214 protein-coding genes, 1 tRNA gene, 1 pseudogene and 2 riboswitches (2 of these 218 cut by a window edge) are annotated in these 221,484 nt (G+C 65.8%); of the genes and pseudogenes, 113 read left to right on the top strand and 103 right to left on the bottom strand.

The window, feature by feature from the left end; all coding sequences use genetic code 11:
- The 5 genes from BIWAKO_RS04635 to BIWAKO_RS04615 form a co-directional block, all read left to right on the top strand.
- Nucleotides 1-378, top strand: partial view of a 3-hydroxyacyl-CoA dehydrogenase NAD-binding domain-containing protein gene (locus tag BIWAKO_RS04635; RefSeq protein ID WP_069877541.1) — the 3' end only. 1,827 nt of this gene lie to the left of the window's left edge; only the last 378 of its 2,205 coding nucleotides appear in the window; the start codon falls outside the window, past its left edge; the stop codon is at nucleotides 376-378.
- A gap of 17 nt (nucleotides 379-395) precedes the next feature.
- Entirely contained in the window at nucleotides 396-890 is a 495-nt protein-coding gene (locus BIWAKO_RS04630) for a peptide deformylase (RefSeq protein WP_069877540.1), read from the top strand.
- Between the two features lie 936 nt (nucleotides 891-1,826).
- Nucleotides 1,827-3,617, top strand: a complete 1,791-nt coding sequence (locus BIWAKO_RS04625) for a hypothetical protein (RefSeq protein WP_069877539.1) — start codon at nucleotides 1,827-1,829, stop codon at nucleotides 3,615-3,617.
- 128 nt (nucleotides 3,618-3,745) lie between these two features.
- A complete protein-coding gene (locus BIWAKO_RS04620; RefSeq protein ID WP_141739984.1) occupies nucleotides 3,746-5,239 on the top strand; it encodes an EAL domain-containing protein in 1,494 nt (497 codons plus the stop codon).
- A gap of 100 nt (nucleotides 5,240-5,339) precedes the next feature.
- Nucleotides 5,340-6,209, top strand: a complete 870-nt coding sequence (locus BIWAKO_RS04615; RefSeq protein WP_069877537.1) for a TIGR01459 family HAD-type hydrolase — start codon at nucleotides 5,340-5,342, stop codon at nucleotides 6,207-6,209.
- Nucleotides 6,210-6,222: 13 nt separating this feature from the next.
- Here BIWAKO_RS04615 and BIWAKO_RS04610 read toward each other — a convergent pair whose 3' ends face one another.
- The gene (locus BIWAKO_RS04610; RefSeq protein ID WP_043231142.1) at nucleotides 6,223-6,606 is read right to left on the bottom strand and encodes a response regulator; all 384 of its coding nucleotides are present in this window, start codon (nucleotides 6,604-6,606) and stop codon (nucleotides 6,223-6,225) included.
- A 254-nt stretch (nucleotides 6,607-6,860) separates the two neighbouring features.
- Between BIWAKO_RS04610 and BIWAKO_RS04605 the strand changes: the two genes are divergently transcribed.
- The 9 genes from BIWAKO_RS04605 to mutL all read left to right on the top strand — a co-directional run bounded on the left by BIWAKO_RS04605 (nucleotide 6,861) and on the right by mutL (nucleotide 18,798).
- A complete protein-coding gene (locus BIWAKO_RS04605) occupies nucleotides 6,861-7,304 on the top strand; it encodes a MaoC family dehydratase (protein ID WP_069877536.1) in 444 nt (147 codons plus the stop codon).
- A 100-nt stretch (nucleotides 7,305-7,404) separates the two neighbouring features.
- Nucleotides 7,405-8,388 (top strand): bifunctional riboflavin kinase/FAD synthetase, encoded by a 984-nt coding sequence (locus tag BIWAKO_RS04600; RefSeq protein ID WP_069877535.1) that lies wholly within the window; start codon nucleotides 7,405-7,407, stop codon nucleotides 8,386-8,388.
- Nucleotides 8,389-8,594: 206 nt separating this feature from the next.
- The gene (gene ileS / locus BIWAKO_RS04595) at nucleotides 8,595-11,594 is read left to right on the top strand and encodes an isoleucine--tRNA ligase (RefSeq protein WP_069877534.1); all 3,000 of its coding nucleotides are present in this window, start codon (nucleotides 8,595-8,597) and stop codon (nucleotides 11,592-11,594) included.
- Nucleotides 11,591-12,079, top strand: a complete 489-nt coding sequence (gene lspA / locus BIWAKO_RS04590; RefSeq protein WP_069877533.1) for a signal peptidase II — start codon at nucleotides 11,591-11,593, stop codon at nucleotides 12,077-12,079. Before ileS ends, lspA begins: the two co-directional genes overlap by 4 nt.
- Before the next feature lie 86 nt (nucleotides 12,080-12,165).
- Nucleotides 12,166-12,828 carry a hypothetical protein gene (locus tag BIWAKO_RS04585; RefSeq protein ID WP_069877532.1) on the top strand — a complete coding sequence of 221 codons (663 nt, stop codon included), beginning with the start codon at nucleotides 12,166-12,168 and terminating at the stop codon, nucleotides 12,826-12,828.
- A gap of 101 nt (nucleotides 12,829-12,929) precedes the next feature.
- Complete coding sequence (locus BIWAKO_RS04580; RefSeq protein WP_069877531.1) at nucleotides 12,930-14,222, top strand: M16 family metallopeptidase; 1,293 nt, start codon at nucleotides 12,930-12,932, stop codon at nucleotides 14,220-14,222.
- Between the two features lie 58 nt (nucleotides 14,223-14,280).
- Nucleotides 14,281-15,576 carry a M16 family metallopeptidase gene (locus BIWAKO_RS04575; RefSeq protein WP_069877530.1) on the top strand — a complete coding sequence of 432 codons (1,296 nt, stop codon included), beginning with the start codon at nucleotides 14,281-14,283 and terminating at the stop codon, nucleotides 15,574-15,576.
- 50 nt (nucleotides 15,577-15,626) lie between these two features.
- Entirely contained in the window at nucleotides 15,627-16,949 is a 1,323-nt protein-coding gene (locus tag BIWAKO_RS04570) for a glucose-6-phosphate isomerase (RefSeq protein ID WP_069877529.1), read from the top strand.
- A 43-nt stretch (nucleotides 16,950-16,992) separates the two neighbouring features.
- The gene (mutL, locus tag BIWAKO_RS04565; RefSeq protein ID WP_069882167.1) at nucleotides 16,993-18,798 is read left to right on the top strand and encodes a DNA mismatch repair endonuclease MutL; all 1,806 of its coding nucleotides are present in this window, start codon (nucleotides 16,993-16,995) and stop codon (nucleotides 18,796-18,798) included.
- A 5-nt stretch (nucleotides 18,799-18,803) separates the two neighbouring features.
- On the opposite strand, the gene BIWAKO_RS04560 is transcribed toward mutL, so the two are convergent.
- Together BIWAKO_RS04560 and BIWAKO_RS04555 are read right to left on the bottom strand one after the other, a co-directional pair.
- Nucleotides 18,804-19,364 carry an RsmD family RNA methyltransferase gene (locus BIWAKO_RS04560; RefSeq protein ID WP_069877528.1) on the bottom strand — a complete coding sequence of 187 codons (561 nt, stop codon included), beginning with the start codon at nucleotides 19,362-19,364 and terminating at the stop codon, nucleotides 18,804-18,806.
- A 12-nt stretch (nucleotides 19,365-19,376) separates the two neighbouring features.
- A complete protein-coding gene (locus BIWAKO_RS04555) occupies nucleotides 19,377-21,737 on the bottom strand; it encodes a pseudouridine synthase (protein WP_141739982.1) in 2,361 nt (786 codons plus the stop codon).
- 103 nt (nucleotides 21,738-21,840) lie between these two features.
- On the opposite strand from BIWAKO_RS04555, the gene BIWAKO_RS04550 reads away from it, so the two are divergent.
- Nucleotides 21,841-22,269, top strand: a complete 429-nt coding sequence (locus BIWAKO_RS04550; protein WP_141740329.1) for a nucleoside deaminase — start codon at nucleotides 21,841-21,843, stop codon at nucleotides 22,267-22,269.
- A 160-nt stretch (nucleotides 22,270-22,429) separates the two neighbouring features.
- The gene (locus BIWAKO_RS04545) at nucleotides 22,430-22,657 is read left to right on the top strand and encodes a DUF4287 domain-containing protein (protein ID WP_069877525.1); all 228 of its coding nucleotides are present in this window, start codon (nucleotides 22,430-22,432) and stop codon (nucleotides 22,655-22,657) included.
- A 1-nt stretch (nucleotide 22,658) separates the two neighbouring features.
- Here BIWAKO_RS04545 and gcvA read toward each other — a convergent pair whose 3' ends face one another.
- A complete protein-coding gene (gene gcvA / locus BIWAKO_RS04540; protein ID WP_069877524.1) occupies nucleotides 22,659-23,537 on the bottom strand; it encodes a transcriptional regulator GcvA in 879 nt (292 codons plus the stop codon).
- Between the two features lie 191 nt (nucleotides 23,538-23,728).
- Between gcvA and BIWAKO_RS04535 the strand changes: the two genes are divergently transcribed.
- Both BIWAKO_RS04535 and BIWAKO_RS04530 read left to right on the top strand, forming a co-directional pair.
- On the top strand, nucleotides 23,729-24,127 hold the full coding sequence (locus BIWAKO_RS04535) for a RidA family protein (protein WP_201788605.1): 399 nt from the start codon (nucleotides 23,729-23,731) through the stop codon (nucleotides 24,125-24,127).
- A 1-nt stretch (nucleotide 24,128) separates the two neighbouring features.
- On the top strand, nucleotides 24,129-25,283 hold the full coding sequence (locus BIWAKO_RS04530) for an oxidoreductase (protein WP_069877523.1): 1,155 nt from the start codon (nucleotides 24,129-24,131) through the stop codon (nucleotides 25,281-25,283).
- A 58-nt stretch (nucleotides 25,284-25,341) separates the two neighbouring features.
- Here BIWAKO_RS04530 and BIWAKO_RS04525 read toward each other — a convergent pair whose 3' ends face one another.
- Nucleotides 25,342-26,085: a sulfite exporter TauE/SafE family protein gene (locus BIWAKO_RS04525; protein ID WP_069877522.1), complete on the bottom strand. Its 744-nt coding sequence runs from the start codon at nucleotides 26,083-26,085 to the stop codon at nucleotides 25,342-25,344.
- A 106-nt stretch (nucleotides 26,086-26,191) separates the two neighbouring features.
- Between BIWAKO_RS04525 and BIWAKO_RS04520 the strand changes: the two genes are divergently transcribed.
- Nucleotides 26,192-26,935, top strand: a complete 744-nt coding sequence (locus BIWAKO_RS04520; protein WP_069877521.1) for an ArsR/SmtB family transcription factor — start codon at nucleotides 26,192-26,194, stop codon at nucleotides 26,933-26,935.
- Here the strand turns inward: BIWAKO_RS04520 and BIWAKO_RS04515 are convergent.
- The 3 genes from BIWAKO_RS04515 to purD all read right to left on the bottom strand — a co-directional run bounded on the left by BIWAKO_RS04515 (nucleotide 26,898) and on the right by purD (nucleotide 30,054).
- Nucleotides 26,898-27,767 (bottom strand): patatin-like phospholipase family protein, encoded by an 870-nt coding sequence (locus BIWAKO_RS04515; RefSeq protein ID WP_244523357.1) that lies wholly within the window; start codon nucleotides 27,765-27,767, stop codon nucleotides 26,898-26,900. The genes BIWAKO_RS04520 and BIWAKO_RS04515 overlap by 38 nt on opposite strands.
- A 27-nt stretch (nucleotides 27,768-27,794) precedes the next feature.
- A complete protein-coding gene (locus BIWAKO_RS04510; protein WP_069877519.1) occupies nucleotides 27,795-28,697 on the bottom strand; it encodes an alpha/beta fold hydrolase in 903 nt (300 codons plus the stop codon).
- A gap of 76 nt (nucleotides 28,698-28,773) precedes the next feature.
- A complete protein-coding gene (purD, locus tag BIWAKO_RS04505; RefSeq protein WP_069877518.1) occupies nucleotides 28,774-30,054 on the bottom strand; it encodes a phosphoribosylamine--glycine ligase in 1,281 nt (426 codons plus the stop codon).
- 92 nt (nucleotides 30,055-30,146) lie between these two features.
- On the opposite strand from purD, the gene xseA reads away from it, so the two are divergent.
- Entirely contained in the window at nucleotides 30,147-31,676 is a 1,530-nt protein-coding gene (xseA, locus tag BIWAKO_RS04500) for an exodeoxyribonuclease VII large subunit (protein ID WP_069877517.1), read from the top strand.
- Nucleotides 31,677-31,689: 13 nt separating this feature from the next.
- Here the strand turns inward: xseA and BIWAKO_RS04495 are convergent, their stop codons facing one another.
- A complete protein-coding gene (locus tag BIWAKO_RS04495) occupies nucleotides 31,690-32,511 on the bottom strand; it encodes a dienelactone hydrolase family protein (protein ID WP_244523356.1) in 822 nt (273 codons plus the stop codon).
- Between the two features lie 99 nt (nucleotides 32,512-32,610).
- On the opposite strand from BIWAKO_RS04495, the gene BIWAKO_RS04490 reads away from it, so the two are divergent.
- Complete coding sequence (locus tag BIWAKO_RS04490; protein WP_069877516.1) at nucleotides 32,611-32,832, top strand: DUF2093 domain-containing protein; 222 nt, start codon at nucleotides 32,611-32,613, stop codon at nucleotides 32,830-32,832.
- Here BIWAKO_RS04490 and lpxK read toward each other — a convergent pair.
- The 5 genes from lpxK to BIWAKO_RS04465 form a co-directional block, all read right to left on the bottom strand.
- On the bottom strand, nucleotides 32,778-33,830 hold the full coding sequence (gene lpxK, locus BIWAKO_RS04485) for a tetraacyldisaccharide 4'-kinase (RefSeq protein WP_069877515.1): 1,053 nt from the start codon (nucleotides 33,828-33,830) through the stop codon (nucleotides 32,778-32,780). The genes BIWAKO_RS04490 and lpxK overlap by 55 nt on opposite strands.
- Complete coding sequence (locus BIWAKO_RS04480; protein WP_069877514.1) at nucleotides 33,830-35,134, bottom strand: 3-deoxy-D-manno-octulosonic acid transferase; 1,305 nt, start codon at nucleotides 35,132-35,134, stop codon at nucleotides 33,830-33,832. Before BIWAKO_RS04480 ends, lpxK begins: the two co-directional genes overlap by 1 nt.
- Nucleotides 35,131-35,862: a lysophospholipid acyltransferase family protein gene (locus BIWAKO_RS04475; RefSeq protein WP_069877513.1), complete on the bottom strand. Its 732-nt coding sequence runs from the start codon at nucleotides 35,860-35,862 to the stop codon at nucleotides 35,131-35,133. The genes BIWAKO_RS04480 and BIWAKO_RS04475 overlap by 4 nt, the downstream gene beginning before the upstream one ends.
- Nucleotides 35,863-35,901: 39 nt before the next feature.
- Entirely contained in the window at nucleotides 35,902-36,144 is a 243-nt protein-coding gene (locus BIWAKO_RS04470) for a DUF4170 domain-containing protein (RefSeq protein WP_069877512.1), read from the bottom strand.
- 110 nt (nucleotides 36,145-36,254) lie between these two features.
- Nucleotides 36,255-37,082, bottom strand: a complete 828-nt coding sequence (locus BIWAKO_RS04465; protein ID WP_069877511.1) for a 3'(2'),5'-bisphosphate nucleotidase CysQ — start codon at nucleotides 37,080-37,082, stop codon at nucleotides 36,255-36,257.
- 246 nt (nucleotides 37,083-37,328) lie between these two features.
- Between BIWAKO_RS04465 and BIWAKO_RS04460 the strand changes: the two genes are divergently transcribed.
- Entirely contained in the window at nucleotides 37,329-37,850 is a 522-nt protein-coding gene (locus tag BIWAKO_RS04460) for a DUF6101 family protein (RefSeq protein ID WP_069877510.1), read from the top strand.
- 121 nt (nucleotides 37,851-37,971) lie between these two features.
- Here the strand turns inward: BIWAKO_RS04460 and ubiA are convergent, their stop codons facing one another.
- Together ubiA and BIWAKO_RS04450 are read right to left on the bottom strand one after the other, a co-directional pair.
- Nucleotides 37,972-38,937 carry a 4-hydroxybenzoate octaprenyltransferase gene (gene ubiA, locus BIWAKO_RS04455; RefSeq protein ID WP_069877509.1) on the bottom strand — a complete coding sequence of 322 codons (966 nt, stop codon included), beginning with the start codon at nucleotides 38,935-38,937 and terminating at the stop codon, nucleotides 37,972-37,974.
- A gap of 7 nt (nucleotides 38,938-38,944) precedes the next feature.
- Nucleotides 38,945-39,421: a hypothetical protein gene (locus tag BIWAKO_RS04450; protein WP_084651157.1), complete on the bottom strand. Its 477-nt coding sequence runs from the start codon at nucleotides 39,419-39,421 to the stop codon at nucleotides 38,945-38,947.
- A gap of 202 nt (nucleotides 39,422-39,623) precedes the next feature.
- On the opposite strand from BIWAKO_RS04450, the gene BIWAKO_RS04445 reads away from it, so the two are divergent.
- From BIWAKO_RS04445 to BIWAKO_RS34135, 4 genes are all read left to right on the top strand, one after another.
- Complete coding sequence (locus BIWAKO_RS04445) at nucleotides 39,624-40,376, top strand: 16S rRNA (uracil(1498)-N(3))-methyltransferase (protein ID WP_069877508.1); 753 nt, start codon at nucleotides 39,624-39,626, stop codon at nucleotides 40,374-40,376.
- A 148-nt stretch (nucleotides 40,377-40,524) separates the two neighbouring features.
- Nucleotides 40,525-41,697, top strand: coding sequence for a carboxylate-amine ligase (locus BIWAKO_RS04440; RefSeq protein ID WP_069877507.1), 1,173 nt, complete (start codon nucleotides 40,525-40,527; stop codon nucleotides 41,695-41,697).
- Between the two features lie 192 nt (nucleotides 41,698-41,889).
- Nucleotides 41,890-43,269, top strand: a complete 1,380-nt coding sequence (locus BIWAKO_RS04435; protein WP_069877506.1) for a glutamate--cysteine ligase — start codon at nucleotides 41,890-41,892, stop codon at nucleotides 43,267-43,269.
- 102 nt (nucleotides 43,270-43,371) lie between these two features.
- Nucleotides 43,372-43,548 (top strand): Flp family type IVb pilin, encoded by a 177-nt coding sequence (locus tag BIWAKO_RS34135; RefSeq protein WP_074471507.1) that lies wholly within the window; start codon nucleotides 43,372-43,374, stop codon nucleotides 43,546-43,548.
- Between the two features lie 47 nt (nucleotides 43,549-43,595).
- Here BIWAKO_RS34135 and BIWAKO_RS04430 read toward each other — a convergent pair whose 3' ends face one another.
- Nucleotides 43,596-44,477, bottom strand: a complete 882-nt coding sequence (locus BIWAKO_RS04430) for a LysR substrate-binding domain-containing protein (protein ID WP_069877505.1) — start codon at nucleotides 44,475-44,477, stop codon at nucleotides 43,596-43,598.
- Nucleotides 44,478-44,652: 175 nt separating this feature from the next.
- On the opposite strand from BIWAKO_RS04430, the gene BIWAKO_RS04425 reads away from it, so the two are divergent.
- Both BIWAKO_RS04425 and BIWAKO_RS04420 read left to right on the top strand, forming a co-directional pair.
- Entirely contained in the window at nucleotides 44,653-45,039 is a 387-nt protein-coding gene (locus tag BIWAKO_RS04425) for a DUF1127 domain-containing protein (protein WP_069877504.1), read from the top strand.
- A gap of 231 nt (nucleotides 45,040-45,270) precedes the next feature.
- Complete coding sequence (locus tag BIWAKO_RS04420; protein WP_069877503.1) at nucleotides 45,271-47,169, top strand: methyl-accepting chemotaxis protein; 1,899 nt, start codon at nucleotides 45,271-45,273, stop codon at nucleotides 47,167-47,169.
- Nucleotides 47,170-47,293: 124 nt separating this feature from the next.
- Here BIWAKO_RS04420 and BIWAKO_RS04415 read toward each other — a convergent pair whose 3' ends face one another.
- The 3 genes from BIWAKO_RS04415 to BIWAKO_RS04405 all read right to left on the bottom strand — a co-directional run bounded on the left by BIWAKO_RS04415 (nucleotide 47,294) and on the right by BIWAKO_RS04405 (nucleotide 51,559).
- A complete protein-coding gene (locus BIWAKO_RS04415; protein WP_069877502.1) occupies nucleotides 47,294-48,232 on the bottom strand; it encodes a DUF937 domain-containing protein in 939 nt (312 codons plus the stop codon).
- Nucleotides 48,233-48,347: 115 nt separating this feature from the next.
- Nucleotides 48,348-49,703 carry an MATE family efflux transporter gene (locus BIWAKO_RS04410; RefSeq protein WP_069877501.1) on the bottom strand — a complete coding sequence of 452 codons (1,356 nt, stop codon included), beginning with the start codon at nucleotides 49,701-49,703 and terminating at the stop codon, nucleotides 48,348-48,350.
- Nucleotides 49,700-51,559, bottom strand: coding sequence for a monovalent cation:proton antiporter-2 (CPA2) family protein (locus BIWAKO_RS04405; RefSeq protein WP_069877500.1), 1,860 nt, complete (start codon nucleotides 51,557-51,559; stop codon nucleotides 49,700-49,702). Before BIWAKO_RS04405 ends, BIWAKO_RS04410 begins: the two co-directional genes overlap by 4 nt.
- A gap of 196 nt (nucleotides 51,560-51,755) precedes the next feature.
- Between BIWAKO_RS04405 and ispH the strand changes: the two genes are divergently transcribed.
- The 3 genes from ispH to rnhA are packed head-to-tail and all read left to right on the top strand — an operon-like array spanning nucleotide 51,756 to nucleotide 54,142.
- Nucleotides 51,756-52,727 (top strand): 4-hydroxy-3-methylbut-2-enyl diphosphate reductase, encoded by a 972-nt coding sequence (gene ispH, locus BIWAKO_RS04400; protein ID WP_069877499.1) that lies wholly within the window; start codon nucleotides 51,756-51,758, stop codon nucleotides 52,725-52,727.
- 6 nt (nucleotides 52,728-52,733) lie between these two features.
- On the top strand, nucleotides 52,734-53,699 hold the full coding sequence (locus tag BIWAKO_RS04395; protein WP_069877498.1) for a homoserine kinase: 966 nt from the start codon (nucleotides 52,734-52,736) through the stop codon (nucleotides 53,697-53,699).
- Nucleotides 53,696-54,142, top strand: a complete 447-nt coding sequence (gene rnhA / locus BIWAKO_RS04390) for a ribonuclease HI (protein ID WP_069877497.1) — start codon at nucleotides 53,696-53,698, stop codon at nucleotides 54,140-54,142. The genes BIWAKO_RS04395 and rnhA overlap by 4 nt, the downstream gene beginning before the upstream one ends.
- A gap of 16 nt (nucleotides 54,143-54,158) precedes the next feature.
- Here the strand turns inward: rnhA and BIWAKO_RS04385 are convergent, their stop codons facing one another.
- From BIWAKO_RS04385 to BIWAKO_RS04375, 3 genes are all read right to left on the bottom strand, one after another.
- Complete coding sequence (locus tag BIWAKO_RS04385) at nucleotides 54,159-54,608, bottom strand: GNAT family N-acetyltransferase (protein ID WP_069877496.1); 450 nt, start codon at nucleotides 54,606-54,608, stop codon at nucleotides 54,159-54,161.
- A 150-nt stretch (nucleotides 54,609-54,758) separates the two neighbouring features.
- Nucleotides 54,759-55,244 (bottom strand): peroxiredoxin, encoded by a 486-nt coding sequence (locus tag BIWAKO_RS04380; protein ID WP_069882163.1) that lies wholly within the window; start codon nucleotides 55,242-55,244, stop codon nucleotides 54,759-54,761.
- Nucleotides 55,245-55,290: 46 nt separating this feature from the next.
- Nucleotides 55,291-56,142, bottom strand: a complete 852-nt coding sequence (locus tag BIWAKO_RS04375) for a protein-disulfide reductase DsbD domain-containing protein (protein ID WP_141739981.1) — start codon at nucleotides 56,140-56,142, stop codon at nucleotides 55,291-55,293.
- Between the two features lie 176 nt (nucleotides 56,143-56,318).
- On the opposite strand from BIWAKO_RS04375, the gene BIWAKO_RS04370 reads away from it, so the two are divergent.
- Nucleotides 56,319-56,930: a YqgE/AlgH family protein gene (locus BIWAKO_RS04370; RefSeq protein ID WP_069877494.1), complete on the top strand. Its 612-nt coding sequence runs from the start codon at nucleotides 56,319-56,321 to the stop codon at nucleotides 56,928-56,930.
- Nucleotides 56,931-56,965: 35 nt separating this feature from the next.
- On the opposite strand, the gene BIWAKO_RS04365 is transcribed toward BIWAKO_RS04370, so the two are convergent.
- From BIWAKO_RS04365 to coxB, 12 genes are all read right to left on the bottom strand, one after another.
- Nucleotides 56,966-59,875, bottom strand: coding sequence for an EAL domain-containing protein (locus BIWAKO_RS04365; RefSeq protein ID WP_069877493.1), 2,910 nt, complete (start codon nucleotides 59,873-59,875; stop codon nucleotides 56,966-56,968).
- A 101-nt stretch (nucleotides 59,876-59,976) separates the two neighbouring features.
- Nucleotides 59,977-60,591: a GNAT family N-acetyltransferase gene (locus BIWAKO_RS04360; protein ID WP_069877492.1), complete on the bottom strand. Its 615-nt coding sequence runs from the start codon at nucleotides 60,589-60,591 to the stop codon at nucleotides 59,977-59,979.
- Between the two features lie 6 nt (nucleotides 60,592-60,597).
- Nucleotides 60,598-61,941: a M16 family metallopeptidase gene (locus tag BIWAKO_RS04355; RefSeq protein ID WP_084651154.1), complete on the bottom strand. Its 1,344-nt coding sequence runs from the start codon at nucleotides 61,939-61,941 to the stop codon at nucleotides 60,598-60,600.
- Nucleotides 61,938-63,353, bottom strand: a complete 1,416-nt coding sequence (thrC, locus tag BIWAKO_RS04350; protein ID WP_069877491.1) for a threonine synthase — start codon at nucleotides 63,351-63,353, stop codon at nucleotides 61,938-61,940. The genes BIWAKO_RS04355 and thrC overlap by 4 nt, the downstream gene beginning before the upstream one ends.
- Nucleotides 63,354-63,445: 92 nt before the next feature.
- Nucleotides 63,446-64,213: an SURF1 family protein gene (locus tag BIWAKO_RS04345; RefSeq protein WP_084651153.1), complete on the bottom strand. Its 768-nt coding sequence runs from the start codon at nucleotides 64,211-64,213 to the stop codon at nucleotides 63,446-63,448.
- Complete coding sequence (locus BIWAKO_RS04340) at nucleotides 64,210-64,584, bottom strand: DUF983 domain-containing protein (protein ID WP_069882160.1); 375 nt, start codon at nucleotides 64,582-64,584, stop codon at nucleotides 64,210-64,212. The genes BIWAKO_RS04345 and BIWAKO_RS04340 overlap by 4 nt, the downstream gene beginning before the upstream one ends.
- A gap of 65 nt (nucleotides 64,585-64,649) precedes the next feature.
- On the bottom strand, nucleotides 64,650-65,513 hold the full coding sequence (locus tag BIWAKO_RS04335) for a cytochrome c oxidase subunit 3 (RefSeq protein WP_069877490.1): 864 nt from the start codon (nucleotides 65,511-65,513) through the stop codon (nucleotides 64,650-64,652).
- A 56-nt stretch (nucleotides 65,514-65,569) separates the two neighbouring features.
- The gene (locus BIWAKO_RS04330; RefSeq protein ID WP_069877489.1) at nucleotides 65,570-66,166 is read right to left on the bottom strand and encodes a cytochrome c oxidase assembly protein; all 597 of its coding nucleotides are present in this window, start codon (nucleotides 66,164-66,166) and stop codon (nucleotides 65,570-65,572) included.
- Entirely contained in the window at nucleotides 66,166-66,336 is a 171-nt protein-coding gene (locus BIWAKO_RS35240; RefSeq protein WP_141739979.1) for a DUF485 domain-containing protein, read from the bottom strand. Before BIWAKO_RS35240 ends, BIWAKO_RS04330 begins: the two co-directional genes overlap by 1 nt.
- Nucleotides 66,333-67,286, bottom strand: a complete 954-nt coding sequence (locus BIWAKO_RS04325) for a heme o synthase (protein WP_069877488.1) — start codon at nucleotides 67,284-67,286, stop codon at nucleotides 66,333-66,335. Before BIWAKO_RS04325 ends, BIWAKO_RS35240 begins: the two co-directional genes overlap by 4 nt.
- Nucleotides 67,287-67,430: 144 nt before the next feature.
- Nucleotides 67,431-69,065, bottom strand: a complete 1,635-nt coding sequence (gene ctaD, locus BIWAKO_RS04320; RefSeq protein ID WP_069877487.1) for a cytochrome c oxidase subunit I — start codon at nucleotides 69,063-69,065, stop codon at nucleotides 67,431-67,433.
- 56 nt (nucleotides 69,066-69,121) lie between these two features.
- The gene (gene coxB / locus BIWAKO_RS04315; RefSeq protein ID WP_069877486.1) at nucleotides 69,122-70,006 is read right to left on the bottom strand and encodes a cytochrome c oxidase subunit II; all 885 of its coding nucleotides are present in this window, start codon (nucleotides 70,004-70,006) and stop codon (nucleotides 69,122-69,124) included.
- 437 nt (nucleotides 70,007-70,443) lie between these two features.
- Here coxB and BIWAKO_RS04310 point away from each other — a divergent pair, with 437 nt between their 5' ends.
- The 7 genes from BIWAKO_RS04310 (at nucleotide 70,444) to BIWAKO_RS04280 (ending at nucleotide 77,893) form a co-directional block, all read left to right on the top strand.
- On the top strand, nucleotides 70,444-70,965 hold the full coding sequence (locus tag BIWAKO_RS04310) for an invasion associated locus B family protein (protein ID WP_141739978.1): 522 nt from the start codon (nucleotides 70,444-70,446) through the stop codon (nucleotides 70,963-70,965).
- Between the two features lie 98 nt (nucleotides 70,966-71,063).
- The gene (locus BIWAKO_RS04305) at nucleotides 71,064-71,570 is read left to right on the top strand and encodes a hypothetical protein (RefSeq protein WP_141739977.1); all 507 of its coding nucleotides are present in this window, start codon (nucleotides 71,064-71,066) and stop codon (nucleotides 71,568-71,570) included.
- Between the two features lie 94 nt (nucleotides 71,571-71,664).
- A riboswitch (glycine riboswitch) is annotated at nucleotides 71,665-71,764 on the top strand.
- Between the two features lie 4 nt (nucleotides 71,765-71,768).
- Nucleotides 71,769-71,866, top strand: a riboswitch (glycine riboswitch).
- A 57-nt stretch (nucleotides 71,867-71,923) separates the two neighbouring features.
- Nucleotides 71,924-73,081 (top strand): glycine cleavage system aminomethyltransferase GcvT, encoded by a 1,158-nt coding sequence (gene gcvT, locus BIWAKO_RS04300; protein ID WP_069877484.1) that lies wholly within the window; start codon nucleotides 71,924-71,926, stop codon nucleotides 73,079-73,081.
- A 32-nt stretch (nucleotides 73,082-73,113) separates the two neighbouring features.
- Nucleotides 73,114-73,488: a glycine cleavage system protein GcvH gene (gene gcvH / locus BIWAKO_RS04295; protein WP_069877483.1), complete on the top strand. Its 375-nt coding sequence runs from the start codon at nucleotides 73,114-73,116 to the stop codon at nucleotides 73,486-73,488.
- 82 nt (nucleotides 73,489-73,570) lie between these two features.
- Nucleotides 73,571-74,911 (top strand): aminomethyl-transferring glycine dehydrogenase subunit GcvPA, encoded by a 1,341-nt coding sequence (gcvPA, locus tag BIWAKO_RS04290; protein ID WP_069882157.1) that lies wholly within the window; start codon nucleotides 73,571-73,573, stop codon nucleotides 74,909-74,911.
- Nucleotides 74,911-76,485 (top strand): aminomethyl-transferring glycine dehydrogenase subunit GcvPB, encoded by a 1,575-nt coding sequence (gene gcvPB, locus BIWAKO_RS04285; protein WP_069882158.1) that lies wholly within the window; start codon nucleotides 74,911-74,913, stop codon nucleotides 76,483-76,485. The genes gcvPA and gcvPB overlap by 1 nt, the downstream gene beginning before the upstream one ends.
- A 130-nt stretch (nucleotides 76,486-76,615) precedes the next feature.
- Nucleotides 76,616-77,893, top strand: coding sequence for a L,D-transpeptidase family protein (locus tag BIWAKO_RS04280; RefSeq protein ID WP_069877482.1), 1,278 nt, complete (start codon nucleotides 76,616-76,618; stop codon nucleotides 77,891-77,893).
- Between the two features lie 4 nt (nucleotides 77,894-77,897).
- Here the strand turns inward: BIWAKO_RS04280 and BIWAKO_RS04275 are convergent, their stop codons facing one another.
- The 10 genes from BIWAKO_RS04275 to BIWAKO_RS04230 form a co-directional block, all read right to left on the bottom strand.
- The gene (locus BIWAKO_RS04275; RefSeq protein ID WP_141739976.1) at nucleotides 77,898-78,806 is read right to left on the bottom strand and encodes a dienelactone hydrolase family protein; all 909 of its coding nucleotides are present in this window, start codon (nucleotides 78,804-78,806) and stop codon (nucleotides 77,898-77,900) included.
- Between the two features lie 20 nt (nucleotides 78,807-78,826).
- A complete protein-coding gene (locus BIWAKO_RS04270) occupies nucleotides 78,827-79,303 on the bottom strand; it encodes a F0F1 ATP synthase subunit B family protein (protein WP_069877481.1) in 477 nt (158 codons plus the stop codon).
- Nucleotides 79,304-79,315: 12 nt separating this feature from the next.
- A complete protein-coding gene (locus tag BIWAKO_RS04265; protein ID WP_084651150.1) occupies nucleotides 79,316-79,900 on the bottom strand; it encodes a F0F1 ATP synthase subunit B family protein in 585 nt (194 codons plus the stop codon).
- An 80-nt stretch (nucleotides 79,901-79,980) separates the two neighbouring features.
- Nucleotides 79,981-80,208 carry a F0F1 ATP synthase subunit C gene (locus tag BIWAKO_RS04260; RefSeq protein WP_043231023.1) on the bottom strand — a complete coding sequence of 76 codons (228 nt, stop codon included), beginning with the start codon at nucleotides 80,206-80,208 and terminating at the stop codon, nucleotides 79,981-79,983.
- A gap of 64 nt (nucleotides 80,209-80,272) precedes the next feature.
- Complete coding sequence (locus BIWAKO_RS04255; RefSeq protein ID WP_069877479.1) at nucleotides 80,273-81,031, bottom strand: F0F1 ATP synthase subunit A; 759 nt, start codon at nucleotides 81,029-81,031, stop codon at nucleotides 80,273-80,275.
- A 44-nt stretch (nucleotides 81,032-81,075) separates the two neighbouring features.
- Nucleotides 81,076-81,423 (bottom strand): AtpZ/AtpI family protein, encoded by a 348-nt coding sequence (locus BIWAKO_RS36320; protein WP_084651149.1) that lies wholly within the window; start codon nucleotides 81,421-81,423, stop codon nucleotides 81,076-81,078.
- A gap of 219 nt (nucleotides 81,424-81,642) precedes the next feature.
- Nucleotides 81,643-85,098 carry a chromosome segregation SMC family protein gene (locus BIWAKO_RS04245; protein ID WP_069877477.1) on the bottom strand — a complete coding sequence of 1,152 codons (3,456 nt, stop codon included), beginning with the start codon at nucleotides 85,096-85,098 and terminating at the stop codon, nucleotides 81,643-81,645.
- Nucleotides 85,099-85,140: 42 nt separating this feature from the next.
- Nucleotides 85,141-85,770: a DsbA family protein gene (locus tag BIWAKO_RS04240; RefSeq protein ID WP_069877476.1), complete on the bottom strand. Its 630-nt coding sequence runs from the start codon at nucleotides 85,768-85,770 to the stop codon at nucleotides 85,141-85,143.
- Nucleotides 85,771-85,874: 104 nt separating this feature from the next.
- A complete protein-coding gene (locus BIWAKO_RS04235) occupies nucleotides 85,875-86,357 on the bottom strand; it encodes a DUF721 domain-containing protein (protein WP_069877475.1) in 483 nt (160 codons plus the stop codon).
- A 48-nt stretch (nucleotides 86,358-86,405) separates the two neighbouring features.
- Complete coding sequence (locus BIWAKO_RS04230; protein WP_069882155.1) at nucleotides 86,406-86,966, bottom strand: GNAT family N-acetyltransferase; 561 nt, start codon at nucleotides 86,964-86,966, stop codon at nucleotides 86,406-86,408.
- Between the two features lie 62 nt (nucleotides 86,967-87,028).
- On the opposite strand from BIWAKO_RS04230, the gene mutY reads away from it, so the two are divergent.
- Nucleotides 87,029-88,117 (top strand): A/G-specific adenine glycosylase, encoded by a 1,089-nt coding sequence (gene mutY / locus BIWAKO_RS04225; RefSeq protein WP_074471506.1) that lies wholly within the window; start codon nucleotides 87,029-87,031, stop codon nucleotides 88,115-88,117.
- On the opposite strand, the gene BIWAKO_RS04220 is transcribed toward mutY, so the two are convergent.
- The 3 genes from BIWAKO_RS04220 to BIWAKO_RS04210 all read right to left on the bottom strand — a co-directional run bounded on the left by BIWAKO_RS04220 (nucleotide 88,092) and on the right by BIWAKO_RS04210 (nucleotide 91,320).
- The gene (locus tag BIWAKO_RS04220; RefSeq protein WP_084651148.1) at nucleotides 88,092-89,276 is read right to left on the bottom strand and encodes a site-specific DNA-methyltransferase; all 1,185 of its coding nucleotides are present in this window, start codon (nucleotides 89,274-89,276) and stop codon (nucleotides 88,092-88,094) included. The genes mutY and BIWAKO_RS04220 overlap by 26 nt on opposite strands.
- A gap of 190 nt (nucleotides 89,277-89,466) precedes the next feature.
- A complete protein-coding gene (locus BIWAKO_RS04215; RefSeq protein WP_069877473.1) occupies nucleotides 89,467-90,078 on the bottom strand; it encodes a ribonuclease HII in 612 nt (203 codons plus the stop codon).
- Nucleotides 90,079-90,129: 51 nt separating this feature from the next.
- Entirely contained in the window at nucleotides 90,130-91,320 is a 1,191-nt protein-coding gene (locus tag BIWAKO_RS04210) for a PA0069 family radical SAM protein (protein WP_084651147.1), read from the bottom strand.
- 127 nt (nucleotides 91,321-91,447) lie between these two features.
- Between BIWAKO_RS04210 and BIWAKO_RS04205 the strand changes: the two genes are divergently transcribed.
- Entirely contained in the window at nucleotides 91,448-91,936 is a 489-nt protein-coding gene (locus tag BIWAKO_RS04205; RefSeq protein WP_069877472.1) for a glycosyltransferase family 2 protein, read from the top strand.
- Nucleotides 91,937-92,038: 102 nt separating this feature from the next.
- On the opposite strand, the gene ypfJ is transcribed toward BIWAKO_RS04205, so the two are convergent.
- Nucleotides 92,039-92,920 (bottom strand): KPN_02809 family neutral zinc metallopeptidase, encoded by an 882-nt coding sequence (gene ypfJ / locus BIWAKO_RS04200; protein ID WP_069877471.1) that lies wholly within the window; start codon nucleotides 92,918-92,920, stop codon nucleotides 92,039-92,041.
- A gap of 188 nt (nucleotides 92,921-93,108) precedes the next feature.
- Complete coding sequence (locus BIWAKO_RS04195; protein WP_069877470.1) at nucleotides 93,109-93,921, bottom strand: uracil-DNA glycosylase; 813 nt, start codon at nucleotides 93,919-93,921, stop codon at nucleotides 93,109-93,111.
- Between the two features lie 219 nt (nucleotides 93,922-94,140).
- On the opposite strand from BIWAKO_RS04195, the gene BIWAKO_RS04190 reads away from it, so the two are divergent.
- The 3 genes from BIWAKO_RS04190 (at nucleotide 94,141) to BIWAKO_RS04180 (ending at nucleotide 98,932) form a co-directional block, all read left to right on the top strand.
- Nucleotides 94,141-95,820 carry an electron transfer flavoprotein-ubiquinone oxidoreductase gene (locus tag BIWAKO_RS04190; RefSeq protein ID WP_069882153.1) on the top strand — a complete coding sequence of 560 codons (1,680 nt, stop codon included), beginning with the start codon at nucleotides 94,141-94,143 and terminating at the stop codon, nucleotides 95,818-95,820.
- 416 nt (nucleotides 95,821-96,236) lie between these two features.
- Nucleotides 96,237-98,015, top strand: coding sequence for a tetratricopeptide repeat protein (locus BIWAKO_RS04185; RefSeq protein WP_244523354.1), 1,779 nt, complete (start codon nucleotides 96,237-96,239; stop codon nucleotides 98,013-98,015).
- 32 nt (nucleotides 98,016-98,047) lie between these two features.
- A complete protein-coding gene (locus BIWAKO_RS04180; RefSeq protein ID WP_069877468.1) occupies nucleotides 98,048-98,932 on the top strand; it encodes a 4-(cytidine 5'-diphospho)-2-C-methyl-D-erythritol kinase in 885 nt (294 codons plus the stop codon).
- A gap of 14 nt (nucleotides 98,933-98,946) precedes the next feature.
- Here BIWAKO_RS04180 and BIWAKO_RS04175 read toward each other — a convergent pair whose 3' ends face one another.
- Entirely contained in the window at nucleotides 98,947-99,963 is a 1,017-nt protein-coding gene (locus tag BIWAKO_RS04175) for a polyprenyl synthetase family protein (protein WP_069877467.1), read from the bottom strand.
- A 150-nt stretch (nucleotides 99,964-100,113) separates the two neighbouring features.
- Here BIWAKO_RS04175 and BIWAKO_RS04170 point away from each other — a divergent pair, with 150 nt between their 5' ends.
- Together BIWAKO_RS04170 and BIWAKO_RS04165 are read left to right on the top strand one after the other, a co-directional pair.
- Complete coding sequence (locus BIWAKO_RS04170) at nucleotides 100,114-100,338, top strand: putative signal transducing protein (RefSeq protein WP_069877466.1); 225 nt, start codon at nucleotides 100,114-100,116, stop codon at nucleotides 100,336-100,338.
- Nucleotides 100,331-101,086, top strand: a complete 756-nt coding sequence (locus tag BIWAKO_RS04165; RefSeq protein WP_069877465.1) for a tRNA1(Val) (adenine(37)-N6)-methyltransferase — start codon at nucleotides 100,331-100,333, stop codon at nucleotides 101,084-101,086. The genes BIWAKO_RS04170 and BIWAKO_RS04165 overlap by 8 nt, the downstream gene beginning before the upstream one ends.
- A 63-nt stretch (nucleotides 101,087-101,149) precedes the next feature.
- On the opposite strand, the gene BIWAKO_RS04160 is transcribed toward BIWAKO_RS04165, so the two are convergent.
- Together BIWAKO_RS04160 and BIWAKO_RS04155 are read right to left on the bottom strand one after the other, a co-directional pair.
- Nucleotides 101,150-101,470 (bottom strand): hypothetical protein, encoded by a 321-nt coding sequence (locus tag BIWAKO_RS04160; protein WP_069877464.1) that lies wholly within the window; start codon nucleotides 101,468-101,470, stop codon nucleotides 101,150-101,152.
- Nucleotides 101,471-101,630: 160 nt separating this feature from the next.
- Entirely contained in the window at nucleotides 101,631-101,921 is a 291-nt protein-coding gene (locus BIWAKO_RS04155; RefSeq protein WP_141739975.1) for a hypothetical protein, read from the bottom strand.
- Between the two features lie 238 nt (nucleotides 101,922-102,159).
- Between BIWAKO_RS04155 and BIWAKO_RS04150 the strand changes: the two genes are divergently transcribed.
- From BIWAKO_RS04150 to upp, 6 genes are all read left to right on the top strand, one after another.
- A complete protein-coding gene (locus tag BIWAKO_RS04150; RefSeq protein WP_069882152.1) occupies nucleotides 102,160-103,077 on the top strand; it encodes a glycine--tRNA ligase subunit alpha in 918 nt (305 codons plus the stop codon).
- A complete protein-coding gene (glyS, locus tag BIWAKO_RS04145; protein WP_069877462.1) occupies nucleotides 103,077-105,215 on the top strand; it encodes a glycine--tRNA ligase subunit beta in 2,139 nt (712 codons plus the stop codon). Before BIWAKO_RS04150 ends, glyS begins: the two co-directional genes overlap by 1 nt.
- Before the next feature lie 234 nt (nucleotides 105,216-105,449).
- Entirely contained in the window at nucleotides 105,450-105,611 is a 162-nt protein-coding gene (locus BIWAKO_RS35865) for a Thivi_2564 family membrane protein (protein WP_176733260.1), read from the top strand.
- A gap of 111 nt (nucleotides 105,612-105,722) precedes the next feature.
- Complete coding sequence (locus tag BIWAKO_RS04140; RefSeq protein WP_069877461.1) at nucleotides 105,723-106,985, top strand: GTP cyclohydrolase II; 1,263 nt, start codon at nucleotides 105,723-105,725, stop codon at nucleotides 106,983-106,985.
- A 15-nt stretch (nucleotides 106,986-107,000) separates the two neighbouring features.
- Complete coding sequence (locus tag BIWAKO_RS04135) at nucleotides 107,001-108,218, top strand: URC4/urg3 family protein (RefSeq protein WP_069877460.1); 1,218 nt, start codon at nucleotides 107,001-107,003, stop codon at nucleotides 108,216-108,218.
- 76 nt (nucleotides 108,219-108,294) lie between these two features.
- Nucleotides 108,295-108,930 carry a uracil phosphoribosyltransferase gene (gene upp, locus BIWAKO_RS04130; protein WP_069882151.1) on the top strand — a complete coding sequence of 212 codons (636 nt, stop codon included), beginning with the start codon at nucleotides 108,295-108,297 and terminating at the stop codon, nucleotides 108,928-108,930.
- Nucleotides 108,931-109,055: 125 nt separating this feature from the next.
- Here the strand turns inward: upp and BIWAKO_RS04125 are convergent, their stop codons facing one another.
- From BIWAKO_RS04125 to BIWAKO_RS04085, 9 genes are all read right to left on the bottom strand, one after another.
- The gene (locus BIWAKO_RS04125) at nucleotides 109,056-109,487 is read right to left on the bottom strand and encodes a DUF1236 domain-containing protein (protein WP_069882150.1); all 432 of its coding nucleotides are present in this window, start codon (nucleotides 109,485-109,487) and stop codon (nucleotides 109,056-109,058) included.
- Nucleotides 109,488-109,608: 121 nt separating this feature from the next.
- Nucleotides 109,609-110,136 carry an ureidoglycolate lyase gene (locus BIWAKO_RS04120; protein WP_069877459.1) on the bottom strand — a complete coding sequence of 176 codons (528 nt, stop codon included), beginning with the start codon at nucleotides 110,134-110,136 and terminating at the stop codon, nucleotides 109,609-109,611.
- A gap of 81 nt (nucleotides 110,137-110,217) precedes the next feature.
- A complete protein-coding gene (locus tag BIWAKO_RS04115; protein ID WP_069877458.1) occupies nucleotides 110,218-111,192 on the bottom strand; it encodes a tripartite tricarboxylate transporter substrate-binding protein in 975 nt (324 codons plus the stop codon).
- Between the two features lie 62 nt (nucleotides 111,193-111,254).
- A complete protein-coding gene (locus BIWAKO_RS04110) occupies nucleotides 111,255-112,757 on the bottom strand; it encodes a tripartite tricarboxylate transporter permease (protein ID WP_069877457.1) in 1,503 nt (500 codons plus the stop codon).
- 4 nt (nucleotides 112,758-112,761) lie between these two features.
- Nucleotides 112,762-113,280, bottom strand: coding sequence for a tripartite tricarboxylate transporter TctB family protein (locus BIWAKO_RS04105; RefSeq protein ID WP_069877456.1), 519 nt, complete (start codon nucleotides 113,278-113,280; stop codon nucleotides 112,762-112,764).
- Entirely contained in the window at nucleotides 113,280-114,269 is a 990-nt protein-coding gene (locus BIWAKO_RS04100) for a LysR family transcriptional regulator (protein ID WP_069877455.1), read from the bottom strand. The genes BIWAKO_RS04105 and BIWAKO_RS04100 overlap by 1 nt, the downstream gene beginning before the upstream one ends.
- Nucleotides 114,270-114,404: 135 nt before the next feature.
- Nucleotides 114,405-115,349 (bottom strand): DMT family transporter, encoded by a 945-nt coding sequence (locus BIWAKO_RS04095; protein WP_074471505.1) that lies wholly within the window; start codon nucleotides 115,347-115,349, stop codon nucleotides 114,405-114,407.
- Between the two features lie 82 nt (nucleotides 115,350-115,431).
- A complete protein-coding gene (locus BIWAKO_RS04090) occupies nucleotides 115,432-116,094 on the bottom strand; it encodes a glutathione S-transferase family protein (protein ID WP_069877453.1) in 663 nt (220 codons plus the stop codon).
- 26 nt (nucleotides 116,095-116,120) lie between these two features.
- On the bottom strand, nucleotides 116,121-117,278 hold the full coding sequence (locus BIWAKO_RS04085; RefSeq protein ID WP_069877452.1) for an acyl-CoA dehydrogenase family protein: 1,158 nt from the start codon (nucleotides 117,276-117,278) through the stop codon (nucleotides 116,121-116,123).
- A 323-nt stretch (nucleotides 117,279-117,601) separates the two neighbouring features.
- On the opposite strand from BIWAKO_RS04085, the gene mgtE reads away from it, so the two are divergent.
- Entirely contained in the window at nucleotides 117,602-118,975 is a 1,374-nt protein-coding gene (mgtE, locus tag BIWAKO_RS04080) for a magnesium transporter (protein ID WP_069877451.1), read from the top strand.
- 126 nt (nucleotides 118,976-119,101) lie between these two features.
- On the opposite strand, the gene BIWAKO_RS04075 is transcribed toward mgtE, so the two are convergent.
- The 3 genes from BIWAKO_RS04075 to BIWAKO_RS04065 form a co-directional block, all read right to left on the bottom strand.
- The gene (locus BIWAKO_RS04075) at nucleotides 119,102-121,045 is read right to left on the bottom strand and encodes a M23 family metallopeptidase (RefSeq protein WP_141739974.1); all 1,944 of its coding nucleotides are present in this window, start codon (nucleotides 121,043-121,045) and stop codon (nucleotides 119,102-119,104) included.
- Nucleotides 121,046-121,254: 209 nt separating this feature from the next.
- The gene (locus tag BIWAKO_RS04070; protein ID WP_069877450.1) at nucleotides 121,255-123,006 is read right to left on the bottom strand and encodes a GGDEF domain-containing protein; all 1,752 of its coding nucleotides are present in this window, start codon (nucleotides 123,004-123,006) and stop codon (nucleotides 121,255-121,257) included.
- A 244-nt stretch (nucleotides 123,007-123,250) separates the two neighbouring features.
- Nucleotides 123,251-126,166, bottom strand: coding sequence for a PAS domain S-box protein (locus tag BIWAKO_RS04065; protein ID WP_069877449.1), 2,916 nt, complete (start codon nucleotides 126,164-126,166; stop codon nucleotides 123,251-123,253).
- 216 nt (nucleotides 126,167-126,382) lie between these two features.
- On the opposite strand from BIWAKO_RS04065, the gene BIWAKO_RS04060 reads away from it, so the two are divergent.
- From BIWAKO_RS04060 to BIWAKO_RS04035, 6 genes are all read left to right on the top strand, one after another.
- The gene (locus BIWAKO_RS04060; RefSeq protein ID WP_069877448.1) at nucleotides 126,383-126,778 is read left to right on the top strand and encodes a phasin; all 396 of its coding nucleotides are present in this window, start codon (nucleotides 126,383-126,385) and stop codon (nucleotides 126,776-126,778) included.
- 99 nt (nucleotides 126,779-126,877) lie between these two features.
- Entirely contained in the window at nucleotides 126,878-128,110 is a 1,233-nt protein-coding gene (locus BIWAKO_RS04055) for a hypothetical protein (protein ID WP_176733259.1), read from the top strand.
- A 150-nt stretch (nucleotides 128,111-128,260) separates the two neighbouring features.
- Nucleotides 128,261-128,337, top strand: a tRNA-His gene (locus tag BIWAKO_RS04050).
- Nucleotides 128,338-129,716: 1,379 nt separating this feature from the next.
- On the top strand, nucleotides 129,717-130,073 hold the full coding sequence (locus BIWAKO_RS04045; RefSeq protein WP_069882148.1) for an HdeA/HdeB family chaperone: 357 nt from the start codon (nucleotides 129,717-129,719) through the stop codon (nucleotides 130,071-130,073).
- A 227-nt stretch (nucleotides 130,074-130,300) separates the two neighbouring features.
- Nucleotides 130,301-130,729 (top strand): Hsp20 family protein, encoded by a 429-nt coding sequence (locus tag BIWAKO_RS04040; RefSeq protein WP_043233104.1) that lies wholly within the window; start codon nucleotides 130,301-130,303, stop codon nucleotides 130,727-130,729.
- Between the two features lie 97 nt (nucleotides 130,730-130,826).
- Nucleotides 130,827-131,093, top strand: a complete 267-nt coding sequence (locus BIWAKO_RS04035; RefSeq protein WP_069877446.1) for a BQ00720 family protein — start codon at nucleotides 130,827-130,829, stop codon at nucleotides 131,091-131,093.
- A 10-nt stretch (nucleotides 131,094-131,103) separates the two neighbouring features.
- On the opposite strand, the gene BIWAKO_RS04030 is transcribed toward BIWAKO_RS04035, so the two are convergent.
- Nucleotides 131,104-131,877 (bottom strand): alpha/beta hydrolase, encoded by a 774-nt coding sequence (locus BIWAKO_RS04030; RefSeq protein ID WP_069877445.1) that lies wholly within the window; start codon nucleotides 131,875-131,877, stop codon nucleotides 131,104-131,106.
- 112 nt (nucleotides 131,878-131,989) lie between these two features.
- On the opposite strand from BIWAKO_RS04030, the gene BIWAKO_RS04025 reads away from it, so the two are divergent.
- A complete protein-coding gene (locus BIWAKO_RS04025) occupies nucleotides 131,990-133,207 on the top strand; it encodes a glycosyltransferase family 4 protein (protein ID WP_069877444.1) in 1,218 nt (405 codons plus the stop codon).
- 107 nt (nucleotides 133,208-133,314) lie between these two features.
- Nucleotides 133,315-133,857, top strand: a complete 543-nt coding sequence (gene infC / locus BIWAKO_RS04020; protein ID WP_069877443.1) for a translation initiation factor IF-3 — start codon at nucleotides 133,315-133,317, stop codon at nucleotides 133,855-133,857.
- Nucleotides 133,858-134,007: 150 nt separating this feature from the next.
- Here the strand turns inward: infC and BIWAKO_RS04015 are convergent, their stop codons facing one another.
- Both BIWAKO_RS04015 and BIWAKO_RS04010 read right to left on the bottom strand, forming a co-directional pair.
- On the bottom strand, nucleotides 134,008-134,301 hold the full coding sequence (locus BIWAKO_RS04015; protein ID WP_069877442.1) for a GYD domain-containing protein: 294 nt from the start codon (nucleotides 134,299-134,301) through the stop codon (nucleotides 134,008-134,010).
- 307 nt (nucleotides 134,302-134,608) lie between these two features.
- Nucleotides 134,609-135,214, bottom strand: coding sequence for a TetR/AcrR family transcriptional regulator (locus BIWAKO_RS04010; RefSeq protein WP_069877441.1), 606 nt, complete (start codon nucleotides 135,212-135,214; stop codon nucleotides 134,609-134,611).
- A gap of 117 nt (nucleotides 135,215-135,331) precedes the next feature.
- On the opposite strand from BIWAKO_RS04010, the gene BIWAKO_RS04005 reads away from it, so the two are divergent.
- The gene (locus tag BIWAKO_RS04005) at nucleotides 135,332-136,555 is read left to right on the top strand and encodes an MFS transporter (protein WP_069877440.1); all 1,224 of its coding nucleotides are present in this window, start codon (nucleotides 135,332-135,334) and stop codon (nucleotides 136,553-136,555) included.
- 147 nt (nucleotides 136,556-136,702) lie between these two features.
- On the opposite strand, the gene BIWAKO_RS04000 is transcribed toward BIWAKO_RS04005, so the two are convergent.
- Nucleotides 136,703-137,698: an aldo/keto reductase gene (locus BIWAKO_RS04000; RefSeq protein WP_069877439.1), complete on the bottom strand. Its 996-nt coding sequence runs from the start codon at nucleotides 137,696-137,698 to the stop codon at nucleotides 136,703-136,705.
- 96 nt (nucleotides 137,699-137,794) lie between these two features.
- Between BIWAKO_RS04000 and BIWAKO_RS03995 the strand changes: the two genes are divergently transcribed.
- The 4 genes from BIWAKO_RS03995 (at nucleotide 137,795) to rplT (ending at nucleotide 139,937) form a co-directional block, all read left to right on the top strand.
- Complete coding sequence (locus BIWAKO_RS03995) at nucleotides 137,795-138,688, top strand: LysR family transcriptional regulator (protein ID WP_069877438.1); 894 nt, start codon at nucleotides 137,795-137,797, stop codon at nucleotides 138,686-138,688.
- A 60-nt stretch (nucleotides 138,689-138,748) separates the two neighbouring features.
- Complete coding sequence (locus BIWAKO_RS03990) at nucleotides 138,749-139,120, top strand: VOC family protein (RefSeq protein WP_141739972.1); 372 nt, start codon at nucleotides 138,749-138,751, stop codon at nucleotides 139,118-139,120.
- Nucleotides 139,121-139,333: 213 nt separating this feature from the next.
- A complete protein-coding gene (gene rpmI, locus BIWAKO_RS03985) occupies nucleotides 139,334-139,534 on the top strand; it encodes a 50S ribosomal protein L35 (protein ID WP_043233081.1) in 201 nt (66 codons plus the stop codon).
- A 28-nt stretch (nucleotides 139,535-139,562) separates the two neighbouring features.
- Entirely contained in the window at nucleotides 139,563-139,937 is a 375-nt protein-coding gene (rplT, locus tag BIWAKO_RS03980; protein WP_069877436.1) for a 50S ribosomal protein L20, read from the top strand.
- A gap of 59 nt (nucleotides 139,938-139,996) precedes the next feature.
- On the opposite strand, the gene BIWAKO_RS03975 is transcribed toward rplT, so the two are convergent.
- From BIWAKO_RS03975 to BIWAKO_RS03960, 4 genes and pseudogenes are all read right to left on the bottom strand, one after another.
- Entirely contained in the window at nucleotides 139,997-140,758 is a 762-nt protein-coding gene (locus BIWAKO_RS03975) for an LOG family protein (protein WP_244523353.1), read from the bottom strand.
- 241 nt (nucleotides 140,759-140,999) lie between these two features.
- Nucleotides 141,000-141,467 (bottom strand): annotated as a pseudogene (locus BIWAKO_RS37285) (SCO family protein); the annotation flags it as partial.
- Nucleotides 141,464-141,979, bottom strand: a complete 516-nt coding sequence (locus BIWAKO_RS03965) for a hypothetical protein (protein WP_069877434.1) — start codon at nucleotides 141,977-141,979, stop codon at nucleotides 141,464-141,466. The pseudogene BIWAKO_RS37285 and the gene BIWAKO_RS03965, both read right to left, overlap by 4 nt.
- A gap of 3 nt (nucleotides 141,980-141,982) precedes the next feature.
- Nucleotides 141,983-142,417 carry a hypothetical protein gene (locus BIWAKO_RS03960; RefSeq protein WP_069877433.1) on the bottom strand — a complete coding sequence of 145 codons (435 nt, stop codon included), beginning with the start codon at nucleotides 142,415-142,417 and terminating at the stop codon, nucleotides 141,983-141,985.
- Between the two features lie 129 nt (nucleotides 142,418-142,546).
- On the opposite strand from BIWAKO_RS03960, the gene pheS reads away from it, so the two are divergent.
- The 8 genes from pheS (at nucleotide 142,547) to BIWAKO_RS03920 (ending at nucleotide 151,454) form a co-directional block, all read left to right on the top strand.
- Nucleotides 142,547-143,629 carry a phenylalanine--tRNA ligase subunit alpha gene (gene pheS, locus BIWAKO_RS03955; RefSeq protein ID WP_069877432.1) on the top strand — a complete coding sequence of 361 codons (1,083 nt, stop codon included), beginning with the start codon at nucleotides 142,547-142,549 and terminating at the stop codon, nucleotides 143,627-143,629.
- 28 nt (nucleotides 143,630-143,657) lie between these two features.
- Nucleotides 143,658-144,845 (top strand): ceramide glucosyltransferase, encoded by a 1,188-nt coding sequence (locus tag BIWAKO_RS03950; RefSeq protein ID WP_084651142.1) that lies wholly within the window; start codon nucleotides 143,658-143,660, stop codon nucleotides 144,843-144,845.
- 2 nt (nucleotides 144,846-144,847) lie between these two features.
- Nucleotides 144,848-145,264 (top strand): ASCH domain-containing protein, encoded by a 417-nt coding sequence (locus tag BIWAKO_RS03945; protein WP_069877430.1) that lies wholly within the window; start codon nucleotides 144,848-144,850, stop codon nucleotides 145,262-145,264.
- Nucleotides 145,261-147,684, top strand: coding sequence for a phenylalanine--tRNA ligase subunit beta (pheT, locus tag BIWAKO_RS03940; protein ID WP_069877429.1), 2,424 nt, complete (start codon nucleotides 145,261-145,263; stop codon nucleotides 147,682-147,684). Before BIWAKO_RS03945 ends, pheT begins: the two co-directional genes overlap by 4 nt.
- Before the next feature lie 360 nt (nucleotides 147,685-148,044).
- Complete coding sequence (locus BIWAKO_RS03935) at nucleotides 148,045-148,842, top strand: alpha/beta fold hydrolase (RefSeq protein ID WP_244523352.1); 798 nt, start codon at nucleotides 148,045-148,047, stop codon at nucleotides 148,840-148,842.
- Nucleotides 148,839-149,918: a tartrate dehydrogenase gene (locus tag BIWAKO_RS03930; RefSeq protein WP_069877427.1), complete on the top strand. Its 1,080-nt coding sequence runs from the start codon at nucleotides 148,839-148,841 to the stop codon at nucleotides 149,916-149,918. Before BIWAKO_RS03935 ends, BIWAKO_RS03930 begins: the two co-directional genes overlap by 4 nt.
- Nucleotides 149,919-149,990: 72 nt before the next feature.
- On the top strand, nucleotides 149,991-150,695 hold the full coding sequence (locus tag BIWAKO_RS03925) for a TerC family protein (RefSeq protein WP_069877426.1): 705 nt from the start codon (nucleotides 149,991-149,993) through the stop codon (nucleotides 150,693-150,695).
- An 18-nt stretch (nucleotides 150,696-150,713) separates the two neighbouring features.
- Nucleotides 150,714-151,454, top strand: coding sequence for a TerC family protein (locus BIWAKO_RS03920; RefSeq protein WP_069877425.1), 741 nt, complete (start codon nucleotides 150,714-150,716; stop codon nucleotides 151,452-151,454).
- Nucleotides 151,455-151,462: 8 nt separating this feature from the next.
- Here BIWAKO_RS03920 and BIWAKO_RS03915 read toward each other — a convergent pair whose 3' ends face one another.
- Complete coding sequence (locus tag BIWAKO_RS03915; RefSeq protein ID WP_069877424.1) at nucleotides 151,463-152,071, bottom strand: 4'-phosphopantetheinyl transferase family protein; 609 nt, start codon at nucleotides 152,069-152,071, stop codon at nucleotides 151,463-151,465.
- A gap of 131 nt (nucleotides 152,072-152,202) precedes the next feature.
- On the opposite strand from BIWAKO_RS03915, the gene BIWAKO_RS03910 reads away from it, so the two are divergent.
- From BIWAKO_RS03910 to BIWAKO_RS03895, 4 genes are all read left to right on the top strand, one after another.
- A complete protein-coding gene (locus BIWAKO_RS03910; RefSeq protein WP_069877423.1) occupies nucleotides 152,203-152,934 on the top strand; it encodes an AzlC family ABC transporter permease in 732 nt (243 codons plus the stop codon).
- A complete protein-coding gene (locus BIWAKO_RS03905; RefSeq protein ID WP_069877422.1) occupies nucleotides 152,921-153,238 on the top strand; it encodes an AzlD family protein in 318 nt (105 codons plus the stop codon). Before BIWAKO_RS03910 ends, BIWAKO_RS03905 begins: the two co-directional genes overlap by 14 nt.
- Before the next feature lie 125 nt (nucleotides 153,239-153,363).
- Nucleotides 153,364-154,230: a branched-chain amino acid aminotransferase gene (locus BIWAKO_RS03900; protein ID WP_069877421.1), complete on the top strand. Its 867-nt coding sequence runs from the start codon at nucleotides 153,364-153,366 to the stop codon at nucleotides 154,228-154,230.
- A 5-nt stretch (nucleotides 154,231-154,235) separates the two neighbouring features.
- Entirely contained in the window at nucleotides 154,236-155,216 is a 981-nt protein-coding gene (locus tag BIWAKO_RS03895) for an NAD(P)H-dependent flavin oxidoreductase (RefSeq protein ID WP_244523351.1), read from the top strand.
- Between the two features lie 12 nt (nucleotides 155,217-155,228).
- Here the strand turns inward: BIWAKO_RS03895 and murJ are convergent, their stop codons facing one another.
- The gene (gene murJ, locus BIWAKO_RS03890) at nucleotides 155,229-156,755 is read right to left on the bottom strand and encodes a murein biosynthesis integral membrane protein MurJ (protein WP_069877420.1); all 1,527 of its coding nucleotides are present in this window, start codon (nucleotides 156,753-156,755) and stop codon (nucleotides 155,229-155,231) included.
- Between the two features lie 156 nt (nucleotides 156,756-156,911).
- Nucleotides 156,912-157,946, bottom strand: coding sequence for a glycosyltransferase family 2 protein (locus BIWAKO_RS03885; protein WP_244523350.1), 1,035 nt, complete (start codon nucleotides 157,944-157,946; stop codon nucleotides 156,912-156,914).
- A 163-nt stretch (nucleotides 157,947-158,109) separates the two neighbouring features.
- Between BIWAKO_RS03885 and BIWAKO_RS03880 the strand changes: the two genes are divergently transcribed.
- The gene (locus BIWAKO_RS03880; RefSeq protein WP_069877418.1) at nucleotides 158,110-158,940 is read left to right on the top strand and encodes a ChbG/HpnK family deacetylase; all 831 of its coding nucleotides are present in this window, start codon (nucleotides 158,110-158,112) and stop codon (nucleotides 158,938-158,940) included.
- Nucleotides 158,941-159,109: 169 nt separating this feature from the next.
- On the top strand, nucleotides 159,110-160,771 hold the full coding sequence (locus BIWAKO_RS03875) for a methyl-accepting chemotaxis protein (protein WP_069877417.1): 1,662 nt from the start codon (nucleotides 159,110-159,112) through the stop codon (nucleotides 160,769-160,771).
- Nucleotides 160,772-160,843: 72 nt separating this feature from the next.
- Here the strand turns inward: BIWAKO_RS03875 and BIWAKO_RS03870 are convergent, their stop codons facing one another.
- Nucleotides 160,844-161,443, bottom strand: a complete 600-nt coding sequence (locus BIWAKO_RS03870) for a superoxide dismutase (protein ID WP_069877416.1) — start codon at nucleotides 161,441-161,443, stop codon at nucleotides 160,844-160,846.
- Between the two features lie 326 nt (nucleotides 161,444-161,769).
- On the opposite strand from BIWAKO_RS03870, the gene BIWAKO_RS03865 reads away from it, so the two are divergent.
- Nucleotides 161,770-163,170, top strand: a complete 1,401-nt coding sequence (locus BIWAKO_RS03865; protein WP_141739971.1) for a hypothetical protein — start codon at nucleotides 161,770-161,772, stop codon at nucleotides 163,168-163,170.
- On the opposite strand, the gene BIWAKO_RS03860 is transcribed toward BIWAKO_RS03865, so the two are convergent.
- The gene (locus BIWAKO_RS03860; RefSeq protein ID WP_069877414.1) at nucleotides 163,171-165,297 is read right to left on the bottom strand and encodes a S9 family peptidase; all 2,127 of its coding nucleotides are present in this window, start codon (nucleotides 165,295-165,297) and stop codon (nucleotides 163,171-163,173) included.
- Nucleotides 165,298-165,768: 471 nt separating this feature from the next.
- Here BIWAKO_RS03860 and BIWAKO_RS03855 point away from each other — a divergent pair, with 471 nt between their 5' ends.
- A complete protein-coding gene (locus BIWAKO_RS03855) occupies nucleotides 165,769-166,185 on the top strand; it encodes a Ros/MucR family transcriptional regulator (RefSeq protein WP_043233741.1) in 417 nt (138 codons plus the stop codon).
- A 274-nt stretch (nucleotides 166,186-166,459) separates the two neighbouring features.
- Here the strand turns inward: BIWAKO_RS03855 and BIWAKO_RS03850 are convergent, their stop codons facing one another.
- Complete coding sequence (locus BIWAKO_RS03850) at nucleotides 166,460-166,885, bottom strand: SufE family protein (RefSeq protein WP_069877413.1); 426 nt, start codon at nucleotides 166,883-166,885, stop codon at nucleotides 166,460-166,462.
- Between the two features lie 110 nt (nucleotides 166,886-166,995).
- The gene (locus BIWAKO_RS03845) at nucleotides 166,996-167,271 is read right to left on the bottom strand and encodes a hypothetical protein (RefSeq protein ID WP_069877412.1); all 276 of its coding nucleotides are present in this window, start codon (nucleotides 167,269-167,271) and stop codon (nucleotides 166,996-166,998) included.
- Nucleotides 167,272-167,598: 327 nt separating this feature from the next.
- On the opposite strand from BIWAKO_RS03845, the gene BIWAKO_RS03840 reads away from it, so the two are divergent.
- From BIWAKO_RS03840 to BIWAKO_RS03830, 3 genes are read left to right on the top strand one after another with little or no spacing between them, the layout of a single operon-like run.
- Nucleotides 167,599-169,422, top strand: coding sequence for a sensor histidine kinase (locus tag BIWAKO_RS03840; protein WP_141739970.1), 1,824 nt, complete (start codon nucleotides 167,599-167,601; stop codon nucleotides 169,420-169,422).
- 13 nt (nucleotides 169,423-169,435) lie between these two features.
- Nucleotides 169,436-170,041 carry a hypothetical protein gene (locus BIWAKO_RS03835; protein WP_069877410.1) on the top strand — a complete coding sequence of 202 codons (606 nt, stop codon included), beginning with the start codon at nucleotides 169,436-169,438 and terminating at the stop codon, nucleotides 170,039-170,041.
- Nucleotides 170,042-170,065: 24 nt separating this feature from the next.
- Nucleotides 170,066-170,401 carry a DUF1491 family protein gene (locus tag BIWAKO_RS03830; protein WP_069877409.1) on the top strand — a complete coding sequence of 112 codons (336 nt, stop codon included), beginning with the start codon at nucleotides 170,066-170,068 and terminating at the stop codon, nucleotides 170,399-170,401.
- 23 nt (nucleotides 170,402-170,424) lie between these two features.
- Here the strand turns inward: BIWAKO_RS03830 and BIWAKO_RS03825 are convergent, their stop codons facing one another.
- Nucleotides 170,425-171,558 (bottom strand): DUF2336 domain-containing protein, encoded by a 1,134-nt coding sequence (locus BIWAKO_RS03825; protein ID WP_069877408.1) that lies wholly within the window; start codon nucleotides 171,556-171,558, stop codon nucleotides 170,425-170,427.
- A 180-nt stretch (nucleotides 171,559-171,738) separates the two neighbouring features.
- On the opposite strand from BIWAKO_RS03825, the gene BIWAKO_RS35225 reads away from it, so the two are divergent.
- A complete protein-coding gene (locus BIWAKO_RS35225; RefSeq protein WP_141739969.1) occupies nucleotides 171,739-171,948 on the top strand; it encodes a hypothetical protein in 210 nt (69 codons plus the stop codon).
- A gap of 62 nt (nucleotides 171,949-172,010) precedes the next feature.
- Complete coding sequence (locus BIWAKO_RS03820; protein ID WP_141739968.1) at nucleotides 172,011-172,736, top strand: hypothetical protein; 726 nt, start codon at nucleotides 172,011-172,013, stop codon at nucleotides 172,734-172,736.
- On the opposite strand, the gene BIWAKO_RS03815 is transcribed toward BIWAKO_RS03820, so the two are convergent.
- From BIWAKO_RS03815 to BIWAKO_RS03805, 3 genes are read right to left on the bottom strand one after another with little or no spacing between them, the layout of a single operon-like run.
- Nucleotides 172,737-173,378: a DUF1254 domain-containing protein gene (locus tag BIWAKO_RS03815; RefSeq protein WP_244523349.1), complete on the bottom strand. Its 642-nt coding sequence runs from the start codon at nucleotides 173,376-173,378 to the stop codon at nucleotides 172,737-172,739.
- On the bottom strand, nucleotides 173,375-173,950 hold the full coding sequence (locus BIWAKO_RS03810; RefSeq protein WP_069877406.1) for a DUF1214 domain-containing protein: 576 nt from the start codon (nucleotides 173,948-173,950) through the stop codon (nucleotides 173,375-173,377). Before BIWAKO_RS03810 ends, BIWAKO_RS03815 begins: the two co-directional genes overlap by 4 nt.
- Nucleotides 173,951-173,962: 12 nt before the next feature.
- Entirely contained in the window at nucleotides 173,963-176,188 is a 2,226-nt protein-coding gene (locus BIWAKO_RS03805; protein WP_069877405.1) for a transglycosylase domain-containing protein, read from the bottom strand.
- Nucleotides 176,189-176,455: 267 nt separating this feature from the next.
- On the opposite strand from BIWAKO_RS03805, the gene BIWAKO_RS03800 reads away from it, so the two are divergent.
- From BIWAKO_RS03800 to nadC, 11 genes are all read left to right on the top strand, one after another.
- A complete protein-coding gene (locus BIWAKO_RS03800; protein ID WP_069877404.1) occupies nucleotides 176,456-176,953 on the top strand; it encodes a YcgN family cysteine cluster protein in 498 nt (165 codons plus the stop codon).
- Nucleotides 176,954-177,130: 177 nt separating this feature from the next.
- On the top strand, nucleotides 177,131-179,815 hold the full coding sequence (gene ppdK / locus BIWAKO_RS03795) for a pyruvate, phosphate dikinase (RefSeq protein ID WP_069877403.1): 2,685 nt from the start codon (nucleotides 177,131-177,133) through the stop codon (nucleotides 179,813-179,815).
- A 131-nt stretch (nucleotides 179,816-179,946) separates the two neighbouring features.
- Entirely contained in the window at nucleotides 179,947-180,768 is an 822-nt protein-coding gene (locus BIWAKO_RS03790; protein WP_069877402.1) for an alpha/beta fold hydrolase, read from the top strand.
- A 3-nt stretch (nucleotides 180,769-180,771) separates the two neighbouring features.
- Nucleotides 180,772-181,476: an HAD-IA family hydrolase gene (locus BIWAKO_RS03785; RefSeq protein WP_069877401.1), complete on the top strand. Its 705-nt coding sequence runs from the start codon at nucleotides 180,772-180,774 to the stop codon at nucleotides 181,474-181,476.
- A gap of 510 nt (nucleotides 181,477-181,986) precedes the next feature.
- Nucleotides 181,987-182,196, top strand: a complete 210-nt coding sequence (locus BIWAKO_RS03780; protein ID WP_043233725.1) for a cold-shock protein — start codon at nucleotides 181,987-181,989, stop codon at nucleotides 182,194-182,196.
- A 191-nt stretch (nucleotides 182,197-182,387) separates the two neighbouring features.
- Nucleotides 182,388-183,833, top strand: coding sequence for a DEAD/DEAH box helicase (locus BIWAKO_RS03775; protein ID WP_069877400.1), 1,446 nt, complete (start codon nucleotides 182,388-182,390; stop codon nucleotides 183,831-183,833).
- Nucleotides 183,834-183,916: 83 nt separating this feature from the next.
- Nucleotides 183,917-184,189 (top strand): translation initiation factor IF-1, encoded by a 273-nt coding sequence (infA, locus tag BIWAKO_RS03770; protein WP_054207590.1) that lies wholly within the window; start codon nucleotides 183,917-183,919, stop codon nucleotides 184,187-184,189.
- Nucleotides 184,190-184,197: 8 nt separating this feature from the next.
- Nucleotides 184,198-184,467, top strand: coding sequence for a hypothetical protein (locus tag BIWAKO_RS03765; RefSeq protein ID WP_069877399.1), 270 nt, complete (start codon nucleotides 184,198-184,200; stop codon nucleotides 184,465-184,467).
- A 179-nt stretch (nucleotides 184,468-184,646) separates the two neighbouring features.
- Entirely contained in the window at nucleotides 184,647-185,750 is a 1,104-nt protein-coding gene (nadA, locus tag BIWAKO_RS03760; protein WP_069877398.1) for a quinolinate synthase NadA, read from the top strand.
- A 53-nt stretch (nucleotides 185,751-185,803) separates the two neighbouring features.
- Nucleotides 185,804-187,363, top strand: coding sequence for an L-aspartate oxidase (locus tag BIWAKO_RS03755; RefSeq protein WP_069877397.1), 1,560 nt, complete (start codon nucleotides 185,804-185,806; stop codon nucleotides 187,361-187,363).
- A gap of 13 nt (nucleotides 187,364-187,376) precedes the next feature.
- Entirely contained in the window at nucleotides 187,377-188,231 is an 855-nt protein-coding gene (gene nadC, locus BIWAKO_RS03750; protein WP_069877396.1) for a carboxylating nicotinate-nucleotide diphosphorylase, read from the top strand.
- An 82-nt stretch (nucleotides 188,232-188,313) separates the two neighbouring features.
- Here nadC and BIWAKO_RS03745 read toward each other — a convergent pair whose 3' ends face one another.
- The 3 genes from BIWAKO_RS03745 to BIWAKO_RS03740 form a co-directional block, all read right to left on the bottom strand.
- A complete protein-coding gene (locus BIWAKO_RS03745; RefSeq protein WP_141739967.1) occupies nucleotides 188,314-188,910 on the bottom strand; it encodes a hypothetical protein in 597 nt (198 codons plus the stop codon).
- 309 nt (nucleotides 188,911-189,219) lie between these two features.
- The gene (locus tag BIWAKO_RS36565) at nucleotides 189,220-189,465 is read right to left on the bottom strand and encodes a GDCCVxC domain-containing (seleno)protein (protein WP_074471501.1); all 246 of its coding nucleotides are present in this window, start codon (nucleotides 189,463-189,465) and stop codon (nucleotides 189,220-189,222) included.
- 370 nt (nucleotides 189,466-189,835) lie between these two features.
- Nucleotides 189,836-191,122, bottom strand: coding sequence for a cell wall hydrolase (locus tag BIWAKO_RS03740; RefSeq protein WP_244523348.1), 1,287 nt, complete (start codon nucleotides 191,120-191,122; stop codon nucleotides 189,836-189,838).
- 272 nt (nucleotides 191,123-191,394) lie between these two features.
- Here BIWAKO_RS03740 and BIWAKO_RS03735 point away from each other — a divergent pair, with 272 nt between their 5' ends.
- Both BIWAKO_RS03735 and acuI read left to right on the top strand, forming a co-directional pair.
- Nucleotides 191,395-192,630 (top strand): MFS transporter, encoded by a 1,236-nt coding sequence (locus BIWAKO_RS03735; protein WP_069877394.1) that lies wholly within the window; start codon nucleotides 191,395-191,397, stop codon nucleotides 192,628-192,630.
- Between the two features lie 95 nt (nucleotides 192,631-192,725).
- The gene (gene acuI, locus BIWAKO_RS03730) at nucleotides 192,726-193,712 is read left to right on the top strand and encodes an acrylyl-CoA reductase (NADPH) (RefSeq protein ID WP_069877393.1); all 987 of its coding nucleotides are present in this window, start codon (nucleotides 192,726-192,728) and stop codon (nucleotides 193,710-193,712) included.
- A 104-nt stretch (nucleotides 193,713-193,816) separates the two neighbouring features.
- On the opposite strand, the gene BIWAKO_RS03725 is transcribed toward acuI, so the two are convergent.
- Together BIWAKO_RS03725 and BIWAKO_RS03720 are read right to left on the bottom strand one after the other, a co-directional pair.
- Nucleotides 193,817-194,722, bottom strand: a complete 906-nt coding sequence (locus BIWAKO_RS03725; protein WP_069877392.1) for a LysR family transcriptional regulator — start codon at nucleotides 194,720-194,722, stop codon at nucleotides 193,817-193,819.
- A 71-nt stretch (nucleotides 194,723-194,793) separates the two neighbouring features.
- Nucleotides 194,794-195,792: an L-threonylcarbamoyladenylate synthase gene (locus BIWAKO_RS03720; protein WP_069877391.1), complete on the bottom strand. Its 999-nt coding sequence runs from the start codon at nucleotides 195,790-195,792 to the stop codon at nucleotides 194,794-194,796.
- Between the two features lie 162 nt (nucleotides 195,793-195,954).
- Between BIWAKO_RS03720 and BIWAKO_RS03715 the strand changes: the two genes are divergently transcribed.
- Complete coding sequence (locus BIWAKO_RS03715; protein WP_069877390.1) at nucleotides 195,955-197,730, top strand: acyl-CoA dehydrogenase; 1,776 nt, start codon at nucleotides 195,955-195,957, stop codon at nucleotides 197,728-197,730.
- A gap of 17 nt (nucleotides 197,731-197,747) precedes the next feature.
- Here the strand turns inward: BIWAKO_RS03715 and BIWAKO_RS03710 are convergent, their stop codons facing one another.
- Nucleotides 197,748-198,536 (bottom strand): class I SAM-dependent methyltransferase, encoded by a 789-nt coding sequence (locus tag BIWAKO_RS03710; RefSeq protein WP_069877389.1) that lies wholly within the window; start codon nucleotides 198,534-198,536, stop codon nucleotides 197,748-197,750.
- 77 nt (nucleotides 198,537-198,613) lie between these two features.
- On the opposite strand from BIWAKO_RS03710, the gene BIWAKO_RS03705 reads away from it, so the two are divergent.
- The 4 genes from BIWAKO_RS03705 (at nucleotide 198,614) to BIWAKO_RS03690 (ending at nucleotide 202,579) form a co-directional block, all read left to right on the top strand.
- The gene (locus tag BIWAKO_RS03705; protein ID WP_176733257.1) at nucleotides 198,614-199,474 is read left to right on the top strand and encodes an SDR family NAD(P)-dependent oxidoreductase; all 861 of its coding nucleotides are present in this window, start codon (nucleotides 198,614-198,616) and stop codon (nucleotides 199,472-199,474) included.
- A 14-nt stretch (nucleotides 199,475-199,488) separates the two neighbouring features.
- Nucleotides 199,489-200,349, top strand: coding sequence for an SDR family oxidoreductase (locus tag BIWAKO_RS03700; RefSeq protein WP_069877388.1), 861 nt, complete (start codon nucleotides 199,489-199,491; stop codon nucleotides 200,347-200,349).
- Between the two features lie 99 nt (nucleotides 200,350-200,448).
- Complete coding sequence (locus BIWAKO_RS03695; protein WP_069877387.1) at nucleotides 200,449-201,438, top strand: magnesium transporter CorA family protein; 990 nt, start codon at nucleotides 200,449-200,451, stop codon at nucleotides 201,436-201,438.
- Nucleotides 201,439-201,508: 70 nt separating this feature from the next.
- The gene (locus BIWAKO_RS03690) at nucleotides 201,509-202,579 is read left to right on the top strand and encodes an OmpA family protein (protein WP_069877386.1); all 1,071 of its coding nucleotides are present in this window, start codon (nucleotides 201,509-201,511) and stop codon (nucleotides 202,577-202,579) included.
- Between the two features lie 42 nt (nucleotides 202,580-202,621).
- Here the strand turns inward: BIWAKO_RS03690 and BIWAKO_RS03685 are convergent, their stop codons facing one another.
- Nucleotides 202,622-203,188, bottom strand: coding sequence for a hypothetical protein (locus BIWAKO_RS03685; RefSeq protein WP_069877385.1), 567 nt, complete (start codon nucleotides 203,186-203,188; stop codon nucleotides 202,622-202,624).
- 4 nt (nucleotides 203,189-203,192) lie between these two features.
- Entirely contained in the window at nucleotides 203,193-204,239 is a 1,047-nt protein-coding gene (locus BIWAKO_RS03680) for a cysteine synthase A (RefSeq protein ID WP_069877384.1), read from the bottom strand.
- A gap of 192 nt (nucleotides 204,240-204,431) precedes the next feature.
- On the opposite strand from BIWAKO_RS03680, the gene BIWAKO_RS03675 reads away from it, so the two are divergent.
- Both BIWAKO_RS03675 and BIWAKO_RS03670 read left to right on the top strand, forming a co-directional pair.
- Complete coding sequence (locus BIWAKO_RS03675) at nucleotides 204,432-205,685, top strand: class I SAM-dependent RNA methyltransferase (protein WP_074471500.1); 1,254 nt, start codon at nucleotides 204,432-204,434, stop codon at nucleotides 205,683-205,685.
- Between the two features lie 13 nt (nucleotides 205,686-205,698).
- Entirely contained in the window at nucleotides 205,699-207,105 is a 1,407-nt protein-coding gene (locus tag BIWAKO_RS03670; RefSeq protein WP_069877382.1) for an FAD-binding oxidoreductase, read from the top strand.
- A gap of 39 nt (nucleotides 207,106-207,144) precedes the next feature.
- On the opposite strand, the gene BIWAKO_RS03665 is transcribed toward BIWAKO_RS03670, so the two are convergent.
- Nucleotides 207,145-207,882 (bottom strand): SOS response-associated peptidase, encoded by a 738-nt coding sequence (locus BIWAKO_RS03665; protein WP_069877381.1) that lies wholly within the window; start codon nucleotides 207,880-207,882, stop codon nucleotides 207,145-207,147.
- Nucleotides 207,883-207,972: 90 nt separating this feature from the next.
- Here BIWAKO_RS03665 and BIWAKO_RS03660 point away from each other — a divergent pair, with 90 nt between their 5' ends.
- Nucleotides 207,973-208,473, top strand: coding sequence for a hypothetical protein (locus BIWAKO_RS03660; protein ID WP_069877380.1), 501 nt, complete (start codon nucleotides 207,973-207,975; stop codon nucleotides 208,471-208,473).
- Nucleotides 208,474-208,588: 115 nt separating this feature from the next.
- Here BIWAKO_RS03660 and BIWAKO_RS03655 read toward each other — a convergent pair whose 3' ends face one another.
- Nucleotides 208,589-209,317: a TlyA family RNA methyltransferase gene (locus tag BIWAKO_RS03655; protein WP_069877379.1), complete on the bottom strand. Its 729-nt coding sequence runs from the start codon at nucleotides 209,315-209,317 to the stop codon at nucleotides 208,589-208,591.
- Nucleotides 209,318-209,335: 18 nt separating this feature from the next.
- Nucleotides 209,336-211,246, bottom strand: coding sequence for a 1-deoxy-D-xylulose-5-phosphate synthase (gene dxs / locus BIWAKO_RS03650; RefSeq protein ID WP_069877378.1), 1,911 nt, complete (start codon nucleotides 211,244-211,246; stop codon nucleotides 209,336-209,338).
- Between the two features lie 163 nt (nucleotides 211,247-211,409).
- Here dxs and BIWAKO_RS03645 point away from each other — a divergent pair, with 163 nt between their 5' ends.
- Nucleotides 211,410-212,651 carry an MFS transporter gene (locus BIWAKO_RS03645; RefSeq protein ID WP_069877377.1) on the top strand — a complete coding sequence of 414 codons (1,242 nt, stop codon included), beginning with the start codon at nucleotides 211,410-211,412 and terminating at the stop codon, nucleotides 212,649-212,651.
- A gap of 127 nt (nucleotides 212,652-212,778) precedes the next feature.
- Here BIWAKO_RS03645 and BIWAKO_RS03640 read toward each other — a convergent pair whose 3' ends face one another.
- Nucleotides 212,779-213,699, bottom strand: coding sequence for a pirin family protein (locus tag BIWAKO_RS03640; protein WP_069877376.1), 921 nt, complete (start codon nucleotides 213,697-213,699; stop codon nucleotides 212,779-212,781).
- A gap of 122 nt (nucleotides 213,700-213,821) precedes the next feature.
- Between BIWAKO_RS03640 and BIWAKO_RS03635 the strand changes: the two genes are divergently transcribed.
- Nucleotides 213,822-214,490: a GntR family transcriptional regulator gene (locus BIWAKO_RS03635; RefSeq protein WP_069877375.1), complete on the top strand. Its 669-nt coding sequence runs from the start codon at nucleotides 213,822-213,824 to the stop codon at nucleotides 214,488-214,490.
- Nucleotides 214,491-214,608: 118 nt separating this feature from the next.
- Nucleotides 214,609-215,184 (top strand): biotin transporter BioY, encoded by a 576-nt coding sequence (locus BIWAKO_RS03630; protein WP_371332158.1) that lies wholly within the window; start codon nucleotides 214,609-214,611, stop codon nucleotides 215,182-215,184.
- Nucleotides 215,185-215,260: 76 nt separating this feature from the next.
- Here the strand turns inward: BIWAKO_RS03630 and BIWAKO_RS03625 are convergent, their stop codons facing one another.
- The gene (locus BIWAKO_RS03625) at nucleotides 215,261-215,638 is read right to left on the bottom strand and encodes a DUF6220 domain-containing protein (protein WP_069877374.1); all 378 of its coding nucleotides are present in this window, start codon (nucleotides 215,636-215,638) and stop codon (nucleotides 215,261-215,263) included.
- A 20-nt stretch (nucleotides 215,639-215,658) separates the two neighbouring features.
- Nucleotides 215,659-216,192, bottom strand: a complete 534-nt coding sequence (locus BIWAKO_RS03620; RefSeq protein WP_069882141.1) for an NAD(P)H-dependent oxidoreductase — start codon at nucleotides 216,190-216,192, stop codon at nucleotides 215,659-215,661.
- Nucleotides 216,193-216,277: 85 nt separating this feature from the next.
- Here BIWAKO_RS03620 and BIWAKO_RS03615 point away from each other — a divergent pair, with 85 nt between their 5' ends.
- A complete protein-coding gene (locus BIWAKO_RS03615; RefSeq protein WP_069877373.1) occupies nucleotides 216,278-217,174 on the top strand; it encodes a LysR family transcriptional regulator in 897 nt (298 codons plus the stop codon).
- 20 nt (nucleotides 217,175-217,194) lie between these two features.
- Here BIWAKO_RS03615 and BIWAKO_RS03610 read toward each other — a convergent pair whose 3' ends face one another.
- From BIWAKO_RS03610 to BIWAKO_RS03595, 4 genes are all read right to left on the bottom strand, one after another.
- Nucleotides 217,195-217,452 (bottom strand): exodeoxyribonuclease VII small subunit, encoded by a 258-nt coding sequence (locus tag BIWAKO_RS03610; protein WP_069882140.1) that lies wholly within the window; start codon nucleotides 217,450-217,452, stop codon nucleotides 217,195-217,197.
- Between the two features lie 61 nt (nucleotides 217,453-217,513).
- Nucleotides 217,514-217,978 (bottom strand): Lrp/AsnC family transcriptional regulator, encoded by a 465-nt coding sequence (locus BIWAKO_RS03605; protein WP_176733256.1) that lies wholly within the window; start codon nucleotides 217,976-217,978, stop codon nucleotides 217,514-217,516.
- Nucleotides 217,979-218,101: 123 nt separating this feature from the next.
- Entirely contained in the window at nucleotides 218,102-219,091 is a 990-nt protein-coding gene (locus tag BIWAKO_RS03600) for an NUDIX hydrolase (RefSeq protein ID WP_069882139.1), read from the bottom strand.
- A 34-nt stretch (nucleotides 219,092-219,125) separates the two neighbouring features.
- The gene (locus BIWAKO_RS03595; RefSeq protein ID WP_069882138.1) at nucleotides 219,126-219,638 is read right to left on the bottom strand and encodes a tyrosine phosphatase family protein; all 513 of its coding nucleotides are present in this window, start codon (nucleotides 219,636-219,638) and stop codon (nucleotides 219,126-219,128) included.
- 121 nt (nucleotides 219,639-219,759) lie between these two features.
- Here BIWAKO_RS03595 and BIWAKO_RS03590 point away from each other — a divergent pair, with 121 nt between their 5' ends.
- Nucleotides 219,760-220,320 (top strand): thioesterase family protein, encoded by a 561-nt coding sequence (locus BIWAKO_RS03590; RefSeq protein ID WP_069877372.1) that lies wholly within the window; start codon nucleotides 219,760-219,762, stop codon nucleotides 220,318-220,320.
- 18 nt (nucleotides 220,321-220,338) lie between these two features.
- On the opposite strand, the gene BIWAKO_RS03585 is transcribed toward BIWAKO_RS03590, so the two are convergent.
- Nucleotides 220,339-221,484 carry the end of a hybrid sensor histidine kinase/response regulator gene (locus BIWAKO_RS03585; RefSeq protein ID WP_069877371.1) on the bottom strand. The gene runs 2,418 nt beyond the window's last position, so the window shows 1,146 of its 3,564 coding nt (coding positions 2,419-3,564); its start codon lies beyond the right edge, outside the window; it ends in the stop codon at nucleotides 220,339-220,341.

Below are 221,484 nucleotides of genomic sequence, written 5' to 3'. Positions count from 1 at the left end.
GCCGGCCCGAAGCGGCTCTGGCCCGGGCTTGCCGAGCTGACGAAGAACCGGCTCGACCCGGAGCTCATCGACATGCAGGAACTCAAGGAGCGCCTGCTCGTGACCCAGGCGCTGGAAGCTGCCCGCACCTATGAGGAAGGTGTCGTGACCGATCCTCGCGAGGCGGATGTCGGCTCGATCATCGGTTTCGGTTTTGCGCCCTATTCGGGCGGCACGCTCTCCTACATCGACAACATGGGCGCGGCCGTTTTCGTGAAGCTCTGCGAGAAGCTCGCCAGGACACATGGCGAGCGGTTCAAGCCGAACCGGCAGCTCAAGCGCATGGCGAAGACGGGAGAGAGCTACTATGGCAATGCGGAGAAGAAGGCTGCCGCATAATCTCCTGAGGCCAACGCGTGACGATCCGGCCGATCATTGGCTTTCCCGATTCTCGGCTGCGCATGGCAGCCGAGCCGGTGACGCATTTCGATGCGGTGCTTCGCTCGCTCGCGGCTGACTTGCTGGAAACGATGCGGGCGGCTCCCGGAATCGGCATAACGGCGCCGCATGTCGGCCTTCTCCAGCGGCTGGTCGTGCTGGAGCTGTCGCCGGGTGAGGTTCGCACCTATGTGAACCCTGCGATCGCGTGGGCTTCACCTGACATGATCCGCCACCACGAGGGCAGCGTCTCGATGGCGGGGGTTGCAGACGAGATCGAGCGTCATGCCCGCGTCCATGTCACCTATCGGGACCTGGACGGTGCGGAGCAGTTCGAAGAGGCCGATGGCCTGCTCGCCGTTTGCCATCAGCACGAGATCGATCAGCTCGACGGCATTTTCTGGGTCGATCGCCTGTCACGCCTGAAGCGCGACAGGCTGATCGCCCGCTACAACAAGCTGCGGCGTGCGTGACCTTGCCGCTCGTCGGCCCATGGCTGGATCCAAGTCTGGCGCAGCCTCTCGAAGGCGCTTGCCGCAACCTTCGGGCCGAGATGTGTCGGCTGAACCCCTGACCGGCTCGGAAACGGACACGGCCACCGAAGCGTGACGTTTCGCTCAAGCGCGCGATACGCGTGCGACATTCCGATTCGCCCTTCGCGAATGCCTGCTTTTCGCGATCGTGGCTGCGACGGCGCTGGCCGGAAACTGAGAGCAATCCACCGAAAAATGGGTGCTTGCGGATGATGCCGCAGACGGAAATCCTGCCAGATCCGACGCCGCGATGGCCGAGCCTGCAGCCGCTCGGATGCGTCCTAGCTCCCTCCCGGAAGACGCGTCGGCAGGTCCGCGCGCCCTTCGTCAGGATGTCTACCCCTTCGGTAGCCTGGTCTGCGAAGAAGACGTGGCCGAGATTTCCCAGGGCCAGAAAGGCGAGCCGGGCTCCGCGGCAAAGACCTTGAGGCGAGCGAACGGAACGGAAGGGGGTAGTCCGCCTGGTCGCCAGGGGGCTTGAACGCCGGGGTGATCGGCGTGCCTGCAGGCTTCCCATTGAGCGCTGCCATCTGGCAGCGCCACCCATCACCGGCTTACCTACGCCGCCGTAGTAAAACATGCTTCGGCAAGCGACCATGCCCGGGGTCTGCCTGAAAGGCCGACACACGCCGAATGGCATGCAGAATGCTTCGAAACCGCGGGAGTTTTCGCTCGGCTGCGAGACGGAGGCTGTCGGCCGCATCCTGTACAATTAAGCTTCTCTCAACCTAACAGCAGAAAGCGGGCTGTAAATTGCGGGCGAGGCGGGGCACCACTGCGCGCCGCGGTCGCCCGGTCGCTTCGATGTCGCGAATGACGTAACGTCGGTTTTGGCGTAGTTTGGATGAAGGGGGGAACAAACTGGACCAAACCCCAATGGTCGAGAGCAGTCAGGATACCGACCGGCTCGCAGACCCGGAGGCTGTCGCTGTCCGTGAGGCCCTTGAACGCATCCTGACATCGGATGCGTTTCGCAGTGCGCCGCAGCTCTCTGCATTTCTGAACTTCATTGTGGAGCGCCGCATCGAAGGGCGCAGCTCGGAACTCAAGGGTTACACCATTGCGGTTGAGGCCTTCGGCCGGCCGGCAGATTTCGACCCGCAGTCCGACCCCATCGTCAGGGTCGAGGCCGGTCGTCTGCGCAGAGCGCTAGGCCAGTATTATCAGGGGGATGGCGCTGACGACACGATCCGCATTTCCATGCCGGTCGGCGCTTACGTCCCTGTCTTTGAACATCTTGGGGCTGCCGGGATGCTTGCCGAGCCGGCGCAGGAGCGCATGGCGCCCGGCGACGCCAGGGCAGTCCAGCTGCCGCTCCCGGAACGGCCGGGCAGGCACGGTTTCAGGCTCGGACACTGGCTTGCCGTGCTAGGGCTGGCCCTCGTGATCGTGCCTCTCGCCACCTGGCACTACCTTCCTCCGCGGGAGACGACACCGCAGCCCGACCCGCTGGTGCGCCAGGCTCAGCTGATCGAGGAGGCAGCGCGTCGCGCGGGATCGAGCGCGTCGGCTCATTTGCCGATGGTCGTCGTATCGCTGAGCGCCGCGGCCGACGATCCGGAGCTGGCCGGGCTGGTGCAGGCCTTCACCCGGCTTCTGGTCGATGCCCTGGCTCGGTTCGACGATCTCGTTACCGTTCGTACGCCGGCCGCCGGCGCGGACCTCTATAGCGGCGCCGACTATGTCTTCGAGATGAATGCGACGCGGCAAGGCGGGGCGACGGAAGGCTTCGGCCGGTTGCGCTCCGTCAAGGACGGCCGTGTGGTCTGGACAACGTCCGCCATCCGGACACTGCCGAAGGGCGAGGATGCTCCGGAGTTGCGCGAGATCGCCCGGCGGCTTGCGGTCAGGCTTGCCGAGCCCTTCGGCATCATTCACGCCGACTATCGCCAGACGATGACGGCGTCGCCGATGCGCTGCGTCTTCCAGGCGCTGAATATCCGCCGCACCATGCGAGCCGAAGATCACCTGGCCGCCCGCACCTGCCTGGAGGCGGTTCTGGAGCGCGACCCTGCCTTCCATCCCGCCTGGTCGCAGCTCGCCCTGCTGACGGTCGACGAATACACCGCCGGGCTCAATCCGCTGCCTGGCTCGCCGCTCGATCGCGCCTTGAGCGCTGCATTGACGGCGGTCAGGCTGGCGCCGTCCAGCGCACGCGCGCAGCAGGCCATGATGGACGTGTACTTCGCACGCGGCGCCTATGAAGATGCCTTCAGGGCGGGCCGGGCCGCGCTCGTCCGCAATCCCTACGATCCCGACATCATGGCCGATCTAGGCGCGCGCTATGTTCAGATCGGTCAGCCTGCGGAAGGCCTGCCGCTGCTGCAGCGGGCTGTGGCATCCAGCAGTGGCCGTCCTGCCTGGTACGATTTCTACGCCTTCTTGGCCGAGCATCTGATGGGCAATGATAAGCTCGCGGATGCGCATGCTGCCATTTTTGTCGCCGATGACAGTCCGCTCAGCTTGCTTGGTCGAGCTCTCCACCTGGCGGGAAAGCATGATGAGCCGGGCGTTTCAGCGGCCCTGCGACGGCTGGCGCAGGCGGCTCCGCTCTTCTCGATCGACGCCAGGCTTTACCTGTCGCGGATGGGGTTCAGCGAAGCCGTCATCGACCGGATCATGTCGGATCTCGGGCCGCGTCGGCTCGAAGCCAGCGGCGCTCACTGAGCGAATTCCCGACCGTCGCCGCTTTTCGTCCATGGCCCTCGCATGCGCGTGAACAGACGGTTAATGTCGGGTAGCAGAGTGATTCGTCGCTTTCATTCCCCAGCAACCTCTTTCGCGCGGTCGTCGCCTTGGCCCCTGTCCGCCTTACCGCCTTGCATCCTCTCGCCAGTGCCGTGACCGGCGTGGCGGCTGGCGCAATCGCGGTTCTCGCTTTGCCGGGAGCGCTGGCCAACGCCACGGGCCTCCTGCTGGCGGGGGCAGGGTTGGCGGCGTCCGCGATTTTCTACGAGCGACGTGTCCTTGCGCAGCGCGAGCAGATCTTCGCGGCTATCGGCGAGGTCAAGGTTCGCCTGGCAACCAACGCCATCAGGCTTGACAGTTTGGCGCAGCGTGTCGAGCAGCTGCCGATGAGCGAGGCCGATGCCGCGCCCGCACGCGCCGCGATCAATGAACTGACGGCCGAGGTCGGATTGCTCGGCGACCTGCTGCAGCAAGTCGCAATGACGCTGGCAGATCACGACACGCAGCTCTCGGCGGCGCAGGCCCGGCGCAATGCCGAAACCGCTCCCCCGCCGCCGCCGGTGCCTGCTCCCGAGCTTGCCCGCATTGCGCATCGCGAGGCGCTTGCTGCAGCACGCGCGGAGGCCATTCAGGCCGAGCAGCTGCGCGCTGCCGATGAACGGGCCTCGATCATCAGCACGGCGCTGGCCGAGGGCAAGGTCGAAGTCCATCTCCAGCCGATTGTGCAGTTGCCGCAGCGCCGGACACGTGGCTACGAGGCGCTGGTCCGTCTGCGTCTCGACGAGAGCACCTTGCTGCTCCCCGCCGAATTCCTGGCGATCGTCGAGGAGCGGGGGTTCGGTCCGACGCTCGATGCACTGGTGCTGACACGTACGCTGGCGATCGCGCGTCATCTCGGATCAAAGGACGGTGGCCTCTTCGTGGCCTGTAATTTCAGCGCCGCAACCTGGGCCTCGTCGCAGGCTCTGGTGACCCTCTCCCGTATCCTCGAGAAATACCGTGAGCATGCCGGTCATCTGGTGATCGAGATGCCGCAGCGCGTCTTCCGCTCCCTGGAACCGACCAGCCTTGGCCTGCTCGGGGCGATGTCCGCCAATGGCGTGCGCTTCGCGCTCGACCATGTCGGCGATCTTCGGTTCGACCCGGCATCGCTGCATGATCGTGGCATTCGCTTCGTGAAAGTGCCGGCCGCCCTGCTGCAGGCTGAAGCCGAGCGTTCCTCGATCGATATCGCCGCCGCCGATCTCGGGGCTCAGCTCGCGCGGGCCTCGATCATCCTCGTCGCCGAGAAGATCGAGGATGATCCGACTGTCGCGGACATGATCGAGCTTGGCGTGTCCTATGCCCAGGGGTTGGTGATCTCACCGCCGCGACCGGTCAAGCCGGAGGTCTTTGCCGATCCCGAGCCGGCGAAACCCGTCGTTCAGGCGCCCGAGCCGGAGCGGCCCGCCGCACGGATCTCGGCCGAGATTCTGGGCTATCCCACCGCCGGCACATCGCCCGCGGCAGCGCTGCCAGCACCGCCGAGCGGGCCTGCGCAGAAGAGCCCGACACCGGAGCGCCTGCCGTTCCGCGCCGTGCTGCGCCGCGCCAGCGCCTGACAAAGACCCTATCGCTGCCCGTTGCGACGGCCTAAATCGTCACCGTGCTGCGCTGCCGTCGCGCCGCACAGCACATTTGGTTTCAGTGGAGTTGACCGCTTTGCAGCCTGCCAAGACCGCGCCCACCGTCGCATTGACCGGATTCTCCGAAATCACCGACCGGTTCGATCTCTGCCTGTGCGATATCTGGGGAGTCGTTCACAACGGGGTGGCAGCTCATCAGGACGCCTGCGATGCGCTGGTTGCGATGCGGGACCGCGGTGTTTCCGTCGTGCTGGTGACCAACGCTCCCCGTCCGCGCCGTGAAATCGAGGTCCAGCTCGCACGCTTTGCCGTGCCGGAGGCTGCCTATGATGCGATCGTGACCTCCGGCGATGTCTGCCGGGCGCTGATCGAGGAACGGTCCGGCGAGCCGGTCTTCATGCTCGGCCCTGACCGCGACCTGCCTCTGATCGCCGGCCTGGATGCGCCGCGCGTCTCACCCGCGGAGGCGCGCTACGTGCTCTGCACGGGATTGTTCGACGACGAGACCGAGACGGCCGAGACCTATGCCGGCCTCTTCGCCGATCTCGTCGTACGGGATCTCGTGATGATCTGCGCCAATCCTGATCTGGTGGTCGATCGCGGTGGCAAGATCGTGCCCTGCGCCGGCTCGCTCGCGCTGGCTTACGAGCAGATCGGCGGCACGGTGATCTATGCCGGCAAGCCGCATCGCCCGATCTATGAAATGGCGCTGCATATCGCCGAAGCGCGGCGTGGCAAGCCCGTTCCGCCAGACCGGATTTGCGCAATTGGTGATGCCATTCGAACCGACATCGCCGGGGCGAACGCCTTCGGCGCGGCGAGCGTCATGGTGCTGGCGGGCATTCACGCCCAGGATCTTGTCGAGAAATCCTGGGAAGAGCGTCACGGCTGGTTCGCAGGGCAGCATGCCCGCCCGGATTACGCGATTCCGCAACTCGTCTGGTGACGTTCGGCCACGCTCAGGCGTGGCAGACCGCTTCCATTTTGACCTTCAGGGTCTGGGCGTTGAACGGCTTGACGATATAGTTGTTCACGCCGGCCTTCTTGGCGGCGATGACGTTCTCGGTCTTGGATTCGGCCGTAACCATGATGAACGGCGTCGTCGCGAGGGCATCTTCCTCGCGCACGCGCTGGAGCAGCTCGAAGCCTGTCATCGGCTCCATGTTCCAGTCGGAGATGACGAGGCCGTACTTCTTGTCGCGCATCTTGGCGATGGCGGTCGAGCCGTCCGACGCGTCGTCGACATTTTCGAATCCGAGCTGCTTGAGCAGGTTCCGAATGATCCGGACCATCGTCTGGTAGTCGTCGACCACGAGGATGGGCATGGACGGATCGAGAGCCATTCTGGTGCTCCAAGCGTAACGACTGCAGCGCGGGGCAATACCCGCGCGCGGACCGCCCTCAGTAAGTGGCGACCATGCCGGGAGTGATAGGGCACCGGCGTTTCGAAGCGGTTAATTTAAACGAAAACTGACGTAGGGGAAGCATCTCTCCGGCCGCGGCACCAAAGTCGCATGGCCGAGGCGCCGGGGCTGTGGCATTCTATGTTGCGCCGCAACAAGGGCGGGACATCGAAATTGCATCGGCAGCCGGACCCATGAACGCAGTCTCCTATCAGGTTCATGCTTTCGAAGACCTCGCGATTGGTCAAAGCGAAAGCCTGATGCGCACGGTGATGGAGCGGGATGTCTCGCTCTTTGCCGATCTCTCGGGGGACGCCAATCCGATCCATCTTTGCGATCGCTACGCGGCGGGCACGAAGTTCGGCCAGCGCATCGCGCACGGGATGCTGACCGCGAGCCTCGTGTCCGCGCTGCTCGGCACGAAGTTGCCAGGGCCGGGCGCCGTCTACCTGTCGCAGACGCTCACCTTCCTCGCTCCGGTCAAGATCGGCGATGTCGTCACGGCGCGGGTCGAGGTGGTCGAACTCGTTGCCGAGCGCAGGCGCGCGCGCCTGTTCTGCGACTGTGTCGTCGATGGCAAGGCCGTGCTCGAGGGAGAGGCCTGGGTCGCCTTGCCGCCGGCAAAGCCAAAGGCCTGAAGCAGGGGGGCTTGCGTCCGGTGTCCTTGACGCTGCTGGCCTGAACCGCCATTGACTGCCGCGCGCGGGCGTGCCCCGCCGAGGCGGAACCCTTCGTGCCATGACCCGTCCTGCCGCCGCGCCGTCTTCAGGCCGGCCTCATGTTTTCGTCCTCGATGGCGACAGCCCGGTTCCGGACAGCTTGCGCGGAGCGGTGCTGGCGCTGGGCAATTTCGACGGTGTCCATCGCGGCCATGCCGAACTTGCTCATGTCGCGGTCGCGATGGCGGCCAAACAGGGCTGCGAGGCTGCCGCTTTCACCTTCGAGCCGCATCCCCGATCGGTCTTCAGCCCCGAGCACCCGGTCTTTCGGTTGACGCCGCCTGACGTCAAGGGGGAGCTGCTCGCCCAGGTGGGGCTGCAGCGAAGCTTCGTGCTGCCCTTCGATCGCGCCATTGCGGCCGTGAGCGCCGAGCGTTTCGTCGATGACCTGCTGCTCGAACGGCTTGGTGTCGGCGGGCTCGTCTGCGGCTATGACTTCCACTTCGGCAAGGGCCGCGCCGGCTCGCCCGAGATGCTGCAGGCGAGGGCGTGCGCGCGCGGTGTCCCGGTCGCGGTGGTCCCGCCCTATTCCTGGGCGGGGGAGCCGGTCTCCTCGACCTTGATCCGTACCGCGCTGGAAGCCGGAGATGTCGGCCGCGCAGCGGCGTTCCTTGGGCGGCCCTGGTTCGTGCGCGGCGAGATCGCCCATGGCGACAAGCGTGGGCGCGACCTCGGTTACCCCACCGCCAACATGCATCTCGCGCGTGATTGCCGCCTGAAATTCGGCATCTATGCCGTCAGAATGAAGGTCGACGGCATCTGGCGCGACGGCGTGGCGAGCTTCGGCAGTCGCCCGACCTTTGATGACGGTGCGCCGCGGCTGGAGACCTTCCTCTTCGATTTCGCAGGCGATCTCTATGGCAAGATCGTCGATGTCGCACTGATCGCCTGGCTGCGGGGCGAGGAAAAATTCGAATCGCTCGAAGCCCTCATCGTGCAGATGGACAAGGACAGCGCCCGGGCCCGCGCCATTCTGGCGCAAACACCGCCCTTCCTTCCTTAACCTGCCCCTGTTAGAAGCCGTTCATGCTCGCTCATTGCGCCCAGATCATAGAGTTGCTCCGGCGAATTACGGGCCCGGCTGACGCTGCCCTGCGCTGATCGCAGGCGTCCGCGCAAGCCGGGATGACCGCCGCTTTCCCTTGTCCTTAAGGACCGGTGACGCGCCAGCCATGCATGGCCCGCCAGTCCAGCTGCCCGAGCCGGATCATGAACGACCAATCCAATTCCGCCCCGCCGAAAAGCGTCGATTACTCGCAGACGCTGTTCCTGCCCCAGACCGAATTCCCGATGCGCGCCGGCTTGCCGCAACGCGAGCCGGAACTGCTTGCCCGCTGGCAGACGATCGAGCTCTATCGCAAGCTGCGCGAGAGCGCGAAGGGCCGCGACCGTTTCATCCTGCATGATGGCCCGCCCTATGCGAACGGCCATCTCCATATCGGCCATGCGCTCAACAAGGTGCTGAAGGACCTCGTCGTCCGCTCGCAGCAGATGCTTGGCCATGACGCCAACTACGTGCCGGGCTGGGATTGTCACGGCCTGCCGATCGAGTGGAAGATCGAGGAGCAGTACCGGGCCAAGGGCCTGAACAAGGACGATGTGCCGGTCGTTGAATTCCGCAAGGAATGCCGTGCCTTTGCCGAGCACTGGGTCAATGTTCAGCGCGAGGAGTTCAAACGCCTCGGTGTCGAGGGCGACTGGGCCCATCCCTACCTGACCATGGCGTTCCCGGCCGAGGCGCAGATCGCCCGCGAGATCATGAAGTTCGCCGAGACGGGCCAGCTCTATCGCGGGTCCAAGCCCGTGATGTGGTCGGTGGTCGAGAAGACCGCGCTGGCTGAGGCGGAGGTCGAGTACGAGGAGCACACGAGCGATACGGTGTTCGTGGCCTTTCCCGTTGCGTCGGGGGCGGATGCTCTGGCCGGCGCCTCGGTCGTGATCTGGACGACGACCCCCTGGACGATCCCCGGCAACAGGGCGATCTCCTTCCACCACAAGATCGCCTATGGGCTCTACCGGGTGACCGCGGCGGCCGAGGGCAACTGGGCGAAGGTCGGCGCGACCTATGTGCTGGCGAAGGCTCTGGCCGAGAGCGTGTTCAAGGCGGCCAAGGTCGACGCCTTCGAACTGGTGCGCGATGTCGATGCCTCCGAGCTGAATGGCCTGACCGCAGCCCATCCGCTGCGCGGCCACGGCTACGACTTCGATGTGCCGTTGCTCGACGGTGACCATGTCACCGACGATGCCGGTACGGGCTTCGTCCACACCGCTCCCGGCCATGGTCGCGAGGATTTCGATATCTGGATGGCGAGTGGCCGCAAGCTCGCCGAACGCGGAATCGATACGCATATCCCCTACACCGTGGATGCCGACGGTCGCTTCACCAAGGACGCGCCGGGCTTCGAGGGCCGGCAGGTCATCACCGACAAGGGCGAGAAGGGCGACGCCAACGACGCGGTGATCAAGGCGCTGGCGGCGAGCGGCACCATCATCGCGCGCGGCCGGCTGAAGCATCAGTACCCGCATAGCTGGCGCTCGAAGAAGCCGGTGATCTTCCGCAACACGCCGCAATGGTTCATCGCCATGGACAAGCCGCTCGGCGAAGCGCTGGGTGGCCCCGATGTTCCGTCCACGCCGGGTGGCAATGTCGATACGCTGCGTAACCGCGCGCTCAGGGCGATCAAGGAAACCGAATGGGTTCCCGCGGCCGGCGAGAACCGCATCACCGGCATGATCGCCAACCGCCCTGACTGGGTTGTCTCGCGCCAGCGCGCCTGGGGCGTGCCGATCACCGTCTTCGTCGAGAAGGATAGCGGCACGATCCTCGTCGATCCGAGGGTCAACGCTGCCATCGCCGATGCCTTCGAGAGCGAGGGGGCCGATGCCTGGTTCAGCGATGTCGACGGAGCGCGCTTCCTGAAGCCCTTCGGCTACGATCCGCAGATGTACGAGCGCGTCACCGACGTGCTCGATGTCTGGTTTGATTCAGGCTCGACCCACGCCTTCACGCTGGAGAAGCGGCCGGACCTGCGGGCCCGCCGGCGCGGCGAGGGCGGCAATGACCGGGTGATGTATCTGGAAGGGTCTGACCAGCATCGCGGCTGGTTCCATTCGAGCCTGCTCGAAAGCTGCGGCACGCGCGGCCGGGCGCCCTATGACATCGTGCTGACGCACGGCTTCTGTCTCGACGAGAAGGGCGAGAAGATGTCGAAGTCGAAGGGCAATGTCACGGCGCCGCAGGACGTCATCAAGGAATCCGGCGCCGACATCCTGCGCCTCTGGGTCGCCGCGGCGGACTATTCCGACGATCTGCGCATCGGCAAGGAAATCCTCAAGACCTTCGTCGAGACCTACCGCAAGCTGCGCAACACCATGCGCTGGATGCTCGGCACGCTCGCGCATTTCAGCGAGGACGTCCGCGTCGCCTCGTCGGCGTCGATGCCCGAGCTCGAGCGGTTGATGCTGCACCGCCTTGCGGAACTCGGGCCGCAGGTCGAGGAGGCCTATCGGACCTATGATTACAAGCGGGTCGTGACGCTGCTCTCGCAGTTCATGAACACGGAGCTGTCCGCCTTCTATTTCGACGTCCGCAAGGACGCGCTCTATTGCGACCCGCTCTCGAGCCATGTCCGTAAGAGTGCGCTGACAGTGGTCGACCATCTCCTGCGCTGTCTCGCAACCTGGCTGGCGCCGATCCTGGTCTTCACCACCGAGGAAGCCTGGCTCGAGCGCTATCCGGAGCAGAAGACGCTGGGTGGCTCCGTGCATCTCGAAGCCTTTGCCGAGGCTCCGCAGAGCTGGCTCGATCCGGAGCTGGCCGAGCGCTGGAGCAAGATCCGCCGCGTCCGGCGTGTTGTCACCGGGGCACTCGAACTGGAACGTGCGGCCAAGCGCATCGGCTCGTCGCTCGAAGCCGCGCCGGAGGTTCACATCGCCGATCCTGACCTGCTGGTGGCGCTGTCGGGGATCGATCTCGCCGAGATCTGCATCACGTCGGGTGTCAAGGTCGTTCCGGGCGAAGGACCCGAGGATGGCTTCCGGCTTCCGGAGGTGCCTGGCGTCGCTGTTGTCCCGGTCCGGGCCAGCGGCGTAAAATGCGCCCGTTCCTGGAAGTATTTCGATCCGGCGACCGCCGAGCGCGACCATCCCGATGTCACTCCGCGTGACGCCAGGGCCTTGCGGGAGCTCGGCAAGGCGGCTGGGCAATGACGTCGCTGCGCCGCTTCGGGGTCTGGATCGTTGCGCTGGTCTTCGTGCTGGACCAGGCGTTGAAGCTCTGGCTGGTCTTCGGCTTGCACCTCGGTGAAACCGGTCCCTATGAGCTGACGCCCTTCATGACCATCGTGCTGGCCTGGAACCGCGGCATTTCCTATGGGCTGTTCCAGCAGGAGGGGAATCTCGGGCCCTGGCTGCTGGTGCTGCTTTCCGTCGTCGCGGCGATCTGGCTTAGCCGCTGGATGTGGCGGGCAACGGACCGGCTGACGGTCGCAAGTCTCGCACTCATTGTCGGCGGCGCGCTTGGTAACGGCGTCGACCGGGCTGTGTACGGTGCCGTCGTCGACTTCGTTCACCTGCATTATGGCAGCTTCAGTTGGTACATCTTCAACATTGCCGATGCGGCTATCGTTGTCGGTGTGCTCGGTCTCCTGTATGAGTCCTTCCGCCCTGACGCCTCAAAGTCTGCACAGGCTTGAGGCGCGTCGCCATGCTTTTGCCCTTCCCTTGGTGCAATACGGCGAAATACGGACAGGAACGCAGGTTCCTTCACGGAGGTTTTGAGATGGCCCATCGCGCTCGCGCAATCCGCATCCTGCTCGCTGGGAGCATGATCGCGGTCGCGCTTCCCGCCTCGGCTCAGGAAGGCATGTTTTTCCAGAACGCCATGCGGACCTTTGGACTGATGCCGGGCGAGGGGCCGGATATCGAGTATCGCCAGCGTCCGCCGCTGGTCGTGCCGCCGTCTTCCGCCTTGCCGCGCCCACAGGACCCGGCCTCGCAGCGTACGGCCGCATGGCCGAATGATCCCGATGTCGCGGCCCGCCGTGCAGAGGCCAAGGACGCGCTGATTCCGGCGACCGAGCGCGAGAAATACAAGCTGAACCAGACCCCGCTGCTCAGCCAGCAGGAACTGCGTCGCGGCCGCGTGACCGGTGGCGGGCAGTCTCAGACACCGCCGGACACCCAGAGCAAGACCTTCGAGGAGAATATCGGTCCGATCCGCGCCGGCCGTGAATTGGCGGCGCGCCAGGCAGCCACCGACACCTCGAACCTGGTTCACGGCCAGGAGCCGCAGCGCCGCTTGCTGACCGATCCGCCGACCGGATACCGCAAGCCGGCAGGTACGGCGCCGCTTGGACCCGGCCGAGGGGGGCCGCGTGAAGACACCAACAGCACGGGCCAGAAGGAATTCGTGCAGGGTCTGCCGTCGCCGAGCACGCCCTGACCCTTCGCTACGAAACCGTGATGGCGAGCGCCGCGCGCTGGCGCGGCGCGTAATTGCGCCTATATCGAAGGTCACTCCTGCCGCGAAGGTGCCACCCTGAAATGACGGTTCATACTCCGACTGCACGCCTGTCGGTTCCAGTCGAAGCCTTCAGGCTCGCGAATGGGCTTGACGTCGTGGTCGTGCCGGACAGGCGCGCGCCGGTCGTCACCCATATGGTCTGGTATCGCAACGGCTCGGCCGATGATCCGGCCGGCAAGTCCGGCATCGCGCATTTCCTCGAGCACCTGATGTTCAAGGGCACGGCGCGCTGGCCGGCCGGCGAGTTCTCCAAGATCGTCGCGGGCTATGGCGGCCAGGAGAACGCCTTCACCTCCTTCGATTACACCGCCTATTTCCAGCGCGTGCCGAAGGAACATCTGCGCGCCATGATGGACTACGAGGCGGACCGGATGACCGGGCTCGCCTTCGATGAGAGCGTGGTCGCGCCCGAGCGCGATGTCGTGCTCGAAGAGCGACGCATGCGCGTCGACGCCGACCCGGCTGCACAACTGGGGGAGGAGTTCTCTTCCGCGCTCTTCGTGCATCATCCCTATGGCACGCCGATCATCGGCTGGGAGCACGAGATCGAGGGCCTGACGCGCGACGACGCCTTCACCTACTATCAGCGCTTCTACACGCCGGAGAACGCGATCCTGGTCGTCGCCGGCGACACCGATCTCGACGAGGTGCGCACGCTCGCCGAGGCGACCTATGGCCAGATCGCGGCACGTGGACAGGCTCCGGTGCGCAAGCGCCCGGCCGAGCCCGCTCCGCGCGCGGCGCGCCGGGTTTCGCTCAGCGATCCGCGTGTGCGCCAGCCGTCCCTGCGGCGGGGCTGGCTGACGCCGACCTATCTCAGCGGCGATCGCAGCGAGGCATTCGCGCTCGAACTGGTGGCAGACATCCTCGGTGGCGGCACCACGTCGCGGCTCTATCGCCAGCTTTGCGTCGAGCAGGAGCTCGCGGCCGGCGCCAGCGCCTATTTCATGGGCTCGATGGTCGACCGCGCTGCCTTTCAGATGTCGACCAGCCCACGCCCGGGGATTGACATGGCTGCGCTGGAAGCTGGCCTGGATAAGGCGCTCGCGACCTTCCTTGCCGATGGGCCGAGCGAGATCGAGCTGAGCCGCGCTCGCACGCGGCTGGTGGCAGAGACCATCTTCGCCCGGGACAGCCAATCTTCGCTCGCTCGTATCTTCGGCGCCTCGCTGGCCGTCGGCGAAACCGTCGAGGACGTCCTGGCCTGGCCGGAACGAATCGAAGCCGTGACACGCGAGGCCGTCATCGAGGCCGCGCGCCGCTATCTGCGGCCCGACCGTTCGGTCACCGGGCTGCTCTTGCCGGCAGCTTGAGCCCGCGCCCCCTTTCTCATGCGGGTGGGATGACACCGTCCCACCGTCAGGAAGCGACATGAACGCGCCCATCCCCACCCCGGGTTCCACGCTTGCCGGCCCCTCGGTGGCGGTTCAGCAGGTCCGCTCGACCTCCGGTATCGAAGCCTGGCTGGTCGAGGAGCACAGCCTGCCTCTGATCGCGATCGATTTCGCCTTCGACGGTGGAGCGACACGCGACCCCGGCAATGCTGCCGGCAGCGCCTATCTCGTCTCGGGTCTGCTCGATGAGGGGGCTGGCGATCTCGACGCGGAAGCGTTCCACGGCCGGCTTGCCGACCACGCCATCAGCCTCGGCTTCGATGCCCGTCGCGACGATTTCCACGGCCATTTGCAGACCCTGTCGCGCCATCGCGACGAGGCGTTCTCGCTGCTGGCCCTGGCCCTGAACGCGCCGCGCTTCGATGCTGATGCCGTGGAGCGCGTGAAGTCGCAGGTCGTCGCTGGCCTGCAGCGTCAGGCGCAGAATCCGGAGACGCTCTGCCGCAATGCGCTCTATGCGGCGGCCTATCCCGGTCACGCCTATGGCCGTCCGGAGAAGGGCGACATCGACAGCGTCTCGCGCACGGAGCCCGCCGGATTGAAGGCGCTCTCGCGCGAGTTGCTGACCCGGGCCGGCCTCAAGATCGTCGTAGTCGGTGACATCACGGCGGAAGAACTGGCGCAGCGGCTCGATCAGCTTTTTGCCGCGCTCCCGATCGGTACCGCTCGACCGGTCCCGACCGAACCCGTTCCCGTGCAGGGGCTTGGCGAGACGCATGTCATCGATCTCGATGTGCCGCAGACCGTGTTGCGCTTCGTCGGTCCGGGCCTGATGCGCCGCGATCCGGATTTCATCACCGCCAGTGTGTTGAACCATATCCTGGGTGGCTCCGCTTTCACCTCGCGCCTGTTCCTTGAAGTGCGCGAGAAACGCGGCCTTGCCTATGGCGTGTCGTCGAGCCTGCTGCCGCTGCGCGAGAGCGCCATGCTGGTCGGCGGTACTGCGACGCGAAACGACCGGGCGGCCGAGTCGCTTGCCGTCATTCGCGAGGAGATGATGAAGCTTGCCTCCGAGGGGCCGACCGAGCACGAGGTCGAAGAGGCCAAGCGCTACATCATCGGCTCATACCCCCTGCGCTTCGATACCTCGCCGAAGATCGCTGCCGAGCTGCTGGGCCTGGCGGTGAACGGCTTCGGCCCGGAATTCCTCGCCGAGCGCAACCAGCTCTTCGCCGCCGTGACGCTCGCCGACATCAAGCGTGTTGCGCAACGGCTCTTCGGCGACCCGCGCCTGCTTGTGCAGGCGGTCGGTCGGCCGGTCGGCCTCGTTTGACGACGCGCCGCCCACCCGATTTTTCCACCGACACATACGGATACCAGGCCATGCTGCAGCAAAGCTTCGACCTCGCGCTCGAATCCGGTGTCGGCGCCGGTGGCATCCCCGATGCTGCCTTCGAGAAGGCACTGGCCGCTCTCGCGCCCGCGCTGGCGCGACTGAAGGACGAGGCGGACGCGAAGTCGCTGCCCCTGCTGGGATTGCCGGCCGATACGGCTGATCTGGCACCGGTCCATGCGGCCGCGAAGCGCCTGCGCGAAGGCGCGACCGATATCCTGATCCTCGGCACGGGCGGCTCCAGCCTCGGTGGCCAGACGCTGGCCCAGCTCGCCGGCTACGGCATTGCCGGCCTGTCGAGCTTCGCGCCCACGCCGCGCGTGCATTTCATCGATAATCTCGATCCTGAGACATTTGCCTCTCTGCTCACGAAACTGCCGCTCAAGTCGACCAGGTTCGTGGCCATCTCCAAATCGGGCGGCACCGGAGAAACCCTGCTGCAGAGCATCGCAGCGATCACCGCGCTGCGCGCCGCCGGTATCCCCGATGGCGAGATCGGCGGGCATTTCCAGGGACTCTCCGAGCCGGCCAAGCCCGGCAAGCTGCACCCGCTGCGTGCCCTGCTGGAGCCGTTCGGTACGCCCTTCCTCGGCCATCATACTGGCGTGGGTGGGCGCTACTCGGCCCTGACCAATTGCGGTCTTCTGCCGGCCGCGATCCTCGGCCTCGACATCGAAGCCCTGCGCAACGGTGCGGCCAAGGCACTTGCTCCCTTGCTGGCGGGTAAGGGCGTCCGCGAGGTCCCGGCCGCGCTGGGTGCTGCCTTGCACCTCGCCGCCATGCGCTCTGGCAAGGGCATCGCAGTGCTCATGCCCTACGCCGACAAGCTCGCCCTGCTGACGCGCTGGTGGGTCCAGCTCTGGGCCGAGAGCCTCGGCAAGGACGGCCAGGGCACCCAGCCGGTCGCGGCGCTCGGGCCCGTCGACCAGCATTCGCAGCAGCAACTCTATCTCGCCGGGCCGAAGGACAAGTTCTTCACCGTTCTGACCGTCAGCACCAAGGGCAAGGGCCCGGGGATCGATGCCGCTCTGGCGAAGAAGATCGGCGAGGACGGTTTCGCCGGCAAGACGATCGGCGATCTCGTCGCGGCGCAGGGCGTCGCCATGGTCGACACCTTCGCCAAGAACGGCCGCGCGGTGCGCCGCCTCCATGTCGATCATGTCGACGAGACGGTGCACGGCGAGATCCTGATGCACTTCATGCTGGAAACGATCCTGACGGGCTACGCCATGGGTGTCGATCCGTTCGATCAGCCGGCAGTCGAAGAGGCGAAGCTCCTCGCCAAGCGCTATCTTGCCGAAGGGCGCGGCTGACGATTCGGGTTTCCGCGCTCGCTCCCTTTTTGTCGGGCCCAGCATGACCGTTCGCCGTCTCGATCCCATCCTGGTCGATCGCATCGCCGCCGGCGAGGTGATCGAACGGCCGGCTGCTGCCGTAAAGGAGTTGGTCGAGAACGCCATCGATGCCGGTGCGCGTGCAATCGCCGTGACCATTGCGGCCGGCGGCCGCGAGCTGATCCGCGTCGTCGATGACGGCTCCGGCATGTCGCCCGAGGATCTGGCGCTGTCGGTCGAGCGCCACGCCACCTCGAAGCTGCCGGATGGCGATCTCTTCGCGATCCAGTCGCTCGGTTTCCGCGGCGAGGCGCTGCCGTCGATCGGCTCGGTGGCGCGGCTTGCGATCACTACGCGCCAACGCGAGGCTTCGCAGGGCCACGGCCTCGTCGTCGAGGCTGGTGAGAAGGGCGTGGTTCGTCCGGCTGCTGCTGGGCCTGGCACGCGCATCGAGGTCAGCGATCTCTTCATCTTCACCCCGGCCCGCCTCAAGTTCTTGAAGAGCGATCGGGCGGAGGCGCAGGCCGTCTCCGAGATGTTGCGGCGACATGCCATCGCCCATCCGACCATCCGCTTCTCCCTCGAAGGTGACCATGTCACCGGCTTCGACTGGCCGGCCGAGGCGATCGGCGAGGAAGGGCTGCTGCGCCGGCTGTCGCGGGCGCTCGGCCGTGATTTTCCTGAGAATGCGCTGCGGCTCGACGTGGCGCGCGAGGGCATTCGGGTGACCGGTTTCGCCGGGCTGCCCACCTTCCATCGCGGAACCTCGGCCGGCGTGCATCTGGCGGTCAATGGCCGGCCGGTGCGGGACAAGCTGCTGCTCTCGGCGGTGCGCGGCGCCTATGCCGATGTGGTGCCCTCCGATCGGCACCCGATGCTGTTTCTCGATGTGATCTGCGATCCGCGCTTCGTCGACGTCAACGTCCATCCGGCCAAGAGCGAAGTCCGCTTCCGCGATCCGGCCCTGGTTCGCGGTCTCGTGGTTTCCGGCCTGAAGGCCGCCTTGGCCGAGGCCGGGCACCGCGCCACGACGACAGGTGGCGCCCGGACGCTGGAAGCCTTCCGCGCGGTCTTCTCTGGGGCCGGGCAGCAGCCGTCTGTTCAGCGTCCGATGCTGCCGTCCGCACCTGCCTGGGCGCCGCCATCGGCCGGGTTCGGCGAGGCGCGGCAGCCCGATTTCACGGGCTTCGTGACGCCATCGGCCGATGCGCGAGCCCATGTCGCCGAGCCGGCGCAGGATGCCCTCGACCGCCCGCTTGGCGCCGCGCGGGCGCAGGTCCATGAAACCTATATCCTCGCCCAGACACGTGACGGCATGGTCATCGTCGACCAGCACGCGGCGCATGAGCGGTTGGTCTATGAGCGGCTGAAGGCCGAGAGGGCCAGGACGGGTATTGCCCGCCAGGCTCTGCTGCTGCCGGAAGTGGTCGAGCTCGATCCGGTCGACGCCGATCGTCTGATCGCTGTCGCCGGTGACCTGGCTTCGCTCGGCCTGACCATCGAATCCTTTGGATCCGGCGCCGTGCTGGTGCGCGAGGCGCCGAGCGCGTTGGCTGGCGGCAATCTGCAGAAGCTGGTTCGCGACGTCGCCGATACGCTCGCCGAGCATGGCGATTCAGGCTCGCTCGAACGGCGCCTCGACCATGTGCTGGCGACAATGGCCTGCCACAACTCGGTGCGGGCCGGCCGGCGCCTGCGGCCCGAGGAGATGGACGCGCTCCTGCGCGAAATGGAAGTCACGCCCAATTCCGGCCAGTGCAATCATGGCCGCCCGACCTATGTCGAGCTCAAGCTGAACGATATCGAGAAGCTGTTCGGGCGGCGGTGAGGCGCTCAGGGCGCCCGCAGGATCCAGACCTGGGTTTCACCATAGTCGCGTCGCTCCAGCTCCTCGAAGTCGCCGGTCAGGGCGATCTCGACCCCTGCGGCTTCCTCAAGCACGATCAGCGCGCCAGCGGCCAGCCAGCCGCCATCGCGTGCCGAGATGAGCGCCTTCTCGCCAAGATTCTTGCGATAAGGTGGATCGCAAAAGACGAGCTGGAAAGGCGCCATCGGTCCGATCGGGCCGAGTTTGGTCGCGTCGCGGCGGAAGATGCGGCTCAGGCCGGCGAGCCCGAGTGCCATCTGGTTCTCGCGGATCAGGCCGCGTGCCTCGGTGCCGTCATCGACCAGCAACGCAAAGCCGGCACCGCGCGAGAGCGCTTCGAACGCCATCGCGCCGGTTCCGGCGAAGAGATCGAGCACGCGCGCGCCCTCGACCACGTCATCATAGGCATGGGCGAGCACGTTGAAGAGCGATTCGCGCAACCGATCGGAGGTCGGGCGGATCGTGCCGATACCCGGCTTGGGGCCGGCCAGGGGCCGGCCGCCGAAGCGGCCGCCGACGATTCTCATCAGGCGCTACTCTCAGTCACGCTTGCCGCGGCCGCCGCCACCGGGACGCGGTCCCTTGCCGCCGGGCTTACCGCCAAAGGGACGTCCGCCGCCGGGCTTGCCGCCGGCGCCGCGCCCGTGCGGGCGGTCGCCGGACGGTCTGCCGCCGCCTGGCCTGTCGCCGAAGCTGCGGCCGCGGGGACGGTCATCGCCCTGACGCTCGGCAAAGGGCCGGGCGGGCCGCTCGCGTCCCTCACGAGGGGCGCGCTCGGGGCGTTCGCCGCGTGGCGCGCGCTCCTGCCATGGACGCTCGTCGCTGCGATCGTGTCCGCCGGCCCCCTCTTCGCGTGGACGGCGTTGAGGCCGGTCGCCAAGGCTGCGGGGTGACGCGCCGCGCTCCTGCGGGCGCGCTCCACGGGCTCCCGGCCCGGAACGCTCGGCACGAGCCGGGCGGGCCGGCGCTTCGTCTCGTGCCGGCGCGCTGACACGCTCGACCAGCACGCGCCGTCCCTTCGGGTCGGCGATCGGCTTGTCGCGCTTGCGTTCGATCTGGCCGGTCGCCTCGCGGGCCTGCCGCGCCTCCTTCGGATCGGCGCCACGCCTTGGGGCCGAGCGGCGCTCACGTTGCGGCTCGGCCTCCTCATCGCGCCAGACGGTGCGCTTCCACGGCTTCTCGCTGCGGGTGTCCTGCGAAACCGGACGTCCGCCGCTGCGCCCGCCGCGTTCCTCGCCACCCTCGCGGCGGCGCGGGCGATCCTCGCCCGCAGGCGCGCGCCGGGGCGCCGCCGGCAGCTCATCGCGGCGCGGTGCCTCGAAATCGACGCCGGCCTTGGCCATCAGCTCTTCGCCGAGCTGGTCCTTGATCACGCGGGAGCGGATCTCGTCGATCTCACCCTCCGGCAGATCGCCGAGCTGGAACGGCCCGAAGGAGACCCGGATCAGCCGGTTCACGGCAAGGCCGAGATGCTCGAGGACGGTTTTGACCTCGCGGTTCTTGCCCTCGCGCAGGTCGACCACGAGCCAGGTGTTCGAGCCCTGCTCGCGTTCGAAACGTGCCAGGACGGGCCCGTAGCTGATGCCGTCGATGGTGACGCCGTCGCGCAGCGTGTCGAGCTTGTCCTGCGTGATGCTGCCGAAGGCGCGCACACGATAGCGCCGGAGCCAGCCGGTTTCCGGCAGCTCGAGCACGCGTGCCAGTCCGCCGTCATTGGTCAGCAGCAGCAACCCCTCGGTGTTGATGTCGAGGCGGCCGATCGAGAGAACGCGCGGCAGGTCCTCGGGCAGGGCCTCGAATACGGTCGGGCGGCCTTCGGGATCATGGTTCGTCGTCACCAGCCCGCGCGGCTTGTGATAGAGCCAGAGCCGCGTGCGCTCGCGCGCCGGCAATGCCTCGCCATCGACGAGGATCACGTCGCTCGGCCCGACATCGAGTGCCGGGCTTTCGATCACCTTGCCGTTCACGCTGACGCGGCCTTCGGCGATCATCGCCTCGCAATCGCGGCGCGAGGCGACGCCGGCGCGCGCCATCACCTTGGCGATGCGCTCCGGCTCGATCGAGGGCAGCAGGACTGCGCCCGGTGCCTGGGGCTCGGCATCCTCGCGACGCGGGCGATGGGCCCGGTCTTCGCCGCGGGGACGGTCGTGCCGCTCGGCGCGCGGCCTGTCGAAGCGCGGTGCGCCACCATCCCGGTCGCCGAAGCTCCTGCGCGGGGCTGCCCCTTCGCGGGGCGGGCGGCTCGTGCTGCGCTCGCCCTCGGAGCGGGCTCGGAACGGCCTTTCGCCACCTTCGCGCGGTGGGCGCGGAGCGTCATCGCGACGGCCAGCTGGCTTGTCGAAGCGCCGGGCGGGGCGTTCGCCGCCTTCGGATGTCCTGTGTGAGGGGCGATCATCTCCCGAGCGCGCACGGAACGGAGCGCGTTCGCCCTCGGTCCTGGAACGGAACGGCCTTTCGCCGCCCTCGCGCGGCGGGCGCGGGGCGTCGTCGCGTCGACCGGCTGGCTTGTCGAAGCGCCGAGCGGGGCGTTCGCCGCCTTCTGATGTCCTGTGCGAAGGGCGATCATCTCCCGAGCGCGCACGGAACGGAGCGCGTTCGCCCTCGGTCCTGCTGCGGAACGGCCTTTCGCCGCCCTCGCGCGGCGGGCGCGGTGCGCCGTCACGCTGGCCTGCGGGCCTGTCGAAGCGACGGGCGGGGCGTTCGCCCTCGTTCCCGGCATCGCGGCGCGGCTTGTCATCGCCTGAACGGCCACGGAATGGTGGGCGATCTCCGCCCGAAGGTGGGCGACCGCGTGACGGACCACGGCCCTTGCCGTCGCCACCGCCAAACCCACCGCCTTTGCCGCCAGCTCCACCGCCCTTGCGTGGACCACGGCTTTTCTGGTTGTTGTCGTCGCTCATCATCGCTCCTGCACAGCCGGCGCTTGTAGCAGAGCGTATCATCCCTCGCGAGCGCCAAAGCAGAGGTTTCATGCTGCAATCGAAGCGTGCCGAGCCGGAGGGGATGGATCTCGCCCTCGCCGAGGCGCGGGCGGCAGGTGCGCGGGGCGAGGTGCCGGTCGGCGCAGTGGTCGTCAGGGACGGAACAATCCTCGCCAGTGCCGGTAACCGCACGCTCGAGCTGAAGGATCCAACCGCGCATGCCGAGATGCTGGCCTTGCGGCGCGCCTGCGAAGAAATCGGCAGCGAACGGCTGATCGGCTGCGATCTCTACGTCACGCTCGAGCCCTGCCCGATGTGCGCTGCCGCGATCTCGTTCGCCCGGATCAGGCGGCTTTATTTCGGCGCCTCCGATCCCAAGGGAGGCGCGGTCGAGAACGGTGTCAGGCTCTATGCCAGCCCGACATGCCACCACGCGCCGGATGTCTATGGCGGAATCGGCGAAAGCGAGGCGGCAGATCTGTTGCGCGGGTTCTTCAAGGCGCGACGTTAGGGGGCCGGATCATGCGCCCGCCCCGCCCCGGGGAGGGCGATGGTGCCAGGTGTCCGCTAGCGCCGTGATGCCTCAGGGCGCGCCGTTCCTTCGCGGGGATTGCGGATTCATCCCGCGCCGCTACGGTTCTGGTCCGGACAAACGAATATCGCGAGGCGCAATGTCTTTTCAGGCCTATCTCGACACGATCAAGCACAAGACCGGCAAGGGGCCTGAAGACCTGCAGGCGCTTGCCGACGCGAAGGGCTTCTCGGAGGCGGGCAGGCTCAAGCCAGGCGTCAAGGCAGGGCAGATCGTGGACTGGCTGAAATCGGATTTCGATCTCGGCCACGGCCACTCCATGGCGATCTATGCCCTGCTCACGGGCAAGAAGAAGCCGGGCGATTGATCTAACGCGCTGCTTCCTCAATCAGCCAGTCGCGAACCGCGTGCACGAGCGCCTCCTTGGAGCGGCTCGGCAGGGTCACCACGGAATAGACAAGTCCCTGTAGCGTCGGGCCGAATGGCTGGATGAGCCGGCCTGCATCGAGTTCCTCCCTCACCAGCGCCAGGCTGAGCAGCGCCGCTCCCTGGCCGGCGACTGCGGCCTGGATCGCCTGGCTTTCATCGGTGAAGCGCAAGGCCGACCTCGCATCGGGCCGCATACCTGCCCGCTCGAACCAGATCGGCCAGGTCGGATGATCGGGATCTGCGCTGCGCCACTCGAAATGGATGAGCGGCACCTTCGCGAGATCGGCGGGCTGGTGGATGTCGAGGGCCGGATTGACCACCGGGGCGAAGCGATCCGCGATGAGCTGGTGCGCGTCGATATCGGGGTAGCTGCCATGGCCATAGCGGATCGCCAGGTCGACCTGGCCCGAATGCAGATCGACAACATCGTCGGATGCGTGCAGCCGCAGATCGATGCCGGGGTGAGCTTTCTGGAAGTGGGCGACACGCGGCACCAGCCATTTCGCAGAGAAGGCTACGGTTGCCGAGATCGTGACGACGGGCCGTTTCCGCTCTGACCGAATGCGCTCGATCGCTGCGGCGAAGGCGTCGAAGCCATCGCGCAGCACGAGATAGAGCGCGCGGCCCTGCTCGGTCAGAAGGACACGCCGCGTCTGGCGGTCGAACAGGCGTGTATCGAGGTGCTCCTCGAGCGTCCGGATCTGGTGGCTGACCGCGGTGGCCGTGACCAGCAGCTCGGAGGCGGCTCGTTTGAAGCTGCCATGACGCGCCGCAGCTTCGAATGCCCGCAGCGAGGACAAGGGCGGCAGGCGTCGCATTACTGAGGTCCAATGACTGAGCTGACAACTTGCCTGATTATGGATGAGTTTAACTCAGTTATCGAGTGACGATTTCGCGTTTGTCGTCCTTAGGGTGAGCGCGCACATTCATCTCATCACTGGACGGTCAGGCCGAATGGATGAAGGAAATTCATCTCGCGACGCGGCCCGTCCATTCACAGATGAGGTGAATGATGTTCGAGCAAGTTGTCACGCGGCCCGATCCCTACGAGCCGTATCTGTTGTCGCAGGCCATCAAGGTCGGCAACCTTCTCTTCGTATCGGGCCAGGCCGGCTATGATGACGAGGGCAAGGTCGTGGAGGGCGGCTTCCTTGCCCAGGGCGAGCAGGCCTTCTCCAATTTGCGGCGTGCCCTCGAAGCGGGCGGTGCCAGCCTGAAGGATGTCGTCAAGGTGACGATTTTCGTCACCGACATGCAGGCTCAGTACAAGGACGTGGTCGAGCTTCGCCGCAGGTTCTGGAGCGCGCCTTATCCCGCCGACACGATCGCCGAGGTCAAGGGCCTCTATGACCCCAAGGTGATGATCGAGATCGAGGCGATTGCGGCAGTGCCAGGGGAGGGCCGGTAAGATGACTGGCCACCCCGCTTCCGGCGTGCCGCGCCAGAGGGCGGAGGAGAGCCTCTTCTCCTCCGTCCGGATCAGCAAGCTCGCTCTATCCAACCGCCTAGTCGTTGCTCCCATGACCCGCGTGAGTGCGACCGTCGATGGCCGCGCCACCGAAGGCATGGCCGCCTATTACCGTTCATTCGCGGAAGGCGGCTTTGGCCTGATCGTGACGGAAGGCATCTACACCGACAAGGCATTCTCACAGGGCTACCAATACCAGCCCGGCCTCGCTGATGCCGAACAGGTCGAGGCGTGGCGACAGGTCGTCAGCACTGTTCATGACGCAGGCGGGCGGATTGTTGCGCAGCAGATGCACGCGGGTGCCCTGGCGCAAGGCAATATCCATCGAGACCATACCATCGGCCCTTCCGCCCTGCGTCCCAAGGGCGAGCAAATGGCGTTCTATCGCGGCAATGGCCCCTACCGCATTCCTCGTGCGATGTCGGAGGCGGATCTCGGCGATGCGGTGGCAGGCTTTGCCAGCGCGGCCGCGCTCGCAAGGGAGGCCGGCTTCGACGGCGTAGAGATTCACGGAGCCAACGGCTACCTGCTCGACCAGTTCCTGACCGAGGGCATCAATCGGCGCGAGGATCGCTATGGAGGAAGCATTGCGGGCCGCCTTCAGCTCTTCGTCGACGTTGCCGAAGCCGTTCGCTCTGCCGTGGGAGCGGATTACGTCGTCGGCATGCGAATCTCGCAGGCCAAGGTGAACGACTTCCTCCACAAATGGGTCGGAGCTACCCGCGAAGCCGAGGCTGTGTTCAGCGCATTGGGCAAGCTTCCCCCCGACTACGTCCACACGACCGAATTCGAGGCCTGGCGCCCCGCCTTCGGCGATGACGGGCCAAGTCTGGCGGCCTTGGCGCGAAGGCATGCCCGGCTTCCGGTTCTGGCGAATGGGTCGCTGCACAATCCGCAACGCGCTGCGGCCATGATCGAAGGCGACGAGGCAGACTTCGTGTCGCTCGGGCGTGGCGCGCTGACCCATGCCGACTGGCCGGCGCGTCTCCGTGAGGGTCGGCCGCTGGAGCCGTTCGACAAATGCCTCCTGTCGCCGATCGCGGATCTGGCGAACGCCGAACGGCGCCGTTCAGCGCTGCTCGACATCGCAAGCTGAGAAGCAAGCTCAGGGCGCGGCCAAACGTGCCATGCCCGCAAAGGTGCTGGCAGGACGCTCAGGCGAGCGTCCTGATCACCAGATAGCATCCCAGCAGCAGCAGTCCCGCGAAGAAGCAGAGCTTGAAGGTGGCAGCGGAGATGCGTGTGCGGATCGCCTGGCCGACCGACATGCCGGCAAGCGCGGGCAGCAGCGCCAGCAGCGAGGATTGCGCCACGCCGACATCCAGGGCGCCCGCTCCGATCAGGCCAACCGACAAGGCCAGCGTCGAAATGATGAAGGAGACGCCCAGCGCCTGCACCAGCTCGTCCTTGTCCAGGCCGAGCGCCTGCAGATAGGGCACGGCCGGCAGCACGAAGACACCGGTCGCAGCGGTGGCGATGCCCGTCGTGATGCCGATGACGGGGCCGAGCCAACCTTCAGCGCTGGAGGGGACACGCAGCTTCGCCGCCTTCAACCCGACCAGTGCATAGAGGACCAGCGCACAGCCGAGCCAGAAGGTGGCCGAGCCGCCCTTGCTTTGTTGCAGCAACCCGGCGCCCGCCCATGTCCCCGCGCAGATGCCGGCAAGCATCGGCCAGAGCCTGATCATGATCGCCTTAAGCCCCGGGCCCGTTGCGACCTGCCAGCTGTTGGTGACGATATTGGGTACGACGAGCAACGCCGCGGCCTGCGCCGGTGCCATCACCACGCCGAGGATGCCGACTGCGATGGTCGGGAGGCCAAGCCCGATGACGCCCTTGACGAAGCCGGCCAGAAGAAAGGTGGCGGCGATGAAGAGGATGAGCTCTGCGTTTTCCATGAGGCTGTTTGTGGCAGTGCGGATGCGGACTGTCGCGTCCGAATGCTACGGTGGGGACCGTACTGTTCCAGGTTGTCTCGGCTGAGCAAGGGAGCATGATGGCTGCATGAGCACGCATGGCCCTTATCTCGCCGAGATCGCCCATCTGATGGGGGATCCAGCCCGCGCCAACATGCTGCACGCCCTGATGGACGGGCGCGCGCTGACCGCCAAGGAGCTCGCCTATATTGCCGGCGTCGCGCCGCAGACGGCGAGCGGCCATCTCGCCCGGCTGATGGCGGGCGGCCTGCTTACGGTCGCCGTCCAGGGGCGTCATCGCTATTACAGGCTCGCCGGGCCTGAGGTCGCAACGGCGCTCGAAGGGCTGATGGTCCTGGCCGGAAGCCAGCCCTCCAGTCGCCGCTTGCCGTCCCGGGTCGGCGCCGACCTTAGCCGGGCACGCACCTGCTACGATCATTTCGCCGGGCGCCTCGGCATCGGCCTGCATGATGCGCTGGTCGCGGGCGGGCACCTGGCGGTTGCCGATGGCGGCTACGGCCTGACGGCGTCGGGGGAGGGCGTTTTCGCGGCGCTCGGCATCGATATCGCTCAGGCGGCCAGGAGCCGGCGCGCGTCCTTGCGCCCATGCCTCGACTGGAGCGAGCGCCGCCCGCATCTGGCGGGAAGCCTGGCCTCAGCCCTCGCATGCCGCTGCTTCGAGACGGGCTGGGTCCTGCGCAAGAAGGACAGTCGTGCCGTGATCCTGACCGATAAGGGGCGTGACGCGCTGATCTCGGCATTGCCGGGTTTTCGCTGCGACGAGCCGGAGGCGCTCAGCCCTGCCGGAGTGCCTGAGACAGCCTTCGCTTGACCTCGTCCTTGAGCGGCTCGGAGGCGTCGAGGATGGCTTGCGCCCGGAAGAAGTCGAGCCCGCCATACCCGTCGATGCCGGCCCGGATCAGGATATCTGGCGGGTGGCGCTCGATCATGCGCTGCACGATGGTGCGCGTCAGGATCTGCGAGACGCCGACCATCGCTTCGAGCGGCTCGGGCACGCGCGTGTCGCTGATCGTTGCCGGTGCGCTGGTGTCCACCGCCATGACGATGCGCCCCGGCGCCAGCAACCTGTCATAGGGCAGGGGGTTGATCGCTCCGCCATCGATCAGCACGCGGCCGCCGAGCACCACGGGGCGCACGAGACCCGGAATGGCCAGCGAGGCGGCCACGGCCGGCGTCAGCGGCCCGCTCGTCAGCGAGACCTCGGCATGGAGATGGTAGTCGGTCGCAATCGCGGCGAAGGGCGTCTTGAGCTCCTCGAACCGGTCGGGCACGGCTTGCGGCCAGAACAGGTCGAGCAGCCGCTCGCCGTCGATCAGCACGGGATTGCCGAGCCCGCGCATGAGATCGGTGAATTTGCCGACGCGGGCGTCGAGCAGCCGCGCGATCACCTTGGCCCGGTCGCGGAATGTCAGTGACACATGCTCCCGCAACTCGCTGCCTGAGAGGCCAGCCGCATAGGCAGCGCCGATGATCGCCCCGATCGAGCAACCGACGATGAGGCCGGGCTTCACGCCGAGTTCATCCAGCGCCTCCAGCACCGCAATATGGCTCAGGCCCCGTGCCCCTCCGGCTCCCAGCACGAGCGCGAGCCGGGGCTCGGCGCTGTCGGATCGGTGCTCGGCAGGCATCGTGGAGCTTGGCATGGTGCGGTGCTGCGGCCTGAGCTCTGCTCAGGCAAGGAACGGCTTCAGGGCTTCCAGCGTTGCAGCGGGGTTTTCCTCCGGGAGGAAATGGCCGCTGACGATCGCCTTCCCCTCAGCCTTGGGCGCGAAGGTCGAGCGCCAGATCGCGAGCGGGCTTTCGCCCTTGGCCGGTATGCCGGCTTCGCCCCAGAGTGCCAGCACCGGGCAGAGGATGGTCTTTCCCGCCGCGAGATCGGCCCTGTCCTGGGCGAGATCCGTGGTGGCGCCGGCGCGATAGTCCTCGCAGGCCGCATGGATGCGATGCGGGTCGTCGAATGATTCCCCATAGGATCGGAGCGCGAGCGGGTTGAATACGTCGAGCGCCTTGGCCCGTGTCCAGCTCGCGATCGTATGATCGAGCCAGGCCTGGGGATTGGTCTTGATCAGGTTTTCCGGCACGGGTTCGGGCTGGGCCAGGAAGGTCCAGTGATAGACCTGCATGGCACGCGCCGCGTCCATGCCGTCCCACATCGAGAGCGTCGGCAGGATGTCGAGCACGGCAAGCCGCTCGACCCTGCCGGGATGGTCGAGAGCGAGGCGATAGGCGACACGCGCGCCGCGGTCATGGCCGACCACGGCAAAGCGGATATGGCCGAGCGCTTCCATGACGGCGACGACGTCCTCGCCCATGGCGCGCTTGGTGTAGGTTTCCTTGCCGCCATCGCCATGGGGAGCCGCCGACCAGCCGTAGCCGCGCAAGTCCAGGCAGACGACGCGATGGGTCTTCGCCAGTTCGGGTGCGATCTTGTGCCATTCGGCGTGGGTCTGCGGGAAACCGTGAATGAGCACGAGCGGCGGCCCTTCACCGCCGGAACGCGCAAAGATCTTGCCGACGGGCCCGTCGACCCAATGGGCCGTGAAGCCGGGAAAGAGTGAATCGAGATTGCTCATGGAGGAGTGCTCCTGGCGTAGCCGCTGGCCTGATATCAGTCTGGCTGAAATCCTAACCCTCGACGAGCGCGGATGTTCAGCCTTCCTGCTCCCGCTTGACTGCCTGCCATCCGATGTCGCGACGGCAGAACCCCTCCGGCCAGTCGATCGCGTCGACGGCGGCATAGGCGCGTTGCTGGGCCTCGCTGACAGTCTTCCCGAGGCCAACGACATTGAGCACGCGCCCACCATCGGCAACGATGTCGGTCCCGGACTGCTTCGTCCCGGCATGGAAGACGAGGACATCGTCCATGGCCTCGGCCTTCTCGATGCCGTGAATGATGCTGCCCTTCTCGGGCGCCTCGGGATAGCCCCGGGCTGCTAGCACAACGGTCAGCGCGGCTTCGTCCAGCCAGCGCAGATCGAAGGAGCCGAGTACGCCGTCGCAAGCCGCGAGGAAGGCGGGCACGATATCGCTCTTCAGACGCGGCATCAGCACCTCGCATTCCGGGTCGCCGAAGCGGACATTGTACTCGATCAGCTTCGGCCCCTGCGCCGTGATCATCAGTCCGGCGTAAAGCACACCCTTGAACGGCGCGCCGCGCTTCTGCATTCCCGCGAGCGTTGGTGCGATGATCTCCGCCATGACCCGGTCTTCCAGGGCCCTGGTCATCACCGGGGCGGGCGAATAGGCGCCCATGCCGCCGGTATTCGGGCCGGTGTCGCCGTCGCCGACGCGCTTATGGTCCTGAGCCGAGGCAAGCGGAAGGGCATGGCTACCGTCGCAGAGTGCGAAGAAACTCGCTTCCTCGCCGATCATCCATTCCTCGATCACCACCTCGGCGCCTGCTGCGCCGAAGCCGCCCGAGAACATCATCTCGATGGCGGCATCGGCCTCGTCGAGGGCCTGTGCCATCACCACGCCCTTGCCAGCGGCGAGCCCGTCGGCCTTGATCACGATCGGCGCGCCTTGAGCCCTGACATAGGCCTTGGCCGATGCTGCATCCCCGAAGCGTCCGAAGGCGGCCGTCGGGATGTTGAACTCGGCACAGAGTTCCTTGGTGAAGCCTTTCGAGCCTTCGAGCTGCGCTGCCGCTTTCGAGGGGCCGAAGGTCTTGATCCCGGCCGCAACGAGATCATCGGCGATGCCGGCGACGAGCGGCCCTTCGGGCCCGACCACGACGAGGTCGACCTTCTCCTGCTTGCAGAAGGCGACGACTGCGGCGTGATCGGCGATATCGAGCGCGACGTTCTCGCCGCATTCGGCGGTGCCGGGGTTGCCCGGTGCGACAAGGAGCCGGTCGCAGAGCGGAGAGCCGGATATCGCCCAGGCGAGCGCATGTTCGCGTCCGCCGGAACCGATCAGAAGGATGTTCATCGCGCCGTCTCCGCTTGCTCCGCGCGCAATAGCCTTCGCAGCGGCGCGGGGCAACGCTTCTGCTCGGTCGTTGCGACAGTTATGGTCGCGCAATGGATATCGAATCGCCCGACACCAAGCCCTCCAATGCGCCGGAATGGTCGGTCTCCGACCTGTCTGGCGCGCTCAAACGCACGCTGGAGGACGCCTTCGGCTTTGTCAGGGTGCGTGGCGAGATTTCGGGCTATCGCGGCCCGGTCGCGTCGGGCCATGTCTATTTCTCGCTGAAGGACCAGAGCTCCAAGATCGACGCGGTGATCTGGAAGGGCGTCTTCGGACGGCTGAAGACACGGCCTCAGGAAGGGCTGGAGGTCATCGCCACCGGCAAGATCACGACCTTCGCCGGCAAGTCGAGCTACCAGATCGTCATCGATTCGCTGGAGCCGGCCGGGGTCGGCGCGTTGATGGCGCTGCTGGAGGAACGTCGCAAGAAACTTGCTGCCGAAGGCCTGTTCGACGAGGGGCGCAAGCAGCTTATCCCCTATCTGCCGCGCGTCGTCGGCGTGGTGACCTCGCCGACAGGTGCTGTCATCCGCGACATCCTGCACCGTCTCGAGGACCGCTTTCCCCGCCATGTCCTGGTCTGGCCGGTGCGCGTCCAGGGCGAGACCAGTGCGGCCGAGGTGGCTGCCGCCATTGCCGGTTTCAACGCATTGCCGGAAGGCGGGCGAATCCCGCGTCCCGACGTGATCATCGTCGCGCGCGGTGGCGGTTCGCTCGAGGATCTGATGGGCTTCAACGAGGAGGTCGTGGTGCGCGCCGCTGCTGCCTCGCTGATCCCACTCGTCTCGGCAGTCGGCCACGAAACCGATTGGACCCTGATCGACCACGCCGCCGACCTGCGTGCGCCGACTCCGACCGGCGCCGCCGAGAAGGTCGTGCCGGTCCGCGCCGATCTGATGGCGCTGATCGCCGATCTCTCCCGTCGGCAGGCGGGGGCGATGCGCCGTCTCTCTGATCGCCGTCGCAGCGATCTGCGTGCGCTTGCGCGGGCCTTGCCGGGGCCGGAGGCTGTCCTCTCCAGCCCGCGGCAGCGGCTCGACCTGGCGGCGGCACGCCTTGCTCCGGCATTGGCGCGCAACGCTCGGGCGTACGAGCAACGGCTTGCGGCGTTGTCGCAGCGGCTCGTGCGGCAATCTCCGTCGGTCCGGCTCGCGACCTATGTGGCAAGGCTCGATGGGCTCTCGAGCCGCTTGCGGGCCGGGCGTGACGCCTTGCTGAGGGCGGAACGGCTGCGCCTCCAACGGGCGCATGAGCGCAGCGACGAGCTGTCGCTGAGGGCGAGCCGCGCCTTTGTCCAGGGTCTGGGGCGCCGTCGCGACAGGCTTGAATCGGCCTGGAGCCTGGTCCGCTCGCTCGGCCCCCAGGCCGTCCTGGCGCGTGGCTATGCGCTGGTGCGCGATGGATCGGGAGCGCTCATTCGCGGCGTGGAGCAGGCAAAGCCCGGCCTGGCGCTCAGCGTTCAGGTCAGCGACGGCAGCTTCGATGTCGCCGTCACCGCCGGCGGGGAGGGGCCGTCGCCGCGGCCCACTCGTGCTCCGCGCCGGGAGACACCGCGCAGCGGGCAGGGCGACCTCTTCTAGCTGACCGGGGCGCTCAACGCCCCATCAGAAAGCTCTTGACGCGCTTGATCGCGTCATCGCGCGCTTCAGGATGTGTCCCCACCGTGACCTTGCCGCTTCCGGTCGCGGAATACGCCACGTCGCTGCGCTCCTTCACCTCGAGGCGAGGGTGATCGAAATCATGCAGCGCACCGGGATAGAGGACAAGTTCGATCGCTTCGCCACGCGCCCGTGCCGCCTTGGCGAGATGGTCGCACGGCGCGGGCGGCGTCCAGTCATCCGCATCGCCCATCAGGATCAGGGTCGGCAGCCTGGCCGAGAAGCTGGCGGATTCCGATTGGAAGCGGCAGCCCGGATAAAAGGCGATGGCCCGTGCGAAATCGGGTTGGCCGTCAGCCGGGCGCCGGTCCTTGCGGATCGCCGTCAGCACGGTCGAGCCGCCTCCGGACCAGCCGAGCAGGGCGATTTCCTTGTTGCGGACATCGCCGCGGGCCTGCAGCCATTGCCGTGACGCTGCCGCATCCGCCACGCGCTCACGGCTTGCCCGAACCGTCAGTTCCTTGACACCGCATTGCGAGCCGAGCTTGCGCGAGCCGTAGCTGTCCGGCATCAGCACGACGTAGCCAGCGGCGGCCAGCCGCTCGCCCCAGTCCGAATGCCGGGCCGACAATTTGCCATTGTCGCGCCACAGGCCGCCGCAACCATGCAACGCGACTACGGCCGGGAATGGCCCTGGACCGTTCGGGCGATACAGCACACCGTCCAGCTGTCCTTCCTCGACCGGGATGCGAACGCGCTCATAGCCGCCCGCAGAAGCGGGCGCGCACCAAAGCAGCGCGAGGCCTGTAAGGGCCATGACGTGTCGGACGAGACTGGACATCATCGGCAGGAACGCTATCACAGCTCCGAGTTATCGGATAATTCATTCACTGAGCAACGGTTTTCGATCTTACAGATGAACATCAGCGAGCGTCCGCCCGTGCCGGGACCCGAAGCTGCCGTCGACTATGGTCACGGCGAATTCCGTGTCGTGCGCCCGGGCACCTTCGTGCGTTGCGCCGTGACCGGCGCCCCGATCAAGCTCGACGACCTGCGCTACTGGTCGGTCGAGTGGCAGGAAGCCTATGTTTCTCCGGAGGCGGTGCTGTTGCGGCTGCGCCGCGCCGGGCGTGCCTGAGAGCCCATCTTCACGCCATCGAGCAGGTGCGTGATCTCGCTCGGTTCGTCGAAGACGAGCGAGACCGGGACCGCCAGCAGGCGGTGCTGCTCCGCAAACGGCCAGAGTGCGGTGAGCTTTGTCATGTCTTTTTCGGTGGTCGCCACCAGGCAATCCTGCGCCGCAGCCTCGCGGATGATCTTGGCCACGTCCTCGGCCGTGTAGGCGTGGTGATCGCCGAAGGCATGTTCGGCCCGAATCTCGGCGCCGGCCTCGCGCAGGGTCGCGCTGAATTTCTCCGGCCGCCCGATCCCGGAGACGGCCAGAACCGCCTGACCACGAAGTCTGTCGGCAATCCCGGCCGACAGCGCAAGCCGCCCGCGCAGAACCGGCTTGCCGGCCTCTTGGGCTGCGGCGGCGACCCTGTTCCCCGCCTCGCCCGGGCCAATCACCAGGATAGCATCGGTCATCGCCAACTGCTCAGCCAGCGGTGCCCGCAACGGGCCGGCTGGCAGACATAGACCGTTGCCGATCCCGCTCGCGCCATCGACGACGGCCAACCGCAGCTGTTTGGTGAGCGAGGGGTTCTGCAGCCCGTCATCCATGATGATCAGGCTTGCACCGAACGCTTTCGCGAAGGCGGCTCCGGCCGGTCGGTCGCGGGCTACCACGGTGCGGGCGGCAGAGGCCATCAGCACGGCCTCGTCCCCGACGCCGTTGGCATCATGGTGACGCCTGTCCACTTCGACAGGTCCGGCGAGCCGTCCGCCATAGCCCCGCATCAGGACGAAGGGCGTTTCTCCGCGGGCGGTCGCAAGCGCAGCGAGGGCGATCGCCGTTGGCGTCTTGCCGGCACCGCCGGCGATGAAATTCCCGACGCAGATCACCGGGATGCCTGCATCGGTACCGGTCTGGCGCATGCGGCGCGCGGTAAGTGCTCCGTAGAGAGAGCCGATCGGTTGCAGCAGCCGGGCAAGAAGGCTCGGCCGATGCTGCCACCAGAACGTTGGTGCGCGCATCAGCTGTCGATCTCGCGCTGGCCCAGGGCGACGCGCATCAGGAGCGGTTCGATAGCCTGTTCCGTGCGGCTCAATGCGCCGCCGAGCTGCTTGCTGGTTTGCCCCGCCGCGCGCGCTGCCTGCCGTGCGGCTGCCGGGTCGCTGAGCCAGCGATGCACTGCGCCTGCGAGCGCCTGCACGTCGGGAACTTCGCGTGCGCCGCCGCCCTGATCGAAGGCGGCAAAGATCTCGGCGTTGTTATGGACATACGGCCCGTGCAGCAGGGCGCAGCCGAGCTTGGCGGGCTCGATCGGATTATGTCCGCCGATCATCGGCACGAGCGAACCGCCAAGGAAGGCCACTTGCGAGAGGCGATAGAAGAGGCCGAGCTCGTTGACCGTGTCGGCGATATAGAGCTCGATATCGGGGTCCGGCATCTCTCCAGCCGCGCGCCGCGCGACGGCGACACCGTTGGCCCGGGCGAGATCCTCGATTTCCTGGCCACGCTGAGGGTGCCGCGGAGCGATGATCGTGAGCAGTTTCGGCACATGCGGCTTGATGCCGAGATGGGCCGACAGGATCTGCTCCTCCTCGCCCGGATGCGTGCTGGCGGCGATCCAGATCGGCCGGCCGGCGGTCAGCCCATCGAGGATCGCGAGCGTGTTCGGGTCGGCCGGGGGCGCCGCGACATCGAATTTCAGATTGCCGGCGATGCTGACACGCGGTGCGCCGAGCTGGGCAAGACGCTCGCCGTCGCCCTGCGACTGGGCAAGGCAGGAATCGAAGCTGGAGAGCAGGTAGCGTGAGGTCCTGGGCGCCCTGTACCAGCGCTTGAAGGAGCGCTCCGACATCCGGGCATTGACCAGCACGAGCGGAATATCCCGCTTGCGCGCCTCGATCACCATATTGGGCCAGATTTCGGATTCGCAGATCAGCCCCATGGCCGGCTGCCAATAGTCCAGGAAGCGGCGCATGTAGCGCGGTACGTCGAGCGGCAGGTACTGGTGGATGGCGCCGGCTGGCAAACGCGCTGCAAGCAGGCGCGCCGAGGTCACGGTGCCGGAGGTCACGAGAACGGCCAGCCCGCGCCGCTGCAGGCGCTCGATCAGAGGGAGCAGCGTCACCGTCTCGCCGACGCTGGCGCCATGCAGCCAGATCAGCGTCTGGTCGGGCCGCTGGACGCCGGGATAGCCGCGGCGCTCGGCGAAACGTGTCGGATCTTCCTTGCCGCGACGGCGGCGCCAGACCAGCAGGCCCGCAGCGGCCGGCTCGAACAGCGCAGTCGCCATGCGGTAGGCTCTGAGGAAGGGGCCCTTGCCGCTCATGCCGCTTTGGCTCCTGTTGCAGCGCGGAGCCCCGCACCGGGGTCGCGGGAACCGACCAGCTCATAGGCGCGGGCATGGACCGCGTCGAGCCCGGCCTGGAGCGCGAGACGGGCGGCTTCGCTCGTGGCCTCGTCGGCATCGCGCGCGATCCGGATCGGATCGCCGACCACGATCGCGCAGCGGCCGAAGGGCAGCCCGATCGAGGCGCGGTCCCAGCTGTTGAAATCGATGCGCCGGCTCGTCACCACGGCAACCGGATGGACCGGGCGACCCGATGCCTTGGCCAGCGCGATGATGCCAGGCCCCGCGACGCGGGCGCGCTTGGGAATGTCGGCGGTGAGCACCATGGTGTCGCCGGCGGCCAGGCGTCGAACCATGGCGAGGAACGCGCTCGCGCCACCCTTCTCGCGGACCTTGCGGCCGAGCGCCCCTGAGCCGCGGATGGCGCCGATGCCGAGTTCGCGCAGCGCCACGGCGTTGAAACCGCCATCGCCGTGGCGGGAAACCAGCGAGCAGGCGGGCATCCAATCCGGCCGTGCGAAGGGGATCATGATGTGCTGGCCATGCCACATCGCAATGATCAGCGGCAGCTCCGGCCGGATATGATCATAGATGTCGGCCGGTTCGACGACGGTTCGGCTGGTGCGGCGGACGAGTTTGAGATAGCCGGCCAGCAGCCGGCCGAGCGTCTCTTGCGCCACGCGCGTCTTGAGGATGGAAAAGCCCATGAACTCCGCTTCCGAACCGCTGAATGCCTGTCTCGCGGCTCAGGACTTCGCAGTTTCGGGATCGAGCAGACGATGCAGGTGCACAACGAAGTAGCGCATCTGAGCCTGGTCGACGGTCGCCTGCGCCTTGGCCTTCCAGGCCGCATGGGCGCTCGCATAGTTCGGGTAGATGCCGACGATGTCGAGCTTCGCCAGGTCCTTGAAGGTGATGCCGTCAAGGGAGCTCAGCTCGCCGCCGAAGACGAGATGAAGAAGCTGCTTCTGGTCGGTGTCTGCGTTCATTTGTCTCTCCAGCGGGAATGAGGCTCTGCCGCGGCACCAGATAAGCTATCCGCGCGAGCGGTGCGAGTGCCGATTGAGCGAGGTTGCATTTGTCGGAAAGCGGCTGGCCTTCAGGCGCTCTGCGGCGGGATCTCGCGCAGGCGCTGCATTGCAGCAAGCAACGGCTCCGCGAGGCTTGCGCCACTGGCAACGAGCATGCCGTGGACCGGCACCTCGCGGTTGTAGACGACGGGGTTGCCGCTCCCGCCGCTGAGCCGGCCGCCGGCTTCGTCCAGCACGAGATGGGCGGCGGCAAGGTCCCAGTCCCGCGCATCAGGGGAGACGAGCCCGGCATCGATCGTGCCGTCCGCAATCCGTGCCAGCCTGAGTGCGAGCGAAGGGATCTTCTCGGCAGCGTCGAACGTCTCGATCCGCGCCAGGGCGTCGAGCATCGGCTTTGGCCCCGCAATGCGAGCGCCGCCGAGCGTGGTCAGGCGGGTCGTCGCGATCGGCCGGTCGTTGCAGTAGGCTCCCCCGTGCCGTCGAGCCGTATAGGTTGCGCCGCAGGCGGGCGCATGCACGACGCCGGTCACCGGTGCGCCATCAGCGAGGAGGGCGACGCAAACCGCCCAGTCCGGCGAACCCGACATGAACGCGCGCGTTCCATCGATGGGGTCGACGACCCAGACGAGACGGCGCGACAGCCGCTGCGCGTCGTCGGCGGTCTCTTCCGATAGCCATGCGGCCTCCGGCAGCAATTCCGAGAGTCTGATCCGCAGGAAAGTATCGACGGCGATGTCGGCTTCGGTGACAGGCGAGCCGCCGCTCTTCGACCATGTCCGGGCCGCGGTCCTGGCTCCGGGGCGGAACAGTTCGAGTGCCAGCGCACCCGCCTCGATGCAGCTTTCCCGAACTTGAGGCAGAAGATCCGGGGCGACAGACAGCGTTTGCGAAGTCATGCGCTCCCTATCGAGCCTCCCTGCTGCGGTTTCAAGGTGAAAAAGCAGCGCAGTTGCGAAAGATTCCGTCAAGCATCACGCCCGATAGCGGCCGATTTAGACGCCGAAATGGCCGCAACACATTCCTTTAACCGAAGCTCTTAAGTGCTCGGATAGGGCTGCGGTCCACTCTCCACCCTGCAAGCACGAGAGCCCCGGACTTCACAGAGGGCTCCGCGCAGCAGGGACATGAGAGGCGTAAAACCGATGGCCAGCGTCACGCCGGCTGCCGGGGAGGTCGGCTTTGCGCCGAACCTTCTCGGCTGCCCGAACCATAGCAGCATAGTCGCCCGCAATCCGATGCCGGTGCAGGTCGAGGCGCCTCGCATCGAGCGCATCGCCTCGGTGAGGATCTTGCGCGGAAACCCCGGCTGGCGCGGCATTGCCCTGCGGCTAGCCAATCCGTCCGGCGAAGATGAACGACTGGAACTCGCGCTGACGGCCGGCGATGGCCGTGCGATCAGCGTCGCGGTCTTCGATGCCGAAGACGCTGTGGCACATTGGCGCGACTGCGGTCGCAGCAGCGGTTTGCCGCTGTTGCTCGAATCCGTCGATGGCGTGATCACCGAGCCCTTTCCTCAGCTCGGCCGGCTGGCACTGGGGCCGATCCGCATCCGCCGTCGGCACGCCTTTCTCAATGGCCGCCGCCCACGCTTTCTGACACGGCGCAAGACCGCGCAGCTGCCAGTGCGGCCGGTCATCGTCTCCGGCGAGCGGCTGACGGATTGAGCTGCGCTTTGATCATGGGACCGGATTTCGTATCCCGTCCCATGATCTAATCTCCTGTGGCGGCATCGGCTTTCCCGAAGACCGCAAACCGCTCTTCGGGCCGCTGCCTTGGGCCTTCATTTCACAGGAAAGCGCGGCTCAACGCATCGAGCGCATAGCCGCCGGCCAGCAGCAGGCCGGCATTGCGGTTGGAGCGGAACAATCCCAGGGCGACCGGGGAGGTGGCGCCCTGGATACGGGAAACCTGCCGGGCGAGATGCGCTGCAAAGGCCGCAAGCCCAATCCAGGCGATTGCACCGCTGCCCGCGCTCCAGGTTGCCAGGCCGGCGAGTGCGACGGAGAGCGCGAAGCAGAGGCCTACCGCCTCGCGCGTCCAGGACCCGAAATAGCGGGCACTCGACTTGATGCCGGCGATCACATCGTCCTCGATGTCCTGCATGGCGTAGATGGTGTCGTAGCCGATGGTCCAGACGATCGCAGCCGCGTAGATCAGGTAGGCCGGTGGATCGAGCCGCCCGAACACCGCGCTCCAGCCCAGGAGCCCACCCCATGAGAAGGCGAGGCCCAGCACGAATTGCGGCATGTTGGTGACGCGCTTCATGAAGGGATAGATCGCGACGATCGCCAGCGAGCCGATGCCGAGCAGGATCGTGAAGCGATTGAACTGGACGAGGATCAGCAGCCCGACCAATGACAGCGCAACCATGAAGAGTGCGGCCGCCTTGGTTGTGATCTGCCCGGAGGGCAATGGGCGGCCGCGCGTTCGTGCCACCTGCGCATCGAGCTTGCGGTCGACGATATCGTTGAAGGTCGAGCCCGCGGCCCGCATCACGACGGCACCAACCAAGAAGAGCAGGCCGTGCCAGAGATTGGGAAATGCGCTGCCGCTCGCGATGGCCGCGAGCCCCGCGGCCCACCAGCATGGCAGCAGCAGCAACCACCAGCCAATCGGCCGGTCGATGCGGGCAAGTTTGAGATAAGGGCGCAGCCATTGCGGCGCCCGGGTATCGACCCAATGGCCCTTCAGTGCGTCGGGGAGGGGGGCATCAGCCAGGGATGCACCGGCTGGCTTCGAGGCCAGGGCCATGACGAGATCAGAGCGCGCCCTGCGGCACCCGCATCGGGCCGCCGGTCAACGCATCGCCGCCGCCGAACGGATTATTGCCCTGCTGCTGCGCTTGCTGCTGCGCCTTGCGCTGCATGGCCGCCTGCTGCTTGACCGCATTGCAGGCCTGATTGCGGAAGCCTGCCGCCTTCTCATTGTCAGCCTTCATGCCGTCCACGAAGGTCGGCGGAATCTGGCACCAGTCCTGATTGGCGGTCGCGAATTTGAGGGTGGCGTTGCCGTTGTTGACGAGGCTGCCGAGCGTGCCGCAGGCCTCAGTCGGCGTCAGCTTGCGCTTCGCCTTGGAAGCGCTGTTCAACCGCGCGACGATCGACTGCCGCTCCTGCAGGAGCTTTTGAAGCTGTTCGCAGCCCGAGGCCTGAGCGCTCGCGGGGCTGACGTGGAGGAATGTCGCCGCTGCCAAGCCGAGCGTCGCAATCAACCCCGAGGCCACGTATCGCCGCATAATAGTCCTGCTCCCAATCGGTGAGGGTTCCTCGAACCGCGCACTCCATATCAGCAGAGGGGCGGTCTCGCCAAGCGTCAGGCAACATCGAACCGAATTCTGTTACCGACTCTTGCGAATAAACGAAGAATGTGGCGACTTTCCCGCCGCAATGGCATCGCAAAATCAGTTGCTGTCGCAAGAGTGGAGACTGTTTGCGCCTATGCCGATGCCAGATCTGCCGAAACATCGGCTCTATCTCGATTCCGCGTTGGTACGGGAAGTGCCCGTTCCTCTCGATCGGGAGCAGGCCAATTACCTTCTCAACGTCCTGCGCCTGCGGGAGGGCGACGGCGTCCTCGTTTTCAACGGGCGGGATGGCGAATGGCTTGCCGCGATCGTCCCGGAAGGGCGAAAGCAGGCGAGCCTGCGCCCATTGCGGCAGGTGCAGCACCAGACTCCCGTTCCAGACCTGCATTACCTCTTCGCACCGCTGAAACATGCCCGGCTCGATTACATGGCACAGAAGGCGGTGGAGATGGGTGCCGGTGTGCTGCAGCCAGTGCTCACCCGACGCACGCAGGTCTCGCGGTTGAACCTCGAGCGCCTCAAGGCCAATGCCATCGAGGCCGCCGAACAATGCGGCATCCTGGCCTTGCCGGACATCCGTTCCGAGCAGTCGCTCGACGTGGTGCTGGCCGCTCTCGAGCCCGAGCGCCTGCTGATCTTCTGCGACGAGGGCATGGCGGCGGCGAGCCCTGTGAGCGCGCTGGCGGAAACCCCACCAGCACCGCTCGCCCTGCTGATTGGTCCCGAAGGCGGCTTTGACGACGAAGAGCGCCGGCGAGTGCTGTCTCGCCCCAAGACAATCCGTATCTCGCTCGGCCCGCGCATCCTGCGCGCCGATACGGCGGCGGTCGCGGCGCTTGCCCTGGTCCAGGCGACATTGGGCGATTGGGTCTCGAGATCGGGCTGAGCGCGCAGGAACGGCGCGCCGAATTCCGCGTTGGTCGTTGGGGAGGAAAATCCACATTCGTCGCGGTGCCATCGAACCGGCTCATTCAGGGCCGGTTTTGCGCGCGAGGGTCTGCCCCCGTGATTCGACGACCCGCGAGGACCATGAGATGAGCCAAGCCTGCCGCTTCGGTATCGAAGAAGAGTATTTCCTGTCCGACTTCACGACACGTGGCATCGTCCGGAAAATCTCGCCGGCATTCCTCGATGCCGTGCATGCGGCGTTTCCGAGCGAAGTCCAACGGGAGATGCTGCAGTCCCAGATCGAGGTGGCGACCCCGATCTGCGAGACGATGGGAGAAGCGCGTAAATCGCTGGCGACGCTGCGGACCGGCCTTGCGAGCATCGGGCTGGCCCATGACATGCTCCTGCTTGCCTGCGGCACCCATCCGAGCGCGTCCTGGTCGCGGCAACGGGCCACCGAGGCCGCTCGCTATGACAGGCTGATGCGCGAGCTCCAGATGCTCGGCAGCCGCAACCAGCTCTGTGGGCTCCATATTCATGTCGAGGTGCCGGACGAAGATCAGCGCATCCGGCTGATGGGGCGGATCATGCCGTTCCTCCCGGTGTTTCTCGCACTGTCGACATCTTCGCCCTTCTGGCAGGGGCGGCGTACCGGCCTGATGGGCTACAGATTATCCGCCTACGCGGAACTACCGCGCACCGGCCTGCCGGAGCTCTTCCTCGACCCCGCCGACTACCGCGCCTATGTCGATACCCTGGTAGCGGCCGGGGCCATCAAGGATGCCAGCTCTATCTGGTGGGCGATTCGCCCTTCTGAGAAGCACCCGACGCTGGAATTGCGCATCGCCGACAGCTGCACGCGCCTGGACGATACGCTGGCCATCGCCGCGCTCTATCGGTGCCTAATTCGCCACCTCTGCAGGAATCCCGGGCTCAACGCCGATCTGACTGCCGCCGCGCGCGCCATCGCAGCGGAGAATGTCTGGCGGGCCCAGCGCTATGGGATCCATGGCGGATTGGTCTGCCCGGAAACCAAGGGGATGCGCTCGGTTCCGGGCCTGGTCGACGAACTGATCGATCAGCTTTCGGACGATGCCGCGGCGCTCGGCTGTGCCGCCGAACTTGGCGAGTGCCGGACGATTGCGGCTCAGGGCACCAGTGCGGATCGACAGCTTGCCATTTTCGAGGAGGCCCGCGCGCGCACTGGGGGCGACGCGGGCGGCTTGGCCTCAGTCATCGACTGGCTGGCGTCAGAGACACGAAACGACGGTGCAAGCCGGCTGCAGGACATAAGCCAGCCGCTGCGCGGTGTGGCCTGAACGCAAGCGGTTTCGGGATGCCGGCATGTGCGTTGTGCATTTGCGCAAGCAATCTCCTTCCACGAACGCGGGACGGAGGTCGTTGTCCTCCGTTCGGCGGTCGCATATGTCTGACGCTTCCTGGGCCTGCCTCGCCCGTGCCGTCCGGTGCGTGCGAGATGTCGGCCATCCCTTCGTCCTGCCGGAGCGCCCATGGCTCGCGATGTGTCCGATTCCACCCCGATCGCGTCGAAGTCCGAGCTGATCGGCTGGATTGCGGCAGGCGAGAAGCCTCGCTCCGCCTTCCGGATCGGCACCGAGCACGAGAAGTTCCCGTTCTACCGCGCGGATATCGGCGCGGTGCCGTACGAGGGGCGCGGGGCCGCGGGCGGTATCCGGCACCTGCTTGAAGGCATGCAGCAGCGGCTCGGCTGGGAGCCGATCATTGATGACGGCCATATCATCGGCTTGGCCGGTCCCGAAGGTGGCGGCGCAATCTCGCTTGAACCCGGTGGCCAGTTCGAACTCTCCGGCGCGCCGGTCGAAACGCTGCACGAAACGGCGGCGGAGCTCGCCGCGCATCTCGCCGATGTGAAGGCGGTCGCCGAGCCTCACGATATCGGCTTCCTGGCGCTGGGCCATTCGCCGCTCTGGACGCGGGAGCAGACCCCGGTCATGCCGAAGGGCCGCTACCGGATCATGGCCAACTACATGCCGAAGGTCGGCACGCGCGGCCTCGACATGATGTTCCGGACCTGCACCGTGCAGGTGAACCTCGATTTCGCCGACGAGGCGGACATGGTGAAGAAGCTCAGGGTCTCGATTGCCCTGCAGCCGATTGCAACTGCGCTCTTCGCTTCTTCGCCCTTCACCGAGGGCAAGCTCAACGGCTTCCAGTCGGTGCGTTCCGAAATCTGGCTCGATACAGACAATGCCCGTTCGGGCATGCTGCCCTTCGTGTTCGATGAGGGCATGTCCTACGAGGGTTATGTCGACTGGGCGCTCGATGTGCCGATGTATTTCGTCAAGCGCGGGCCGGTCTATCACGACGTGACCGGCGCCTCCTTCCGCGATCTGCTCGCCGGCCGCTTGCCGCAGCTTCCGGGCGAGCAGGCGACCATGTCCGATTGGGCCAACCACCTGTCGACCTTGTTCCCCGAGGTTCGGCTGAAGCGCTTTCTGGAAATGCGGGGCGCCGATGCCGGGCCGCCCGCCTTGCTGAACGCGTTGCCCGCCTTCTGGGTCGGATTGCTCTATGATCAGGTCGCGCTCGACGCCGCCTGGGACCTGGTCAAGAGCTGGAGCACCGAGGAGCGTCAGGGCCTGCGCGACGCAGTGCCTGCGGCGGGGCTCTCTGCCACAGTCGCCGGCCGCAGCGCGCGTGAGATTGCGCAACAGGTTCTGGAATTGTCGCGCGCTGGTCTCGCGCGCCGCGCCCGCCTGAACGGCAAGGGCGAGGACGAGACGCGCTTCCTCGATCCTGTTCTCGCGATTGCCGAGGGCGGCCGCAGCCTGGCTCAGGACCTTGCAGACCGGTATCGCGGGGAATGGAACGCGCGTGTCGAGCCGGTGTTTAAGGATTTGCTCATCTAAACGGTCGATCAGCCACGGAATTTCTAGGCAGGGCTGGCGTTTCGCGGCATTTGCCATCGGGCGTTAACGCTTTCTCCGAAGCTTCGGAGTGAGCATCCGGCCATGGAACGATTGCTCACCCTTCTTCTCGGCTTTGCCCGCGACAACCGCGGCGCAACTGCCATCGAATATGGGCTGATCGCCGCCGGGATATCGATGTCCGTGATCATCGGCGGGCAGGAGATCGGCCGGTTTATACGCGGCGTATTCGAAGCGGCACAGGCCGGGCTCAATCCCTGAACATTGCGGCTGCGGGGACCCGGGGCAGGAGCGGGCACCCGACGAACCTACTCCGCCGCGGTCTTGAAGCTCGCGAGGTTGTCGAGGCTCTGGATGATGTGCTCCGCAAGGGCATTCGAGAGCACCGAGGGGTCGAAGCGCGTGCGCAACAGCCCGATCTTGCAAGACGGCAGGGTTGCATAGCCCTCGCTAGGGCCGAGAATGCGCATGCCGGGCCTGATCGCGCTCTCCGGCAGCACCGAGACGGCGAGGCCGGCGACTACGGCTGCACCGACCGCAGTCGAGTTCCAGCTCGCATAGAGCACGCGGAAGCGCCGCCCCTTCTTCTCCAGCGCTTCGACAGCAGCCTGGCGCCAATTGCAGGTTGGGCGGCCGAGTGCGAGCGGGAGCGGGTCCTCCTCATGGACGGTATGGCGCGCAGAAGTGACCCAGAGCAGGGGCTCGATCCGGATGATCTCGCCCTGACCGCGGCCTTCGACATGGGTGATGATGGCAAGGTCGATATCACCGGTGCCGATGCGTTCGGCCAGCATCGGTGTCGGCTCGCAAACGACCGTCACCTCAGCGCGCGGGTTGGAATGTGCAAAGCGAGCCAGGATCTCGGGTAGATAGCGGTCGGCATAGTCGTCGGGGACGCCGAGGCGGATGCGCCCCTTGAGGTCTGCATCGGCGAAGCTCGCCACGCATTCGAGATTGAGGCGCACGATGCGGCGCGCGTAATCCAGCAGGCGCTCACCATCTTCCGTCAGCTTGGCGTGGCGTCCGTCGCGGCCGAAGAGCGGGCGCCCGACCCGTTCCTCAAGGCGCTTCATCTGCATCGAGACGGCGGATTGCGTCTTGTAGACGATCTCCGCCGCGCGGGTGAACGAGCCCGTATCGGCAATGGCGACAAAGGTCTTGAGCTGGTCGGCGTCGAGAACATGCGCCATGGAGCACCCCCACGATGGATCATCAATATCCGTGCTGTGAAGTATCATAACCATTCGTTTGGCTGATGGCCAGCGCAAAGCTATCCTTCAGGCATTCTCCAGTCCGTGTCGTCGGTGCGCTCCAGCCGGGCCGGGAAATGCTCGTTTTGCCGCCAGACCCCTGAAGGAGGTCGCCATGCTGATCCTGACATTCGTTCCGAAGTCGCTCTCGTTCGTCGCCACCGGCGTCACGCGTGTTGTCGCCGGTGGTTATGTTGGCGTGAAAGCCCTGACGCGCGCTTTGATTCACCGCCGCGAGGTGTTGAGGCTCTCCGAGCTCGACGAGCGCGGGCTCAAGGATATCGGTCTCGTCCGCTCCGATATCGACGGCGCACTGACCGTATCCTGGCTCAAGGACCCTTCGGCGGCACTCGCGGCCCGCTCCAGCGCGCGGGCCGGCGTCGCCTCTCTCCGGCGCGAAGAGGGTGTTCGACAGGCTCAGGTGAAGATTGCTGTCGCCAAGCCTCTCACGCCGCGCCCGGTCACGGCCGGTTCGCATTCGACGGTTGCGTGCAGCGCCTGACCCCTTGGCACTGCGCGTTTCTTGCGGGCGGGAGCTTCGTGCTTCCGTCCGTTTTTCTTGTTCAGGCTCTCCCGGGGCATGGTGGATGCGGGAATTGAGCCATTTCGCCTGAAATTGAGCCCTAAACCGGCATTCGTAACCTATTTTTCAGCATTCCCGCCGAACGTTCCCGACATGCCGCGGCGATGCCCGGTTCGATGCTTCTCGGGGGGGGTGGGTGTCGGTATGCGAATGTCTCTGCGCTTTCAGGATCTGCGTCTCAGGACCAAGATCGCGATCCCGCTCATCGTTCTCGGATTGATCAGCGTTGCAACGGCCGTCTATGCCGGCCGCGAATATGCGCGGATCCAGAAGGCATATTCCGACCTGATCTCGCACAGCGCGACGGCGATCCTCGATTCGGGCCGGACCACCCGTGCCATGACCGACATCGTGCGCGATCTCTACAAGGCGATCGCCTATCCCGAATTCATGAAGCAGAACGCGACCAGCATCGAGGATGTGCGCAAGGCCTATGACCGTGCGCAGTTCCAGCTGATCGAGGCCAAGATCAGCTTCCCGCAGAAGGCTGCCGAGTTCGACGCCATGGGCCGGGCACTTTCCGCGCTCAAACCGCAGATCGACGATATCGTCGCCCAGGCCGCCAAAGACGAGGATCTGGCGGCCTTGTCGGTCATGTCCCAGCTCGATCGCACCATTGGCGAAATCGTCACCGCCGCGGGCAAGCTCAACGAAGCCATCAAGACGGAAACCCAGGCGACCTCGGAAACGCTCGATGCCGAGGCCAGCGAACTGAGCATCGTCATCCTGGGCCTCTCAGCCTTGGGCATCCTGCTTGGCCTGGGCGGTGCTGCCTTGTTGACCCGGATTTCGATCACCAGGCCGCTGGAAGCCCTGAAGTCGCGCATGGATGATCTCGCCAGGGGCGACTACGCGGTCGAGGTCCAGGGTCAGGCGCGCAAGGACGAGATCGGCGCGATGGCGCGTGCGGTCCAGGTCTTCAAGGAAAACGGCCTCGCGGTGCAGCGTCTCGAGGCGGAGAGCGCCGAGGGACGAGACCTTTCCGAGCAGCAGCGCCTGCTGATCGAGAACGAGCGGGCTGAGCAGGCAAAGCAGCAGGAGCAACTCGCGCGCGAGCAGGAGCTGGTCATGGGGCTGCTGGCAGAGGGCCTCGACCTGCTCTCGAAGAGCGATCTCAGCCACCGCATCGATGCGGAGGTTGCCGCCGCCTATGAGAAGCTGCGCGACGATTTCAATACGGCGGTGGAGCATCTCTCGATGACGATCACCACCATCCAGGCGACTGCGGCCGATGTCGGCAACGCGGCGCGCGAGATCAATATGGGCGCAGACGACCTCTCCAAGCGCACCGAGGAACAGGCGTCATCGCTGGAGGAGACTGCAGCCACCACGGAAGAGCTTGCCGCCTCGGTCAAGGCCTCTGCGCACGCATCGAAGCAGGCCGTCTCGCTGGCCGATGAGGCAATGAGCGTGGCGCAACGGGGCGGTGCAATTGTCCATGATGCGGTCGCTGCGATGGCACGCATCGAGACGGCCTCACGAAAGATCTCCGACATCACCTCGGTCATCGACGAGATCGCCTTTCAGACCAATCTGCTCGCGTTGAATGCTGCGGTCGAAGCGGCGCGGGCGGGCGATGCTGGCAGGGGCTTTGCCGTGGTCGCCTCGGAGGTCCGTACGCTGGCGCAGCGCTCGGGCGAGGCCGCCAAGGGTATCAGCGCGCTGATCTCGGAATCGGGAGCGGAGGTGGCGCAGGGCGTCGGGCTCGTCCGCTCTGCGGGTGAAGCGCTCGTTCAGATCGTGGCCGCATCGCGAAAAGTCTCCGCGACCGTATCCGAAATCTCCGCGGCCTCGGCCGAGCAGGCCAACGGAATCGACGAGATGAGCCAGTCGGTCGCGCATATGGACGAGATGACCCAGCAGAACGCCGCACTGGCCGAACAGAGCGCAGCCTCCGCCAGCGCACTCGGCGATCAGATCCGGCGCCTCAACGATCTCGTCTCGAGCTTCCGCACGCGCGACACCGTCGCCGATCTCCGGGCGATCGCTGCCGCCATGTCCGAAGGCCGTGGCGCCGAGGTCAATTGGTCGCAGCGGCGCAGCGCCTGATCGGTCCAGGGCGATGAGTGCCTAAAGCATCGCCCCGAAAACTGGATTGCGGTTTTCGGGGCAAAGCCGATGCAAAGACAAAAGGTTAGATTATCGGGCCGGATACGATACCCGGTCCGATGATCTAGCGACGCTGCCCGCCGCCGAGCATCGCGTCCAGAATGGACTTCAGCGCGTTCTGATGGTCGTCCTGCACCTGGCGACCATGCTCGAACATCTGGTTCAGCGCATCGAGGCCGATCGAACCCGGCCCGGCTTCGCCCGAGGGCGCAGGCTGATCTGGTTCCGGCTCCGGCTCTGCCGTGGGCCTGGAGGCCTGGCCACGCGGTTGTGACGGGGACGGCGCCGCCTGGGGCTGAGCCGCTGCACCGCCAAGCATCCCGGTCAGGATCTGGCCGAGAAGCCCGCCCATCGGGTCGGCTCCGGCGGGTCCGCCGGGATTAGATCCGCCGAAGGGACCGCCGCCAAAGGGACCGCCGCCTTGAGTCGGAGGCGCGCCGGCCGCCTGCCCGAACAGACTCCCGAGAATCGCGTCGAGTGAGCTCCCTGGAGTCTGTTGCTGCGTCTGCGGCGCAGGCTGCTGGCCCGGCATCCTGCCCTGCATCATCTCGGCGAATTGCCCGAAGATGCCGCCGAGCCCCTGATTGTTGGTCGACTTGAACAACCCGCCCATGATCATGGAGGCGATGACCGGTAGCATCTGCTTCAGAACCGCCTGGCCGACACCGCTGGTCGCCGCGGCCTGGGCTGCCAGCGCATTGCTGACCTCCTTCGAGCCGAAGAGCTGGTTGAGGACGTTGTTGCCCATCATCGCGGCGTTGTCGGGAATGCCGTCGCCATCGGCGTCATAGAGCGAGCCGAAGGGCGAGGCCGTCATCATCTGGGCGAGATTGCCGAAGGCACGGGGGTCCTGCGTCTGGCGCTGAAGCCCCATCGTGAAGGCCGGCAGCAAGGCGTCGAGCGCGCTTTGCGTCTGCTGTTGGCTGAGCCCGTATTGCCGAGCCAGATTCTGCATGGCCTGCCCGTTCTGGGCCGATTGCATCATCTCGAACAGGTTCATCATGGCGCCTCTCCGTCTTCGTCGCGGTCTGCCGCCGCCTGCATTCGCGACGATAGCAGGGCGGGGCCGGCAGGCAAGCGAGGCTCAAGGGCCCTTGGACGCTCGCGCCCTGGGATGCTCAAGCGCCCCTGGGCTGGCGCTCCAGGCGCGTGATCCCGCGATAGGCGAAGACCAGTGCGACGACGCCGAATACGACTGCGCCCAGCGCGGTGCCGACCATCGCACCCTTCGGCCCGGCATAGTATGCGCCGACCCAGGCCATCGGCATCGTCCCGAGCGTTGCGCGCCCCCAGCTGAAGAGGGTCGACAGGATCGGCATGCCGAGATTGTTGAACGCGGCATTGGCGACGAAGAGTATCGCGACGAAGATCCACATCGGCCCGGAGATCAGGCAGAAGAACATCACCAGCTCCGCCGTCAGCCCGCTGGCATGGAAGACGGCGACGATCGGGCCGCGCAGCAGCAGGAGCGCGAGCCAGGCAATGCAGACGCAGGCCACGGCGAAGATCACGGAGTCGCTGAGCGCGCGGCGCATCCGGTCGAAACGGCCGGCGCCCCAGTTCTGGCCGAGGATCGGCCCGACTGCGCCCGACAGCGCGAAGATCACGCCAAAGGCCACCGGCACCAGCCGATCCATGATCGCCATTGCCGCGATCGCGCCATCGCCAAAGCGCGCGAAGATGCTGGCGAAGACCGCGTTAGCGATCGGTGTCGAGAGATTGGTCAGGATCGCCGGGCCGGCGATCGCAAGCGTGCGCGGCATGTCGGCCAGCAGCGCCTGCCGGCTGGGCATGCCGACCATGTCGTGGATCTTCACCGCGCCACGGAAGCCGACAAAGGCAAAGATGACGCGAGACAGCACGGTAGCCCAGGCGGCGCCGTCTGTGCCGAGCGCAAAGCCAAAGATGAAGAGCGGATCGAGCACCGCAGTTGCGAGCCCGCCCCCGAGCGTTACGAACATCGCGCGTCGGGCATCGCCGATGGCGCGCAGGACGCCCGAAAATCCGATGCCGAGCGCCATCAGGAGATTGGAGGGCAGGGCGATCCAAAGGAATGAGAGGGCGACGTCATAGGCCTCGCCATGCGCACCAAGATGCCTCAGGAGCCAGGGCAGGCAAGGCAATGCCAGCAGCGTGAGCGCGATCGCGGCAAGCGCCATCAAGGTCATGGCGGAGCCCGCGATCCGGCGCGCGCCCTTGCGGTCTCCTGATCCAAGCGTGCGGGAGGTCAGCGCCGAGACCGCGATCATGAAGCCGATATTGATCGACACCGTCAGGAACAGAACGATCGTCGCGAAGCCGACGCCAGCAGTCGCCGCCGGCCGGCCGAGCCAGGAGACGTAGAGCAGCGAGAGCAGGTCGACGACGAAGATCGCCATCAGCCCGACCGCTCCGGTCGCGGTCATCACCGCGACATGGCGAAAGGTCGAGCCGCTGACGAAGACGGCCTGGTTGGGGTTGACGGGTGCGTTCACCGTTCCGGTTCCCCGACGCCACCGACCGCAACTTCAGCTCCGCCATCCTCGATGACCTCGCGCGTCTCCTCGGTAAGTGCCTTGGACTTGGCCTTCGGCTGAACCAGAGGTTCCGGCGAGACGCGGGGCACCTTCTGGATGCCGGCGGCGATGCCCTCGTGATACTGGATCTCCATGCGCTGGGCGTCGCGGTCGCGGACGCTGTCGATGACCAGGCTGGCTTCGTCATAGCTGAGGCCAAGGCTTTCCAGCGTCACCCGCCCGAAGCCAAGCGCAGACTCGAAGGTTTCGCGCATCTGGAAGTCGACATCGGCCTTCATCAACTCGATCGCATGGACACGGTCATAGGCCCGCACATGCAGCCGTGCGGAGGGGAATTCGGCCCTCGCCATTTCGACGATCCGCAAGGCCGCTTCGCGATTGTCGATGCAGATGCAGATGATCTTGGCCTTCCCGGCGCCGGCAGCACGCAGCACGTCGAGCCTCGTGCCGTCGCCGTAATAGATACGAAAACCGAATTTGGACGCCGACCGGATGCGCTCGACATTGGAGTCGATGATCGTCACCGGGATATGCTGCAGCAGCAGCGCCTGGGTCACCACTTGTCCGAACCGGCCAAACCCGATGACCATGACGGAGCCGCCGGCACCCTCGAAATCCTCTTCCATGGTTTCCGCAGGGCCGGCGCGCCTGCTCAGCCAGAGATCGATCAGCTTGGCGGCAACCGGCCCGATCAGCATCGAGAGTGCGGCGAGCGATGTCGCCAGGGCCGCCTGCTGGGTGTTGAGCAGCCCGAGCGCAGCACCAAGCGGCAGGAGAACGAAGGCGAACTCGCCCGCTGGCGAGAGCAGGGCGCCGGCCCGTATGGCCTCGGTGCTCGACGAGCAGGAGACGCGCAGGATCGTTGCCGCGACCACGATCTTGAAGGCGACCAGCAATGGCGCTGCGAGCGCCAGAAGCAGTGCGTTGTCGAAAACCAGCTGGAGGTCGAGCGACATGCCGACCGCCATGAAGAACAGGCCGAGCAGCACGCCGCGGAACGGCTCGATATCGGCTTCGAGCTCGTGCCGGAAATGCGAGTCCGCCAGCAGCACTCCGGCGAGGAAGGCGCCCATGGCCATGGAGAGGCCGACCCGCTCCATCAGCATCGCGGCACCGAGCACGATCAGCAGCGCGGCCGCGGTCATCACGTCCTTCGCGCCGGTGCTGGCGAGGATCCGAAAGAACGGATTGAGCAGGTAGCGTCCCACCAGCACGAGCAGCGCGACGGCGAGCAGGGCGAGGCCCAATCCCGCGAGTGCTGGAGCGCCGCTATGGTTCTGCGCGCCCGTGGTCGCCAGCAAGGGGAGCAGCGCCAGCGCCGGAGCGATCGAGATATCCTGGAACAGCAGGATCGAGAAGGTGCGCCGGCCATAGGTTTCGCTGCCGTCGCCGCGCTCCTCCAGGACCTGCAGAGCTATCGATGTCGCAGACAGGGCGAGCGCGAGCCCCACCGCGATGGCGCCGCCGACGGAGAGACCGAATTTCCAGCCAACGAGCCCGATCGCCGTCGCGCTGAGCGCCATTTGCGCGAGGCCGGCGCCGAGGATGTCCTTGCGCATCGAGTAGAGGCGCGACGGCTGAAGCTCCAGCCCAACCAGGAATAGCAGCAGCACGACACCGATCTCGGCGGTGCCCCGGATCGCGTCCGGGTCATTGACCAGGGCGAGCACCGAAGGGCCGATCGCGATGCCAGCCGCAAGGTAGCCGAGCACGGCAGACTGGCCGAGACGACGAAACAGCGGCACGGCAATGACTGCGCCTGCACAGAAAATCAGGATCGGCGGCAGGTAACTCGTGTGACTGGCGTCGGCCATGGGAACTCTTCGTTGTGGAAATCAGGCTCGCGCAAGCGCCACAGCCGACCGTGCTGCCTATCTAGGCTCTTCCTTGCTGCGCTGCGAGGGGCGAGTTGCGCAACGGCCCGTCACGTCCTGCGGCGCTGCTCTTCCTTGACATCGCAGAGCACACGCCGAAAGAAGGCGCTGACCATTTCCGAGGCCTCGAAACTGCGTGACCAAGCCGCCGCTCGACATCCTGCTTTGTGCCCCGCGCGGTTTTTGCGCCGGGGTCGTGCGCGCCATCGACGCGGTCGAGAAGGTGCTCGCGCTGCACGGTGCGCCGGTCTATGTGCGCCACGAGATCGTGCACAACAAATACGTCGTCGAATCGCTGAAGCGCAAAGGCGCGGTCTTCGTCGCGGAATTGTCGGAGGTACCCGACACCACCCGCCCGGTGATCTTTTCGGCCCATGGCGTGCCGAAATCGGTTCCTGCCGAAGCAGCGTCGCGGACGCTCTTCGCCATCGACGCGACCTGCCCGCTGGTCACCAAGGTGCATCGCGAGGCCGAGGTTCATCACAAGCGCGGCCGCCATATCCTGCTCGTCGGCCATGCCGGCCATCCCGAGGTCATCGGCACGATGGGCCAGTTGGCTGCGGGAGCGATCACGCTGATCGAGACGCTGGACGACGTGGCGCAGCTTGCTCCTCCCGCCGGGCAGCCGCTCGCCTATGTCACCCAGACCACGCTTTCGGTGGATGACACACGCGGCATCGTCCAGGCGCTGCAGGCGCGGTTCCCGGAGCTGATCGCGCCGCACAAGGAAGATATCTGCTACGCCACCACGAACCGCCAGGAGGCGGTGAAGCGGGTTGCCCCGCTGGTTGACGGACTTCTGGTCGTCGGCTCGCCCAACTCCTCCAATTCGCAGCGCCTGCGCGAAGTCGCCGAGCGCGCCGGTTGCCCCTCCGCACGGCTGGTGCTGCGGGCCGACGAGATCGACTGGTCGATCTTCGGTGCGATCAAGCGGCTGGGCATCACGGCGGGCGCCAGCGCCCCCGAGGTGCTGGTCGAAGAGATCATCGATGCCTTTGCGGAGCGCTATGAAGTCCGCGTCGAGACTGTCTCGACAGCGGATGAAAGCGTCTTCTTCCCCCTGCCGCGCGAACTGCGCGGCGAGCCTGCGCCGAATGCGGCCGAGTGAGCGAATTTGGCCGTCTATACTGAAGTGCCCGACGATGAGATGGCTGCCTTCGTGGCGCGCTACGGCATTGGCGATCTGCTGGCGGTCAAGGGCATTGCCGAGGGGGTCTCGAACTCCAATTTCCTGCTCCATACCACGCAGGGCTTCTTCATCCTGACGCTCTACGAAGAGCGGGTGAGTGCGGCTGATCTGCCGTTCTTCCTCGGACTGATGGAGCATCTGGCCGAGCGCGGGCTGATCTGCCCGCTGCCGGTCAAGGCGCAGGACGGTCTGGCGGTGAGCCGGCTCGCGGGGCGGCCAGCGGCGATCGTGACCTTCCTTGATGGTCTCTCCGTGCGTCGCCCGACGGCTGCTCATTGCGCTGAGGTCGGGCGTGGACTGGCACTCCTGCACAAGGCTGGCGAGGGCTTCGGCATGACCCGGTCCAATGATCTGTCCGTCGCCGGCTGGCGACCGCTGGCGGAACAGGCCGGTGCCGGGGCCGAGGCAGTCTCGCCTGGACTGGCCAAGCGCGTGATGGCGGAAATCGCGTTCCACGAGGCCAACTGGCCGCAGAGCCTGCCGCGCGGCGTCATCCATGCCGATCTCTTTCCCAATAATGTCTTCTTCATCAAGGACCGGCTGTCGGGGCTGATCGACTTCTATTTCGCCTGCACCGACGCCTTCGCCTATGATCTCGCGATCTGCCTGAATGCCTGGTGCTTCGAGGCCGATGCTTCGTTCAATCTCACCAAGGGGCAGGCGATCCTCGCGGGCTATGAAAGCGTGCGCCCCCTGACCTCCGCAGAGGTCGAGGCGCTTCCGGCGCTGTGTCGCGGTTCAGCCTTGCGCTTCCTGCTGACCCGGCTGGTGGACTGGCTGAATGTTCCGCCGGGCGCACTGGTCAAGCCGCTCGATCCGCTCGAATACGACCGCAAACTTGCCTTCCACCAGCGCGTCGGTGACGCCCGCGAATACGGCCTGAAACGATGAGCGATACAGTAGAGATCTGGACCGACGGGGCCTGCTCGGGCAATCCCGGCCCAGGGGGCTGGGGCGCGATCCTCAGCTACAATGGCAAGGCGCGCGAGCTCTCGGGTGGCGAGCAAATGACCACGAACAATCGCATGGAGCTGATGGCCGCGATCTCCGCGCTCGAGACGCTGACGCGGCCCTGCACGGTGGCGCTGCATACCGACAGCCAGTACCTGCGCCAGGGCATCACTGGCTGGATCCATGGCTGGAAGAAGAATGGCTGGAAGACCGCTGACCGGAAGCCGGTGAAGAACGAGGAGCTCTGGAAGCGCCTCGACGCCGCACTCGGCCGCCACAAGATCGAGTGGAAATGGGTCAAGGGCCACGCCGGCGACGAAATGAACGAGCGCGCCGACGCGCTCGCCCGCGCCGGCATGGCGCCGTTCAAGTCTGGGCGATAGAGCCCGGCCGGGCCCGTCAGCCGAGCGGCTGACGGTAGACCAGGAAGCCCGAGAGGTCGGCGACCTTGTCGTAGAGCTCACGGGCCTGGAGATTGGTCTCATGCGTCTGCCAGTAGACGCGGAAACAGCCCTTGGCCTCGGCCATCTGCCGCACGGCCTCGATCAGCTTGCGGCCGCCGCCGCCGCCACGAATATCCGGGCTGACGAACAGATCCTGCAGATAGCAGATATCCTTGGCGCTCCAGGTGGTGCGGTGCGTGACCCAGTGCACGATGCCGACTGCCTTGCCGTCACGTTCGGCGATGAACCCACCCATCGGCTCCTTGCCGCCTGTGAGACGGGCGAAGGTCAGGTCATGGATCTCTTCCGGCAGGCTCGACTTGTAGAAGGTCAGGTAGCCCTGCCAGAGCGGTCCCCAGGCGGTACGGTCGCTCGCGACGAGCGGGCGGATGGTGATCTCGGACATGCAGCCTCTCCCAATAGCGCTGTCACGCTAGCCCGGGGGCTCGGCATCTGTCACATGACAAAGCGCCATGCTTTCGATCAGCATCGTTGCAGAAGGCATGAAAAAGCCCGCGCGGCGCGTGCCGGGCGGGCTTCATCATGCGCGAAGCGCTCAGAGTTGCTTCAGCATTTCCTCGGCGCCGGAGACGTCGGCCTTGCCCGGTGCGTCTTCGACATTGAGAGCCTCGACCACGCCGTTCTCGACGATCATCGAATAGCGCTGCGAGCGGGTTCCGAGACCGAAGCCCGAACCGTCGAGCGAAAGCCCGATCTCCTTGGCGAAATCGGCATTGCCGTCCGAGAGGAACTCGATGACGCCGACTGCGCCCGTTGCCTTCGACCATGCATCCATGACGAAGACGTCGTTGACGCCGGTCACCATGATGGCGTCGACGCCCTTGCCCTTGATCTCTGCAGCCTTGGCGAGATAGCCGGGCAGGTGATTCTTGTGGCAGGTCGGCGTGAAGGCGCCCGGCACTGCGAACAGCACCACTTTCTTGCCCTTGAACAGGTCTTCGGTCGTCTTCGCTGCCGGGCCGTCCGCCGTCATCACGCGGAACGTCGCCTGCGGAAGCTTGTCACCCACCTTGATCGTCATCGCCTGTTCTCCGTGAGCCATGCGGCCTTCGCCGCTCGGTCAGGGATTAGGGCTTGGCGACCGGGATGTCGAGTTCAAGCCGCGTCTCGACCGCCGCCGGTTTGCCGCGCACCGTCACGATGAAGGGCACCGGCCCCGCGGCGCCCTTGGGACGGTCGGTAATTCGGACATGGGCGAGCACCGTGCCATCGGCCTGCGGCTTCAGGACTGGCTTGCTGAAGGACCAGGCGCCCGGCCCCTCGACGAAGACATCCTCGATCGCGCCGTCCGGCGGAGCCTGCAGCACGAGCTTGACCTTGGGCTCAGGCCCGGCCTCGCCCGGCAGCACCTCGATCACCGAGATCTTCTCCTTGTGCGGCCCAAGCTTGACGGGAATCGGCACCCGCGCCTCGAAGCTCTCGAGCCGCGGCGAGGTTACCGAGGTCACGCCGGGCTCGAGCCACAGCTGGGCCTCGCCCTTGGCGGGAATGCACATCTTCTCGCAGACGGCATAGTCGAGCTTGAGCACGACCAAGACCGGCTTGCTGGGGTCGACCGGCTGCACCGACACCGGCACCACGACCTCGCCGACATAGCCGATCGAAAAGCCGGTGCCGTCCTCGAAGCGTTCCGGCGCGGGCCAGCGCACGTCGAGGCCACCGACATTGGTGGAGCCGCTCCAGTCGAAGGAGGGAGGAACGCCGGAATCGCCGGGATTGCGCCAATAGGTCTTGTAGCCTGGCGCCATGGTGATCTCGACGCCGATGCGTTGCTTGCCCGAGGGGGCCGTCGCTCCGGCGATCAGGCGGATCGAGGAATGCGTGCTGCGGGACCATGACGAAACCGCCGCCTCCTGCGCCTGAGCAGGAGCGCTGAACGCCAGCGCGGCGAGCGCGAGTGAGAGCAATGCCGACTTCACGATGACCGTCTTAGGGAATGCGTCTGCAAAAAGCGAAACAATCTCTCTCACATCTGCTGGCAATCATGTGACATGCAGCCATTCATCTTATGCCGCATGATTGGGGCGCAATCGCGGTGTCGGCATTTTCAAGGACACCGGTTTCCAGCCGGGCCGATTGGATTTAGCATGGCGGTATGAAGATCGGATCCAGCCAACGCGTCAGCGGCCGCAGCTATCTCGACGGGCAGTGCCTGATCGCCATGCCCGGCATGACTGACACGCGTTTTAGCCGCAGCGTGGTCTATATCTGTGCGCATTCCGAGGATGGCGCCATGGGCATCATCCTCAACAAGCCGGCGCCGGACACGCGGTTCCCTGATCTGCTGGTCCAGCTCGACGTGATTCCCTCGGAAGAGCTGATTCGCCTGCCGAGCCAGGCCGAGCGGATGCGGGTGCTGCGCGGCGGACCGGTGGAAACGAAGCGAGGCTTCGTGCTGCATTCCTCGGACTTCTTCCTGGAATCGGCGACCTTGCCGATCGACAACGGCATCTGCCTGACGGCGACATTGGATATCCTGCGGGCCATTGCCATCGGCAGCGGTCCGGAGAACGCGGTGCTTGCTCTTGGCTATGCGGGCTGGGGAGCGGGTCAGCTGGAATCCGAGATCCAGTCGAATGGCTGGCTGCACTGCGCCGCAGACCCCGCGCTGCTCTTCGACGACAGCATCGAAACCAAATACAATCGCGCGCTGCACAAGATCGGCATCGATCCCGCGTTCCTGTCCAGCACGGCCGGACACGCCTGAGCGGCACCGGCCTCCCTCCCGGAAGAGGGGAGGGGTTACGCTGCTTCCGAAGAGGACGCGGCGCTCGCGCCCACCAGCCTGCGGGCTTCGGCTGCGCTCATCGGCTGTCCGAAGATATAGCCCTGCGCATATTGGCAGCCGAGCTGGTAGAGCTCGATTGCATCCGACTCCGTCTCCGCGCCCTCGGCAACGACGTCCATGCGCAGATCGGCGGCAAGCTGGACGATCGAGCGCAGGATCACCGGCGGTTTCCCGTTGCCCATCTGGCGCACGAAGCTCTGATCGACCTTGATCGTGTCGAACGGAAAGCGCTGCAGATAGGACAGCGAGGAATAGCCGGTGCCGAAATCATCGAGCGAGAGCCCGGCGCCGAGTTCGCGGATGCGTGAGAGCATCTGCGCGGCATATTCCGGATTCTCCATGACCAGGCTTTCGGTGATCTCGAGCTTGAGCGTGCCCGGCAAGACGCGCCGGCGCGCAAGCACCGTCTTGACGTCATGCAGCAGGTCGTGGCGCAGCAACTGGCGGCTGGAGACGTTGACGCTGGCGAAGATCGGCGGGTCGACCTCGAGCGCGGCCTGCCAGGCGGCGAGCTCGCGTGCGGTACGGTCCATCACATAGACGCCGAGATCGACGATCAGCCCGGTCTCCTCCGCGATCGCCAGGAAATCCTGTGGCAGCAGCCGGCCCTCGCGCGGATGGTCCCAGCGCACCAGGGCCTCGAAGCCCGCGATGGTCCGGTCCTCCAGCCTGACGATGGGCTGGTACATCACCTGAATCTCGCCGCGCTCGATGGCGCGACGCAGGTCGCTCTCCAGGGCAAGACGATCGTTGCGATCGGTCCGCATCGCGGGGACGAAGACCTCGATCTTGTTGCCGCCCTGGCGTTTGGCATGCGCCATCGCCAGCTCGGCGTTCTTCAGAGCATCATCCTTGCGGGCCGCAGGCGAGGCGTCGAACAGCGCAAGCCCGATCGAGGGGGTGAGGAAGATTTCGCGTTCCGCGAAGGTCACCGGCGTCGAGACGGCGCGGCGAACGAGTTCCGCCAAGGCCAGGATACGCTCGGGGTCCCGCTCGGAGACAAGGATCATGGCGAAGGTGTCGCCGCCGATGCGGGCAAGCGTGTCCTGCGCCCGCAGCAGACGGCCGAGCCTGCGGGCGAGCGTCAGCAGGATCGAATCGCCCGCGGAGAAGCCGACCGATTCGTTGACCTGCTTGAAGCGGTCGATGTCGATGACGAGCACCGTCGGGCGGATATTGTCGTCGGCGCGGCAGAAGCCGAAGACGGCGCCGAGGCGATCCTGGAACAGCTTGCGGTTGGGCAGGCCGGTCAGGTTGTCGTGCACCGCGTCATGCAGCAGCCGCTCCTGCGCCGTCCTCTGCTCGGTGACATCGGCGAGCGTGCCGATCACGCGGATGACCTCGCCGTTGGAGCCGATGACGGGCCGGGCCTTGAGGTTGAACCAGTGATAGCTGCCATTGGCGGCCCGCAGACGGAAATCGAGTTGCAGCTTGCCGCGCCGCTGTTCCAGCACGGCATCGAGCGTGACGCGATAGCGGTCGCGATCGGAGACATGCATGTATTCAAGCCAGCGAGCCGCCGAACCTTCGAGCGCGCCGCGCGGAAGGCCGAGCAGGGTCTCTGTCTGCGGCGAGACGAAGATCTTGTCGGCGCTGACATCCCAGTCGAAGACGAGATCGCCGGAACCCGACAGCGCCAGCGCCCGCCGCTCGGTGTCGGAGACAAGGCCCTGCGCCAACGCACCGCCGGCGAAGGCATGCTGGATGACGGTGAAGCCGATCAGCAGCACGATCAGCACCAGCCCACCGATCAGGGCGGGCGCGACGAGGTCGCGCTGGAACTGGCCGGTGACCGTGAACCCGGCCGCCGTCACCCAGACCGCGAGCAGGAACCAGGTCGGGATCAGCATGACGGCGCGTTCATAGCCATGCGTCGCCAGGTGCAGGATCAGCACGAAGCCGACGGCTGCGACCGCGGCGATCGAGATGCGCGCGATGCCCGACGCCATCGGGGCATCGAAGACGGCCAGACCGACGAGGCCGAACAGGCCGAGGATCCAGATGATCGTCACATGGCTGTAGCGGACATGCCAGCGCGACAGATTGAGATAGGCGAAGAGGAAGACGAGCAGCGTCGCCGCCAGCACCACCTCGGCTCCGGCGCGGTAGATGCGCTCGATTGCCGGCGTCAGCGGGAAGATGCGTTGGAAGAAGCCGAAATCGAGCCCCGCATAGGCGAGAACGGCCCAGGCCAGGGCGGCGGCGGCCGGGAAGATCACCGCTCCCTTGACCACGAAGATGATGGTCAGGAAGAGCGCGAGCAGGCCGGCGATGCCGATGATGATGCCCTTGTAGAGCGTCAGCCCGTTGGTCTTCTGGCGATAGGCCTCCTGCTCGAACAGATAGAGCTGCGGCAGGTTCGGAGATTTCAGCTCGGCGACGAAGGTCACCGTCGTGCCCGGATCGAGCGTGATCATGAAGACGTCAGCGTCCGGGCTATCCTCGCGCTCGGGGCGAAGCCCCTGGCTCGCCGTCACGGCCTCGATCCGCGTGTCGCCGAGATCAGGCCAGATCACGCCGGAGCCGATCAGGCGATGGAACGGCGCGACCAGCAGCCGGTCGATCTGCTCGTCGGAATCATTTGTGAGCGCGAAGACGATCCAGTCCGGCCGTGCGCCCGACTCGCGTGCCCTGACCGCGATCCGGCGCACGATGCCGTCGGGGCCCGGCGCGGTCGATATCTGGATGACGTCGCCATCGGATTTGTTGCGCTCGACCACATGGGTCAGGTCGATCACCGGGGCGTCGACAGGGACGCGGACGGCCTCGACGGCCTGGGCCGGCGCGGCCAGGGACAGCAGGAACAGGAGTGCGAGGCCGACAAAGGCGAGGCCAAACCGGAGAAGTCGGTCAGGAGGGGACAAGCGCGACTCGGTAACAGTGTGGGCCGCGCTCAAGCGGGGCGGGAGACCAAGTCGTACCGACCGGTCGTGGCGAGGGCAAGGCAGAGGCACGGCCCTGTGGATCATCGCGCCCCGCCCGTCTCCGCGGGGCCGAGCAGCCGGTCCGTCGAAATCATCGCATAGAGCAAGTGGTCCGCCCAGTTTCCGTTGATGCGCAGATAGGCCCGAGCCTCGCCTTCGCAGCGGAATCCGACGCGCTCCAGCAACCGGCGGGACGGCTCATTGCCCGGCAGGCAGGCGGCCTCGACCCTATGCAGGCCGAGGTCGGAGAATGCGAAGCGCACGGCGCCGCGCACCGCCTCGGTCATATGTCCCTTGCCGGCGTGGCGTTGCCCCATCCAGTAGCCGAGCGTGCAGGCCTGGGCGACGCCACGGCGGATCAGCCCGAGCGTCAATCCGCCCAGCAGGGTTTCGCTGCCGGCATCGAAGATGAAGAGCGGATAGGCTTCGTCAGCCGCGATCTCGCGCCCGGCACGCTTGACGCGCAGGCGGAACGAGTTCCGCGTCAGGTCATCCTCGTTCCAGACCGGCTCCCATGGCGTCAGGAACTCCCGGCTCTCCATCCGCAACACCGCCCAGGCCGCATAATCGTTCGCCAGAGGCGCCCGCAGGAACAGGTTCGGCGTGCGAACGAGCGGGCGGGCTGGCGGGTCGGTCGAGAAGCGGAAGAGCGCCATGGCTGCTCAGTCCCCGGAGCGTGCGGCCTGCCGCAGTTGCTCTGCCGGCGGGAGGCCGGAAAGCGGACCGACGGCAGCGATCGTTGGCTGGTGCCCGAGCAGAGAGCGTCCGGCGGCGCGAACATCCTCCAGCGTGACAGCATCGAGCCGGTGCGCCAGCTCCTCGCGCGCTATCGCACGTCCGAAGACGAGCACCTGGCGGGCCATCTGTTCAAGCTTGCCACCAGGGCTCTCAAGCGATGCCAGCAGCCCGACCTTCATCTGGGCCCGGGCGCGCGCAACCTCGACCTCCGTCACATCTTCGGCAGCCTGGCGCAGGCAACCAAGCGCAACATCGATCAGCTCGCTCGCATCTTCCGGTGCCGTGCCGGCGCTGATTCCGAACACACCGCAATCGGAGAAGGGCCAGTGGAAGGCGTCGATGGAATAGGCGAGGCCGCGCTGCTCGCGCACCTCCTGGAACAGCCGGGAGGAGAGCCCTCCGCCGAGCACGGAGGAGAACACCTGGAGCGGGTAATGCGCGCCGTCCCGGAAAGGCTGGCCGGGAAAGCCCAGCACCAGATGGACCTGCTCCTCGTCGCCCTCGATGCGTGCTTCGCCGCCCCGGTAGTGACCGTCTTCGCGCTGGAAGGCTTCGACGGGCTTGCCCGGAAGGCTGGCGAGCCTGTCACGTGCCAAGGCGACGAGTTCGTCATGGTCGACGGCACCGGACGCAGCCAGCACCATGTTGCCGGCATGGTAGTGCCGCGCCAGATAGGCCCGGATGGCGTCGGGCGTGAAACTCTTGACCGTCTTCGCCGTTCCCAGGATCGGGCGGCCGAGGGGCTGATCCGGAAAGGCCGCCTGCAGGAAGCGGTCATAGACGAGATCGTCGGGCGTATCCTGAACCGCGCCGATCTCCTGCAGGATGACGCCCTTCTCGCGGGCGAGCTCCTCGGGCGCGAGGGCAGGCGATGTCAGGATATCGGCCAGGATGTCCACGGCGAGTGGAAGGTCGGGTCCCAGGACCCGGGCTGTGTAGCAGGTGTACTCGACGCTGGTCGCGGCGTTGAGATCCCCGCCGACGCTTTCGATCTCCTCGGCGATCTCTCGGGCGCTGCGCCGTGCCGTGCCCTTGAAGGCCATGTGCTCGAGCAGATGCGCCAGGCCGTGCTCGTTCGGAAGTTCGTCGCGCGCGCCGGCTCCGATCCAGATGCCGAGCGAGACGGTGGACGCATGGTCCATGCGCTGCGAGACGATGCGCAGGCCGGAGGGGAGGGTCGTCAGGTCGACCTCAGGATCATGTGCACCCGGCGAGCGTGGTGCAGGCGTGGCCAGTTCGGCGATCTCGGCCGGCCCCGTCGCGATCATGCCGCCGCTCCCCGCACCGTCCGGGCATTCTGCCGGATGAAGGCCTCGATGCGTCCCTGGTCGTTCGGCAGCAGGGTGAAGCGCTCCTTGCGCTCCATCAGATCGCCGAGATGGGCCGGCAGGGCGGGCGTGACACCGCTTGCCGCCGCAACGGCTGCGGGAAACTTGGCGGGATGCGCCGTGCCGAGCACGATCATCGGCGTAGCCGGATCTGCCCTCAGACCCCGGCGCGCGGCTGCAACCCCGATCGCGCTATGGGGGTCGAGCAGATAACCGGCCTCACGCCAGGTGCGGCCGATCTCGTCGGCGACGTCCGCCTCCCCGACAGCGCCGGCGTCGAACTCGGCGCGGATGCGGGCCAGCGGCTCCGGCGCGATCTCGAATCGGCCGGATTGCTGCAGGGACTGCATCAGCCGGCGCACGGCGGCACCGTCGCGGTCATGCGCCTCGAACAGCAGGCGTTCGAAATTCGAGGAGATCTGGATGTCCATCGAAGGGGAGGTGGTGGCGGCGACGCCCCGCATCTCGTAGGCACCGCTCTCGAGCGTGCGCGGCAGGATGTCGTTGCTGTTCGTGCCGATCACCAGGCGCTCGATCGGCAGGCCCATGCGCTTGGCGACCCAGCCGGCGAGCACGTCGCCGAAATTGCCGGTCGGCACGGCGAAGGAGACCTTGCGCCCAGGCGCGCCGAGCGCGACAGCCGAGGTGAAGTAGTAGACCACCTGCGCCGCGATGCGGGCCCAGTTGATCGAATTCACGCCGGAGAGGCGCAACTCGTCGCGGAAGGTATGGTGGTTGAACATCGCCTTGGCGAGGTTCTGGCAATCGTCGAACGTGCCCTCGACCGCGATGGCGTGGACATTGGGGGAGTCCACCGTGGTCATCTGCCGCCGCTGTACGTCCGAGACGCGCCCCTGCGGATAGAGAATGAACATGTCGACTCGCTCGAGCCCCTTGAAGGCGTCGATGGCAGCACCGCCTGTGTCGCCGGAGGTTGCGCCGACAATGGTGGCGCGCTCGCCGCGCTGCACCAGCACATGGTCCATCAGCCGCCCAAGCAGCTGCATTGCCACATCCTTGAACGCCAGAGTCGGGCCGTGGAACAGCTCGAGCACGAAGAGATTGTCGCCGAGCTGCGTCAGCGGACAGGTGGCCGGATGCCGGAAGGTGGCATAGGCCTCGCGGATCATGGCGCGGAGGGCTGCCGTCTCGATATCTCCGTCGGCCAGTGCGCCGATGATGCGTTCGGCAACTTCGGCATAGGGTTTGCCGGCGAAGCCCGCGATGTCCTGGGCTTCAATTCTGGGCCAGGCCTTCGGGACATAGAGGCCGCCATCGCGGGCGAGCCCGGCGAGCAGGGCGTCGGAAAATGCGAGGGAGGGCGCTTCCCCCCGGGTGGAGACATGCAGCACGGTGTCGCTCTCTGTGGTCGTGCTGCTGCTATAGGCCGGGAGCGCAGCGAGGGCAAAGGTTGCGCGCCCGCGCAGGGTCGCGGGGGGCAGGTTCAGTCGCGCTGGTGCCGCCTGGCCTGCCAGGCGAAGGCAATGAAGACACCGATCAGGGTCAGGGCCAGCCCGAACCAGGTCAGCGCGTATTGCAGGTGGTTGTCGGGAATCCGTCCGATCAACTCCTTCACATCGACGCCGGCCGGCGGCGTCAGCCCGTCCCCCTGGCGTTCGAGTTCAAGATAGAACGGCGCGGCCGCCAGGCCGAGGGAGGACGCAATGGCGGCCGGATCGCGTGTGAAGAACTCGCGATTAGCCGGGAGGTCGGCTGGCGTAAAGCTGTTCCGCGCTTCGGGCGTACGCAGGAAGCCTGTTACGGTGGCCGGTCCGGCGACCGGCTTGATCTCGGCCAGGCGCGCTTCCGGCACGAAGCCGCGATTGATCAGGATGACGCCGCCGGCATCGAGCCGGAACCCCTGGAAGATCCAGCGGCCGAAGCCGGAGAGTTGGCGCGTTCCCGGTCCGCCCGATGCGATCGTAGTGCGCACGCCGGCAAAGGGGCCGTCGACGTAACGCCCGGATGCCGCGACCCGCGTCAGGTCGAGTTTCGCGGGGTCGAGCGCGCTCCATTGCTGCTCCGGTGGCACGGGCGCCGGAGGGCTCGCTGCCTGCGCTTGCAGGCGCTCGATGAAGCTGTGCTTCTCGCCCATCCGCTGCAGCTGCCAGCTTCCCAGCGTGCAGAGTATCAGCGCCCCGCATATCGTCAGGATCGCTGGTAGGAGGAGGCTTGGGCGTCTTGTGGTGTCGGGCATCGTCTCTGCGCTCACTTCTCTCGCCTGCCTTCCTCGGCCTTGTGGCTGTATTGCAGCGCGACCGCGAGCCCTTTCATCGGTCGCAGAAGGGCGAGGCAGACGGTGACGGCCAGTGGCCGCCAGATCGAGAGATGCACCCAGATCGGCGGCTCATAGGCGATCTCGACAGAGAGCGCCGCGCCAAGAACCGCGAAGCCTGCGATCAGCATGATGAACACGGCAGGGCCGTCAGCCGAGTCGGCGAAGGCGAAATCGAGCCCGCAGGCGGCACAACGAGGCCGCAGCTTCAGGAATCCGTCGAAGAGCTTGCCTTCGCCGCAGCGCGGGCAACGGCCGGAAAGGCCGGTCGCATAGGGCGACGGGCTGATATGCTCGTACTCTGCCATCATGGTTTCCCGAAAAAACAAAGGCGGCCTCGCGGCCGCCTTCGAGATTGTCTTGAACTGGCCGCTCAGTGCGCCGCAGCTGATCCCGGGCCGGACGCCCAGACATAGATCGCGGCGAACAGGAACAGCCACACCACGTCGACGAAGTGCCAGTACCAGGCCGCGAACTCGAAGCCGAGATGCTGGGCCGGTTTAAAGTGGCCGAGATAGACCCGGTACAGGCAGATCGCCAGGAAGATCGTGCCGATGAGCACATGGAAGCCGTGGAAGCCGGTCGCCATGAAGAAGGTCGCGCCATAGATATGGCCGCTGAAGGCGAAGGTCGCGTGGGAGTACTCGTAGGCCTGGACGATCGAGAACAGGCCGCCGAGGAACACCGTCAGCCAGAGCGCCTGCTTCAGACCCTTGCGATCGTTCTGCAGCAGCGCGTAATGCGCCCATGTCACCGTCGTGCCCGAGGTCAGCAGGATCAGCGTATTCAGCAGCGGCAGGTGCCAGGGATCGAAGGTCTGGATGCCCTTGGGAGGCCAGACGCCGCCGGTGAAGTCGTGGCGGGCATACTGGATCGTTTCACCGCTGAAGAGGCTGGCGTCGAAGAAGGCCCAGAACCAGGCGACGAAGAACATCACCTCGGAGGCGATGAACATCAGCATGCCGTAGCGATGGTGAAGCTGGACGACGCGGGTGTGGTGGCCCTCGTGCTCAGCCTCGCGCACCACGTCCATCCACCATGCGAGCATGGTGTAGAGAACACCGAGCAGGCCGACGCCGAAGACCAGGGGGCCGAGATGCATGCCGGCGACGGTCATCGCCTTCATCCACATGACCGCGCCGATGGCCATGATCGTCGCGCTGCTCGCGCCGACGAGCGGCCACGGGCTCGGGTCGACGAGATGGTAATCGTGGTTCTTGGTATGGGCCCCGGCCATCTTACTTTGTCTCCGCGTCCGACTCTGCTGCGCAGCGCTTGGTGCTGTCGCAGTTCTTATAGTTTCGACTTGCCCGCGTCACCCTTGCCATCCGCGACCGGCTGGCCGGCCTTGGACGGGAAATAGGTGTAGGACAGCGTCAATGATTTGACCCCGTTGAGATCGCGGTTCTGCTCGATCTCGGGGTCGACATAGAACACGACCGGCGCTTCCAGCGTCTCGCCCGGCTGCAACGTATGCTCGGTGAAGCAGAAGCATTGCAACTTGACGAAATAGGCGGCCCCCTGCGTCGGCGTGACGTTGAAGGTCGCGATGCCGGTGGAGACCCGGTCCGTCGTGTTGGTGATCTTGTAGAATACCGTCTGCGTCTCGCCGACGCGGAAGGTGATCTCGGAGCTTTCCGGCTCGAAGCGCCAGCCCAGGGCCGGCGAGACATTGGCGTCGAAACGCACCGCCATCTTGCGGTCCAGGATGCGCCCGGCGGCCGCGGTCCCGACCATCGGCGTGCCGCCGAAGCCAGTGACCTTGCAGAACAGGTCGTAGAGCGGCACGGCTGCGAAGGCGAGGCCGGTCATGCCGACCGCAACGCCGGCGCAGATCAGCGCCGTCCGGCGCATTCTCGCATGCTGACGGTTCGATGGCGTCGTTGTCATCACAGCGGCCTGTTCATGATGGCCGGACCGGTCTTCACCAGCGTCACCACGAAGAAGAAAATGACCAGGCCTGCAAGGACCAGCGCAAGCGCGACCGAGCGGCGCCTGCGGCGTGCCATGTCCTCCGGAGAGAAGGCCGGCGGGATTTCGCGTTTCGGAGCTTCGCTCATCCTAGCACCTTGGGCAGGGCCCACATCAGGCCGAGGCTGTTCTCGGCCAGCAGCACGGCGAAGAGCAGGAAGAGGTAAAGAATCGAGAAGCCGAACAGCGCATAGGCGGCCTTGTGGGCGGCTTCACCCTCGGTCACGCGCAACACGCGGAAGGCCAGAGCGATCATCGCAAGTCCGGTCACCACGGAGACGACGAGATAGGCCAATCCGCCGAACCCCATCAGGGCAGGCAGCACCGCGACCGGCGCCATGACCAGCGAGTAGGCCACGATCTGCCGGCGCGTCGCGGCGGGGCCGGCGACATTCGGCAGCATCGGGATGCCGGCGCGGGCATAGTCGCCCGACTTGACCAGCGCCAGCGCCCAGAAATGGGGTGGCGTCCAGAGGAAGATGATCGCGAAGAGCACGATCGAGTGCAGGCCGAAATCGCCGGTCACGACCGCCTCGCCAATCATCGGCGGGAAGGCCCCGGCCGCTCCGCCGATGACGATGTTCTGCGGCGTCGAGCGCTTCAGCCACATCGAATAGACGACGGCATAGAAGAAGATGGTGAAGGCGAGCATCGCCGCCGAGAGCAGATTGGCGACGAGGCCGAGCACGATCACCGAGCCGACAGACAAGGTCAGTCCGAAGGCGAGCGCCTCGGATGGCAGGATCCGCCCGGCGGGAATCGGACGCTTGGCGGTCCGCACCATCAGCGCGTCTATATCGGCGTCGTACCACATGTTCAGGCAGCCGGACGCGCCGGCGCCGACCGCGATGGCGAGCAGCGAGGCAAATCCGATCACCGGGTGAATCGTGCCGGGGGCCGTCGCCATGCCGCCCAGTGCGGTGACGACGACCAGGAACATCACCCGCGGCTTCAGGAGCGCGAAGAAATCGCGCGCCTCGCCGGTGGAGCTCTTCGCGCCATCGGTGCGGGAATCGAACCTGTCGAACGCAGCGGACATTGGTCTTGTCGTTTCACTCTTTACGACGGCCGCTAGCGGCCGTGGGGAATGAGAGGGAGCGGTCTTGCCGCCCATCTCCGGAACGCCGCAGGTGGCGCTCGGGGGAGGGGCGGCGGCGGGCCGGGGAGCCCGCCGCCAGATGGATCAGTGGTCCGAGCCGACGATGCGCGGCAGGGTCTCGAACTGGTGGAACGGCGGAGGCGAGGACAGGGTCCATTCCAGCGTCGTTGCACCCTCGCCCCACGGATTGTCCCCGGCGAGCTGCTTCCTCGAGAAGGCGACGATGACGCCGTAGAAGAAGATCAGCAGGCCGGCAGCGAAGATGTAGGAGCCGATCGACGACCAGAAATGCCAGCCGGCGAAGGCATCCGGATAGTCCGCATAATGACGCGGCATGCCGGCAAGGCCAAGGAAATGCTGCGGGAAGAACAGCAGGTTGGCGCCGAAGAAGGCGACCCAGAAGTGCAGCCTGCCGATCCAGTCCGGCATGACATAGCCCGACATCTTCGGGAACCAGTAGTAGAATCCGGCGAAGATGCCGAACACGGCGCCGAGCGACAGCACGTAGTGGAAGTGGGCCACGACGTAATAGGTCGCGTGCAGCGAGCGGTCGACGCCGGCATTGGCCAGCACCACGCCGGTCACGCCGCCGACGGTGAACAGGAAGATGAAGCCGATCGCCCAGAGCATCGGCGCGGTGAAGCGCAGACTGCCGCCCCACATCGTCGCGATCCAGGAGAAGATCTTGATGCCGGTCGGCACCGCGATCACCATCGTGGCGAAGACGAAGTAGCGCTGCGTGTTGAGCGAGAGACCGGCGGTGTACATGTGGTGCGCCCACACGATGAAGCCGACGACGCCGATCGCCACCATCGCATAAGCCATGCCGAGATAGCCGAAGATCGGCTTCTTCGAGAAGGTCGAGATGATGTGGCTGACGATGCCGAAAGCCGGCAGGATCATGATGTACACTTCGGGGTGGCCGAAGAACCAGAACAGGTGCTGGTAGAGCACCGGATCGCCGCCACCGGCCGGGTCATAGAAGGTGGTGCCGAAATTGCGGTCCGTCAGCAGCATGGTGATGGCGCCGGCGAGCACGGGCAGCGACAGCAGTAGCAGGAAGGCGGTGACCAGCACGCCCCAGGCGAACAGCGGCATCTTGTGCATGGTCATGCCAGGCGCGCGCATGTTCAGGATGGTGGTGATGAAGTTGATCGCGCCGAGGATCGAGGCAGCGCCCGCGAGGTGAAGCGCGAGAATGCCGAAATCGACCGAAGGGCCGGGGTGGCCTGCCGACGAGAAGGGCGGATAGATCGTCCAGCCCGTGCCGACGCCATGGGCGCCAGGTGCGCCTTCGACGAACATCGAGATGACCAGCAGCACGAAGCCGGCGACCGTCAGCCAGAACGAGATGTTGTTCATGCGCGGGAAGGCCATGTCCGGCGCGCCGATCATCAGCGGCACGAACCAGTTGCCGAAGCCGCCGATCACGGCGGGCATGACCATGAAGAAGATCATGATCAGACCGTGGCCGGTGACGAAGACGTTGTAGCTCTGGCCATTGGCGAAGATCTGCAGGCCGGGCTGCTGCAGCTCGATGCGCATCATGATCGAGAGGAAGCCGCCGACCAGACCAGCCATGATCGAGAAGATCAGGTAGAGCGTCCCGATGTCCTTGTGATTGGTCGAGAGCAGCCAGCGCCGCCACCCGGTCGGGTGGGCGTGGGCGTCATCATGTCCGTGTGCGTGGGCGTGGGCGCCCGGAGCCGCAGTTGCCATGGATTCGTCTCCTCGTGCGAAATCTGTTCGCGTGAGTTCAGTCAGATCTGGTTCGTTCACTCGGCCGCGGCGGCGACCTTGCCGGCGGCGTCGCCGGCGCTGGCGAATTTCTTCTTCGAATCGGCAAGCCAGGCCGCATAGCGCTCGGCGCTCACGACACGGAACGCGATCGGCATATAGGCGTGGTTCTGCCCGCAGATGAACGAGCACTGGCCGTAATAGATGCCTTCGCGATCGGCGCGGAACCAGGTCTCGTTGAGACGGCCGGGGATGGCGTCGATCTTGATGCCGAAGGACGGCACGGTGAATTTGTGGATGACGTCGGCCGCGGTGACCTGGACGCGCACGACCTTGCCGACCGGCACGACCGCCTCGTTGTCGACAGCGAGCAGACGCGGAGCCTCGGCTGCGGCGATCCTGTTGCTGGCGATCGCTTCGGCGCGCTGCTTTTCGTCGAGCATCAGCGAATCGAAGCCGAAGGCGCCGCCGTCCTGCGGATACTCGTAGGACCAGTACCATTGCTTGCCGGTGACCTTAACGGTCAGGTCCGACTGCGGAATCTCGAGCTGGAGCTTGAGAAGCCGGAAGGAGGGAATGGCGATGACGACGAGAATCAGGACCGGGATGACCGTCCAGGCCACTTCCAGCAGCGCATTATGCGTCGTCTTGGAGGGGACGGGGTTCTTCCTCTCGTTGAAGCGCCACGCGACGTAGATCAGCAAGCCCAGCACGAAAATCGAGATCGCGAAGATGATCACGTTAAGCCAGTCATGGAACCAGTGAATGTATTCCGAGACTTCGGTGGCGGCGCCCTGCAGATTCATCTGCCAGGGCGAAGGCATGCCGGTGCCGGCCAGCGCACTTTCAGGAAGAAGCGTCGTCGCGCCCGCGGCGAGGGCCGCTGCGGCCACTGTTGCAATGGTCCTGCTCAGAAATCGCATCGGTCCGACATAGCTCCTGTGATCCCGTCGCGGCCCGCTGTCCTTGTCTATGCGGCCCACGCGCAACGAGGCCGGCTGATCGGCCCGCCTCGTTCTTCGGCATTGCGATAAATCAAAGATCACGCTTGCGCCAGAGGGGCAATGCAGGCCTTCCACGCAGTCAGTGCGGCATAATCACGCGAGGTCTCGGCCTCAAGAAGTGCTTCCGTTGTGGCTCTGTCCTTGACAGGGCGGGGTCTGCATGGTCCCAACGCAGGCACATTCGGAGCGTGATTGTTTTGTGTGGAAGCCCTTCTGGCGTCCCTCGAAACATGGATCGCCCTCTCGAATATGATTAGAGACGGATGGCGGTTTTGTCGGAATCGGACGAACGATTCCCGCAAGGGCGATCCGGCTTCAGGGGGCGATGTCCGGCTATTCGTGCCGGTTTGAAGGGAATGACGGGGATGGGCAAGTTCATCGGACCTGTCTTCGCGGTCGCGCTGGCGGCCGTGGGCGTATGTCTGGGTTCGAGCGGCGTGGTTTTCGCCCAGGGCGCTGTGAAGTCGACGCATGGCGATTGGCAGTTGCGCTGCGAGGTGCCGCCAGGCGCCAAGGCCGAGCAATGCGCACTCGTGCAGAATGTCGCGGCCGAGGATCGGCCGAATTTGACGCTGCTGGTCATCGTGCTGAAGACGGCCGACCAGAAGAGCCGGCTTCTGCGTGTCGTGGCGCCGCTTGGTGTGCTGCTGCCGTCGGGGCTCGGTCTCAAGATCGACGACAAGGACATCGGCCGCGCCGGCTTCGTTCGTTGCCTGACCACGGGCTGCGTTGCCGAGGTGGTGATGGACGATACGCTTCTCGGCCAGCTAAAGGCCGGAAAAAGCGCCACATTCATCGTATTTCAGACACCGGAGGAGGGCGTGGGTATCCCCGTCTCGCTTTCCGGTTTCGGGCCTGGCGTGGAGACCCTGCCGTGAATGATGTGATGCCTCGCCGGCTGACTATGCTGGCTGCTTCTGTGCTGTGCCTTGGCCTTGCCGGGTGCTCGCGTCCGTCCTCGGGCGAGCAGAGCGGCATGCAGACGCTGAGCAATATCGTGATGTTCCAGTCGACCAAGCCCCCTCCGCCGGTGGAGAAGCCACTGGCCGATCAGGAGGAGGACTTCGTCTGCCCGACCGTGACGATCGCCGATGGTGGAGCTGCCATTCGCGCCCAGTCCGGGACCGATAGCGGCAGCCTGCGGCACCAGATCTCGATCCTGAATGTGGCGCGCGAGTGCACGCCGACGAGCGGTGGCGGCTTCAGGCTGAAGGTGGGTGTCGAAGGCCGTGTGCTGGTTGGTCCGGCCGGCGGCCCGGGCAGCTATTATGCGTCGCTGGGCATGCAGGTTCTGCGCGGGACGACCGTCGTTGCGCGTCGCGCGGCGCGTGTCGGCGGCACGATCCCCTCCGGCCAGGGCGGAACCGACTTCAGCCATGTCGAGGACGGGATCGTCGTCCCGCCGGGCAAGGGCGACGTCGAGATCATCGTCAGTCTCAACCCAGGCGGCGCTGCGGCGCCGGCTCGCGCGCGGCGCCGGTAGCCCTGCTGCTGCGAACGGCACCGGCGTTTGCCGTGAACTGAGGCAAGGCGCCGATTGACTCGAAGGCGGCGTCTTGTATCTGTGCTGACGCCGCATCATCCCCGCGGGAGAGACCGGGTCCGGACTTGTCCAGGCCCGGCGCCGAAGGCGCAACCGCCCCGGAAACGCTCAGGCAAACGGACCGCGTGGGAATTGGCGCTCTGGAAAGCGGCGGATGCAAGTCCGCCCACCGACGGGTGTAACCTGTCCGGCTGATCCTGCCGGTTCGGGGAAATCTCTCAGGTCCCAAGACAGAGGGGGCGCGCTCCGGACATTCCGTCCGGGGCTTGCGCTCGATTCTGGAAGGGGCCGCCATGGCTGCCGAAGCCGTTGAAGCTGATGCCGCAGGCGCCGAGGCGCTGCTCAAGACCCCGCTTCATTCCCGTCATGTCATGCTCGGTGCCCGCATGGTGCCGTTTGCCGGTTATGACATGCCGGTGCAGTACCCGATGGGTATTCTCACCGAGCATAACTGGACGCGCGAGAAGGCGGGGCTCTTCGACGTCTCGCATATGGGGCAGGCCTTTCTGCTCGGGCCCGATCACGAGACCACCGCGCGCGCGCTCGAGGCTCTGGTTCCCGCCGACATCGTCAACCTCGCACCCGGCAAGCAGCGGTATACGCAGCTCCTCGATGAGAATGGCGGCATCCTCGACGACCTGATGGTGACGCGCTCCACCGAGCCCGACGAGGACGGTGCTCTCCTCCTCATCGTCAATGCGGCCTGCAAGACTGCCGATTACGCCCATATCGAGGCGCGCCTGCCGGCCAATGTGAAGCTCGTCCGCGCGGAACATCGCGGGTTGATCGCGCTGCAGGGGCCCGCAGCCGCTGAAGCGCTCGCCGCGCTCGCGCCCGAGGCCGCCGAGATGGGCTTCATGAGTGCGCGCAGCATGAAGGTGGCGGGCGTCAAGGCCAATCTCAGCCGCTCCGGCTATACCGGCGAGGACGGCTACGAGATTTCCGCTGCCGCAAACAGGATCGGCGAGATCTGGGACGCGCTCCTGCTCGATCCGCGCGTCAAGCCGATCGGACTCGGCGCCCGCGATTCGCTGCGCCTCGAGGCCGGGCTCTGCCTCTACGGGCACGACATCGACACCACGACCTCGCCGGTCGAGGCCGGGCTGAACTGGTCGATCCAGAAGCGCCGGCGCGAGGAAGGCGGCTTCCCGGGAGCGGCCCGCATCCAGCGCGAATTCGCGGAAGGCGTTTCGCGCGTCCGCATCGGGCTCCTGCCCGAGGGCCGCGCTCCTGCCCGCGAAGGCGCCGACATTGCGACGCCGGAAGGCGAGATCGTCGGCAAGGTCACATCCGGCGGCTTCGGCCCGACGCTCAACGCGCCCTGCGCGATGGGTTATGTCGCAAAGGCCCACTCGGCTCCCGGCACGCGCCTTGACCTGATCGTGCGTGGCAAGCCGTTGGCGGCGACCGTCGCGCCGATGCCCTTCGTGCCCAACCGCTACAAGCGCTGATTCCCGACCCTATCCTGATCTGGAGGACCATCATGGCCGAGACCCGTTACACCAAGGACCACGAATATATCCGCATCGAGGGTGACACCGGCACCATCGGCATCACCGACTACGCCCAGGGCCAGCTCGGCGATGTCGTCTTCGTCGAGCTGCCTTCTATCGGCAAGGCGGTCGCCAAGGGCGGCGAGGCCGCAGTGGTGGAGAGCGTCAAGGCCGCGTCCGAGGTCTATGCCCCGGTCTCGGGCGAGATCGTCGCCGTCAACAGCGAGCTCGAGGCTGCGCCTGGCGCGGTCAATGAGGACCCGGCCGGCAAGGGCTGGTTCGTCAAGCTGAAGCTGACCAATCCTGCCGAGCTCGAGGGCCTGCTGAGCGAGGCCGAGTATCAGGACTATGTGAAGACGCTCTGAGCGGCGTTTCACTACCCATGACCTGAATGTCCGGTGCCGGGCGCCCGCTTCGCCCGGTCCTGGAATGATCGAGGAAACTCCGATGCGCTACTTGCCCCTCACCGACACCGACCGCGAGGATATGCTCGCGCGCATCGGCGTTCCCGATATTGACGCCCTGTTCAGCGATGTGCCTGCCGGCAAGCTGCTGAAGACACCGCTTGACCTACCGCGCGCCAAGGGTGAGCTCGAGGTCGAGCGCATCATGGGCCGGATGGCCGCCAGGAATGTCGCTGCCTCTGCGGCTCCGTTCTTTGTTGGCGCTGGCGCCTATAAGCACCATGTTCCGGCGACCGTCGATCACCTGATCCAGCGCTCGGAATTCCTGACCAGCTACACGCCCTATCAGCCTGAGATCGCGCAGGGCACGCTGCAGTATCTCTTCGAATTCCAGACCCAGATTGCCGCGCTGACCGGCATGGAGGTCGCCAACGCCTCGATGTACGACGGCTCGACCGCGACCGGCGAGGCCGTGCTGATGGCTCACCGTGTCACCAAGCGCCGCAAGGCGGTGCTGTCGGGCGGCCTGCATCCCCACTACACTGATGTGGTGAAGACCCTGTCCGGCATGGCAAGCGACGAGGTCGTGGCGCTGGCGCCCGATGTCGCCGCGAACGAGGACATCCTCGCGCAGATCGACGATGAAACGTCCTGCGTCGTCGTCCAGTCGCCCGACGTCTTCGGCAATCTCCGCGACCTGAAGCCGATCGCCGACAAGGCCCATGCCCATGGTGCGCTTCTGATTGCCGTCTTCACCGAGGTCGTGTCGCTCGGCGCGGTCACGTCTCCAGGCGCGATGGACGCCGATATCGTCGTCGGGGAAGGCCAGTCGATCGGCAATGCGCTGAACTTCGGTGGCCCCTATGTCGGTCTCTTCGCCGCCAAGTCGAAATATCTGCGCCAGATGCCGGGCCGGCTCTGCGGCGCGACCGTCGATTCCGACGGACATCGCGGCTTCGTGCTGACGCTCTCGACCCGCGAGCAGCACATCCGGCGCGACAAGGCGACGTCGAACATCTGCACCAATTCCGGCCTCTGCGTGCTGGCTTTCACCATTCACATGACCCTGCTCGGCGAGGCCGGGCTCTCGCGCCTGGCCGAGCTCAATCACGCCAATGCCGTGAAGCTGGCCGACATGCTGGCCGGCGTGAAGGGGGTGAAGCTGCTCAACGACAGCTTCTTCAACGAGTTCACGCTGAAGCTGTCAAAGCCGGCGGCCGAGGTCGTCGAGGCGCTGGCCGAGAAGGGCGTGCTTGGCGGCGTGCCGGCCTCGCGCCTGCTGCCGGGAGCCGGGCTCGACGATCTGCTGATCGTCGCCAATACCGAGATCAACACGGATGAGGATCGGGCGGCCTTCGTGGCGGCGCTCGCGGAGGTGCTGTGATGCTGAACCGTCAGGGACGTCCCACCCAGGCTGCTTCCTCCGTGGATCACGGCCGCGAGACCTTTACCGGCAATCGCGCGCTGCAGCAGATCGAACCGCTGATCTTCGAGATCGGCCATCATGAGACGACTGGCGTCGATATCGAGAAGCCGGCGCCGTTCAAGAGCCGCCTCGGCAAACATGCGCGCAAGGACGGCATCGGCCTGCCCGGCCTTTCCGAGCCGGAGACGATGCGTCACTACGTGCGCCTGAGCCAGAAGAACTACGGCATCGACACCGGTCTCTTCCCGCTCGGTTCCTGCACGATGAAGCACAATGCCCGCCTCAACGAGAAGATGGCGCGGCTGCCGGGCTTCTCGGATGTTCATCCGCTCCAGCCGGTTTCGACTGTGCCGGGCGCGCTCGAGCTGATGCTGGAGCTCGCGCGGTACCTGATGACGCTGACCGGCATGCCGGCCGTGGCGCTATCGCCCAAGGCCGGTGCTCATGGCGAGGCCTGCGGCATGATGGCGATCAAGGCCGCCATTGCCGCCAAGGGCGAGGGCGAGACACGCAAGGTCGTGCTTGTGCCGGAATCGGCGCACGGCACCAACCCGGCGACCGCGGCGCTGATCGGCTTCGAGGTCCGCTCCGTCCCGGCGCGCCCGGACGGCACGGTGGCGGTCAAGGACGTCAAGGCCCTGCTCGGGCCGGACATTGCCGCGATCATGCTGACCAACCCCAATACCTGCGGCATCTTCGAGCCGCAGATCGTCGAAATCGCTGCTGCGCTGCATGCGGCCGGCGCGTATTTCTATTGTGACGGCGCGAACTTCAACGCCATCGTCGGCAAGGCGAAGCCGGGTGACCTCGGCGTCGATGCCATGCATATCAACCTGCACAAGACCTTCTCGACGCCGCATGGCGGCGGCGGCCCGGGTGCCGGTCCGGTCGTGCTGTCGAGCAGGCTTGCTCCCTATGCGCCGGTGCCGTTCATCCATGTCGAGGGTGGTGCGGCGCGGCTCGTGGAGCACGTCAGCGACGCGCCGGCGGGCAATGATCCCTTCGGCCGCATGACGGCCTTCCACGGCCAGATGGGGATGTATGTGCGTGCGCTGGCCTATATGCTCAGCCATGGCGCCGACGGCATGAAGCAGGCCTCAGAGGATGCGGTGCTGAGCGCCAACTACATCCGCGCCGGTCTCTCCGACCTGATGTCGCTGCCTTTCCCGGACCATCCCTCGATGCACGAGGCTCTGTTCGACGATGAGTGGCTGAAGGGCACCGGCGTCACCACGCTCGACTTCGCCAAGGCGATGATCGACGAGGGGTATCACCCGATGACGGTGTATTTCCCGCTGGTCGTCCATGGCGCGATGCTGATCGAGCCGACCGAGTCGGAATCGAAGGCCTCTCTCGACCTGTTCATTGCGACGCTGCGCGATCTGGCCATGGCTGCGAAGGGCAATGACAAGGCCCGCTTCACCGCGGCGCCGCACCATGCCCCGATCCGCCGTCTCGACGAGACGCGTGCTGCCCGGCAGCCGATCCTGAAATGGGTGAAGCCGGAGCCGATTGCGGCTGCGGCTGAGTAAGGACGCTCAATCGATAGGGCAGCGATCGGATGCTGCCCTATCGTCATATCCCCTCGCGGTCTTAAGCATTCCTTGACCATGTGCGAGGATGATTTCCTCGGTGCGTGTTTTCGCACCTTGGGAACAGTCGATGTATCGCTCTTTTGTCCGGAGCTCCGCCGTTGCCGTTGCCGCGCTCATTCTGACGGTCGGCATCGCACGCGCGCAGGAGCCGAGCTACGGCCCCAACACCTATGACCGCACGCTTGAGGCGCTGATCACCCATGAGGAGATCGCGTCGCGTGGTGGCTGGCCCAGGCTCGCCGGCAGCGTCTCCGCGCTGAAGCCGGATTCGCAGGGGCCGGATGTCGCCGCACTGAAGCAGCGCCTGATGTTGAGCGGGGATCTGCCGCCGACGGCCTTGCCGGGCGATGTCTATGACGCCGCAACGATCGCAGCCGTGAAGCGCTTCCAGGTTCGTCACGGCCTGTCCGATCTCGGAACGGTCGGCCGCCTGACGCTCAAGGCGCTGAACGTTCCCGTTGAGGTCCGGCTGAACCAGCTGACTGCGACCCTCGAGCGGCTGAAGAGCAACGGCTTCGTCTTTGCCGAGCGCTATGTCGTCGTGAACATCCCCGGCGCCAGCGTCGAGGCGGTCGAAAACGGCGTGGTCCAGCGCAAGCATCTCGCGGTTGTCGGTCGTCCCGATCGACCCTCGCCGGTGCTCCAGGCCAACATCACCTCGGTGAACCTCAACCCCTACTGGACCGTGCCGACCTCGATCGTGAAGGCCGACATCATCCCCAAGATGCGCAAGGAGCCCGACTTCATCGTGAAGTCGAACATGCGCCTTCTCGGAGCAGAAAACCGGGAGATCGATCCGGCGACCGTGAACTGGGCAAGCCTGACCTCGCCGTACTTCACCGTGCGGCAGGATTTTGGCCCGCTCAACGCGCTTGGCCAGCTCAAGATCGACATGCCGAATACCGAGGCGGTCTACATGCACGACACGCCGAAGAAGACGCTGTTCCGTTCGGATGTCCGCTTCAACTCTTCCGGCTGTGCGCGCATCGAAGGGGTGCGCGACCTCGCGGCCTGGCTGCTCGAAGGCACCGAGTGGACCGAGCCGGCGATCGTGGCCGAGATCGCCAAGGGCGAGCGCAAGGACATCCGGCTAAAGAAGGCTGTGCCCGTGGCCTGGGTCTATCTGACGGGCTGGCAGGGCGCAGACGGTCTCGTCCAGTTCCGCGAGGACATCTATGGGCTGGACACGCCGCAGGGCATCGTCACATCGACGATCCAGGCGCGCAAACCCAAGCCGAAGGTGCAACCTGCGAAGCTCGAGGCGCGTCCGGCACCGGCTGCGCCGAGCCCGGTTGCAACCCCTGCCAGGGCAGCGACCGTGAAGGCGGTCACCGCCGTCAACTGAGGCGTCAGGGCGCCCGCAGGATCGCCATCACGTCGCTGATGGCCTGGGCGCGCGCCGCGGCATCCGTCCCGATCGTCACTTTGCCGTCCGGGCGCTGCGAATAGGCCGCGCCGCGCTCCCGCAGCGGCAGGTCCGGATGGTCGAAATCGTGATAGGCGCCAGCGAAGCCCACGAAGCGCGCGCCGCCTCGCCGCGCGAGTTCTTCGCAAGGCGCTGCTGGCGTCCAGTCATCCGCCAGTCCCTGAAGGATCGTTGTGGGCACCCGAGCGCGCCAGCCGCGTTTCAGCAGGACCCTGCAGCCAGGATAGAAGGCGATGATCGCCCGAAATCCTCCGGGGCCCGCGGCCGCGCGATCGGCGGCGACATGGAGCGCTGTCGAGCCGCCATTCGACCAGCCGATCAGATGTATCCCGGCGGGTTTGGCGAAGGGCTGACGGGCGAGCCAGTCGGCGGCGCCGAGGGCATCGCTGGCGCGATCCGCCGGCCGTAGCGCACGTTCGCGATCATTGCAGAGCGCGACGATCCCGCGCGGGCGAAAACTGTCGGGCAGGAGCACGAGGAAGCCAGCAGCGACCAGCCTGGCACTCCAGTCGCTCTCGCGTGCGCTAAGCCCTCCAGAGGCTCGCCAGAGGCCGCTGCAGCCATGCAGGGCAACCACGGCGGGGAAGGGGCCAGATCCAGCGGGTTTGGCGATCCAGCCGGTCAGGACGGTGCCGTCGCGTGACGGGAACGAGACCTGCTCCATCGCGCAGGCCGGCATGGCGCAGGCGAGTACAGCGATCGCGGCCAGTGCCAGGCGAGCGATCAGGATGGTGCCTCCATCGCGGCGAGGGCCTATGCGCTCGGCAGAAGCCGGCGTGTGCAGGATGTCAAAACGACAACGCCGCAAACCCTGAGGTTCGCGGCGTCGCATTCCCTTTCGGAACTGATCGCTCAGTTCAGCTTGGATTTGATTTCCTTCAGACCGGTCGCGAACAGGCTTTCGGCGGTCTTGCCACCCATCTGGCTGCGCAGGATGCCTTCGGCGGCCAGCGTAGCAGCCTCGGCGGCGGCAGCGCGGACCTCCGCGGCAGCCTCCATCTCGGCCTGTGCGATCTTGTCCTCGGCGGCCTTGGTCCGGCGGGTGACGAAATCGGCGAGCTTCTCCTCAGCCTCGGTGGCAAGGCGGATCGCCTCGTCCTTGGCTGCGGCGACGATCGCCTCGGCTTCACCTTCGGCGGCCTTGCGCTTCGCCTCGTACTCGGCGAGCAGCTTGGCAGCCTCCTGACGCAGCCGGCGGGCTTCGGAAAGCTCGCGGGCGATCTTCTCGCCACGCGAATCAAGCGCACCCAGAAGCGACTTATGGACGCCAAAATACCCCAGAATGCCGAGGAAGATGACGAGGGCAACCGCAACCCAGACGGTATCCATGGTTCGGTCTCCTCAGGCGCTCAGGACGGACTTGACCGCGGCTGCGGTCTCGGCGTCGGTGGGGCTCTGACCCGTCAGCTTGCCGACGATCTCGGCGGCAGCGCCGGCAGCGATCGTCTCGACATGCTTCATCGCGGCGGTCTTGCGATCCGCGATTGTCTTTTCGGCGGCTGCGAGCTTGGCGCCGAGCTCTGCTTCGGTCGCGTGACGCTTGGCATCGGTCTCGCGAGCGCTGGCGGTGCGAGCCTCCTGAGCGATGGCCTGGGCGTTGCGGCGGCTTTCGGCGAGCGCCTGCTCATGGTCCTTGGCGACGGCCTCGACCTTGGCGTGGATTTCGGTTGCCTGGTCGAGATCGCGAGCGATCGTCGTGCTGCGTTCGGCAAGAACCTCGCCGACACGCGGCAGGGCGATCCGCGACATGAGCCAATAGAGCGCACCGAAGCTGATCGCGAGCCAGAAGATCTGACTGGCGAAGAAGGTCGGGTCGAAGGGGGGGAAAGCGCCCTTCGCGAACGCCGTGTCGGCCGAAACCGCCATAACGCTGGCGGCGGCTGATACGACCCCGATGCGCTGTGCGCGGGAAGCGCGAACCTGCATGGAACGCCTCTGAAGGTTGCGTCAACGAATGACGGCTCCGCGGCGCATGATAACGCCTGCGGAGCCGCAGTGAATGCTCGTCAGACGACGAAGAGCAGAACGAGCGCGACGACGAACGCGAAGATGCCGAGACCTTCCGCGAGCGCCGCGCCGATGAAGGCGCGCGGGAACTGGCCGTCGGCAGCCGACGGGTTGCGCAGGGCGCCGGACAGGAAGTTGCCGAAGATGGTGCCGACGCCGATAGCGGCGAGGCCCATGCCGAGGCTGGCGAGACCAGCGCCGATATACTTAGCTGCGACGGGATCCATAGTCTTTCTCCGATGTAAAACAGTTGAGAGTGGTGGAAGGGTGAAGTCTCGCGAGCTCGCCCGGTTAGTGTCCCGGATGGAGAGCGTCGTTGAGATAGACGCAGGTCAATATCGTGAAGACATAGGCCTGCAGAAAAGCGACGAGGAACTCAAGCGCGGTCAGCGCGACGGCCAGGAACAGCGGCAGCGGCGCCAGCGTGGCGTAGATGCCAGCGCCGGTCAGGGCGACGACGAAGCCGCCGAAGACCTTGAGCGCGATGTGACCGGCCAGCATGTTGCCGAACAGACGCAGGCTGAGCGAGATCGGCCGGGACATGAAGGAAACGGCTTCGATCAGGACCATGAAGGGCAGCAGCCAGCCCGGCACGCCTGACGGCACGAACAGGCCGAAGAAATGGCTGCCATGCTTCATGATTCCGTAGACCAGCACGACGGTGATCACGAGGAAAGCGAAGGCCGCCGTCACGATGATCTGGCTGGTGACGGTGAACGAACCAGGCACCATGCCGAGCATGTTCGCGGTCAGCACGAACATGAAGAGCGAGAACACAAAGGGGAAGAAGCGCATCCCGTCCCGACCCATCACGCCTGTGATGGTGGACGCGACGAACTCGTAGAGCATCTCGGCGAGCGACTGCAGGCGGCCTGGAACCGTCGCCCGCTGGCTCGAGCCATAGATCATGATGGCGGAGATCACCGCGACGGCCACCACCATGAACAGCGAAGCGTTGGTGAAGGACAGATCGAGGCCGAACGGCCGCAGGCCCAGGATCGGCTTGATCTCGAATTGGTGGATCGGATCGATTCCGCCGCCAGCCGCCATAAGTCACCCCTAAATTGCCCCGGTTCGGGGCACTGCAAACACATTCAACGTTCCGGTTCGCCGCCCTTCGGTGAGGAAGGGCGCGTTCCGAGCCGATAGGCAGAGCGCAGGCCGGCGATAGTTCCGATCACCAGGAAGGCGATCAGCAGGAACGGCGACGTTCCCAACCACCGGTCGCCGAAATACCCGATCAGGGCACCAGCGATAACGCCGCCAGCCATATCCGTGGCCGCGCGAAAACCTGATGACATCGCGCCAGCAAGCGCTTTGTCGGGACCCGCCTTCTCTGAATCCGCCTTTTCGGCGGCTTCAGCACGCCCGAGGGCGGCCTTCAGCGAGTCCAGTCTTTCCCGCAACCTCGGATCGGAGCCGTTCGGGTCGGATTCAGACATCAGCAACTCCCTTCCGACCGTGTCATGGCCACGACCGCGTCCGAAATTGCCGCGAACCTGTCCGGACCCGCAGGCCGAGCCGTTGTCAGCGCGTTTCCTTTATTGTCCGCTCCGGCGACTGTCAAGGCAGGGGGATTGGTGTTAAGCTGTTGAAATTATTTGATATTAGTGCTTTGTGCGGCATTCTTGCCGCATTGCGAACCCGAATGTGGCTTTTTTTCAGACGGCTTCGCGGATTTGTTCCGCTGTTGCGAGGTCGACCGAGACCAGTTGGCTGACCCCTCGCTCGGCCATGGTCACGCCGAACAACCGTTCCATGCGCGCCATGGTAATGGGGTTGTGGGTGATCAAAATAAAGCGCGTCTCGGTATTTCGGGCCATATCGTCGAGCAGATCGCAGTAGCGCTCGACATTGGCGTCATCGAGCGGCGCGTCGACCTCGTCGAGCACGCAGATCGGCGAGGGGTTGGTCAGAAACACGGCGAAGATCAGGGCGGTCGCGGTCAGGGCCTGCTCGCCGCCGGAGAGCAGGGTCATCACCTGCGGCTTTTTGCCCGGGGGGCGCGCGAAGATTTCCAGCCCCGCCTCGAGAGGATCCTCCGAGTCGACCAGCCGGAGCTCGGCCGTACCACCGCCGAACAGGATGCCGAACAGACGCTGGAAGTGCTCGTGCACGACCTCGAACGCGGCCAGCAGCCGCTCGCGGCCTTCGCGGTTCAGCGCGCCGATGGCTTGGCGCAGGCGCCGGATCGCCTCGCTCAGGTCGTCGCGCTCCCCTGTCAGGCCTGCGCGCTTGGTCTGGATTTCGACGAGTTCATCCTCGGCACGCAGGTTCACGGCGCCCAGACGCTCGCGTTCGGCCCTCAGGCCCGCGAGGCGACCTTCGATTTCGGCGGGATTCGGCAGCGCTTCGCCGGGCTTGATCAGGGTCAGTTCCTGGAGGCCGGCGAGCCCTGTCTCGAGCCCGTCCTCGATCTGCCTCTCCACATCGGCCAGGCGCTGTCGGGCTGCCTCCAGGCGCGCCTCAGCGGAGGCGCGGACCTCGCGCGCACCGGAGAGGGTTTCCAGTGCCGCTCTGGCCAGCCGGTCGGCCTCAGCCTGGACGGTTTCCGCTGTAGCCAGGCGGTCGGCCGCCTCGCGGCGTGCTGTCTCGGCCGCCTCGATATCGCCAACCAGGCGCCTGCGCTCGACCAGGAAGGTGTCCGGTGCTTCGAGCAGCGCCTTGCGCTCGATCTCCGCAGTCGCGATGCGCCGCTTCGTCTCGTCGGCGGTCTGGGTGCTCGTCCTGGCTCGTTCCTGCCAGGCCCGGATATCGACGAAGATCGTGGCGCGGCGTCGCTCGCGAAGCTCTGCCTCTCGCGCCAGGGTCTGGACGCGGGCACGCGCATCCGAAGCGGCTGCTCGCTGTTCACCGAGGACGGCGCGCGCCTTCAGGAGGACGCTTTCGAGCTCGGTCGCCGGCGCCAGTGCGGCCAGTGCCTCTTCGGCTGCAGAAGCCTGGGTCGTCGCTTCCGCGATCGCCTGGCCCAGGCGGGCGACGGCCTCATCGAGAGCCGAGCGGCGCGCGGCTGTCTCGCCGGCCTTGCGCTCGGCGCTTGCGAGCCGCTCTCGGGCCTGATCCAGATCGCGCCGGGCGAGCCGCACGGCTTCGATGGCGACCGTTTCAGCCTGCGCGGAGGCGCGAACCGTTTGGCTGGCCGTATCGAGGCCCTGCCGCGCAATCTCGGCAGCTTTGCGCGCGGCCTCCGCCTCACGTTCGAGGTCGCCAAGGCGATTCTTTTCGGCGAGGCGGCGGGCCGCAGGAGATGGGGCCTCCGCAGCGCTGGTTAAGCCGTCCCAGCGCCAGATGTCTCCTTCGCGCGAAACCAGGCGCTGGCCGGGTTGCAACGAGGCGCGAAGCCTCGGGCCCTCTTCGCGCGGCACGATGCCGACCTGAGCCAGGCGCCGCGCCAGAGCTTGCGGCCCGCGCACATGCCGGGCCAGCGCCTCGGCGCCATCGGGAAGGGCAGGGTCCCCCGCAGCATCGCCCATGTCGCGCCAATGAGCCGGTGCGGCTGTGTCGGAGGCGGCGTCGAGATCGTCGCCAAGGGCCGCACCAAGTGCGGTCTCGAACCCTTTCGTGACGCTGATCGCTTCGAGGATCGCCGGCCAGCGATCGCCGGCTGCCGGTGCCAGCAGTTTCTGCAGCGTGCGGATTTCCGTGTCGAGGCGCTGGGCTGCGCGATCTGCCTCGGCCAGCGGCGCGCGCAGGCGGGTCTCTTCTTCTCGGGCTGTACTCAGAACAGCTCTTGCGCTGGCCGCCGCCGAATCCGTCTCCCGCATGGCCTCCTCGGCCTGAGCGCGCGCGCCCTTCAGCCTGTCGAGTTGAGCCGCGGCATCATCCGCGTCGAGCGCGGCGAGGTCGCGACGCAACCTGTCCCGCTCCCCGACATTCCTGGCCTCCCGGCTCTGGGCCTCACGGAGTGCCCGCTCCATGGCGTCGCGGCGGGCCGCGAATTCGGACAATCTGGCCTGTGCCGTGGAATGCTCGCCCTCTGCCTGAAGCAGGATCGCTTCAGCCTCGGCCAGCGAAGCTCCTGCAGACTCACTCATGGTCGTGGCTGCGTTGGCTTCGACGGCAAGCGTCTCATCCTCTCCGGTCAGCCGCGCGAGACTTTCGGCGGCATCGTCGGCGACGCGGTCCTGGCGCGTGAGATCGCTCTGCAATTCGGTCAGGCGCTTGCCAAGTTCATCTGCGCGCAGCTTGGAGCGCCTGTTTGCGGCCTCGAGCTCATCGAGGCCGCGCTTCAGCCTGACCAGCGCGGCTGCCGCGGCGGCCTCGGCCTCGCGCAGCGCCGGCAGCGCATGCGCCGCCACGGCCTGATGACGTGCCGCTTCGGCCTGGATGCCTGTCTGTTCGGCAACGCCGCGGACCGCCGCTTCCAGGGCCCGATCGGCAGCGGCCGCGTGTTCGCGCGCGTCTCGATGGGCGATGAGGGCCAGCGTCGCCTCGGCGCGGCGGATGTCGGCGGCAAGGCTGCGATAGCGCCCGGCCTGACGCGCCTGCCGCTGCAAGGCATCGACCTGCGTGCCGATCTCGCCAAGCACGTCCTCCAGCCGTGTCAGATTCTCTTCCGCCCCCCTGAGCCGGAGTTCGGCCTCGTGTCGGCGGCTGTACAGGCCCGCGATGCCGGCGGCGTCTTCAAGGATGCGGCGGCGCGATTGCGGCTTGGCGGCGATCAGTTCGCTGATCTGCCCCTGCCGCACCAGGGCCGGCGAGCGGGCACCGGTCGCCGCATCGGCAAAGAGCAGTTGCACGTCGCGGGCGCGCACCTCCTTGCCGTTGACACGATAGGTCGAGCCTTCCTCGCGCTCGATCCGGCGGGTCACTTCGAGGACATCGGTATCGTTGAAGGCGGCGGGAGCCTTGCGGTCGCTGTTGTCGAGGGTCAGCGCGACTTCGGCCATGTTGCGGCCGGGACGTTCGGAGGAACCGGCGAAGATGACGTCGTCCATGCCGGACGCGCGCATGTTCTTGAACGAACTCTCGCCCATCACCCAGCGCAGGGCTTCGACGAGATTGGACTTGCCGCAGCCATTGGGGCCGACGATTCCCGTCAGGCCAGGCTCGATCAGGAATTCGGACGGCTCGACGAAGGTCTTGAAGCCGGTCAGCTTGAGGCGCGTCAGATGCATCGACGCGCCTCATCGTCCAGGGCGGCAGGGTGGCGCGTGGGCTTAGCCGGCCAGCAGCGGCTCGAGGATCTTGTCGAATTCCGCGATCGAAAGCGCACCTGCACGCTTTTGCCCGTTGATGAAGAAGGTCGGCGTCGAGTCGACACCAGCCTTGGCCCCGCGATCCTTCACTTGCGTGACGGCGTCATAGATATCCTGCCGTTTCAAGCAGGCTTCAAAAGATTCCTGTGTGAAACCGGCCTGCTTCACCATCGCGGCCAACGCATCGACCGGCTTCTCGGTGAAAGCCCAGTTGCGCTGCTGATCGAACAGCAGATCCGACATCGGGTAGTATTTGTCGTTGCCGTTGCAGCGCGCCAGCATGAAGCCCGCCGTCGCCAGCGGGTCGAGCGGGAATTCGCGCAGCGTGAAGCGCGCCTTGCCGGTGTCGATATATTTCGCCTTCAGCGCCGGCCAGGTATCGCGGTGGAAGGTCGCGCAATGGCTGCAGGTCAGCGAGGCGTATTCGATGATGCTGACCTTGGCGTCGGGCTTGCCGAGCCAGACATCGCCCAGCGGGCCGGCGACAGCGAGGTCGGCAGTCGAGGATTGCGCCCGGGCCGGAGCGGAACCCAGCATCGCGGCGGCTGCGATCCCGGCCGCGCCGGTCAGAAGCTGTCGCCTGTTCGTCATCGTGCAATATCCTAAGGGGCCAAATCGGTGTCGGGACCATAGTGGCCAACACGAATGTGGCAAGATCGGTTCGCGGGGAATGACGGCTTCCTCACGAAGCCGTGTCATCTCGTGGTGGCGGATTTCTGAGCCACGCCCAGGCCGAGCCGTTCCAGCGCGGCCCGGAGTCCCGGGTCTTCGATATGGGCGACCTGCTGGGCGATCCTTCCGACGACAGCCGGATCGGGCGGCGGAGGAACCGGTTTCTGCTGCGGGGCCTCGACCGGGCCCTGTTTCAGCACGAGCTTGCCGACGGCGCGCCAACCGAGATGGGTGTTGACCCGTTCCAGGACCACGGGCCCGAGTTGTTGCATGTCGAGCGCGAAGGCGCCCTCGACGCGCACGACGAGCGTCGCCGGTTCCGAGGTCTCGCCGGGCGCCGGGCGTCGGCGCGGCCAGTCGATCTTGAGCGGCCGCGACCGTGCAGCCAGCCGCTCGCCGACAATCTCCGGCCAGAGCGAGACGATGGCGCGCCCGGCAAAACCCTGCGCGGCGAGCGCCGGCGCAAGGCAGTCATCGATCAGGTCGGCGAGGGGTTTGGCAGCCATGCTCTATTCTGGGTCCGGCGCATCGGCGCGACAAGGGCCGAAGCTCTATCAGCTGTTACGGTGACGTCGCCACTCCTCGGCGCTGATCTCCCAGATCTCCGAAAGATGCCGGCCGCCGACATAATCGCGCATCTCGGCCCGGATGACGCGCATGCCGCCGCTCTCGGAGATGCGGCGGGACGCGGTGTTGTCGGCGGCCTTCGGCACGCGCAGCACCGAACGCCCGAGGACATCGAACCAGAAATCGGTGACGGCGGCCGCCGCTTCGCTCATCAGCCCTTGTCCCTGCCAGGGCAGACCGAGCCAGAAGCCGCGGTTCTCGTCCTCGCCCTCCCTGAGCGAGATCAGGCCGACGAGTTGGCCAGGCTCGCTCTTCAGCCGCAGGCTCCAGTGCCATTCCGTGCCCTCAGCCATTCCCGGCAGGGCAAGCTCATGCAGATAGGTGAGCGCGCCGTCGGGCGGGTAGGGCCAGGGCACCCGCCTTGTGAGATAGCGCACGATCTCCCAATGCGGAAACAGCGCCTGGATCGCTGCTGCGTCATCGAGCGTCAGCGGCTTGAGGACCAGGCGGCGCGTTTCGAGGGCGGGGATGGCGTTCGCCTGGGCCACGTTTCCGGACTTTCGCGCGTTGCGGAGCTTGCGGTTGGGGGGCGGCACGCTAAACCGGGTCCATGAAGCTCGCAACGCGACCGCCCGTGCCAGAGGCTGCCGATCTGCTGGACTGGTACGATCGCCACCGTCGTGTCCTGCCTTGGCGTGCCTTGCCCGGCGAGACGGCCGAGCCCTATCGCGTCTGGGTCTCGGAGATCATGCTGCAGCAGACCACGATCACGGCAGTGAAGCCCTATTTCGAACGGTTCATGGCGCGGTTCCCGACGGTTGGAGCCCTTGCCGACGCGCCGAGCGAGGAGGTCATGCAGGCCTGGGCCGGCCTCGGCTACTACTCTCGGGCTCGCAATCTGCATGCTTGCGCCAAGGCGGTCTCGGCGCTGCACGCGGGGCGCTTTCCCGATACCGAGGAAGGCCTGCGCGAACTGCCGGGCATCGGCACTTATACGGCGGGTGCTGTCGCTGCGATTGCCTTCAACCGGCCGGCGGTCGCGGTTGACGGCAATGTCGAGCGCGTCATGACCCGCCTCTTTGCGATCGAGGAGGCCTTGCCGGGTGCCAAGCCGGCAGTCAGGGAGCGCACCCTGGCCCTGTTGCCGTCGGAACGTCCAGGCGATTACGCGCAGGCATTGATGGATCTCGGCGCAACGATCTGTACGCCACGCTCGCCAGCCTGCGGCATTTGTCCGTGGCAAGCGCCGTGCATCTCGCGGGCGGTGGGGACACAGGAGACTTTTCCGCGGAAGGCGGCGAAGAAGACCGGGGCAACCCGCTTCGGGGCAGCCTTCGTGCTGCTACGCGAGGATGGCGCAGTTCTGCTGCGGACGCGTCCGGCCAAGGGGCTGCTTGGAGGCATGGCGGAGGTGCCGACCGGCCAGTGGAGCGCGGATTACCGGCTCGCTGAGGCCATGCGGGACGCTCCGCTTCCGGCGCAGTGGCGCAGGCTGGCAACGCCCGTTCGCCATGTCTTCACCCATTTCCCGCTGGAACTCACGATCCTTGTCGCGCGTGCCCCGCGGGCGACACCAGCGCCGCAAGGCTCCCGCTTCACCCCGCTGGCGCGGCTCCGGGACGAGCCGTTCCCGGCGGTCTTCCTGAAAGCGCTCGAGGCAGGGCTCGAGGCGCTCAGGCCGCTGCCATCTGCGCCCTGATCTCGCCGCGCAGTGAATCGAGCAGCGTCAGCCCTTCCGGGCGCTCGACATGCCAGAAGGTCCAGCCATTGCAGGCAGGTAGCCCCTGGGCCAGCGCTCCGACCTTGTGGATCGAGCCGACGGCCGGGCCAAGCAACAGCGTGCCGTCGGCCCGGATCGTTGCCTTGTGGCGGCGCTTCTCGTCGACGACAGTCTCACCGGCCTTGACCAGCCCGGCCTCGACCAGGCTGAGAAACGGCACGCGCGGTTCGCTGCGCTTCGAAGGCGCGGTCGAGAACGATTCGGGCGGCAATGGCTGGACAGCCGCGATGCGCTTGCGCGCCGCCTCCGCATAGACCGGATCGCGCTCGAGACCGATGAACCGCCGACCGAGCGCCTTCGCGACGGCACCCGTGGTGCCGGTGCCGAAGAACGGATCGAGGATCACGTCACCGGGGTTGCTGGCCGAAAGCATGACGCGGGCCAGCAACGCCTCCGGCTTTTGGGTCGGATGGACCTTGGCGCCGGACGCGTCCTTCAGACGTTCCTCGCCTGTGCAGAGCGGCAGGTACCAGTCCGAGCGCATCTGCAGGTCGTCATTGCCGCCCTTCAATGCCTCGTAGTGGAACGTGTATTTCGAGCTCTCGCCGCGCGCTGCCCAGATCAGTGTTTCATGCGCGTTGGTGAAGCGCCGGCCGCGGAAGTTCGGCATCGGGTTGGCCTTGCGCCAGACGATGTCGTTCAGCATCCAGAAGCCGAGATCCTGCAGGATCGCGCCGACGCGGAAGATGTTGTGGTAGGAGCCGATCACCCACATGGCGCCGTCAGGCTTCAGCACCCGCCGGCAGGCCGTCAGCCAGGCTCGCGTGAAGGCGTCATACTCGGCGAAGGAGGCGAACTTGTCCCAGTCGTCGTCGACAGCGTCGACGAGGCTGTCGTCAGGCCGGCGGAGATCGCCGCCAAGCTGAAGATTGTAGGGTGGATCCGCGAAGACGAGGTCGACGCTTGCCGGAGGCAGGCGGTCGAGCGCGGCGATGCAGTCGCCGACGACGACCTGATCGAGCGGAAGATCAAATGAAAGGCTCGAAGCCTTCATCCGAGACTGCAGCGCAGGCCGTCCGGTACGCGAAACCTGAATCCGGACGGCGGCGCTGGCAGTCCCGGTACGCGAGGTACCCATGACGCCGAACCATTTACGCAACTTCAACAGTCGCGATCTTGGGGGAGTCAGGGTAAAAGCCGGGTTTCCGGGTTGAAAAAAATGCGTCTCGTTTTGGGGCTGCAGTTTTTGCCTAGTGCATTGGCAAACCAGCCGAATCCTGATCGGGAGTTAAGAAACGGCTAACGCCTCGCGGGCGTCGCACGATCGCTCAGCGCCGCCATACGCCCTTGATCGGCGCGAAGGAAAAACGGTGTTCCGGGCACGGGCCATGGATCTGTAGCGCCGCGCGATGCGCGGCCGTGCCATAGCCGGCATGCCCGGCAAAACCATAAGCCGGATAATGCGTCGCCAGGCGCGCCATCATCCGGTCGCGCGTCACCTTTGCGATGATCGATGCGGCTGCAATCGAGGCCACGCTGCCGTCGCCCTTGATGATCGCATCGCAGGGGCAGGGGAGAGTGGGAGGGTCGTTGCCATCGACCAGCACATGCCGCGGCTGGACAGGCAGACCGGCAACCGCGCGTTTCATGGCGAGCTGCGTCGCCTGCCTGATGTTGAGCACGTCGATCTCCTGCGCTGTGACGCTGCCGATGCCGATGCCAAGCGCAGCTTTGGCAATCTCCCCGAACAGCGCTTCGCGCCTTGCGGCGCTGAGTTCCTTCGAATCGGCGAGGCCGGCCGGGATCAGGCCGGGGTCGAGAATGACGGCAGCCGCCACCACCGGCCCGGCCAGCGGCCCGCGCCCGACCTCGTCGACACCGGCCAGCGGCCAGAATCCTTGCTCAATTGCCTGCGCCTCGCGGCTGAAATCGGCGGCCATGCCCGGTCCAGGAAAGAAATCGTTGCCGGGCTTATGCCGGAAGGTCGTCGCCTAGAACAGGCTGAGTTGTGCCTTTTCCTTCTCCGGCTTGAGGAAAAGGTCGGTGCGGAGCCTGAGACGCGTCGTGTTGAAGCCGAGGCGTTCGGCTGCCATTTCGAAGCGCCGCCCGATCATCCAGGCATAGGGCCCGGAACCGACCTGCCGCTGGCCCCAGGCCGAGTCGTAATCCTTGCCGCCGCGTGTCGAGCGGATCAGCGAAACGACATGGCGCAGCTTGTCCGGGTGGTGGGTCAGGAGCCAGTCCTGGACGAGATCCTTCACCTCGAGCGGCAGGCGCAGCAGCACGTAACCGGCCTCGCGCGCCCCGGCGGCCTTGGCGGCGTCGAGGATGCGCTCGATTTCCTGCTCGTTGATCGCCGGGATGATGGGCGCGACCAGCACGGTCACCGGAATGCCGGCATCCGACAGGCGTTTGATCGTCTCCAGCCGTTTCGCTGGCGCGGCGGCGCGCGGTTCCATGCCGCGCGCGATCTTGGGATCGAGCGTCGTCACGGAGATCGCGACCTTGGCGAGCCCCTGGGCTGCCATCGGTGCCAGGATGTCGATGTCGCGCTGGACCAGCGCCGATTTCGTGACGATGCCGACCGGATGGCGGAAGTGCGCCAGCACCTCCAGGATCGAGCGCATGATCCGGAGCTTCTTCTCGATCGGCTGATAGGCGTCGGTATTGGTGCCGATCGCGATGGTTCGCGGCTGGTAGGACGGTGCCGACAATTCCTTCTCGAGCAGCAGCGCGGCGTCGGGCTTGGCTGTCAACTTGCTCTCGAAATCGAGCCCGGGGGACAGCCCGAGATAGGCATGGCTCGGTCGCGCGAAACAGTAGACGCAGCCATGCTCGCAGCCGCGATAGGGGTTGATCGATCGGTCGAACGAAATATCCGGCGAATCGTTTCGCGTGATGATCGTGCGCGCCTTCTCGATCGCGACCTCGGTCTTGAAGGCGGGCAATTCGCCGAGAGAGCCCCAACCATCATCTTCGGCGACGCGCTGCTCGGTCTCGAAGCGTCCGCCTGGATTGATCGTTGCACCGCGCCCGCGCCGTCGTTCCGGATCGATGCGGTGGCCGGCATAGGCGAGCGGATCCGCCGGGGCGACACGCGCGGATGCCGACAGGGTTTCGCCGTCATGCCGCCTGAGCGGCTGGGCTGCGATCGGTCGCGAACTGGGTCTGGCTTGCTGCATGGCGCTGAGCCGTTCCTGAGAGGGCCGTAAGAATCGGCGTTTCCGTGACTATCAATGTGAACATAAAGGGAACAGAATGCAAGCGGCGGGATTGCGGCATGTTGCGCTGCGTCATAATCAATGGGCCATGCTTACAGCCGTCATCAGGGCCGACGGACCGGCCAGAGCACTCGCTGCGACTTTTTCCGTGCTGATCCCGGCCGTTGCCGAAGGTTTCCTCGGCCATGCCGTGGTCGTCGATGCGAACGGTGAGGGGGAGGTGGAGCGCCTCGCCGATGCGACGGGTGCGACCTATGTCAGGGCGGCTGTGCCTGAAAGCTGGCATGCCGGTGCCGCACAGGCGCGCGGCGATTGGCTGCTTCTGTTGAGCGCCGGGGACATCCTGCAGCCAAACTGGATTCAGGCGACTGAGCGCCATCTGCTGCTGGCGCCCGACAGGCCTGCCTTGCTGCCACTGAGCGGGGTTGCTGCGGCGCTCAAGGAGCGCGCCGCGCTGTCATTCGGCCCGCGTCGGCTGCGGGCCGGCCTGGTGCTGCCGAAGGGACTGGTTCTGGCCGGACGGCTGAATGCCGCGCCGCGGCGTCTCTCGGTGCGCCGGGAGCGTGCCGTATCCTGAGACCCAAGGCATCGGGCCGAACGGTGGATTGCGGTCCTCGGGGACGGCCGATGCAACCCCAGAAGGTGAGATCGGACCGGATACGAGACCCGGTCCGATGATCTAGAGCTGGTTCGTCCGGAAGGTGTCGCAGCTTTGCAGCGAGCCGGACTTGAAGCCTGTCGTGAACCAGCGTGTGCGCTGCGCCGACGAGCCGTGGGTGAAGGAATCGGGCACGGCCACACCTTGCGAGGCTTGCTGCAGCCGGTCATCGCCGATCGCCGCCGCCGTCCGCATCGCCTCGTCGACATCGCCCTGGTCGATTCGGCCCATCGCCTGGACGTTATGCGCCCAGACACCGGCGAAGCAGTCCGCCTGCAGCTCGACCCGCACTGACAGCGCATTCGATTCGCGCTCCGAGATGCGCTGTCGCAGCTGGTTCACCTTGGGCAGGATGCCGAGCAGGTTCTGGATGTGATGGCCGACCTCATGGCCGATCACATAGGCATAGGCGAAGTCACCACCGCCGCCGAGCTTGCGCTGCATCTCCTGGAAGAAGGAGAGGTCGAGATAGACCTTCTTGTCCTCGGGGCAATAGAACGGCCCCATCGCTGCCTGTGCCGTGCCGCAACCCGAGCGATCGATGCGCGAGAACAGCACGAGCTTCGGCGGTTCGTAGCGGCGGTTCGCCTGCTGCGGCAGGATCTTGGTCCAGATGTCCTCGTTCTGCGCCAGCACCGCCGAAACGAAGCGGCCCATTTCATCCTGCGGCGGGCCCGAGGCCGGGCGGCTCTCCTGGGTCGGGGCGCTGCGCCCGACCCCGAGCATCTCGGCGCCACCGATCAGGATGCGCGGATCGATCCCGAGCGCCCAGCCGACAAGGCCGAGCACGACCATGGTTCCGATGCCGACACCGCCGCGCCCCCCGGGGAGCCCGGCGAAGCCGCCGCCGCCATTGCGCCTGTCCTCGAGATTCTCGGACTGGCGATAATCTTCCCAGCGCATGGCGGTACCCCCGTCTAGTCCCGAGCAATCTCGTGGAGAGAGGCCCGGAACTCAAGCTGTTCGTCAACCGGCTCGTGCGCAGGTGGTTCCCCGGGCCCTTCCTATTGCGTCAATGATAGCCGCAATGTCCCATTTGCCGTGGGCCGGGATGTCGCTGCGGCAGGGCCGCGTTGGCGCAGCCGAATACTCTAGCTGGCTGCGTCGAGCGCCGCCTTGAGCGCCCGCATGTCGCGCCAGGCGAGGCGTTTCTGCAGGGGCTGGCGCAACAGATAGGCAGGGTGAAGCGTGGCAAGCGCCCGGATACGCCGGGCGCCCATTTCATATTCGGTCCACTTGCCGCGCGAGGCGAGGATGCCGGTGAAGCCGAGCAGGCCCTGGGCAGAGGGGCCGCCGATGCAGACGAGGATATCGGGATTGGCGAGTTCGATCTGCCGTTGAATGAACGGCAGGCAGATCGCGACCTCCTGCGGCGTCGGCGTGCGATTGCCGGGCGGACGCCAGGGCAGAAGATTGGCGATGTAGACATGTTCCTGCCGGTTGAGGCCGATGGCCGCCAGCATCCGGTCAAGCAACTGGCCGGAGCGCCCGACGAAGGGCAGGCCGAGCCTGTCTTCATCGGCGCCGGGGGCCTCGCCGACGAACATCACGCGCCCCTCCGGATTGCCGTCGGCGAAGACGAGATTCTTCGCGGTGGCCTTGAGCGCGCAGCCCTCGAAGCTGGCCAGTGCCACCTTCAGTTCGTCGAGCGTCTTGGCCTGCCCGGCCAGCAGGCGCGCGCTCTGCATGGCCTCGTCGGGCGCCGTTGCGTCGGCCGCGATGACGCGCGCAGCAGGAACCGCGCGCAGAGGATTGCGGCGTGCTGCAGCCTGTGTGGCGGCTGCTTCGGCGGCCTGTGGGGATTCGGCGAAGTGGTCATGCGGCGTCTCGTCGAGCATCTCGGTGACGCCCATCTCGGCGTACCAGGCAATGAGTTCGACGGGATCGTGGCCAGCAGGGATCATCCCGGCGTCTTAGCACGGTCCAACACGGCTTCGCGACACCTGTCGGGCGGCTGTCCCGGCTCCGCGTGCTCGCCAGAGCGTTCAAACGCGGTTGCAAATTGGAACGTGGGCCCGGATAGAGGGGTTCCAATCTGGTTTCGGTTTGGCTTGAGCCAGAGAGCATGATCGTTCATATGTAAACTATCGCCGTCGAGGCGAAAGTTGCTGGCGGAGGGCTGGATGGAACTCGAGGAAGCGCAAAGCACCCCGCGCGAGAGCATGGACTATGACGTCGTCATCGTCGGCGCAGGTCCCGCAGGTCTCGCAGCCGCCATTCGCCTGAAACAGCTCGACGAGACCATCTCGGTGGTCGTGGTCGAGAAGGGGGCCGAGGTGGGCGCCCATATCCTCTCGGGCGCGGTGATCGATCCGATTGGTCTTGACGCGCTGTTGCCTGACTGGCGCCAGGATGAGGCACGCCCGCTGACGACGGAAGTCAGCGAGGACATCTTCTATTTCCTGACCGAGCCGAGCGGAATCCGGCTGCCGAATTTCGGCATGCCGAAGCTGATGAACAATCACGGCAATTTCGTCGGCTCGCTCGGGCTGGTGACGCGCTATCTGGCGACCCGCGCCGAGGCGCTGGGTGTCGAGATCTATCCGGGCTTCGCCGCCGCTCAGCTTCTCTTCGACGAGAAGGGTGCCGTCACCGGTGTCGCCACGGGTGACATGGGGATCGCCAAGGACGGCACGGTCTCCGAACGCTTCACCCGCGGCATGGAGCTGCGCGGACGCTACACGCTACTGGGGGAAGGGGCGCGCGGCTCGCTGTCCAAGATCGCGATTCAGCGCTTTGGTCTCGACAAGGATCGTGAGCCCCAGAAATACGGCATCGGCCTCAAGGAGATCTGGCAGGTCAAGCCGGAGAAGTTCCACAAGGGCCGGGTGCAACACTCCTTCGGCTGGCCGCTCGACGGCAAGACCGGTGGCGGCTCGTTCCTCTATCATTTCGACGACAATCTCGTCACCGTCGGCTTCGTCGTGCATCTCAACTACGAGAACCCGACGCTCTCGCCCTTCGACGAGTTCCAGCGTTTCAAGACGCACCCGATGATCCGCGACGTCTTCGAGGGCGGCAAGCGCCTGTCCTACGGCGCGCGCGCCATCACCGAAGGCGGCTGGCAATCCGTGCCGAAACTCAGCTTCCCGGGCGGGGCGTTGGTCGGCTGCGCGGCCGGCTTCGTCAACGTGCCGCGCATCAAGGGCAGCCACAACGCGATCCTGTCCGGCATGCTGGCTGCCGAGCATCTTGTGCCCGCGCTGGCGGCGGGACGCGCGCATGATGAAGTCAGCGAGATCGAAACCAGCTGGCGCGCATCTCCGATCGGCCGCGACCTCGAGCCGGTCCGCAACGTCAAGCCGCTCTGGTCGAAATTCGGGACGATCGGCGGTGTCGTGCTCGGCGGCATCGACATGTGGCTGAACCAGCTCTTCGGCTGGTCGCCTTTCGGCACGCTCAAGCATGGCAAGCCGGATTACGCGACGCTGAAGCCACTGAGCGAGGTGACGCCGATCACCTATCCCAAGCCGGACGGCAAGCTCTCCTTCGACAAGCTGTCGTCGGTGTTCCTGTCCTCGACCAATCACGAGGAAGACCAGCCGGCGCATCTGAAGCTGACCGACCCCTCGATTCCTGTGGCGAAGAACCTGCCGCTCTATGGCGAGCCTGCCCGGCTCTATTGCCCGGCCGGCGTCTACGAGATCGTCTACGCGAATAACGAGACGAAGAGCGACCCGCGTTTCGTCATCAACGCGCAGAACTGCGTGCACTGCAAGACATGCGACATCAAGGATCCCGCCCAGAACATCACCTGGGTGGTGCCTGAGGGGGGCGGCGGCCCGGGTTACTCGAACATGTGATGAGCCCGTGACGGCGACCAGTGCGATAAGGAGGCCGCCCCTGCCAGGGCGGCGGCCTTTTCCGCCGAAATGGTCACTGGACCCTGCGAGGCGCGGCCGATGACGGCGGCGATTGAGCGAACGAACGTCCCCCTGGGATGATCTTGGCGAATCGTCGCTACAGAGCCAAGAGATGCAGCTGCAATGGTGATGGCGTGCCGATTTGCAGCCTGACGTGATTGAATTTGTGCGCTGCATGAAGTGATTGCAGCGGCTGTTGCATCCTTGCTACGGAGGCGATCTGCCGCCGGCTTTGCGGCTTGCCGGAGCGCCTGGAAACGGCCATCTTGCACGCCTATGCGAAGCGGTCACGGTCGCGCTGAATGGACCCAGCCCCTGTGCCACACGAGGCAGCGGACCGAGGGAGAATAGCAGTCGTGACGTTTCGAATGAACGGCCGAGGGGCCGGCGCGACATTGGCCTTGGCTTTGTTTGTCGCGCTTCATGCCGGGGCCGCTGCGCAGGCCACCACACAAGCCAATGCGCCGACCCGCACCACCGAGCCGCTTGAGCCTGCCGAAAGCCTTGAAGGCAATTACCTGGCCGCGATCGTGGCCGGTGCCGGCCGAGACCTTGGCGCGGCCTCGGTCTTCCTGCGGGAGGCGATCAAGGGCGATCCGAAGAACAACGATCTGCTGGAGCGTGGTTTCGTCGCCTTCCTGGCCGATGGCTCCATGGATGACGCGTTCCGCGCCGCCGAGAAGCTGGTGCAACGCGACCCGAGCAACGGGCTGGCGCAGCTCGCGATCGGCATTCGCGCCATCAAGCAGAAGCAGTATCAGACGGCGCGCAATCACTTGCAGCGCGGCGGGCGCGGGCGTTCCGCCGACATCACGGCGACCTTGCTGTCCGCATGGTCCTATGCCGGCTCCGGCCAGACCAACCGCGCGATCGAGACGCTCGAGCGGCTCAAGGGCGAGCCTTCCTACAATCTGTTCCGCGACTATCATGCCGGCCTGATCCTCGATATCGCCGGCCGCAAGGCGGATTCCGAGCGCAGGCTCAAGGCGGCCTATGAGGCCGAGAAGACGACGCTGCGTCTCGTCGATCTCTGGGCTCGCTTCCAGGCCCGATCCGGCGATTTCGATGGAGCTGCGGCAACCTATGGCGCCTTCGACAGGCTCCTGCCGAATCACCCCATCGTGCGTGACGGATTGACCCGGGTCGCTGCCAAGGAGCCGCTTGCCCGCTCGGTCGCTACGGCGCAGCAGGGCGCAGCCGAAGTGCTCTATGGTCTCGCCAGCGCCGGGAACCGCCAGGGGGACGAGGCCGCTGCGCTGCTCTATCTCAGGCTCGCCCTCTATCTCGACCCCAATCACGATCTCGCCGTCCTGACGCTTGGCGACATCCTGGAGCGGGCCAAGCAGCTCGATGATGCGGTGACGGTCTACAACCGCATGCCGGCGGGTTCGCCGCTGGCCTCCAATGCCGAGATCCAGTCGGGCCTGGCGCTGGAAGCGCTTGGCAAGTCTGACGAGGCGGTGAAGCATCTCGAAACGCTGATCGCAACGCGTCCCGACGATGTCGACGCGCTCTCGGCACTCGGCAACGTCTACCGCTCACGCAAACGCTTCGCCGAGGCTGCCGACACCTATGACAAGGCGATCGCGAAGCTCGCTTCGCCGGGCCGCTCGAACTGGGACCTCTATTACTTCCGTGGCATTGCCCGCGAGCGCATCAAGCGCTGGGCGGAGGCCGAGGAGGATCTCCGCAAGGCCCTCGAACTGATGCCGGAGGCGCTGGGGCGCGAGCGGGCGCTGGTGCTCAACTATCTCGGCTATTCCCTGGTCGATCAGCATCTCAAGCTCGATGAGGCGCTCGGCATGCTGCGCCGGGCCGTCGAACTGCGCCCGCGTGACGGCTACATCACCGATTCGCTCGGCTGGGCTTACTACCGGCTCGGTCGCTATACCGAGGCGACCCGCGAACTCGAGCGCGCGATGGAACTGCGGCCCTCCGACCCGGTGATCAACGATCATCTCGGCGATGTCTATTGGCGCGTCGACCGCAAGCTGGAGGCGGTCTTTCAGTGGAACGCCGCCCGCGATCTCAGCCCGGAGCCCGAGGATCTGGTCAAGATCAAGCACAAGATCGAGAAGGGGCTGGAGGAGGCCCCCTCGGCCAATGCCGCCGAGCCGAAGGCGGATGGCGGCTGACCGATGCGTTGTGATGCGGTGACGGACCTCGCGTGCCTGTTGCGCTGACGACCCGCGCTCGCGCCAAGGTCAATCTCGATCTTAAAGTCCTCGGCCGTCGGGCCGATGGCTATCACGAGCTGAAGAGCCTCGTCGCGTTCGCCAGCGTCGGTGATTCGCTGGCGCTGGAGCCAGCTTCAGGCCTCGGCCTGACGATCGGCGGTCCGCGAGGCACCAGTCTTGTCGCCGATGACGGGAATCTGGTTCTCCGGGCCGTGCAGGCGCTGGCGGACGAGTTCCCCGAACTGCGAACCGGACATTTCCACCTCGTCAAGCGTCTGCCGGTCGCCTCCGGAATTGGCGGAGGCTCGGCTGACGCAGCAGCCGCCTTGCGTCTGCTGGCGAGGCTGAACGGGCTCTCACCTGCATCGCCCGAGCTGCAGCGCGCCGCCGTCAGGGTTGGCGCCGATGTCCTGGTCTGCCTCGAGTCGCGCGCGCGCATCATGGCTGGGATTGGCGAGCGCCTCGGCCCCGCACTGTGCCTTCCGCCGCTCTTCGCCATTCTGGTCAACCCGAATGTGGCCGTCGGCACCGCAGACGTTTTTCGTACGCTCGGACTTGCGCAGGGGCAATTTTGCCCGGCCGCAGCGGAAACGGGCATCGGTGCGGCGGAGCGCTTTGCTGCTGCTCCGGACCTGCTTGCCGCGCTGAATCGGACCGGCAACGATCTCGAAGCCCCGGCGGCCCAGGTCGCGCCGATCATCACCGACGTCCTGCAGCGGCTGTCCCGGCTACCGGGCTACCGGCTCGGCAGAATGTCAGGCTCGGGCGCGACCTGCTTTGCCCTGTTCGACGATTGCCGGCAGAGCGCGGCCGCCGCGAAGCTGCTGGCGGATGAGCGGCCGGATTGGTGGATCAAGCCGACCCTGCTCAGATGAAGTCCGCGGGCTGCTCAGTGCGCCCGCGCCACGCAGAAATCGACCGTCTCGTTCAGCGCCTGCTTCATCGGCGATGAGGGGAAGAGGCCGAGCGCATCCTTCGCCATCTTGGCGTAGTGCTGGGCCCGCTCGATCGTATCGTCGAGGGCACGGTGACGGCGCATGATCGCCTGCGCCTCCTCGAGATCGCCGTCCTTGATCTCGCCATCCTGCAGCGTGCGGCGCCAGAAGGCGCGCTCAGTCTCGTCGCCGCGCCGGAAGGAGAGCACGACCGGCAGGGTGATCTTGCCCTCGCGGAAATCGTCGCCGGTGTTCTTGCCGAGCTTGTTCGCGACGCCGCCATAATCAAGCGCGTCGTCGATGAGCTGGAAGGCGATGCCGAGATTGAGCCCATAGCTGCGGCAGGCGGCAGCATCGGCCTTGGGTGATTCTGCGATCACCGGCCCGACTTCGCAGGCCGCCGCGAACAGCTCCGCAGTCTTGCCGCGGATGACGGCGAGATACTCGTCCTCGGTCGTGGCGGTGTTCTTGGCCGCGGCGAGCTGCATCACCTCGCCTTCGGCGATGACGGCGGCTGCGGTGGAGAGAATATCGAGCGCGCGGAGCGAGCCGACCTCGACCATCATCTTGAAGGCCTGTCCGAGCAGGAAGTCACCGACCAGCACGCTCGCTTCATTGCCCCAGACCATGCGGGCCGCGAGCTTGCCGCGGCGCATATCGCTCTCGTCGACGACGTCGTCATGAAGCAGCGTTGCGGTGTGCATGAACTCGACGCTGGCCGCGAGCTTGACATGACCCTCGCCGCGATAGCCGCACAGCGCGGCCGTGGCGAGCGTCAGCATCGGCCGCAGGCGCTTGCCGCCCGACGAGATCAGGTGGTTGGCGACCTCCGGGATCATGGTGACGTCCGAGCCGGTGCGTGACAGGATCATCGCATTGACGCGCTCCATGTCGGTGCGTGTCAGGCCGACAAGACCCTCAATGCTGGCCTGTCCCTGTTCCTTGTCCTCGAAGGGTACGACGACGCCCACGCTGCTCACTCCGGCCGATTTCAGCTTTGTTGCATTGCCACAACCGTTGCATGGGTGGCCAGCCCCCGCAATCGCACTTTGACGCCGCACCCGCGAGTTCAGGGCCGAAAATGGCTTGCGCGCAGACCCTGCCTTCGTCTCCATGACACAATGCATGAACTCGTCCGTACCAATGACCTTGTCCTGCTTGGCGCCATCGAGGCGCTGCTCGCATCCGCCAATCTCGATTGTCTGATCGCCGATCAGCATATGAGCGCGCTTGAAGGCATGACCGGCGCCTTCCAGAGGCGCCTGCTCGTGCGCGAGGTGGATCGCCGAAGAGCCCGCGCGCTCTTGATCGAGGCGGGGTTCGGCGCCGAGCTGCGCGATGAGTGATTCGGAGACGGATCTCGGTGAGATCGTCGAGGATCGATTGCTCGATGGCCGTCTGATTCTTCGCCAGCCGAAGAAGGGGCATCGCGCCGGCACGGACGCGATTTTGCTCGCTGCGGCGCTGTCGGAAGACGAACCAGGCCCGCTGGCCGATTTCGGCGCTGGCGTCGGGACGGTCGGTCTGGCCGCGGCGATGCTTCGGCCGGAGCTGACGGTCACGCTAATCGAGCGGCATCCCCGCCTTGCGGCGCTGGCCGAGCAGAACATCGTACTGAACGGCTTCGGCGATCGGGTCAGGCTTGTTGCGGCCGATGTCGGGGCCGGCGCCGAAGTCAGCCTTGTGCCAGCAGGTTTCGCCTGTGTGGCAATGAACCCGCCCTTCTTTGCAGACGATACGGTGAAGGCGTCGCCAGTGAGCAACCGGCGAACGGCGCATGTCGCCGATCAGCCGTTCGAAATCTGGTTGAAGGCAGCGCGCCGGTTGCTCAAGCCGCGCGGACGCATCGCGATCATTCATCGGGCCGAGGCGCTGGGGGCAATTCTGAACGGGCTGGAAACCGGCTTTGGTGGCGTCGCCATTCGACCCGTGCACGCCTCGGCTGACCGGCCGGCGATTCGCATCCTCGTTACGGCGACGCTGAACAGCAGAAAGCCGGCAGTGCTGCTGCCGGCCTTTGTCTTGAACGGGCCTGATGGCCGCTTCACCGAACTCAGCGAAGCGGTTCACCGCGGCCGGGCACTGCTCGGCTGATGCATCGGCCCGAAAAGTGGATCACCGCTTTCGGGACAACCGATGCAATCGCAGACGGTGAGATCAGCGGCAGATCCGCTGCTGCTGCACGACCCAGCGCCAGCCATCCCAATAACGGACCGGGCGGAAGAAGCAGCGCGGACCGTAAAATGGGCGGTCATAGCCGTAATAGGGACGCGGGCCACCATAATATGGCCGGCCGTAATAGGGGCGCGGGCCCCAACCTGGACCGTAGCCATACTGGATCTGCTGGTAGCCATGATCCGCCTGCGCGGCTGCACTCAGGCCGAGGGTAACGACCTGGGCCGAGGCCGGGGCGCTGGCGATGATGCCGCTGCTGAGGCTGACGGCCGCCGCGACACCGAGAAAAGCTCTGCGAAGCATGGCGTGGATTCTCTCCCCTGCCTGGCGCCCGCGGCCCTTGCCGCGCGGTCGAACGCCAATTCGGTGAAATGCTAACGCTCAAAAACTGAACGGCGCGACACCGCGCCATTCAGCTGTCCTTCATCGGGCCGCCACATGGCAGCCACAATTCACGCCGCGATCAGCGGCAGACGCGCACCGAACGCATCACCCAGCGATAGCCGTTCCAGACGCGGCGGTTGCTGTAGTAGCAGCGCGGACGATAGACCGGGCGACCGTAATATGGGCGGCGTGGGCCATAATAGCGACGCGGGCCATAGTACTGCGCCTGCTGGACCAGATCAGTCGGAGCCTGGGTCGTCTGCATCGTGCCGGTGCTGACCGGTGCGGCCGTTGCGGGGGCGACGGTGAAGGCCGCGACCATAAGGGTGAGCGCTCCGAAGAGAGCGGCAATGAAACGTGATGACAGCATTAAGCTACTCCTGCTGGCTGACGCCGCCGGCCCGTCTCGAGCGCTCGCCCCGAACGCCGCGGACTGTACGGTTGCTGCGGAGATTATCCCGCTGATCATGAACGAATGCTGTCCGCGTCGGTTCCATGGTCATGCGCGGAATGCTTGACCGCGCGCCGTGGCTGCCCCTAAGCACGCCGCTATTCTTAGATTGTCTGGAAGGCTCAAGCTCTTGGCCGGTGCTCCCGTCTCCGATCCGATGAACCCGACCCGCTCGTTCCAGGGCCTGCTGCTGACCTTGCAGCGCTTTTGGGCGGAGCGCGGTTGCGTCGTCCTGCAGCCCTACGACATGGAAGTCGGCGCCGGTACCTTCCACCCGGCGACGACGCTGCGCGCGCTCGGTCCCAAGCCCTGGAAGGCTGCCTATGTCCAGCCGTCGCGTCGGCCGAAGGACGGCCGCTATGGCGAGAACCCCAACCGCCTGCAGCATTATTACCAGTTCCAGGTCATCCTGAAGCCGTCGCCGCCGGATCTGCAGCAGCTCTATCTCGACTCGCTCCAGGCCATCGGCGTCGACATGGGGCTTCACGATATCCGCTTCGTCGAGGACGATTGGGAGAGCCCGACGCTGGGCGCCTGGGGGCTCGGCTGGGAGTGCTGGTGCGACGGCATGGAGGTGAGCCAGTTCACCTATTTCCAGCAGGTCGCCGGCGTCGAATGCGCGCCTGTCGCGGGAGAGCTGACCTATGGGCTCGAACGTCTCGCCTGCTATCTGCAGGGCGTCGACCGCATCATGGATCTGAATTTCAACGGGCTCGAGGGTGAGGATCGCGTCAGCTACGGCGATGTCTTCCTCCAGGCCGAGCAGGAATTCTCGCGCTATAATTTCGAGCATGCCGACACGGCGATGCTGTTCCGCCATTTCAACGATGCCGAGGCCGAGTGCCGGGCGCTGCTCGCCGCGGGCGAAGCCGGGGAGGGAGCCAATGACCCGCGCCACTCGCTGGCGCTGCCGGCCTATGACCAGTGCATCAAGGCCAGCCACATGTTCAACCTGCTCGATGCGCGCGGCGTGATCTCGGTCACCGAGCGCCAGAGCTATATCCTGCGCGTGCGTGAACTCTCCAAGGCCTGCGGTGCGGCCTGGCTGAAGACCGCCGGCGGGGGAGCGAACTGATGCCCGATCTCCTGCTCGAACTCTTCTCGGAAGAGATCCCCGCCCGCATGCAGCGCAAGGCGGCGGAAGACCTCAAGAAGCTCGTCACCGATGCGCTGGTCGAACGCGGCCTCGTCTATGAGGGCGCCCGGGCCTTTGCGACGCCGCGCCGCCTCGCCTTGCACATCGCTGAACTGCCGGTGCGCGGCCGCGATATCCGCGAGGAGCGCAAGGGGCCGCGCGTGGGGGCGCCCGACGCGGCCATCCAAGGGTTCCTGAAGGCGGCAGGGCTTGCCTCGCTCGACCAGGCGACCATCGTCAGCGACCCCAAGAAGGGCGATTCCTACGTCGCCATCATCGAGAAGCCGGGGCAGGAGACGGTCGCGGCTATCGCCGAGATCGTCCCGCAGGTGATTCGCAGCTTTCCCTGGCCGAAATCGATGCGCTGGGGCAAAGCCTCCGCGGCCGGCGCCAGCCTGCGCTGGGTGCGCCCGCTCCACTCGATCCTTTGCACCTTCGGGCCGGAGACCGAGGAGCCCGAGGTGGTCCGGTTCGAGGTCGACGGCATTGCCTCAGGCAACACGACCTATGGCCACCGCTTCCATGCGCCTCAGGCCATCACGGTCAGGCGTTTCGACGATTATGTCGCGCATCTGGAGAAGGCGAAGGTCGTGCTCGATGCCGACCGGCGCAAGGAAATCATCCTCACCGACGCCCGGAACCTCGCCTTCGCGCAGGGGCTGGACCTCGTCGAAGATGAAGGCCTGCTCGAGGAGGTCGCCGGCCTCGTCGAATGGCCGGTCGTGCTGATGGGCGCCTTCGAGGAGCGTTTCCTGGAGATTCCGGGCGAGGCGATCCGCGCCACGATCCGCGCCAACCAGAAATGCTTCGTGCTGCGTGACCCGGTGACGGGCGCGCTCGCCAACAAGTTCATCCTGGTCTCGAACCTGAGCGCCAGCGATGGTGGCAGCGCAATCGTCGCCGGCAATGGCCGCGTCGTGCGTGCACGCCTCTCGGACGCTGCCTATTTCTTCGCGACCGACAAGGGCTCGCTGCCCGATCTCGACACGTTCAGGGAGAGTGCCGGGACACTTGGCCTCGACCTTGCCAAGCCGCTCGACCAGCGCATGGCCAAGCTCAACAGACTCGGCGTCGTCTTCCACGCCAAGCTTGGGACGCAGGGCGCGCGGGTGCAGCGCATCGCGGCGCTGGCTCGCGAGCTGGCGCCGATCGTCGGTGCCGATCCCGCTCTCGCCGAACGCGCAGCGAAACTCGCCAAGGCCGATCTGCCGACCGAGATGGTCGGCGAGTTCCCGGAATTGCAGGGGCTGATGGGCCGGAAATATGCCGAACTGCAGGGCGAGGACGCTTCTGTCGCGGCAGCGATCGAAGAGCACTACAAGCCGCTCGGCCCGTCCGATCGCGTGCCGACAGACCCGGTCTCCGTTGCCGTGGCGCTGGCGGACAAGCTCGATACGCTGGTCGGCTTCTGGGCGATCGACGAGAAGCCGACCGGGAGCAAGGATCCTTATGCCCTGCGCCGCGCGGCGTTGGGCGTGATCAGGCTGGTTGTCGAGAATGGGGTCAGGCTCGCGCTCGCCGATCTGGCCAGGGATCCAGACCTCGTCTCGTTCTTCCACGACCGTCTGAAGGTCGTGCTCCGTGATGCCGGGGCGCGGCATGACCTGGTCGATGCCGTGCTGGGCGAGGGCGCATCGAACAGCGACGATCTCCTGCTCATCACCCGCCGCGTAGACGCGCTCAGCCGCTTCCTCGATACCGAAGACGGCGTGAACCTGCTCAGCGGTTATCGCCGTGCGGCGAATATCCTCAAGGCCGAGGAGAAGAAGGACGGCGAGGGCGCTTTTGCCGCTGCCGCCGATCTCCAGCTCATCGCCGATGCCGGCCTGATCGAGGAGAAGGGGCTCGCCGTTGCACTGGCCCAGGCAACGCCGAAGGCCGAGGCTGCCGTCGCCAAGGAGGATTTCGAGGGTGCGATGGCTGCGCTGGCCGAGCTCAGGCCCGCGGTCGATGCCTTCTTCGACAAGGTCACGGTCAACGATCCCGATCCGGCCCTGCGCGCCAACCGCCTCAAGCTGCTCAACCAGCTGCGCGAGGCGACGCGCGCCGTGGCGGATTTCTCGCGGATCGCAGGCTAGCGCGCCACGGCTCGCCCTTGCGGCGAGCATCACTGCCTCGCGACAGGCATGGTCGGGTCAGGCCCGATTATGCCGAAAATGGCGGTGAAAGCTCGCTATAGGCGGACGCTCGGCCCCTGAAGCGGAACCAATTCCCATCCTGCGACGTTCTGTCCTGCAGAGAAACCGTGCTGCGAACGCCTCGCGCACGGCCTCCGGGGGGCCGGCAAGCGGCCGCGATAAAGGATACGGGCTATGGGACTTCTGATTTCGCTTCTGATCACGATTCTGGTGATCGGTCTGGTGCTCTATCTCGTGCGCATGCTGCCCATGGATGCCCAGATCAAGAACATCGTCCAGATCATCGTCATCATCATCGGCATCATCTCGCTGCTGCGCTATCTCGCGGTCTTCTGAGCGCCAGCGCGGGTCGATTGACGTGCGCTGAGCACTGATCCACTCTCCCATCGGTCAAAAGGGGCCCGGACGACTCCGTCATGGGCCCTTTTCCGATTCGAGAGCGTCGCGATGAATTCGCAGAACCGGACCACTCATATCCGCCTGACTTCGCATCCCGAGCCTGGCAGCGCGGCGACGCGCTTCCCGATCCGATGGGGTGCGGAAACCGCCGTCGAGCGCGGCCCGATCATTGCGTCGACCACGAACCCGGCCGACCGCAACGTCATAGGAGCCCATGGCGGCTCCTACTCGGTCTATCGTGCGCTTGCGATCTCGGCGCGCGCCATGAACCCGTCGCAGCGCCCGGACCTGACGAACACGCAGCCGACCACCGACATTCTGCCACAGCCGCAATGGGCTGAACCCGGCAAGATCGTCTCGCTGGACCCTTACGGCCATCGGGTCGCACAGGATTTCGGGCGACTGATTGCCGAGGGCGTCGATATCCGGCCGACCATCGCCATCACCAAGGCGCGGCTGAACCTGCCGGAGATTCTCGCGGCGATGGCTGGCCACAGGCTCGCCGCCGATGAGGGTATCCTGCACAAGTCCGGCGATATCAGCGTTACCAAGATCGCGATCGACCCTGTCTGGCACCTGCCGGGCATTGCCGAGCGCTTCGGTACGTCGGAGCAGGATTTGCGCCGCACGCTGTTCGAGCAGACCGGCGGCATGTACCCCGAACTCGTCACCCGGCCCGATCTGCACGTCTTCCTGCCGCCGATCGGCTCGATCACCTGCTATGTCATCGGCGATATCGCAGCGATCACCGATCCGAAGCGCAGGGTTGCTTGCCGTGTCCATGACGAATGCAACGGCTCGGATGTCTTCGGCTCCGATATCTGCACCTGCCGGCCCTATCTCGTGCATGGCATCGAGGAGGCGGTGAAGGAGGCGCAAGGCGGCGGCGTCGGCCTCATCGTCTACAACCGCAAGGAGGGCAGGGCGCTTGGCGAGGTGACCAAGTTCCTCGTCTACAATGCCCGCAAGCGCCAGGAGGGTGGCGATTCCGCTGCGACCTATTTCGAGCGCACCGAATGCGTCGCGGGCGTGCAGGATGCCCGCTTCCAGCAATTGATGCCGGATGTGCTGCATTGGCTCGGTGTCACGCGCATCGACCGATTGATGTCGATGTCGAACATGAAATACGACGCCATGGTGCAGTCGGGCATAGAGATCGGCGAGCGCGTTGCCATTCCGCCGGAGCTGATCCCACCCGATGCCTCGGTCGAGATCGAGGCCAAGAAGGCAGCCGGCTACTACTCGCCGGAGGGCACACCTGGCGACAACATGTTGAAGGCGACCGTCGGTCGCGACCTCGACAAGTTCTGAGAGAACCAGCCACTCATGCCCGACCGTGACCCCGAGGCTGTCCGCCGGCTCCTGAAGCCCGCCGCAATCCGAGAGCGGGCGCAGGAAATGCTCCAGCTCGGCCTTGAGGGCCGCCTGCTGCATTTCTCCGTGCATCCCGAGCGGCTGGCGGCCTGCGCGGACTATGTCCTCGACACGATCCGGGCAAATTATCCGACGCTGGACATCCCCTTCCACGCGCGCTGGCGCCATTTCGTGGTCGGCGGCATGGATCGCTGGAACATGCTTGAGCGCGGGGCGCATTTCCCGGATGCCGGGGCGCGAGGCCGCGCGGCCTACGATCTCGCGGTCGTCAGCGTTCTGCTCGATGCCGGTGCGGGCCCCGCCTGGAGTTATCACGACAAGGTGACGGGCAAGCCGATCGGCCGATCGGAAGGCCTGGCGCTCGCCTCGTTAGACATGTTCGCTACGGGGCTGTTCTCGAGCGACGCGGCGGATCCCCTGCGCGCCGACAGCGAGGCGCTGAAACGGCTCGACACCGAGGCGCTCGCCGCCGGTTTCCAGGCCGGACAGGCCAATCCCCTGCTTGCACTTGAAGGGCGGGCCGCATTGTTGAACCGACTCGGCGAGGAACTCGAACGTCAGGGCCTGACACGACCGGGCGACCTCTTCGATCGCTTCTTCGAGACGGCGTCGGGCGGCTCGATTCGCGCCTCCCACATCCTGGCCGAGGTGCTCGGCACCTTTGGCGGCATCTGGCCGTCACGACTGACGGTCGCCGGAATTGCCTTGGGCGATACCTGGCGTCATCCGCTGATCGCTCCGGATGCCTCCACGGCCGGGCTCGTGCCGTTCCACAAGCTCTCGCAATGGCTCTCCTATTCGCTGATCGAACCGCTGCAATGGGCCGGCATCACCGTCGTCGATATCGATGACCTCACCGGCCTGCCCGAGTATCGCAATGGCGGGCTGTTCCTCGACCTGGGCGTGATCACGCTCAAGCATGCGGATGATGCGGCGCGTAGTCACGAGGTCGCCTCGCCGCTCGTGGTCGAATGGCGGGCACTCACGGTGGCCCTGCTCGATCAGTTGGGTGCGCTCATTCGGGAGCGGCTTGATCGCTCGCGGGACGAACTTCCGCTCGCCAAGGTTCTCGAGGGCGGGACCTGGGCAGCCGGACGGCGGATCGCGCGAGAAAAACGCGGGGATGGCGGGCCGCCCTTGACCATCGTCAGCGATGGCACGGTATTCTGAGACCGTGCTGCTGTGAGCAGCAGCCTTCGCCTGGGGCGAGGGCTCATGAGAATGATGAGGGGTAGAGCGTATGACCATGCATTCCGACGGCGTCACCGTGGTCGACCATCCGCTGGTCCAGCACAAGCTGACGCTGATGCGGGAGAAGGATCGCTCGACCAAGAGCTTCCGGCAGCTCTTGAACGAGATCGGCATGCTGCTCTGCTACGAGGTCACGCGCGACCTGCCGACCGAGCTGATCGAGATCGAGACGCCGCTGACCAAGAGCATGCAGCCGATCATCGCCGGCAAGAAGCTGGTCTTCGCGCCAATCCTGCGCGCCGGCGTCGGCTTCCTCGATGGCATGCTGGAACTCGTCCCGGCCGCCCGCGTCGCTCATATCGGGCTTTATCGCGATCCTGATACGCTCCAGGCGGTCGAGTATTATTTCAAGGCCCCGTCAGACATTGCCGACCGCATGATCGTGGTCATGGACCCGATGTTGGCCACGGCGAACTCGGCCGTGGCGGCGATGGATCGGTTGAAGGAGCGCGGTGCCAAGGACCTTCGCTTCGTTTGCCTGCTGGCATCGCCGGAAGGGGTCGCACGTCTGCGCGGTGCTCACCCGGATGTGCGCATCTGGACGGCTGCGATCGACGAGCGCCTGAACGAACACGGCTATATCGTGCCGGGCCTCGGCGATGCCGGCGACCGCATGTTCGGCACGCGCTGACGCAAGGATTGAGGCCCGCCCCATTGCTGGAGCGGGCCCGATCTGAAGAGCAGCCGGGTCTCGATACAAGGTCGCCCTTCGGATCGTTTCGACCCCGCGATGTCCCGGCGATTACTCGATCATCTTTATTCGATCACCTGGACGATACGGCGAGTCTGCGGCTCGACCAGGACGGCGCGGTTATTGATGACCGTGTAGCGATAGTTCGGAGCGCCATACTCCGCCGGCACCTGGCGGTAGACCACACCCTGCTCCGGCAGGACCGTGCCGACGGCAACGGGTTCGGCATAGGTGTAGGACGGGACCTGCTGCTCGACGACATACTGGCGGAAGCGCGGTGTCGTCACGTCGCCGATGATCGCACCGACCACCGCGCCGCCGACTCCGCCGACAACAGCACCGACTGGACCGCCGACAACCGCGCCACCGACGGCGCCGCTCACCGCCCCGCTGGCGGCGCCGCCGACCGCGCCGCCCTTCGGCGCCGTATCCGTCTGGGCAAGGGCCATCGCAGGAGTTGCAGCGATAGCAGCAGCAATAAGGAGCTTCTTGATCATTTTCATTCTCCTTCGAACTCGGGAAACTTGGAGGAGAACGATGTACTGCAGATTAGGTTCCGGAATTTCGGGGTAACGAGATGTGACTGATCGCGAAAGAACTCGCGATCAGTTCGCGATATCAACGACTAACGTCGATCACGACGTGAATGTCTCGCTTGCCGAGGTCGACGACTTCGGTCCTTCGCGGGGGGCTGTTCGGGGTGTCGAAGAGCTCGCTTACGGTCGCCTCTTCGGAGAGGAAGAGAAAATCGGCATGCGTGCCTGACTCAGGATAGGCGTCGATCGAATGCCAGGTGCCGCGATGCAGCAGGAGGCCGGTTCGCTCGATGCGGAAGGCACGCAGATTCGCAGCCGTCGGGATATCTGCCTCGCGCGGTGCGACCACGAGGACGGCGGATGGTCCTCCCAGCGGCATTCGCGTTTCAGTGACATGAAGATGCCGTTCCATGACCCGCACGACGAAGGGGCGGGCGTGATAGCGCACGATCTGGAGCCGGACCTGGCTCTCGGCGCTGAACGGCTTGATCCAGATGTCATAGCCCTCGCGGCCGGCATCGCGGGCCCCCTCGGGCGCGAGCAGTCGGCCATAGGGCGCGAAGCTCTCGGCGGTGAGGGGCTCGATGGTGAGGGCGATGTTCTCGATCATGCCGCGATGCTACCGGTTCGAGGCCAAAAGAAAACGGCGGGCCGCTGAGCCCGCCGTCGTGAAAGCCGATTGGAAGGGCGCTTACTTCGGTGCCGCCGCCAGGGTCGGGCTGAGCTTGTCGGCGTCACGCTTGATCAGCGCGCCGAAACCGGCGGGCGTGCGCTCCGTGGCGCTCGGCATCACGGTGCCGAGATCGAGCAGGCGCTTCTTGACGCCTTCGTCCTTCAGCGCCTTGTCGAGCGCATCGACGAGCCGGTCGACGACCTCCTTCGGCGTGCCCTTCGGCGCGGCGATGCCGTTCCAGGCCTCGATCTGATATTCGGGCAGCCCGGCTTCCTTGGTGGTCGGCACGTTCGGCAGGGCAGGAGAGCGTTCGGCCGAGGCGATCGCATAGGCCTTGATCGTATCGGCCTTGACCTGCTCGGCGACGCTGACGATCTGGTCGCACATGAAATCGATCTGGCCGGAGACGAGATCGTTCAGGGCAGGGCCCGTGCCGCGATAGGCGACGGCGTTCAGTTTCGGCACCCCGAGCTGGCCCTTGAGCAGGGTGCAGGTCGTCCAGGAGACCGATCCGACGCCGGCATGGGCCTCGTTCACCTTGTCGGTGTTCGCCTTCACATAGGCGACGAACTCCTTCAGGTCCTTCGGCTCGAAATTCTTGCGGGCGACGATCAGGATCGGCGTGCCACCGGCGAGGCCGATCGGCTGCATGCCGTTGATCGGGTCGTATTTCAGGCCGGGATAGGTTGCCGGCGCAGCCGAGAAGGTGCCGAGATGGCCCATCGCAATGGTGTAGCCGTCGGGCGTCGCGGTCAGGGCGCGGGTGATGCCGGTCGTGCCGCCGGCGCCCGCCACGTTCTCGATCACGACCTGCTGGCCGAGCGTCTTCGACATGTTCTCGCCGACGATGCGGGCGATGATGTCGGTCGGGCCGCCGGCGGCGAAGGGCACGATCATGGTGATCGGCTTCTCCGGATATTTCGACTGGGCCTGCGCGCTGCCGGTGAGGGCGAGCGCAACCGTAGTAGCCAAGCCAAGTACGAGTTTCTTCATGTGGATCCTCCCAGAGATCGGTGACGTAGCGTGACGGTGAAACGGATGGCGAGGCAATCCCGTCATTCGGTGAACACCTCGTCGCGCTTCTTCGAGATCGACGGCAGCAAGGCGATGATCAGAATGATCACGGCGACAGCCAGCAGGCCGCCGGAGATCGGCCGTTCGATGAAGGTCATGAACGAGCCGCGCGAGATGATCAGCGCCTGCCGCAGCTTCTCCTCCATCAACTTGCCGAGCACGAAGCCGAGCAGCATCGGGGCAGGCTCGAAGCCGAGCTTGATCAGGATGTAGCCGAACAGGCCGAACAGCGCGGTGAAGGCGACGTCGACCGGCTGGTTGTTTACCGAGTAGATGCCGATGCAGCAGAAGATCAGGATCGCCGGGAACATCAGGCGGTAAGGCACCTGAAGCAGCTTCACCCAGACACCGACCAGCGGCAGGTTGATGATCAACAGCATCAGGTTGCCGATCCACATCGACGCGATCATGCCCCAGAACAACTCTGGGTTCTTGGTCATGACCTGCGGGCCGGGGATGATGCCGTGGATGGTCATCGCGCCGACCATCAGCGCCATCACCGCATTCGGCGGGATGCCAAGCGTGAGCAGCGGGATGAAGGCCGTCTGTGCGCCGGCATTATTGGCCGATTCCGGACCTGCCACGCCTTCGATGGCGCCGCGGCCGAATCGCGAGGGGTCCTTGGCGATCTTCTTCTCGACCGTGTAGCTCGCGAACGGACCCAGCACCGCGCCATTGCCCGGCAGGATGCCGAGAATACCGCCGATGGCCGTGCCGCGTACGACGGGCAAAAACGACTGCTTGATGTCGTTCCAGTCCGGCAGCAGACGGCCGATCTTGGCGCGCACGACATCGCGCGTCTCGGGATTCTCGAGGTTCCTGAGCACCTCGGCGAAACCGAACACGCCCATTGCAAGCACGGCGAAGTCGATACCGTCGGACAAAGGCGGGAAGCCGAAGGTCATCCGCTCTTGTCCTGTCTCCAGATCGGTGCCGATCGTCGAGAGCAGCAGGCCCAGCATGATCATGCAGAAGGCCTTGAGGATCGAGCCGCGCGCAAGAACGACTGCGAAGCAAAGACCCATGACCATCAAGGAGAAATACTCGGCCGGGCCGAACAAGAGCGCGAGCTTGGTCAGGGGCGCGCCGAGCGCGGCGATGATCAAGGTTGCGACGCAGCCGGCGAAGAAGGAGCCGAGGGCTGCGGTTCCGAGCGCGACGCCGGCGCGGCCCTGCTTGGCCATCTGGTGACCGTCGAGGGTGGTGACGACCGCCGTCGCCTCGCCGGGGATATTGACCAGGATCGCCGTGGTCGAGCCGCCATACTGGGCGCCGTAATAGATGCCGGCCAGCATGATCAGAGCGCCGACAGGATCGAGGCCGAAGGTGATCGGCAGCAGCATGGCGATGGTGGCGATCGGCCCGACGCCGGGCAGCACGCCGATCAGCGTGCCGACGAGGCAGCCGGCGAAGGCGAGTGCGATATTCTGCAGCGAGAGCGCGACGCCGAAGCCGAGCTGCAGATGTGCAATCATTTCACTCATTGACTCAGATCCCCAACAGCCAGGGCGCCAGGGGGATCGGCAGGCCCAATGCATATTTGAACAGCAGCGCGCAGAAGGTCGTCATGACGAGCGCGAAGATCACCAGTTCCTTGATCTTGCGATCATCCGCGGCCAGGCCGGAGATCAGCACGACGAGGGGGCCGGATACGACGAGGCCGAGCTGCGGGACCTTGATCGGCCCCAGATCGAAGCCGCGAATGGTGAGGCCGAAGACGACCGCACCGCCGAGCACGAAGATGACGCCGCGCCAGGACCAGCCCGAGAGCTTCTCGCCGTTATAACGCAGCGAACTCAGGGCCAGCAGCACGCCGAGCCCGGCGCAGATCACGGCGAAGGCTTTCGGCAGCATGCCCGGCCCGATCTGCCGCAGCGACCCCATCGGCAGATCGCTGGCGAGGAACAGCGCCACGACGGCGAGGAGGATCATGAACAGCCCGGCGGCCAGATCCTGTTGCGAACGGACACGCAGCCCCTGCGCGCGTTCAATGGTATTCAAGCTCATCAGGCTCCTCCAGTCTGGGGTCTGGCGGTCTGGGCCGCACGCTTCAGTTTTTTGACAGGCATTGTGAACGGCAGGACGTTCTTCTCGTCGATCAACGTCACGCTTTCGCGAAGAATGTTCAGGAAGTCGTCGCGCGCCGCGAGCTTCTGGTGTGGACGCCAGGCGACGCCGACAAGGGCGCCGGGCGGCGGCGGATCGAGCAATGCGCCGCGCAGACGGCGCATTGTCACACCCGGGAAGGTCAGGCGCGAGACCCAGTCGGGAGCGAGCGCCATGCCGAGCCCCGCGGCGACCGCAGACATCATGGCAGGCTTTTCGGTGGCCTCGATCGTCACGTTCGGTACCGAGCCGACGCTTTCGAAATAGGCCATCACGAGATCATAGGCGAAGGGCCGGATCCGCTTGGACGGAACGACGAACGGCTCGCCGATCAGGTCGTTCATCGTCAGGCTCTCGCGGGCGGCGAGAGGATGGCTCTCGTTGAGCACCACGATCGGCCGTTCGACACGCAAGATCTCGAATGCGCAGTCTGTCGGCTTGCGCGGCGGACGCACCAGCGCGATGTCGAGCTTGCCGGCTTCCAGCATCTGGATCAGCGCCGCGGTCATGGCTTCGACAAATTTGATCTCGATACCCGGGTGACGTTCGCGGAAGGCGACGAGAGCTTGCGGAACGAAGCTGGAGGAGGCGGCATCGATCGCGCCCACCCGCAACACTTTGCTCGAGGCGAGCGAGGCTTCGCGCACGGCGCGAGAGGCGTGTTCCATCTTGACGAGGATGCCCTTGGCTTCCTCGAGCATCAGCAGGCCGGCGCGGGTCAGCGCGACTTGACGTGTCGTGCGCGTAAGCAGGCTGACGCCCAACTCGTCTTCCAACGTGCTGATCTGGCGCGAAAGCGCGGGCGGTGCGAGGCCAAGCCTTTCAGCCGCGCGGCCGAAATGCAGTTCCTCCGCCACCGCGATGAAGCATCGCAGTTGCCGAACATCCATGACGATCGTCTGCTCCCCTCTGGCGTATCGCTTTTTGCGATATCTTCCAGTCTTCGCGGTTATGGCCTTTAGCGGCTCGTGCCGTGAAAGCGACCGTAGAGCAATTCATAATTTTTTGGCAACAAAGCCGTGGACCTAGCCGCGGCTTTCCTTGGGATGAGGGCCCTTGCGGCGCCGGAAGAGCCGTCCGTCGATGAGGGCGAGGCCGAGGAAAATCGCTGCCATGCCGAGGAAATGCCGCGGCAGCAGGGCTTCCCCGAGCAGACCGACGCCGAGCAGGATGGCACTGACCGGCACGAGGAAGGTCACCAGCATGGCATTGCTGCCGCCGGCGCGCCGCATGATCTGGAAGAAGATGACATAGGCGAGGGCCGTCGAGAGCAGGGCGAGCCCGACAAGTGAGCCGATTGCGCCATTGGATGGCAACGGCAGGAGCCATGGCGGGGCGAGGATCAGGACCAGCGGCACGGTCATGACCGTGGTGGCGCTGAGCTGGCCCGTTGCCGTCACCAGGGGCGGGAGCTCCCGGAACCGGCGACCATAGAGGCCGGCAAAACCATAGGAGAGTGCGGCCGCCAGGCAGGCGAGCTGTGGAAGCAATGCATTGCCGAGCCCACTGATCACATCCGGGCCCATCAGGATGGCGACACCGGCGACACCGGCCAGCACGCCGGCGATCTTCAGTGGCGTGGCCTTCTCGTTGCTCCCGAAAAGATGAGCGACGACCACGCCGAAGACTGGGGTCGTCGCATTCAGGATCGCGGCGAGGCCAGCGCCGATCTGCGTCTGCCCCCAGAAGATCAGGCCGAAGGGGATGAGGTTGTTGAGCAGGCCCATGCCGAAGAAGGCGAGCCACATCCGGCCGCCCACCGCCATCGTCAGTCCAAGCGCGCGCACGGCGACATGGAGCACGGCTGCGGCAAGGGCGACCCGCGCCAGCACCACGGCGAGTGGCGGCCATTCCGTCACCGCGACCTTGGCGAAGAAGAAGGAGCCGCCCCAGAGCAGCGAAAGCACGAGCAGCAGCAGCCATTCGCGCGTACCCATCGCGGGCGGCGGGGCGGCGGGGGGAGAGGCCATGGGCTCGGTCCTTGACGCGATCCTGCAATGCAGTTGCAGGATCGCTAGGGCGAAGGCGGCCGAGCCGCCACCCGCTTTCTGATCAGGCCGCCTCGGCGTCCCGTGCCTGCCACATCGCCTTGAAGGCAGGGCGCCCCTGGCAGGCTTCGAGCCAGGCCTTCACATGCGGAACGGCGGCAAACAACTCGGGAGCGCCGGTCTGGGCATAGCGGATGACTTCGGAGACATTGATGTCGACGACGGTGAAGCGGCCGCCAATGAGATAGCCGTCGCTGGCGAGGGCGTCATTGAGCACGGCCAGAGGCGCGCGCAGGGCGTCGGCGGCGGCATCGGCCAGTTTGGCGTCGCGCTCCGCCGGCGGCTTGGCGACACGGTGATACAGCGTGTTGAGCGCGTTGGTCTCGCATTCGGTCGCGGCCCAGAGTGACCACATCGCTGCAAGCCCCTCTTCCTGGACGTCCTTCGGCGCCAGCGGTCCGCCATGCTTGCGGGCGAGATAGAGGTTGATTGCGAGCGATTCGTGCAGGACGAAGCCGTCATCGTCGATCGAGGGAATATGCCCGTTGGGGTTCACCTTCAGGAATTCGGCGCTGCGGGTATGGACCGGCGCGTCAGCGGCCTTGGGATCAGTCACCCGGCCGGCCTGGATCACAGGCACATGCTTGAAGGCGAGGCCAAGTTCGTTGGCGAGCCAGATATTGCGCGTCGCGCGCGAACGATAGCACCCGTAGATCGTCAGGGTCATGAGGCAGGCTTTCAGGTTGGGGGTGGTCAGACGGTCTGGCGCAAGGTCTCGCGGGCGATGATCAGGCGCTGGATCTCGGAGGTGCCCTCATAGATGCGGGTGATGCGGGCATCGCGGGCGTAGCGTTCGACGGGGAAGTCGCGGCAATAGCCGGCGCCGCCATGAATCTGGATTGCCGTGTCGGTGCAGCGATGCGCCGCTTCCGAGGCGAAGAGCTTGGCCATCGAGGCCTCCCGGGCGAAAGGCTCGCCGCGGTCCTTGCGGGCGGCGGCGTCGAGGATCAGCAGCCGTGAAGCATGCAGATCGAGCTCGCGGTCGGCGATCATCCATTGCAGGCCCTGGAAGTCGCTGAGCGCCTGGCCGAATTGCTGCCGCTCCTTGGCGTAGGATTTCGCAGCCTCCATGGCCGCGCGGGCGATGCCGAGCGAAACGGCGGCGACACCGATGCGGCCGCCAGCCAGCTCGCCGACCGCAACCCGGAAGCCGTCATTCTCCCGACCCATCAGGTTCGAGGCCGGGATGCGTGCGCCCTCGAAATGGATGGTATTCGTGGCCGATCCGGTCTGCCCCATCTTCTTCTCGGCCTTCCCGACGCTGACGCCCGGCGTGTCGGCCGGAACCAGGAAAACCGAGATGCCCTTGCCTTTCGGTGCGTCGGGGTCGGTCACGGCCCAGACGACGAAGAGGCCGGCATATTCGCCGCTGGTAATGAAGATCTTCTGGCCGTCGAGCACATAGCTGTCGCCGTCGCGGCGCGCCCGCATCCGCATGCCCGCGGGGTCCGAACCTGCTCCGGCTTCGGTCAGGCAGAAGGCGCCGGCCGCATAGGTGCCGTCTGCGAGCTTCGGCAGATAGGCGGTCTTGTGCTCGGCCGAGCCGACCGCCTGGATGACCTCTCCGACCATATTTGTCACCGAGGTCGTGACCGCGGTCGAGGCGCAGGCGGCCGCGAGTTCCTCCAGTGTCAGCGCGAAGGCGACCGTGCCGGCCTCGCTGCCGCCGAACTCGCCGCGGACATTGAGCGCCATGAAGCCGTTCTCGGCGAGGGTCTTCAGATTGGCCAGGAATTCGCTGCGACCCTCTCCGCGATCGAGAGCCTCGGCCAGCGGCGCCAGCCGGTCGGACGCGATTTTCCGTGCGGCTTCGCGGATCAGTCCTTCCTCGTCGCTCAGCGCGAATTCCATGCTGCCCTCGTCGTTTCGTACGCCGACCTTAGAGGGCCGGCACTGAACCGCCAACCGGCGTGATCGGCTCGTTCCTGCGAAGATGGACGCGCGTTCCCGCACACGCGCTCCGGTCACGGCAATGGGGGTTGACGCGATGAGCCTTCGGGTGCATCTCGGCCTCGCTGCAAGCCTTCCGGCGGCAGTTTCACAGGAACCCCGACCCAATGCCAACCGACAGTCCCAGTCGACAGTCGATGCCGTCTGACGCCGCTTCGCGCGCCTGACCGGGGAAACCGGCTCGCCTGCGATCGGCCATGACGGCCGATCAAAGGATACGAGCTATGAATGCCGTTGCCACCGCACCGGAGCGGGATCTTCTCGCTGCAACCCTCGCCCAGACGCTGGCGCGGGACCATATCGCCGACATTGTCGAAACCCTGAACGACCAGGACGTCGAAACGGTTGCGGCCGTGCTCCTTGCCTTGCCGTTCGAACGGGCCGTCGAGGTGCTGGACCAGCATGAACTGACGGTGGCCTCCGAAGCGCTCGGCCTGATGCCGGAAGCGCGCGCCGCGCAGTTCCTGTCCGCCATGTCGGCGGACCGCGTCGCCGACGTGGTCCCGGAATTCGACGAGCCGTTGCGCCTTCGCCTGCTCGGCCGTGTCGACCACGACACGCGCGCGACACTGAATCGCCTGCTCGCCTATCCCGAGCAAAGCGCAGGCTCGATCATGACGACGGAATTCGTCAGCGTGCCGGCCGACTGGACTGTCGCGCGCACGCTCGACTACATCCGGCATGTCGAGCGTACGCGTGAGACAATCTACGCGATCTATGTCCTCGATCCCGCGACCGGGAAGCTGGTCCGCGCCGTGTCGCTGCGCCGGCTGATCAGCGGCGATCCGCAGGCGCTCGTCGCTTCTGTCGTGCCCGAGATGAAGCCGATCAGCGTGACGCCGGAGGTGGACCGGGAGGATGTCGCGCGGCTGTTCACGAAATACGACCTCCTTGCCGTTCCCGTGATCGATGCGGGCGAGCGCGTCATCGGCATCGTCACGGTCGACGACGTCATCGATGCGATGATCGCGGAGACGACGGAGGACGTGCAGAAGCTCGGCGGCATGGAGGCGCTCGACGAGCCCTACAACGAGATCAGCTTCGGCCGGATGATCCGCAAGCGCGCCGGCTGGCTCAGCATCCTGCTCATCGGCGAGATGCTGACGGCCTCGGTGATGCAGCACTATGAAGGCCAGCTCGAGAAGGCGATCGTGCTGACCCTGTTCATCCCGCTCATCATGAGCTCGGGCGGCAATTCCGGGTCGCAGGCCACTTCGCTGCTGATCCGGGCGCTGGCTCTGCGCGAGATCAAGCTGAGCGACTGGTGGCGGGTGGCGCTGCGTGAGATTCCGACTGGCCTGACGCTTGGCGCCATCCTCGGCGCCATCGGTGTCGTGCGCGTCATCGCCTGGCAGAAGCTCGGTCTGTACGATTATGGCGAGCACTGGGCCCTGATCGCGGCAACCGTCGGCGTGGCTCTGCTCGGTATCGTCACCTTCGGCTCGCTCACAGGCTCGATGCTGCCCTTCATCCTCAAGCGCCTGGGTTTCGACCCGGCGAGTGCGTCGGCTCCCTTTGTCGCGACCTTGGTCGATGTCACCGGCCTGATGATCTATTTCGGGGTGGCCGCGATGATCTTGAGCGGCACCCTGCTTTGAACGCCCGGCTGCAGGACGGGTGAGGCTACATCATCGGACCGGATCTCGTATCCGCTCCGATGATCCAGCCTTCTGTGCTCGCGTCGGCCTTCCCGAAAATCGCACTCCACGTCTCGAGGTGATGCTTTAGCCAGCGCGTCCGTTCTGCACTGCGACCGTGGTGGCGGGCCCGGGCTGCCTGAGCTTCTCGATCTGGCGTTGGTGGTCCTTGAACTCACTCAGCGCCGTGCCGCCCAGGCTGTGGTTGCTCGGCAGCTTGACCTTCATCGGATCGACGAAGTGGTTGTTGATCGTCACCTCATAATGGACATGAGGTCCGGTCGAGAGACCAGTCGTGCCGACGGTGCCGATGATCTCGCCCATGCGGACAGTGGCCCCCGGTTTGATCTGCGAGCCGATATTGGCCATGTGGTTGTAAGCGGTGGCGTAGCCATTCGCGTGCTCGATCTCGACGCGGTTGCCGTAGCCGGCATGCGGGCCGGCGGCCACGACCTTCCCGTCACCTGCAGCCATGATCGGCGTGCCGCGGGGCGAGGCCCAGTCGACGCCACTGTGAAGGCGTGCATAGCGCAGGATCGGGTGACGGCGCATGCCGAACGGTGAGCTCATGCGTCCGATCTGGACCGGTCGGCGCAGCAGGAGCTTTCGCAGCGAAAGCCCTTCTTCGTCGAGATAGTCGACATCCCCGGTCTCGGGCGAAGCGTAGCGATAGACGCGGTGGGTCTCTCCCTCCGCCGTCAGGGCGGCATAGAGCAGCTCACGGCGGCCGGTCGAGGCGGCCTCGTCGTCGCTGAAGATCATCTCGAGGCGATCGCCGACATTCGTTCGCTGCTTGAGATCGAGATTCGACGCGAAGATGCCGACGAACTCGTCGATGAGCTCACGCGGTACCTGACTCTTGACCGCGCTGGCATAGACGCTCTGGAAGAGGGTGGCGCGCTCGCCGCTGTCCTCGTCGTCGTCATCGCTGCTGTCGTCAGCTGGACTGTGGCGCGCGTCATTCTTGGCCACCGCGACGAACCGGCCGCCGTCATCGGCTGCAGCGATCTCTTCCGGGCCGGTTTCGTCGAAGAGAATGACGCGCTGGATGGTTTGGCCGCTGCCCTCCGGTGCAATCAGGAGGCGCAGATGCTGGCCTTCCGGGAGCTCCGCCTTCGCGCGCTTTCCGAGTGCGGCGACGATGGCCGCGACCTGCCGGTTGTCTGCGCCATTGTTCTGGAGGATGGAGGCCAGGGTGTCGCCGTGGCCTAGCATGATGTCGCGCTCTTCGAACGCTCCCTGAGAGCCGGTGCGCACGGGAATATTGGTGACGTTCTCCGGTATGATTCTGACATCCAGAGAACCGAATGCCGGTGAGCCGAGGGGAGCCGCCTGCTCCGTTTCGGCTTCCCCGGCCAAGCGAAGGGTGCGCGAGAGAATGCGCTGGTTCGAATACTCCAGCGGCAGTTGCGGTTCCGATCCGGAGAGGCGGAGCAACTCGGCAACCTGCTCGGCGGCGGCGGCATCGGAGAGGCCAGGCTCTGTGCCTGTCGCCGCCTGATCGGATAGATCGCGCCTCACCACCGACACATCGGCATCGGCGGGGTCGACTGCCGCCTGCGGCGCAGCCTCACGACCTGCACTGGGCGGAGAGCTGAGTGATTCGAGGTCGGGCATGTTGGGAGCGGCTATCGCGAGCGGCGAGAGTTCCGCTGCGACGTGGACGAGTGCATGGACCTTGGTGATTTCGCGCGCACCGACCGTTTCGGTGAGCGGCGCACGGAAATGACGCGCCGTGCCGATCGAGAACCCGCGCTGTACAAGCAGGTCGCCCTTGCGGGCCGAGCCGTTTGCACTGGCGCCACGCGGCGAGGCCGAGACGGCCCTTTCCGGGCTTCGCGTGGCGGGGCTATCGGCCTCGGAAACCAGCAATGACGAGGTCAGCAATCCGGCTCCGACCAGTCCCAGAAGCAGGCTGGCCGAAAGCCACCGTCCCGAGAAGGCGGCGTGATCGCGCAGCGGCATGGGGCTCGGGCGAGGCGCAAAGGGATCGGTCAGCGCATCGGCGTTTTCGTCGTAGAACGGGCGCAACACCACTCCGTTGGTCGGAACTCTTCGCGACTCTGCCTGCGAGAACGGGGTGCCTCCCTATGTGCGGCGGGAAGGGGCGAAACTATGACGGCAGAAATTTTTCACCCGCGGCCCGTCAGCGCATGCGCGTGCGAAGCGGTTCGAGGACGTCGTGATCCGGTGAGATTCTGCTGGTCGTCGTCCCCGGCCGGGATGGCGACGAGCCCGAATCAGGACGTCTCTCGGTCTTCCTCGACACGGTTGCGTCCCGCGGCCTTGGCGACATAAAGCGCGCGATCGGCGGCTGTAACGAGCGCAGGCCAGCCTCCGTCCTGGTTTTCTGCTCGCGCCACGCCGAGACTCGCTGTCACCTCGACGCTTTCCCCCGTTTCCAGCGTGAAGGGGGAGGCCTGCAGAATCGTCCGGAGCCGCTCTGCGACATCGACCGGCGATTCGACATGTGGATCCATCAGGAGGATGGCGAACTCCTCGCCGCCAAAGCGGGCAATGACGTCGTCGCGCCGCAGCGCCAAGCGCAGGCGCTGGGCGGCTTCCTTCAGGATCGTGTCTCCCGCGGCATGGCCGAACCGGTCGTTGACGTCCTTGAAGTAGTCGATGTCGAGCAGGATCAGGCCGATGGCCGTCGGGGCCGCGGTCCCGTCATGGAGGTGAGCGACCAGTCGCTCCAGAGCGCCCCGGTTCAGCACGCCGGTCAAGCCATCGGTGTCGGCCCGTTTCCTCAGTCTCTCCGTCAGCGCCGCACGTTCGCTGTCCAGCGTGTTGCGCTCGATCAGGCGATGGCGAAGCGTATCGAGCGCCAGGAAGAGGCTGCGCATCTCGCCACGCATGCCCCGGCCGTCGATGGGCTCCTGCACGGCCCCGTCGGCGAGGGCAAGGACCTGGCTGCGCGCGCGCAGCAATGGCCGAAACAGCAGGTTCTGGCTGGCGACGAGCAGCGCGAGTTCGATGATGAGCGCAAGGCAGGTCGCGGCCACGACGGCGATGAGGGACCGCAGAGCGACGTTGCGCTCCATCTGCAGATGCTCGACGGTGACATCGAGATAGGCGTCGCGAAGCTGCTCCAACGGTGCGAATGTCGGCACGATCAGATGGGTGAAGCTGGTCGGGGTGACGCCAAACTCGCCGGATTGGCCTGCCTTGAGCGTTCGCTCGAGGAGCGCCATCCCGTCCCCGAAGAAGCGCTCGACGACCGCCTGATGCGCAGCAGCGACTCGCGCATCGTCGCTCGCCCCAGTCTGTTGCCCGGCGAGCTCCCACAAGGCCAGGACCCGCCCCCGGCTCAGCTCGAAGGCGCCCCTGCGGTCAAGATCGATCTGCAGGCCGCTGGCCATCGGGATGACCAGATGGGAGCCGAGCCGCCCGGCATACTCGCGCAATTCGCTCAGCATGCGCGCGACCATGGCGTGGCCGACGAGGTCGGTCTCGCCAGCCAGGAGGCCGGTCATGACCATGGACAGCATCGGCTGGGCCGCATCGAAGACGCCGAACATGGTCTCGACCGCCTGCTCGATCTCGGCGTTGCTGCGCCCTGACAGCGGGCGTCTGGCGAGAGCGTCGACCTGCTGCCGGGCCGAGGCGAGCGTCTGGACCAGGGCATCCAGCGATGGCTTGAGTTGGGCGGTCGCGGAAATCCGCTCCAGCGCGGCGTCGGTCTCGGTGCGGAACGCAATCAGCCGTTGGCGGGAAGGGCTGTCGAGCGATGGCTCCTCGCCCAGGACGCTGTTCGCCGGCCCCCGCTCTGCAGTCAGCCGATTGGCCGCGTCCAGGGCGAGCCTGAAGGCCTGCAGCTTGGAGAGATCGTCGCGACTGGCGTCCAGGTCGTTGTGATAGCTGGCGATGAGTGTCAGGCCGAGGGCCAGTGAACAGGCCATGACCAGGATGATCGCGGCCCAGAACCGGTAGCTCAGATTGGGATGCTCTGAGCCAGGACGGTCTGCGGCATTTCTTCCAGCGGGAACCATGGCAGACAGAATTTACTCGCATCACCCTTGGGAAATTGCCCCGGGGGCGGATATTCCGGTCAGGATATCGCCGCAAGGGGAAAGTCCGGGCGGACCGATCCGGGGCCGGTGCCTTCGGGGGTAGAGTTGCTCCGAAGGTCAGAGCTTAGGCGTGCAAGACGACATTAAAGTAAAGGGCATGCGGGGCAGCTTCCGCTGCGACAAGGCGGCGCGCCCCGAGATGTAAGCCGAGGGCGCTCGGGCCTCAGCCCGCCAGGACGCGCTGCGGCGGGAAGGTGATCTCGACGAGCGTGCCTTCCTTCTTGACGCTGGTGATGGTCATCGCCGCGCGGTTGGCTTCGACCAGCGCCTTGGTCAGCGGCAGGCCCAGGCCCGTGCCTCCCGCGCGTCGCGTCGTTGGCACCTGGCGGAACGGCTCCAGCGCCATTGCGATTTCGCTGTCGTCCATGCCGATGCCGGTATCGCGGACCCGCAGGATTGCCTCGCCTTGATCGCCAAGGGCCGTCGAGACGATGACCTGCCCGCCGGCATCGGTGAACTTCACCGCATTGGAGAGCAGATTGATCACGATCTGACGGATCGAACGCTGATCGGCCACGACCGGCGGCAGCTTGGGCGAGAGCCCGGAGCGCAGCACCACGCGCCCACGTTGAGCCTCCGGCTGCAGCAGATTGACGACGGACAGCGCGATCTCGTTCAGATTGACGCTGACGAAGTCGAGATCGAGCTTGCCGGCCTCGATCTTGGCGAGGTCGAGCAAGTCATTGACCAGGCTGATGACATAGCCGCCCGACTGGTGGATGTCGCGCAGGTATTCCTTGTAGCGTTCATTAGCGATGGGCCCGAAGCGCTCCTCGGCCATGACCTCGGCGAAGCCGATGATCGCGTTCAGCGGCGTGCGGATCTCATGGCTGATCTTGGCAAGCACGTCCGATTTCTGGGCGCTGGCCTTCTCGGCCGCCTTGCGGGCCTCGACCAGTTCGCCTTCGGTCTTCTTCCAGGCGGTGATGTCGCGCAGCACGGCACAGAAGCGTCGCTCTGCGCCGTCCGCGATCTGGCCCATGGTCATGAACAGCGGAATGCGGCCGCCCTGACGCACGCGCGCCATGACCTCGCGCCCGTCGTTCATCACCGAGGCGACGCCGCCGCCCTTGAGGCCTTCGAGGTAATCGAGGGCAGGAGCGTGGCTTTCCGGAGCGAAGAGCAGCGTGAACAATTCGCCTGAGACCTCACGCTGGTCGTAACCGAACAGGGCCTCCGCGGTCTTGTTGAGCGAGAGAATGCGGCCGCGCTCGTCGACGGTGACGACGCCGTCGGTCGCGGTATCAAGCACCGCGATCATCTCGCTGATCCGAGCTTCACGCGCGTCGATGTCGAGCCGCAACGCGTCGACGCGCGCCGCAATCTCGGCCTCCTCGGCCTCGAACTCGGCTGCGAGCTCGGCTTCCTCAGCCTCTTCCTCGGTCAGGACCTTGACCTCGCCGCCGCCATCGGGATGACGGAAGGCCATCAGCGTCGCGGGCTCGCCTTGCCATGAGACACTCGACAGGCGGGCATCGACACTGACGAGATGGCCCGTCCGGTCGACCAGGATCATGGTGCCGCCATCGGAGCGGGCCGCTCCCTTGATCATGCGGCTGATGCCGCCGCCGGACGTCAGGTCGGCGAGATCGGCGTAGTCGAGCAGATCGAGAAGTGTGCGATTGGCATAGAGCGGCTCGTCACCGCGATTGACCAGGACTGCAACGGGCAGGCGGTCGAGCACATCGGCATGCGAATTCGGCAGGCGTTGCCGCCCCGCAGTTGCGGAGGGCGCATCGACCGACGGCACCGGCTCCGAAACGATGGGTGCTTCCGCCGCTGCCGACTTGGATTCCACCGCCCCCGTGTCGGCCGGCTGCGTCGGCTCGGGCGCCGGCTGGCCAGGGCGGGTGGCTTCGTCGTTCAGGCGCAACGGGGCCGCAGGTGGCAGCCGGGGCTCGCCTTCGTCGTCTCCGGCGATGCGGGCGCCGAGCGCCTTGGCGATCTCCCGGAAGGCATTGCGTTCAGCGGAGGTCAGCAGCGCCTTTGAAGGTTCGAGCAGCGGTCTGACCGTTGTGAGATGACCGTTGCGAAGCGGCACGACATTGGCGCCGGCCTCGTTCGGGGGCGGAGTTTCTGTGCGAGCCGCCGGTGTCGGCTCGGTGGCCGGAACGTCGATGCTCATCTCCGGGGCTTTGCCTTCGTCGGCGCTCTCGGCGGGCTGCGCGACGAACGGCGCAGAACCAGCCTCATCGGAGGCTGGGGCAGGGGGGGGCGGCGCTGAAGCAGGCACGGGGCCGTCCGACGCATTGGTGGGCAGCGGGAATGGTTCGCGCTCGATCATGCGGGCGAGCCCAAAGCCACGGAAACCTGCAAGATCACGCTTCGCATCGAGGACGGGCACACCGGAAAGCTCGACCCGAACCCCTTCGGCGAGGCCGGCAGTCCGCCACAGGACCGGGTGTCCACTCCAGGTGGTGGCGGAGGCCAGCCGCTGGATCAGACTGCCCTCGCGGTCAAGCAGATCGCGGTCGATCAGCTCCAGCCAGCTACGACCGATCAGGCCCGCGGCGGCATCGGTCCCGACGATCTCGGCAATATCGGGCGACAGACTGGTGAAGCGGCCGTCGACGTCGCTTTGCCAGACGAAACGCACGGTCGCGCGCTTCGGTGCGGGAATTGCCGGCGTCGGAGCGGGAGAAGCGACGGTTGCGGCCGGGGCGGATGGCGCCGCGACAAGTGGAGCCGGCGGAACCGTAATGCCGAGTCGGCGCAGCTCCGACGGAGCGATGGCGATCGCGAGGATCTGTTGACCCTCTGGTCCCGTCAGCAGCTTGCAGCCGCATGTCACCAGCGTGGCAGTGAAGCCGGGCGTCAGCCGGAGGCGTTCAAGGCGCAAATGATCCCGCGGAGCGAGCCCGCCGGCGAGCAGTGCCAGCCTGTTGCGCGTTGGTGCGGGCAAGGATGTGCCATCGGCATGCTGGCCGAGCACCGCTTCGGCGCCCGCGTTGACAAAGCCGACCCGGGAAGTCTTCTGGTCCCAGAGCATCAAGGCGCCGTCCGCAATGAAGGGCGCCAGCGCTGCGTCTTTCGCTGCGTCTGTTCCCTGCATCGCCCAATCCTGCCCGGGTTCGCTCATTCCCATCCGCTCGTTCGGTCTGCGCCGATATGGCTAACAAAGCCTTAATAGCGGGCAAATGACTGCAAATCCATGGAACTGATCAAGGCTCTCCCGCGTCTGATCGAAACAGCGTTAACGTGGCGGAGTCACGCGATTGTCATTGCGTCGCAATAATGATATTGCAGTGCACAATCGAGTGGTAAACCAAGCCATCCACAGCCAGGAGGATTACCCATGACCGGCAAGACGCCTTATGAAGTGCCGACCGAGATGCGCGAGTTCGCCGAGCGCAGTGTCGAGCAGGCCCGCAAGGCCTTCGATGGCTTCATCGGCGCGGCACACAAGGCAGTGGACGGTGCGCATGGTTCGGCCGAATCCGCACGCGTCAACGCTCAGGACGTGACCCGCAAGGCCATGACCTATGCCGAAAGCAATGTCGCCGCCGCCTTCGATCTCGCCCAGAAGCTGGTCAAGTCGAAGGACCTGACGGAGGTTCTGCAGCATCAGTCCGAATTCTTGAAGTCGCAGGTTGCGGCTCTCCAGGGCCAGCTCAAGGATCTGGGCGTTGCCGCCCAGGAGGTTGCGGCCAAGGCGGCCGAGACCGCCGCCAAGGCGACCAAGATGAAGTGAGTCGCCAGCGGCGCCTTGCTGCGCCGCTTCGCGCGACAAAGGCCATTGGCGCCGGGCCGGGCTCGGCGCCACCCGTTAGCTCGCTGAAGGAGAATGACGATGGCTAAGCCTGTTCCGCCAAAGATCGGGTCCAAGGCTCCGATCAGTCTCGCTTCCGTCAAGGCCCTCTCGAGCGACGCGCCGACCGATTCGAAGGTCACGCCAGCAATCCCGGCCGCGACCGGCCCGGTCCCCGGTGCGCCTCCTGCTGCTTCCGCTGCTGCAGCGGTCCCAGCTCCAGTTTCCGCTCCTGCCAATCCCGCTCCTGCCAATCCCGCTCCAGCGCCTGCGGAACCCGTCGCGGTTGCGCCGCTCAAGCCGGCACCCGCGCCCGTCGTCGCCAAGCCGGCAGGTCCCGTTGTCGCCGTACCGCCGGCGGCTGCTGTCGTGGCCAAGCCGGTCGAGCCGCTGAAGGACGCCGCCAAGCCGCCCGTCGCGCCGGTCCAGGCCGCGAGCGCCGTGCCGCCCGCCAAGGTCGCCGCTGTCCCTGCCGCCTCCGTGCCGCCGGCGGCCGTGACCGCACCAGTCCTGGCCGCGAGCGCTGCACCGCCCGCCAAGGTCGCCGCCATCCTCGGCGCTGTTGTGCCGTCGGCGGCCGTGACCAAGCCGGTCGAACCGCCGAAGGGCGCCGTCAAGTCTTTGGCCGCGCCAGCCGTGGTTGCGAGCGTAGCGCCACCCGCCAAGGTCGCCGCTGCCCCTGTCTCGGCGCCAGTCGCGCCCGCCGCGCAGCCCGCGGTGGCGCGCCAGCCTGCGGTGGCTGCGGCCAAGGCCAAGCCGTCGACCAAGGTTCGCGTCGCAAAGCAGGTGACCAGAAAGCCGGCTGCCGCGGCCAAGGCGGTTTCGCCTGCGGTCACCAGCCAGCCGGCCGCTATCCTCAAATCGGCCGCAGACGTTGGCGCCGCCGCCGTGAAGACCGGCACGGAAGTTGTGAAGAAGGCGACGGCGACCGTCTCTGCAGACGTTCGCAAGCTTGCCAGCGCGGCGCGGCCCGTCACGGCCGCTGTATCGCCGCTTTCGCGTCCACCGGAATTTGCGACGCTGACAGCTTCGACCTGGCTGGCTCAGATGCTCGCTGCCGCACGCGTGGTCGGCGCGCTGCAGGCAAAGGTTCTCGACCATGCCTGTACCGAACTGAAGGCGGCATTGAACGAGGCGGAGACCCTCGCCAGGACAGACAATCCCGCCGATGCCGTGGTGATTCACGCCGAGGCGCTGCGCCGCGGCTATGAGGCCTATTCCGCCCATGTGACGGATCTGGCACGCACTGCGCAGGCCGTTTTGCGGCGGGATTGAAGGGGTAAACGACGGCGCGCTGGATTTCGTGTGGTGCGGTGCATTTCGGCGGTTGCAATCGCGCCGCGACGGCACTAGGTTCCGCGCCGCCGGCCAGTTCGCATCGTTGCGCGGTCTGGCAGGGCGCCCGAAAGGCGCCGAGAGTGCCGTGCAGCCATAGCTCAGTTGGTTAGAGCGCTAGATTGTGGATCTAGAGGTCCCCCGTTCAAGCCGGGGTGGCTGTACCATTCCTCCCCGTTGAAAATCATCGATCGTGTCGGAGGCGGGTCCGTTGGACAGGCCTCGCCTGTTCGGGCTCCGCGCGGATTTGAGCGGCCCGACGCCTGGGCTCCCGGGCTCCCCTTCGAAGTAGCCGCGATTCGGGGTAGTGCCGTTCTGATGAGGCGGCGAAGATAGCTCCATCGTAGAGGCGACCTGGCGCGGCTTAGTCCATCGCAGGATAGGGCGCAGCGCCTCCGGGGGGGGGGCTGCCCAGCGGCCGATGCGGGCCTTCGGGTGTTTGGGGCGCCATCAACGTCCGCACGCCTGTCTGGGGTTCGGCACGGTCGGCACGACACGGGCGCGTCGCCGGGCAGGGCATCGGTGCCTGCCAGCGGCGTGACATGCTGTGGCATCGAGGCGAGGCCGACTCGCCGTCAGCATCGGCTATTCCACCCTGGGGCGGCGCGCGCCAAACAGAGTGGCGACGCGCGTTGCGGTGGCAGTTCGCCGGCGCAGCATTCCGGGTGCGGGAAGCCGTCCTTGTATCAGATGTCGGTCGTGTTCGTGATGTCACCGGTCCTTCCGTCGAAAGAGGCGTAATGTTATCGTTCCCCGCGCTTGTTGTTTTCAACGTCCCGGGGACCTGAAATGACAAAAATTAAACTTGCGGTTTTCGCAATGGCGACGGTCGGAATCGGCTTCACTGGTCTTGCCGCGACAACGGAAGTCGCAAATGCTGTCGTTTATTGCAGTTATGTCGGTTATCCCGCCGGGTGCGTCGTGCGGCCCGGCGTACGTCTCGCGGCTCGGCCCGTCGGGCTTGGTGCCGTGACAGCGCCTCGTCCGGGAAATCGCAATGGTGGGGTCAACAGAGTCGGCGTTCGCCGATAGCGCCTCATCCTGTCCCAGAGAGCCTGCGCCACCCTCCGCGATCGTTGAGCCGCCGCGCCTCTGGATTTCAGCGGCAGCTCAAAGAGAGCGGAGGGCTGCGCTCGTTCGCCACTGCGACAGAGGTCTCCAGGGACACGCAGGCTGAGCCGGGACGCGCCAATCGAAGGAGGAAACGACGTCGCCCGTTCGTTCTCCGCTTCCGGATTGAAAACGGGTCGCCCAAGTCTGGATGTCCGCACCTCTGACTACTGACCTGAAGTTCCCTCCACCTTGAATACGACTTGTGCAACTGAAATCGATCAGGCCAATGTTGCGAGGTCGCTGATCCACGCCAAAAATGCGACGTCTTGGGCTTGCTCGCGGGCACGACAACAAGCCGCCTTTGCGGTCATCTGAGCCATTCAAAAATAAGGACGGGCGGATACTGAAATCGAAGGTCCCTGCTGGCGAGCGATCCACGGTCTAGTCTGGCATCACGCCCATTCTCACTCTCTGGACAATGAAGGAGCGAACCATGCGCAGCCACGCCTTTGCGACCGCAGCTTTCATCGCCTTCGCCACATCCGGTGCGAATGCACAGGTTGAGTTGAAAACCTACGCCGACGCGAACGGTTACATCGATGTCCAGAAACTGACCTGCGGTCAGCTGGCCGGTACTTTCCAGGAAGACGCCGATCTGCTGACGACCTGGTATAGCGGCTGGTACAATGGTCTTGGCAAAAAGCACTTCATCAACATCGCGCGGGCCAGGGAGGCCGAGCATGAGACCATTGTCTACTGCAAGGCCAACCCGAAGGTGACGGTCATCAAGGCGATCGGCCTGGTCTTCGACAAGATGCGCAAGGAGCGTGGCATTGTCCTCGCCAAATGACGCGCAAGGGGCGGATCGGCGCCCCTGACCGTCTGCGCGCGGCGTCGCGGTTTCGTGAAATGACGGCCTGTCGACGCTGCGCTTGTGGGCTGAGCTTTCGACGGTCTTGAACCCGTTGCTGGCGATTGCCATATCAATATCAAGCGGAAGGGCTTCGCCTTCCGCCTGCGGAGTGCTGCGCCAGCGGGCTCCGATCGAGAGACGAGGCGCCTTTCGAGGGCTTCTGCATGACGCGTACGCCGAGCCTGTCCCATCCTTTCCTGCTTGGGTTCGATGATATCGAACGCGCGCTGGACCGGGTCGCGAAAGGCGCAAGCGAGGGATATCCTCCCTATAATATCGAGCGGATGCCGCGCACGGAGGATGAGCCGGATCGTCTCCGGATCACGCTTGCCGTGGCGGGGTTCTCGCGAGACCAGCTTGAGATCACGCTGGAAGAGAACCAGCTCACCATTCGTGGCCGACAGAGCGACGACAAGAGCAGGCAGTTCCTGCATCGCGGCATCGCGGCGCGTCAGTTTCAACGCTCCTTTCTGCTGGCTGACGGAATGCAGGTTCTCGGGGCGGATTTGTCGAATGGCCTGCTAGCCATTGATTTGGTCAGGCCGGAACCAGAGCGGCTCATCAGGCGTATTGATATTATCAGTCGCGATTGAGCCCAAGGTCGGAACGAAGGCTTCGCGGTTGTGCTTTCGTTCATGATCTGGTGATCAACATAAGAACCGCCATTCGCACTGCTCAAAGGAGGGCGCGATGACTGAAGAAAACACTGTTATTCGTACGCCGCCACTGACCCAGGCAGAATTCGCTGCGCTTGGCACAGGCGAAGTCGCCTATCTCAAGCCGATGAGTTCCGAGGAGCTGCTGCGGATCTTTCCGCAGGCTCCGGAAATCCAGCCGGGCCTCAAGCTCTTCGCGCTGCTCTCCGCCGATGGTGCGCCGATCCTGGTCACCGATTCCCGGGAAGCCGCGACCGCCAATGCCTGGGAACACGACCTGCGGATGGTCAGCGTGCATTGAACTGCGAGCGTCAGGCGGTGGCGATCTCCGCCACCGCAGCCTGCAGTTTCGCAATGTCGAGCGGCGTCGAGAGCCGGTGATCGCCGTCCTTGATCAAGGTCAGCGTCACCGGATCGCCGCTCAGGTGTTCCACCAGCTTGATCGCATGCTGCCAGGGCACGTCGGGGTCCTGCATTCCCTGAAGGATATGGACGGGGCAACCCGTCCTGATCTCGCCGCCGAAGAGGAGATGGCTGCGGCCGTCCTCGATCAGCGCTCGCGTGATCGGCGTGGGCTCCGGCGAATAGGCGGATGGGCGTTGCCAGACCCCGTCGCGCAGGATCGTCTCGCGAATCGCTGTCGGCATCTGCGCCCACATCAGCTCTTCGGAGAAATCCACGGCGGGCGCGATCAACACCATGCCGGCGGGAGCAAGAGCGGTGCCGCGCAGTCTCCGGGCGGCGAGCAGCGCAATCCAGCCTCCCATCGACGAGCCGACCAGGACCGGCGGCGCCTCGCAGCGCGCGGCAATGACGGCGAGCGTGTCCTCCAGCCAATGCGACAAGGTCCAGCGGCTGAAATCGCCACCGGTCTCGCCATGTCCGGAATAGTCGAAGCGCAGGAAGGCGCGTCCGCTGCCGCTTGCCCATTGCGCGAGTGCGTCAGCCTTGGTCGCCCGCATGTCGGAGCGAAAGCCGCCGAGCCAGACCACGGGACGTCCCGTTCCCGGCTGCTCCAGAAAGGCGATGCGGCGGCCGTCCGCGCCATTACCGACATCAAGCCATTGCGGGGCAGGCTGCTCCACCTGAAATCTCCTGTGACGAATCTGTCCTGTCAGGGCATTATAGGCTGGGATCGGCCCTGTGCGTTGTCATACTGTGCGCCTCCGATCCGAGAGAATTTTTGAAACGGTGAACATGTCCTTGCGGTCAGGCGCGCATCCCTCGCTGCCTTCGACGGATAATCATCCCCTGAGCGGGCGGACCATCCTGCAGATCATCCCCGATCTCGAGGCGGGTGGGGCCGAGCGTACGACGGTCGATATTGCCCAGGGGCTGACCGAAGCTGGCGCACGCGCGCTCGTCGCGACAGAAGGCGGCCGCCTTGTCGCCGAGCTGCAGGCGAAGGGCGGCGTCTGGCTGCCGTTCCCGGCTGCTTCGAAGAACCCGGTCACGATGGCGCTCAATGTCCGCAAGCTCGTGCTGCTCTGCCGACGGGAGCGCGTCGAGTTGATTCACGCCCGTTCGCGTGCGCCGGCCTGGGTTGCGCTTGCCGCGGCGCGCGCGCTCAAGCTGCCCTTCGTCACCACCTATCATGGCTCCTATGCCAGCCGCTCGGCGGTGAAGACGCAGTATAATTCGGTCATGGCGCGCGGCGACGTGGTCATCGCCAATTCCCGCTACACGGCCGACCTGATCCTGGCGAAGCACGGCTTTGCACGTGACCGCATCCGTGTCGTCCATCGCGGCACCAATTTCTCGGCCTTCGCGCCGTCCGCGGTCGGGCCGGAGCGAGTCCAGGCCCTGCGTCGCGCCTGGGGCGTCGAGCCGCATCAACGCATCGTGCTCTTGCCGGGACGACTGACCGGCTGGAAGGGCCACCGTGTTCTGATCGAGGCGGCTCGCCTTCTGCGCGAGGGCGGCGATAACGATACCGCCTTCATCTTCGCCGGCGACCATCAGGGCCGTGATGGCTATGTCAGGGAGCTCGACCAGGCCATCGCCAAGGCCGGGCTCGAAGAACAGGTCAAGCGCGTCGGCCATTGCACCGACATGCCGGCGGCCCTGCTCGCGGCGGCGGTCGTCACCGTGCCCTCGACCGAGCCGGAGGCCTTCGGCCGCGTTGCGGTCGAGGCGCAAGCGATGGGCATTCCGGTTGTTGTCTCCGATCTCGGAGCAGTTCCCGAAACCGTGCTCGCCCCGCCGCAGACGGCTCCCGGCGAGCGCACGGGCTGGCGCGTGCCGCCGGGCGATGCATCTGCACTGGCCGCGGGCCTCAAGGAGGCGCTGGCGCTGCGCCCCTCGGCGCGCGATGCGCTGGCCCGCCGGGCCCGCCTCCATGTCGAACAGCACTTTTCGCTCGAGAACATGGTCAGCGAAACCCTCGACGTCTATTGCGCCTTGCTTGGGCGCTAGGCTCTGTACTTGAGCGGGTGTTGCCGTGTTTGCATTGACAATGCCCGACTTTATGCAATGTGTCTGATCAACGGTGCCGACAGCACCATTCATAGGAGAATACAGCCATTCGCCGTCCGTTCCGCGCTGCCCCAACCCCGACCAAAGACGGCCCGCGTTCCAACCGCGACATCCGCGGTGTCCGTGAGGTTCAGCTCATTGACGATACCGGCGCCAACCGTGGCGTTGTGTCGTTCTTCGAGGCCCTGAAGATTGCCGAGGATGCCGGTCTCGACCTGGTCGAGATCGCCCCCAATTCAGTGCCTCCGGTCTGCAAGATTCTCGACTACGGCCGCTTCCGCTTTCTGGAGCAGAAAAAGGCCGCCGAGGCGCGCAAGAAGCAGCGCACCATCGAGATCAAGGAGATCAAGCTCCGGCCGGGCATCGACAAGCACGACTACGACGTCAAGATGAAGGCCATGCACGGCTTCTTCGAGGAGGGCGACAAGGTCAAGGTGACCCTGCGCTTCCGCGGCCGCGAAATGGCGCACCAGGACCTCGGCGTGAAGGTGCTCGAGCGGGTCAAGGCTGATCTTGTCGATGTTGCCAAGGTCGAGAGCGACTGGCAGCTCGAAGGTCGCCAGATGGTGATGGTCCTGGCGCCAAAATAGGTCGCCTGGAGCGCCCCGTCTCGGAATCAGGTTGAGACAAGGCCCGGCCGCTTCGGCTGGGCCTTGTCTCGTTTGAACCCTGCTGCGTCCTAAGCATCGGCCCGAAGGGTGGATTGCGGTTGTCGGGAAAGCCGATGCGACCACAGAAGGCTAGCTGACGGAGCGAATGATCTCGCGATAGGCGGCTTCCGGAAATGCCTTGAGCGTTTGCGTTCTCACATTGCCCTGCATTGCCAGTTGCAGGCAGAAGCGCGCCAGCACGGCATCGTCTGGCGCCTCGCAGACGATGACCATGTCGTATTTCCCCATCGTCATGAAGAAGGCCTTGAAGTCGCCGCCCATGTCGCGCAGCAGCTTCCTGGCCGTGTCGAGGCGGGTGGGCGAGGCCTTGACGTTGCGTGCGCCCTGGTCGGTCCAGTTGGTCAGCAGGATATAGGTCGTCATCACGCTTCTCCCTGGCTGGGCCCGGCCCATGCGTCGGAAGCGTCACTGCGGCGGCCCGATCGTCGCCGCTCGGTCTAGGACGGGATGTTGCGCCATCCGCCGGGCCTCTGGTGCCAGTCTAGAGCATCGGCCCGAAAAGTGGATTGCGGTTTTCGGGAAAGCCGATGCAAGGAAGGCAAAATCATCGGCCCGAAAAGTGGATTGCGGTTTTCGGGACAGCCGATGCTGCAACATGACCGTCAGCGGCGCTGCCGGACGTTGCGGCCGGCTGTGGCGCGTGCCGGGCGAGGCGCCGGCGGGCGCCCCCTCAACCACTCCCGGCAGGGTGAAGCAGCAATCCGTCCAGCATGGCATTGAAGGCCGCGATCGCCCGGTGCGAGGCGGCCTGCGGGTTCTCGGCATGGGCGATCCATTGTGCCGCATGCTGCGTCGCCCCGGCGATGAGGCGGGCGGCCGCCTCGGGTTCGATCGCGAGCAGGATCCTGTCCGCGACAAGCGTCTCGAGGCTGGCCGTCATCGAACGGATGCAGGCGCTCTGCGTTGGCCAGTTCCAGGGATCGCCGAGAACGGCTGGCCCATCGCGCAGGACGATGCGCTGAATCTCCGACTCGAGCGCCATCTCGATATAGGCGGTGCACTCGTCGCGGAAACCGGTCCATGCATCTGCTGCACTGGTGGAAACGATGCGAAGGCGCTCGTTCATTTCGTCATCGATTTCGGCGATCACGGCCCTGAGCAGGCCTTTCTTGTCACCGAAGTGATGGTAGAGCGCCCCGCGTGTCAGTCCGACGGCGGCGGTCAGTTCATCCATCGAGGCGTCGGCATAGCCCACGGTACCGAAGGCACGGCGCGCCGCGCCGAGGAGCTTGGCCCGCGTCTCGGCGATCATCTCCGTGCGTGGTCTGCGAGCCATCCATATTCCTTTCGCATACGCGGCGTATGTCAATTGATACGGGCCGGGTCGGCTCCTACTTCATTTGCATACGCTTCGTATGTAAGTGGTACAGCAACTTCTGGAAAGAGGCCCGTCATGGCCAACCCCTATCGCGAGATATTCAGGGCTCCAGGCGCCATCGCGTTCTCGGCGACGAGCTTCATCGCGCGCATGCCGGTCTCGATGGTCACGCTCGGCGTCGTCACCATGCTGTCCCAGGCGCGCGGCGAATACTGGCTGGCAGGGGCGGTCGCGGCGACCTTCGCCTTGTCCAACGCGCTGATCGCGCCTCAGCTCTCCAGGCTGGTCGATCGCTACGGGCAGCGTCGGCTGCTCATTCCCGCAACACTCGCAGCGATTGCAGCGCTCTCGGGACTGATGCTGTCGACCCGTTACGAAGCGCCCGTCTGGGCCCTTTTCGTCTTCGCCATGCTGTCTGGAACGATGCCGAGCATATCGGCGATGGTCAGGGCGCGCTGGACCGAGCTCTATCGCGATACGCCGAAGCTGCGGACCGCCTTCGCCTTCGAGTCGGTCGTCGACGAGGTCATCTACATGACCGGGCCGGTCATCGCGATCGGGCTGAGCGTATCCTTCTTTCCAGAGGCCGGGCCGCTCGCCGCGACGCTGCTGCTGACCGTCGGAACTGCGCTGTTCGTCGCGCAGCGTGCATCCGAACCGCCCGTGCATCCGCAGGGGGCGAGTGGCGGTGCCTCGGTCATTCGCCTCGCGTCGGTGCGGATCATCGCCTTCATCCTGATTGCGATCGGCACGATCTTCGGAACGGCCGAGGTCACCGCCGTCGCCTTCGCCGAGGCGCAAGGGAATAAGGCCGCCGCCAGTTTCGTCCTTGCGAGCTATGCCGCGGGATCGCTGGTCACGGGGATCGTGTTCGGCGCGCTCAAGCTGCGGATGTCGCTGGCCAGCCAGTTGCTGATTGCGATTGCGCTTGCAGCCGTGACCACGCTGCCTCTGCTCGCCGTCAACAGCATTGGCAGCCTTGCCGTCGTGGTGTTCCTGGCCGGCGCTGCCGTTTCGCCGACGATCATTGTCTCGATCGGCCTGATCGAGCGCCTCGTCCCGGCCGCGAAACTGACCGAGGGCATCACCTGGGCCATGACCGGCATCGGTATCGGCATGGCGGTCGGCTCTTCCGCCTCAGGCTGGGTAATCGACGGATTTGGCGCGCGCAGCGGCTTCTGGATTTCGGTCGCCGCTGGCGGCGTTGCCCTCGCGACGGCCCTGCTTGGTTATCGCCGCCTGCACGGCGAGAAGCCGCAGCCCGTCCTGCGTGAGGTTGCAGCCTGCACCGGCCCTTAGGTCAGAGCGACGACAGGGCAGAGCCTTCGCATCATCGCAGTTGCGCCGGAGCATCCGATCCGCGGGGCCCGCCATCTTTGGCCTGCGTGAGCGCTGGTGAAAGAGGGAGGCGCGCAGAGCGCGCCTCCTGAACGATGCCCGACGCGGCTAGCCGTCGACCAGGGCGAGCGCGGCGTCGGTGTAGCGTTTCCCTGCCACATCGGCCGGCGTGAGCGCTTCGCCAATGGCCGCCGCTTCGTCGGAGGTCAGGACGATGTCGGCTGCCGCCCTGTTCTGCTCCAGATGGGTCATCTTGCGCGCGCCGGGGATCGGCACGATGAAGTCCCCCTGATGCAGCACCCAGGCCAGCGCAAGCTGCGCGGCGGTGACGTTCTTGCTCGCCGCCAGCCGTTCCAGCCGTTCGACGAGCGCCGCATTGGCTTCCAGCGCCTCGGCCTGGAAGCGTGGCAGGGTCCGGCGCCAGTCGTCGCTGCCTAGCTCGTCGAGTGTCCGGATCTTGCCGGTGAGCAAGCCGCGACCGAGTGGGCTGTAGGGCACGAATCCGATTCCAAGCTCGCGGCAGGCGGCGAGCACGCTGTCTTCGGGCTCGCGGCTCCACAACGAGTATTCGCTCTGGACCGCCGCGATCGGATGCACCGCGTGCGCACGGCGGATCGTCGAGGCATTGGCCTCGGACAGGCCGAGCGCTCGGACTTTGCCCTCGCGCACAAGGTCGGCCATGGCGCCGATTGTATCCTCGATCGGCACATTCGGGTCAACGCGGTGCTGATAATAGAGATCGATCACGTCGACCCCGAGCCGCTTGAGCGAAGCTTCCGCCACGGCCTTCAGATGTTCCGGCCGGCTGTCGAGCCCCGCCATGCGCTCCGGTCCCTTACCCTCTTCGAGAATCCTGAACCCAAACTTCGTGGCGATCACCACCTGGTCGCGCACAGGCCTGAGCGCCTTGCCCAGCAGGACTTCGTTCTCGAATGGGCCATAGACTTCGGCGGTGTCGAAGAGGGTCACTCCGATATCGACGGCGCGCCGCAGGGTGGTGATCGCGGCGCTCTCTTCCTGGCCGCCATAGGCGAAGGTCATGCCCATGCAGCCGAGGCCGACGGGGAAGACTTCGAGTTCTTGACCAAGCTTGCGGGTTTGCATCACGGGCTCCTCTGCTGTGATCCGATACAGATGAGGCTTGCGCCAATGATCGATAATCGCCTGGAGAAAGCACGGCCTGTTCGATAAAACAGATCAATGAACCGCGCCGATCTCCCGCATCTCGCCGTCCTCGCGGCAGTCGCCCGCAATCGGGGGTTCCGTGGCGCGGCCCGCGAGCTCGGCATTGCGCCGTCCGCCGTCAGCCATGCCGTGTCGCTGCTGGAGAGCCGGCTCGGCGTGCGCTTGCTGGCGCGCAGCACACGCAGCGTCGCCCCCACCGAGGCCGGGGCGCAGCTTCTGGAACGGCTGCTGCCGGCGATGTCGGAGATCGCCCTGGCACTGGACGTGGCGACTTCCTCGCGCGACGAGCCCGCCGGCAATCTTCGTCTCACCGTGCCGCGCACCGCCGCTCATCTTGTGCTGGCGCCGAAGCTCGGCGCCTTTGCCGCCGCCTATCCGGACATCGTGCTCGAAATCGTCATTGACGACAGGTTCGCCGACGTCGTCGCGGGCGGGTTCGATGCCGGGATCCGGCTCGGCGAGAGCCTGCAGCGCGACATGATCGCCATTCGCATCGGGCCGCCCATGCGTGGCGTCGCGGTTGCGGCCCCGTCCTATTTCGCCGGGCGGGACATGCCGCTGACGCCGCACGACCTGGCCGGGCATCGCTGCATCCGCTTCCGCTTCGAAAGCGGCGTGATCTATCGCTGGGAGTTCGAGAAGGATGGTCTCGTCGTCGAACCCGAAGTCACGGGGCCGCTGATCCTGGGCGATGACCGGCTCGTCCTCCAGGCCGCACTCGATGGTGCCGGCATCGCATTCCTCTTCGATGACTATGTCCGCGATGGGCTCGGGCAGGGCAGGCTGGTGCCTGTTCTGGAGGATTGGTGTCCGCCATTCGACGGATTCTACGTGTATTATCCGAGCCGCCGGCAGATGCGTCCGGCGCTGCGGGCTTTCATCGACTTCTTCCGGGCTGATAAGGGGTAGCGCTGCCGCGCGCGTCCGGGCCCGTTCGGCTCCCCTCAGATCATGACCACGAGGATTTCCGTGACGGGTTCTATTTCGGCCGTTCTGGTTCACGTCTCGGACGTGGTCGCGGGGCTCGCTTGGTATCGCAGCGCATTTCCCCGGGCCGTTCCGGCGACAAGCCAGCCTTCGGGATTCGCCTTTCTGCAGATTGGCGAGACGCAACTTGAAATCGTTCCGGCCGACACGAAGGTGCCCAGCGGCGCGGCGGGCTCGATCGTCTATTGGCGGGTGGAGGATTTCGAGCGAACGCTTGCCCATTTGCAGGCGGTCGGAGCGGTACTTTATCGTGGGCCGCTGGCCATCGACGGTGATCTGTGGATGTGCCAGGTTCGCGATCCCTGGGGCAATTGCATCGGGATCAGAGGGCCTCGCGCCGGAAAGCCGGGCTGATCAGGATATGGAAGGAGCCGGACCCGCTCCGGTTCGCCATGCGGCCTTTTCGGCATGAGCAGCGCCTGCACTTGCCAGCCCCGGGCTTTTCTGTCATATGCGCGCCCTTCGATCGCCCGGCTGATAAGGGCTGCCGTGGCGGTCGTACTTTGCTTCCAGCAAGCAAAATCGAAGCGGCGCATCTCGCGCGTCCGCGACCATTGAGGAGCTCAAATGCCCAAGATCAAGACGAAGTCGAGCGCCAAAAAGCGCTTCAAGATCACCGGAACCGGCAAGGTGCTCTACGCCCAGGCCGGCAAGCGTCACGGCATGATCAAGCGGACCAACAAGCAGATCCGCAATCACCGCGGCACGGCAACCCTCTTCGAGGGCGATGCCGCCAACGTGAAAAAATACTTCCTGCCGAACGGCTGACGCCCTCTAACCTTTCCGGAGATCACACATGGCTCGCGTGAAACGGGGCGTAACGTCCCACGCCAAGCACAAGAAGACACTCAAGGCCGCCAAGGGTTTCTATGGCCGCCGCAAGAATACGATCCGCGCTGCCAAGGCGGCCGTCGATCGGTCCATGCAGTATGCCTATCGCGACCGCAAGAACCGGAAGCGCTCGTTCCGCGCGCTCTGGATCCAGCGCCTCAACGCTGCGGTGCGTGAGCATGACTTGACGTACTCGGTCTTCATTGGCGGTCTCGCCAAGGCCGGTATCGAGCTCGATCGCAAGACGCTGTCGGCGCTGGCCATCGACGACGCAGCCGCCTTTGCGGCCGTGGTCGAGACGGTGAAGGGTGCCCTCAGCGCGGAAGCCAAGGCCGCCTGAGTTTCGCCTCGGCGAAGTGAATTGGAAAAGGCCGGCAGCGATGCCGGCCTTTTTCGTTGTCAGGTCTGCATGCTGTCGTTTGCGGGAAGGGTCCAGTTCTGGCCCGCGCCGTCGACGACACGCTGGTAGGCTTCCTCCGGCGTATCGGCGTAGCAGAACAGCGAAAGATCTTCCGGCCGGATGAATTTTGCCGTCGCCATGGCATCGAGATTGAGCAGGTCACGCCAGAAGGCGCTGTCGTAGAGCACGATCGGTACGGCCGGCATCTTGCCGGTCTGCTTCAGCGTCATGATCTCGAAGAGTTCGTCGAGCGTGCCGAATCCGCCGGGAAACACGACGAGCGCCGCAGCGCGCATTGCCAGGTGCATCTTCCGCATCGCGAAATAGTGGAAGCGGAACGTCAGGTCCGGCGTTGACCACGGGTTCGGCTCCTGCTCGTGCGGCAGCGTGATGTTGAAGCCGATCGAGAGCGCACCCGCTTCCGTCGCACCGCGATTGGCTGCCTCCATGATCCCCGGCCCGCCGCCAGTGGCGATGACATGATGGCGCCCGCTCTCACCGTCGATGAGCGCGCCGCCCCGCTCGGATGCAATGCGGGCGAATTGCCGTGCCGCCTCGTACCAGCGGTCTCCTTCCCGGACGCGGGCCGAGCCGAACACGACGACGGTCGAGACGATGCCGCGCGCGCGCAAATGGTCCTCGGCCTTCTGGTATTCGAGCATGAAGCGCACGCCGCGTGTCGAATCGCCAAGGATGAAATCGGGGTCGAGCGCCGCCAGGCGGTACGAGGGGGAATTCTTCTGGGCCTGGCTGTCGGGCATGATCTTTGTCTCCATGATGCCACCTGCATAGCCGCATCCCGGCGGCACTGTCGCCTGCATCGCTGGCAGGGCTGCTCCGCCAGGCCAGGGACTTGTTCAGGCCGAGCACTTGTTCAGGTGAGGTACTTGTTGAGGATCTCGGCGAGACGTGGCGCGCGGCATTGTGCGGCAGCAGGGTCAGAAAGCGCCCTTCGCGGTCCATCAGATAGGTGAGGGAGCCGTGATCGACGGCGTAATCCGCGGCGCCATGATGCGGTAGCGTGAGCTTGCGGCGATGCACCTTGTAGGCGCGGGCGATCGCGGCAATCTCCGATTCGCTGCCGGTCAGTCCGATCAGGCGTGGATGGAGGGCCGTGACATAGGCCGCCATCGTGGCGGGCGTGTCATGGGCCGGATCGACCGTGACGAAGAGCGGCGCGAGCCGCTCGGCCTGCGGGCCGATGGCGTCGAGCGCCTGCGCGATGATCGGAAGATCGACCGGGCAGGTATCGGTGCAACGGGTGAAGCCGAAATAGACCAGCATGAACCGCCCGCGGAAATCCGTGTCGTTCACGCGATTGCCGGTGTGGTCGGTGAGCGTGAAAGGGCCGCCGAACCGGGTGGCGAGCGGGTCGACAGGGCTGGCACCAGATGCAGGCGGCTGCTGCGAGAACGCGCTTGCGGCCGGCAGGATGGCGCCAAGGGCCAGCAGGACCCGCCGCGAGATCATTTCGGCCGAAGTCCCTTGATTCCGTAAGGGCCGTCTTCGGCGATGATGCGGTTCGCTTCAGGATCGGCCCGCCACCATTCGGCGGCCTTGCCGTTGCGGGCCTCCCAGTCGGACTTGAAGCGTTCGGCTGGAATCCAGGGCTGCGAGGGGCCTTCGCGGACCGCCTGCACGAAGAATACCGTCACTGCCGGGTTCGCGATCAGCAGGCCATCGGCCTCGATCTCGCGGCCGCAATAACCGATCAGGTCCCTGACCGAGCCGGCAAAGTCGACATTCGATTTCGCGACAAGCCGGAAGGTGCCGTCGGCCAGGACAAGGCCGAGCTGGCGCTTGCCGCTGCCGCAATCGGGCGTGCAACGGCCCTTGAGATGGCAGAGCGCATCGACGACCCGCCCCTTGAGGATTGTCGCGGTCTCGTTCGGGATGTTCCAGGCTTCGGCCGCGCGCGCAGTCGTCACGGGGAAGCCGGCGAGAAGCGCGGCGACACCCAGCATGGGCCGCAGCATCGGCATCGCTCAGTTCCCGAACGGCTGGATGCCGTGTTCTTCATGGGTCATGTCGATCACGCCCTTGTCGTCTGCGATCCGGTCGACGAGCAGGTACTTCACGCCGTCGCGCTCGAGCAGCTCGCCATCGACTGTGACCTGATGCGTGGCCATCCGCGCGACACGCGGATTGGCGGCGCTCTCATCGTCATCGCCGATCTTGAGGATGAGATAGAGATTGCCGGCCGGGTCGCGGATGCTGACCGGGATGCCGCCAAGCGCACACCAGATCGCGCATTGGTGGTGGGCCGTGCCCCTGGCGAACATCAGGCCGCTGATCGAGCACCAGGTATCGCTGATTTCCCCGGTGATCGTGACGCGCTGCCCGTCCTGTGCCCCTGCCGGGGTGGCGCTCAGCGTGACGATCAGGAATGCCAATGCGCGCCAGTGAGACAGGATTGTCATGATGCTGCGCTCATTTCGGCCAAACGGGGGCCCTGCCGTCGCGCCTGCGATGCTTTGCCAGCACGATTGCCCCTAGCATCGCTCAAGATGACACCCTAGAAGATGCCTCGCAATCGGACCAGATCAGGCATGAATGAGATCGATACCCTCAGCGATTCACTTCTTGGTGAGATCGCCGCTGCGCAGGACGAAGCCGCGCTCGAGCAGTTGCGCATCGCCGCGCTCGGCAAGTCGGGCTCTGTGTCCGCGCTGCTGAAGACGCTGGGCGCGATGACGCCGGACGAGCGTAAGGAAAAGGGCCCGCTGATCAATGGCCTGCGCGACAAGGTCCAGGGCGCCATCACCGAGCGCAAGGAGGCGTTGGGGCAGGCTGCGCTCGACGCGCGCCTTGCTGCCGAGCGGATCGATGTCTCCCTGCCGGTGCGCGAGGGGCCGGAGGCGCGCGGGCGCATCCACCCGATCAGCCAGGTCATTGACGAGATCACCACGATCTTCGGCGACATGGGCTTTTCGATCGCGGAAGGTCCCGATGTCGAAACCGACGATCTCAACTTCACCAAGCTGAACTTCCCCATCGGCCATCCGGCGCGGGAGATGCACGACACCTTCTTCTTCGCGCCTGACGCCAATGGCGAGCGCAAGCTGCTGCGCACGCACACCTCTCCGGTGCAGGTGCGTACGATGATCTCGCAGGAGCCGCCGATCCGCGTCGTCTGCCCGGGCCGGACCTATCGTATGGATTCCGACCAGACCCACACCCCGATGTTCCATCAGGTCGAAGGTCTGGTGATCGACAAGAAGGCCAATTTTGGCCACATGAAATGGGTGCTCGAGGAGTTCTGCAAGGCGTTCTTCGAGGTCGACAGCGTCAAGATGCGCTTCCGCCCTTCCTTCTTCCCCTTCACCGAACCGTCAGCCGAAGTGGATATCCAGTGTTCGCGCAAGGGCGGCGAGATCCGCTTCGGCGAAGGCGATGACTGGCTGGAGATCCTTGGCTGCGGCATGGTGCACCCCAACGTGCTGCGCAATTGCGGCCTCGATCCCGATGTCTATCAGGGCTTCGCCTGGGGCATGGGCATCGACCGGATCGCCATGCTGAAATACGGCATGCCGGACCTGCGCCCCTTCTTCGAGGCCGATATCCGCTGGCTTTCCCATTACGGTTTCCGCCCGCTTGACCTGCCGACCCTGACTGGCGGCCTGACGTCGTGAAGGAGCCGGTCGTGCAGGGGAGGGCGGGATGACAGTCGCAGCAGGAGCAGGAATGTTCGCGGCGCTCGCCGTCGTGCTCAACCTGCTGTGCCTCGCGATCGCCTATTTCCGCCTGCGCCACCGCGCTTTGGGCTCGGCCTTGCTCGACCAGTGCCCGGCCGTCACGATCGTGCGGCCAGTGCGCGGTCTCGAGACGTTCAGCCGCGAGACGTTGAGCTCGGGGCTGGTGCTCGACTACCCCCGCTACAGGACGATCTTCTGCGTTGCCGATGGCGACGACCCTATCGTGCCGCTGATCGAGGATCTGATCAGGCGCTTCGGTGACGATCGCGTGCGGCTGATCGTCGGCGATGTGGCGGTCAGCGCCAATCCGAAGCTCAATAACTGCGTCAAAGGCTGGGACGCGGCGGAAACCGACTGGGTCATTCTCGCCGATTCCAACGTGCTGATGCCGAAGGACTATATCCAGCGGATGCTGGCGGCGTGGCGGCCCACCACGGGGCTCGTCTGCTCGACACCGGCCGGTTCGCGCCCGCAGGGCTTTTCCGCCGAACTCGAATGCGCCTTCCTGAATACCTTCCAGGCGCGCTGGCAATATGCCGGCGAGGCGCTCGGCTTCGGCTTCGCGCAGGGCAAGTCGATGCTCTGGAACAAGCCCTTTCTCGACTCTAATGGCGGCATTGCAGCGTTGGGGGCGGAGATCGCCGAAGATGCTGCGGCGACGAAGCTGGTGCGCCGGGCCGGCAAGCACGTCCATCTCGTCGGCCAGCCCTTCGAGCAGCCCTTGGGCGAGCGCAGCCTGCGCGACGTGGTGCAGCGCCAGTTCCGCTGGGCCAGGCTGCGCCGGGTGACGTTCCTGCCCTTCTTCGCACCGGAGATCCTGTCGGGACCGCTGCTGCCAGTGCTGGCGGCCGTTGTTGCGGCGCCGGCTTTTGGGTTGCCGGCCTGGGCCGCGCTATGTGCCGTGCTGCTGCCCTGGTACGCGGGCGAGATGCTTCTGGCCTATGGCGTCGGCTGGTACCTGTCGTGGCGGCTGCCTTTCGCCTTCCTGGTGCGCGATATCGTCTTCCCGGGGATCTGGGCCTATGCCTTCGTCGCGGGCGAGGTGACATGGCGCGGCAATGCGATGAAAATCCGGATCGATGGCGAGGACCGGTTGAACGATGGTCAGTCCCAGCTGTCGCCGGTCGCGGCTCGGCGGGATGGGGCGGCGTGACCATGGGCACGACCACGATCCCCGCGCGCTACAGGGACTGCCCGAGCTTCTCCTTTGGCGACAGCCCGGAGCTGGCCTCCGAACTGGCCGCCCTCGTCGTCAGCGGCCGCAAGCGGGCGACGGTGAACACGCCGGACGATCCCGACTGCCCGGAGGTCGGCCAGATGTGGATCGTCCTCGACGGCGGCAAGCGACCTGTCTGCGTCATCGAGACGCTCGAACTGACGACGCGGCGGTTCGACGAGATCGATGCGGAATTCGCCTTCGAGGAAGGCGAGGACGACCGTACTCTGGCCTCATGGCGCCAAGCCCATGAAGCCTATTTCCGACGCCTCGGCGTCTTCAGTCCCGACATGACCTTGATTTGCGAACGCTTCCGTCTGGTGGAAGTGCTCGCTCCGATGGACGCACACGCATGAAATTCACGCTCTCCTGGCTCAAAGACCATCTCGCCACCACCGATACGGTCGACACCATCACCGAGACCCTGACCCGTGTCGGGCTCGAGGTCGAGGGCGTCGAGGACAGGGCGAAGGCGCTCCAGGCCTTCACCATCGCCTATGTGATCGAGGCCAAGCAGCACCCGAATGCCGACCGGCTGCGCGTCTGCCTGGTCGACACCGGCACCGGCGAGCCCGTGCAGGTCGTCTGCGGCGCGCCCAATGCCCGCACCGGCATGAAGGGCGTGTTCTCGCCGCCTGGCAGCTACATTCCCGGCAAGGACATCACCCTCGGCAAGGGCGTCATTCGTGGCGTCGAGTCGAACGGCATGCTGGTCTCCGAGGCCGAGCTCCAGCTCTCCGAGGATCATGACGGCATCATCGAGCTGCCGGAGGATGCTCCGGTCGGCATGCCCTACGCGACCTATGCCAAGCTCGACGACGCCACGATCGAGATCGCGGTCACGCCGAACCGGGCCGACGCGCTCGGCGTCGGCGGTGTCGCGCGCGATCTTGCCGCCGCAGGCCTCGGCACGCTGACCACACCGTCGATCCAGCCGGTGCGCGGCTCGTTCCCGTGCCCGGTCAAGGTCACGCTCGACTTCGCGCCCGAGGACAAGAAGCTCTGCCCGGCTTTCGCCTTGCGCCTGATCCGCGGCGTGAAGAACGGCCCGTCGCCGGAATGGTTGCAGGCCCGCCTGCGCGCCATCGGCTTGCGGCCGATCAATACGCTCGTCGACATCACCAATTTCATGACCTTCGACCGCAACCGGCCGCTTCACGTCTTCGACGCGGCCAAGGTCAGGGGAGATCTCACTGTGCGCCGGGCCAAGGCGGGCGAGGAGATTCTCGCGCTCGACGGGCGCACCTACAAGCTGAGCGAGGAACAGGTGGTGATCTGCGATGCGCACGGCGTCGAATCGCTCGCCGGTATCATGGGTGGCGAGGCTTCGGGCTGCGACGAGAACACGGTCGATGTCCTGGTCGAGAGCGCGCTCTGGGACGCGCTCAACATCGCCCGTTCGGGCCGGGCGCTCGGTATCAAATCGGATGCGCGCTATCGTTTCGAGCGCGGCGTCGATCCTGATTTCTGCAGGCCGGGCCTCGATCTCGCGACAGCGATGATCATCGATCTTTGCGGCGGTGAAGCCTCCGAAATGGTCTTCGAGGGCGAGCTTCCGGAGTCGCGCGGCGCCATCGATTTCCCGTGGTCGGAAGTGAAGCGCCTGACGGGGCTCGATCTGCCGCAGGTCGAGATGAAGCTCGCGCTGACCTCGCTCGGTTTCCATGTCTCGGGTGCGGGCGAGCGGGTGAAGGTCGCGGCGCCGTCCTGGCGCGGCGACGTCGAGGGCAAGGCCGATCTGGTCGAGGAGATCCTGCGCATTGCCGGGCTCGACCGGGTTGCCTCCACGCCGCTGCCACGCATCAAGGCAGAGGTGCTGAAGCCGGTTCTCACCGTGCTGCAGAAGCGCACCCGCGCCGCTAAGCGTCTGCTTGCCAGCCGTGGCCTGGTCGAGGCCGTGACCTGGTCCTTCATCTCGCATGAAGCGGCCACGCTCTTCGGCGGCGGCTCGCCCAAGCTGGTTCTGGCCAATCCGATCGCCGCCGATCTCTCCGACATGCGGCCCTCGCTGCTGCCGGGGCTGATCCGTTCGGCCCAGGCCAATGCGGCGCGCGGCTTCGGCGACGTCGCATTGTTCGAAGTCGGTCAGGTCTTCTTCAGCGACGAGCCCGAAGGCCAGGTGATCGCGGCCGCCGGCTTGCGCCGCGGCACGGCGCGGCTCGAGGGTGTCGGCCGTCATTGGGACGGTGCGGCCGAGCCTGTCGATGCCTTCGATGCCAAGGCCGACGTCATGGCCCTGCTCTCCGGTCTCGGAATCCCCGTCGGCGGCTTGCAGGTCGTGGCCGGCGGCCCAGCCTGGGCTCATCCGGGACGGTCGGCGACATTGCAGTTCGGGCCGAAGGGCGTCATCGGCGCCTTCGGGGAAGTCCATCCCAAGATCCTCAAGGCTCTGGACGTGAAGGGGCCGCTCGTTGCCTTCGAGATTCATCTCGACGCCATGCCTTTGCCGAAGGCCAGGCCGACCAAGGTCAAGCCGAAACTGAGCCTCTCCGGCTTCCAGCCGCTGACGCGCGATTTCGCCTTCATCGTCGATGCCAAGGTCGCGGCAGGTGACATGATGCGCACGGCGCAGAATGCCGAGCGCAGCCTGATCTGCGATGTCACGGTGTTCGATCTCTATGAGGGACCGGGCGTCGAGGCGGGCAAGAAATCCGTGGCGCTCGCCGTCACGCTCCAGCCTGCCGAGAAGACGCTGACCGATGTCGAGATCGATGCCGTCGGCAGCAAGATCGTCGCCGAGATGACCAAGCGCTACGGCGCGACCCTGCGGAGCTGATCCTCAGGCCGGGAACACCGGTTCCTCGGAGCCGACATATTGGAAGGCGGGAGCGACAATCGGCGCGCCCGCCTTTTGCCTATCTGGCGGGCCTGCCGTCGGGCTGTCCCGGGGCAGGGTGCTGGGGCGGCTGTGGGGCGATGGGTCGGTGCGGCGTTATTGATCCAGATTGTGTAATAATCCGCCCGCGCAATCCGTGAACAATCGCGCTATCGGCTGCTGATCGTTTCAATGCGCCCTGGCTGTATGACCATCTCCGAATGTCCCGTTGCGGACAGCCTTTTCCCTGGCTTTCGCCTGCTCGACGTTCAGACGTCGGGCGCGCGAATTCGCGTGCGGACAGGCGGGGAGGGGCCGGCCTTGCTGCTGCTGCACGGTTATCCGCAGACGCATGCGCTCTGGCACAAGGTCGCCGATCGGCTGAAGCGGCGTTTTACCCTGGTGTGCGCAGATCTGCGTGGCTATGGCGACAGCGAGAAGCCTGTCTCCGACGCCGCTCATCTTGCCTATTCCAAGCGTGCGATGGCGCAGGACATGGTCGAGGTCATGACTGCGCTTGGGCATGATCGGTTTGCCGTTGGCGCGCATGATCGCGGCGCGCGCGTGGCCCATCGCATGGCGCTCGACCACGCAGGCCATGTGACGAGGCTCGCCACGCTCGACATCGCGCCGACGCGCGAGATGTATGCCAATACCACGGACGCCTTTGCGCGTGCCTATTGGCACTGGTTCTTCCTGATCCAGCCCGCGCCCTTTCCCGAACGCATGATCGGCGCTGATTCCAAAGCCTATTGGCTGAAAAAATGCGGCTCGGGTTCCGCCGGGCTGACCCCTTTCGCGCCTGAGGCGCTTGAACACTATCTGCGCTGCTTCGCCGATCCGGCGACGGTTCACGCGAGCTGCGAGGATTATCGCGCGGCCGCGACCATCGACCTGCGTCATGACGACGAGGATGGTGGCCGCAAGCTTGAGCAGCCCCTGCTGGCGCTCTGGGGCGAGCAGGGCGTGATCGGGCGCTGCTTCGATCCCTTGGCGCTCTGGCGCCAGCGTGCACAGAATGTCCAAGGCCGGCCCTTGCCCGGTGGCCATTATTTGGCGGAGGAGATCCCCGATCTCGTCGCTGCCGAATTCACGGCTTTCTTCGGAGAAGACACATGACCGGAACCAATCGCGTCTACCGCATCGCAGTGATCGCCGGCGACGGCATCGGCAAGGAGGTCATGCCCGAAGGTCTGCGGGTGCTTGAAGCGGCGTCGAAGAAGTTCGGCTTCGAGCTGCGCTGCGACAGCTTCGATTTCTCCTCCTGCGACTACTACGCCAAGCACGGCAAGATGCTCCCCGACGACTGGAAGGACCAGATCGGCGGGCATGACGCGATCTATTTCGGTGCTGTCGGCATGCCGGCGCAGGTGCCGGACCACATCTCGCTCTGGGGCTCGCTGCTGCTGTTCCGGCGTGAATTCGACCAATACGTGAACCTCCGCCCCGTGCGGCTGATGCCCGGCGTGCCTGGCCCGCTGGCCAACCGCAAGCCGGGCGATATCGATTTCTTTGTCGTGCGCGAGAACACCGAGGGCGAGTACTCCTCTGTCGGTGGGCGCATGTATGCCGGCACCGAGCGCGAGATCGTGCTGCAGGAGACCGTGATGAGCCGCGTCGGCGTCGACCGCGTGCTGAAATACGCCTTCGAGCTCGCCCAGCGCCGCCCGCGCAAGAAGCTGACTTCGGCCACCAAGTCGAACGGCATCTCGATCACCATGCCCTACTGGGACGAGCGGGTGAAGGAGATGGCCAAGAACTATCCCGACATCGCGGTCGACCAGTACCATATCGACATCCTCACCGCGCATTTCGTGCTGAATCCCGACCGTTTCGACGTCGTGGTCGCCTCCAACCTGTTCGGTGACATCCTGTCCGATCTCGGGCCGGCCTGCACCGGCACGATCGGCATCGCGCCGTCGGGGAACATCAACCCGACCCGTGAATTCCCTTCGCTGTTCGAACCCGTTCACGGCTCGGCGCCTGACATTGCCGGCCAGGGCATCGCCAATCCCGTCGGCCAGATCTGGTCAGGCGCGATGATGCTCGACCATCTCGGCGAGCGCGAGGCCGCAAAGGCCATCGAGGCAGCGATCGAGCGTGCCCTTGGAGACGCCCGGACGCGCACGCGCGATCTCGGCGGAACCTTGAGCACCGAGGCCGCGGGCAGAGCGGTTGAGCAAGCGCTGGGCTGAGCAAGAAGGGCGCGACTCCAGCCAAGGTATTGGCTAGAAAGCGATCATATTCCGCGAGAGGCTGCTTCATCCATGGATTTCACCGCTGCTTCGCTGGCCGATCCCCTCCTCTGGGGCAAGCTCTTCGAAATCATCGTGCTGAACATCGTGCTGTCGGGCGACAACGCGGTTGTGATCGCGCTCGCCTGTCGGGCGCTGGCACCGGCGCAACGCACCAGGGGCATTGCGCTTGGTGCCATTGTCGCCGTGCTGCTGCGGGTCGTGTTCACGGTCGTTGTCGCCTCGCTGCTGAGCGCGCCTTTCCTGCGCATCGCCGGCGCTGTGCTGCTGTTCTGGATCGCCGTGAAGCTGGTTCTGGAGGATGGCGAGGGTGACGAGGACGCCATCGCCGCCAGCAGCAAGCTCTGGAAGGCCGTTCAGACGGTTGCGATCGCCGATATCGTCATGAGCCTCGACAATGTCCTGGCGATCGCTGCCGTCGCCAAGGATTCGATCCCGCTCCTGGTCGCGGGGCTGGTGATCTCGATCCCGCTGATCGTCGTCGGCGCTTCTCTGATCACCCGCCTGCTGGCCCAGTTCCCGCTCCTGGTGTGGGCGGGGGCCGGGCTGCTCGGCTGGGTCGCGGGCGAGATGCTCGATAGCGACCCCTGGTTCGCATCGAACTTCGGTGCAGCAATGATGCACCAGCTTGAATATCCGGCGGCGATCCTTGGAGCGCTGCTGGTTCTCGGCCTTGGCTATTGGCTGAAATCACGCCGGCCCGACCCGGCAACTTGATAGAGGACTGACCGCAAAATGGATTTTTCGTCGAGCCAATTCTGGATCTCGCTGCTGCAGATCATCTGGATCGATCTGCTCCTGTCCGGCGACAACGCGGTGGTGATCGCGCTTGCCGTCCGCTCCCTTCCGGAGAACCAGCGCAAGGTCGGCATCTGGCTCGGCGCGGGTGCGGCGGTCGGCCTGCGCATCGCCTTCGCCCTGGTGGTCACCTATCTGCTGGCCGTGCCCTATCTGAAGGTCATCGGCGGCCTCTTGCTGTTCTGGATCGCGGTCAAGCTCGCCAAGGGTGAAGAGGAAGCGCATGCCGACATCAAGGCAGCGGACAATCTCTGGAAGGCGGTGCGCACCATCGCCATTGCCGACGCCGTGATGAGCCTCGACAATGTCATCGCGATCGCCGGCGCCGCCAAGGGCCACCCTGAGCTCTTCATCTTCGGCTTGCTGCTCTCGATCCCGCTGATCATCATGGGTGCCCAGCTCCTGACCTCGATCATCGAGCGTTTCCCGATCCTGATCTGGATTGGCGCGGCGCTGCTCGGCTGGATCGCAGCAGAGATGATTCTCGGTGATATCGCCGTGCTGCAATGGCTGCAGGTGAATATGCCGACCTGGGTCAAGGCGGTCTCGACGGACGTCAACCCGCTCGGCGTCGGGCCTGCGAACCTGCCCCATTATGTCAGCGCGGCTCTCGGCGCGGCGCTCGTCTGCGCCATCGGCTACGTCCTGAAGCGCAAGCCGGTAAACCAGCCGGGCTAAGCCGCCCTTCAGGCAACAACGACAATTGCGGCGGCCAGGTCTTCCTGGTCGCCGTTTTTCATGAGGCGGGCCGCTCCGAGACCGATGGAGCGAACGCCAGCGTCCTCGACCGTGAAGAATCCTTCCGCCAGGAATCTCACGCAGAAGCGTTCGGGCGCGTGTGCGAAGCCCGTGCCCAGTGCCTTCACATAGGCCTCCTTCGCGCTCCAGAGCTGCGCGAAAGCGAGCGGTCTTTCAGCCGCAGGCAGGGCAAGCAGAATGTCCCTTTCGGTGGGGTGCAGCACGGCCAGCGGCGGCTCTGTTCCCTGTTCCACCCGCTCGACATCGACGCCGATCGGCCGCTCGGCAAGGCCCACGGCAACAATACCTGCGCGTGTCGCGAGAGAAAGATGCAGGCCTTGGCCGGCGGGGCGCGCGAGCAGGGGCCGGCCCCGCTCGTCATGGCCGATCTCAATGGTGGCGGCGGGCTGGCCGAGCTGGTGGTCCAGCACGAGCCCAGCCACGCTACGTCTGAGCCGTGCGCGTTCCATCAGATTGGCCGGGCGCTCGCTGGTCGGGATCAGCCAGACGGCGGGGAGTGTGGAGGCCTTTGCATCGATCGAGGTCAGCCAGAGCATCGCGGAATGCTAGCGGGCTCGGAGCGTTCCGTCGCCTCTGTTGATCTGCGTTGCACCGCCCTGCATGGAATTCATGCAGCGGCGCTGCTTGTGCCCGTTGACGCGGGGCGTGGTTGGTCCTTGGAAGAAGCATGACGTCGTCACCCGACCCACTCCCAAAGGAAGCGCGCGCGCCCGTGACCTGGCGGGGCATGATCCTGGGAGTCCGCAAGATTTCCGTGGTGCTCCCGGGCATCATCGTTTTCGCGGTTGCCTTCGGCGCTGCCGCTGCGGCGAAAGGCCTGAGCCTGCTGGAAACCGTGATGATGAGCGCGATCGTCTATGCCGGGGTCGCGCAGCTCGTGGCGATGGAACTCTGGCGGCCGGAATGGACCTGGGGGGCGATTGCCGGCCTTGCAGCCGTCACCGCGACGGTGAATGCGCGGATGGTGCTCCAAGGTGCATCGCTTCAGCCCTGGTTCTCGCGTTTTCCGCGGGCCCTCAACGCCTTGCATCTGTTCTTCTTCACCGATGCGAACTGGCTGGTCGGAACGCGCTATCACGCCGAGGGTGGGCGCGATCTCGGCGTGCTGATCGGCGGCGGGCTCCTGCTCTGGGTTGTCTGGGTTCTTGCCACCGTGCCGGGATATCTGCTCGGCTCTTTGGTGAGTGATCCGCGACGCTATGGCATCGATCTCGTGATGCCGATCTTCTTTGCCGCGATGATCGTGCCGCTTTGGCGTGGCCGGAGGGCGGCGCGGCCCTGGCTGGTTGCGGGCATCGTGGCGCTCGTTACGGCCAAGCTGGTCGATGGCTATGCCTTCATCATCGTCGGAGCGCTCTCTGGCGCGGTCGCTGGAGCTTTCCTCGATGACGCTGCCTGATCTCGCCGGCTGGGGAGCCTGGGCAGCGATCGCCGCCATGGCGATCGCCACCTATCTCTGTCGCATCTCCGGCGTGGTATTGATGGGTTTCATCCCTCTCACGCCGCATGTCCGGCGCGGGCTGGCCGCCTTGCCGGGGTCGATCGTCGTCGCAACCGTGCTGCCATTGGTCGAGCGTCTCGGGCTTGCCGCGGCCCTGGCGCTGCTGGCCGCAATCGGCAGCATGGTGTTGCGTCGAAGCGAGCTTCTGGCGCTCGTCGTCGGCATGGTGGTCGTTTCGCTCGCCCGCGCCTTCGGCTTGTGATCCATCACCCGGCTGCATTGCTTCCATCACATGACGTCATTGCCGGAGGGCCTCCGGCATGTTGACGCGCGCGGCGGGGCGGCAGACGGTGGCGGTCAATAACACTGACAAAATCGAGGATGGTTATGGCTTGGTATTCGCAAACCTGGAGCTGGTTCGAAGGTGAATGGCATGAGGGAAATCCGGGCATCATGGGCCCGCGGACCCATGCCAGCTGGCTGGCTTCGACCGTCTTCGACGGGGCTCGCTACTTCGAGGACAAGGCGCCCGATCTCGACAAACATGCTGCCCGCGTAAACCGCTCGGCCCATGTGCTCGGACTGAAGGCGACGATGTCGGCTGAGGAGATCATCGCCAAGACCTATGAAGGCGCGAAGAAATTCGCCCCGGGCACGGCGCTCTATGTCAAGCCGATGTATTGGGGCGAGGCAGACGGCCTCTCGACCATCATGGCCGACCCTGAGTCGACCAAGTTCTGCCTCTGCCTCTTCGAGGCCCCGATGCCGGTGCCGTCGAACGGCTTCTCGGTGACGCAGGGCGCCTATCGCCGCCCCACGCTCGAGACCATGCCGACGGACTCGAAGGCGGGCTGCCTCTACCCCAACAATGCCCGTGTCCTGCGCGCCGCCAAGGCGGCCGGTTTCGACAACGCGCTGGTGCTCGACATGCTCGGCAATGTCGCGGAGACGGCGACGTCCAACATCTTCATGGCCAAGGACGGCGTTGTGAAGACCCCGGTCGCGAACGGCACCTTCCTGAACGGCATTACGCGCCAGCGCGTCATTTCGCTGCTGCGCCAGGACGGTATCACGGTCGAAGAGACCAGCCTGCGCTACAGCGATTTCGAGCAGGCCGACGAGATCTTCATCTCCGGCAACTACTCGAAGGTCATGCCGGTTTCCCGGATCGACAACACCGCGCTCCAGCCCGGGCCGCTGTTCCGCAAGGCGCGCGAACTCTACATGGACTTCACGCACTCCAAGACCGCCTAGTCACTGTGGCGCGCCTCGCCACCCGGCTCACCGAGCGCTTCGGGATCGATCATCCGATCCTGTCCGCGCCGATGGCTCTGGCCGGGGGCGGGGCGTTGGCCGCCGCTGTGACGCGCGCCGGCGGGCTGGGCCTGATCGGCGGCGGTTACGGTGACGATGCCTGGCTGGACCAGCAATTCGCCGCGGCCGGCAATACCCGGACCGGCTGCGGCTTCATCACCTGGTCGCTTGCCAGGCAGCCGCATCTGCTTGGCAAGGTTTTGGAGCATCAGCCTGCGGCGCTGATGCTCTCCTTTGGCGATTCCGCGCCTTTTTCGGACGAGATCGCGGCGGCTGGCGTGCCGATGATCTGCCAGTGCCAGTCGATTGCTCATGTCCGGCAGGCGCTGCAGGCAGGCGCGGCCGTTATCGTCGCGCAGGGCGCCGAAGCCGGTGGGCACGGTCATGCGCGCGGGACCCTGCCTTTCGTGCCGGAAGTGGCCGATCTGCTTGCACGTGAAAGCCCCGATACCTTGCTGCTGGCTGCGGGCGGCATCGCCGATGGCCGTGGGCTCGCGGCGGCCCTGATGTTGGGGGCGGACGGCGTTCTGGTCGGCACGCGTTTCTGGGCGAGCCGCGAGGCGTTGGTTCACGCCAATCACCATGCGGCGGCCGTTGCCGCGACGGGGGACGAGACCGTGCGCTCCTCGCTGCCCGACATCGTCCGCCAGCTCGACTGGCCAAGACCGTTCGATATCCGTGTCAGCGCCAACGCCTTCATTGCGAAATGGGTTGGCCGGGATCATGAACTCAAGGGCGCGATCGAAACGGAGGCCCCGGCCTACAAGGCGGCTTTCACGGCCGGCGATCCGCAGAACGCCGCGGTGATATTCGGTGAGGCCGCCGGGTTGATTTCGGATATCCCGACGGCAGCCGAGATCGTCGAGCGCATGGTTACGGAAGCCGCCGCCTGCATTCGCTCCGGAGCAGCTCGGCTCAGGACCTGACGAAACAGCCGGTCAGCGCAGGAGCCGGAACAGGCCTGCCGCCTTCAGCCCGCCGGCAACGATCATGAGATAGAGGCTCGCGGCCACCAGCCCGATCGCGGTCAGTGCCAGAAGACGCGGCTCGAACGGGACATGCGCCAGAGCGGCCACGACGCCGGGCGCGAGCACGCGGGCGACCAGCCCGGCAATCACGCCACCTGCGAGGGTGATGACGATCAGCCCGGGAAGCTGCCGGTCCGGTTTCGTCCAGCCGCGCCGCAGCGCCAGGACAAACAAGGCGCCGACATTGATCCACGCTCCGGTTGCCGTCGCCAGCGCAAGCCCGGGCGCGCCGAAATCGCGCCAGAGCAGCAGCTTGAGTGCGACATTGGCGGCGATGGCGGCAAGCGAAACCAGCATTGGCGTCGTGGTGTCGCCGCGAGCCTGGAAGGCGGAGACCTGCGAGCGGATCATCACGATGGCCGGGAGCCCGATTGCATAGGCAAACAGCACTGCGCCCGCCGCCTGGCTTGCTGCTGCATCGAAACGGCCGCGTTCGAACAGGGCCGAGACGATCAGCTCCGGGATGGCGAGGAAGGCGGCGGCGAAGGGGGCGGCCATGACCAGCGTCAGCGCCACGGCCCGGTTCTGCGCCTTGTCCGCGCCATGGATATCGCCGGCCGCAATCAGGCGGCTCATGGTCGGCAGCAGCACCGTGCCCACCCCGATTGCGATCACGCCGATCGGCAGCTGGTAGAGCCGTTCGGCATAGTAGAGCGAGGCATAGGCGCCGCGCGGCAGCAGGGAGGCGATGATCGTGTCGGCGAAGAGCGCGATCTGCACACCGGCAGAGCCGATGACGGCTGGGCCGAAAGCCTTGAGAAAGCTCTTCACATCGGCATCGACGCGCGGGCGCGTCAGCGCCGCCGACACACCTGCCTGCCGGGCCGCAAGCACCAGCAGCAGCCACTCGAGAAGGCCCGCGACGGCGACCCCCCAGGCGGCGGCATAGGCTGCGCTCGGGAACAGGAAGGCGATGAACAGTGCCGCGATCAGGCAGATGTTGAGCAGGACCGGCGCTGCCGCTGCGGCCGCAAAACGGTCGACGGCGTTCAGGTTCGCGGCAAGCAGTGTCACCAGCGTGATGAAGAGCAGATAGGGGAAGGTGATCCTCGTCAGCGCGACCGCAAGCTCGAAACGCTGAGGATCGTTGGCAAAGCCGGGCGCGAGCAGGCGCACGACCTCGGGCATCAAGGGCAGGGCGAGCGCGAGCAGCACGACCTGCACGATCAGGTTCAGCGTGAAGACGCGGTTGGCGAAGAGCGCAGCCGCAGCGTCTCCGGTCTGCTGCCTGATGCGGGCATAAGCCGGGATATAGGCCTGGTTGAAAGCGCCCTCGCCAAAGATCGCGCGGAAATGATTGGGCAGCCGCAACGCGACCGAAAAAGCATCCATCATCGCGCCCGCGCCGAGCACGGCAGCAAGAGCGATGTCGCGCAGGAAACCGCTCAGGCGGGAGAGCAGCGTGAAGCCGCCAACGGACAGGATCTTCCTGAACATCAGCGCATGAGGCCAGGATGTAGTTTCCGGCGTGCGGACGGCGTCATGCTCGAACTCCAGGCCTCGCTCTTGCCCCAAGGCGCTCTTGCCCTAGGAGCGCCATTGCCCCAGACGCGCTCGCCTGCGCCGGAACAAGCCGAATCGTCTGCACCATTCTTAGCGGATCAATGGCGGCAATGCGTCGCCGCGCGGATGATCGACGGCGCGGGCGTTGAAACCGACCCGCTCGCCGATCAGGTAGAGCGGCCGGCGCTTCACTTCCGCGAAGATGCGTCCGACATACTCGCCGATTAGGCCGAGCGAAATCAGCTGGATGCCCGAGAAGAACATGATCGACACGATCAGCGACGGGAAGCCGGGCAGGTCGGTTCCGTATAGCAGTGTCCGCAACAGGAAGAACATGGCGCTGAAGGTCGAGATCAGGGCGATGATCACGCCCGTCCATGTCGCGACCTTGAGCGGCACGGTCGAAAACGAGGACAACCCGTCGAAGGCGAAGCTGAACAGCTTGCGGAAGCTGAACTTGGTGACGCCGTGCTGGCGTTCGGCGACTTCGAAGGTCACGCCGGTCGAGGGGAAGCCGACCCAGGCATAGAGGCCCTTGGAAAATCGTGCCCGTTCCGGCAGGGCGCGCAACGCATCCACGACACGCCGGTCGAGCAGGCGGAAATCGCCCGCGCCCTCCGGCAACTCCGTCTCGCCGAAACTGGCGAAGACCCGGTAGAAGGCCTTGGCGAAGCCGCGTTTCAGCCGGCTCTCGCCCGAGCGGTCGGCGCGCTGGCCGTAGATGTTGAGATATCCTTCCCGCCACTTGGCGAGGAAGGTCAGGATGGTTTCCGGCGGATGCTGCAGATCGGCGTCCATGATCACCACCGCATCGCCCGAAGCATGGTCCAGCCCGGCGGCGATGGCGATCTCCTTGCCGAAATTGCGGCTGAACGACACGGCGTTGATGCGCGGGTCGCTGGCGTTCAGCAGGCGCAGCACGGAGAGCGAGCCGTCGCGGCTGCCGTCATCGACGCAGATCATTTCCCAGGACGAAACCGCGCCTGTCAGCACGGATTTAAGGCGCTCGACGAGAAGCGGCAGATTATCGGCCTCGTTGTGAACGGGGACGACGATGGAAAGCTCCGGCCGGGCAGGCGCGGAGCGCTGCACTGCGAGGCTGGGAGCGGGCGATGTTTCCGACACGACTGACCTCTTGATCCGGCCAGGACGGGCCGGCCCCGCTTTCCGGCGAAGCCGGGCTCGACACGGGTGACGCGATGGGCACAGAACCGTAAAGCTGTTGTACTCACAAGTCCTGCGACGGGCCCCTTACACCATCGCGGATGAACCCTGGACAACGAAATCGATGACGATCCGTTTCGTTCTTTGCGCTGATGATTTTGCCATGACCGAAGGCGTAAGCCGTTCGATCCTGGAATTGCTTGCGCTTGGAAAGCTCTCGGCGACGGGCGCCATGACAAACCGGCCGCATTGGCAGCACCTTGCCACCGAACTGGGCAGCTTTTCCGGCAGGGCTGATCTCGGGCTGCATCTCAATCTGACCTGTGCTGCCCCGCTTGGGCCGATGCAGCGGGTCGCGCCGGCAGGCATGCTCCCAAGGCTCGGCGATCTCGCGCGGGCCGCGGCGACCTCGGCCGCAGCCCGCGCTGAGATCGCGGGCGAGATCGGCCGTCAGCTCGAAGCCTTCGAGGACGCGCTGGGCCGCGCCCCGGATTTCGTCGACGGCCATCAGCACGTCCATGTGCTGCCAGGCGTCCGCGGAGCGGTGCTGCGGGCGATCCAGCGCCGCTACCCGGAAGGGACGGTCTATTTGCGCGATCCGGCGGACTCGGCCCGGGCGATCCGCCAGCGCGGGGTGGCGGTAGGCAAGGCACTGGTGATCGCTGGTCTGGCGGTGGGCCTGCGCTCGCAGGCCTTGCGGCGCGGGATCCCGGTCAACCGGGGCTTCTCCGGCGTTTCGCCATTCGATTCCGAACGCGACTTCGGTGCGGATCTGCGCCATTTCCTGATCGCGCCCGGAGCGGCACATCTTGTGATGTGTCATCCCGGACATATCGACGACGAACTGGCGAGGCTCGATCCGGTCATCGCCACGCGCGCGCTCGAACACGCTGCCCTTGCCGCATTCGTGCCCCCGCCGGGCTTCAGGATCGCGCGCTTCTCGGAGCTGTTTTGACCACAGGTCGGTGCCGGCTAAAAACTTTGCCGCGAGCTAACCCTACGCAATCGAAAATTTACCGTGATCGCTCAGTTTGTAAGCACCGGTCCGTTCGGATCCTACCCTTGCAGCCTCCGGCGGAGATCTCGGCGCTATGGCATGGTTGAAGCGATCTGGGGCGATCGCGATGGTTGCATCGAAGCGCGCGGCTCGAACACGTGGTTCGCTCTCGCTCGGCAGCAGGATCGCTGGAGCGGCGATTGCCATCGTCGCGGCGGCCATCCTCATCCTCGTGATCGTGGCATCACGCTATAATCAGGCCCAGACCCGCGACGACCTCGAGCATAAGATCGCCGCGCTGACCAGCATGGTCACGAATGCGGCTCCGGCGCTGATCCTGTCCCGTGACACCACGACACTGGGATACATCCTCGAATCCCTGCGTCAGGATCCCGATTTCAATGCAGGCTTCGTCGCCGATGACATCGTTGCCCTGGCGAGCGCCGGCGAATCGACCGAGAGCAGGCTTTCGCTCACCCCGCGTTCATTGGCGGCGGCACTTGGGCGCGAGCCCTGGGACGCCTTGAAGGAGCGCGATACTCTTCAGCTCGAGGATCAGGTCTACCTTGTCCAGTTTCGTTCGGTGCGGATTGGGCCGAACCAGAAGCAGGTCGGCTATGTCGCCGTCCGGTTCGACAAGACCCGCCTCAATGCGCGGGCCTCCTTCGAGCAGTTCGTCACGATCGGCATCGGCGTTCTGATCCTGCTCATTCTCGGGCCGCTGCTCTGGGTTTCCCTGTCGCGCACGATGCGGCCGCTGAAGAGCATGACCCAGGCCATTGTCAGCATCTCCGACGGCAAGCTCGATACACCGATCGACGCGGCGGACCGGAGCGACGAGATCGGCGCGATCGCGCAGGCGCTCAGCGTGCTCAAGGTCCGGCTGGGAGAGCGTGCGGCCCTCCAGGAGGCCCAGCACGTCACCGAGGCCGAACGCCGCTACCAGCAGCGCCGCGTCGACGAATCGATTGCCCTGTTCCGGGGCGAGGTCGGTGCGGCGCTGGAGGCATTCAAGAACAACGCCGAACGGATGAGCGAAGCGTCGGATGGTCTGGCGCGTGTTGCGGCAGAGTCGTCGGGACGCGCGGCCCGCGCCGCCCAGAACTCGCACGGGGCCTCGGCCAATGTCGAAAGCGCCGCACAGGCCGCCGAAGAGATGGGCGCGGCCATCCGCGAGGTCGAGTTTCAGATCCGGCATGTCCGCACCGAGATCGTCGAGGCCGCCTCGGCCTCGCGCGACACCGCGGGTTCGGTACAAGCATTGGACGAAACGGCTCGCGCGATCGGCGAGGTGGTGAACCTGATCCGGGACATCGCCGCACAGACGAACCTGCTGGCGCTCAACGCGACGATCGAGGCTGCGCGCGCCGGCGACGCGGGGCGTGGCTTCGCGGTCGTCGCGTCGGAGGTGAAGAGTCTTGCGGCGCAGACGGCGGATGCGACCGATCGGATCGTGACACAGGTTGGCGCCATCCAGGGGGCGACGGGTGAGGTCGTCGGCGCCATTTTGAACATCGCCAACCGAATGGGCGCGATCGAGAACTTCACGAACGCGGTCGCGACCTCGATCGAGCAGCAGGCGATCGCGACCGGCGAGATTGCCAGCGGCGTTGCGATGGCAAGCTCGTCAGCGCTGTCGGTGTCGAGCGATCTCAGCGTGCTCGCGGACAGCGTCGAGGAGACCGGACAATCCGCGGGGCAGGTTCGGGATGCCGCTGGCGAGGTTGCGGCCCAGGCATTGCGACTTCGCGCGACGGTCGACCAGTTCCTGCACAGCGTGGCGGCTTGACCATCTCCCTGCCAGGAATGCAAAACGGGGCCCGAAAGGGCCCCGTCGCATAGTGTCTCGGCTGCGCTGCCGTCAGGCCTTCGCGCCGTCGTAGAGTTCGGCAACGTAGTCCCAGTTCACCAGGCTCTCGAGGAAGGCCTTGAGGTAGTCGGGACGGCGGTTGCGATAGTCGATGTAGTAGGAGTGCTCCCAGACATCGACGCCAAGGATCGGCGTGCCGCCATGAACCAGCGGGCTCTCGCCATTCGGGGTCTTGCTGATCGCGAGCTTGCCGCCCTTGACCTCGAGCCAGGCCCAGCCGGAGCCGAACTGGCCAACGCCGGCCGCAACGAAGTCTTCCTTGAACTTGTCGACGGAGCCGAACGAATCGACGACGGCTTTCTCCAGCGCGCCCGGCAGCTTGCCGCCGCCATTGGGCTTCATCCACTTCCAGAAATGGAGGTGGTTGTAGTGCTGGCCGGCATTGTTGAAGACAGCCGGGTTCTTGCCGTAGGAGCCCTTGACGATCTCTTCGAGCGACTTGCCCTCGAATTCGGTGCCCTTGATCGCGTTGTTGCCGTTGGTGACATAGGCTTGATGGTGCTTGTCGTGGTGATATTCCAGCGTCTCCCGCGACATGAACGGCTGGAGCGCGTCATGGGCGTAGGGCAGGTCGGGAAGGGTAAAGGTCATTTGGCCTCTCCTTAGGCTGTCAAATCACACTGCTGAGAATGGCTTCGTCATGAACGGCTTGGGACTTGCCAGCCCGGCGGAACAGCCGCCATTCCACGCGATAGTTAAGCCTCCCGCTTCCGGCCGGCAACCGGCTTGGCGCGCCGTCGGCCATGATATTGCGTCGGAGCAAATGGCCCGAAGCCTGGGGGACAGGGCACAATGAACAGGCCATTTGCAGGCATAGTTCAGTGCGAATTGTGAAAGAGTCTCTTATTCAATAAGTTAGAAGATAATCGGAGAGGCGATGAAGCCGCCTGCCTCCGGTGGATACTGAGGGTACTGCGTTGATAACGATCTTCGTTCTGTTGGGTCTGGGGTTCTGTGCCGGTGGCATCGCTGCCATCGTCGATGGCTGGCCCTACCTTCTGCTTGAGCGCGGCTTCACCCAGGTCATCGTCGGGAGCGTGGCCGTCACGGCCGGCGTCATCCTGCTTGCCCTGTCGTGGGTCCTGGTGGAACTGCGCCGCGTCAGGGTGGCGATTGCCGGTGCGCTGACGTTGCCCTCAGCCGGGCCTTCTGCTGCTGAGGCGGCGCGGGCATCGGTGGAGATGGGTGGCGATGTACGGGCCATTCCCGGCGAAGCCCGGTCGACGCTTCCGGGCCTTGGCACCGTGGCAGCAGGGGCCGGGCTTGTCGCCGCCGGCGGAGCGCTCGCAGCTTCAATGCGCGGTGGCGCTGAGCATGCTGCCGCTGCAACCCAGGACTTGCCTGAGCCTGTGATCAGCGATCTGTTCGATGAGATTACGCCCCCCTCGGCGCTGCCTGCTGAGCGGCGTGAGGAGGCCGTTGACGCGGTCGAGGAGCCCGAAGAGGTCAGGGCGGATATCCCCGCGGCCGAAACGCATGAGCCGCACGAAGCGGAAGCGGTGCTGCCCGAGCTTGCGCCCGAGATTGTTACCCCGTCGATTGCCGTTTCCTTCGTGACGCAGCATGGGGATGAAGCCGCCGGAGAGGGCGAGGGCGCCGACACGAGCGCTGTGGTGGATGATAAGGAGCTGCGTTCGCCTTCGGCTCAAGCGCCCGCCTGGTGGCCGCAGGTCGAGAGGCCGCGCCCGGACGAGGTCGAGCCCCCCGTGGAAGCCGATGATTTCGGCGCCTTGCGCCAGCACCTTTCGTTCGGCCCGCAGCGCCCGGGAGCCCATTTCGAGCCCGAACCCGAGCCTGATCTGCCGGTGGGGGAAACGTCGTTCGATCAGCGCGATCGTGAGATCGACGAGGCCGCCGCCTGGATGGCACCCGCCTTCGGCCGGCGTGAGCCGCCCTTTGGCGAGCCCGAGCAGGTGGCGGATGAGCCTACGATCCCGCGCTGGCCGCCGCTGACCAGCGGAACGCCACGGCTGGAGCCGGATGTCGAGAGTGCGGACATGCCGGAGGCCGAACCGGACATGGCCGAAGCGGAAACGCGGATCGAGCCGGTCTTCGAGGAGTCCGAGGCTGCGAGCGAGCCGCTGGATGAAGCCGAGGAGGCAACCTCCGGCGAAGAGACGGAAACGGTTCCCGAGTCGCCCCGCCCGGCGACCTCCGACGAGGGCGTCGTCGGAGCCTATCAGGTCGGCGACACACATTTCACGATGTATGCCGATGGCTCCATCCAGGCTCGTACGCCCGACGGCGAATACAAGTTCGCCTCGATGGACGAACTCAAGACCTATCTCGCCAGCGAGAAGAGCAGGCTTGGCGGCTGATCAGCGCTTGGCGATTGCTTGCTCCGGCCATCCCTCGCGGATCGTGTGGATGGCGAAGGCATAGGCCAGCGCCACCTCCTTCAGCGAGTCGAAGCGCCCGGCCGAGCCGCCATGGCCGGCCTCCATATTGGTGTGCAGCAGGACCGGCCCGCCGCCGGTCATGGTCGCGCGCAGTTGCGCGACCCACTTTGCCGGTTCCCAATACGTCACGCGTGGGTCGGTGAGCCCGCCCATCGCGAGGAGCGGCGGGTAGGCCTGGGCCCGGACATTGTCATAGGGCGAATAGCTTTTGATCATGTGGAACGCCTCGACGTCCCGGATCGGGTTCCCCCATTCCGGCCATTCCGGCGGGGTGAGCGGCAACGTGTCGTCAAGGATCGTGTTGAGCACATCGACGAAGGGAACCTCGGCGATGATGCCGGCGAAGAGCTCCGGCGCCATGTTTGCGATTGCGCCCATCAGCATGCCGCCGGCGCTGCCGCCCTGCGCGACGATGCGGCCGCGTGCGGTAAAGCCGGTATCGGCCAGCATCTCGGCTGCCGCGATGAAGTCCGTAAAGGTGTTGGTCTTCTTCTCTCGCTTGCCGTCGAGATACCAGCGCCAGCCCTTGTCGGTGCCGCCGCGGATATGGGCAATGGCATAGACGAAGCCGCGATCGACCAGGCTGAGCGGATTGGTCCGGAACGAGGCCGACATGGCCGCGCCGTAGGAGCCGTAACCATAGAGCAGACATGGCGCTGAACCATCGAGGGCGAGGTCGGCCCTGTGCAGAAGGGAGACAGGGACCCTGGCTCCGTCCTTCGCCGTCGCGAAGACACGTCGCACCCGATAGGCCGCCGGATCGTGACCGGACGGAACCTCCTGGCGCTTCAGTAGCGTCCGCTCTCCCGTCGCCATGTTGTAGTCGTAGGTTTCGGCCGGGCGCGCCATCGAGGCATAGAGGAAGCGCAGCGTGTCGGTTTCGAATTCGTAGCCGGCATCGAGGCCGAGACCATAGGCCTCTTCGTCGAATGAGATGCTGCTCTCGACGCCGCTGGCGAGGTCGCGGATGACGATGCGCGGCAGGCCATCCTCGCGTTCGAGCCGGATGAGCCGATCCTTCAGGCAGACATGGCTGAGGATCAGACGGCCTGATCGGTGCGGTATCAGGTCCCGCCAGTTTTCCGGCGACGGGGATTCGAGCGGAGCCGAGACGATCTTGAAGTCCTCGGCATCGGCGTTGGTCAGGATCAGGAAGTCGTCGCCGTGATGCTCGACGCTGTACTGGCGGCCCGTCTCGCGCGGCGCGATCAGGACCGGCTCAGCCTGCGGTGCGGCAAGATCGACGAAACGGGTCTCCGAGGTTTCATGATCGCTGATCGAGATCAGCAGGAAGCGGCCGGACTGGGTCTCGTCGATATCGACGAACATGCCTGCATCCTGCTCGTCATGCAGGAGCTCGTCCTCGTCCATCCCGGTGCCAAGTCGATGGCGGAAGACCTGCGACGGGCGGTGATCGGCGTCGAGACGAACATACGCGAAGGAGCGTGAATCGGGCGCCCAGACGATGTCGCCGGTGGTGTCGGTGATCCGGTCGTCCAGATCCGCCCCGGTGGCAAGGTCGCGGACTTTGATGTCGTGGAGTTCCGAGCCTGCCTCGTCAGCACTCCAGGCAAGCAAGCTGTGATCCGGGCTGTGGGCCGCATCGCCGAGCTCGAAGAAGTCCTTCCCCTTCGCCAGGGCGTCGGCATCGAGCAGGAGCTGCTCGCGTGCTTCGCCCTTTTCGGGCCTGATGCGTGGCTTGCGGCAGATGAGCGGATGTTCGCCGCCGCGCCGATAGCGCGAATAGTAGAGGAAGGCGCCGTCCGGCTGTGGGACGGCTGCATCGTCTTCCTTGATCCGGCCGCGCATTTCCTTGACGAGATCGCGCTGCAGAGCACGCGTCGGTGCCATCAATGCTGCGCAATAGGTGTTCTCAGCTTCAAGATAGGCGCGAATATCTGCCGGCAGTTTGCCGGGGTCCCGGAGAACATCCTTCCAGTTCTCGGCCCTGAGCCAGCCATAGGCGTCGCTCAGCGCAACTCCGTGAACGGTGCGGGTTTCCGGCCGCTTCTCGGCATGGGGAGGCAAGGGGAGGCGTTTGGTCACGGCAGGGCTCGCACTATCTTAAGATGGCGTTAAGGATTGAAGGCGATGTGGCTATCGTTGCGTAGTCAACGTCGTTTGTTGCGATGTTCACGAAGGTTCGGAGTTCAAATCTGGAGAGGCATAGGACATTTGGGTACTTCGCGCGCGCAATGAACAGGTAAGGCCGGTGTGTGGCGCGAGCAAGACAACCAGACCGAGCATGATCAGGGCCGCGACACAATACGGACGCTATGAACAATGTTCGCGGGCGCAGTAAGTCGGGCGTTTGAATGTATTCATGCGATCGATTATTGTCTTGCGAGAGTGTTTTCTATGCATTAAACCGTTTCCTCGTCGTCTCGCTTTTCGTGATTCTGGCTTGGGCAGCTCTTGACCAGCTGCTGGGCTGGAAGTTCGAAGGCTTCAGTCGCGGGACGTACAGGCCGATCCGACGATTTTTTTGTCCAAGAACACATAAGGAGTATTTTCGCCATGACCGACAACGACGGCTCGGATTTCATCGAGCTGACCGCGGACATCGTGTCCGCTTATGTGTCGAACAATTCTGTTCCTACGTCCGAATTGCCCGCTTTGATCAGCGATGTGCATGCCGCCCTGAGCCGCGTTGTTGGTGGTGTTGCGCCGGTTGTGCCTGCCGAGGCGCCCAAGCCGGCCATTCCGGTCAAGAAATCCATCACGGCCGACTATCTGATCTGCCTTGAGGACGGGAAGAAGTTCAAGTCGCTGAAGCGTCATCTTCGTACGCAGTACAATATGTCGCCCGAGCAGTATCGCGAAAAGTGGGGTCTGCCGCCCGACTACCCGATGGTGGCCCCCAACTACGCCGAGGCGCGCTCGCAGCTGGCGAAGAAAATGGGCTTGGGTCAGCAGCGCCGCAAGCGCCGCTGATTGTTTGTCGCGGAGGACGGCGCTGCCAATTCGGGCAGCGCTTGCGACCAAACAGTTCGTCTGGCCGCCGGGTTCCCGGCGGCCTTTTTCATGGCGCTGCCGCTTGCCGGCGTGCTTGGCGGGGATCGCGTCGTGCCTCGGCTCATCGGTCCCTGCGGTTGCCTGGGGGCACCGACATCTCCCAGCGAAGCAAATGAGGAAGCGGCAGGAGGCGAGGCTTAACCTACCGCGCGACAGCTCCCACTGTGCCCGCCGCATTCGGTCTTGAGCAGTCTTACGCGGCCGCCCTGCGGGCATCCGTCTTGATGCGTTCGATCATCGCGCGCACGCCGTTCGAGCGTTGCGGCGTCAGATGGGCTGCGAGCCCGAGGGATTGGTAGATCGTGAATGCGTCCGTCGCGAGGATCTCCTGGGCGGTGCGGCCCGAATAGATCGCGAGTGCCAGCGCAACCAGGCCACGTACGATATGGGCATCGCTGTCCCCCAGGAAATGCAGGCGCGTCCCTGCGCCGGGGCCGCCTTCGCTGCGTGCTGCCAGCCAGACCTGACTGGCGCAGCCTCGGACCTTGTTGTCGTCGTTATGCGCTTCTTCCGGCAGCGGGGCGAGGCTGCGGCCGAGCTCGATGAGATATCGGTAGCGGTCGTCCCACTCTTCGAGCAGCTCGAAATTGGCGATGATCTCGTCGAGGCTTGCGCTCATGTCCTGTCCGCCGGGAGCCGCGCCATGGGCGGGGCGGCAACGGCGAGCGTCTTCGGCCGACCGGCGCGCCCCGTCAAGCGCTCGTCCCTCAAGATATAGGTGCGAGTCTGCTAGCGGGTAGTGGCCAGAGGTTTCTGGTTTGCTGCGCTGAGCGTGAGCGCCAGGAAGCGGGAGCGCGTTTCCGGGTCGAGGCCGGCCAGGATTTCTGCGGCCTCGCGAGCGGCCATCGCACCATTCGCCACCGTCCTGACATCGACCTGGCTCGCAGCCTTCGCCACGTTGCGCAGGGTATCAGCCGAGCCGCCATCTTCGGCTTTGCCGCCATGGACGGGTGAGTTGAGGGCGATGACCCCGATCACCGCCAGGCTGCGCAGAAGATAGGCCATCGCTCGTTTCCCCGGTTGCCGGCAATGCCGGCTCGCCCCTGATCCCGAGGACATCCTAGACCCGGATCTCAAAAGATCGCGTCATTTGTAAGCAACGCATTTGAATCGAAGGTCCTGCTCTATCTTCAGCTTCCGTTCACCCTGCTGCGAACATCGAAATGGATGGAATTCGTGGGTCGAACTGCTCTAACTATCTGTACAATTTATCGAATTTCTTCCCGCGGAACGGGTTCGGCGCGTTCGGTCGGCAATCGCCTTAAACCCCGCTTAAACCCGGCTCGGCAAGGATCGGGATGTTACAGGCAAGTCGGCCTGCCGAGGTGAGCGTTGCGTTTTCCCATCACGATGACGGCGATCAGGACACAGGTGGCGGCGATGGTTCATCCATCGGTGCTGCCGAATTCCGTTGAGCGCATCCGCCACGAGCGCTTCATGCTGACGCGGCTGGCGCTCGGCGCGGTGGCCCTGAGCCTGGCTCCGGCCTATCTCGCCTGGCGGGGTACGATGGGCCCGCTTGAACTGCTTGTGCTGATTGCGGTGACGCTTCCGTTGCTGGCCGTCTTCACTCTCTCGCGCAGCGGGCGGCTCGAGCTCGCCCATTGCATTTCCGCCGCAGCGCTGGCGCTCCTGATCGTCGCACTTTCGGGCATGACCGGCGGGATCGCATCACCGCTCCTGCTGTGGCTCGCCGCCATTCCGGCGGAGGCGATGTTCTTCGGCTCGCGGGCTTATGTTGCCCGCGCCGGCGCCATCGCTGTCGTCGCCCTGGCTTCGGTCACAATCGTGCACGCATTCGGCCTGCCTGCGGAGCCGGCTCCCTGGGTCTCCGCTGCCATGCCGCTATTGGCTGCTGCCGCAATCCTGCATGTCGCCGTGGTTGCCTTCGGCTTCCTGTGGCGCCGTGACGACGAGATGCGCGAACATCGCGCCTCCGGCGTGCGTGCGCAGCTCCTGCTCGACCATGTTGGAGACCTTGTGACCTGGCATGATGCGACCGGCGCCGTTGTCTTCGCCAATGCGGCTTCGGCCTCCTTGACGGGCGCAGAGCCGCGCGAGTTGATCGGGCGAGGGCTGCTCGACCGTGTCCATGTCGCCGACCGCCCTCTATTTCTCAAGGCGCTCAGCGATGCCGCGCACGGCGACGGGACAGCGAGCGCCTGCTTTCGCACGCTGTTCGTCCCGCGCCAGGACGAGGCGGGGACGCCGTCCTCTCCGGTTGCCCTCTGGCTCGAGATGCAGGCGCATCGCGTCGCGAATGCCGGACCGCGGGACGGGGCTGCGGTTGTCTGCGTCATGCGCGACGTCACCGTGCGTCATGCGCTCGACGAAGAGCGGGCGCGCGGCCATGCCGAGGCCGTCCGTGCGAGCGACGAGAAGGGACAGTTTCTCGCCACGGTGAGCCATGAGCTGCGCACACCGCTGAACGCGATCATCGGCTTCTCGGAAATGCTGGGAACCGACAGCTACGGCCTGCTCGATGCCGGCAAGCGTCGCGAATACGCCAATATCATTCATGCTTCGGGCCATCACCTGCTCGATGTCGTCAATACCTTGCTCGATGTCTCCAAGATCGAGAGCGGAGTCATGGCGATCGAGCAGGAGCCGCTCGATCTTGCGGAACTCGCCCAGGACGGCTGCAGGCTGATGGCGCTGCGCGCCGAGGCGGAGAAGGTTGCCCTGGAACGCGTCATCGGCCCGGATCTGCCGTTGCTCCGTGGCGACCGTCGTGCGCTGAAGCAGGTCCTGCTGAATCTGCTTTCGAACGCAATCAAGTTCACGCCGGCTGGCGGCCGGGTCACGCTGGCCGTGGTGCGTGATGGCGATATGCTCGATCTTTCGGTGTCCGATACCGGCATCGGCATTGCGGCCGCGGATCTGCCACGGTTGGGCGACCCCTTCTTCCAGGCCAAAGGCTCCTATGACCGCGCCTATGAGGGCACCGGTCTCGGCCTGTCGGTGGTGCGTGGCCTCGTCGGCCTGCATGGAGGCCGCCTGACGGTGGAGAGCGCTCCAGGTGTCGGCACACGCGTCTCGGTGAGGTTGCCGGTTGGCGGCGTTGCCCAGGCCTCCGAGCCCGCAAAGATCGTTACCTTCGCCCGAGCGCCGCGCCGCGGCTTCGAAACCAAAGAACCCTATCGTCTGACTGCCTGATCGAGAGCCGACCATGTCCGTCACACTCGCAGCCCGCGCTCACTCGAACGCGACCCTGTCCGCTCCGGCGAGGCGCGCCCCGCCGGCTCGCCGCAAGGCGTCCTTCCTGATGCGGATCTGGCGCGCAACCTTGCGTCGCCCGGGCCGTAGCCTGATCCTGACCCTGTTCTCGGCTGCCGCCGCGGCCATCCTGATGAACGCGCTGCTGTTTCAGAAGGCGCGTCATCCCTCGCCAATCCTGTCGCAATCCACGACGGCCACCCCGTCGCCGCGCAATGCCGAGCGGCGCACCGAGCAGGCGCCTGCCGGAGCAGCAGTCGCTCCCGCCCCGGCCGCATCCGTTCCGGCAGAGCCCGTGCAATTGCCCCCTTCGCGCCCGGGCGGCTTGACGCAGGCGGCTCGTGAAGCGGCGCCGCGCCCACCGGCATCCGTCAACGCAGCCCCGCGCCCGGCGCCCGCTGCGCCGACCCAGGCGGCAGCACAGCGCGCTCCCGCCCCGATGCGTGACCGGGATCCGATCGCCGATCTGATCAACGGCGTCGACATGCGGCCTCCGGCGGAAATCCGGGGCGTGGCTTCGGCCAAGCCGGCTTCGCCGCGCCGCACCGTGGAAAACTGAGGCAGATCGCGTACCCTTCCGACGATGGCGCGTCTCACCAGCGATTTTTGGGTCTCGGCCTATTTGCGGCAGGCGGCACTCGACGGCTTCGATGCCGTCCTGCGCCGCCGCGGTGCCAGCGAGGCCGGGGCGATCTTCGTCAAGCTCGACCGGCTTGACGGCACTGCCGCGCTCTACGGGCCTGCGCCGCAGGCGCTGGCGGACGAGAGCGGCGCACGCCGCTTTCAGCTGATCCTCGATTCCGACCCGCTCAGCGTTGAGGAACGGGTTGAGCGCGAACGTCGTTTCGATCCGGACCTCTGGCTCGTCGAGATCGAGAACCGGAAGGGCGATCCCAGACTGGCCCTTGCCGAAGGCTGACCCGCCGCCGCGTATACGAACGCTCAGCCGTGCTCGCGCCCGCTGCGCAGTCCGCGCCTGACCTCGTCGAGGACCGAGCGACTATCCGGCCTGGCGGCGCCGGAACGGGCGGGCGTTCCGCTCGGGTCGAGGAGGGGCTGGTGCTGGCCCTTGCGGTTGGACAGGCTCTTGCTCTCGCCGGATATCTGCATGACGAGCCGATAGGCCACCCCCGGGGTGACCGAGCGCATCAGCGCCACCAGGGCGAAGATGCGCTCCACCGAATGGGCGGCATCGTCGCCAAGCCTGATCAGCAGGCGCGTCGCATCCTCGACGCTGACGCCGCCGGCGATCAGGGTGAGTGCCGTCAGGTCGCGCGAGTGATCGCGGGCCATTGCCTCGGCGAGACGGCTGCCCGTGCCCAGCTGGCTCGAGAGCGCACCGAAGAGGCCGTCGCGATCCTGTTCGGCGGTGGCGAGCCAGCCCGCAAAGGTCTCCGGCGTCGGCGCCGGGCGTCTCTCCGATGGGCTGACCGCCTCCAGCGCCGCAAGCGATTCGATTGTGGTACGGCGTCGTTCGGCACCGGCATGCAGGAAGAGCGGGATAAGGTCCGCGCTGTTGATGTCTCGCCGCACCAGCAGGCCCGGCACATAGGCGGCATCGTCTCGCGCCCGGTCGAGCAGGAGGTCGAGCACGGGCCGGGGCAGGGGGGCGGACGGGTTGGCGAGGAGCGCCAGATCGACTGCCCGCTCGCCCCGACCCGTCAGCATCAGGCTGGCCTTGGCCGGCAGGTCGGCCCGTTCGGCAGCGACGATGGCAGCTGCTGCGTCGCCATGGGCCGCAATGTCTTCGAGCTCGGAGGGCGAGACCGGGCCGCCATGGCGCATCAGCGTCGACAGGACGGCCCCGCCGCGTGCCTTGAGCGCCTGCAGGACATCGGCCTGCGCATGGCGCCACCCGGCAAGCTTGCGCGCCAGGATGATGGCTGTGCCCTCATCGATGGCGGGAATCAGGGCGAGCGCCATCTCGCGAAACGCCTCCAGATCCTCGCTGGAGGGCTGCGTCGTCGACATCAGCAGATCGGCTTTCACACGCAGTGAAACCTGGCTGAGATCGAGCCCGCCGTCACGCGCGAGACGAGCGAGCTGCGCAAGATCGGCGGAGATACGGGACGGCATACTGACAACTCGTCGGAGACACGGGAGGTTTCCGTCAACTTATGCCCGACGCGTTAATGTGGCGTTAACCATGTCGGGGCCTGATGCGGTTTGAGGGCCTCGGCTGCCGGCGCCGGCCCGCGCCGTGCCATCCGTTCCCTGCCTCGACCGCAACCAAGGCGCCAACCAAGGAGGCGCATCATGGCCGTCGTCATTCCTTTCGCGCCGCGTCGGCGCAGGATTGCTGGCCTGCTCCCGGCTCTTCCCCGGGAAGCCGGAACGATCCTGTTCTTCACCGGTGTTCGCTACGAGCGCCCGCCGGAGCCGCGCGCTTCCGGCAGGCCGGAGCGCAAGCCGAGCACTCGGTCCCGTGCCAAGTCCGCTCCGAAGAGTGTCAGGCAGCCGGCGTGATGCTCCTGTTGCGGCGTATGCGTTCCGGTGCGGGCAGGCGGAGCCTGCAAGGGGCTCTGGTGGTGGCCCTGTCGGCAGCGGGCTGTGCACCTGGTAGCGGCGACTTCGGCCGCCCGCGTCCCGGTATCTGGAACGATACGATTGCGCCCAGCATCGGCCTCGGCTCCGCGATCGCACGTGGCGAGGCCGTATCGTACTTCCATATGACGGACGACGAGGAGCAGTTGCGCGATCGCGCCTGGCGCTTCGTCATGCCGGCACATGAGCGCAACGTCTTCGAGCGTCAGGTCTCCGATCTGGCCCATGCCCGAATCCTGCCGGCGGCCGCTCAGTCAAGCAACATCTCCGACTATCATCGGTCGCTGATATCGGGCTCCTTCCGGTCACAGGCCTCGCGCTACAACCGGCTCGCCGAGGATGCCAACGCAGACCGCCTGCTGATCGGGCCGTTCCGGGGCAATGCAGGCAGGGTGGTTGCGGCTGACCGGATCCGGATGAAGGCGCTGGAGGCATCGCCACTCGTGCCGCCCGATCAGAACGATCCGGCGCTGGCGCGCGTGATCGAGAATGAAGGCCTGATCCTCTGGGTCTGCGAGCGAGTCGGCTTCCGGCTGGAAAGCTACCGCTATGCGCTGGCCAATCTCGTCGTCGAGATGCCGGCGCGCGACGCGGTCAGGGCCGAACGCAGCATCATGGCGCTCGAGGCCGAGGCCGGGCCCCTCTGCAAGTTGCCGCTGATCGGCACCTTCAAGGACGAACCGTCCAGGCCGGTGGTCTACAAAGGCTGATCAATCCGCCAGGCCGCAGGCGACGCCTTTGGCCATCGCCTCGGCATCGGGCCGGTCGGAAGGCAGCTTCGCCAGGACGCGCGCGACGATCAGGCCTTGCTCCGTGTCGGATACGACACGCAGTTCGCGCGTGGTCTCTCCCTCCTCGTCGCGTGCCAATCGCTCGTCGAGCTGTTCGGTGGTCATCACCACGAATTCCAGAACCCCGCGGATCGCGGCGCGGTCCGTGATGGCGTAGCCGACACCGCCGCCACGCCGGTGCAGCGACAGTCCCAGCGGCAGCGATCCGACGCGAGCCACCACCCGCATCGGGCCCGCACTCAGATCATAGCTGCAAACGGCGGTCACCAGGGCAGGGTCGGCATCACGCGGGGCCGGCAGGCCTGTGGTCTGCGCCGATACCAGTTCGGCCTGGCCCCCGGCGCCCAAGGCCGCATAGGCCGTTGCCGCATCGCGCTCCGACAAGAGCGGGATCAGCAGCACGATCACGATATGGACGATTCCGGCCAGCACCAGCCCGGCCAGTGTCGCCAGTGCGAAGCGGCGGATCGCGGTCGTGATGCGCAGGCGCCAATTCATCGTCCGCTTTGCCTTCGCGACGACCGGACCGGAAACACCGTGGGAGGGCTCGAAACTTGTCATCGGCAATCGATCCGGCCGATGCGGGGAAGGGACTCGGGGCGCAGTTCGCTGGCATGTCCCGAGATCGGGGTATCATAGAGCCTCAGTCGAAACTGGAACCGCCCGCGAATGGGCAATGGTAGCCAGTTCCCCGCCTCCGGCGTCGTCCCGGCAATCACCCGGACACTGGCGCTTTCGTCGCGAACGATCTCGGCATCGGTGAACCCGTTGCGTTCGAGCGGCAGGCGAAAGGCGTGGCCATCAGCGTCCGTGACGTTCAGTGTCCAGCCTCGCGTCGTCGGCGTCGTTCCGATAACGAGATAGCGGCAGCGCCCGTCGAGCACCTGGCCGGTCTCGTCGCGTTCGGCGATCAGCTCGAGCCCTTCGCCGGAGCCAAGCGGCAGATGCACGCCACGGGCCAGATAGGCCCGCATATAGGGATCGACATCGCGCCCGCCGCTGCGCGGCCAGGCGGTCCATGAACCGACCTGCAGCCGTCCGAGCGGAGGGCGCTCCGCGACGGCATAATGCGCCGAGGTGAGCCCCAGCCCGGCACCGAGTGCGATGATGTAGGAGAGCGTGAGGAGGCGCACGGCTAAGCCTGTTCAGCGGATACGACTTGCGCCACCCGGTGGCGTCAGGTCCTGAATGCCGGCCTGGGCCGTCCGTCCTGCTGCCCGCACCGGCTCGATCGTGCGGAACATCGCGCCGACCGCCGAGAGAACCTCGAAGGACTGGCGCGGCATGTGTCCAGCGCCGGCACTCAGAGCTGCGGCATCGGTTGCCGGAGCATTGGCCTTTGCGAGTGCTGCGACCTTCGGGTCGATCACAGGCGTGACACCCGGGATCGGTTTCAGCTCCAGCCCCTGATGGGCGAACTGCATGATCTCCTTCCAGGTCATCGCGGGCAGGGAGCCGCCTGTCATGTTCGCGGTCTCCGACGAGTCGTCGTTGCCGAACCACACCGCGCCGACCAGATTGCCGGAATAGCCGACATACCAGGCGTCCTTGTAGCCATTGGTGGTGCCCGTCTTGCCGGCGGTGACCACGCCATCGAGCGCGGCGCGACGCCCGGTGCCTTCGGTCGGAACCTTGGCCAGCATGAAGTTCATGTCCTGCGCGACCTGGACGCTCAGCACGCGCTTGCCGGTGCCGTCGTCGCGATCATGCCGGTAGATCAGGTCGCCCTGCGAATTATGGATATCGATCGCGGCATAGGGCTTGGCTCGCAGGCCGCCATTGGCGAACACGGAATAGCCTGCGGCCATATCCATGACCGTGACTTCGGCTGCGCCGATGGGCAGCGAGACCGTGTCGGTCAGCGGCGTGGTCAAGCCCATGGCGTGTGCCGTCTCGATGATCTTCGTCCGGCCGATGCGCGCCGCGCGCGCCTCGTGGGTCTCGCCGGTGGCGCGGCCGATCGCGATCGACATCTGCACCGGGATCGTGTTGATCGACTTCGCCAGCGCCACCGTCAACGGCATCGACCCGGCATAGGAGCGTCCGTAATTGTTAGGGCACCAGTTGCCGATGCAGACCGGGCGGTCGGTCACGATCGTGTTGGGACGATAGAGCCCCGCGGAGAGTGCTGCCGCATAGACGAACGGCTTGAACGAAGAGCCGGGCTGCCTTGCTGCCGTCGCGCGGTTGAACTGGCTCGCGCCATAGTCGCGCCCCCCGACGATCGCGCGCACGGCGCCGTCGGGGTCCATCACCACGGTCGCCGCCTGTTTCGCATGATAGGCCGGCCCGTGTTGACGCAGGATCGTCTCGATTGCGCGGTCGGCACGATCCTGGATCGCCGGATCATGCGGCGTCTTGACGGTCAAAACCCGGTCCGGGCCGATCTTGCCCTCATCAGCCAGCTTCCGAACCTCGTCGAAGGCCCAGTCGAGATAGTAATCGGGGCTGAAGTCACGCTTGCGGTCGACCGGGGTGGCCGGGTTGCGCTTCGCGCTGTCGATCTGGCCCGCGGTCATGAAACCGGCATCGACCATCGCGTTCAGCACGTCATTGGCGCGGGCACGGGCTGCCGGCAGATTGACATGTGGCGCATATTTGGTCGGCGCCTTGAACAGTCCTGCCAGCATGGCGGCCTCGGCAACGCTGACATCCTTCACGGATTTGCCGAAATAATATTCTGACGCAGCCGCCACGCCGAAGGTGCCGCCGCCCATATAGGCGCGGTCGAGATAGAGCTTGAGGATCTCGTTCTTGGTCAGCCTGTATTCGAGCCACAGAGCCAGGAACGCTTCCTTGATCTTGCGGTCGAGCGACCGCTCATTGCTCAGGAAGAGGTTCTTGGCGAGCTGTTGGGTCAGCGACGACCCGCCCTGAACCACGCCCGAGGCGCGCGCGTTGACGGTGATCGCGCGGAAAGTGCCGAAGATGTCGATGCCGAAATGGTCGTAGAAGCGCCGGTCCTCGGTTGCGAGAACGGCTTTGATGAGATGGTCCGGCAGTTCCTCGAGCTTCAGCGAATCGTCATGGCGCGCGCCGCGATGACCGAGTTCGGAGCCGTATCGGTCCAGGAAGGTCACCGCGAAGACCTGATGCTTGAGCGCCTCCTCGCGGCCTTCGTGGAAGGCTGGGATTGCGAGCATGAGCATGACGAGAGCGCCGGCGATCCCGACATTCAGGCCCTCGCTCGCGAACTCCGCTGCGAGCCGCTTGCCACCGGAGACGGTCAGCCGGTCGGCATAGCTGCGCAAACGTTCATAGGCTTCGCCCGCGCGACGGCCCGCGCCCCAGAGCGTGTCGTCGATCCATGAATCGACGGCAAGCGCAAAGCGCTTGAGACGGGTCGTCCAGTTTGCCTTCCTGAACTCCATCGCCGCCCGGGCCACCCTGACGAAAAACTGCGGTTATCTCCTGCCGCGACCGGATGGTGTTGGCAACCCAAAGTGCCCCTTGGTAGGGAGATAGGATCGACCTTCGCGCACGGGAAGGCCAGCGTCATCCTTTAAGCAGATGAACAGCAGGTTTCGCGCCAGACGATCCGTGTCATTGCGAAACAGCCCGCCCGGATCGATGTGCAGCTGGGATGCGCGGCATCGCGGCGCTTCCCACGAACTCCACGAGGGCGCATAAGCGCGTTCATGACGGACGCACCCATCCGGCCAGAGCCATTCTGGCTTAGCAAGACGCTCGACGAGATGACCGCGCAGGAGTGGGAATCGCTCTGTGACGGCTGCGGGCGCTGCTGCCTGGTGAAGCTCGAGGACGACGATACTGGTCGCATCCATGCGACGGATATCGGCTGCCGGTTGTTCGATGCCGGGACCTGCCGCTGCAAGGATTACTCCCATCGCTCGACGCTCGTTCCCGATTGCGTGACGCTGACCCCGGAAGACGTTCGCACGCTGCCCTGGCTGCCGCCGACCTGCGCCTATCGGCTGGTCGGGGAGGGGCGTGACCTGCCCTGGTGGCATCCGCTGGTGTCTGGCGACCCCGAGACGGTCGTCGCGGCCGGCGTTTCCGTGCGTGGCCGGGTCTTCGCCAGTGAAGATGACGTGCATGAGGACGACCTGCCCGAACGTATCGTCAATTGGCCGTTGCGCTGGCCGCGCGCGGCGCGCAACCCTTCGCGTGGCTGAGGAGCGTCGCAGATCTGCAGCAATCCTGCTGCAGCCTCGCTCATTGATTGTTCATCCGCTTTTCGGCATGACCTCGCCCGTCCCTGCTGCCCGGCTGTTTCTGCCGGCGGCGCTTCGCATGAAACTTTTGGATCGCCGGCGCGTTGCTGAGCCCGGCTGTATGAAGAGGTAGTTGTGATGGCTGGTGGGAAGTGGGTCTACACCTTTGGCGACGGCAAGGCCGAGGGTGAAGCGGGCATGAAGAACCTGCTCGGCGGCAAGGGCGCGAACCTCGCCGAGATGAGCAATCTGGGCTTGCCGGTTCCGCCCGGCTTTACGATCACCACCGAGGTCTGCACCCATTATTACGATAACGGCAAGAATTTCCCGCCCGATCTCGCCGGGCAGGTGAAGGCTGCGCTCGCCGAGATGGGGCGTCTCACCGGCAAGCTCTTCGGGGATCCCGCCAATCCGCTTCTGGTGTCGGTGCGCTCCGGCGCCCGCGCCTCGATGCCAGGCATGATGGACACCGTCCTCAACCTCGGCCTCAACGACGTCACCGTCGAGGCCGTGGCGAAGGCCTCGGGCGACGCCCGCTTCGCCTGGGACAGCTATCGCCGCTTCATCACCATGTATTCGAACGTCGTGCTCGACGTCGATCACGGCCATTTCGAGGAGGCGCTCGAAGACTACAAGGAGCGCAAGGGCCTGCATCTCGATACCGATCTCTCGGCCGATGACTGGAAGGTGCTTGTCGGTCGTTACAAGGACATCGTGAAGAAGGCGCTCGGTGCCGAGTTCCCGCAGGAGCCGCAGGAGCAGCTCTGGGGCGCCGTCGGCGCAGTGTTCTCGTCCTGGATGAATGCGCGCGCGATCAAATACCGCGAACTCAACAGCATCCCTGCCTCCTGGGGCACGGCCGTCAATGTCCAGTCGATGGTCTTCGGCAACATGGGCGAGACCTCGGCCACCGGCGTCGCCTTCACCCGCAATCCCTCGACCGGCGAGAACGCGCTCTATGGCGAGTTTCTGATCAATGCGCAGGGTGAGGATGTCGTTGCCGGCATCCGCACTCCGCAGGACATCACCGAGGTGGCGCGTCAGGCCGCCGGCTCGGACAAGCCTTCCATGGAAAAGGCGATGCCCGCGGCCTATGCCGAGCTCTGCCGGATCTACGGCATCCTCGAGAAGCATTATCGCGACATGCAGGACATGGAGTTCACCATCCAGGAGGGCAAGCTCTGGATGCTGCAGACCCGGTCCGGCAAGCGTACCGCCAAGGCCGCGCTCAGGATCGCGGTCGATCTGGCGCAGGAAGGATTGATCGGCGAGGAGGAGGCAGTCGGCCGCGTCGAGCCTGGCGCCCTCGAACAGCTCCTGCACCCTGCGATCGATCCCAAGGCCGAGCGCCGCGTGCTGACGACCGGCCTGCCGGCCTCGCCCGGTGCGGCGGCCGGCGAGATCGTCTTCAATTCAGACGATGCCGAGGCTGCCAAGAAGACGGGCCGCAAGGTCATCCTGGTTCGGGTGGAGACCAGCCCGGAAGATATCCACGGCATGCATGCCGCCGAAGGCATCTTGACCACGCGCGGCGGCATGACCTCGCATGCGGCGGTCGTCGCACGCGGGATGGGCAAGCCTTGCGTCTCCGGCGCCGGCCAGATCCGGGTCGACTATGCCAAGGGCACGATGACGGTGGGGCCGACCACACTGCGGGCCGGCGATTTCATCACGATCGACGGCACCCTCGGCCAGGTTCTGCTTGGCGAGGTCAAGATGCAGCAGCCGGAGCTTTCCGGTGAGTTCGGCACGCTGATGGGCTGGGCCGACAAGGTTCGGCGCCTCAAGGTCCGTGCCAATGCCGAGACGCCGCGCGATGCCCGCGCCGCCCGTGATTTCGGCGCCGAGGGCATCGGGCTCTGCCGCACCGAGCACATGTTCTTCGACGAGGATCGCATCCTGCCGATGCGGGAGATGATCCTCGCCGGCGACGACAAGGGACGGCGCGACGCGCTGGCCAAGCTCCTGCCGATGCAGCGGCAGGATTTCGTCGAGCTCTTCACCATCATGCAGGGCCTGCCGGTCACGATCCGGCTGCTCGATCCGCCTCTGCACGAGTTCCTGCCGCATACCGACGAGGAGATCGCCGAGGTGGCGCGCGCCATGGCGGTGACGCCGGACGTCCTCCGGCGCCGGGCGGCCGAGCTGCACGAGTTCAATCCGATGCTCGGTTTCCGCGGCTGCAGGCTGGCGGTGGCGTACCCTGAAATCGCCGAGATGCAGGCCCGTGCCATCTTCGAGGCCGCCGTGATCGCGGCGCGCGAGACCGGCAAACCGGTCATCCCGGAGGTGATGGTGCCACTGGTGATGGGCGTCGCCGAGTTCGACCTCGTCAAGGCCCGCATCGACGCCATGGCGAAGGCGGTGATCGGCGAGAGCAAGACCGAATTCACCTACCAGGTCGGCACGATGATCGAGCTGCCGCGCGCCGCCTTGCGTGCCGAGGAGATCGCCCGCAGCGCCGAATTCTTCTCCTTCGGCACCAATGACCTGACCCAGACCACACTCGGCATCAGCCGCGACGACGCCGGTTCCTTCCTCGGCTCCTATACCGCCAAGGGCATCCTGGAATCCGACCCCTTCGTCACCATTGACCAGGAGGGCGTCGGCGAACTCGTCAAGCTCGCGGTCGAGCGCGGTCGCCGGAGCCGTCCGCGGATCAAACTGGGCATCTGCGGCGAGCATGGTGGCGATCCGGCTTCGATCGGTTTCTGCGAGAGCATCGGTCTCGACTATGTCTCCTGCTCGCCCTTCCGGGTGCCGATCGCACGCCTGGCCGCGGCGCAGGCCGCACTGGGCGCGATCAAGGCCAAGGACGCCTGAGCAGGGAGTTTCCGATGGTCGGCCTCGAGCCGACCATCTCCTGGACGTCGGTCCCGGGCCTGCGCCATGCGCGGCCTGAGACCGATAATCCTGCATTGGCGCGAGAACGGCCGCCGGTCTAGTTTCGCGCCATGCAGACGCGTATCGGCCAACTCTCCCGCCCCTTCGGCAAGCTCTATTACGAGGTCACGGGCTCAGGCCCGCCGATTGTCTTCGCTCATGGGCTGGGCGGCAATCATCTGTCCTGGTGGCAGCAGGTCGCTCATTTCAGTCCGCAGTACAGCTGCGTCACCTTCGCTCATCGCGGTTTCGTGCCGTCGGAGCCGGTGCCCGGAGGCCCCGATCCGGCAGATTATGCCGGCGACCTCGCCGCGCTGATCACCCATCTGTCGCTGGAGCGGCCGGTTCTGGTCGCGCAATCCATGGGCGGCTGGAGTTGTGTCGATTATGCGCTGGCGAACCCCGGGAAGGTGAGCGGGCTCGTCATGGCCTGCACCACCGGCACGCTCGATTTCGGCAAGGCCGGAAGGGATATCTCGAGCGAACTCGCGGCCTGGCAGCAGCGTGTCGATGAGACACTGCCGCTTTGGGCCAAGAGCGGCATCCATCCCGCTTGCGGCGAGGCCTTCGCGAAACGCTTGCCGGCGCTCTACGAACTCTACAAATCGATCGACCGCATCAATGCAGGTCTGGACAAGGCCCTGGTTCGGCAACGCATCTGGGAGGCGCGCAACCGCTCGCCGGCCGACCTCGCCACGCTCGATTGTCCCGCCTTGTTCCTGTCCGGCGCCGACGACCTCGTCGTCCCGCCTTGTGGCGTCGAGGCGGTCGCTGCCCATGCCGCGCGGGGGCGCTTCGTCAGTGTTCCCGAAACCGGCCATTCCGTCTATTTCGAGGATGCGGCGCGCTTCAATGCCGAGCTCGACCGCTTCATGTCCGAGTTGAAAGCCTGAACCGTGCCGTCTCGCGCGCTGACCACGATCGGCTTCGATGCCGATGACACGCTCTGGCAGAACGAGCAGTTCTTCCGGCTGACGGAGGAGCGTTTCGTCGCCCTGCTCGGCGAGCACGGCGAAGCCGCCGAAATCTCCGGCAGGCTGCTGGACGCCGAGCGCCGCAATCTCGGCTTCTACGGATTTGGCATCAAGGGTTTCACGCTCTCGATGATCGAGACCGCGATCGAGGTCACAGGCGGCAATGTGCCGGCTTCCGTCATCGCCGAAATCCTTGCCGCCGGGCGCGAGATGCTGGCGCATCCGGTCGAGACGCTTCCCGGCGCACAGGAAACACTTGAGGCACTGGCCTCCGAATACAGGCTGGTACTGATCACCAAGGGCGATCTCTTCGATCAGGAACGCAAGCTCGCCCAGTCCGGGCTGGGCGATTTCTTCCAGGCGGTCGAGATCGTCAGCGACAAGAGTGTCACGACCTATGAACGCATCTTTGCGCGTCATGGTGACGGGCCCAGACATGCGATGATGGTCGGCAACTCGCTGAAGTCGGACATCGTGCCGGCGCTGCAGGCGGGAGCCTGGGCCGTGCATGTGCCGCATGAGCTGACCTGGGTGCTCGAACATGCCGAGGAACCAGTTTCGGAGCAGCGCTATCGCCGCCTGGCGGATCTTGGTGGCCTCGTCGGGCTTCTTGGCGAGATCGAATGACGCCAAGCGGCGCCCCATGTCGGGCCATCCGAAGCGTCAAAGCTGAGGAGCGGCCCGGAAGGCATCTGGTCCCGGGCGCAAGCAAGCAGTCCGCGTTCGAAAACCAGATCGGCAAAGAGTTCGGCGTGCGGGTCAACATCGCTCATTGAGGTTATTCTGTCGGCACGCCCGCGAAGACGTTCCTGCGACGGGTCGAGGGATACCGCCTCGACGCAGGGCAGGCCTCGGGTGTCGCCTTTCCCGATGCTCCCGTCTTGCGCGGATGCCGGGAAAGAGGGCGCCGTTGCGCATCAGGGTGCTGCGCTGGACCCGCATTGCAATTTATGCTAGTGCCGCCCATGTAAGACGAGATGCGGCCGGGTTCTGGCCAATCCTCCGCGCGGGATTTCCCGGTCGGCGGGCACGATTCAGATCCACCACACATCGTTATCAAGGCCACGGCGAGGCGTCCGCGCGTCAAGTCGTGTCTTCCACATACGAACGCGGATCTGAAACGTAAGGACTACCCCTATGAACAAGGGCACCGTGAAGTGGTTCAACACCACCAAGGGCTATGGCTTCATCACCCCTGAGGCCGGCGGCCAGGACGTTTTCGTCCACATCAGCGCTGTCGAGCGTGCTGGCCTGCGCGAGCTGCGCGACGGTCAGGTCGTCTCCTTCGAGCTGATCGCCGATCGCAAGACCGGCAAGTCCTCGGCCGGCAACCTCGTCGTCGCCTGAGGCTGAATACTGACCGGGAGGGTGCTCGCACTCTCCCGGCTCTCTCTACCGATACCTTTACAACAATACCTTTCGGCGCAGTGGCTAGCGGTTCGCCGGACGGAAATGACGTACTTCAATGCCGAACCCATTCGGTGGCGCAGCCGGTTTCCACATGCGCCCCTTGCGTTTCGGCTTCAGAAAGACCTGTTTTGACACAATTTACAGACCTCGGCCTCGCCGAGCAGCTTCTCAAGGCGCTCGCGGCTGAAGGTTACTCCAAGCCGACGCCCATCCAGGCGCAGGCCATCCCCCCTATTCTCGAAGGCAAAGATCTGTTCGGCGCGGCCCAGACGGGCACGGGCAAGACGGCCGCCTTCTCGCTTCCGATGCTGCACCGGTTGCTGAACAACCCCCGGCGCATGCAGCCGCGCTCGGTGCGCGCACTCATCCTGAGCCCGACGCGTGAACTTGCGGCGCAGATCGAGACCAGCATCCGCACCTACGCCCAGTTTACCACGGTCAAATCGGCCGTGATCTTCGGCGGCGTGCCTGTCGGCAAGCAGATCCGTGCGCTCGGCCAGACCGTCGACATCCTCGTCGCCACGCCCGGCCGCCTGCTTGATCTCGTCGACCAGCGCGCAGTCTCGCTGCGCGAGATCGAGTTCCTGGTGCTCGACGAGGCCGATCAGATGCTTGATCTCGGCTTCATCCATGCCTTGCGCCGGATTGCGACGCTGATCCCGGCCAAGCGCCAGACGCTTTTGTTCTCGGCGACCATGCCGAAGCAGATCCGCGAGATCGCCTCGGCCTATCTGACCAATCCGGTCGAGGTCGCGGTGACGCCGGTTGCCACGACTGCCGAGAAGGTCGAGCAGCGCGTCATCTTCACTGACCCCGGCCAAAAGCCGGCCCTGCTGGCCAAGACGCTCGGCGTGCCGGAGATGGAGCGCGCGATCGTGTTCACGCGCACCAAGCATGGTGCAGACAAGGTTGTGCGCCAGCTCGAGCAGTCCGGTATCAAGTCGGCAGCCATCCACGGCAACAAGAGCCAGGGCCAGCGCGAGCGCGCTCTCGGCGCTTTCCGTGATGGCGAACTGCGCATTCTGGTCGCGACCGATATCGCGGCGCGCGGCATCGATGTCGACGGCGTCAGCCATGTCGTCAATTTCGACCTGCCGAACGTTGCGGAAACCTATGTCCACCGCATCGGCCGCACCGCGCGCGCCGGCGCCACCGGCGTCGCCATTGCCTTCTGCACCCCGGAAGAGCGCGGCGATCTGGCGGCGATCGAGAAGCTGACCCGCGTTTCGCTGACCCCGGTCGGCGAGGTGCCGCATTGGGATGGTCGCACGCCCAAGAAGCCGCCGCAGAACCAGGGTCGCGGCCGCAATGGCCAGGGCTCCGGTGGCGGGCGCGATCATGGCCGGCCGCAGGGCCAGCGCCAGGGCGCGAAGCCGCAGCAGGCGGGCAAGCCCCAGCATGCCGGCGGTCAGCGCAGCGAAACTCCGCGCAATGACCGTCCGCCCCAGCGCACTGAGGCGCCTTCGGCGCGAAAAGACAGCGTTGCCGGCAAGGAAGGACTTGGCGGCGTCGCGTTCTTGCAGCAAAGAACAGAGCAACGTCGCAATGGCGGCGCCCGGCGCCGCGCGAACTGACGCGCGGATAGCCAGGGGACGATCGGGCCGGCGGATCCCTCTGATCCGGTCGTCCGCCCAAGGCGCAGAAGAAGGACCAAGGAATGGCGAAAGAAGAACTTCTCGAGTTCGACGGCACGGTGGTCGAGGTGCTGCCCGATGGAAACTATCGGGTGAAGCTCGACAATGACCATGTGATCCTGGCCTACGCGGCCGGCAAGATGAAGAAGAACCGCATCCGCACGATCGCCGGAGACCGGGTCGTCGTCGAGATGTCGCCTTATGATCTTGATCGTGGCCGCATCAACTTCCGTCAGAAGACGGCGGGGCCGGCTCCGGGCGGGCCGCCGCGTAATCAGAACTTCCGTCGGCGCTGAGCCACAGCATGCGCTTCAGCCGGGTTGAACTGCTCTTCCTCGCTGCAGGCGCAGGCCTCGGAGGCCTTGTCGCACTCGCGGCTCACATTGGATGGCTGGCGGGATCGGCAGCTTTCCCGCGCTATCTGTTCGTCCTGATCGGGCTTGGCCTCATCGAAGTCGTCTTTGGTTTCGTGACGGGCCGCCCTCCCGGCGCTCTTGTCGGGATGCCCGCCCGGATCCTGGCCTTCGTGCTCGGTCTTGGCATCCTGGCGCTGGTCACCGGCGGCATCGCCTGACCGCCTGACATATTCCCTCAACACATGAAGGACCGCGCGCTGGCGCGGGATGCCGAGTGCTGGTCAGCATCGGGGAGACGTGCTAATATCCTTATGCTCAAAACGAGCATAGCTGGCTAGAAAAAGGCTGGCGGCGACCCGGAGCGGAGCTCCGGCATCGCAGGGATGAGGAGGATGTCATGTCTTTGGGCTTGGAAAAGTCTCGGGGCTTCGCGGCCGACAACGCTGTCGCCCCGGTTACTGTCGCGCGCCGCAGGGACGATCCGCGCTTCCGGCCACTGCCGATGCCCGACCTGACCTGGACACCCGAGGTCGAGGCCGCGACGGCGCATCTCTACGAGAAGGTCAAGGCCGTCATTCCAGCGGTGGAATGGCCCTTCTTCGCGCCGACGATCAAGGCGATCAACGAGCTGAAGCAGGTCCGCAACGCGGTCATCCTCGGCCATAACTACATGACGCCGGAGATCTTCCATTGTGTCTCCGACATCGTCGGCGACTCCTTGCAGCTCGCCAAGGTGGCCTCGAAGACCAAGGCAGAGGTCATCGTGCAGGGCGGCGTGCATTTCATGGCCGAGACCTCGAAGTTGCTCAGCCCCGAGAAGATCGTGCTGATGCCGGACATGAAGGCCGGCTGCTCGCTGGCCTCTTCGATCACGGGCGCCGATATCCGCCTGCTGCGCGAGCGCTATCCCGGCCGTCCGGTCGTCGCCTATGTCAACACCTCGGCCGATGTGAAGGCGGAGGTCGATATCTGCTGCACCTCCTCGAATGCCGTGCAGGTGGTCGAGAGCCTGGGCGTGCCGGAAGTCATCTTCGTGCCTGATCAGTATCTGGCGAAGAACGTCGCGGCGCAGACCAAGGTGAAGATCATCTCCTGGGCCGGTGCCTGCGAGGTACATGAGCGCTTCACCGCCGAAGAACTCGTGCGCTACCGCGAGGCCGATCCAAGCATCAAGATCGTTGCCCATCCGGAATGCCCGCCGGAGGTCGTTGCAGTTGCCGATTACGCCGGTTCGACCAAGGGCATGATCGACTGGGTCAAGCATGAGCTGCCTGGCCGCGTCCTGCTCGTCACCGAATGCTCGATGGCGGACAATGTCGCAGCCGAGACGAAGGGCGTCGAATTCGTGCGGCCCTGCAATCTCTGCCCGCATATGAAGCGCATCACCTTGCCCAAGATCCTCGAGTCGCTGGTCTATATGCAGCACGAGGTGGTGATCGATCCGGCGATGGCCGAGAAGGCCCGGCGCTCGGTCGAGCGCATGGTCAACCTGACGATGTAAACCCGCATGCCTCTCCCCTCAGGGGGAGGGGCCCTGGCGGCGGATTGGCCCTCATGCCTGACATCCAAGCGGATATCCTCATCGTCGGCGGCGGGCTGGCGGGGCTTTTCACGGCCCTGAAGCTGGCACCGCTGCCCTGCACTGTGCTGGCGCCGCGTCCGCTCGGCGAGGGCTCTTCGTCGAGCTGGGCGCAGGGCGGAATTGCCGCGGCGATGTCCGAGGGCGACACGGCCGGCAAACACGCCGCCGATACGATCGCGGCCGGTGCCGGCATCGTCGACGAGGCCATCGCGCGCATGGTTGCCAGTGAGGCCGCCGAACGCGTCCATGATCTTCTGTCCTATGGCGTGCCCTTCGACCGCGATCTCGCCGGGCGCCTCGTGCAGTCGCGCGAGGCCGCGCATTCGGAACATCGTGTCGTCCGCGTCGGCGGCGATGGTGCCGGCGCCGCGATCATGCAGGCGCTGATTGCGACGGTGCGGCAGACGCCTTCGATTACCGTGCGGGAAGGGTTCATCGCCGAGGACCTGCTTCTCACCGATGGCGCCTGCACGGGTGTGCTGGCGCGCGGCGAGCACGGGGCGGCGCGCGAGGCGACGCGGTTTCATGCCGTCGCAACCGTGTTGGCCACGGGAGGCATCGGCCATCTCTACGCGCTGACCACGAATCCGGCGGAGGCGCGTGGCGAAGGACTGGCCATGGCGGCACGCGCCGGCGCCACGATTGCCGATGCGGAGTTCGTGCAGTTTCATCCAACTGCGCTGGCGCTTGGGCTCGATCCAGCCCCGCTGGCTACCGAAGCGATCCGGGGCGATGGCGGCATTCTCGTCAATGCCGCTGGCGAGCGTTTCATGCTGGCTGCCCACAAGGACGCCGAGCTCGCCCCACGCGATATCGTGGCGCGCGCCGTCTTCGCCGAGATCGCGGCCGGGCGTGGTGCCTTTCTCGATGCACGGGCGGCGATCGGCGCGGCGTTTTCCGAGCGGTTTCCCGCCGTCACCGCCGCCTGCCGCATGGCGGGCATCGATCCAGCGACCGAGCTCATGCCGGTGGCGCCGGCCGAGCACTACCACATGGGTGGCGTGGCGACTGATGCTCATGGTTGCACGACGCTTCCCGGCCTCTATGCCGCCGGTGAAGTGGCCAGCACCGGCCTGCATGGTGCCAACCGGCTCGCTTCGAATTCCCTTCTGGAGGCGGTGGTTTTCGGCGCACGTGTCGCCGAGCACCTGAAGGGCCGTCCGTTGGTGATGAGAACCAGGGGGAAGCCTGTCCGTATGAGCGGCACGGCAGCCTGCCTGCCGACGGCCGTAGACCAGCGCGCGATCTCGCGCTTGCGCGCGATCATGTCGGAGAGGGCTGGCGTGGTGCGTGACGGGTCAGGGCTGCTTGCCGCGTCGCGTCAGCTCCAGGCCATCGCCGAGGCCGCGGAGAGTTCGACGCTCGTCAACATGGCGAGTGCCGCTCTCATCATCGTTGCCGCAGCGCTTGCCCGGCGCGAGAGCCGTGGCGGCCATTGGCGCAGCGATTTCCCGCAAGCCAGCGCGGCGCTCGCGACGCGCAGCAAGCTGACATTATCGGCGCCGCCTGCCGCGCGCCGCGCCCTGTCCTGATCCGGAGTCCGACGTGAGCCAAGCCGTCCTCAATCCCCTGCTCATCACCGAGGCGGTGCGTACCGCCCTGATCGAGGATCTCGGCCGGGCCGGTGACATCACCACCCTTGCGACGATCCCGGCCGGCAAGCGGGCACGGGCGGTGATCGCAGCGCGCAAGAGTGGCATCATTGCCGGGCTCCCCTTCGCCCGCGAGGCCTTCCGGCAGTATGATCCGTCGGTTCGCTTCGAGGCCGGCATGTCGGACGGCGACAGGCTCGAGCCCGGCGCCATTGTGGCTTGCATCGAGGGGGAGGCCCGCTCCGTCCTCTCGGCAGAGCGTGTCGCGTTGAATTTCATGGGCCGGCTCTCGGGCATCGCCACGCTGGCCGCGGCCTATGTGGCCAAGGTCGCGGGCACGAAGGCGATGATCGTCGACACCCGCAAGACCACGCCGGGCCTGCGCGCGTTCGAGAAATATGCCGTTCGCTGCGGTGGCGCCGGCAACCATCGCTATGGGCTCGATGACGCCATCCTGATCAAGGACAATCATGTCGCCGTCGCCGGCGGCATTCGCCCCGCATTGCAGGCGGCCAAGCGCCAGGCTGGGAACTTCGTCAAGATCGAGATCGAGGTCGATACCCTGGCCCAACTCGAGGAGGTCCTCACCGAGGGGGCCGACATCGTCATGCTCGACAACATGTCCGTTGCCGATCTGATCACCGGCGTTGCCATGGTCGGCGGGCGCATGAAGGTCGAGGCGTCCGGCGGCATCACGCTCGACACCGTCGCGGCGATTGCGGCGACCGGCGTCGACATGATCTCGGTGGGCGCCCTGACCCATTCCGCCAGCGTGCTCGACCTCGGGCTCGATATCGAGATCGCATGAAAAAAGCCCCGGCCGAAGCCGGGGCGTAAGGTCGTTTCCGTGGTTAAAAGGGTCTGCGTCTAAACTCTCGGTAGGCGTGAACTCAATAGCGGCCGCGCGCCCAGTATTGCGAGCCGGGGCTCATCAGCACCTGGCGCTGGCGGGTTTCGTAAAGAGCGGGGATCGTCTCGTGCACGACCTGCGTCTGGCGCACCATGACCTTGCGCTGACGCTGGCCATAGACGGCAGGCAGGGTCTCGTAATCGGTGCTCGCCGGGCTGATCTCGACCGTACGCTGCTGGATGCCGTAGCGCGCGGGCACATCGACCCAGCAGCCGGTGACGTTGCCATAGAGATCGCGGCTGACCTCCCAGCGGCGGCCCGCCGGTGAAATCAGGACCTGTTCGGCAACCGTGCTGTACTGGGCCGGGCGATAGCGCGGGATGACCCGCTGCGGATGCACCATCACCTGCTCGGTGACGTATTCATATTCGGCCGGAATGATGCGCGACTGCGTCTGTGCGGGGCGCGCGACATAGGTCTCGTTGATCGTGCCATAGACCGGGGGCGACTGCTGCAGCGTGTAGCAGGCGGAGCCATAACAGCCACCGCCAGCCTGGGCGCCCTGGGCGCCGAGCAGCAGCGCGGCCGCAGCTACCGAAGCGGCCAATGCGGAAGCGGAAAACACCTTGCCTCGCATGTCTGACTCCGAACTCCCCGGCGGCGTCCTGGCGCCGCCGTGTTGGAGGCAGAAAGCCAGCCGGAAGTGATGAACGCAAGGTAAACGCTAAAACAAGGTAAAATTAACCATGATCGGCCGCATCCGGCAAGGCCCCGAATACTGAACTGGAATGCAAAGGCGGCGGGCCGGCGAGCCCTACGCAGCGGAAGCCCGCTGGCTCAAGGGTAGAGCGGGCCGCAAGTCCCGGCCGGGCGCCGTGGCAAGAACGGTTTCGTTCAGCGTGCAGCTGAGATGGACGCAGCTTCGGGCTGCATCCCCGGGCTCAGATCACGTTCCGCTCGGACCATGAGAGGCGCAGCAGGACAGGTTGCCGGATCCTCCGTTCACAGCCTCCTGAATGGGCGGGCAGGGAACCGAGCCATAGGAACAGAACACGCAGCAATCGCCCTGTTTCGGCCGGAGCAATGCGCCGCATCCCTTGCATTCGTAGAAGAACTGGCAGGCGTCGGTCGGCATCGTGTCGGCCGCAGCATGTCCGCAATGCGGGCAGGTAATCAGAGACTGAAGCTGCATTCGATTCACGCGCGGCTCTGAGAGACGGGGCATCTTAGATGCAATTCCAGTCGACGGGCCGGGTCAAGCTGACAGGACGACTTTCATGAACGTCCTGCATGTCAGGTCTGGCGCTGCCCGGAGGGATTGGGTCCCGGCGCAGTGGCTTTCGCTGAGCTCCCTCATGGAGCCGGCAGAAGTTTCCAGGGCAGGGTGGCCCTCCCGTCGGGGGACACCGGGCCGGCCAGAGGTGACTCGATGCGGCCCCGCCCCCGCAAGCCAAGATCCCACGGGGGTTACTCGAGGAGCCTGCGCAGGTCTGTTTCTGTCAAACAGACCCAGTACCCAATCTGTTCGAAGTCAGGGCCTGCGGTTGAAAATTCAGGATAGGCTAGGTCTGGCCCGGCCTCAGCTGATAGAAGACGTGCCGGCCGATTACGTCCATCTTCTTCAGCTTCTTGGCCCAGTAGGGCCGGACATAGTCGGCATGGTAATGCGTGGAGGCGCCGACATCCGCGAGATAGGTCGTTCCCTCATAGACCTCGCGCGCGATGCGCACGGAGGCGCGCCACGGCTCGGGCTCGGTGATGCGCAGTGACTTGCCTTCGCAGGCGAAGGTGAATTGGCAGGCGAGGTAGCGGTTGCGGTTCTGGTAGACCACGCCGCAGACCGTATCCGGATAGAGCCCGCTCTTCACCCGGTTGAGCACGACCTGTGCCACGGCAGCCCGGCCTTCCTCGGATTCGGAACGAGCCTCGAAATAGACGGCTTCCGCGAGGCAGCGCTGCTCGCGCGCCATGTTCTCCGGCAGGATCAGCCCGGTATAGATCTGCTTCGGCCCCGGATCGCTCTTGCGCGCGACGCTGGTTGCGGGGGCTCTCGCCTTCCCGATGGCGGCGGGCCGTGCGGCGGCGACGGCGGGCGGCGTCGTCGGCGCGATCGTGGCGACGCTGTAGTTCACGACCGGAGTCGACGAGGACTGAGCCGAGGGCTGCGGAACCGAAGGGGTCGAGCCGTCGATGCTCTCGAGATGCAGCTCGGCCCCGCGCGGCGAGGTGATGATCGGCTTCGGCGAACTCGGCGAGGAATCCGACAGGGCCGGATCGGTCAGTCCTTCGTCATTGGCATAGGGCTCGAAACCCACTTGCGGGCCGTCGGCGCTCTCGCCTTCGCGCACGGCGTCGAGCGCAAAACCACCGGAGATCAGGCCCGGCTGGTTATCGCCGAAGACGACACGTTCGAGCTCGCGCGGCTGCGGGGTGAGGGTCAGGCCCGGGCGCAGGCCCGGCAGCAGGTCGCCCTTGGCGCTGCGGTCGACCTCGGGGAAGGCGCTCGCGGTGCGCTTCATGTCCTCGCGCGGCTGACGCGGATCGATGGCGATGCGCCGTTCGGGGTCGTCGAAGGAGAGATGAGCCTGCTGGATCGAGGATGACAGCGTGAGGCCCGGCAGGCGGAAGGCGCTGGCCGCGACCAGCATCGAGGGGCCTTCCTCGAGCACGGAATCGGGCGAGGGCGCGGCGCGCCGCACGAGAGAATAGGGAAGCGTGTCGCCGTCGTGATTTTGCCCGGCGGATGCGGTGAAAGAAACCAGGAGCCCGACGGACAGCGCCCAGGGCGCGACCGTAGCCAGGGCCCATTTCAGACCCAGCGCCCTGATTCGCCTCGTGCGACGCCGCAACCGCAACTGACTCAACGCTCTGCCCGCCTTGACAACACCGGGGGTCGGCCGCGCAGCCAAGGCGCGCTTTTCGACGATCCCGTTATCCATCCGGTAGGGTTGAGAGCCGGTTAATGCCCAGCTCGGGCACGCGCTATTCGGCGATCCGCGTTCCATGCGCGGCCGTGATGTGGAATTTCACGAAAAGACGTTGTTGCGGCTCGGGACGAAACGATAACGTGCAGCCACACGTTTAAACTTGCTCTCCTTCTGTCCTACTGTCGGAGCTCCTCATGAGTGCGGCCACTGGGCGCAGATACGCGCCCGAAATCGTCGTCGCTGCCGGCTGTCTGATCGCGCTGATCACCTTCGGCCCCCGCGCCAGCGCCGGTCTGTTCCAGATCCCGATGACGCTCGAGTTCGGCTGGGGGCGCGACACGTTCAGTATCGCCATTGCCCTGCAGAACCTGCTCTGGGGCCTTGGCGCCCCCTTTGCCGGCGCTGTGGCCGACCGATTCGGCACGGTGCGGGTGCTGTGCTTCGGTGCACTGCTCTACGCTGCCGGCCTGATCGTCATGGCCTATGCCACGACGCCGATGACGATGCATCTCGGCGCCGGTGTGCTGATCGGCTTCGGCCTCTCGGCCTGTTCGTTCAATCTCGTGCTGGCTGCCTTCGGCAAGCTGCTTCCGGAGCAATGGCGCCCGATGGCGTTCGGTGCCGGCACCGCGGCAGGTTCCTTCGGCCAGTTCCTGTTCCCGCCGATCGGCAACATCATGATCGAGCAGATCGGGTGGCATCAGGCGCTTGTCGTCTTCGCCGGCTCGGTGCTGCTGGTGATGCCGCTCGCCATCATGCTGGGGACCCGCAAGACCGGGGGGGCGAAGCAGGTTGCTTCGGCCGTCAACCTGCCGAACCAGAGCGTCACGCAGGCTCTGACGGAAGCCTTCAAGCATCGCAGCTACGTCCTGCTCGTGCTCGGCTTCTTCACCTGCGGCTTCCAACTCGCCTTCATCACGGCGCATATGCCGGCCTATCTCAAGGATGCCGGGCTGCCGGCCTGGGTCGGCGGCTGGACGCTTGCCGTGATCGGCCTCGCCAATGCGGCGGGTTCTCTCGGCTCCGGCTGGCTGACCTCCCGCATGCCGAAGCGCCATTTGCTGGCCTGGATCTATCTGGGGCGGGCGGTTGCCATCGCCGCCTTCATCCTGCTGCCGGCGAGCCCGGCAACCGCGCTGGCCTTCGGCGTCGTGATCGGCCTGTTCTGGCTCTCGACCGTGCCGCCGACATCCTCGCTGGTCATGCTGATGTTCGGCACGAAATACATGGCAATGCTCTATGGCTTCGCCTTCTTCTCGCATCAGGTCGGCGGCTTCCTCGGCGTGCTGCTCGGCGGCATCCTCTATGAGCGGACCGGCTCCTACGAGATCGTCTGGTGGCTTTCGGTCGCTTTGGGGGTCGCCTCCGCCCTGATCAACCTGCCGATCGTCGAGAAGCCTGTGACGCGCGCGGTGCCGCAGCCCGCCTGATCGGGGTGACGCAAAGGCGCACATGCTTGCGCCTTGCGGATTGCCCGGGCTCGTTCCACTCCTGTCGTGACCAGTTGGCACGACAGGAGTGATGCATGTCCAGCTTCAAGGCGCTCGTCGCGACGAAGGGCGAAACCGGCCCGAACCTCGCCTTTGCGGATTTCGCCGAAGCCGACCTGATGGAGGGCGACGTCACCGTCCGCGTCACGCACTCGACGGTGAATTACAAGGACGGGCTCGCGATCACCGGCAAGGCGCCGGTGATCCGGCGCTGGCCGATGATCCCGGGCATCGACTTCTCCGGCCGGGTCGAGACCTCCAGCCACCCCGACTTCAAGCCGGGCGATCTCGTCATCCTCGATGGCTGGGGCACGGGCGAGACCCATCTTGGCGCCTATGCCCAGAAGAGCCGGGTCAAGGGCGATTGGCTGGTGCCGCTGCCCGCCGGCATGACCCCGGCCGACGCCATGGCGATCGGTACCGCGGGCTATACCGCGATGCTTTGCGTGCTGGCGCTGGAGAAGCACGGGCTGAAACCAGCGGATGGCCCGGTCGTGGTCACCGGTGCTGCCGGCGGCGTCGGCTCGGTCGCGATCGCGCTTTTGGCGAAGGCTGGCTGGCATGTCATCGCCTCGACCGGCCGCGCTGAAGAGGCCGACTATCTCAAGGGCCTCGGCGCGGCCGAGATCATCGACCGCAACGAGCTCTCCAACCCCGGCAAGCCGCTGGCCAAGGAGCGCTGGATCGCAGGCGTCGATGCGGTCGGCTCGCATACGCTCGCCAATCTGCTGGCGATGACCCGGTATGGCGGCGCCGTTGCCGCCTGCGGCCTGGCCCAGGGCATGGATCTGCCGGCCTCGGTTGCGCCCTTCATCCTGCGCGGCGTCTCGCTCCTCGGGGTCGATTCGGTGATGTGCCCGAAACCACGCAGGCTCGAGGCCTGGGCGCGGCTGGCTTCTGATCTCGACCGCGACAAGCTTGCTTCGATGACCTCGACGATTCCGCTGGAAAGCGTGATCGAGACCGGCAAGGCAATCGTCGAGGGCAAGGTGCGGGGGCGAGTGGTGGTCGAGGTGGGCTAGAGCCTCGGACCGAAACGTGGAATCCACCTTTCGGAAAAGTCCGATGCCACGCAAAGAGATGGATCGCCGCTTCGCATCCGGCAGGACGCACGGCGGTCCAAGCCTCACCCCGTCCCCTCGATCAGGCCGCGGTGCTTCGCGAGTTCGTTTCCACAAAAGTCCATGAAGGCACGCACGCGCGGCGCGTTCCGGATATCGGGATGGGTCAGGATCCATAGTCCCGTCGAGAAATCTGGATTGGGCGCCGTCAGGCGCTTCAGGCTGGGGCGCTGATCGGCGATGAAACAGGGCAGGGGGCCGATGCCGATTCCCTGTTCGACGGCTTCGGTGAGGCCGAGCACGGCCGAGCATTTGAGCGCGATGCGCTCCGGCGCGACATGGTCGCGGACATGGCGTGCCGCCTTCACATAGCCGAGCTGGTCGCCGAGCGTGACCCAGTCCCGCTTGAAGAGAACTGCAGGATCGGCAGCTTCCTCCGAGGTGAGCCCGTCCTCGCTGCGGCCATAGATCGCCCAGTTCAGCGTCGCGAGCCGGCGCCCGACCAGGGTTTCGCCGGGCGAATCGCTGGCCCGGATCGCGACATCGGCGTCGCGCTTCGAGAGATTGAGCGTCTGGTAGCCGATGGCGACATCCAGCCGGATCGCCGGATGCGCCTTGCGGAACGCAGCGAAGATCGGCAGCAGCATATTGAGGAAGAGCGTATCGGTCGTGGTCACGCGAACCTCGCCGGACGGGGCGACATCGCGCCCGGCCAGGCGGCGGTCGAAGGCGGTGACATCCTCCTCCATGCGGCTCGCCAGGACGGCCATCTCTTCGCCGGCGCAGGTGGCGACGTAGCCGGTCTTGTGGCGTTCGAAGAGCGGCAGGCCGAGTTGTTCCTCGATCTGCCCGAGCCGGCGGAACACGGTGGAATGATTGACCCCGAGAGCAGTCGCCGCCCCCGTCAGCCCGCCCTGATCGGCAATTGCCTTGACCAGCCTGAAATCATCCCAGGCGAGATTGGACTTCATCGACGCAGGCTCCCGTTGGGGCGGGCAGCATCGCGATATCTTGCGCAATTGCAAGACGCCGTTTGCGGGGCTCAGCGCGGTGCGGCTGCGCGCCTCAGCCGGTCGTTGATGGCTTCGCCGAGGCCGTGCGCGGGCACCGATGCGATCGCAATTGCCCTGGGCCCCTGCGCATCGAGTTGACGCATGTAACCGAAGAGATTGGCAGCGGCTTCCGCGAGATCGCCGGCCGGGCTCAGGTTGAGCGAAATCGCCGGCGCGACGAAGCCCGCCTGTTCCGAGCCGAAGCCGAGCCAGGCTTCGCCGGCGCGCGGGGCTTCGGCGTCCAGCCGTACCGCGGCAGCGGGAGCATAATGCGAGGCGAGCAGCCCGGGCGAAATCGGTGCGGCGCCAGCCTCCCCGGCGAGCACCAGCGGGCGGCCGATCACACCCTCGATCGCTGCGCGGGAGACGCCGCCCGGCCGAAGCAGCCTGGGCGCCCCATCGAGGCAGGCGATGATCGTCGACTCGACACCGACCTCGGCCGGCCCGGCATCGACCACGGCATCGATCCGGCCATCGAGATCGGCCAGCACATGCTCTGCACTGGTGGCGCTGACCCGCCCCGAACGGTTGGCGGAGGGCGCGGCGATCGGTCGTCCGGCCGCCTCAAGAATGGCATGGGCGAGCGGATGCGAAGGCACCCGCAACGCGACGGAGGCAAGCCCGGCGCGCGCCAGCTCGCTGACCTGGCAGGAGGACGAGGCCGGCACCACCAGCGTCAAGGGCCCCGGCCAGAAGGCCTTTGCCAGTGCCAGCGCATTGGCATCGAACAGGCCTTCGCGCCGCGCTGCCTCGACGCTCGGCAGATGTGAGATCAGCGGATTGAAGCTGGGCCGCTCCTTTGCCGCATAGATGCCGGCGACGGCGTGGCCGGATGTCGCGTCGGCCGCCAATCCATAGACGGTCTCGGTCGGCAGCGCGACGAGGCCGCCGGCGCGCAGCAGGCGGGCGGCCTCGGCAATGCCTTCGGCATCGGCATGCAGAATGCGGGTCGGACGTATCCCGGAGCCCGTTGACCTGGAATGGTTCATATATAAACTGTGTTGCGCGGCAGTGCGTATGGCGGAAAGTCGTGAGGCTGGCGCGTGGCGAAGGGGATAGTTCGTCGCTAACATCGCCGTCAACGCATAACGACGGCAGCAGACCTTGCGCCGGCACATTGCCAGGCAGGCAAGGCATTCAGGGAGAAGGCCATGAGCTATCGCGCCCCGGTCGAGGACATCGTCGCCACCTTGCGCCACGTGGCGGGGTTGGACCGGCTCGTTGCCGATGGCCTTGCGCCCGAGCTCGACGGCGGAATGACCGAGGCGATCCTCGGCGAGGCGGCAAAATTTGCGGGCGATGTGATCGCGCCGCTCAACATGGTTGGCGACAAGGTCGGTTCGACGCTCAAGGATGGCGCGGTGACCACGCCGCCCGGCTGGAAGGAGGCCTACAAGGCCTGGGCCGAGGCCGGCTGGAACGCGCTGCCGGCTCCGGAAGCCTATGGCGGGCAGGGCCTGCCGGCGCTGGTGCAGTCGGCCTGCACCGAGATGTGGAATTCGGCCGCCTTCGCCTTCGCGCTTGGCCCGCTGCTCACAGTCGGCGCGATCGAGGCACTGCATGCCCATGGCTCGGCGGAACTGAAGGAGACCTATCTCGCCAAGCTCGTCTCCGGCGAGTGGATGGGTACGATGAACCTCACCGAACCGCAGGCCGGCTCCGACCTCAATGCACTGCGCTCGAAGGCCGAGCGCGCCGGGGACGGCACCTATCGCATCACCGGCCAGAAGATCTTCATCACTTATGGCGAGCACGACATGACCGAGAATATCGTGCATCTCGTCCTTGCCCGGCTGCCCGATGCGCCTCCCGGCACACGCGGCATCTCGCTCTTCCTCGTGCCGAAATACCTCGTCAACGCTGATGGAACGCTCGGCGCCCATAACGACCTGCGCTGCTCCGGCGTCGAGCACAAGCTCGGCATCCATGCCTCGCCGACCTGCTCGATGGCCTATGGCGACAATGGCGGCGCAATCGGCTGGCTGATCGGCGAGGAAAATCGCGGCCTCGCCTGCATGTTCACGATGATGAACAACGCCCGGCTGAACGTGGCGCTCCAGGGCGTCGCCATCGCCGAGCGGGCCTATCAGCAGGCGCTCGCCTTCGCCCATGAACGCAAGCAGGGCGCGGCACTCGATGCGCCGAAGGGCGCGCCGATGAGCCCGATCATCGTGCATCCCGACATTCGCCGCATGCTGATGGAGATGCGCGCCAAGACGCAGGCGGCGCGTGCGATTTCCTACATGGTCGCGGAAGCGCTGGATCGTTCACATCGCGAGACCGATATCGGCAGGCGCAAGCAGGCGGCCGAGCGAACCGCGATCCTGACGCCGGTGGCGAAGGCCTATGCGACCGATATCGGCGTCGAAGTCGCCTCGACAGGCATCCAGATCCATGGCGGCATGGGCTATGTCGAAGAGACTGGCGCGGCCCAGCATCTGCGCGATGCCCGCATCGCCACGATCTACGAGGGAACCAACGGCATCCAGGCCATCGACCTCGTGCAGCGCAAGCTGCCGCTCTCCGGCGGCGATGCCGTCAGGGCGTTGATCGCCGAGATGCGGGGCGTGGTGGGCGAAGTGGCGGCGGCCAACACGCCCGGCTTCGGCCGCACCGCCGAGCGGCTGAAGAGCGCGGTCGATGCGCTGGAGCGCGCAACCGAATGGATGCTCGCGACCATGGGGGCGAAACCCGCCGAGGTGCTCGCCGGCGCGACGCCTTATCTCAAGCTCTTCGCCCTGGCGCAGGGCGGAACCGGGCTGGCGAAGAAGGCGCTTGCCATGCGCACTGAGGAAAACGGCGCCGCGGCCGTGGCGACGGCGCGTTTCTTTGCCGAGCATGGCGCCATCGAGGCCCCGGGGCTGGAGCTCGCGGTTACAGAAGGCGCTGGCGCCGTGACCGAGGCCGACGTGGTCTTCGCCGCGTGAACGGGGCGCCGCGCGCCTCAGCCGGCCTTGCGCACGCGCATGTGCAGGAACAGCGGCGCGACGCGGGTATCCGCGAGATAAGGCTCGCGCGCCGCTGTTTCCGCATCGACAGTCGGCTCGTGCATATGCTCGATGGTGAAGCCTGTCGTGACGAGGAGGTTGATCCAGTCGCTCAGCGTGCGATGGAAGCGCGGCACCTTGAACGGCTCGACCTTGGCCTTCTCATGCTCGGGCGCGGCCCCGAAGCGCCAGGTCTCGATCTCGCCATTGGTGGCGCGGAAATACTCGCGCACCTCGATCCCGAGCACGGTCTTGTTCTCGTCGCGCAGAACCCGCCGGAACGGCGTGGCGAAGCAGGGATGCAGGATCGAGAATTGCAGAAAGCCGCCGGGTCGCAGGACACGTTCGGCTTCGGCCAGGACGCGATCCTGCCGCGGCATGTCCATCAGGGACATGAAGGCGGTGGCGAAATCAAAACTCCCATCGGCGAAGGGCAGATCCATGCCGTCGGCGACTTGGTAGGAGATGCCAAGTGGAGCGGCCGCTTCCGCTTCCTGCGCATGTCGAATAAAGGTCGGCGCGATATCGATGCCGGTCATCCCGGCGCCGGCCTGGGCAATGCGACGCGTATTGGCGCCTTCGCCGCAGCCGATGTCGAGCCCCTCGAGCCCGCCGACAGAGGGCAGGTTCGCCATGAAGGCCGGCGTATTCTGGGCATCCCGGTAGAGGTCGTAGCCGGCGCGCGCATGGCGCGTCCAGGTTTCGGCATTGGCCTCCCAGCAGGCGGCGACGTCTGCGCTGTCCATTCACGCTCTCCTGATTCGGGGGACGGTTCGTCTAGAGGATTGCCGATGCCTGCGCCACCGGAATTGTCGCTCCGGTGGTGACCGGCGCCGACCTTGCGGCAGGTCCGCTGGCCAACCGCATCTGCCTCGTTGCAGGAGCCTCCCGCGGCCTGGGGCGCGGCATCGCTCGGGCGCTGGGCGAAGCGGGGGCAACCGTCATCGTCACCGGCCGCTCGAGCGAGGCCGGCCCCCGCACGGATCAGCGGCAGGAGACTTTTGAGGACACGGCGCGCGAGGTCGAGGCGGCCGGCGGCAAGGGGCATCCCTATCGCTGCGACCATACGCAGGAGCGCGAGGTCGATCAGCTTGTCTCCTGGGCCCTGCGGCGCTTCGGCCGGCTCGACTGCGTCGTCGATGCCGTCTGGGGCGGCAACGAGGGCTATGACGGCGAGAGATATCCCGACGGTTCGGCCTTCGGCACGCCGTTCTGGCGTCGCCCGGCCGCACGTCTGGGCCAAGGCTTCGAGAGCGGCGTCTATGCGCAACTCCTGCTGGCGAAAGCCGTCGCGCCAGCCATGGTGCAGATGCGCAAGGGGCTGATCGCAACCGTGGGCTTCGATACCGGCGCGGGCTATCTCGGCGATGTCGTCTACGATCTCGCGAAGGCTGCGATGAACCGGTTGACCTTCGCCATGGCGCAGGAACTCAGGCCTTACGGCGTCGCCGCGCTTGGCCTCTCGCCCGGCCATGTCCTGACCGAGCGGGTGCAGGATGCCGGCATGGCGGCCGAAACGACGGAGACGCCGCTCTATGCCGGCCGGGCTGTCGTCGCGCTCGCCGCCGATCCCGATGTCGGTCGCCACGCCGGGACCGTGCTGCACGTCGCCGATCTCGCGCGAACCTATGGCTTCACCGATCAGGACGGCACTCAGCCGGCCCGTTTCACCATTCCAGATTGAGAGGGAGAGAGACCGTGTCGCTCAAGAACAAGACGCTCTTCATCACCGGCGGCTCGCGCGGCATCGGGCTCGCGATCGCGCTCAAGGCGGCCCGCGACGGCGCCAATGTCACCATCGCCGCGAAGACAGCCGAGCCGCATCCGAAGCTGCCGGGCACAATCCATACCGCCGCCGCCGAGATCGAGGCAGCCGGCGGAAAATGCCTGCCGCTGATGGTCGATGTGCGCGATGAGGCTGCGGTCGCGGACGCCATTGCCAAGACGGCAGCCACCTTCGGCGGCATCGACATCGTCGTGAACAATGCGAGCGCGATCAATCTGACCAATACGCAGATGACCGACATGAAGCGCTTCGATCTGATGCACCAGATCAACACGCGCGGCACCTTCATGGTCTCGAAATACGCAATTCCGCATCTGGAAAAGGCGGAGAACCCGCATATCCTGATGCTCTCGCCGCCGCTCGACATGAAGACGCACTGGTTCGCCCCGCATCTCGCCTATTCCATCGCGAAATATGGCATGAGCCTGTGCGTGCTGGGCCTGGCCGGGGAACTCGCTGCGAAGGGCATCGCGGTCAACGCGCTCTGGCCCCGCACCACCATCGCGACCGCGGCCGTCCAGAATCTGCTCGGCGGCGACAAGATGGTGCAGGCGAGCCGCACGCCCGAGATCCTGGCCGATGCGGCGCATATGATCTTCCTGAAGTCGTCGCGGCAGTTTTCCGGCAATTTCCTGATCGACGACAGCTTCATGGCCGGCGAGGGCATCACCGACTTCTCGGCCTACCGTGTCGACCCATCAGTGCCGCTGATGCCGGACTTCTTCGTGCCCGCCGACAGCAAGCCGCCGGCCGGTGTGAAGGGCGGAGTGTGAGCGCGCCAGAAGGCGCGTCATCGGTTTGACATCGTTGGCGGCTTGGAGTTCCTGCACTGCAGCAAGGCGCCCAGCCGGCCGCTGACGAGTCGCTCCCCTATGCTCCTGATCCACAGCATCTGCCCCGACCATGGCGACCGGTTGGCCCATCGCCCGCTCTCGCAGGATGAGCCGATCCCGGTGGGAGCCGTCTGGATCGATCTGCTCAATCCGACCTCCACGGACGACAAGCGCGTCGAGGCGCATCTCGGGATCTCGATCCCGACGCGCGAGGAGATGCATGACCTCGAGCCGTCCGAGATCATCTATACCGAGAACGGCGCGCATTACATGACGGCGCGGGTGATCTGCCAGTCGGACAGCAATGTCCCCAAGCTGGCGGACGTCACCTTCATCCTGACCGAGAAGGCGCTGGTGACGGTGCGCTATGACGAGCCCGGCGCATTCGGCATCTTCCTCAACCGGGTCGCCAAGCCGGGCGGATGCGGAATGCAGCCCGAGGCGATCATGGAGGGCTTGATCAAGGCCATCGTCGACCGGGCCGCAGAGGTGCTGCGCGGCGTCGGCGACAAGATCGACGGTGCCTCGCGCCGGGTCTTCGACGGCAAGGCGGCCGAGGTGGAGCAGGGCAGCGCCTATCAGGGCGTGATCCAGAAAATCGGCCAGTACGAGCACATCATCTCGAATGTGCGCGAGAGCATGGTGGCGATCGAGCGCGTGCTGCTCTTCCTGTCGGCCAATTACAAGCGGCCGAAGAAGGCCGCGAGCGGCTTTGCGCCGGAGTGGCGGACCTCGATCCGCGACGTTCAGGCCATCGAGGAGCACGCGACCTTCCTCTCGAACAAGCTGCAATTCATGCTCGATGCCACGCTCGGCCTGGTCAGCATCGAGCAGAACAAGATCATCAAGCTGTTCTCGGTCGTTGCGGTCGCGCTGATGCCGCCGACCTTGATCGCCTCGGTTTACGGCATGAACTTCAAGACGATGCCGGAATTGGAATGGCAGTTCGGGTACCCGATCGCGGTCGGCATGATGATCGTCGCGGCGGTGGTGCCTTATGTCTTGTTCCGCTGGAAAAAGTGGCTCTGACGCCTGGATTGAAGGTTGCCTTGGCTGCCTGAGCCTTTGAATATGCAGGTCCCTCCGGAGTAGCCCGCCGATGAGACGCCTGCTCGCCGCCGTCCTGCTCTCGCTCGTGTCGCTCTCGCCCGCCTTTGCGGACGCGACCATCCCCACAAAGGACATTCCCGGCGCCAAGGACAGTTCGTTCCTCAAGCGCTACGATGGCTCCTTTATCGTCAGCTACGAGCGCGTCGCCTTTACCGATTTCAAGGTGCCGCTCTCGGCGCTCGAGCCGGTGGATCGGCGCGATTCATCCAACAATGCCGTCTTTCTCCCCAAGCAGGAGAAGGAGGTCGAAGGTCCCCGGACCCGTCTTGTCTATCTCCTGCCGGCAGAGCGCTCGCCCCTCGAGGTGCTGCGGAACTACCAGGATGACGTGGAGGCTGCGGGCGGATCGGCCCTGTTTTCCTGCAAAGCCGAATCATGCGGCGGCGACGCGCGGCGCTCGAGTAGCGGCGGCGGCGGCGATATGAGCCTCCTGATGTACTTTGTGCACGAGCGCGACCTGAAGGAGCCGAGCTTCTCCAATGGGGCATGCGCACTGACGCCGTCCATCACCGACCAGCGTTTCTTCTCCGCGAAGATGCCGCATCCCGATGGCGAGGCCCATGTCACCGTCCAGACCTACCAGGTCAGTGACGACCTCTATTGCAAGGCGTTCAACGGCCGCACGATTGCCGTCGTTCACATTGTCGAACCCCGCACGCGCGATCGGAAGATGACGACGGTGAAGGCCGACGAGATGGCGAGAAGCATCGGGGCGACGGGCCGCATTGCGCTGTATGGAATTTTCTTCGACACCGACAAGGCTGAGCTCAAGCCACCGTCCGAGCCGGCCCTGGCCGAAATCGCGACCCTTCTGAAATCCGATCCCCAGCTGGCGGTTCTGATCGTCGGCCATACCGATAACCAGGGAGGCTTCGACTATAATGTCGAACTCTCCCGCAAACGCGCGGATGCGGTGGTGAAGGCGCTGGTGACGGCCTACAAGGTCGAGGCCAAACGTCTGCGCGCAGCCGGGGCGGGCATGATCGCGCCGGCCGCCGCCAACGACGCCGAGGATGGCCGTGCCAGGAATCGCAGGGTCGAAGTCGTCAAGCTGAACTAGCGCGTCGGGCGCTCAAGCCGATCTGGTAGATCGCCTGCGCCCCTAGCGGCGCGAAAGGCGCTGGAGCAGCGCTGCTCCGCGCGGCGACAGCCGGTAGCCGCTTGTCAGGCTTTCCGTCAGCCCGAGCGCCTTGAGCTTGCGCACATCCTGCTTGAACGGAAGGGTTTCCCTGCCGAGCAGTGCCGCAAGCTCTGGTGCGCGCCGTGCCGGGTGAGCCGCGATCAGCGCGAGCGTCGCCCCTGTCCAGGCCCGGCGCGCGTCGAGGCGCATGAGACGCGTCTCGATGTCGTGCAGCTCCGGCTCGCCGAGATCGGCCTGCGCCCGCAAGGCGATGCGTGGATCTGGCCCGGCAAGTCGCAGGCGGATTCGGTAAAGCTGGCCATTGCGGCCGGAAAGCTCTGCCAGCAGGCTCTCACGCGTGTCACGTCCTGCGGCACGCGCGTCGTCTTCGCTGATCTCCGCGACCGCTTCGACATCCTCGATCGCCAGCAGGCCGATACCCGTCAGGAGCGTGCCGCCGGCCCGGACGCCGGGGCGGCGCCAGCGGCGGAACACAAGCGTGATGCGCCCGGCTGCGATTCCGTCCAGCGTCCAGCGATTCAGCAGCACGGCGTCACGCCAGCACGCGGCCCATCACGTCCTTCAGATCCTCGCTGCCGCGCGTCAGCCAGCCAGGAACAGGCAGGCCCTTCGAGCGCAGGAATTCCGGATTGAACAGCTTTGACTGATAGCGCGTGCCGTAATCGGCGAGGATGGTCACGATGGTGTGGCCGGGCCCCATCTCCTTCGCCAGCCTGATCGCGCCGGCGACATTGATGCCGGACGAACCGCCGAGGCAAAGGCCCTCGTGCTCCAGCAACTCGAACACAAGCGGGATCGCCTCATCGTCGGGGATCTGGAAGGAGACATCGATCGGGGCCCCCTCGATATTCCGGGTGATCCGGCCCTGACCGATGCCCTCTGTGATCGAGGACCCTTCCGCCTTCAGTTCGCCGGTCGTGAACCAGGAATGCAGGGCCGCTCCCATCGGATCGGCGAGGCCGATGCGGATTTTCGGGTTGTACCCCTTCAGCGCGATCGCGGCGCCGGCAAGCGTGCCGCCGGTGCCAACCGCGCAGATGAAGCCGTCGACCTTGCCCTCGGTCTGTCGCCAGATCTCGGGCCCGGTGGTCTCGATATGGCCCTGCCGATTGGCGACATTGTCGAACTGGTTGGCCCAGATCGCGCCGTTCGGCTCGCTCTTCGCCAGTTCCTCGGCGAGGCGGCCCGAGACCTTCACGTAGTTATTGGGATTGGCGTAGCCGACCGCAGGCACCTCGACCAGCGTCGCGCCGGCAAGCCGCAGCATGTCCTTCTTTTCCTGCGACTGCGTCTCGGGGATCACGATCACCGAGCGATACCCCAGTGCATTGCCGACGAGCGCAAGGCCGATGCCGGTATTGCCGGCTGTGCCTTCGACGATCACGCCGCCAGGTTTCAGGAGGCCGCGCGCCTCGGCATCGCGTATGATCGCGAGTGCGGCGCGGTCCTTGACCGATTGCCCCGGGTTCATGAACTCGGCCTTCCCCAGGATCGTGCAGCCCGTCATCGCCGAGGCGCGCTTGAGCTTGATCAGGGGTGTATTGCCGATGGCCTCGATGACACCGTCGCGGATCGTCATGATGGAAATCGCTCCTCGGGCTCAGACGCGTCCCCGGTCGGGCCGGAGCGGCGCTGCACGTCAAGATAGAGAATTTTCTTCTCGTTTCACGGGAAGAATTTTTCGAATTGCGCGGATCGGGCGACCGAATTTCCCTCTTTCGGTTCAACCTGATAGGCGAACCTAAACCGAAGGTCACAAACGTAAATCCGCATGTCCATTCTCGCTATGAACGAAACTCTCACGATCGCGCATCTCGGCCAGCGCGGCGACGGCATTGCCGAGACGTCCCAAGGGGCGGTCTTCGTGCCCTATACTCTGCCCGGGGAGACGGTGCGGGTGGTTCGCGATGGCGACCGGGCGCAACTGGTCGAGATCCTGGCGCCTTCTGAATCGCGCGTGGCGGCGATCTGCCCGCTCTTCACCCGTTGCGGTGGCTGCGCGGCGCAGCATATGCCTCCGGCACTCTATCGGGACTGGAAGCGGCAGCAGGTCGTGACCGCGCTGGCCCGCGTTGGGATCGATGCGCCGGTGGCGGAGACGGTCGATGCGCATGGCGTGGGTCGGCGTCGTGTAACCTTCCACGCCCGCCGCGAAGGCGCGGGCATGATGGTCGGCTTCATGATGGCGCGCAGTCATGACCTCATCGCCGTCGAGGCCTGTCCGGTGCTGGCTCCCGGCCTTGCACGCGCGCCCGCCGTCGCACAGTTGCTCGCCAACCGGCTGGGGGGCTCGAACAAGCCGCTTGACCTGCAGGTTACGACCTCCGAGGCCGGGCTCGATGTCGATATTCGCGGTCACGGCCCTGCCGGAGACAAGTTGCGTCTGACGCTGACGGACGTGGCCGAACGGCTCGATCTCGCCCGGCTCGCCATGCATGGCGATGTCATCGTCGAGCGCCGCCCGCCCTTGCAGGCAATGGGACGAGCCTATGTTGCGCCCGGCCCCGGCGGTTTTCTCCAGGCGACGGCGGAAGGCGAGGAGCGTCTCGCCGCGCTCGTCGTTGACGCCCTGCCGAAGGTGAAGCGCGTGGCGGACCTTTTCGCCGGATGCGGACCGTTCACCTTCCGGCTGGCTGAGAAGGCGCAGGTTCATGCGCTGGAGAGCGACAAGGCCGCCTTGCAGGCTTTGCTCAGGGCCGCGAGTGCAACGCAAGGGCTGAAGCCCGTCACGGGCGAGCAACGCGATCTCTTTCGCCGGCCCCTGCTGGAATCCGAGCTGAACGGCTTCGATGCGGTGGTGCTCGACCCGCCTCGTGCCGGAGCCGAAGCCCAGGTGAAGCGGCTGGCGGCCTCCAAGGTCGCGACAATTGTCTATGTCTCCTGCGACGCCGGGAGCTTTGCCCGCGACGCAGCGCTTCTGATCGCGGGCGGATATGCGCTGGACGGTGTCACGCCGGTCGATCAGTTCCGGTATTCCGCTCACATAGAGCTGGTCGCCCGGTTCCGGCGCTCAGGCAAGAAGTGACCCCGGAGACCCTATGAGCGCTCAAGTTCTGGACCGGATGGCCGGCATCGTCGGCGCGCGCAACATCATCGCCGAGCCCGATGCGATGTTGCCCTATCTCAAGGAATGGCGGGATCTGTTTCGCGGCCAGGCGACGGCAGTCGTGCGGCCGGGCTCGACCGAGGAGGTCGCGGCGATCGTCAGGCTCGCAGCCGAGACCGGAACGACGCTGGTGCCGCAGGGCGGGAATACCGGGCTTGTCGGGGGGCAGATCCCGGTTGCCGAGGGGCGTGAGATCATTCTCTCGCTGCAGCGGCTCGACAAGGTTCGGGCTGTCGATGCCGAAGGCGACACCATGATCGTCGAGGCCGGGGTCACGCTCCAGCGTGCGCAGGAGGCGGCTGAAGCCGCCGGACGGCTGTTCCCGCTTTCGCTGGCCTCGGAGGGCACCTGCACCATTGGCGGCAATCTTTCGACCAATGCCGGCGGCACCGCCGTGATCGCCTATGGCAATGCCCGCGAGCTCTGTATGGGCCTCGAGGTCGTGCTGGCCGATGGCCGCATCTGGAACGGGCTCAGGCAGTTGCGCAAGGACAACACCGGCTACGACCTGAAGAACCTCTTCATCGGCGCCGAAGGAACGCTCGGCGTCATCACCGCTGCGGTGCTGAAGCTCTTTCCGCTTCCCGCTGCGCGCGCCACCGCCTTCCTCGCGCTGCCGGGGCCGGCCGAGGCGCTGGCCCTGCTCAACGCCGCCAAGGCCGGCGCGGGCGGTACATTGACGACCTTCGAGCTGATGCCGCGCATCGGGCTGGATTTCGTGCTGCGCCATGCTGCCGGCACCCGTGACCCGCTTTCGGAGTCGTCGCCCTGGTACGTGCTGATGGAGGTTTCGGCCCAAAGCGCGGCCGGCCTCGACGACGCTGTCGAATCCTTCCTGGGCGAGGCACTCGAGAACGGCCTGATTACCGATGCGGTGCTGGCGGGCTCGCTGGAACAGCGCAAGGATTTCTGGAAGCTGCGCGAGATGCTGTCGGAGGTGCAGCGTTTCGAGGGCGGCTCGATCAAGCACGACATCTCCGTGCCGCTGCACGCAACGCCGGATTTCCTGGCTCGGGCCATTGCGACGGTCGAGGCGATGATCCCCGGCTGCCGCGCGGTGGCCTTCGGTCATCTCGGCGACGGCAATATCCATTTCAATGTCAGCCAGCCCATCGGGGCAGACAAGGAGGCCTTCCTGGCGCGCTGGGAGGAGGTCAATCACGCGGTCCACGCCATCGTCACCGAGATGCATGGCTCGATTTCGGCCGAGCATGGCATTGGCCGGCTCAAGCGCTATTTGCTGCCGGGGGTGAAGGACCCGGTCGAGCTTGCGCTGATGAAGACACTCAAGGCGACACTCGACCCGCAGGGCATCCTGAACCCCGGCGCCGTGCTGTAAGGCGAGAGCCCCAGGCTTGGTTGCACCGGCCCAACTCTCTCAGAACAGGCTTCCCTGCGCCGGTGGCTCGACCGGTCGGCGCGGCTTTGCGGGCGGTGACCGGCTTTCCGTTGCCGCGTCATAGGGGGCCTGGACTTCAGGCCCGTCATTGCTGACCCGGTTCACCGCGGTTCCGATCCGGACCGCTTCCAGCAAATCCTCCGCCGGAGGCTTCAGCAGCGTTGCGACGTCGTCGTCGCGCGCGCTCGCATCGAGCCAGGACGCGTGATCGGTGGGGGCGAGGATGACGGGGCAGCGATGGTGGAAGGCCGACATCAGGCCGTTGGCCGGACCGGTGACCATCGCAACTGTGTCGATCTCGGAGCCGTCCTGCGAATGCCAGGTCTCCCACAGGGCGGCGAAGGCAAAGAGGCCGTGATCTGGCTTGCGGAACAGATAGGGGCGGCTCTCCTTGTCGAGCCGATGCCATTCATAGAAGCCGTCGACTGGCATCAGGCAACGCCTGCGGCTGAAAGCAGCGCGAAAGGACGGCTTCTCGCGTGCGCTCTCGCTGCGGATATTGATCACCAGCGGAAAGTCCCTGGCGTCCTTGACCCAGCCGGGAATGAAGCCCCAGCGCATCAGCAGGAACTGGCGTCCGCCTTCGTGATTGCGGATGACAGGCACGGGCTGCGTCGGCGCGATGTTGTAGCGCGGCGGAAAGTTGGGCTGCTCGGGATAGGCGAGGTGTTCGCGCATCGCCTGAGGCGGAAGGGTAATGGCGTAGCGACCACACATGTCGCACTGGATGTGCCAAGCCTTACCGCTCCGATCAACACTTTATTCGGGTTTGGTCGACCATAGTCCCGCCAATTCAGAGGCCTGAGGATGACCGCCCCCGCGATGAGAGCGCTGGCCGTTGACGTGGATGAACGGCTGGGTCCGACCGGGAAACCCCCGCTCTCGACCGACTATCTCAATCGCTATGGCGAAGCGCTGATGCTGATCGAAATGGTGCCGATGGATCGCGGCATCATCGACGAGCTCCGCAGCTGGCGGGCCGTTGGCTATCGCGAGCATTTCCAGACCTCGCGGCTGCGCTGCGCACCGGAAGCGCTCGCCGCCTACGACCAGCTCGACGCACGTCAGATCGAGGCCTTCGAGGAACTCTGTCGCACCATGAGCCAGTTGATCGCTACGGCGACCGCGCTGCTCGAAGATCTGGGTGAAGGCGAGGATGTTGCGGCTGTGGTCGAGGTCGCAGCTGGAGCGTTACGCAGCCTGATCGGTCACACTACGCTTTTCATCAACGTCAACGGCCAGATCGATACCGACGAGTTCGATGTCCGATCACTGCAGAGCAATATCGACGCGCTGTTCGCGAGCTGACGTTGCGTCCCAGGCATCGGCCCGAATAGTGGATCGTGGTTTTCGAGAAAGCCGATGCGAACACTGAGGGCATCGGCCCGTAAGGTGGATCGCGGTCTTCGAGAGAGCCGACGATCTAACCTTGCCGGTATCCGCCGATCAGAAACTCGCGATTGCCGTCGCCGCCCTCGATCGGTGAGGGGATCAGGCCGCTGACCGCGAAGCCGAGTTCCGCGAACAGCGTCGATATCTCCGCGCAGACTTGGGCGTGCACGGCCTCATCGCGCACCACACCCTTCTTGAGCGCCGCTCGTCCGGCTTCAAATTGCGGCTTGATCAGCGCCGCAATCCGGGCCTCGGGCGTCAGCAGGTCGGCAACGGGCGGCAGGACAAGCCTCAGCGAGATGAAGCTGACATCGATCACGGCGAGCGCCGGAGCCGGGGTAAATTCTGCCGCAGCCAGCGCGCGGATATCGCGAGCCTCGAGGCTGGTGACGCGCGCAAGGCCCCTCAGGCTGGGGTGAAGCTGGTCCCGCCCGACATCGACGGCGAAGACGTGCTTCGCTCCGCGCCGCAGCAGGACGTCGGTGAAGCCGCCGGTGGAGGCGCCGACATCGATGCAGGTCAATCCGGCCGGATCGAAGCCGAAGGCATCGAGCGCTGCCGCCAGTTTCAGCCCACCGCGCGAGACATAGGGATGCGGCGCCTCGGCCAGAATCTCGGCATCGCGCGCAATCATTTCAGAGGCTTTGCGCACGGTGACGCCGCCGGCCGAAACCAGGCCGGCGGCAATCGCCGCCTGTGCCCGCGCGCGGCTCTCGAAGAAGCCGCGCTCGACGAGAAGCTGGTCCGCCCGGCTCTTCATGATTTCAGCCGCGCGCGCTCAAGCGCGGCGCACGGCGTCCGGCGTGCCCAGTGCCTGCTCGACGCAGCGCACGATGCCTGCGGCGTCGAGCCCGGCCAGCGCATACATCACGTCCGGCTTGTCCTGGTCCTGATAGATGTCGGGCAATGTCAGCGTTCGCACCTTCAGCCCGCCGTCGAGCATTCCGGTTCTCGCCAGCAGGTGCAGGACATGGCTGCCGAAGCCGCCAATCGAGCCTTCCTCGACGGTGATCAGGATCTCGTGCTCGCGGGCGAGCCGCAGGATCAGCGCCTCGTCCAGCGGCTTGGCGAAGCGCGCGTCGGCGACCGTGGTCGAGAGCCCGCGCTGAGCGAGCAACTCGGCGGCCGCAAGGCTCTCCGCCAGCCGTGTCCCTAGCGACAGAATGGCCACGCGCGCCCCTTCGCGGACGATCCGGCCCCTGCCGATCTCGAGCGGAATGCCGGTTTGCGGCATCTCGACGCCGACGCCTTCGCCGCGCGGATAGCGGAAAGCGATCGGCCCGGCATCATAGGCCGCGGCGGTCGCAACCATATGGGTCAGTTCCGCCTCGTCGGCTGCAGCCATCACCACCATGTCGGGCAGGCAGGCGAGATAGGCCACATCGAAGGCCCCGGCATGGGTCGCACCGTCGGCGCCGACCAGACCGGCTCGGTCGAGCGCGAAGCGCACCGGCAGCTTCTGGATGGCGACATCATGCACAACCTGGTCATAGGCGCGCTGCAGGAAGGTCGAATAGATCGCACAGAACGGCTTGTAGCCCTCGCTTGCCAGGCCGGCGGCGAAGGTCACCGCATGCTGCTCGGCAATGCCGACATCGAAGGTCCGACCGGGAAACTCCTTGCCGAAGGCGTCGAGGCCGGTGCCCGAGGGCATGGCGGCGGTCACGGCGACGATCTTCTCGTCCTCGCGCGCCGCCTTGATCAGCGCATTGGCGAAGACCTTGGTGTAGCTCGGAGCATTCGCCGGAGCCTTGGCCTGCTGCCCGGTGACCGGGTCGAACTTGACCACGGCGTGGTGCTTGTCGGCGCTCGCCTCGGCAGGGGCATAGCCCTTGCCCTTCTGCGTCACGACATGAACGAGGATCGGCCCGCTTTCCGCATCGCGGACATTGCGCAGCACCGGAAGCAGATGGTCGAGGTTGTGACCGTCGATCGGCCCGACATAATAGAAGCCGAGCTCCTCGAACAGCGTTCCTCCCGTCCAGAAGCCGCGCGCGAACTCTTCGGTGCGCCTGGCCTTCTCGTGGAAGAAGCGGGGCAGCTTCTCCGCCAGATACTTCGCCACCTCGCGCAGCGAGCGATAGGTGCGGCCTGAGACCAGCCGCGCCAGATAGGCCGACATTGCGCCGACCGGCGGGGCGATCGACATGTCGTTGTCGTTGAGAATGACGATCAGCCTGGAGCCGAGCGCTCCGGCATTGTTCATCGCCTCATAGGCCATGCCTGCAGACATCGCGCCATCGCCGATCACCGCGATGACATTGTTGGGCTTGCCGGCGAGATCGCGCGCGACCGCCATGCCGAGCCCGGCCGAAATCGAGGTCGAGGAATGAGCGGCGCCGAAGGGATCGTATTCGCTCTCGCTGCGCCTGGTGAAGCCGGAGAGGCCTCCAGGCTGACGCAAGGTCCGGATGCGGTCGCGCCGGCCGGTCAGGATCTTGTGCGGATAGGCCTGATGGCCGACATCCCAGATCAGGCGATCATCCGGGGTGTCGAAGACGTGGTGCAGGGCGACGGTCAGCTCGACCACGCCGAGGCCGGCGCCGAGATGGCCGCCGGTGACCGAGACCGCATCGATGGTCTCCGCGCGAAGTTCGTCGGCGAGCTGACGCAACTGGACATCGTCCAGGCGGCGCAATGCGGCGGGATCGGAAACGCGATCGAGAAGTGGAGTGGCAGGGCGGGGCACGGTTTAGCGACACGTTCCTTCGAGGTGATCGACTTCGAATAAAGCCTGCGGGCGGCGCTGGCAAACCGGCGGGTCGTCACAGTGCGGGAAGACAGGAATCGGGTGGGGCGGACTTCCTGGGCGTGGGACGCTGGCCGCGACCTCGCAAAGACGGAATCCCGCCATGTCGTCGCATCTTCCCCTCGGCCTGCTCCTGGCCGGCATCGTCGCCCAATTCGCAGACAAGCTGGCGCTCGACACCATCACGCTCGCGGCGACGGAGGCGGGCGCCAGTATCCGTCTTGTCGGCCTGCTGGTCGCTGCCCAGTCGACAGCGTGGCTCATCGTCTCGCTGCCTGCGGGCGTCTGGGCGGACCGCGTTGCGCCCCGCTCACTGATTCTCGCTGGAGGCGGGTTGCTGCTGTCGGGTTCGCTGATCGGCGCGGCACTGCTCGTCTTCGGGCAAACGAACTGGGCGCTGGCCCTCTCGGCCTTCGTTGCCGCGACCGGCCCGGTTGTCATCGCACTGTCCATTTTCGTGCTCCTGCCCCGCATGGTGGCGGTCGGTGACCTGCCGCGCGCCAATGGCCGGCTGGAACTCGGCCGTGCGGTGCTGAGCCTGGCTGCGCCGCTGATCGCCGGCTGGGCCGTCGCAAGAGGCATCGGCGCGCTCGGGCTGGTGCTATGCGCCCTGTGCGGGATCGTGGTCCTGGCGCTTGCCTTGCGGCTGCCGCCCGAGCGTCCGGCCGCAGCCGCACGCCAGCCGTTGCACCGGGCGATTGCGGAAGGGGGAGCCTTCGTCTTGCGGCATCCCTATCTCAGGCCCATCGCGCTCTGCGCCATCGCCTGGAATCTCGCCTTCTTCGCCTTCATGGCGCTGTTTGCGCCCTATGCCGCGCGCGTCCTGCTGCTCGCCCCGGAGACGATCGGCCTGTCTTCGTCGGTCTATGGTGCCGGTCTGGTCCTCGGCGCGTTCTTCGGGGCCGCATTGATCGCGCGCCTGCCGACCGGGCTGCTCCTGGTCTTCGGCCCGGCTTCGTCGCTCATCGGCGCGCTGCTGCTCGCCATCGCTCCGGCGTCGCTCGGCCTTGTTGCGCTGGCGCTCGCCTTCTTCCTCTTCGGTTTCGGTCCGATTCTCTGGGGTATCATTCAGACCAGCCTGCGCCAGGCGGTGACGCCGCCGGCTTTGCTCGGCCGTGTCAGTGCCACCCTGACCACGGCGATGTACGGGATGCGTCCGTTAGGCGCGATTGCGGGCGGCCTGGCTGGCGAATGGCTCGGACTTGAGCTCGCCATCTGGCTTCCCGTCATGCTCTTTGCGCTCTCGGCGGTCGCGATCTTGGCGTCGCGCATGCCGGCGCTGAGGGCGATACCTTCGGGCGAGCTTTCGTCGGGCGAACTGCGCTCAGGGTTGCAGGCCGGGTGAGGGGCAGGCCTCGAATGGCTGTGTGTCCGACGACCTGCAGGTTCACGGTCTCCTGCAGGTCTGGAAAACATCCGTCCTCGAGGCTCAGGCCAGCAAGCGTTCAGCCCTGAACGGGATGGAGCGGCCTTCAGCCCTCCGGCAAGGGAATGAACTCGGCCTCGTCGCCGGGAACGGTGTCGAAGCGGCCGGCCTTCCATTCCGCCTTCGCCTGGTCGATGCGATCCTTCGAGGAAGAGACGAAATTCCACCAGATATGGCGCGGGCCATCCATCGGTTCGCCGCCGACCAGCATCAGCCGGCTCTGGTCGATCGCCAGGATCGAGATGCGGTCGCCGGGCTTGAAGACGAGCAACTGCCCGGCGCCGAACTCCTCGCCGGCAATGTCGATCTTGCCGGAGACGATATAGACCGCACGCTCGTCGTAATCGGGGTCGAGCGGCAGGATGGCGCCGGGTGCCAGCACCGCCTCGGCATAGAGCGTGTCCCAGGGAAATTTCACCGGCGAGGTCTGGCCGTAGGCGGAGCCCATGATCAGGCTGATGCGCTTGCCGCCTTCGACGATCCGCGGCAGTTCGGGCGCGGCGTGATGGATGAATTCCGGCGCGACTTCCTCATGGCTCTTCGGCAAGGCGAGCCAGGTCTGGATGCCATAGAGCTTCGGCGCCTTGAGACGTTCTTCTGGTGCCGTGCGTTCGGAGTGAACGATGCCGCGTCCCGCCGTCATCAGGTTGACCGCGCCGGGGCGAATGGGCAGCGCCGTGCCGAGCGAGTCGCGATGCATGATCTCGCCGTCGAAGAGATAGGTCACGGTCGCCAGCCCGATATGCGGGTGTGGGCGCACATCAATCCCCTCGCCGAGCAGGAATTCGGCCGGGCCCATCTGATCGAAGAAGATGAACGGTCCGACCATCTTGCGCCCGATCGAGGGCAGGGCGCGCCTGACCGAGAAGCCGCCGAGATCGCGCGCGCGCGGCACGATCACCTGCTCGATCGCCTGGCAGGAGCGGGCATCGCCCAGGATAGGGTCGTCAGCGGGCAGTTGGGACATGAAGGACCTCCCAGGATTGGCCGGCGAGTCTGGCCGCAACGCGGCGAAGGGGCAAGCGAGATTGGCGCGCCGTTTTGTCCGAACGGCTCGACAGGCACACGCGGTAAAATTATCTATAAACCATGACCAGAGAACAGAAAGACACGCTCGCCATCCGGATCAGCCGCGCCTTGGCTGACCGGATCATCTCCGGAGCGATCGAGCCCGGCACCCGCTTGCGGCAGGACCATGTCGCGGCCGAGTTCGGCGCCAGCCATGTGCCGGTGCGAGAGGCCTTTCAAAGGCTGGAGGCGCAGGGGCTGGCCGTCAGCGAGCCGCGCCGGGGCGTGCGTGTCGCCGCCTTCGATCTGCGTGAGGTCCGAGAGGTCGCGGAAATGCGGGCGGCGCTGGAGGTTTTGGCACTGCGTCATGCTGCGCCGCATCTGACCCGGGCGATTCTCGAGCAGGCTGAGGAAGCGACGCGTGCCGGCGACAAATCGCTGGATGTGAGGTCATGGGAGAATGCGAACCGGCGTTTCCACAAGCTGATTCTCGCTCCCTGCGCCATGCCGCGTCTGCTGGCTGCGATCGACGATCTGCATGCCACCAGCGCCCGTTTCCTGTTCGCGGCCTGGCGTTCAGAATGGGAGGCACGCACCGATCACGACCATCGCGCGATCCTTGCTGCGCTGCGCGAGGGGGCCATCGAGGCTGCCGCTGCGACCCTTGCGCGGCATGTCCAGTGGATCGGGACCAAGCCGGTCCGCACCTCCTCAGGCGGTACACGCGAAGCCTTTTCGATCGTCGGATGACAGGTGCATGGCGGGAGGGACTTGCATTCTTCGCCGCGATGTGGAGTCCATCATAGATCAGATGCGTAAATTATAGATAATATGCATCCGATCACTGATGGAGATCGCAATGAACGAAATGACCTACGCGCCGACGCAGCCAGGAGGCAGCCCGTTGCGCCTGAGCAGCCGCCCTGTCCTCGTACAGGCGGGTGCCGTGCTGTTCGGAACCCTGCTTCTGGCTCTGGCCTCGCAAATCAGCGTGCCGATGGTTCCCGTGCCGATCACGATGCAGACGCTGGCGGTGACGCTGATCGGCGCCTTCTATGGCTGGCGTCTTGGCGCGGTCACTGTCCTCGCCTGGCTGTTCGAGGCGGCGCTCGGGCTGCCGGTTCTCGCCGGAGGGGCGTCCGGCCTGCCGCATTTCATGGGCCCGACGGGCGGCTATCTCTTCTCCTTCCCGATCGTGGCCGCCGTGGTCGGCTGGCTCGCCGAGCGCGGCTGGGGCGGGAGCAGGCTTGTGCGCTCCTTCGCCGCGATGCTGATCGGCAACGCGCTTTGCCTGGTGATCGGCGCGGCATGGCTCGCGACCTTGATTGGCGTTGAGCGCGCGCTGCTCCTCGGCGTCGTCCCGTTCATCGTCGGAGCTGTCCTGAAATCTGCGTTGGGAGCAGCAATCCTGAAGGCGTCCAGCCGCTCTGGACAGGCAGGCTAAGGCTGGATGCCGCGCTGCCGCGCCCCGGATCCGGCGCGCGGCAGCTCTGCCGTATCCAAGGCCGTGCAGGTCGCAGCTAACCTGTCGTCCTCGCAAGGCTGGTTCCGGCCAGCAGCAGGAGGCCGGCATTGGCGGCGTGCAGGGCCTGGATCGGTCCCGCGCTGATGGCCTCTCCGCCCACGGCCAGCGCGACCTGCAATCCATAGAGCCCGAGAATCTGCACGACCTTGCGTCGATGCTGGCGCAGCGAGACGCGCTGGCTCAGCACGAGCAGGACGAGGATCGGCACCACGATTGCGCCGCCAAGTGCCTGGTGCGGCCCCCGGCCGAGGCAATCGAAGAGCGCAAGCCCGACCAGCAGCAATTGCAGCAGGATGAGCGGCGGGATCAGCCAGGCGAGGAAGAGGAAGAGCGCTGCGTCGCGCGGTCTTGCGTAGATGCTGGACGGCGTCATTGCACGGGTTCCGGAACGGATCACGGAAGGCGGCTGATCCGGCCGGCATAGTGCTCTCCGGCGAGCTGCAGCGTCTCAGTGTCGGCCTTGCGTGTTTCGTAGATCAGGAAGGGTTCCTGCCAGGCGAGGCCGCAGCGATGGGCCGTCGCTTCCAGAGGGTGGAGAAGCTCGCGAAGCGAAAAGCGGTTCTGGCCCGTGGGCGCATAGGCCTCCGGAACATTGCCGGCGGTCGCGGCGATCAGGACCGGCTTGCCGGCGAGCAGGCGCCCTTCATCCTGGTAGGCCAGGTAGAACATCCGGGTCAGCACGGCATCCTGCCAGGCCTTGAGCAGTGGCGGTGTCGAATACCACTGCACCGGGAATTGCAGGACGATCCGGTCTGCCGCGAGGAGGCGTGCGACCTCCGCATCGACGTCGATCACGCCATCTGAATACTGTGCCTGCATATCGACGACGGTTATGCCCGGCAGTCCGGCGACGGCCTCGCAGAGGGCGCGATTGGCATTCGATGTCGAGAAATTGGGGTGGAACAACAGGATCAGGGTGTTGGGCATGGCGTCCTCCATTGCGATGTGCCGAGGATGCGGGTGGCGATAAAATTACTCCAATGGATGATCGATATATCGTATTATCCATTTCATGAATTTAAGATCGATCGATCTCAACCTGCTTGTCATCCTCGATGCGCTTCTGGACGAAGCCCATGTCTCGCGCGCCGCTGAGCGGGTCGGGCTGTCGCAGCCGGCAGCATCCAGCGCGCTCGATCGCTGCCGGCATCTCTTCAATGACAGGCTCCTGGAGCGCGGCGGGGGGCAGATGCGGCTGACCGCAAAGGCGCAGTCGCTCCAGCAGCCGATCAAGGATCTGCTGGCCCAGATGACAGCCTTGCTCGATCCGCCGCAGCCCGATCTCGCGACCTTGCAGCAGATTGTCCGGGTGGTGACGGCGGAGCTGCCGCCGACACTGCTGGCCGGCGGTTTGTATCGCGAGCTAACGCGCACGGCGCCTGGCATCACGCTCGCGCTGATGCCCTGGCGCGGTGCGCCGGAGGCTCTTGACGGCCTGGCGCGAGGCCAGGCCGATCTCGCCGTCTCGGTCTTCCCCAGCGTTGAGAAGGATTTTACCCGCAAGGAATTGCTGCGCGAGCGTTATGTCGTGGCGATGCGGAGGGAGCACCCGGCGGCGCAAGCCTTCGATCTGGATCGCTGGCTCGCCTATCCGCATGTTCTGGTTTCGGGTCGTGGCGAAACCTATGGCGCGCTTGACGAAGCGCTCTCGATCCTCGGCAGGAAGCGCCATGTCGGCATGGTCGTGCCGAGCTTCCTGATCGTTCCGCCGCTGCTGCTCGATTCCAACCTGATCGCGCTGCTGCCGAGCCGGACGCTCCTTCGGGATAGCGGCGAACACTATGCGTTGCGGGAGCCGCCGATTCCGGTGCCGGGTTTCCCGCTCCATGTCGCCTGGCACAGACGCAGTGACCGCGACCCGGCCGTGCAGCATGTTGCCGGACTGATCGAGGCGCTGCTCTCAGTTTAGTTCGCGGGCTGGGCCGGGGCTTACTTGTCGACGTCCAGCGGGGTCGTGCCGGCCGGCTTGCCGTCTGCGCCGAGCGTGATCTTTTCGATACGGGCCTCGGCCTGCTTCAGCAGGGCGTCGCAGCGTGCCTTGAGCGCTTCGCCGCGGGTGTAGATGTCGATCGATTCCTCGAGCGGGACGTCGCCGCGCTCGAGCCGGGCAACGATGCTCTCGAGCTGCTTCAGCGCCTCTTCGAAGGGCAGGGCGGCGATATCGGAATTGGATTTGGCGTCGGTCAAGATCGGCGATTCCCGTTGGGCCACTCTTATCGGCTCTGGCCCTGTTCGCTGCAACCCTGCATCAGACCGGCAATGCGGAGGTCTTCTTGATCGTGCGCAGCGTCAGCGTCGACTGTACGCGGGTGACGCCTGGCAGTTGGGTGATGATGTCGGTGTGGATACGCTCGAAATCGGCGCTGTCGCGATAGATGACCCGCATCAGATAGTCGTGCGCGCCAGCCAGCAGATGGCACTCCAGGATTTCGGGCAGATTCTGCACCGCCTGCTCGAACCCCTCAAGCGAGGCGCGCCCCTGCTGGTCCAGCGTGACGAAGACGAAGGCCGTGCCGGGGAAGCCGGCGATCTTGTCGTCGAGCATCATCGCATAGCCGCGGATCAGCCCGCTTTCCTCCAATTGCCGGACGCGGCGCAGGCAGGCGGATGGGGAGAGGTGAACCTTTTCGGCGAGGTCCGAATTGGTGATCCGGCCATCGGTCTGCAGGATGCGCAGAATGGTCCGGTCGCGGGAATCGAGTTCGATCGTCATGGCTTTGGCCCCTCTTGAGGGCGATGCATTGTCGCAAATTTCGTAAGAAGCAAGCAATTTTCTGCTCAGTTTTTCGGCCGTCGCGCTGATATGCACGACAACTCCCTTCGCATCCGCACAAAACTACCGCTCTCCTCCGAGGCTGCGCCCGCCGACGCGCAGGCCCGGAGCCGGCCTCTCGGCAATGACTTCTCGGCGATAGCGGAAGAGCGCGGCGGGGCGCCCGGCCGTGCGGGTCATCGTGCCGGTCGGCTCCACCAGCGCTGCGCTTTCGACCAGCCGCCGAAAGTTCTGCTTGTGCAGGTGCCGGCCCGAGATCGCCTCGACCGTGTTCTGGAGCGCGGTAAGGGTGAAGGCGTCCGGCATCAGTTCGAACACGACCGGACGGTATTTGAGCTTGGCGCGCAGTCGGCCGATCGCGGTCGCGAGGATGCGGCGATGGTCGAAGCGCATCGGCCGGCCAAGCAGGGGACTGGGGGAACGCGGCAACGCGTCGGGGCGCCGGTCGCGTAGCGCCTCATAGGCGAGCCCGGCATCGTAGAGCAGTTCGTAGCGCTCTAGCGTCTTCTCCTCGTCCCAGGGCACGCCCCCAGCCCCGAAGCAAGTTGCGATGCGCTGCTGGCGTGAGAGGGGGCGCCGTTCCTGCTCGGCCCGTTCGGCCGCCTTGTCCTGCGCCCAATCGTCGAGCTGCGGGAGGATGGTCGTGTCGAGTACGGCCGGGCGACCGGCGCGCCAGTCCTCCCAGGGAAAGAAGCCATACCAGGGCTGGAATGCGACCTGCTCCGGCAGGGATGGCGCGCGCGTCAGCGCGAGATAGCCGACCGAGACGACATGGGGGCCGGTGTCGCGGATCTCCGCCTGCCGCCCGCGATCCCCGAACGTGTAGAGCTGTTCGACATAGCCGAGCGACAGCGCGGCCTGGTCCGCAACCCAGGAGCGCAGGCCGATCTCGAAGGTGCGATGCGCCAGCGGGTCGAACGGGCCGTAGGGGAGGCCCGGCGTGGCGTCCCCGTCGTGAACCTGGGCCGTCAGGATATGCGGCTGGTTGCCGGTGAAGGCGACGATCGCTGCCGCGAGGCCGATCTCGATGGCGGGGGATGTGACTTTGGGCATGTCGCCACCACGATGCAGCAAGCCCGGCGCCGCCTCAATCGAGATCGATGCGGAACGGTGTGCCTTCGAACGCGTCCGCGCCCCGGCCGATGCTCTCGATCGCCGTTGTCATGCGGCCGGAGCGTCCCAGGATCTGGTCTGCGATCGAGACGAGCCGGGCATTGGGCGTGGCCGAGGGAGATGCGCTGCGTAGCGCAAGCGCAATCTCCGCCTCGTCACGCTGGGGCCGCAGGGCGCAGGTTGCGATATAGGCCGCCGCGGTCGAGCGGCTGATGCCCGCCCAGCAGTGAAAGACGATCGGGGCAGCGCGGTCCCAGTCGCGGATGAAGCTCAGGAAGCGCTGGACATGGTCCTCGTCGGGCAGGACATGCCCGTCCAGTGGCGCCGTGATGTCCGACATGCCGATGAAGAGATGCCGCTCGGGCAGAATGCCGGCCGGGCGTTCCACGACCGTGTTGACGTTGATCAAGGTCACGACATGGCTCGCACCGACCGATGCGACCGTCTCGTGAAGCCGGGCGAGGGACGAAACATGAAGTGTCGGCATGGCGAGTTCCGCTGCAGGGCGTGCGAAAGAGTGGCGCGAGTCGGTGACGATGATATGGCCAATCGTCGCGACATCGGGAACGGCGCGTGCCGTCCGACGGCGACACTCCACAGGAGCCTGCATGAACCTCTGGCTGCGCCTGCTCTGGCTTCTTGTCACCACGCCCTTCCGATCCAGGCTGAAGCCACCTTTCGACATGTCGGTCCTGCCGTTCCGCGTCTGGTTTCACGATCTCGACACCAGCCTGCACATGAACAATGGCCGCTACTGGAGTCTCATGGATCTCGGGCGGACCGACCTGATGCTGCGTACCGGGCTTTGGCGCACGGTGCTGCGTGAGGGCTGGGTGCCGGTGGTCAATGCGGGGACCATTCGTTTCAGGCGTGAATTGCGCCTGTTCCGCCCCTTCGCGCTGGAGACCCGGATCCTGTGCTGGACCGAGAACTGGCTTGTGATGCAGCATCGCATTCTCAGCCGGGGGCGGGACGGCACGGAGATCGTCGCGGCCGTGGCGCTGGTGCGGGCTGCCCTCTACGATCGTGCGACCAGGAGCTACGTGCCGGTGGACCGCATTCTCGCGGATATCGGAATCAGCACTGATAGCCCGCCGCAGAGCGCCGAGGTCGCGGCCTTTCTCGCCTCGGAGGAGGCGATGCGCCAGGCCGGTGCCGCCGAGCGCTGAGCGGGGCAGGTCCCCCCGCTATTCAGCGGCGAGACGCATCGCGCGCCATTGCGCAAGCAGGGCTCGGAGGGCTCCGGGTTTCAGCGGCTTGTTGAGGATATGAACGTCGAAGGCCGCGGCCGCCTCCCGCACCTGCGGCGAGCGATCGGCTGTCAGCAGGATCGCGGGAACGCGCCTGGCGGAACGATCGCGCAAGGCCGCGATCGCGCTCAGCCCGTCGCCATGGTCGAGATGGTAGTCGGCGATGATCACGTCCGGCATGCCGTGGGCCTGAACCTGCGCAAGCGCTTCGTCCAGGCCGGGCGCGGTTGCGACGGCACAGCCCCATCCTTCGAGCAGGCGCTTCATCCCATCGAGGATCGTCGGTTCGTTGTCTATCGCCAGGAGCTTGAGACCGGCCAATTGCCCCGCAGGCGTCGGGGGCGGGGTACTGCTGGTCGCCATGGCCGGGAGCGGCGCCGTGCGCGGCACCATGACCGAGAACCGCGTTCCGCGCCCTGGCGTGGAGATCAGGGTGAGCTTGTGGTCGAGCGTGCGGGAGATGCGTTCGACGATTGAAAGCCCGAGCCCGAGGCCACGGGCGACCCTGGCCCCCTGATCGAGCCGTTGGAACTCGCGAAACACCGTCTTCTGCTTGCTGGCAGGAATCCCGAGGCCGGTATCGAGTACCTCGATCGAAACCTGATTGCCGCGGCGGCGGCAGCCGACCAGGACCTTCCCGTTCGGCGTGTACTTGATCGCGTTCGATATCAGGTTCTGCAGCAGCCGGCGCAGCAGGCGCCGGTCCGAGCGCAGGGCGACGGAACTGGGCGAAAACACCAGTTGCAGGCCTCGTTCCTGAGCGCTCGGCTCGAATTCGCGCTGGAGTTGGCGCATCAGTTCGTCGAGCCTGAAACTGGTCAGTTCCGGTTTGAGTGCGCCCCCGTCGAGACGCGAGATCTCCAGCAGTGCCGTCAGGATTTCCTCGACCGCGTCCAGCGACGCATCGATATTCTCAGCCAGCTCGGGGCTGGTGGCGATCCGGTCACGCTCGACCAGTGCCGTCGCATAGAGCCTCGCGGCATTGAGGGGTTGCAGCAGGTCGTGGCTGGCGGCGGCCAGAAAGCGCGTCTTGGACGCATTCGCCTCCTCGGCTTCGGCCTTGGCGCGCTGAAGCTCGGCGTT

Origin of the sequence: Bosea sp. BIWAKO-01 (assembly GCF_001748145.1) — a bacterium.
GTDB lineage: Bacteria > Pseudomonadota > Alphaproteobacteria > Rhizobiales > Beijerinckiaceae > Allobosea.
Note: the sequence above shows the minus strand (reverse complement) of the source record. Positions and strands in the feature narration are given on the sequence as shown.

Excerpts from the sequence above, each read along its gene's own strand:
- BIWAKO_RS03590 (WP_069877372.1), top strand. The coding sequence starts at position 219,760 with ATGAACCTCTGGCTGCGCCTGCTCTGGCTTCTTGTCACCACGCCCTTC.
- rplT (WP_069877436.1), top strand. The coding sequence starts at position 139,563 with ATGGCTCGCGTGAAACGGGGCGTAACGTCCCACGCCAAGCACAAGAAG.
- BIWAKO_RS03835 (WP_069877410.1), top strand. The coding sequence starts at position 169,436 with ATGTCCGTCACACTCGCAGCCCGCGCTCACTCGAACGCGACCCTGTCC.
- BIWAKO_RS03825 (WP_069877408.1), bottom strand. The coding sequence starts at position 171,558 with ATGCCGTCCCGTATCTCCGCCGATCTTGCGCAGCTCGCTCGTCTCGCG.
- BIWAKO_RS04475 (WP_069877513.1), bottom strand. The coding sequence starts at position 35,862 with ATGGGCTTTTCCATCCTCAAGACGCGCGTGGCGCAAGAGACGCTCGGC.
- BIWAKO_RS04470 (WP_069877512.1), bottom strand. The coding sequence starts at position 36,144 with ATGAACGCAGACACCGACCAGAAGCAGCTTCTTCATCTCGTCTTCGGC.
- BIWAKO_RS03670 (WP_069877382.1), top strand. The coding sequence starts at position 205,699 with ATGAGCGCTCAAGTTCTGGACCGGATGGCCGGCATCGTCGGCGCGCGC.
- BIWAKO_RS03690 (WP_069877386.1), top strand. The coding sequence starts at position 201,509 with ATGAGACGCCTGCTCGCCGCCGTCCTGCTCTCGCTCGTGTCGCTCTCG.
- BIWAKO_RS03755 (WP_069877397.1), top strand. The coding sequence starts at position 185,804 with ATGCCTGACATCCAAGCGGATATCCTCATCGTCGGCGGCGGGCTGGCG.
- BIWAKO_RS03595 (WP_069882138.1), bottom strand. The coding sequence starts at position 219,638 with ATGCCGACACTTCATGTTTCGTCCCTCGCCCGGCTTCACGAGACGGTC.
- rpmI (WP_043233081.1), top strand. The coding sequence starts at position 139,334 with ATGCCCAAGATCAAGACGAAGTCGAGCGCCAAAAAGCGCTTCAAGATC.
- BIWAKO_RS04000 (WP_069877439.1), bottom strand. The coding sequence starts at position 137,698 with ATGCAAACCCGCAAGCTTGGTCAAGAACTCGAAGTCTTCCCCGTCGGC.
- BIWAKO_RS04065 (WP_069877449.1), bottom strand. The coding sequence starts at position 126,166 with ATGAGCGAACCCGGGCAGGATTGGGCGATGCAGGGAACAGACGCAGCG.
- BIWAKO_RS04260 (WP_043231023.1), bottom strand. The coding sequence starts at position 80,208 with ATGGATCCCGTCGCAGCTAAGTATATCGGCGCTGGTCTCGCCAGCCTC.
- BIWAKO_RS04330 (WP_069877489.1), bottom strand. The coding sequence starts at position 66,166 with ATGACAACGACGCCATCGAACCGTCAGCATGCGAGAATGCGCCGGACG.
- BIWAKO_RS03625 (WP_069877374.1), bottom strand. The coding sequence starts at position 215,638 with ATGACGCCGTCCAGCATCTACGCAAGACCGCGCGACGCAGCGCTCTTC.
- BIWAKO_RS04125 (WP_069882150.1), bottom strand. The coding sequence starts at position 109,487 with ATGATCAAGAAGCTCCTTATTGCTGCTGCTATCGCTGCAACTCCTGCG.
- BIWAKO_RS04370 (WP_069877494.1), top strand. The coding sequence starts at position 56,319 with ATGAAGATCGGATCCAGCCAACGCGTCAGCGGCCGCAGCTATCTCGAC.
- BIWAKO_RS04090 (WP_069877453.1), bottom strand. The coding sequence starts at position 116,094 with ATGACCCTGACGATCTACGGGTGCTATCGTTCGCGCGCGACGCGCAAT.
- BIWAKO_RS04480 (WP_069877514.1), bottom strand. The coding sequence starts at position 35,134 with ATGAGCGGCAAGGGCCCCTTCCTCAGAGCCTACCGCATGGCGACTGCG.
- BIWAKO_RS04530 (WP_069877523.1), top strand. The coding sequence starts at position 24,129 with ATGACTGGCCACCCCGCTTCCGGCGTGCCGCGCCAGAGGGCGGAGGAG.
- BIWAKO_RS04280 (WP_069877482.1), top strand. The coding sequence starts at position 76,616 with ATGTATCGCTCTTTTGTCCGGAGCTCCGCCGTTGCCGTTGCCGCGCTC.
- BIWAKO_RS04270 (WP_069877481.1), bottom strand. The coding sequence starts at position 79,303 with ATGGATACCGTCTGGGTTGCGGTTGCCCTCGTCATCTTCCTCGGCATT.
- BIWAKO_RS04460 (WP_069877510.1), top strand. The coding sequence starts at position 37,329 with ATGGCCAGCGTCACGCCGGCTGCCGGGGAGGTCGGCTTTGCGCCGAAC.
- BIWAKO_RS03915 (WP_069877424.1), bottom strand. The coding sequence starts at position 152,071 with ATGCTCTGGCTGACCTCGATCGATGCAAAGGCCTCCACACTCCCCGCC.
- lpxK (WP_069877515.1), bottom strand. The coding sequence starts at position 33,830 with ATGCGCGCACCAACGTTCTGGTGGCAGCATCGGCCGAGCCTTCTTGCC.
- BIWAKO_RS35240 (WP_141739979.1), bottom strand. The coding sequence starts at position 66,336 with ATGAGCGAAGCTCCGAAACGCGAAATCCCGCCGGCCTTCTCTCCGGAG.
- BIWAKO_RS04035 (WP_069877446.1), top strand. The coding sequence starts at position 130,827 with ATGACTGAAGAAAACACTGTTATTCGTACGCCGCCACTGACCCAGGCA.
- BIWAKO_RS04600 (WP_069877535.1), top strand. The coding sequence starts at position 7,405 with ATGACCCGTCCTGCCGCCGCGCCGTCTTCAGGCCGGCCTCATGTTTTC.
- BIWAKO_RS03945 (WP_069877430.1), top strand. The coding sequence starts at position 144,848 with ATGGGCACGACCACGATCCCCGCGCGCTACAGGGACTGCCCGAGCTTC.
- BIWAKO_RS04420 (WP_069877503.1), top strand. The coding sequence starts at position 45,271 with ATGTCTCTGCGCTTTCAGGATCTGCGTCTCAGGACCAAGATCGCGATC.
- BIWAKO_RS04045 (WP_069882148.1), top strand. The coding sequence starts at position 129,717 with ATGCGCAGCCACGCCTTTGCGACCGCAGCTTTCATCGCCTTCGCCACA.
- BIWAKO_RS04010 (WP_069877441.1), bottom strand. The coding sequence starts at position 135,214 with ATGGCTCGCAGACCACGCACGGAGATGATCGCCGAGACGCGGGCCAAG.
- gcvH (WP_069877483.1), top strand. The coding sequence starts at position 73,114 with ATGGCCGAGACCCGTTACACCAAGGACCACGAATATATCCGCATCGAG.
- BIWAKO_RS03605 (WP_176733256.1), bottom strand. The coding sequence starts at position 217,978 with ATGACGATCGAACTCGATTCCCGCGACCGGACCATTCTGCGCATCCTG.
- BIWAKO_RS04360 (WP_069877492.1), bottom strand. The coding sequence starts at position 60,591 with ATGGCGCTCTTCCGCTTCTCGACCGACCCGCCAGCCCGCCCGCTCGTT.
- BIWAKO_RS04520 (WP_069877521.1), top strand. The coding sequence starts at position 26,192 with ATGAGCACGCATGGCCCTTATCTCGCCGAGATCGCCCATCTGATGGGG.
- BIWAKO_RS04450 (WP_084651157.1), bottom strand. The coding sequence starts at position 39,421 with ATGCGGCGATACGTGGCCTCGGGGTTGATTGCGACGCTCGGCTTGGCA.
- BIWAKO_RS04170 (WP_069877466.1), top strand. The coding sequence starts at position 100,114 with ATGCATGAACTCGTCCGTACCAATGACCTTGTCCTGCTTGGCGCCATC.
- BIWAKO_RS04275 (WP_141739976.1), bottom strand. The coding sequence starts at position 78,806 with ATGCGACGCCGCGAACCTCAGGGTTTGCGGCGTTGTCGTTTTGACATC.
- BIWAKO_RS04580 (WP_069877531.1), top strand. The coding sequence starts at position 12,930 with ATGACGGTTCATACTCCGACTGCACGCCTGTCGGTTCCAGTCGAAGCC.
- glyS (WP_069877462.1), top strand. The coding sequence starts at position 103,077 with ATGCCCGATCTCCTGCTCGAACTCTTCTCGGAAGAGATCCCCGCCCGC.
- BIWAKO_RS04015 (WP_069877442.1), bottom strand. The coding sequence starts at position 134,301 with ATGACGACCTATATCCTGCTGACCAACTGGACCGACCAGGGCGCACGC.
- BIWAKO_RS03905 (WP_069877422.1), top strand. The coding sequence starts at position 152,921 with ATGACGCTGCCTGATCTCGCCGGCTGGGGAGCCTGGGCAGCGATCGCC.
- BIWAKO_RS04490 (WP_069877516.1), top strand. The coding sequence starts at position 32,611 with ATGAACATCAGCGAGCGTCCGCCCGTGCCGGGACCCGAAGCTGCCGTC.
- BIWAKO_RS04525 (WP_069877522.1), bottom strand. The coding sequence starts at position 26,085 with ATGGAAAACGCAGAGCTCATCCTCTTCATCGCCGCCACCTTTCTTCTG.
- BIWAKO_RS04095 (WP_074471505.1), bottom strand. The coding sequence starts at position 115,349 with ATGGCCTCTCCCCCCGCCGCCCCGCCGCCCGCGATGGGTACGCGCGAA.
- BIWAKO_RS03635 (WP_069877375.1), top strand. The coding sequence starts at position 213,822 with ATGACCAGAGAACAGAAAGACACGCTCGCCATCCGGATCAGCCGCGCC.
- BIWAKO_RS03870 (WP_069877416.1), bottom strand. The coding sequence starts at position 161,443 with ATGACCTTTACCCTTCCCGACCTGCCCTACGCCCATGACGCGCTCCAG.
- BIWAKO_RS04115 (WP_069877458.1), bottom strand. The coding sequence starts at position 111,192 with ATGAAGAAACTCGTACTTGGCTTGGCTACTACGGTTGCGCTCGCCCTC.
- BIWAKO_RS04555 (WP_141739982.1), bottom strand. The coding sequence starts at position 21,737 with ATGAGCGACGACAACAACCAGAAAAGCCGTGGTCCACGCAAGGGCGGT.
- gcvT (WP_069877484.1), top strand. The coding sequence starts at position 71,924 with ATGGCTGCCGAAGCCGTTGAAGCTGATGCCGCAGGCGCCGAGGCGCTG.
- BIWAKO_RS04160 (WP_069877464.1), bottom strand. The coding sequence starts at position 101,470 with ATGCTTCGCAGAGCTTTTCTCGGTGTCGCGGCGGCCGTCAGCCTCAGC.
- BIWAKO_RS04440 (WP_069877507.1), top strand. The coding sequence starts at position 40,525 with ATGAGCCAAGCCTGCCGCTTCGGTATCGAAGAAGAGTATTTCCTGTCC.
- BIWAKO_RS04210 (WP_084651147.1), bottom strand. The coding sequence starts at position 91,320 with ATGCAGCAAGCCAGACCCAGTTCGCGACCGATCGCAGCCCAGCCGCTC.
- BIWAKO_RS04150 (WP_069882152.1), top strand. The coding sequence starts at position 102,160 with ATGAACCCGACCCGCTCGTTCCAGGGCCTGCTGCTGACCTTGCAGCGC.
- ileS (WP_069877534.1), top strand. The coding sequence starts at position 8,595 with ATGAACGACCAATCCAATTCCGCCCCGCCGAAAAGCGTCGATTACTCG.
- BIWAKO_RS04570 (WP_069877529.1), top strand. The coding sequence starts at position 15,627 with ATGCTGCAGCAAAGCTTCGACCTCGCGCTCGAATCCGGTGTCGGCGCC.
- BIWAKO_RS04215 (WP_069877473.1), bottom strand. The coding sequence starts at position 90,078 with ATGGCCGCCGATTTCAGCCGCGAGGCGCAGGCAATTGAGCAAGGATTC.
- BIWAKO_RS04220 (WP_084651148.1), bottom strand. The coding sequence starts at position 89,276 with ATGGGTACCTCGCGTACCGGGACTGCCAGCGCCGCCGTCCGGATTCAG.
- BIWAKO_RS03950 (WP_084651142.1), top strand. The coding sequence starts at position 143,658 with ATGACAGTCGCAGCAGGAGCAGGAATGTTCGCGGCGCTCGCCGTCGTG.
- BIWAKO_RS03900 (WP_069877421.1), top strand. The coding sequence starts at position 153,364 with ATGGCTTGGTATTCGCAAACCTGGAGCTGGTTCGAAGGTGAATGGCAT.
- purD (WP_069877518.1), bottom strand. The coding sequence starts at position 30,054 with ATGAACATCCTTCTGATCGGTTCCGGCGGACGCGAACATGCGCTCGCC.
- BIWAKO_RS03925 (WP_069877426.1), top strand. The coding sequence starts at position 149,991 with ATGGATTTCACCGCTGCTTCGCTGGCCGATCCCCTCCTCTGGGGCAAG.
- BIWAKO_RS03745 (WP_141739967.1), bottom strand. The coding sequence starts at position 188,910 with ATGCGAGGCAAGGTGTTTTCCGCTTCCGCATTGGCCGCTTCGGTAGCT.
- gcvPA (WP_069882157.1), top strand. The coding sequence starts at position 73,571 with ATGCGCTACTTGCCCCTCACCGACACCGACCGCGAGGATATGCTCGCG.
- BIWAKO_RS03620 (WP_069882141.1), bottom strand. The coding sequence starts at position 216,192 with ATGCCCAACACCCTGATCCTGTTGTTCCACCCCAATTTCTCGACATCG.
- BIWAKO_RS03695 (WP_069877387.1), top strand. The coding sequence starts at position 200,449 with ATGCTCCTGATCCACAGCATCTGCCCCGACCATGGCGACCGGTTGGCC.
- BIWAKO_RS04195 (WP_069877470.1), bottom strand. The coding sequence starts at position 93,921 with ATGATCCCTGCTGGCCACGATCCCGTCGAACTCATTGCCTGGTACGCC.
- BIWAKO_RS04545 (WP_069877525.1), top strand. The coding sequence starts at position 22,430 with ATGTCTTTTCAGGCCTATCTCGACACGATCAAGCACAAGACCGGCAAG.
- pheS (WP_069877432.1), top strand. The coding sequence starts at position 142,547 with ATGAATGAGATCGATACCCTCAGCGATTCACTTCTTGGTGAGATCGCC.
- BIWAKO_RS03655 (WP_069877379.1), bottom strand. The coding sequence starts at position 209,317 with ATGAAGAGCCGGGCGGACCAGCTTCTCGTCGAGCGCGGCTTCTTCGAG.
- BIWAKO_RS03855 (WP_043233741.1), top strand. The coding sequence starts at position 165,769 with ATGACCGACAACGACGGCTCGGATTTCATCGAGCTGACCGCGGACATC.
- murJ (WP_069877420.1), bottom strand. The coding sequence starts at position 156,755 with ATGTTCAGGAAGATCCTGTCCGTTGGCGGCTTCACGCTGCTCTCCCGC.
- BIWAKO_RS03615 (WP_069877373.1), top strand. The coding sequence starts at position 216,278 with ATGAATTTAAGATCGATCGATCTCAACCTGCTTGTCATCCTCGATGCG.
- BIWAKO_RS03765 (WP_069877399.1), top strand. The coding sequence starts at position 184,198 with ATGCGCTTCAGCCGGGTTGAACTGCTCTTCCTCGCTGCAGGCGCAGGC.
- BIWAKO_RS03660 (WP_069877380.1), top strand. The coding sequence starts at position 207,973 with ATGACCGCCCCCGCGATGAGAGCGCTGGCCGTTGACGTGGATGAACGG.
- pheT (WP_069877429.1), top strand. The coding sequence starts at position 145,261 with ATGAAATTCACGCTCTCCTGGCTCAAAGACCATCTCGCCACCACCGAT.
- BIWAKO_RS04100 (WP_069877455.1), bottom strand. The coding sequence starts at position 114,269 with ATGGATGTTCGGCAACTGCGATGCTTCATCGCGGTGGCGGAGGAACTG.
- coxB (WP_069877486.1), bottom strand. The coding sequence starts at position 70,006 with ATGCGATTTCTGAGCAGGACCATTGCAACAGTGGCCGCAGCGGCCCTC.
- BIWAKO_RS04535 (WP_201788605.1), top strand. The coding sequence starts at position 23,729 with ATGATGTTCGAGCAAGTTGTCACGCGGCCCGATCCCTACGAGCCGTAT.
- BIWAKO_RS03875 (WP_069877417.1), top strand. The coding sequence starts at position 159,110 with ATGGTTGCATCGAAGCGCGCGGCTCGAACACGTGGTTCGCTCTCGCTC.
- BIWAKO_RS03680 (WP_069877384.1), bottom strand. The coding sequence starts at position 204,239 with ATGACGATCCGCGACGGTGTCATCGAGGCCATCGGCAATACACCCCTG.
- BIWAKO_RS35865 (WP_176733260.1), top strand. The coding sequence starts at position 105,450 with ATGGGACTTCTGATTTCGCTTCTGATCACGATTCTGGTGATCGGTCTG.
- BIWAKO_RS04605 (WP_069877536.1), top strand. The coding sequence starts at position 6,861 with ATGAACGCAGTCTCCTATCAGGTTCATGCTTTCGAAGACCTCGCGATT.
- BIWAKO_RS03930 (WP_069877427.1), top strand. The coding sequence starts at position 148,839 with ATGACCGGAACCAATCGCGTCTACCGCATCGCAGTGATCGCCGGCGAC.
- BIWAKO_RS03910 (WP_069877423.1), top strand. The coding sequence starts at position 152,203 with ATGACGTCGTCACCCGACCCACTCCCAAAGGAAGCGCGCGCGCCCGTG.
- BIWAKO_RS04425 (WP_069877504.1), top strand. The coding sequence starts at position 44,653 with ATGCTGATCCTGACATTCGTTCCGAAGTCGCTCTCGTTCGTCGCCACC.
- BIWAKO_RS04055 (WP_176733259.1), top strand. The coding sequence starts at position 126,878 with ATGGCTAAGCCTGTTCCGCCAAAGATCGGGTCCAAGGCTCCGATCAGT.
- BIWAKO_RS03920 (WP_069877425.1), top strand. The coding sequence starts at position 150,714 with ATGGATTTTTCGTCGAGCCAATTCTGGATCTCGCTGCTGCAGATCATC.
- xseA (WP_069877517.1), top strand. The coding sequence starts at position 30,147 with ATGGATATCGAATCGCCCGACACCAAGCCCTCCAATGCGCCGGAATGG.
- BIWAKO_RS03630 (WP_371332158.1), top strand. The coding sequence starts at position 214,609 with ATGACCTACGCGCCGACGCAGCCAGGAGGCAGCCCGTTGCGCCTGAGC.
- BIWAKO_RS04340 (WP_069882160.1), bottom strand. The coding sequence starts at position 64,584 with ATGGCAGAGTACGAGCATATCAGCCCGTCGCCCTATGCGACCGGCCTT.
- ppdK (WP_069877403.1), top strand. The coding sequence starts at position 177,131 with ATGGCTGGTGGGAAGTGGGTCTACACCTTTGGCGACGGCAAGGCCGAG.
- BIWAKO_RS03850 (WP_069877413.1), bottom strand. The coding sequence starts at position 166,885 with ATGAGCGCAAGCCTCGACGAGATCATCGCCAATTTCGAGCTGCTCGAA.
- BIWAKO_RS04415 (WP_069877502.1), bottom strand. The coding sequence starts at position 48,232 with ATGATGAACCTGTTCGAGATGATGCAATCGGCCCAGAACGGGCAGGCC.
- BIWAKO_RS04060 (WP_069877448.1), top strand. The coding sequence starts at position 126,383 with ATGACCGGCAAGACGCCTTATGAAGTGCCGACCGAGATGCGCGAGTTC.
- ctaD (WP_069877487.1), bottom strand. The coding sequence starts at position 69,065 with ATGGCAACTGCGGCTCCGGGCGCCCACGCCCACGCACACGGACATGAT.
- acuI (WP_069877393.1), top strand. The coding sequence starts at position 192,726 with ATGTCCAGCTTCAAGGCGCTCGTCGCGACGAAGGGCGAAACCGGCCCG.
- BIWAKO_RS03675 (WP_074471500.1), top strand. The coding sequence starts at position 204,432 with ATGTCCATTCTCGCTATGAACGAAACTCTCACGATCGCGCATCTCGGC.
- BIWAKO_RS03975 (WP_244523353.1), bottom strand. The coding sequence starts at position 140,758 with ATGCCCGACAGCCAGGCCCAGAAGAATTCCCCCTCGTACCGCCTGGCG.
- BIWAKO_RS04575 (WP_069877530.1), top strand. The coding sequence starts at position 14,281 with ATGAACGCGCCCATCCCCACCCCGGGTTCCACGCTTGCCGGCCCCTCG.
- BIWAKO_RS04495 (WP_244523356.1), bottom strand. The coding sequence starts at position 32,511 with ATGGCCCTTACAGGCCTCGCGCTGCTTTGGTGCGCGCCCGCTTCTGCG.
- BIWAKO_RS04585 (WP_069877532.1), top strand. The coding sequence starts at position 12,166 with ATGGCCCATCGCGCTCGCGCAATCCGCATCCTGCTCGCTGGGAGCATG.
- BIWAKO_RS04240 (WP_069877476.1), bottom strand. The coding sequence starts at position 85,770 with ATGACGAACAGGCGACAGCTTCTGACCGGCGCGGCCGGGATCGCAGCC.
- BIWAKO_RS03790 (WP_069877402.1), top strand. The coding sequence starts at position 179,947 with ATGCAGACGCGTATCGGCCAACTCTCCCGCCCCTTCGGCAAGCTCTAT.
- BIWAKO_RS03720 (WP_069877391.1), bottom strand. The coding sequence starts at position 195,792 with ATGAACCATTCCAGGTCAACGGGCTCCGGGATACGTCCGACCCGCATT.
- BIWAKO_RS04625 (WP_069877539.1), top strand. The coding sequence starts at position 1,827 with ATGGTCGAGAGCAGTCAGGATACCGACCGGCTCGCAGACCCGGAGGCT.
- BIWAKO_RS36320 (WP_084651149.1), bottom strand. The coding sequence starts at position 81,423 with ATGTCTGAATCCGACCCGAACGGCTCCGATCCGAGGTTGCGGGAAAGA.
- BIWAKO_RS04550 (WP_141740329.1), top strand. The coding sequence starts at position 21,841 with ATGGATCTCGCCCTCGCCGAGGCGCGGGCGGCAGGTGCGCGGGGCGAG.
- BIWAKO_RS04190 (WP_069882153.1), top strand. The coding sequence starts at position 94,141 with ATGGAACTCGAGGAAGCGCAAAGCACCCCGCGCGAGAGCATGGACTAT.
- BIWAKO_RS03995 (WP_069877438.1), top strand. The coding sequence starts at position 137,795 with ATGAACCGCGCCGATCTCCCGCATCTCGCCGTCCTCGCGGCAGTCGCC.
- BIWAKO_RS04085 (WP_069877452.1), bottom strand. The coding sequence starts at position 117,278 with ATGGAATTCGCGCTGAGCGACGAGGAAGGACTGATCCGCGAAGCCGCA.
- BIWAKO_RS03715 (WP_069877390.1), top strand. The coding sequence starts at position 195,955 with ATGAGCTATCGCGCCCCGGTCGAGGACATCGTCGCCACCTTGCGCCAC.
- BIWAKO_RS04430 (WP_069877505.1), bottom strand. The coding sequence starts at position 44,477 with ATGGCGCATGTTCTCGACGCCGACCAGCTCAAGACCTTTGTCGCCATT.
- BIWAKO_RS03965 (WP_069877434.1), bottom strand. The coding sequence starts at position 141,979 with ATGCCGATGCTGCGGCCCATGCTGGGTGTCGCCGCGCTTCTCGCCGGC.
- BIWAKO_RS04560 (WP_069877528.1), bottom strand. The coding sequence starts at position 19,364 with ATGAGAATCGTCGGCGGCCGCTTCGGCGGCCGGCCCCTGGCCGGCCCC.
- BIWAKO_RS04435 (WP_069877506.1), top strand. The coding sequence starts at position 41,890 with ATGGCTCGCGATGTGTCCGATTCCACCCCGATCGCGTCGAAGTCCGAG.
- BIWAKO_RS04165 (WP_069877465.1), top strand. The coding sequence starts at position 100,331 with ATGAGTGATTCGGAGACGGATCTCGGTGAGATCGTCGAGGATCGATTG.
- BIWAKO_RS04325 (WP_069877488.1), bottom strand. The coding sequence starts at position 67,286 with ATGTCCGCTGCGTTCGACAGGTTCGATTCCCGCACCGATGGCGCGAAG.
- BIWAKO_RS03960 (WP_069877433.1), bottom strand. The coding sequence starts at position 142,417 with ATGACAATCCTGTCTCACTGGCGCGCATTGGCATTCCTGATCGTCACG.
- BIWAKO_RS04335 (WP_069877490.1), bottom strand. The coding sequence starts at position 65,513 with ATGGCCGGGGCCCATACCAAGAACCACGATTACCATCTCGTCGACCCG.
- BIWAKO_RS04070 (WP_069877450.1), bottom strand. The coding sequence starts at position 123,006 with ATGGTTCCCGCTGGAAGAAATGCCGCAGACCGTCCTGGCTCAGAGCAT.
- gcvPB (WP_069882158.1), top strand. The coding sequence starts at position 74,911 with ATGCTGAACCGTCAGGGACGTCCCACCCAGGCTGCTTCCTCCGTGGAT.
- mutL (WP_069882167.1), top strand. The coding sequence starts at position 16,993 with ATGACCGTTCGCCGTCTCGATCCCATCCTGGTCGATCGCATCGCCGCC.
- BIWAKO_RS04305 (WP_141739977.1), top strand. The coding sequence starts at position 71,064 with ATGCAGACGCTGAGCAATATCGTGATGTTCCAGTCGACCAAGCCCCCT.
- BIWAKO_RS36565 (WP_074471501.1), bottom strand. The coding sequence starts at position 189,465 with ATGCAGCTTCAGTCTCTGATTACCTGCCCGCATTGCGGACATGCTGCG.
- BIWAKO_RS04110 (WP_069877457.1), bottom strand. The coding sequence starts at position 112,757 with ATGAGTGAAATGATTGCACATCTGCAGCTCGGCTTCGGCGTCGCGCTC.
- BIWAKO_RS03805 (WP_069877405.1), bottom strand. The coding sequence starts at position 176,188 with ATGGAGTTCAGGAAGGCAAACTGGACGACCCGTCTCAAGCGCTTTGCG.
- BIWAKO_RS35225 (WP_141739969.1), top strand. The coding sequence starts at position 171,739 with ATGGCCGTCGTCATTCCTTTCGCGCCGCGTCGGCGCAGGATTGCTGGC.
- BIWAKO_RS03735 (WP_069877394.1), top strand. The coding sequence starts at position 191,395 with ATGAGTGCGGCCACTGGGCGCAGATACGCGCCCGAAATCGTCGTCGCT.
- rnhA (WP_069877497.1), top strand. The coding sequence starts at position 53,696 with ATGAGCGATACAGTAGAGATCTGGACCGACGGGGCCTGCTCGGGCAAT.
- BIWAKO_RS03710 (WP_069877389.1), bottom strand. The coding sequence starts at position 198,536 with ATGGACAGCGCAGACGTCGCCGCCTGCTGGGAGGCCAATGCCGAAACC.
- BIWAKO_RS04510 (WP_069877519.1), bottom strand. The coding sequence starts at position 28,697 with ATGAGCAATCTCGATTCACTCTTTCCCGGCTTCACGGCCCATTGGGTC.
- BIWAKO_RS03645 (WP_069877377.1), top strand. The coding sequence starts at position 211,410 with ATGTCGTCGCATCTTCCCCTCGGCCTGCTCCTGGCCGGCATCGTCGCC.
- BIWAKO_RS04040 (WP_043233104.1), top strand. The coding sequence starts at position 130,301 with ATGACGCGTACGCCGAGCCTGTCCCATCCTTTCCTGCTTGGGTTCGAT.
- BIWAKO_RS04120 (WP_069877459.1), bottom strand. The coding sequence starts at position 110,136 with ATGATCGAGAACATCGCCCTCACCATCGAGCCCCTCACCGCCGAGAGC.
- BIWAKO_RS04155 (WP_141739975.1), bottom strand. The coding sequence starts at position 101,921 with ATGCTGTCATCACGTTTCATTGCCGCTCTCTTCGGAGCGCTCACCCTT.
- gcvA (WP_069877524.1), bottom strand. The coding sequence starts at position 23,537 with ATGCGACGCCTGCCGCCCTTGTCCTCGCTGCGGGCATTCGAAGCTGCG.
- BIWAKO_RS03830 (WP_069877409.1), top strand. The coding sequence starts at position 170,066 with ATGGCGCGTCTCACCAGCGATTTTTGGGTCTCGGCCTATTTGCGGCAG.
- BIWAKO_RS04140 (WP_069877461.1), top strand. The coding sequence starts at position 105,723 with ATGAATTCGCAGAACCGGACCACTCATATCCGCCTGACTTCGCATCCC.
- BIWAKO_RS04445 (WP_069877508.1), top strand. The coding sequence starts at position 39,624 with ATGCCGATGCCAGATCTGCCGAAACATCGGCTCTATCTCGATTCCGCG.
- BIWAKO_RS04265 (WP_084651150.1), bottom strand. The coding sequence starts at position 79,900 with ATGCAGGTTCGCGCTTCCCGCGCACAGCGCATCGGGGTCGTATCAGCC.
- BIWAKO_RS04255 (WP_069877479.1), bottom strand. The coding sequence starts at position 81,031 with ATGGCGGCTGGCGGCGGAATCGATCCGATCCACCAATTCGAGATCAAG.
- BIWAKO_RS34135 (WP_074471507.1), top strand. The coding sequence starts at position 43,372 with ATGGAACGATTGCTCACCCTTCTTCTCGGCTTTGCCCGCGACAACCGC.
- BIWAKO_RS03845 (WP_069877412.1), bottom strand. The coding sequence starts at position 167,271 with ATGGCCTATCTTCTGCGCAGCCTGGCGGTGATCGGGGTCATCGCCCTC.
- mutY (WP_074471506.1), top strand. The coding sequence starts at position 87,029 with ATGAAGCTCGCAACGCGACCGCCCGTGCCAGAGGCTGCCGATCTGCTG.
- mgtE (WP_069877451.1), top strand. The coding sequence starts at position 117,602 with ATGAATGCCGTTGCCACCGCACCGGAGCGGGATCTTCTCGCTGCAACC.
- BIWAKO_RS03780 (WP_043233725.1), top strand. The coding sequence starts at position 181,987 with ATGAACAAGGGCACCGTGAAGTGGTTCAACACCACCAAGGGCTATGGC.
- BIWAKO_RS04405 (WP_069877500.1), bottom strand. The coding sequence starts at position 51,559 with ATGGCCGACGCCAGTCACACGAGTTACCTGCCGCCGATCCTGATTTTC.
- BIWAKO_RS04465 (WP_069877511.1), bottom strand. The coding sequence starts at position 37,082 with ATGACTTCGCAAACGCTGTCTGTCGCCCCGGATCTTCTGCCTCAAGTT.
- BIWAKO_RS03600 (WP_069882139.1), bottom strand. The coding sequence starts at position 219,091 with ATGCCCAAAGTCACATCCCCCGCCATCGAGATCGGCCTCGCGGCAGCG.
- nadA (WP_069877398.1), top strand. The coding sequence starts at position 184,647 with ATGTCTTTGGGCTTGGAAAAGTCTCGGGGCTTCGCGGCCGACAACGCT.
- BIWAKO_RS03800 (WP_069877404.1), top strand. The coding sequence starts at position 176,456 with ATGACGGACGCACCCATCCGGCCAGAGCCATTCTGGCTTAGCAAGACG.
- BIWAKO_RS04135 (WP_069877460.1), top strand. The coding sequence starts at position 107,001 with ATGCCCGACCGTGACCCCGAGGCTGTCCGCCGGCTCCTGAAGCCCGCC.
- BIWAKO_RS04515 (WP_244523357.1), bottom strand. The coding sequence starts at position 27,767 with ATGCCAAGCTCCACGATGCCTGCCGAGCACCGATCCGACAGCGCCGAG.
- BIWAKO_RS04005 (WP_069877440.1), top strand. The coding sequence starts at position 135,332 with ATGGCCAACCCCTATCGCGAGATATTCAGGGCTCCAGGCGCCATCGCG.
- BIWAKO_RS04245 (WP_069877477.1), bottom strand. The coding sequence starts at position 85,098 with ATGCATCTGACGCGCCTCAAGCTGACCGGCTTCAAGACCTTCGTCGAG.
- infA (WP_054207590.1), top strand. The coding sequence starts at position 183,917 with ATGGCGAAAGAAGAACTTCTCGAGTTCGACGGCACGGTGGTCGAGGTG.
- BIWAKO_RS04610 (WP_043231142.1), bottom strand. The coding sequence starts at position 6,606 with ATGGCTCTCGATCCGTCCATGCCCATCCTCGTGGTCGACGACTACCAG.
- BIWAKO_RS04105 (WP_069877456.1), bottom strand. The coding sequence starts at position 113,280 with ATGAGCTTGAATACCATTGAACGCGCGCAGGGGCTGCGTGTCCGTTCG.
- BIWAKO_RS03725 (WP_069877392.1), bottom strand. The coding sequence starts at position 194,722 with ATGAAGTCCAATCTCGCCTGGGATGATTTCAGGCTGGTCAAGGCAATT.
- lspA (WP_069877533.1), top strand. The coding sequence starts at position 11,591 with ATGACGTCGCTGCGCCGCTTCGGGGTCTGGATCGTTGCGCTGGTCTTC.
- ypfJ (WP_069877471.1), bottom strand. The coding sequence starts at position 92,920 with ATGCGCTGGGAAGATTATCGCCAGTCCGAGAATCTCGAGGACAGGCGC.
- upp (WP_069882151.1), top strand. The coding sequence starts at position 108,295 with ATGCATTCCGACGGCGTCACCGTGGTCGACCATCCGCTGGTCCAGCAC.
- BIWAKO_RS04355 (WP_084651154.1), bottom strand. The coding sequence starts at position 61,941 with ATGATCGCGACGGGGCCGGCCGAGATCGCCGAACTGGCCACGCCTGCA.
- BIWAKO_RS04310 (WP_141739978.1), top strand. The coding sequence starts at position 70,444 with ATGACGGGGATGGGCAAGTTCATCGGACCTGTCTTCGCGGTCGCGCTG.
- BIWAKO_RS03665 (WP_069877381.1), bottom strand. The coding sequence starts at position 207,882 with ATGTGTGGTCGCTACGCCATTACCCTTCCGCCTCAGGCGATGCGCGAA.
- BIWAKO_RS04235 (WP_069877475.1), bottom strand. The coding sequence starts at position 86,357 with ATGGCTGCCAAACCCCTCGCCGACCTGATCGATGACTGCCTTGCGCCG.
- BIWAKO_RS04385 (WP_069877496.1), bottom strand. The coding sequence starts at position 54,608 with ATGTCCGAGATCACCATCCGCCCGCTCGTCGCGAGCGACCGTACCGCC.
- BIWAKO_RS03640 (WP_069877376.1), bottom strand. The coding sequence starts at position 213,699 with ATGTCCCAACTGCCCGCTGACGACCCTATCCTGGGCGATGCCCGCTCC.
- BIWAKO_RS04025 (WP_069877444.1), top strand. The coding sequence starts at position 131,990 with ATGTCCTTGCGGTCAGGCGCGCATCCCTCGCTGCCTTCGACGGATAAT.
- ubiA (WP_069877509.1), bottom strand. The coding sequence starts at position 38,937 with ATGGCCCTGGCCTCGAAGCCAGCCGGTGCATCCCTGGCTGATGCCCCC.
- BIWAKO_RS03880 (WP_069877418.1), top strand. The coding sequence starts at position 158,110 with ATGACGATCCGTTTCGTTCTTTGCGCTGATGATTTTGCCATGACCGAA.
- BIWAKO_RS04380 (WP_069882163.1), bottom strand. The coding sequence starts at position 55,244 with ATGACGATCAAGGTGGGTGACAAGCTTCCGCAGGCGACGTTCCGCGTG.
- BIWAKO_RS04205 (WP_069877472.1), top strand. The coding sequence starts at position 91,448 with ATGCTTACAGCCGTCATCAGGGCCGACGGACCGGCCAGAGCACTCGCT.
- BIWAKO_RS03815 (WP_244523349.1), bottom strand. The coding sequence starts at position 173,378 with ATGACAAGTTTCGAGCCCTCCCACGGTGTTTCCGGTCCGGTCGTCGCG.